Consider the following 192,287-nt stretch of genomic DNA (forward strand, 5'->3'; position numbering starts at 1 on the left):
CACGATCCTATTCTGCTGACGCGGAACGGCCCCCGCGCTGATGTGCGGGGGCCGTTCGCTGAAAGTGCTTACTTGACGACGGTGATGTCCACCGTGGTGTGCCAGGAGTTCCAGACGCCGTCCTCGATCTGCTGGATGCGCAGCGTCTGGCTGCCGAGCGCGAGTTTCCGGACCTTGAGCGTCGTGATCTCCCCGGTGGCGACCACGTCGTCCGTGGCGATGGTCGAACCCTGACCGGGCACCCACTTCGACGAGGTAACCATGAGCGTGTTCCCGGCCTTGCTCCGGATCTGGATCGTGCTCCCCTTCTGCTGCAGCGTGTCGCCGTCGGACAGGCCGACGAACGCCGGGACGGTGCCCTGCGTGGAGGAGGAGGAAGCGGCGGCGGGCGCGGCGGGCGCTGCGTTCGCGACGCCGGGCGCGAATGCGAGGCCGGCGGTGACCGCTGCTGCGGCGGCGAGGGTGGAGAGCGTTCGGATGATCTTGGTCATGGAGTTCCTGTCCTGTTGGTGGTGTGCTCATTTCGGCACAGAAAGAACTCTATATCGTTAACTTCACATCTCAAATTATACGCTATTTATACTATTCACGATGCGCCCCCGACGGTGATCGCCTCGGCCTCGACTCGCTCGGACTCCGGACCGTCGTCGACGCGCCGGAGTGCCTTCGCTGCGACGATGGTCACGACGAGCGCGACGACGACCGACGAGCCGGCGAACACGTAGGCGGCGCTCGGCGAGTAGGCGTCGGCGAGGAGTGTCGCGACCGGCGGAGCAACCGCGCCACCCAGGAAGCGCACCGCGGAGTAGGCGCTCGATGCGACCGACCGGGGGAGGTCCGTTGCCTCCATCACGCTCTCGGTGAGCACGGTGTTGAGGACGCCGAGCACGAGGCCACCGACGATCACGCAGATCACGAGACCGACCTGGCTCGTGACGAACACGGCGGCGGCGAACAGGTCGAGTGCGAGGAGGGGGAGTGCGATGCGGAGGACCGTTGTCCGACGCATCCTCGCCGTCAGGAGTGGTGCCACCCAGACAGATGTGATCGCGAGTCCGAGACCCCATCCGAAGAAGGTGAACCCGATGCCGAGGGCGTCGAACCCGAGGGGGAACGGCGTGTAGGCGAGGAGCACGAAGAAGCCGATGTTGTAGAACAGCGCGGTCGCGGCGAGTGCGGCGAGCGCAGGGCGTCGGAGCGCACGGAACGGCGCGGAGAGCTTGGTCGGCGTCGGCTTCTCCATCGCGCTCGACTTGAGGAGCACCATGATCGCGATGAAGGCGATCGCCATGAGGACGGTCACGCCGAAGAAGGGGCCTCGCCAGCTGACGGAGCCGAGGAGTCCGCCGACGAGCGGGCCGATCGCGATGCCGAGACCGAGTGCCGCCTCGTAGAGGATGATGGCACTCGCCGTGCCACCGGACGCTGCTCCGACGATCGTGGCGAGTGCCGTGGAGATGAAGAGCGCGTTCCCGAGTCCCCAACCCGCGCGGAACCCGATGATGATCCACACGTCGTTCGACAGAGCGGCGAACAGGGCGAACGCGACGATGAGGGCAAGCCCGATCATCAGCGTCTTCTTCGGGCCGATGCGGCTGGACACCCAGCTCGTGAAGAACATCGCGACACCGGTCACCGCGAGGTAGCTCGTGAAGAGCAGCTCGGTCTGCGACGGTGTGGCCCGGAGGGATGCGGCGATGGCGGGGAGGATCGGGTCCACGAGGCCGATGCCCATGAACGCGACGACGCTCGCGAAGGCGATCGCCCAGACGGCCGTCGGCTGTTTGAGGATGCTGGTGCCCGCGGCTGGGGCGTGGCTGGTCACGCTGGTGTCTCCGATCCGACCCGCTGTGGGGTCGTCGATGTGGTGCCGACCCGCTGTGGGGTCGTCGATGTGGTGCCGACCCGTTGCGGGGCCGTCGATGTGGTGCCGACTGGTTGCGAGGTCGTCGATGTGCCGACGCGGGTGGCGATGAGGGTTGCGGCGGCGTGCAGGGTGTCCCACTCGGACGCGTCGAGATCGTCGAAGAGCGGCCCGACCTCCCGCGCCAGGGTTGCTCGCCAGGCGGCGATGGCGTCGTGGCCCGCATCGGTGATCGCGATGAGACCCACCCGGGAGTCGTCGGGGTCGGCTGCACGGTCGACGAGACCGTCGGCGATCATCCCGGCAACGAGCTTGGTGATGGTGGGCTGCGACACTCGGCTCGCGGTCGCCAGTTCGCCGATGCGCATCGTGCCGTCCGCGTCGAGGATCCCGAGGGTGCGCCAGACCGCCGACGACGTCGCATTGCCGCTCGCCTGCGCCGCGCGCCGGATGAGCCGGTTCACCGCGACGAGGAGCGTCTCGATGGTGTCGTCGTGGTCGGCGGTCATGAGGTAATTATATAGCCAAGCTATGTATCCGACAAACCAGGGGCTGCCCGAAGCTGCCTCGCAGGTCTCGACTCCGGCTGCCTGGGTACGTGCTGGCTGCCGGCTGGTAGAAGAGATGGCATGAGCGACATCACGATCCACGAGGGCGACCAGTACACCGTCCTCTTCCACGGCGGCCCCTTCGACGGTACGACCGACACGAGGACTGCAACGACCGACGCATGGGACCAGGAGGTCACGGCGTACGCCGGGGTCGAGGGGCTCGAGACAGCGTTCACCTACACGGCCACCGAGGCCAAGCAGGTGCTCGACCAGGTGCACGTGGACTACGCGTTCGACCCGAAGGACTCCGACCCCGTCGACCAGCTCGACGAGCGCGGCGACCGGAGTGGTGGCTTCGACCGGGCTTGACCACGGTTTGGGTGAGTGATGCCCGCACGGCTGTTCCGCGGAATGCGGGGCAGCCGTTCCGCGTTCCAGGGCACATGCGCATCGACCTGTTCACGTCCGCGTTCTGTGCGCCGTGTGCTGGTGCGCGTCGTGTCGTCGCGGAGGCCGTGCGGCTCGTGCCCGGTCTCGAGGCCCGGGAGATCGACGTCGCGGCACGGCCGGACGAGGTCGAGGCGCTCGGCATCCGGTCGACACCGACCATCCGGATCAGCGACGATCAGGGCCGAGAGGTCTTCCGGTCACCGGGTGTACCGCAGCGGGACCAATTGCTCGTCGCTCTCGCGGGAGCGCTCCGCCACTGACGGTTGCGCCGACGAAGCCGGTTGCGCCGACGAAGCCGGTTGCGCCGACGAAGCGCATGGGGCAGGCAACGGCGGTCGGACCGGTCGGAGAGTGTGCCCCCGGCAGGAGTCGAACCCGCAATCGTCGGAGTAGAAATCCGCTGCCTTATCCATTGGGCCACGGGGGCGATCAGTTCCAGGATATCGGTCAGCCGCGCTGTCGACCGTGTCGCACGGAGCTCTGCGGGTCGCGACCGCGCGGTGACCGATCCCGCATCATGTTCGATCGTCGTCGCTGCGCATCGACGGGGCTCGTCGTGACAGGCCGACCTCGCAACTCGTCGTCGTTCCTACTCGTCGTCGTCGACTGCGCGGCGTCGGAGTTCGCTGGCGCTGACGGGTGACCCGTACGGTGCCTCCGCGGTCTCGTCAGGATCGGAGTGTTCGGCCGGGGTCTCGCTGAGCCGTGTCGGGATCGACGCCGTGCTGGTCGACGGCGCTGCGGCGTCGACCTTCCGTTCGGTCAGCGGCGCGGCCGTACCGCTCGGGGTGTCGCCGAGCCGCGCCGATGCGCCAATGATGGACGTGGCATCGCGGTCGGCGGTGGAGACCGGGGTCGACCGGGCCGGCTCGACCGGACGGGCCGGCGTGACGGCGTCGGGCGCTGGCGTAGGCGTCGATACGGGCGCCGGCGTCGATACGGGCGCCGGCGTCGACACGGGCGCCGGCGTCGACACGGGCGCCGGCGTCGACACGGGCGTCGGCGTCGGCGTCGGCGTCGGCGTCGGCGTGGGCGTTCGCGCGGGCGTGGGGGTGGGCGCTGCGGGGGACGCGGCTGCGGCCGTGGCCGACGGACCTGCGGGAGTCACGGAACCCTCCGGTGTCGCAGAGCCTCCTGGGGTCGCAGCAGCGTCCGAGCTTCGTCGATCCCGGTCGACCTGGTCTGCATTCCACGCCTGCTGCCGGTTGATGAGGTCGGCGTCCGCGTCGGGTGCCTCGAACTTCCACTGCTCGAGATCGGAACGGAACAGCTTCCGTGCCCTGGACGGCCGCGCCTGCCACTCGAGCATCCGATCGCGGAACTCGGCCAGGGACTGCTCGGCCTGGAAGCTGAACGTGGAGGAGTTCTTCTTGATGTCGGCGATCTCGTGTTGCGCCCAGTTCGCCGCGACGGGCGCACCGCTCACGGGCAGGAGGCGCAACCTGATGTCGGCGTCCTCGGCGAGGTGATCCGCATACCCGCGCTCGTCGTGTCCGAGGCTGCCCCAGGTCGCGGCCTTGCGTGCCGCGGAGACCACGCCTGCCACTGCCGCGTTCCTCGCCTCGCGCTCCTGCATCGCGACGACACGCTTCGTCGCACCGCGACCGATCAACGCCGCGACGACGCCTGCGACCACGATGGCGACGAACGGGACGATCGCACCGGAGATGATCTGCCAGCCGTGGTCCGACCCTGACCAGTCCACGAAGTTGTTCCACCATTCCATGACCGCACGATATCGACCATCGTGCCGCGAGCCGGGGCGCGACAGGCGCAACCGGACGAACGGGGTGTCCGGGCCGTCAGAACCGCAGCATGTCCACCGCGTCGTCCGCGCTCCAGACGCTCGGCAGCGCGACGAACCGACGTTCTGCCGGGACGAAGCGGCGGGCCCGGAACGCGGGGCCGCCGGCGACGTCGATCCGGTCGACGTAGCCGACGATCTCACCGTTGGCACGTGAGATGCGACTGAGGTCGTCGCGGACGTCCAGGATGTGCAGCGATCCTCGTGTCCGCGCCACCGGACGGGGCGGGCGCAGGCGCAGGACCGGTCCGGTCGCGTCGGGGTGTGTGGTCGTCGTGGTCGTCATGGTGGCTCCTGGTCCGTGTCGATGCTCGGTGTTCGATCGGGGACTGCTCCGACGGTACGGCGGACCACTGACGCCCGCGTCGGGCAGGAACGGCCGGGGGAATGCGGATCGGGGGGTCTCGGTTGGGGAGGACGAGGGCCCGACCGGGCCACGGGCCTCCCGGCCGAACGGTCTCCGTCGTCGGGAGGCGGATGATGACGGAAAGGTGTGCTCGATGACGACCTTCGTGCTCGCAGGCGGTTGTTTCTGGTGTCTCGATGCGGTGTACCGCACTCTGCAGGGCGTGTCGGACGTGGTGTCCGGGTACGTCGGCGGCGAGTCGGCGCACCCGACGTACGAGGCCGTCTGCAGCGGAACGACCGGCCACGCCGAAGCCGTCGCAGTGACCTTCGACGAGTCGGTGATCCCCGCTGATGTCGTGCTGGACGTCTTCTTCACGCTGCACGATCCCCGTCAGCGGAACCGCCAGGGCGCTGACGTCGGCACGCAGTACCGCTCGGCGATGTTCCCGGCGGACGACGCGCAGCGGGCCGTCTTCGAGGCCGCGATCGCTCGCGCATCGGAGATCTGGGACGGCGGTGTCGTCACGACCGTGGAGCCGCTCGGGACCTTCCACCGTGCCGAGGAGTACCACCAGGACTTCTTCGCGAAGAACCCCGGGCAGGGGTACTGCCTCGCTGTCGCGCTGCCCAAGGTGAACAAGGTCCGCAAGGCGTACAGTCAGTACATCCTGGCGTCGTAGCCCGGTCGGGCGACGGCGTCACCGAACCACAAGGAGGTGGTTGATGATGCAGACCGACATCGAGACCGAGGCGACGGGTGCGTCCGCGAGCACGACGGCCGACGCTGGAACTGAGTCGGACGGAACCGTGTCCGCTGGGACGTGGGTGGCCGTCGGACCGGCCGGTGCCGTCGGCAGTGTCCACCAGGACGGCGCGGAGTTCCGTGTCGACCTGTACGGATCGTCCGCACGGAGTGCCGTCTACCCGACGCTCGAGTCCGCGAAGCGCGCGGTGCACGCGTCGTTGGGCCCGAACGCCGAGCGGCCGGAGTTCCGCGCGCACTGATCACCACTGCTTACCCGTCCTCCCCAGGTCGGGACGGCAGGCTGGTTCTCCACAACCGGAGACGGGATCCGCATGAGCGGGTCCCGTCCTCGGCAGCATTCAGGACATGAACGACACCATCACCATCCGCGGCATCGTCGCCACCGTCCCTCGTCACCTCGTCACCGGCACGGGGCTCTCGATCACGAGCTTCCGGCTCGCATCCCCGTCCCGTCGCTGGGACCGCGCCACCTCGGCGTGGGTCAACGGCGACACGAACTGGTTCACCGTCACCGCCTTCCGCACCCTGGCGACGAATGTCCAGGAGTCGGTCATCAAGGGTGACCGTGTCCTCGTCGCCGGGCGTCTGCGGATCCGCCCGTGGGAACGAGACCACCGCAGCGGGACCGCGGTCGAGATCGACGGGGACTCGATCGGTCACGACCTCGCGTACGGTCGGTCGCAGTGGCGGAAGGTCACGCGTCACACGACCGACGAGACAGCCTGGCCGGGCGAACTGCCGACGGCTGAGGAGCGTGCGGTCGCCTCCGCGACGAGCATCGACTCCGGAGTCGGACTGGAGGGACGGGTGGAGTCCGGCATCCCGGCCGGCGGCTCGGATCACGAAGACGACTGGATGGCTCGCGTCGGCCGAGACGGAGTGGTCCACGACGAACCCGCGGACCACGAGGATCCGGCGCCCCATGACGTGGCGTCGCTCAGCGACGCTGCTCCGCTGCGCGACGAACCGGCGCTCCCCGACGACCCCGCGGTCCCCGACCACCTCGAGGAGTCCGCGCCCGAGCGGCCCCTGCCGGATCCGGTGTTCTGATCCGGGCACCAGTAGACTCGTGCACCGTCGCGGCCACGTCGGTCGCAGCGATCAGGTCGATCGCACCGCACCGCACCGCACCACGCCGCGCTGCTCGGCGGCGTTCCGTAGCGGATGCAGCATCGGCCGTGGGGAGAAGGGGTTGTCGATGCGCCGGAGGCACCTGCTCGGCATCGTCCTGGCTGGATCACTCGCACTCGGGTTGACGTCGTGCACGCTCGGAGCGTCGCCGGATCGCGACACGGTGACGGGTTCGCCAGCGTCGGAGAACTCGGCCTCGGCGTCGGCTTCCAGCTCGGCGACACCGTCAGCCACTGCGACGGCAGGGCCCGAGGTCACTGCCGCCAAGTCGAAGTTCGACGGCGCGAACACCGCACTCGCAGCCCGGAACGGAAGCGCGAACGACCATGACATCGTCGACTCGCTCGTCACGGCTGGGTTCGACAAGGGGGCCATGCAGATCACACCCGACACGACGTCGATCGGTCGAGGCGCTGACTCGATCGAGGTCTCGGTGCTCGTCGGATCGACCTGTCTGCTCGGACAGTTCCGAGGGAGCACCTACGTCGGTGACACCGCGCCCGTGCTCGGGACTGGGCACTGCCTGATCGGCAACACGCGCGCGATCGACTGGTAGTCACGGCACGTCGCGGCTGCGCACGGTGACACCAGGTCGTCGTCTGCGTGATCGTCCAGGACGCGTGCCCGCTCGTCGTCCGCCCGCTCAGTAGACTGGAGGCAATATGGCTGAGTACATCTACCAAATGGTCCGCGCCCGCAAGACGGTCGGCGACAAACTGATCCTCGACGACGTGACCATGTCGTTCCTGCCCGGAGCCAAGATCGGCGTGGTCGGCCCGAACGGTGCCGGCAAGTCGACGATCCTCAAGATCATGGCCGGCCTCGACCAGCCCTCGAACGGTGACGCCAAGCTGTCGCCCGGGTTCACCGTCGGCATCCTCATGCAGGAGCCGGAGCTCGACGAGTCGAAGACCGTCCTCGAGAACGTGCAAGAGGGCGTCGGACCGATCAAGGGCAAGATCGACCGGTTCAACGAGATCTCCGCAGCGATGGCCGAGCCGGACGCGGACTTCGATGCGCTCCTCAGCGAGATGGGCGTCCTGCAGGAAGACATCGACGCCGCTGACGCGTGGGACCTCGACTCCCAGCTCGAGCAGGCGATGGCCGCCCTCCAGTGCCCGCCCGGCGACGAGATGATCTCCCACCTGTCCGGCGGCGAGAAGCGTCGCGTGGCACTCTGCAAGCTGCTGCTCCAGAAGCCCGACCTGCTGCTCCTCGACGAGCCCACGAACCACCTCGACGCCGAGAGCGTGCAGTGGCTCGAGCAGCACCTCGCGCAGTACCACGGTGCCGTCCTCGCCGTGACCCACGACCGGTACTTCCTCGACCACGTCGCCGAGTGGATCGCCGAGGTCGACCGTGGGCGCCTCTACCCGTACGAGGGCAACTACTCCACCTACCTCGAGAAGAAGCGTGCGCGTCTCGAGGTCCAGGGCAAGAAGGACGCCAAGCTCGCCAAGCGTCTCTCCGAGGAGCTCGAATGGGTGCGGAGCAACGCGAAGGGTCGGCAGGCCAAGTCGAAGGCCCGTCTCGCCCGGTACGAGGAGATGGCGACCGAGGCGGAGCGCACCAGGAAGCTCGACTTCGAGGAGATCGTGATCCCCGTCGGACCGCGCCTCGGCTCGCAGGTCATCGACGCGAACAAGTTGCACAAGCAGTTCGGCGAACGCGTCCTGATCGACAACCTCTCCTTCACGCTGCCCCGGAACGGCATCGTCGGCGTCATCGGTCCGAACGGTGTCGGCAAGACGACGCTGTTCAAGACGGTCGTCGGGCTCGAACCGCTCGACGGCGGCGAGCTCAAGGTCGGCGAGACGGTGGACATCTCCTACGTCGACCAGAGCCGTGGCGGCATCGACCCGAACAAGAACCTGTGGGAGGTCGTGTCCGACGGCCTCGACTACATCCAGGTCGGCAAGACCGAGATCCCGTCGCGGGCCTACGTCTCGCAGTTCGGGTTCAAGGGACCGGACCAGCAGAAGAAGGCCGGGGTGCTCTCGGGCGGAGAGCGCAACCGGTTGAACCTCGCCCTCACACTCAAGCAGGGCGGGAACCTCCTCCTCCTCGACGAGCCGACGAACGACCTGGACGTCGAGACGCTCGGAAGCCTCGAGAACGCATTGCTCGAGTTCCCGGGGTGTGCCGTGGTGATCACACACGATCGGTGGTTCCTCGACCGGATCGCCACCCACATCCTCTCGTGGGAGGGTGTCGACGAGGACGGCACCCCGAACTGGTACTGGTTCGAAGGCAACTTCCAGGCCTACGAGGAGAACAAGGTCGAGCGTCTCGGAGCCGACGCGGCGAAGCCGGCACGGTCGACGTACCGCAAGCTGACGCGCGACTGATGTCCGGAGCTCGACGGGCCGGGGCCCACCGGGTGCGCGGGTCGTGGATCTCGGCCCTACGGCAGCCGGGGACAGGCGCATGACGCGTCTCCATGTCCCCACGCGGATCCGGTGGAGCGACATCGATGCCTACGGGCACGTCAACAACTCCGCGATGCTGCGCCTCCTCGAGGAGGCGCGGATCATGGCGTTCTGGGCGCCGGACCCCGAGGAGCTCGAGGCGTCTCCGGAGACCCCGGACCCGATCATCGACGGGCGTCCGGGGTCCGGTACCCTGACGGTGATCGCGGGGCAGCGGCTCGAGTACCTGGCATCGATCCCGTACCTGCGCCGTCCGCTCGACATCCAGCTCTGGATCGGCAGGATCGGCGGCGCGAGCATCGACGTCTCGTACGAGGTGTGCTCGCCGGTGGGCACGGACCCGTTCGAGGTCTACACCCGCGCGACGACGACGCTGGTCCTCGTCGACGCGGAGTCGAATCGGCCGCGCCGTCTCACAGCGACGGAGCGTGCCGCGTGCGAGGCGTACATGGAGGAGCCGGTGGCGTTCTCGCGACCGTGACCCGTCCCGACCCGGCTCAGATGCCGGGGACCCGCACCATGCCCTCCTGAGCCACCGTCGTCAGGAGCCGTCCGGACCGGTCGAACATCCGACCGAGCGCCAGACCACGACCGCCCTGCGCGCTCGGCGACTCCTGCGTGTAGAGCACCCAGTCGTCCGCACGGCCGTCCCGATGCCACCACATGGCGTGGTCGAGGCTCGCGGTCTTCACGCCGTGGGATCCCCACGCGATGCCGTGCGCGCGCATCACCGGCTCGAGGATCGACAGATCGCTCGCGTAGCCGAGGACGGCACGGTGGAGCGCCGGGTCGTCAGGGAGGTCGCCCACCACGCGGAGCCAGACCGCCTGATGGGGAACATGCGCGCCCTGCACGTCGATGAACACGGGTCCGTCCACGTGACGCACGTCGACGGACCGCTGGGCCCAGTGCTGTGCGATCGGGTGGTCGATGCCGCCGAGGACCTCGGCGGCGGACGGCAGCGACTCGGGATCCGGCACGTCTGTCGGCATGGGGTCCTGGTGCTCGAGCCCCGAGTCCTCCGCCTGGAACGACGCGATCATCGAGAAGATCGGCAGCCCGTGCTGGAACGCCTGCGTGCGCCTCGTCGCGAACGATCGTCCGTCGTGGATCCGTTCGACGGCGAAGGTGATCGGGTCCTCGATCGACCCGGGGCGCAGGAAGTAGCCGTGCATGGAGTGGATCGCGCGCCCGGAGATCGTCGACTGCGCGGCGACGACGGACTGGGCGAGGACCTGGCCGCCGAACACACGGCCGCCGGGAGACCAGTGGCTCGAGCCGGTCATGATCGTCTCGCCGGTGTTCGCGCCCGTGTCGACCAAGCGCAACGTGGGCATGAAGTCGGGCTCGGTCGCCGTCGGATCGTCGCTCTGTTCGCCGTTCATCGTGGGTCAGTCTACGAGCCGCCGCGGCCATGGCTCTGGCTGCGGATGTGGCTCCGACGAGCCCCTTGCGTCCAGCCGCGGTTCGCTATCCTGACCGGGACATGAGTCCGTCCTTCGCGCTTCCCGACACCGCCTCCCTCAACGACCTCCGCACGTACCTCGGACGTGCCGCCCGTGTCGAGGACGGATCGGTCCGACTGATCGCCGGGGCAGGTGTGCTCGCCGTGTACACCGCTGTGCTCTACCCGGCCGGTCTCCTCGACGAGGTCCCGACGGTCCTCGGACTCCGGACGTTCGAGCTGACCGAGGCGGTCTCGTTCGATGCGGTCGTCCCCATCGAGTCGTTCGCGGAGCGGCTCCGCATCGTCGCCGAGCGCCTCGACGACAGCGCCGGCGACGACAGCGCCGGCGACGACAGCGTCGGCGACGACATCGACGGACACGGCGACGACGGCGACGACGGCGACGACGAGGACGCGCACACCGCCGACGACGATCTCCCCGAGGACCCGGCGACGCCGGCACACGGGATCGTCATCGAACTCCCGCTGCAGGTCAACACCGTCACCTGGGCCGCGATCTCGCCGCCGCGTGGAGGATGGGTGCCGCTGCCGGACCTCGACGTCACCGTGCTGCGCGACCAAGCTCGTGTCGGCATCGCCGAGGTCGCCGAGACCGTCCCGACCGCGTCCGGCGACGCTGTCGTGCGCCGGGTTCGGTCGGAGGTGTGGGGCCGACCGATCGCGCAGTCGGAACACGTCCCCGCCGGAGCAGCCTTCGCTGCGGAGAGCCTCGGCTTCCTGCGCGACGGTGATCGCGTGCGGCTCTTCGAGACGGGGCCCTGGAGCCGGCTCACGACGACTCGCGGCCATGTGTTGGTGAAACGGCGCGCCTGGTCCCTGTCTCGCTGATCGACCCGGCAGCCAGGACCCTGTCTCGCTGATCCACCCGGCACACAGGACTCTGTCTCGCTGATCGACGCGGCAGGCGGGACCGGGACCGACATCCGGGCCCAGACCAGCCCGGGAGTCGAAAACCGGAGCGCAGAACTCCGCGTCCTCGGAACCCGGTCGACGCGCGGTCCGAGACTTCAGCCGTCGGACTGCTCGGCCGGAGCTTCAGCCTGGTCCAGCACCGGCATCAGCAGCTCGCGAAGACCGGGCGCCATCTTGCGGGCGTATGCCGGTGCGAGATGCACTCCGTCGAACCGGATGAGTGTGTTCCCGGCGAACACCGGGCAACGGCTCACCACGCAGACCAGCGGCCGGATGTCGATCGCAGTCTGGTGCAGGCGCTCGGCGATGAACTCGACCGCGGTCCACCGCGCCGCCCAGGCGCCCGAGCTCGAGGTGACGCACCGCTCCGGAGATCCGCCGGGAGTGATGCACTCCGTCGGGTCCGGCCCCGGCGGCGGTGGCGACAGGTGCACGACCGTACCGGCAGCCGCATCCGCTCTCGTCGCGAACGTCGTCAGGGCCTTGGACCACGTGGCAACGGGCATGATCGACTTGTCGGCGAGTTCGATCGAGCCGTAGGTGTTCACGATGAGGAGGACGTCGGGATGCTCCCGCTCCACGTCGTCCATCGCCGTGTTGCGGAAGTCGATGCACTCGTCGGAGACGGCCGGACCAGCGGGGAGGTCGGAGAAGGAGCACCCGTAGGCGGTCCGCGTCATCAGGCGCACATCGGAGGACGGTTCCTTCACGAGGGTCACCAGGGCGTCGGCCAGGTACGCGGCCGTCGAGTCGCCCACGAGCATCATCCTCACGGATGCGTCCGCCGGCCCGAACGTGCAGCTCGAGAGCGGAAGAGGATCGTCCAGCCGCCCACAGTCGTCTGTGGGGTGTTCGTCTCGGGCTCTCTCGACCGGCGGATCGAAGGTCGGCCAGCTCGTCGCGGCGAGTGCCGCGGTCAGCTGCGTCTGCAGCGCCGCGACCGCAGACATGTCCGCGCCGCCCCCGCTCGCGTCGCGATCGACGTCGGTGTCGTGGACCCGAGTTTCGTCAGTCGTCACGGCGGCGTCAGGGGGCGACGGCACCGACCGCGGTCGCACTGCGTGGATCGCGACGGCGCTCATCAGGATCGTGACCGTGGCCAACCCGATGAGCATGAACGGCGCAGTGCCCTGGAAACTCTCACGCAGCCGGGCCGCGGCGGGAGGCGACCAGGAGAACCACGCACCCCGCATACGCGGAACCTCCACCGCGTGGTGCACGCTGACCGCGAGTGCGCCGCAGATGGGGAGCGTGAGCCAGCCGACGGACGGGTCCACCGACCGGAGGAGCACGAGGACCGGGAAGTGGCAGAGGTACAGGCTGTAGCTGAGACCGCCGAGGTAGTCCGTCACCCGGTTCGCCAGGAACGTCGGCACCCGAACGGCCGGGTTCGCGCCGCCGATCAGGACAGCGCCGGTCGCCAGGACGGGGAGCGTTCCCCATGGTGCCGGGAACCCCGGCGTCTCCGGAACGACTGCCATCGAGACTCCGAGGCCGACCACGCCGAGCCAGAGGAGGGCCACACCGAGGCGTGGTGCAACCCGCTCCCAGCAGCGGACACCGAACGCGATCACGGCTCCGCACCCGATCTCCCAGGCCCGGTCGAGCGTCGAGAAGTACGCCGTCGTCGGCGCGGCGGCGGAATCGTGGAGCGACCATGCCCAGGACGCCAGCGTCATCGCGACGAGCAGTCCGCCCACGGCGCCTCGCGCCAGGCGGGACCGGCGGGAGTCCGGCGCATCTGTGGATCGGCCGATCAGTGAGAACACCAGGACCATGAGCACGGGCCAGAAGAGGTAGAACTGCTCCTCGACCGACAGCGACCAGTAGTGCTGGAACGGCGACACCGGTCCGTCGGCTGCGAAGTAGTCCGTCTGCACAGTGGCGAGATGCCAGTTCTGGACGAGGAGCATCGACCACAGGCCGTCTTCCAGGACGCTGTTGCGCCGAGCGGCGGAGAACATCAGGGCGCTGAAGGTGATGGTGAGTGCCCCGACGACCGCGGCTGCGGGGAGCAACCGTTTCACTCGTCGGCCGAAGAACGCCCTGAGGGAGACGCGGCCGAAGAGGGATTGCTCTCGGAGGAGGAGGCCGGTGATCAAGAACCCCGAGATGACGAAGAACATGTCGACCGTCACGTGACCACCGGTCGGGACTCCCCACACGTGAGTCGCGATGACGATCAGCACGGCGTATGCACGGAGTCCCTGGAGATCGTGCCGCATCCGGAACGATGTCGCACGCTCCGGAGCGCGGAGCGCGCTGCGGGAGTGTCTCGGCATGCAGGGAGCCTGGCAGAATCCCCCAAACCGAAACGAAAATACCGAGTATTGTGTACAACAGATCATCGGACCGTTGGGCGAGTTGTCTCCGAAGGTGGTTCGCTGAAGCCATGCACGTCATGCTCACCGGCGCGTCCGGGTACATCGGCTCATCCGTCCTCCCCGCGCTCATCGCGCACGGTCACACCGTCACCGCGATCGTCCGCTCGGACCAGAAGGCCGAGGCGGTGCGTGCTGCGGGCGGGACGGCCCTCGTCGGCGACATCAGCGACACCGACGTGGTGGCCCGGCTCGCGCACGAGGCAGACGCCGTGGTGCACACCGCGTCCCCGGGCGACGCGACCTCGGCCGAGGTGGACGGCACCTTCGTCGACACGATCCTCGATGCGTTCCACGGCACACCGAAGCGGTTCATCCAGACGGGCGGCGTGTGGGTGTTCGGCAACTCGACGGACATCTCGGAGCACTCCCCGATGGACCCGCCCGACCTCACCGCATGGCGGATGCCGATCGAACGTGCGATCCGGGACAGCGACGTGCACGCCACGATCGTCGCTCCCGGGATCGTCTACGGCAACGGGGGCGGCCTCCCCAACCTCCTCAGGGGCGACGGCGAGCACGACGTGCAGCTCATCGGGGACGGTTCGCAGCGCTGGACGACGGTGCACGTCGAGGACCTCGCGGAGCTCTACGCACTGGTGCTCCACCACGACCGGCACGACCCCTACGTCATCGCGGCCGCGGGGGACAACCCGTCCGTCCGCGAGATCGGCGAGGCCGGTGCCCGCGGCCACGAGGTCGTCCGTGACTCACCGAACGGCTCACGGGAACGTCTCGGAGCAGCCCTCGCGGATGCCCTGATGATGCACCAGGAGGCGTTCGGCGCCCACGCGCGCAACGAGTACGGCTGGCGTCCGACCCGCCCGACCCTCCTTGAGGAGATGGCAACCGGCAGCTACGCCGGCTGACGCCGTCGTGCCGGCCGCCTTCTGACTGGAGGGACGGCGCACTGCCGACCCGCGCCTCCCGGCCGGATGACGGACTGGAGGGACGGCGCACTGCCGACCCGCGCCTCCCCTCCCGGAGACGGGGCTCAGTCGAGCGCGTTGACCATCGCGTGCGCCGCGCGGTCCAGGTACGCCCACAGCGTGGCGTCGTCGAGCGGGGCGAGGTCGAGCGAGTCGACGGCCGTGCGCATGTGCAGGAGCCATCGGTCCCGGGCCTCGGGCGTCACACGGAAGGGGTTGTGCCGCATCCGGAGCCGCGGGTGCCCCCGGCGCTCGCTGTACGTCCCCGGGCCGCCCCAGTACTGCTGCAGGAAGAGCGAGAGGCGCTGGATCGCACCCTCAAGGTCGTCTGCGGGGTACATCGGCCAGATCACCGGGTCGCTGCGGACGCCCTCGTAGAAGACCCGCACCAGTCGGTCGAACGTGGGTGCACCGCCGATCCGGTCGAACAGTTCACCACCGATGCTCGGGGCAGGGGCAGGGGCAGGGGCAGGGGCAGGGGCAGGGGCGGTGCCGCCGGACGAGCCGACCCCGAGCGATGCGCCGCCTCCCTGCGATGCGCCTCCTGCGTGCGACGCGCCACCGGACGGTCCGACGCGCAGGGTGATCGGCTGCCCGAGGCCTGCGCGAGCAGGTCCGGATGTCGGCGGCGTCGTGTCGTCCGGGCCGGTAGTGCTGACCGGTTCCGTCACGAGACCGGGCCGTCCGTCGGTGGAGTCTGCTTCGGAGCGCGTGTCCGGCGGGGTTTCGTGACCGGGGTCGGCTGTGTCTGCACCGGACGGACCCCGTTGATCGACGACGCGTTCTCCCAGCCTGCCGGCATGATCATCGCCATCGTGGGCAGGGTGATCCCGAGGTCGTCGACGGCGGTCTTCAGGCGGACCCGGAGCTCGCGGCCGACGGAGTCGAGCTCGACGGCGCGGGTCTTCACGACGAGCCGGAACACCATCGCGGACTCGGTGATCGACTGCAGTCCCCAGATCTCCGGCTTCTCGACGATGCGTTGCTTCCACCGCGCCTCGCCCGCCATCGTGACCGCGGCCGTCAGGAGGGCTTCCTGGACCGCGTCGATGTCGGTGTCGTACGGGACCGTGATGTCGACGAGCACGCGTGACCAGCCCTGCGACATGTTGCCGACGCGGAGGATCTGGCCGTTGGGGACGAACCAGAGGATGCCGTTGACGTCACGGACCTGCATGACACGGAGACCGACGTTCTCGACGACACCGGTGGCATGGCCCGTGTCCACGACGTCACCGACGCCGGCCTGGTCCTCCATGATCATGAACACGCCGGACAGCAGGTCGCGGACGATGCTCTGCGCACCGACGGCGAGGCCTGCCGCGACGACGGAGGCCCCGGCGACGAGTCCCAGGAGGTTGGCGCCGAACTGGCTCGCGATGATGACGAGCGAGACGAGCACGATCACCACCGTTGCGACGTTCTCGAGGACGCTCCCCAGTGTCCGTGTGCGCTGGACGACGCGGGCGGTCTGGAGCGGGGACGCGATGAGGGCCTGCGTGTCCTCGATGTTCTGCTTCTTCTTGACGCCGCTGACGACGCGGTTCACGAGATCGCGGATGACCTTCCGGAGGAACAGCCGCAGACCGATGGCGACGAGGATCACGACGACGATCGTGATGGCGACGTGCCAGGTCCCGACGAACTGGGTGAACGCGTTGGTCACGGCTGCTGACGCCTCTCCTGCTGGTGTCGTGGGGGCGGGCGTGGATGTCGTGGCGAGCAGGTGCATGATCCGAACGATGCTAGGGGTGTCGTGTGAGGCGAGCCTGAGCGGCCCGCCTCACACGACCTGATCACACCGCGTGCTCAGCCTGAGGCCGGGGACGCGAGCCGATGACCGGTACCACACGTCCGGTCAGGCGTCGGCGGCCTGCACGGCGAGGGCCCGGTCGACCCCGGCGAGGCTCTCGATCACGATGCGACGGAGCGCCGGCGTCTCCTGGTGCGTCTCGAGCCAGGCGGTCGTGGCGTCGCGCAGCTCGACACTCGCGAGCGGCGACGGGTAGAGCCCGCCGATCACCGTCGACGCGATGTGGTAGCTCCGCGTCGCCCAGATCCCGGTGATCGCGTCGAAGTACCGCGGCACGATGCCCTCGAGCGTGACGGGGGAGAGCACATGGGTGAACCCGACGGTGGTCTGCCGGACGATGGCGTTCGGCAGGTCGTCCGAGTCGATGAGGGAGGAGAACGCCGCGAGCTTGCCCTCGGCGGTCGGGATCGTCGCCCGGACACGGGCGGCCGCCTGCGCACCGGACGCGGTGTTGTCCGCGGCCAGCTCGGCGTCGACCTCGGCGTTGCCGGCGGCACCGGCGAGCACGAGGCCCTCGAGGAGCTCCCAGCGCAGGTCGGTGTCGATCGTCAGGTCGTGCAGCGTGACCGAGCCGTTGCGGAGGCCGTTGAGCGTCGCGACGTGCTCCGGTGTCGACGCGATCTGCGCGAAGAACTTCACGAACTGGAACTGTGCGTCGCTCCCCGCAGCGGCCGAGTCGGCGAGCTGCCACAGGGCGTCACCGACCTCGCGGATGGTGGCGTCGGCCCGGACGGGTGCGACGTAGCTGCGTGCGGTGAGCAGCAGCTGCGACAGCGTCGTGCGGAGCGTCGTGGACTCGGTCTCGGTGGCGATGTTCCCGAGCACCAGCCGGACGTAGTCGCTCGCGGGCGACTCGGCGTCGCGCGTGGCGTCCCACATCGAGCCCCAGACGATCGAGCGGGCGAGCGGGTTCGCGATCGCCGCGAGGTGCTCGATCGCGGTCCGTCGCGACTGCTCGTCGAGGCGGATCTTGGCGTAGGCCAGGTCGTCGTCGTTCAGTAGGACGAGGTCCCCGCGGTGGATGCCGACGAGCTCAGGGACCTCGGTGCGCGGTCCGTCGACGTCGATCTCCACGCGATGCGCGCGCTCGAGCTTGCCGCCCGCGGATGCCGCGTTCGCACCGAAGGGTGCCGACGCCTCCTCTGCCGCGTCGGCGCCGAACGCGTACACGCCGATCGCCAGACGGTGCGGACGGATCGTCGGGTGGTCGGCCGGTGCCTCCTGCAGGACGGCGAACGCGGTGATGACGCCGTCATCGTCGGTCTCGATCTCCGGGCGGAGCGTGTTGACGCCGGCCGTCTCGAGCCAGAGCGCCGACCAGTTCGACAGGTCCCTGCCGCTCGTGACCTCGAGTTCCGCGAGCAGGTCCGCGAGCTCGGTGTTGCCGTGCGCGTGCTTCGTGAAGTAGGCCGACACACCCGCGAAGAAGGCGTCGATGCCGACCCAGGCGACGAGCTGCTTGAGCACCGAGCCGCCCTTGGCGTACGTGATGCCGTCGAAGTTGACCTGGACGTCCTCGAGGTCGTTGATCGTCGCGACGACGGGGTGTGTCGACGGGAGCTGGTCCTGGCGGTAGGCCCAGGACTTCTCCATGGCCTGGAACGTCGTCCACGCCTCAGTCCACTCGGTCGCCTCCGCCGTGGCGATGGTCGACGCCCACTCGGCGAACGACTCGTTCAGCCAGAGGTCGTTCCACCACTTCATGGTGACCAGGTCGCCGAACCACATGTGCGCGAGCTCGTGCAGGATCGTGACGACCCGGCGCTCCTTGATGGCGTCCGTGACCTTGGACCGGAACACGTAGGTCTCGGTGAAGGTGACGGCTCCGGCGTTCTCCATCGCTCCGGCGTTGAACTCCGGCACGAAGAGCTGGTCGTACTTCTCGAAGGGGTACGCGACGCCGAACTTCTCCTCGTAGTAGGCGAAGCCCTTGCGGGTCGTCTCGAAGATGTACTCGGGGTCGAGGTGGTCGGCGAGCGACTGTCGGGCGAAGATGCCGAGCGGGATCGTCCGGCCGTCCGAGCTCGTCAGCTCGTCGCGCACGACGGCGTACGGGCCGGCGATGAGCGCCGTGATGTAGCTCGAGATGCGCGAGGTGGCTGGGAAGGACCACGTGGCGTTCTCACCGTCGACGCGCGGCTCCGGCGTCGGCGAGTTCGAGACCATCTGCCACCGCGAGGGCGCGGTCACGGTGAAGGTGAACTCGGCCTTCAGGTCGGGCTGCTCGAAGACCGCGAACATCCGCCGCGAGTCCGGGACCTCGAACTGGGAGTACAGGTATACCTCGTCGTCCACCGGGTCGACGAAGCGGTGCAGGCCTTCGCCGGTGTTCGTGTAGACGGCGTCCGCGACGACGACGAGCTCGTTCGCGTCCTGCAGGTCGTCGAGCTGGATGCGCACGCCGTCGTTCACCGCCGCGACATCGAGGGACGTGCCGTTCAGTGTGACCGTGTGCACCGTGCGGGTGATCGCGTCGATGAACGTCGACGCTCCGGGGGTGGCGGTGAAGCGCACGGTCGTGGTGCTGCCGAACGTCTCCGCCCCGCGGGTGAGGTCGAGCTCGACGTCGTACGACTGCACGTCGATGACGGCCTTGCGCTCCTGGGCTTCGATTCGGGTGAGGTTCTCTCCGGGCACGACCCGCTCCATCCTGATGCGTGCGTGGGCGCTCGTGGGCCCGTCGCACTGGTGGTGCCGCCGACGATGGCGACCCGACAAGCCTACCGACGCGCGTACTGTCGGGAGCATGACGGACACCGCTGTGGACAACTCCACGACCACCCCGACCGCTGTGGACTTCTGGTTCGACCCCACCTGCCCGTGGGCCTGGATGACGAGCCGCTGGGTGGGTGAGGTCGCCCAGCACCGCGATCTCGACGTCACCTGGCACGTGATGAGCCTCTTCGTCCTCAACGAGGGGCAGGACATCCCCGAGCAGTACAAGGAGGCGCTCGCGACGAACCAGGTGTACTCGCGCCTCGTCACCGCCGCGCGACTCCGGCACGGTCAGGAGATCGTCAAGCCGCTGTACGACGCCCTCGGCGAGCAGATCCATCACCGGCAGCAGAAGGACCCGTCCGAGGTCGTCCCCGAGGTCCTCGGGCAGCTCGGCCTCGAGGCGGACCTCGCCGACGCCGCCTGGACCGACGAGACCGACACGGCGATGCGTGCGAGTCACAAGGACGGCATCGACCGCGTCGGTGAGGACGTCGGCACACCGGTCATCGCGGTCGACGGCGTCGCGTTCTTCGGGCCGGTGATCTCCCCGGCCCCGAAGGGACAGCAGGCGCTCGACCTCTGGGACGGCGTCGTCGCGGCCGCCCGGTACCCGGGCTTCTTCGAGCTGAAGCGCAGCCGGACCGTCGGTCCGGTCTTCGACACGGTCTGATCCCGGCGAGCCGGACGGTACCGGCTGACGGACTGGAGGGACGGTGCGGCCTGGCACCGTCCCTCCAGTCCGTGTCGGGTCGCGTCCGCGACCGCTCAGACGAGCGGCAACCGCATGATCACGAGGTCGAGCCACCGGTCGAACTTCCGCCCGACCTCGGGCACGACCGTGACGTGCTCGAACCCGAGTCGCTCGTGCAGGCGGATCGACGCGGTGTTGTCCGAGGCGATGTCGGCGATCATCACGTGGTGTCCGGCGTCGATCGCGTGCTCGATCGCCGCGCGGAGGAGTGTCGACCCGATCCCACGCCCGTGGAACCGGGGATCGAGGTAGATGCTGTCCTCGACGCTGAACCGGTACCCGGGGTTCTCGCGCCAGGGCCCGTAGGTGACGTAGCCCGCGACGACGCCGTCGAACTCGGCCACGAGCACCGGGAACCCGCCCGCTGCACGGTCCACGAGCCACGTGTCGAACCACAACCGGGGGAAGGGGTCGTCCCGCCAGATCGCCGTCGAGTGCAGGACCGCCTCCACGTGCAGGCCGTGGATGACATCGAGGTCCCGCTGCTCGGCAGCGCGGACGAGCGCGCCGTCCACCACTCGTGCTGCCTGCATGTCCCCGATGGTAGTGATCACGATCGGGCTCCCGCGCGCGGCTCTGTCGCGGTGCTGGTGCGCGGCGCCGACCGTGTGTTGCGCGGGAATAGGATCGAGCCATGCGCATCCACCTCGGTACGGACCACGCCGGCCTCGAGTTCACGAAGACCCTGATCACGCACCTCGGGGAACTCGGACACGAGGTCGTGGACCACGGACCGACCGAGTACGACCCGCTCGACGACTACCCCTCGTTCTGCATCAACGCCGCGTCCGCCGTCGTGCGCGACCAGCGTGCGGGGGTCGAGGCGCTCGGCGTGGTGTTCGGCGGTTCCGGCAACGGCGAGCAGATCGCGGCGAACAAGGTCGAGGGTGTCCGCGCGGCCCTCGTGTGGAACGAGTCCACGGCACTCCTCGCCCGCCAGCACAACGATGCGAACGTCATCTCGATCGGCGCTCGCCAGCACACCGTGGACGAGGCGATCGACTTCATCGACCTGTTCATCAACGAGCCGTTCTCCGGCGAGGAGCGGCACGCCCGCCGCATCGCCCAGCTCGCGGAGTACGAGGAGACCGGCCTCATCGCCGGCAAGCAGGTCGACCAGTAGCGAGACGCCCGCCGTCAGGGGTACCGAGTAGACAGGACGGCATGCCCGAGGGTCACTCCGTCCACCGCATCGCGCGCCAGTTCGCGCTCCACTTCGTCGGCCATGCCTGCACGATCTCCAGCCCTCAGGGTCGGTTCGCCGAGGGTGCGAGTGAGATCGACGGCCGCACCATGATCGGCGCACGAGCCGTCGGCAAGCAGATGTTCCTGGAGTTCGAGGGGGACCTGTTCCTCCGCGTGCACCTCGGGCTCTACGGGGCGTGGGACTTCGCGGGGGAGATCTCCACGGACGCCGCGATGGCGAGTGCGAACGGTCGGATCGGGCAGACGAACCAGCACGGCACCGACGTCCAGCACGGCACCGACGTCCAGCAGAGCGACGTGGACAACACGGACGACGACGGCGCACACGTCACCGACACCGAGGGCGAGGACTCGCTCCGGAGCATCGGAGCCCCGCGGCGCTCCCGGTACCGGATGGCCGAGCAGGAGAAGGTCGAGACGCCGATCGAGGGGTTCCCGCCCGAGCCGATCGGCGCCGTGCGCGTCCGGATCCTCACCGAGAACGCCGTCGCCGACCTCCGCGGACCGACCGCGTGCGTCGTCGCGACCCCGGAGGAGGCCCAGGCCGCCATCGACAAGCTCGGTCCGGACCCGATCAACGACCACGGTCCGGAAGCCGAGCAGACCTTCGTCGACAACGTCCGGAAGCGCCGGGTCGAGATCGGCCAGCTGCTCATGGACCAGTCCGTCGTCAGCGGCATCGGCAACGTCTACCGCGCCGAGCTCCTGTTCCGCGCGCGGCTCGACCCGCACGTGCCGGGGGCCGAGGTCCCGGAGGCGATGCTCCGCGACCTCTGGCAGGACTGGACGCGGCTGCTCGAGGACGGCGTCCGCATCGGGCAGATGATGACGATGGCGGACCTGTCGCCCGCGGCCTACCGGAAGGCGCTCCGCAGCCGTGCCGATCGACACTGGGTGTACCACCGCGAGGGCCTGCCGTGCCGGGTGTGCGGGACGAACATCGTGCTCGAGGAGGTCGCCGGCCGGAAGCTGTACTGGTGCCCGAAGGACCAGGTGACCCCGAAGAAGCCCCGGACACGCAAGGCACCGGCCAAGAAGCCGGCCGCCAAGAAGCCGGCAGCCAAGAAGCCGGCAGCCAAGAAGCCGGCAGCCAAGAAGCCTGCCGCCAAGAAGCCGGCCGCCAACAAGCCGGCAGCCGAGAAGTCCTGACCAAGCGCGGCCGGGCTCACCACCCGCGGTACGTCCACCGCCCGTCGACCGCGGTCCCGACGACCCGCATCGCGCGGAGTTCGTCGGATGAGGCGGCCAGCGGGTCACGCTCGACGAGCACCAGGTCGGCCACGTCCCCGACCGCGATGGTCGCACGCCCGTCGGTCGACGCCCGCCACGCGGTGAGCCGGTCGATCCGCTGCTCCGGGTGCCACGCCTCGCGGCCGTCCCGGTCCCGCCCGACCGCAGCCGCCATCGACACCCAGGGGTCGAGCGGCGCCACCGGTGCATCGGACCCGAGGCGGAGTCGAACGCCCGCGCGGGCCAGGTCGGCGAACGCGAACGCGCGGTCAGTCCGTCCAGCCCAGTAGCGGTCGGCGACGTCGCGGTCGTCCATCGCGTGCTCGGGCTGCACGGACGCGTCGACGCCGAGCCGCGCGAACCGGGCCACGTCCTCCGGGCGGAGGAGCTGCGCGTGCTCGATCGATCCACGCGTTCCGACCTGTTCGAACACGTCGAGGGCGAGGGAGTTCGCGCGGTCGCCGATCGCGTGCACGGCCGGGGTGAGACCGGCCGCGACAGCCCGACGCACCATCGCCACCACCTGGTCCTCGGGGAACGCGAGCACGCCGCGTGCGTGGTCGCCGTGCACGCCGTCGTAGGGGTCGTCCACGGCGGCGGTCCTGGTGTTGAGCGATCCGTCCGTGATCACCTTGAACGGTCCCATCCGGACGAGCCCGTGCGTCCCGGGTGCGACGTCGCCGGTACGGAGGCCGCGGTCGACCACCGCGTCGAGATCGGTCGGGTACGCCCCGGAACGGACCCGGAGTCCGTCGATGCCGCCATGGACACGGCGGGCCCAGCGGTCGAACCCGAAGCGCATCTCGAGGTCGACGACGCCGACCAGCCCGCGGGCCGAGGCAGCGTCCACCGCGGCGCCCACGTACTGATCGAGCTCTGAGTCCGGCACCGTCGAGATCGCGGTGCTGACGTCGAAGGCGTCCTGCTCACGGAGGAGCCCGGTCGGGTGCGCCGCGTTCGCCGGGTCGAACCGCGCGAGCGCGGCCCCGTTGCACCAGACCGCGTGCAGGTCACCGGAGACGACGACGATCGGGAGGGACGGTGCCGGTCCGCCGGGTCGGCTCAGGTGGTCGAGGAGGTCGCGGTGCGCACTGTCCGGCCACATGCCGTCGCGGAACCCGTAGGCGATGAGCGCGCCGCCGGTGAGTGCGTCCGCGGGATCGGTCCGCAGCACGTCCGCGAGCACCTCGGCGACCGCGGCGGCGCTCTCCGCTCCGGACACGTCGACACGGCGGCGGACCATGGACCACTGCTCGAAGTGGGTGTGGTGGTCCCAGAGCCCCGGGCCGACCCATGCGCCGTCGCCGTCGACGACCTCGACGGACCTGCCCGAGCCGGCCGTGTCGGAGACCGAGGCCGGTGTGACGGCGGTGATCCGGCCCTCCCGGACGAGGACGTCGGCAGGCGCACCACCGGTGCCGATCCTGCGGACGTTCCGGAGCAGGGTGCCGCCGCTCATGCGGACGCCGCCGTGTCGTCGATGGCGGAGGACGCGTCGTCGCCAGCGGGTGCCGCATCGCGGGCGTGGACCCGGCGCATCTCAGCCGCCAGCGCGGGCGAGGCGTACGGTCCATCGCCCTCGAGCCCGGCGACGATGTCGTCGACGACCTCCGGAGCCTTGTTCTGGCTGAGCTTCGCGCGGGCGTCGAACCGCGTGACCCGGATCCGGATGCCCACCGTGCCCCTGGCCATCCGGCGCGCGGTCTGCTCGTCCACGTCGAGGCTGACCGGGTCCGGCATCCGCTGCTCGAAGTGGTCGACGAGCTCGCCGAGCACCCGGAAGTTCTCCTCGTCGGAGAGGATCTCCGGGGTGCCCCAGAGGTGTGCCGTGACGTGGTTCCACGTCGGCACGAACTGCTCGGCGGGGTACCACGCGGGGGAGATGTACCCGTGCGGTCCCTGCACGATGAGGAGCACCTCGTGCTGTCCGAGCTCGTGCGCGACCTCGTCCGGGCGGCCGACGTGGCTGACCAGGACGATGTCACGGCGGTCATCGCCGTCTCCGTCGCCGGACCGCTGCTCGACCAGGAACGGGTAGTGCGATGCGACGATGCCGGTCGACGTCGAGGACACGATGGTCACCCACGGGTTCTCGCGGACCAGGCGCTCGACCTCGTCCACGTCGGTCTGCAGGAAGTGCGGGGTGTGGCGCATGGAGTCAGCGTGGCACAGACCCTCCCGGACACGGGAGGGGTTCTGTTTCCCCGATGTTTCTTTCGTGTAAAGGTTTCAATGATCATTGAAACCACTGTTTACTCGGCGTACGTCGTTGTCATAGCTTGTGCCCACCCGGTCGGACGTACCGACCACGAGCGAGGAGCGACATGCGACGCAGCGCGATCGTGGCGATGGCCACGGCGGCAACGGTGGCACTGGTGGCCACCGGATGTTCCGCGAGCGGATCGGCCGACACCGGGTCCGGCTCGAAGCTGGTCTACGCCACCGGTGAGCCCGACCACCTGACCCCCGGGCGGCAGACCGTGGCCTTCGACCAGGTGATGAGCCTGTTCGCCCCGCTGACCCAGACCGACACCGAGGGCAAGCTCCACGACGTCGCCGCGAGGAGCGTCACGAGCGACGACGCCACCACGTGGACGATCACCCTGCGCGACGGCTGGAAGTTCAGCAACGGCGAGACCGTCACCCCCGAGAGCTACGTCAGGGCGTGGAACTACACCGCCTACGGCCCGAACGCGTGGGAGAACAGCGGCCAGCTCGCGTCCATCGTCGGGTACACCGACCTCAACCCGACCGAGGGCAAGCCCACCACCAAGGAGATGAGCGGGCTCAAGGTCACCGGCAAGGACACCTTCACGGTCACCCTGACGCACGCCGACAGCCAGTTCCCCCTCCAGCTCAGCCAGGCGCAGACCGGCTTCTACCCGATGCCGAAGGCCGCGTACTCGGACATCAAGGCGTACGACAAGGAGCCGATCGGCAACGGCCCGTACGAGATGACGGGTGCGTGGAAGGCGAACAAGGAGTTCACCGTCACGGCATGGTCGGGTTACGAGGGCACGAAGCCCGTCACCGACGAGGTCGCCTTCCGCAGCTACAGCGACATGGACACCGCGTACACCGACGTCCTCGCGGGCAACGCGGACGTGCTGTTCCTGCCGTCGGACAAGTACACGTCCGCCGCGAGCGACTTCGGGGACCGCCTGCACTCGTTCGGCGCCCCGGGCATCGACTACATCGGGTTCCCGCTCTGGGACGAGCAATACTCCAACCCGGACGTCCGTCGCGCGATCTCGATGTCGATCAACCGCAAGCAGGTCAACAAGGCGATCTACGGCGGACTCTACGAGCCGGCGACCGCCCTCACCCCGCCGAGCATGTCGGGCACCAAGGAGGGCATCTGCGGCGACGCGTGCGAGTTCGACCCCGCGGCGGCCAAGAAGCTCCTCGCGTCCGCCGGTGGGTTCGACGGGCAGATCACGCTGGTCTACCCGGGTGGCAACGGCCTCGACGCGCTGTACGAGGCGTACGCCAACCAGATCCGGCAGAACCTCGGCGTCGACACCGTCGCGAAGCCGACCACCGACTGGGCGTCGTACTACTCGACCCTGACCGACAAGACGGTCGCCGGGCCGCACTTCGGGCACTGGGGTGCGCTCTACACCTCGCAGCAGAACACCCTGCGCGCGCTCTTCACGAGCGCCGGCGGGTGTGCAGCCTGCACCGGGTACTACCACGACGACGAGGTGGACTCGCTGCTCGGCAAGGCGGACTCGGCGTCGAGCCAGGCGGAGTCGAACAAGTACTACGAGCAGGTGCAGGAGAAGGTCCTCGAGGACTTCCCGGTCGTGCCGACGTTCTTCGACAAGTACTCCTACGTGACGAGCCAGAAGGTGACGAAGCTGCCCGAGGTAGCCGGGTCGCCGGTGCTCGCCCAGATCGCAGTGAGCAAGTGACGGCTCGCAGTGAGCAAGTGACGGCTCGCAGTGAGCAAGTGACGGCTCGCGGTGAGCAAGTGACGGCTCGCGGACTGCTCGGCACGGACGAGATCATCGACCTCGTCCGTGCGGTGCCCGAGCGCTCTGGGTTCCCGACCGTCGACGACCTCGTCGCCCGGTTCGACCGACTGGCGGCCGAGCACCCGGCCGCGGCGGGCGGGGTCGTCGTCACCCGCATCGGCACGAGTCGCCTCGGGGAACCGATCCACTCGTACGCCGTCGGCCGCGGCGGCAACCAGGCCGTGATCGTCGGGGGCGTGCACCCGAACGAACCGATCGGGTCGTGGACGGCGCTGCACCTCGCCGAGACGATGCTCACCGACCCCGCGCTCGCCGAACGCCTCGACACGACGTGGCACATCGTCCCGACGATCGACCCGGACGGCATGCGGCTCAACGAGGCGTGGTTCGACGACCCGACCGATCGGGCGTTCTACTCGCGGCACTTCTACCGTCCGGCGCCGGACTCGCAGGTCGAGTGGACGTTCCCGACGAACCACCGCGACGTCTACTTCGACGCGGTGCTCCCGGAGACCCTCGCGCTCATGCGGCTCATCGACGACGTCCGGCCCGGTCTCCTCGTCAGCCTGCACAACGGCGAGATGGGCGGCGTCTACTACTACCTGTCCGAGGACCTGCCCGACGTCATCGCGACGCTGCACGCGGTCCCGGCAGCGCTCGGGCTCCCGCTGGACACGGGGGAGCCGGAGTCGCCGCACCTCGTCGCGATGGCACCCGCGGTGTTCCGGATGGACGGTGTCGAGACGGTCTACGACTACCTCGCCTCGCTCGGGGTCGATCCCCGTGAGCACATCAACGGGTCCTCGAGTGCGTCCTGGGCGCTCCGGCACGGCGCACTCTGCCTGGTCGCGGAGCTCCCGTACTGGCAGCACGCGGACGCCGACGACCAGACGCCGACCGACGAGTCGTACGCAGACCTCGTCCGACGGACCGCAGGCGACATGGCCGTCACCGGCGCGTTCCTCGTCGAGGTCCTCACCGAGGCGGAGCCGCACCTGACCATCGAGACGCCCTTCCTCGAGGGGTCCCGCGCATTCGTCCCGATGCTCGGGCGTGGTGCCGAGACCGACCTCATCCGGGCCGACCGCGAGCCGGCGGACCGGATGGCGACGGTCGCCGAGCGCTTCGGCCTCGAGGACCTCGTGCGCTGCTTCCGCCTCCGCTACGGCGGGATGCTCCTCCGCGCGATCGAGGCCGAGACCGGCGCCGGCACCGCGTCGGCTCCACTCCGGCGGGTCGGCGAGCGCCTCCGGGCGACGTACGCCGCGTGGCAGGCCACCGCCGACATCGGTGCCGACCCGATCCCGGTCGCCGCTCTCGTCGGCGTGCAGTACGGCGCGGTCCTGGCCGCGGCGGCGCACGTCGCGGAGAGCGGCTCCGGTCGCCAGCGTGACCAGCAGCCGGTGGGGAGGCGCGGTGCGGCCCCGACCCGTGCCTCCAGTCCGTCACCGGTCGCGCCCGTCGGCGCAGGCCGCGTCTGATGCACACCGTGCTCGCCGTCGGTCGCCGCTTCGGCGGTCTGGTCATCGTGTTCCTCGGGGTCACGTTCCTCATCTACGCGATGACGTTCGCGCTGCCGGGGGACCCGATCCGCGCGCTCGGCGGCGACCGCCCGCTGACCGATGCGGTGGTCCGTGCCCTCCGGGCGGAGTACCACCTCGACCAGCCGCTCTGGGAGCAGTACCTGCAGTACATCGGCGGGCTCTTCCGCGGGGACTTCGGCACGGACTTCACGGGCGAGAGCGTCGGCGCGCAGATGGCGTCCCGCTGGCCGGTGACGATCACGCTCGCGCTGACGGCCTGGGTGCTCGAGATCGTGCTCGGCATCGGGCTCGGGGTGGTCTCCGCGCTCCGCCGAGGGACCGTGCTCGACCGGACGGTGCTCGTCAGCACGATCGTCGTCGGCGCCGTTCCGGTGTTCGTGCTCGGCGTCGCCCTGCAGATCGTGTTCTCGGTGCGACTCCGGTGGTTCCCCGTCGCCGGCACCACGTCCGGGTGGCCGATGGCCTACATCCTGCCCGCCCTCGTGATCGCGCTCTTCGGGCTCGCCGCCGTGTCGCGGCTGACCCGGACGTCGATGCTCGAGACGCTCGACACCGACTACGTCCGGACGGCACGGGCGAAGGGGCTCGCCCCCGGCCGTGTCGTCGGCGTGCACGTGATGCGGAACTCCCTGATCCCGACCGCGACGTACCTGGCGACCGACCTCGGGTACCTGATGGGCGGCACCGTCATCGTCGAGGGCATCTTCAACCTGCCGGGCGTCGGCAACCTGCTCTTCCAGGCGATCCGCTCGCACGAGGGCGCCACCGTCGTCGGGATCTCGACGGCGCTCATCCTCGTGTTCCTCGTCACGAGTGTCCTCGTGGACCTCCTGCACGCCGCCCTCGACCCGAGAGTGAGACGACGATGACCGACTCCGCGCTCGCCGCGACCGTCGAGCCCGTGATCGGGCTCCGCCGTCGACCGCTCACCGCAGCCCTCCGCACCCCGGGGTTCATCGTGCCCGCCGCCGTGCTGGCCGTCGTCCTCCTCATCGCGCTGTTCCCGTCGGCGTTCGCGGGGCTGTTCGGCCACGGCGACCCCCGGGTGTGCCAGCTCGGTCGGAGCGGGGAGTCGGCGACCTCCGGACATCCGTTCGGCTTCGACCTGCAGGGCTGCGACGTGTACGCGAACGTCATCTACGGCACCCGGACGTCGATCGCCGTCGGGGTCCTCACCACCGTGCTCGCGATGCTCGTCGCGGTCGTCGTCGGCACCGTCGCGGGGATGGCCGGCGGGTGGGTCGACTCGGTGCTCTCGCGGCTCACGGACGTGTTCCTCGGATTCCCGTTCCTGCTCGGTGCCGTCGTCGTGCTGAACAGCGTCGGCACCAGGTCGGTCCTCACCGTGTCGCTCGTCCTCGCACTGTTCGGCTGGCCGACGATGGCCCGGCTCGTCCGGGGGTCCGTCAGGAGCATCCGGCAGGCGGAGTTCGTCCTGGCGGCACGGACGATGGGGCTCTCGACGTGGCGCATCACCACCCGCTACGTGCTGCCGTCGTCGATCTCGCCGCTCCTCGTGCTCGCCACCATCACGGTCGGCGGGGTGATCGTGTCCGAGTCGTCGCTGACGTACCTGGGCATCGGGCTCGAGGCGCCGGCGATCTCGTGGGGACTGCAGCTGTCCGCGGCGACGACGCAGTTCCAGCAGGCGCCGCACATGCTGCTGTTCCCGTCGCTGTTCCTCGTCGTGACGGTGCTCTCCGTGATCGGACTCGGGGACACCCTGCGGACGGCGCTCGACCCGCGGCACCGGTGAGGGGCCGGCTCCTCCGCCCTCGACCAGCCGATCTCTGCACCGCCCCGATCTCTGCACCGCCCCGATCTCTGCACCGCCCCGATCTCTCCACAGTTCCGATGCGACCCGGCCACGGCGGCCGACGATCCGATGAAATGGACACCATGAGCACCACCACGAACGACACGCGCACCACCGCCACCGACGCCACGACCCTCGCCGCCTACCACGCCACGTTCCCGTACATCCGCGACTGGATCGCCTACAAGGTCTGGCAGCTCCGGGTGCCGGGCGTCCAGGTCGCCGTCGGCTTCCGCGGCGAGGTCATCTGGACCGAGAGCTACGGGTACGCCGACGTCGAGGCCGGCCGGGCACTGACCGACGACGACATCTTCCGCATCGCGAGCCACTCCAAGACCTTCACCGCGACGACACTGCTCCTGCTCGCGGAACGCGGTGCGCTGCGGCTGGACGACACGGTCGGCACGTACGTCCCGGCGCTCACCGAGGCCGGGTCCCCGATCGCGGACGCCACCGTCCGCGAGCTCATGGAGCACGGTGCCGGGGTGCTGCGCGACGGGCTCGACGGCGACTACTGGTCCCTCACGCGGCCGTTCCCGGACGAGGACGAACTCCTCGCACTCGTGCTCGACGAGGGCTCGAAGGTGCCGGTCGGATCGAGCTTCAACTACTCGAACCTCGGGTACTCGCTCCTCGGTCTGGTGATCGCGGCCGTGACGGGCACCTCCTTCAACGATGCCGTCCGCGAGCTCGTCGTCGAGCCGCTCGGGCTCCGGAACACCGGACCGGACTTCGACCCCGCCCGCGCGGAGGAGTTCGTCGTCGGCTACAGCGGCTTCGCGACCGACCGTGTCCGACACCGGCTGCCGCACGTCGACACGCGTGCCATGGCGTCCGCCACCGGGTTCCACGGCACCGCCTCCGACCTGGTGCGGTACTTCTCGGCGCACGTGATCGGGCAGGGCGAGCTCCTCGACGACCACTCCAAGCGGCTCGCACAGCGCAAGGCGTGGACGGCGCTCAAGGGCGCCGACGACGGGTACGGCATGGGCTTCGTCGTGGACGAGGTCGGCGACCGCGGGGTCCGAGGACACTCAGGTGGGTTCCCCGGGCACATCACGCAGTCGCTGTTCGACCCGGAGTCCTCGCTCGTCGTGTCCGTCATGACGAGTGCGGCAGCCGGACCCGCCACCGTGATCGCCAAGGGCGTCATCCGGCTGCTCGACGCCGCGACGGACCCCGCTGCCACCGATGCCGGCACCGACGGCGTGCCGGTGGACGACGCGCTCCTCGACTCGCTCGCCGGCCGCTTCGGGAACCCGTGGGGTCTCGCGGACGTGGCGCGGATCGGCGACCGCCTCATCGAGATCGACCCGGTGGCACCGGACCCGATGGCGTCGGTCACCACGCTCCAGATCGTCGACCGCGACACCGTCCGGATGACCGCCGGCAACCGGTTCGGCTCGATCGACGAGGACATCCGGTACGAGCGTGACGACGACGACCAGGTCGTCCGGGTGCGCGCCGGCGGCGGGATGTCGATGCTGCCGTGGTCGCTCCCGGACGAGTCGCCCGAGGTGGCGGCAGGCCTCGTCTAGCCTGGCCGCACGACGCCATCACCACGCGGCGAGGGACAGGACCGACAGGGAGCACCACACCATGACCACCCATCACACCGAGGCGCTCGGCACCGCCGCCGACGACGTCCTGCTCGACCCCGAGCGACAGGCGTTCGTCGAGGAGTTCGCGTTCATGCTGCAGCTCGCCGGGACGCCCCTGATGGACGGTCGGGTGCTCGGCTACCTGATGATGACCCGGACGCCGTACTCGTCCTCCGCCGACATCGCCGCCGCCCTCGCCGCATCGTCCGGATCGGTGTCGATGTCGACCAGGCGCCTCGTCGACTCGGGGTTCATCAAGCGGCACATGGTCCCCGGTGAGCGCAGCCACTACTTCCGTGCGGAGTCCGACGTCTGGGGGAGCTGGCTCGCGACGGAGCGGCGGTACCTCGGACGCCAGCGGGACGTCATCGCCAGGGGCCTCTCCGCGATCGAGGACTCCACCGACCCTGCGGACCACGCCGTCCAGCAGCGGCTCGTGAACGGCCGCGACTACATGACGTGGCTGCAGAGCCACCACCACAAGATGCTCGAGGACTGGGAGGCGTTCAAGGCCGCCCGCGACGGCACCGCACCCCCGACCGATCCGGAGCAGTGACATGGACACGACGACACCAGTCCTCAGCATCGACCACCTGACCGTCGCGTTCGACGTCGAGGGCGAGCGGGTCCTGGCGGTGGACGACGCCTCGTTCAGCATCGGGCACCGCGAGGTCGTCGCCGTCGTCGGGGAGTCCGGGTCCGGCAAGAGCATGACGGCGATGACCGTGATGGGGATCGCGCCGGACGGGGCACAGGCGTCGGGGTCGGTGCGGATCGGTGACCTCGAGGTCCTCGCGGCGGGAGAGTCGGCCCTCCGCGCCGTCCGCGGTCGTCGGGTGTCGATGATCTTCCAGGACCCGTCCGCGGCCCTCAACCCGGTGTGGTCCATCGGGTTCCAGATCGCGGAGGCCGTGCGTCGTGCGATCCCGGACGGCGGTGACCGGCCAGACCGTGCCGAGGTCCGTGCTCGCTGCATCGAGCTCCTGCGCCTCGTCGAGGTCCCCGAGCCCGAGCGTCGTCTCCGCCAGTACCCGCACGAGCTCTCCGGCGGGCAGTGCCAGCGCGTGATGATCGCGATGGCGCTCGCCGCAGATCCGGACCTCCTGATCGCCGACGAGCCGACCACCGCCCTCGACGTCACGGTGCAGGCCGAGGTCCTCGACGTGCTCCGGCGGCTCCGGGAGCGGACCGGCACGAGCATCCTGCTGATCACGCACGACATGGGGGTCGTCGCCGACCTCGCGGACCGGGTCGTGGTGATGCGGAACGGGCGTGTGGTCGAGACCGGGGACGCGCAGGCGGTGTTCTCCACACCGGCCGCCGAGTACACGCGGGAACTCCTGGCGGCGGTGCCGCGGATGGGTGTCGGGAACGCGATCGCAGACCTTGTCGTGGGCGGTGCGCCACTCGGCGGTCCCGCCGACGGCGCGCTCGGCGGGCCTGCAGCCGTCCTGGAGGCCCGTGGGCTGGTCGTCGAGTACGGCAGGCTCGGCAGGCGGTTCCGTGCGGTCGACGACGTCTCGTTCGAGGTCGGCCGGGGTGAGATCGTCGGTCTCGTGGGGGAGTCCGGGAGCGGCAAGACCACCATCGGCCGCGCCGCCGTCGGCCTCGCGCCGATCACCGGCGGGAGCATCGTGGTCAGTGGGACCGATGTCCAGGGCGCGTCGCGTGCCGAGCGGCAGGCCATGCGACGGAACGTCGGCGTGGTCTTCCAGAACCCGATGATGTCGCTGAACCCGCGGTACACCGTCGCCCAGACGATCGCGGAGCCGCTCCGGCAGATCCTCGGGCTCGGTGCCGGGGAGGCCGAAGCACGGGTGGACCGGCTCCTCGCGGACGTCGGGCTCGGGTCGGCGTGGCGGCACCGCTACCCGCACGAGCTCTCCGGGGGGCAGCGGCAGCGCGTCGCGATCGCCCGCGCGGTCGCACTCGACCCCGCGCTCCTGATCGCCGACGAGCCGACGAGCGCCCTCGACGTGTCGGTCCAGGCCCGGGTGCTCGACGTGTTCCGTGAGCTGCAGGAGCGCCTCGGGTTCGCGTGCCTCTTCATCACCCACGACCTCGCCGTCGTCGACTCGCTGTGCGACCGCGTCGTGGTGCTCCGCAGCGGGCGGCTCGTCGAGCACGGGACGCGCGAGCGGATCCTCCGGGCGCCGGAGGACGAGTACACGCGCCGACTCATCGCCGCAGCGCCGGTGCCCGATCCGCACGAGCAGGCCGAGCGGCGGGCGATGCGCCTGGCGAGCTGACCCGACGGCGGTCGCGCGCTGGTGTGCCGGGGGTGGGTCGTGCCTCCCGTCCGCTCGCGACGACTCCGGTCCGCTCGCGATGACTCCCGCTCGACGGGGTGGGGGTAACCCCACCCGCGATCCGGGAGCGGGCAGGATGGGTGCAGGCCTCTGGGATCGCGAGGCTTGGTGTCATGAACAAGACGCTGCCCATCGACCAGGCGGAGACCGTGCCCATCCACCCATCGCCGCGAGCCGAGGGCGACTCGCCCGCGGACGCGCTGTCCCCGGAGCCACCGACGTCCACACGGGGTGGCGACGGCTCGGGCCGCGGTGGTGACTCCGGCGGTGGTGACTCCGGCGGTGGTGACCCGAGTGGCGCCGACTCGGGTCATGGTGGCGCCCCCGATGGTCCGCGCAGTGCCGTCCAGACCCGGCGGAGCTCCTTCTACCGTGAGTCCTGGCGGCGTCTGCCGCGCAACCTCGGGTACCTCGCGCTGACCGCGGTGCTCCTCGGCACCGTGTACTTCGCGTTCCCGACCGTGTTCCTGCGCGGCAACAGCAGCCTGTCCTCGCTGGTGACCCCCCTCGGCGTCGTGATGTTCTTCGTCGCGCTGTTCGTGGCGCGGTGGCTCGGGGCCTTCGAGAAGCTCCGCATCGGCTGGGCCGAGGACCGTCCGATCCGTCCGGTCGACTGGACACCGCGCTGGCAGCAGAACTGGTTCATGCGCGTCCTGTCCGCCGTGGCCAACCCGCACTACTGGCTGTACCTGCTGCACGGGCTCCTCGTCTACCCGCTGGCGGCGCTCGTGACCATCGGCGCCGGCGCCGCACTCGTCGCCGGGTTCTTCCTGCCGATCGGCGCCGGCATCACCGCCCTCGTCAACGGCTGGCGGATCAACGAGTTCCTGCGTGAGTCCGGGGTGGACCAGGGATGGCCCTGGGTGCTCGCCGCGATCGCCTGCGCACTCGTGATGGCGTTGTGCGTCGTGCTGTTCCCCCTCTGGGCCCGCGGAGCGACGCTCGCGCACTACTGGATCGACCACGCCCTGCTCGGCGGCTTCGAGGCCGAGGTGCTCCAGCAGCGCGTCGTCGGCCTGCAGCGCTCCCGTGCCGGTGCCGTGACCGCGGAGGGTCAGGCGCTCCGGCAGATCGAGCGCGACCTGCACGACGGTCCACAGCAGCGGCTCGTGCGGTTGCGGATGGACCTCGCGGCCGCGGAACGTGCGCTCGACAAGGACCCCCAGAAGGCCAGGACCCTGATGTCCGAGGCGTCGACCCACGCCAAGGACGCCCTCGACGAGCTCCGCGCACTGTCGAGGGGGTTCGCACCGCCGATCCTGCTCGACCGCGGACTCGTCGCCGCACTCGAGGCGCTCGTCTCGAGGACCCCCATCCCGGTCGGACTGCGCATCGACCTGTCGTCGGAGCTCGTCCTGCCGACCGAGGTCGAACGGAACGTGTACTTCACGGTGAGCGAGCTCCTCACGAACACCACGAAGCACGCCGGAGCATCGACGGCCGGCGTCTACCTCGGCCTCGTCGAGGACCCGTACGGGCAGACGGTGCTCACGGTGAGTGTCACCGATGACGGCCGCGGCGGCGCGACGATCCGCGAGGGGCACGGCATCGAGGGGCTCATGGGCCGGATGCGTGCACTTGACGGCGAGCTCACGGTGTCGAGCCCCCTCGGCGGCCCGACCGAGGCGACCGCCAGGATCCCGCTCGGGGCGCTCCGGGGCGTGCCGACGAACGGTGTCGTCGATGCGCCCGCGCCCACCACCGACCGGTACGGCTGGCCGATCAGGACCGCGGGGCCGAACGGGACCGCGGGGCCGAACGGGTCCGCGGGGCCGAACAAGACCGCGACGGGGCGGCTGCCGGGCCCGGCGCCGGTCCGGCCGCCGGGTCCGGTGCCTGATCCGTGATCCGGCTAGCATCGAGACCATGACCGACGGCCCGGACGCACAGCGCATCCGGGCCGTCGTCGTCGACGACGCCGTGCTGCTGCGCGAAGGCCTCGCGCGGGTGCTCGACGAAGCGGGCATCGACGTCGTCGGCCAGTTCGGCGATGCGCGGTCGTTCCTCGACGCCCTGCAGGCCGAGGCTCAGCGGGGGAACGCACCCGACGTCGTGATCATGGACGTCCGGATGCCGCCGACGTTCTCGGACGAGGGGGTCCGCGCCGCGGTCGAGGCCCGTCGGATCGTCCCCGGGATCGCGGTCCTCCTGCTCTCCCAGTACGTCGAGGCCACCTATGCCGAGGACGTCATGGCCGGTGGCTCGGCGGGCATCGGGTACCTCCTGAAGGACCGTGTCACGCGGCTCGACGAGATCGACGATGCCGTCCGCCGCGTCGCGTCCGGCGGCAGCGTGCTCGACCCGGAGGTCGTGAGCGAGCTCATGGCCCGCCGCCGCAACCCGCTCGCGGCACTCACGCCCCGCGAGCGCGAGGTCCTCGCACTGATGGCCGAGGGGCGGACGAACGCCGCGATCGCCAGGGCGATGGTCATCGGCATCGGTGCCGTCGAGAAGCACGTGTCGAGCATCTTCGGCAAGCTCGCACTCGAGGACACCGGCGACGACCACCGCCGCGTCCTCGCCGTCCTCGCGTACCTCGGGTGACCGTTCCCCCGGCCGACGCTCGGCCCGGTCTCCTCGATCGCGTCCCCGCACCCGCCCTCGCGATCACCGCGATGGTGTCCGTGCAGCTCGGCGCCGCGATCGCCAAGAACCACTTCGACGAGGTCGGCTCGGTCGGTGCCGCGACGCTCCGCCTGACCGTCGGCGCCGTCGTCCTCGCGCTCGTCGTCCGCCCGCGGGTGTTCCGCTGGACGCGGTCCCAGTGGGTCGCGGCGATCGGACTCGGTCTCGCGCTCGGCGGCATGAACGTGTTCATCTACGTGGCCTTCGCGACGATCCCGATCGGCGTCGCCGTCACGATCGAGTTCCTCGGTCCGCTCGCGCTGTCGCTGGTGCACACCCGTCGGTGGCGAGACGTCGTCTGGGCACTCCTCGCGCTCGTCGGGGTGGTGCTCCTCGGTTCGGGGTCGAGCGGCGCGACCGGGTTCGTCGGCGTGTTGTTCGCCGTCATGGCCGCGGTGTGCTGGGCGGGCTACATCGTGATGAACCGGTACGTCGGTGCGCGGATCCCGGGTGTCGACGGGCTCTGCGTCTCCCTCGTCGTGTCGATGCTCGTGTCGTTGCCGTTCGGCACGGCGTCCGCGGTGGACGGGGTGCGTGCCGCTCCGACCCTGCTGCTCGTGTTCCTCGGGGTCGGTGTGCTCTCGAGCGTGCTGCCGTACGCGCTCGAGATGCACGCGCTGCGACGGATCCCGACGCGCGTGTTCGGTGTCCTGCAGAGCCTCGGGCCAGCGATCGCCGCGCTCGCCGGGTTCGTCATCGTGGGGGAGGCCCTCACCCCGCTCGAACTCGTCGCACTCGCGAGCGTCAGCGTGGCGAGCATCGGCGTGACGATCAGCGGCCGGCGGGGCTACTCCTCGGTCAGGAAGTCCGCGTAGGTCGGTTCGTGCTGTCCGCCCGACAGCAGCGCGGGGTCGTTCACGCGGCGTTCGACGTACGCGGCGATGACCTCGGGCGGCGTGAGGAGATGCGCGACCCATGAGGTCGCGTCCTGCTTGGTCATGATGCCGTCTCCCCTCGAGGAGTGATGTCGCGACGAGAGATGTCTCGACCAGAGATGTCTCGACGTGTGCGACTGCTTGATTTTCGAGGCGTGTTCGTGACGGTCACGATCCTCTGCGGAGGTCCTGGTGTCAATCGCCGTGTCTCCCGGTGTCCGATAGCCGTCTCGACGGTCGCTCCCGACCGTCCTCGTCGTCGCTCCCGACCGTCATGTCCGGCGTCCGTGACGGTCGTCGGTGCGGAGCGTCCGGTGCTTCACGGCGGAACGCCAGACCCACGCCGACGTCGGGTGTCCGAACTGGGCCCACTCCACGAGCACCGCATCCACGGTCCAGCTCCGCACGAACCCCCGCACCCGGACGTGGAACGCGGGGAACTGGATCCACGCCCACACCGGGATCGGGTTCACCGCGTGGCAGACGTCGCCGCCGCGCGCGTCCTCGGACAGCGAGTAGGCATCGGGGCGCGGCGAGTCCGGGTGCTCCGGCGGCGACCACCGGTCCTCTCGACGTCGACCCATGGAGCCATTCGAAACTATGTTCGAACGCTCCGTCAAGTCGGTGACCGCGTGTCGTGCAGCGTCGATCCCGCTCGACGCTCCGTCTCAGTAGGGTTGCGGCATGTCGACCCGTGTTGCCGTGATCATCCTCCGACTCGTCATGGCGGCGCTGTCGATCGCCGGGAGCGTGACGCAGTTCACCATCACGGTCATCGAGGGCCACTCGATCGCCAACTTCTTCAGCTACTTCACGATCCTCGGGAACATCTTCGCCGCGATCGTCTTCATCGTCGGAGCTGCCCGCCTCGTCCGGAGCCCGACCGGTGAGGTCTTGCCCGCCGTCCGCGGAGCGTCGGTGCTGTACATGGTGTTCGTGGGTGCCGTCTTCAACACCCTGCTCGTCGGAGCGGACCTCGGTGACCTGCAGCCCTGGATCAACGTCGTGCACCACATGCTCATGCCGCTGGTCGTCGTCGTGGACTGGCTCGTCTGGCCACCCCGGGGTCGCGTCACGATGCGGACGATGTGGTGGTGGATGGTCCCGGTCGCGGCGTACGTCGTGTACACGCTGGTCCGTGGTCCGATCGTCGGGTTCTACCCGTACCCGTTCTTCAACCCGGCCGCGGTCGGCGGGTACGGCGGCGTGACGCTCTACTGCGTCGCGATGCTCGTCGGCTTCGTCGTGCTCGCGTTCCTCGTGCGCTGGTCCGGCAACGCGCTCGGTGCGCGGCGGTGGGCGCGGGGCCGCTGACGGACGCCGCACGGCTCGACACGGGGGCAGACGATCGCGGGGCGCAGCACGAGACGAGACGAGACGAGACCACCGAGAGGCGACTGGACGGAGGGGATGACGGGAATCGAACCCGCGTAATCAGTTTGGAAGACTGAGGCTCTACCATTGAGCTACATCCCCGCGTGCATCCGCATCGGACGCAGCCACACCATGGTAGCGGACCCAGAGCCGCACAAGCACCAGAGCCGCACAGGCACCAGGCCGCACAGGCACCAGGGCACACAGGCCCGCGCACCACACGCACCAGCGCGACGGCCCACCGGACCCGCACCGACCTACACTCGCACTGTGCGCCTCCCGTCCGTCCCCGGCCCAGCCGTCTCCGGCCCAGCCGACCCGCAGACGGACCGTGCACGCCGGAGCCAACGACTCGTCCGGCGGAGCCGCGTGCTGTCCTACGTGCTCGCCGGGCTCGGAGTCGTGGTGCTGTCGTTCGCGCCGTCGGTCCTCGGGGAGCCGACCACGGACACCGGTCGGGTGCTCCTGCAGGTCGTGCGTCCGGTCGTCGCGGGGGTGCTGATCGTGGCCGCGCTCGCCGTGCAGGTGGTCGTCGGCATCACGTGGCGTCGGGACCTGCTGCAGCCGGCCGATCCGACCCCGGACGCTCCTGCAGACCCACCCGCACCCGGCTCTCCACAAGTCTGAACACCCGCCAGGAACGAGCCGTGCGCACCCGCTAGACTCGTCGGGGTCATCGGGCCGGATCCGTCCTGCCCGAACACCTGGCCCGGCAATCCGTCTCGTACGGCAATCCGTCCTCGACAACAGGGCGGGGCGTAGCTCAGCTTGGTAGAGCGCCCGCTTTGGGAGCGGGAGGTCGCAGGTTCAAATCCTGTCGCCCCGACCAGGTCACACGACTGCTGAACAGCACGACACCTCTGAACAGCACCCAAAACGTCAATCTCAGGAGAACATCCCTTGGTCACCAGCAACGTCGACAAGGTCAGCCCCACCCGGGTCAAGCTCACGGTGAACGTGACGCCGGAGGAGCTCAAGCCGAGCATCGACCACGCCTACGCGCACATCGCCGAGCAGATCAACATCCCCGGCTTCCGCAAGGGAAAGGTCCCGCCGGCCATCGTCGACCAGCGCGTCGGCCGTCCGGAGGTCCTCAACCACGCCGTCGGTGACGCCATCGACACGTTCTACCGCCAGGCGGTGGAGGAGCAGGAGCTCCGCGTCCTCGGGCGTGCGGAGGCCGACGTGGCCGAGCTGCCGAGCGTCAAGGACTTCACCGGCGACCTCGTCCTCACGTTCGAGGTCGACGTCCGCCCCGAGTTCGACATCCCGAAGTACGACGGCCTCGAGCTCACCGTCGACGCGGTCGAGGTCTCCGACGACGAGATCGACGAGGAGCTGCAGAACCTGCGCACCCGGTTCGGCACCCTCGTCACGGTCGACCGTCCGGCCGCCACGGGCGACTTCGTCCAGATCGACCTCGTCGCCACCATCGGTACGGAAGAGGTCGACAACGCCACGGGCGTCTCCTACGAGCTCGGATCCGGCGACCTGATCGACGGCATCGACGAGGCACTCGAGTCCCTGACCGCGGACGAGGCGACGACCTTCGAGTCGAAGCTCCTCGGCGGCGACCACGAGGGCGAGACCGCCCAGATCGCGGTCACCGTCACCGCCGTCAAGGAGCGCGAGCTCCCCGACGCCGACGACGAGTTCGCGCAGATCGCCAGCCAGTTCGACACGATCGACGAGCTCAAGGTCGACCTGAAGGACCAGATCGTCAAGTCGAAGTCGTTCGGCCAGGGCGCCGCGGCACGCGACCAGCTCGTCGAGAAGCTCCTCGACTCGGTCGAGATCCCGATCTCCGACCAGCTCATCGAGGACGAGGTCACGCGTCACCTCGAGCAGGAGAACCGCCTCGAGGACGACGAGCACCGTGCCGAGGTCGCCGAGTCGAGCCAGAAGGCCTTCAAGAGCCAGCTGCTCCTCGACGCGATCGCCGAGCAGGAGAAGGTCCAGGTCTCCCAGGAAGAGCTGACCCAGTACCTCATCCAGGCCGCCGCCCAGTACGGCATGGAGCCCGGTGAGTTCATCAAGGTCATCGACCAGAACGGCCAGATCCCCGGCATGGTCGGCGAGGTCGCCCGCTCGAAGGCCGTCGCCACGGTCCTCGCCAAGGCGAAGGTCGTCGACACCGACGGCAAGCCCGTCGACCTCTCCGCGTTCACCGCTGGTGTCGCGCAGGACGACGCCGACACGACCGACGACGAGTCGGCCGACGCCACCGAGACGGCGGACGCGGACGCCAAGTAGCGCGATCGCGGACGCTGCAGAGCGCGGGTCGCGAACGCGACAGCCATCCTGACGGGAGGCACGGTGCCAGCTGGCACCGTGCCTCCCGTCCGTTGCATGGCGGGCCATGTATGCCCCTGGCGAACTCGTGCGAAACGCGCTGTTGCACCCGATAGGTTCGACAACAAGCGACAACTGAACGGGAGCTATTCCATGGCCGAAGCAACACTGAACCCCAGTGTTTTTGACCGCCTTCTGCGGGACCGTATCGTCTGGCTCGGTTCCGAGGTCCGCGACGACAACTCCAACGAGATCGCGGCCAAGCTGCTGCTCCTCGCTGCTGAGGACCCCGAGAAGGACATCTACCTCTACATCAACTCGCCCGGTGGTTCGATCACCGCCGGCATGGCGATCTACGACACGATGCAGTTCGTGCCGAACGACATCGTCACCGTGGGCATCGGTCTCGCGGCGTCGATGGGGCAGTTCCTGCTCTCGTCGGGAACACCTGGCAAGCGATACATCACCCCGAACGCGCGCGTGCTCCTGCACCAGCCGTCCGGTGGGTTCGGTGGCACCGCGGCCGACATCCAGACGCAGGCCAAGGTCATCCTCGACATGAAGAAGCGCATGGCGGAGCTGACGGCCGAGCAGACCGGCAAGTCGATCGAGCAGATCCTGAAGGACAACGACCGCGACAACTGGTTCTCCGCGCAGGAGGCCCTGGAGTACGGCTTCGTCGACCACCTCCGCGCGATGAGCTCCGAGGTCATCGGCGGCGGTGGGACGGTCGCCCCGGGCGACGCCCCGACCCCGGCCGCCGAGCCCGACGCCGCGGGCCCCGACCAGTCCTAGCCCACCACCAAGAAAAGGAAATCGAGAATGCATCTCCCAATGCTCGGTGGCGCGCAGAACGTCCCGGCCCCCACTGATCGGTACATCCTCCCGAGCTTCGAGGAGCGCACCGCCTACGGCTACAAGCGGCAGGACCCGTACGCCAAGCTCTTCGAGGACCGCATCGTGTTCCTCGGCGTGCAGGTGGACGACGCCTCGGCCGACGACGTCATGGCGCAGCTCCTGGTCCTCGAGTCGATGGACCCCGACCGCGACATCGTCATGTACATCAACTCACCGGGTGGCTCGTTCACCGCGATGACGGCGATCTACGACACGATGCAGTACATCCGCCCGCAGATCCAGACCGTCTGCCTCGGTCAGGCGGCGTCGGCAGCCTCGGTGCTGCTCGCCGGCGGGACCCCGGGCAAGCGGCTCGCCCTGCCGAACGCCCGCGTGCTCATCCACCAGCCTGCCGTGCAGCAGGGTGGCGGACAGGCGTCCGACATCGAGATCCAGGCGGCGGAGATCCTCCGGATGCGCACCTGGCTCGAGGAGACGCTGTCGAAGCACTCGAACAAGACGCCGGCGGAGATCAACCACGACATCGAGCGCGACAAGATCATGTCAGCGGCCGAGGCTGTGGAGTACGGTCTCATTGACCAGGTCCTGACGAGCCGGAAGAACCTGCCGGCCCTCGTCAAGTAGGCACCGCGAAGGGCCCCTCTCCCGTGGGAGAGGGGCCCTTCGTCATGCTCGGGTGCGGGTGGGGCCGGTGCTGACGCCGAATGAGAAGTGCGTGTCTGTCGGGTCGCGCGTTGCACCCGACAGTCGGGCACTTCTCGAGGCGCGTCCTGCGGGTCAGTCCTCGTGCTCGTCGTCCTCGTCGTCCGCGGCTGCCGTGGCCGGGCGGCGCAGGAGGAGCAGCACGACGACGACGAGTGCGATGACGACGACGCCCCCGCCGCCGATCCACAGGGCGTCGCCGAGGACGCCGTCCGATCCGCTCGTCGTCGATCCGCCGGCCGCGGGTGCACTCGCAGCGGCGGATTCGGCCGGGGTCGTCGCCCTGCCGCCGTCCGGGTCGTTCGTGGCACAGGTGGGTGGGGTCGTGGCGCCCTTCGACGGCACGAACGAGGCCGGCGCCTGCCACGTGAAGGAGTACGAGTCGGAGACCGTGTGGCCGTCCGCCGAGACGACCTGCCACTCGGCGGTGTACCTGCCGGACGGACCGAGCGCGGCCTTGGTGGTCATCGACGGGCCGTCGACGGACACGCAGCCGTTCTCGAAGTACCGACCGTCGTCGCCCGTGATGCGGAACGCGAACCCGGGGTTCGTGGCGCTGTCGATGTCGAGCAGCTTGTCGTTCGTGGTGATCTCGAACGACTTCGGGAGGCTCGTGATCGTGCCGTCCACCGCGGGGGTCGACGCGATCATGTAGTTGTGTGCCGACGCCGGTGCCGCGAGTCCGATGACGGCACCGCCTGCGAGTGCCGCACCGACGGCGGCGGCTGCAGCGAGCCTCCAGACCGATCGGCGACCAGCTGCCGGACGTGCGGACGGCTCCGGACGTGCGGACGGCTCCGGACGGGTGCGGGTCCCGCTGCGCGGCGGCCGGGAGGCGCGGGTCGCCTCGTCTGCAGAGCGTCCGTTCCGGAGTGTGGTCACCGGGTGCGCTTCCGTGCGGTGGCGACCGCGCTGACGATCCCGACGGCCCCGACGACGAGCCCGGCGATCCCGAGTCCGCGCGCGACGTTGTCCGGGGTGGCCGTGGCCTCGCCGGTGGGGGCTGCGCTGCCGGACGCCTCGTCGGACGCGTGCTCGGCCGCGTGGTCGTCGTCGTCGTCCGCGCCGGTGATCGCCGACGTCAGGGTGACGCTCGGCGCGGGGTGCTCCGGCTCGTCCTCACCGGCCTTCTGCTGCTGGTCCCACTCGGTCGAGCCCTGCTCGCACGTCTGGGTCACCGGGAACTCCACGAGGTCACCGGCCTTGCCGTCCGGCAGGGACAGGGAGAGCTGGAACGTGTCGCGCTCGTCGGCCGGGAGTGGGGTGGCGGCGGTGTAGGTGACGCTCGTGACGCGGGTGCCAGCGTCCTCGGGGTTCTCGTCGTCGGCACTCGCGGACTTGCTCGTGTACGGCTCGGTCGCCTTCGTGATCGTCCAGTTCGGGTTGACGGTGGGAGTGACCTCGATGACCGGCTCCGGGACGTGGAACGTGAGCGCGGTGGTGGGGGAGCCGTCGCAGCCGTGCGGCACCGAGAAGGTCAGCGTCGTGTACGAGTTCGCCGCCGTGTCGGTGGCGTCGGCCGAGATGTGCGCGCTCGCCGCGACCGCGGTGCCGAGGACGATGGCCGCGGCGATGCCTGCCGTGGCGGTGACGCCCGTGACGAGTCGACGGCGCTGCTGCATGGATGGATCCTCTCGATTTCTACAACTTGTAGAGTGCTTGCCGCCAAACGTAGTCGGCGTCGGTGACGAACACAATTCGCGTGGTGCCGTCGGCGAACTCGGCCGTGGATCACGGCAGGGCGTCACTCGCAGTGTCGCCGGGAGCGATTAGGCTCGACTGCACGACGATCCCGTGTACCACGGCCACCTCACCAGGCCGTGTGCACCAGACCAAGGAGGCCGGGCATGGCGCGTATCGGAGAGAGCGGCGATCTCCTCAAGTGCTCGTTCTGCGGCAAGAGCCAGAAGCAGGTCCAGCAGCTCATCGCGGGTCCGGGCGTCTACATCTGCGACGAGTGCGTCGAGCTCTGCAACGAGATCATCGAGGAGCGTCTCGCCGAGGCCGGCGAAGAGTCCGCCGGCGGGGACTTCGAGCTCCCCAAGCCCCGTGAGATCTTCCAGTTCCTCGAGCAGTACGTCATCGGCCAGGACCCCGCCAAGAAGGCCCTCAGCGTCGCCGTCTACAACCACTACAAGCGCATCCGTGCGCAGGGTGCGCTCACCGCGGCGGAGAACCGCGGGGACGAGATCGAGATCGCCAAGTCGAACATCCTGCTCATCGGCCCGACCGGCTGCGGCAAGACCTACCTGGCGCAGACGCTCGCCAAGCGCCTCAACGTGCCGTTCGCCGTCGCGGACGCCACCGCCCTGACGGAGGCCGGCTACGTCGGCGAAGACGTCGAGAACATCCTCCTCAAGCTGATCCAGGCCGCCGACTACGACGTCAAGCGGGCCGAGACCGGCATCATCTACATCGACGAGGTCGACAAGATCGCCCGCAAGGCGGAGAACCCCTCGATCACCAGGGACGTCTCCGGCGAAGGCGTCCAGCAGGCGCTCCTCAAGATCCTCGAGGGCACGACCGCATCGGTCCCGCCGCAGGGCGGTCGGAAGCACCCGCACCAGGAGTTCATCCAGATCGACACGACGAACGTCCTGTTCATCGTGGCCGGTGCGTTCGCGGGCCTCGAGGAGATCATCTCGTCGCGCGTCGGCAAGCGCGGCATCGGCTTCGGCGCCCCCCTCCACAACCCGCTCGACCACGCGGACCTCTACGCCGAGGTCCTGCCGGAGGACCTCCACAAGTTCGGGCTCATCCCGGAGTTCATCGGCCGGCTGCCCGTCGTCACCACGGTGTCACCGCTCGACCAGGCCGCGCTGATGCAGATCCTGACCGAGCCGAAGAACGCGCTCGTCAAGCAGTACCAGCGGATGTTCGAGATCGACGGGGTCGAGCTCGAGTTCGACCAGGCCGCGCTCGAGTCCATCGCCGACCTCGCAGTGCTCCGACAGACGGGTGCTCGCGGGCTCCGCGCCATCCTCGAAGAGGTCCTCGGGCCGATCATGTTCGACGTCCCCTCGGACGCCGATGTCGCCCGGGTGGTCGTGACGCAGGCCACGGTGCTCGAGAACGCTGCGCCGACGATCGTGCCGCGGGCGCCGAAGCGCGTCGAGAAGTCCGCGTAGGCGCGGCGAACGCGGCCGGGCCGGACGCGGCTTGCGCTGGCGCGTGTTCTGAACACGCCCGTCCACGCTGAACACCTGCATCCCGGTGTTCCCCGTGGACGGCCGTGTTCAGAACACCACGACAGACCCGGCCGTCCGGGCCTACTCCAGCCCGCGGCGACGCAGCAGCGGTCCGACCTCGGCGTCGCGCCCACGGAAGTCGCGGTAGGCCTCGAGCGGATCGCGTGACCCGCCGACGCCGAGCACGAGCGTGGCGAAGCGCTTGCCGGCGGTGCGTGACAGCCCGCCGTTCTCCCGGAACCACTCCACGGTGTCGGCGTCGAGCACCTCGCTCCAGATGTAGCCGTAGTAGCCGGCGTCGTACCCGCCCGCGAACGTGTGCGCGAAGTACGTCGATGAGTACCGCGTCGGGACCGCTGCGACGTCGAGCCCGGACACCGCGAGTGCCGCCGCCTCGAACGCGTCGACGTCGTCGACCTCGGCGGCCTGCGCCGCACTGAGCGAGTGCCAGGCCTGGTCGAGGACCGCCGCTGCCAGGTACTCGGTGGTGGAGAACCCCTCGTTGAACCCGTCGGTGTCGCTCAGCCCGAGCACGAGTTCCGCGGGCATCGGCTCACCGGTGTCGACGTGCCTGGCATAGTTCGCCAGGACCTCGGGCCAGGCGGTCCACATCTCGTTGACCTGGCTCGGGAACTCGACGAAGTCCCGCTCGACGTTGGTCCCGGAGAACCGCGGGTAGATGGTGCGCGCGATGAGCCCGTGCAGCGCGTGGCCGAACTCGTGGAACAGCGTCTCGAGCTCGTCCTGGGTCAGCAGCGTCGAGGACCCCGCCGCGGGCTTGGGGATGTTCAGGTTGTTGATCACGACGGGCAGGGTCCCGATCAGCGACGACTGCTCGACGATGGGGTTCATCCACGCCCCACCCCGCTTGCCGTCCCGTGTGTAGAGGTCGAGCAGGTAGAGCCCGACCGCGGCGCCGTCCTCGTCGGCGACCTCGAAGACCCGGACCTCGTCGTTGTACCCCCGCAGGTCTTCGCGCTCGCTGAACCGGAGGCCGTAGAGCACGCCGGCTGCGAAGAACACGCCGTCGCGGAGGACCCGTTCGACCTCGAAGTACGGGCGCATGGCGGCGGAGTCGGCCGCGAACTGCTCGGAACGGAGGATCTCCGTGGCGTACGCCCAGTCCCAGGACTCCACCTCGTACCCGACCACCCGCGACCGTTCGTCATGCTCCGTCGCGGCGTTGGCTGCCGCCGCCGGAGCGAGCGAGGACAGCAGTCCCGCGACGGCCTCCGGGGACCCTGCGGTCTCGTCGGCGGTCACGGCGGCCGCGTGGGAGCGGAAGCCGAGGAGCTCGGCGCGCTCGGCACGGAGCCGCACGATGCGGAGCACCAGGTCGCGGTTGTCCCACTGGTTGCCGCGGCGACCTCGGGACAGCGACGCGCGCATGATCCGTTCGCGGACGTCGCGGTTCACGAGCGACGCCAGGTACGGGTGTCCGGTGTACAGGGGCAGGGTGATGAGCCAGCCGTCGAGCCCCCTGGTCTCCGCGGCACCACGGGTCGCGGAGCGTGCGCCGTCGTCGAGGCCCTCGAGCTCGGCCTCGTCGGTGATCAGGACGGCGAGGTCGTTGGTGTCGTCGAGCAGGTTCCGCTCGAACTTCGTGGTGAGGGTCGAGAGCTCCTGGTTGAGCGCGGTGAGACGTTCCTTGCCGGTGTCATCGAGGCCGGCGCCGGCGAGGGTCATCTCGGTGTGGGTGCGTTCGACGAGCCGCAGGCTCTCGCCCCGGAGCCCGATGGCCTCGCGCTGCTCGTGGATCGCGGCGACCCGAGCGTAGAGCCGCGAGTCGAGGGTGATCGCGTCCCGATGCGCTGCGAGGAGCGGGGAGATCTCGGCCTCGAGGTCGTGCAGCGCATCCGTGGCGTCGGCGCCGGACACCGTGAAGAACACCATGCCGACGCGGGAGAGCAGCTGACCAGATCGTTCGAGCGCGACGAGCGTGTTGTCGAAGGTGGGCTCACCGGTGTTCGTGGCGATGGCCTCGACCTCGGCGCGCTGGTCGCGCATGCCCTGCTCGAACGCCGGCCGGTAGTGCTCGACCCGGATGTCCCGGAACGGGGGGAGTGCGAAGGGGAGCGTGCTCTGGACGTCGAGTGGAGTGACCATCGCCCCAGCCTAGAGACCGGGACCTTCCGCAAAACGCCAGGTTGGCCGCATCTCGCAGGGGTATTTCCCTGCGCGGACCGGCCAACCTGGTGTTTTGCGGAGGAGTTGCGGAGGAGTTACCGGGGGGTCAGTCCTCTTCCGGGGCGTCGTCCGGGTTCGTGATCGCTGCCTCGCCGCGGGCGTCCAGGCGGATCGCCGTGCCGTCGTCGAGCTCCACCACGGGCTTCCGCTCGAGCCACGTCAACGTCCAGCGCCACGTCGATGCGTCCACCCCGTCACGCGAGAGCTCCGCCTCGACCTGTCGCACGGCGTCGACCACCGTCGCCGGCAGGTCGGACGGCGCCGCCTGCCCGACGCTCCATCGTGTGCCCAACTGCATCCGTGCCTCCAGTCCGTGTGCTGCTCGGGGTGCACCGGACGCGATGCCCGCGTCCGGTGCGGGACCGCCTACGCGGCGTCCGGATCCTCGAGCTCGATCTCGACGACCGCCAGGTCCGGGCCGTCGACGAACGACAGGGCCTGGATCCGCCCCACGGCCGCGAGGTCCACGGCGGCCTGCTCGAGCAGCTCGCGGACACCACCCGGTGCCGCGATGACCGCACGCGTCACGGGGGTCTTCTGCGATGCCTTGGCGGCGGTCTTCGCCCCGCGGATCCCGATGAGCGCCTGTCCGACGACGTCGAGCAGACCCGTCGTGCCGGTGGTCACCGACCCGGCCGACGCCGACCCCGCCGCGTCGGTGAGCGACGCAGACGTCGGCCAGGAGGCACGGTGCACGCTGTCGTCGTGGGTCCAGGACCACACTTCCTCGGTCGCGAACGGGAGGAACGGTGCGAGCAGACGGAGCAGCGCATCGATCGCAACGCGGAGCGCGAGCACCGCGCTCGCCTGGGTCTCGTGCGTCGCGTCCGGTGCGGTGCCGTACGCGCGCTCCTTGACGAGCTCGAGGTAGTCGTCGCAGAACGTCCAGAAGAACCGCTCGGTCTGCTCGAGGGCGCGGGCGTGGTCGTAGCCCTCGAACGCCGTCGTCGCCTGGTCGATCACGGTGCCCAAGCTCGCGAGCATGTCGATGTCGAGTGCCTCGGTGACCGCGTGTGCGCCGGCGGGGACCTCGAACGAGTAGACGAACTTGGCCGCGTTCAGGACCTTGATCGCGAGACGACGGCCGACCTTGATCTGCTTCGGGTTCTGCGGGTCGAACGCCGCGTCGACGCCGAGGCGGGAAGACGCCGCCCAGTAGCGGACCGCGTCGGCGCCGTGCGCCTCGAGCATGCTGAGCGGCGTGACGACGTTGCCCTTGGACTTCGACATCTTCTTGCGGTCGGGGTCGACGATGAACCCGGACACCGACGCGTTCGCCCACGGGGCCACGCCGTCCTCGAGCTGCGCGCGGAGGGCGGTGGTGAACAGCCAGGTGCGGATGATGTCCTGCGCCTGCGGGCGGACGTCGTACGGGTAGACCATCCCGAAGAGCTCCGGGTCCTGCTCCCACTTGCCGGCGAGCTGCGGGGTCAGGGACGAGGTCGCCCAGGTGTCCATGACGTCGAGCTCCCCGACGAAGCCGCCGGCGACACCGCGCTGGGACTCGTCGTACCCGGGGGCCGCGTCGGACGCCGGGTCGACCGGGAGCTGCGCCTCGGTCGGCACGATGGGCTGGTCGAACACCGGGTTGCCGTCACCGTCGAGCGGGTACCAGACCGGGATCGGCACGCCGAAGAAGCGCTGGCGGCTGATGAGCCAGTCGCCGGCCAGGCCCTTCACCCAGTTCTCGTAGCGGACCCGCATGAAGTCGGGGTGGAACGCGATCTGTTCGCCGCGCTCGAGGAGTGTGTCCTTGAGCGCCGCGTCGCGGGAGCCGTTCACGATGTACCACTGCCGGGTCGACACGATCTCGAGCGGCTTGTCGCCCTTCTCGAAGAACTTGACCGGGTGGGTGATCTTCTTGATCTCGCCGACGAGCTCACCGGAGGCGGTGAGGGCGTCCACGACGACCTGCTTGGCCGAGAACACGGTCTTGCCGGCCATCTCGCCGTACACCCGCTGGCCCTGCTCGCTCGTGATCCAGTCGGGCTGCTCGCTCCGCACGCGTCCGTCGAACCCGAGCACCGAGCGGTTCGGGAGCTGCAGCTCGCGCCACCACACCACGTCGGTCGTGTCGCCGAACGTGCAGATCATCGCGATGCCGGCACCCTTGTCCTGCTGCGCGAGGTGGTGTGCGAGCACCGGGACCTCGACGTCGAACAGGGGGGAGCGGACCGTCGTGCCGAAGAGGTCCTGGAACCGCTCGTCGTCCGGGTGCGCGACGAGGGCGACGCACGCCGGCAGGAGCTCCGGGCGGGTGGTCTGGATGACGATGTCGCCGCTGCCGTCGGACTTGTGGAACGCGATGCCGTGGTACGCCCCCGGCATGTCCTTGTCCTCGAGCTCCGCCTGCGCGACCGCGGTGCGGAACGTCACGTCCCAGAGGGTCGGGGCGTCGGCCTGGTACGCCTCGCCGCGGGCGAGGTTCCGGAGGAAGGCCTTCTGCGCGATCGCCTGGGAGTCGTCGCCGATGGTGCGGTACGTCTGCGTCCAGTCGACCGAGAGGCCGAGGGTGCGCCAGACCTCCTCGAACTGCTGCTCGTCCTCGACGGTGAGGCGCTCGCAGAGCTCGATGAAGTTGCGGCGCGAGATCGCGATCTGGTCGGCGGCCTTGGAGGACTTGCCGTCACCGCCCTCGAACGGCGGCGTGAAGTCGGCGTCGTACGGCAGGGACGGGTCGCAGCGGACGCCGTAGTAGTTCTGCACGCGACGCTCGGTCGGCAGGCCGTTGTCGTCCCAGCCCATCGGGTAGAAGACGCGCTTGCCGCGCATCCGCTCGAAGCGGGCCTTGACGTCGGTGTGCGTGTACGAGAACACGTGGCCGATGTGCAGCGAGCCGGAGGCGGTCGGTGGCGGGGTGTCGATCGAGAAGACGTCGGCACGGGTCGCACCGTCGCGGTCGAAGCGGTAGGTGCCGTCCTGCTCCCACTGCGGGCCCCAGACCTGCTCGAGTCCGTCGACGCTGGGCTTGTCGGGCATGGGCTTGGTCATGGGGAGCCTTCCGTTCCTGTGTGCGGCACCGAGTCGGTGAAGAGGTGCCTGAGTGTCACGCGCGCTGCGTGGACCGGTCGGCACGCATGCACCGACCGGGTCGTCCCAGGGTAGCGGGCGGCGTTCGTTACCGGTGCATTTCGTACCGCTGTGTGATCCCTGGTAAGCTCCTCAGGTTTGTTCGGCGGGTCCTGGCCCGCGAGACTCCGCACCGCCGCGCCCGTCGGGCTCCACCACGTCACCCGACCCCGGAGGATCATGCCGAAACGACCGAACGACACCCAGCAGAGCACCGGACCGTCCGCCCCGGACGCCGCCCCGTCCCGGCCGATCAGGTCGAAGGGCGCCGCCAAGCGCGCACGCCGGAAGCTCACGCCCGACGACGTCACGGTGGTCGAGGAGTCGCTCCTGAAGCGAGCCGTCGCCGCCGCAGCCCTCGGCAACGCGATGGAGTGGTTCGACTTCGGTGTGTTCGCCTACCTCGCCACGACGCTCGGCAGGGTGTTCTTCCCGTCGGACGACCCGACCGCCTCGACGCTGTCCGCGCTCGCGACGTTCACGGCGGCGTTCGTCGTCCGGCCGATCGGTGGCGCGTTCTTCGGACCGCTCGGTGACCGCATCGGGCGTCAGAAGGTGCTCGCGCTGACGATGATCCTGATGGCCGCCGGCACGTTCGCCATCGGCCTGCTGCCCGGCTACACCCAGGTCGGTGTCTGGGCGGCCGTGCTGCTCCTGCTCGCCCGACTGCTCCAGGGGTTCTCGACGGGTGGTGAGTACGGCGGTGCTGCGACCTTCATCGCGGAGTACTCCCCGGACAAGCGACGCGGGTTCATGGGCTCGTGGCTCGAGTTCGGCACACTCGCCGGGTACGTCCTCGGCGCCTCGCTCGTCACGGCCCTGCAGTTCGGCCTCTCCGAGGACGCCATGCTCGGCTGGGGCTGGCGGATCCCGTTCCTCGTCGCCGGTCCGCTCGGCATCGTCGGGCTCTACCTCCGGCTGAAGCTCGAGGAGACCCCCGCGTTCCAGAAGCAGCAGGAGCAGGCCGCCGAGCGCGAGCAGCAGAAGACCCCGGTGCTCCGGCTGTTCGGTGAGCACTGGCGCGCACTCGTGGTGTGCATCGGCCTCGTGCTGGTGTTCAACGTCACCGACTACATGCTGCTGTCGTACATGCCGACGTACCTGTCCGAGACGCTCGGTGGTGACGCCACGATCGGCCTCCTGCTCATCGTGATCGTGATGATCGTGATGATGGTCGTGATCACCTTCGGCGGCAAGATCTCGGACAAGTTCGGTCGTCGGCCGGTCCTCTTCGCCGGCTGCATCGGGTTCTTCGTGCTGTCCTGGCCGGCGCTCAAGCTCATCCAGAGCGGCAGCGACCTCGGGGTCTTCGCGGGGCTGCTCATCCTCGGCCTGGTGCTCGTCACGTTCACCTCGACGATGCCGTCCACGCTCCCCGCGCTGTTCCCGACGATCATCCGCTACGGGGCCCTCGCCGTCGCGTTCAACGTGTCCGTGTCGCTCTTCGGTGGGACGACCCCGCTCTTCACCGAGGCGCTCGTCAAGGCCGCGAGCGACGCCGGGTACGCCTGGGCGTCGGACATCCCGGCGTTCTACCTGATGGCCGCGGCGCTCATCGGGCTCGTCGCGGTGTTCTTCACGAAGGAGACCGCGAAGGAGCCGCTCCTCGGGTCCGGGCCGACGGTCGGTTCCGAGGAGGACGCCCGCGATCTCATCGAGCAGTACGACGACCCGTCGAGCGAGTTCGCCCGGTCGGACTGGGCAAAGGACTTCGCGACGAGCCAGATGGACGTCGTCCCGCCGCAGGAGGCGTCGACCTCGAAGTAGTGGATCGGGGTTGAGAAGTGCCCATCCGTCGCCTGCCGTCCGGCACCCGACAGATGGGCACTTCTCACGCGGTTCCCGAGGCGGTTCCCGGGGCCGGGGCGGGGGCGGGGCCGGGCGTGCGCAGGCGCTCGGCGGCCGCGAGCAGGGCCGCCGTCACGGGGTGCGACGGCTGCGCGAGGACCGTCGCCGCCGGCCCGGCCTCCACCACCACGCCCGCGTCCATGACGAGCACGTCGTCACTCATCCGGCGCACGGCATCGAGGTCGTGCGACACGAACACCATCGCCGTCCCGGTCTCCCGCTGCAGCCGTTCCAGGAGCCCCAGCACCGAGTCCTGCACGGCGGCATCGAGTGCGGTGACGGGTTCGTCGAGCACGAGGACGCCCGGCTCGGTGGCGAGTGCCCGAGCGATCGCGAGTCGCTGTCGCTGCCCGCCTGACAGCGAGACGGGGGAGCGGTGTCGGAGTGCGGGGTCGAGGTCGACCCGCACGAGGGCCGCGTCGACCGCGTCGGACACCGCACCCGAGGCGCGACGGGCCCGGCCACCGGTCAGGACGTCCACGAGGACCCGTTCGACGTCCCACCGCTCGTCGAACGTCGCTCCGGGGTCCTGCACGACGGCAGCGATCCGGTGCCGGCGCGCACGACGATCCGCCTCGGCGAGGGGTGCCCACGGCTCGTCGTCGAGGGTCACGGAGCCCCTGTCCGGCGCGTGCAACCCGAGGAGCATCCGCACGAGCGTCGTCTTGCCGGAGCCGGAGGCCCCCACGACGCCGAGCGTCCGGCCCCGGCGTGCGACGAGTTCGACGTCGGCGACGACCGGACGACCGTCGAACGACGCGCCGAGACCGGTCCCGCGCAGCACAACGTCGGCCTGGAGGCCCGGGCCCGCGTCCGCCCCGTCGCGCACGTCCCGCGCACCCCACGCACCCCGCACACCGGTTGCGCCCCGCGCGTCCTGCGGGCCCCGCGCGTCGACGGTGCCGCGCGCGTCCCGCAGACCCCGCGCATCCGACCGCCCGGACGCCGCCGCGGCGACGAGCGCCCGCGTGACCGGGTGCACGGGGGACTCGAGGACGGTGGCGGTGCTGCCGGTCTCCACGATCCTCCCGTCCGACACCACCGCGACCCGGTCCGCCCACCCGGCCACGAGCCCCATGTCGTGCGTGATGAGCAGGACCCCCGCCCCCGCCTCCTGCGCGGCGCGGAGGGTCTCCATCACCGTGACCGACACCCCCGCGTCGAGCGCGGTGGTCGGCTCGTCGGCCACGAGGAGCGTCGGTTCGCCGACGATCGCCGCTGCGATGAGCGCCCGTTGGCGCATGCCTCCGGACAGCGTCCCGGCGCGGCGACCGTTCGACGCGAGCGCCGGGTCGAGCCCGACCTGCTCGAGGACGGCCCCGACCCGGTCGGCTCGCTCGCGCGCGCTGAGACGGGTGTGCAGGCGGAGGGCGTCGGCGACCTCGCGGCCGACGGGGCGCAGCGGGTCGAGGGCGCCGAGGGCCTCCTGGCCGACGTACCCGACGCTCGTGCCACGGATCCGCCGCCACTCGCGTTCCGTTGCCCGCCGGAGGTCCCGCCCCTCGACGGCGAGTCGATCGGCCGCCACGGACGCGCCGGGCGCCGAGAGCCCGAGGGCGGCGCGCGCCGTGACGGACTTGCCGGACCCCGACGGCCCGACGAGCGCGACACACTCGCCACGAGCGACGCTCAGGTCGATGCCGCCGACGATCTCGGTGCCGTCGATCCGGACGCTCAGCCCGACGATGTCGAGCACGGGAACACCGTCATCCGGGGAGAACACCCGGACGGGAGTGTCCCTGTCGGATCCGCGTGTGCGACTGCCGCGCACGGGTTCGCCCGACGCCGCGCTCACCGCGGTGTCCCGAGAGTGCGGAGCGACCGGCCGAGGACCGTGACCGCGGTGGCCGTGACGACGATCGCGAGCCCGGGGAAGGTGCTCATCCACGGTGCCGTCTGCAGGTACGTGCGGCCGTCGGCGAGCATCGCGCCCCACTCCGGTGCCGGTGGCGGGGTGCCGACCCCGAGGTAGCTCAGCGCGGACGCCCACACCACGGCCTGCCCGACGCCGAGGGTCCCGACGGCGACGATCGGCCAGAGCGCCGACGGCAGCACGTGGTGCACGACGATCCACGCCGGACGACGCCCGAGCAGCACGGCGGTCTCGGCGACGTCGGAGGCCCGGGCGCTCCGCACGAGTCCGCGCACGATGCGGCCGTACCCCGGTGCCGTCGCGAGGCCCACCGCGATCGTCGCGGGCACCGGTCCCGGACCGGTCACCGCGATCACCACCAGCGCGACGAGGAGGATCGGCAGTGCGAAGCCGACCTCCATCACCCGGCCGACGGCACCGTCCACGAAGCGCCCGACGGGTCCGGAGCCGCTCAGCCCCGCGACGAGCCCGAGTGCGATGCCGAGCACGCCGCCGACGAGCGTCGCGACCACGCCGACCACGAGCGAGGCCCTGGTGCCGGCGACGACCCGGGCGAGGACGTCGCGACCGGACTCGTCGGTGCCGAACAGGTGCCGGGAGTCCGGTGCGAGGAGGGCTTCGGTCGGGTGGACGGCGAGCGGGTGGGTGCCACCGAGGAGCGGCGGCCACACCGCGGCCACGACGGCCACGAGCACCACGAGGCCGGCCACGGCACCGGCCGTCCCGATGCGCCCGCCACGACCACGTCGAGCGGCGCGCGATCGGCCGGGCCCGCCGGCGGTCTCCGCGGTGCCGTCGGCGTCGGTGGCGTCCGTCGCGTCCGTACCGGCCGGGAGGCGCGGGTCGAGCAGGCCGCTCACCGCGCGCTCCGGAGACCCGCACGCGGGTCGACGAGACGTTCGACGACGTCGGCGACGGCGAGCACGACGACGTACGCCAGCGCCGACACGATCGCGATCCCGGTGACGAGCGGCATGTCCCGCTGGGTGACCGCCGTGACGAGCGACCGGCCGATCCCCGGCAGTGCGAACACCGACTCGACGACGACCGCGCCGGACACGAGCGACCCGAACGCCCAGGCGCTCAGTGCGATCCCGGGGAGTGCCGCGTGCCGGAGGAGGTGCCGCCCGAAGACCCCGGCGGGCGACTCGCCACGGGACCTGGCGGCGAGGGCGAACGCGGACCGGTCGGCATCGAGCACGCCGTCGCGGACGGTCTGCGCGAGGTACCCGGCCACCGGCACCGCGACCGTGATCGCCGGGAGCACCCAGCCGCCGACCGTGCCGTCGCTCACCGCGGGAGCCCAGCCGAGCCCGGTCGCGAACACCACGATGAGGACGCTGCCGAGCCAGAAGTGCGGCGTGACGCTCGCGGCGATGGCGATGCCGTCGGTCAGCGCGGCCGCGACCCGACCCGGGCGCGTCGACCACCACGCCGCCACGATCGCGAGCGCCCAGGCGAGCACGAGCCCGACGACGGCGAGGGTCAGGGTGACGGGGAGCTCCTCGGCCAGGAGTGTCGACACCGGGGTCCGGAGGGCGTACGAGTCCCCGAGGTCGCCTGTGGCGAGTCGCCCGAGGAACACCAGGTACTGCACGAACACCGGGCGGTCGAGGCCGTACTCCGCCCGGACGTGCGCCAGGGCCGCTGCCGACGCCTGGGACCCCGGACCGCCGAGGATCGCCTGGGCCGGGTCGCCCGGGATCGCCCGGATCGCGACGAACACGATCGTGGCGACCGCCCAGAGCACCCCGACGGCGCCGAGCACCCGACGGACGAGCCACCGGACCCAGCCCGACCACCCTCGGGACGCGCGCGTCGTCACCGGAGGTGCACCGGGCCTCCCGTCCGTCCTGTCCGTGTCATCGGCCGCGGCGCCTGTCGCGGCGCCTGTCGCGCCGTCCGCGGTCAGCGGTCGATCCACGCGGTGCCGAACGACGGCGTCGAGACGGCTGTCGTCCGGATGCCGTGCACGCTCGACCGGTACAGGAAGTGGTTCTGCTGGTCGTAGAGCGGCAGGACCGTTCCACTGGCGAGGATGATCTTCTGCGCGTCGGTGTACAGCTGCTTCCGTTCGGCGTCGTCGGTCGCGGCGGCCGCCTGCTCGAGGTCGGCGTCGAGCTTCGTGTCCGACAGCTGCGCGAGGTTCGCGAAGTAGCCCGAGGGTGCCGGCGTGATGCTCGCGGTGTCGTAGAGGATCCGGAGGACGTCGGGGCCGACCTTGGTGTACGGGGCACTCACGACGTCGTACTGGTTCTCGGCGAGTGCGGCGTACCAGCTGGACAGGTCGAGCTGCTTGATCGTGACGTCGAACCCGACCGACTTCTCGGAGGCCTGGATCTGCTCGAACAGACTCCGCTCGGCCGGCACCGACTGGTTCGTGGAGACCGGGAACGCGACCGTCAGACGCTTGCCGTCCTTCGTGCGGATGCCGTCCGAGCCCTTCTTCCACCCGGCGGCGTCGAGGAGCTTCGCGGCATGCTGCGGGTCGTACTCGAACAGGCTCTCGTCGCTGACGCCGAGCGGTTCGACGCTCGACAGCACCGAGTACGAGCGCTTCGCGGTGCCGAGGAACAGCGACTGCAGGCCGGGGTCGATGCGCGCGCCGGCGATGAACGCCTTGCGCACGGACTCGTCCTGGAAGACGCCGTGGCCGGAGTTCAGCTCGAGGCGGTTCGACGCCCCGGGGCGGGGTGCGTCGAGGTCCCGGATGTCGCCGTTCCCGGATGCGGCCCTGAGCTGGTCGGGCTGGGCGTTGTCGATGACGTCGACCTGGCCGGACTTGAGCGCCGCGTACCGGCTCGTCGAGTCGGGGAGGAAGCGCCAGGTGATCCCGGCGAGCCGCGGCTTCGTCGTGGAGCCGTCGAGCGGCGTGTGGTCCGTGTTCCGCTCGAGCGTGACGCGGTCGCCGTGCTTCCAGTTCGTCACCGCGAACGGGCCCGTTCCGACGGGGGACTCGCAGTTGACCTTCTGCGAACGGTCGAGGGCCTTCGGTGACTCGATGCCGACCCACGGCTGCGACAGGGACTCGAGGAGCGCGGAGTCCGGGCGGCTGAGCGCGAGGGTCACGGTGTGGTCGTCGGTCGCCGTGGCCTTGTCGATCGCCCCGAGGGCCAGGTAGCCCGTGCTCGACGCCGTCGCCGGGTCCTGCACGTGCTCGATGTTCCGGACGACGGATGCTGCGTCGAAGGCCGTGCCGTCGGTGAAGGTCACCCCGCGCCGGAGCGTGAACGTCCACGTGCGGCCATCGGCGCTCGTGGACCACTTCGTGGCGAGGGCCGGGACGATCTTCCGGTCGGCGTCCATCGCCGTGAGCGTCTCGATGTACTGCGTCGACAGGAGTGCCTGCGGGTAGTTGCCGCCGACGTGGGGGTCGAGGCAGGTCGGCTCGGCGTCGCCGGAGGCGTAGGTCAGCGTGCCGCCCGACACGGGCGTCGTGCTCGCGGACGGGGTGCCGCTCGAGCACGCGGCGACGGACAGGAGGATCGTGGCTGCGCCCGCAACGGCGGTCGCGATTCGGGTACGGCGTTTCTGCACTGGGTCCAAGAACATGGTCGTGCCAGCCTAGACCGTCGTCGTCTGCGATCCGCCCGGGCTCTCGAGGGTCAGCCCCGCCCGACGAACGGCATGCCAGTCGGCATGATCGTCAGGCTCGGGACGTTCACCCCGCGCGGCAGGCCCGCCATGTACCGCACGGCACGACCGGTCTCCTCGACGTCGATCGTCGCCTCCGGCCGGATGGAGCCGTCCGCCTGCATCGTCCCGGCCGCGGTGCGGGCGGCCATCGGGGTGACTGCGTTGCCGATGTCGATCTGACCGCACGCGATGCCGAACGGCCGACCGTCGAGCTGGAGCTGCTTCGTGAGGCCGAGCACGGCGTGCTTCGCCACGGTGTACGGCGCCGACAGCGGACGCGGAGAATGCGCCGAGATGGAGCCGTTGTTGATGATCCGCCCACCCTGGGGGTCCTGTGACCGCATCACCCGGAAGGCTTCTCGCGCGCACAGGAACGAACCGGTCAGCGTGGTCGCCATCACGGTGGTCCACGTCTCCAGTGTCAGCTCGTCGAACTGCGTCGCCGGCGCGCCGACACCGGCGTTGTTGAACAGCAGGTCGACCCGTCCGAACCGCGCGACGGTCTGGTCGAACAGGTCCCGGACATCGGTCTCGTCGGAGACGTCGGCGACGATCGGGACGATCCCCGACGCGAGTGCGGCGACCTCGTCGAGGGCTGCGATGCGGCGGCCGGCGACGACGACCGTCCAGCCGTCGTCGACCAGGGCGAGCGCTGCCGCCCGGCCGATGCCGCTGCCCCCTCCCGTGACGACGGCGATCTTCTGATCCAGGGGAAGCGGGTTGCTGTTCACATGCGCACGCTACCGCGCCGAAGTGGCATCGAGACCGCATTCCGCGCGGTGCGATCCGGAGGAACGGGCTGCATCATCGGGCCGTCCGGACCACGAACCTGTGTGATCTCTCACCCGTTCGATGCAACCGTTTGCGACGCCGCCGAACTGGGTTGTTGACGAGTGTCACGCGGCGGGATAACTTCCCCTGGAACCACGAGAACGAGGTTCACCCCTGAGACAACGACGGAGTCGTCCCATGCCGCACCCGACCACAGCACAGTTCAGCCGCAGAGGCCTCCTCAGCGGCATCGGCGCCGGAGCCCTCGGGCTCATGGTCGCCCCGACCCTCGCCTCCTGCTCGACCGGAGGTGGATCCAGCGCCGGCGGCTCCGGTGCGACCGGATCGCTCACCTTCGGCTCGAACGCGTCGGACCCGATCCCGAAGAAGGCGTACGCCGCATTCGTGTCGGCCTTCGAGAAGAAGTCGAGCGACAAGGTCAGCATCAACACGAGCGACCACAACGGCTTCCAGAACAAGATCACCAACTACCTCCAGGGCAGCCCGGACGACTCGTTCACGTGGTTCGCCGGGTACCGCATGCGCTACTACGCCAAGAAGGGCCTCGTCGCCGACGTCAGCGACGTCTGGGACAAGATCGGCGACAACTTCACCCCGGCGCTGAAGAAGGCGTCGACGGCGGATGACGGCAAGCAGTACTTCGTGCCGAACTACAACTACCCCTGGGGCTTCTTCTACCGGAAGTCGCTCTGGACGGAGAAGGGCTACGAGGTCCCCCAGACCTGGGACGACCTGATCACCCTCGCGAAGAAGATGAAGACGGACGGGCTCATCCCCGTCGGCTTCGCGGACAAGGACACCTGGCCCGCCTGCGGCACGTTCGACTACCTGAACATGCGTCTCAACGGCTACCAGTTCCACGTCGACCTCTGCGCGCACAAGGAGTCGTGGAACTCCTCGAAGGTCAACGACGTCTTCGACACCTGGAAGGAACTGCTGCCGTACCAGGACCCGAACGCCGCCGGTCTGACGTGGCAGGAGGGCGCGCAGAAGCTCGCCGACAAGAAGTCCGGCATGATGCTGCTCGGGTCGTTCATCACCCAGCAGTTCACCGACGCGACCGTGCTCGCCGACATCGACTTCTTCCCGTTCCCCGAGGTCAAGGTCGAGGGCACCGAGTCCGTCGAGGCCCCGATCGACGGCCTCATGCTGTCCAAGAAGGGCGGTTCGTCCGACCCCGCGAAGGCGATGCTGCAGTTCATGGGGACCGGCAAGGGCCAGGAGGCCTACTACAGCGTCGACAAGTCCAACATCATGACCGCGAAGGACGCCGACACGTCCGGGTACTCGGACTTCACCAAGAAGCTCGCCGGCGTGATCTCCGACGCCAAGAACATCAGCCAGTTCTTCGACCGTGACGCGCTGCCCGCCATGGCGGGCAACGTGCTCGAGCCCGCGATGCTCGACTTCATCAAGGGCGGCTCGATCGACCTGAAGAACATCGAGTCGCAGGCGAAGACGCTCTACGCACAGCAGTGACGACACAGCTCGAGCGGCGCCGGGCCCCCCGGCGCCGCCTCAGTCAACTGACCACGCGCGACAAGGGCGTCCTCGGTGTGATGATCGGCCTGCCGACGCTCATCCAGGCCGTCCTGGTGTGGCTGCCGCTGATCGCGTCCATCATCCTGTCGTTCATGAAGTGGGACGGGCTGTCGCTCGGTGGCTTCCACTTCAACGGGCTGACGAACTACAAGTTCGCCCTCGAACAGTCGCCGCAGTTCTGGCCGGCTGTCCTGCACAACGTCATCTGGCTGCTGTTCCTCGCGGTGATCGGTACCCCGTTGGGGCTGCTGCTCGCGGTGCTCCTCGACCAGAACATCCGGGGCAGCCGCATCTACCAGTCGATCTTCTTCCTGCCGGTGATGCTGTCGCTGGCACTGATCGGGATCATCTGGGAGCTCATGTACTCCCAGGACAACGGCCTCATCAACAACGTGCTCGGCACCGCCGGGACGTCGCGGGCGATCGACTGGTACGGCAACTCGAACGTGAACCTGTGGGCAGCGATGGTCGCGGCGACCTGGCGGCACACCGGGTACATCATGATCCTGTACTTAGCGGGACTGAAGGGTGTCGACCCGAGTCTGCGTGAGGCAGCCTCGCTCGACGGCGCGAACGCCCGGCAGACCTTCTTCCGGGTGGTGTTCCCCGCGATGGCCCCGACGAACGTCATCATCGTGGTGATCACGATCATCGAGTCGCTCCGAGCGTTCGACATCGTGTACGTCATCAACGGCGGCACGAACGGGCTGGAACTCCTCAGTGTCCTGGTCGTGAAGTACCTGGTCGGCGAGACGCAGGTGATCGGCATCGGCAGCGCGTTCGCGGTGGTCCTGCTCGTCATCTCGCTCGTGCCGATCGTGTTCTACCTGGCGCGCACCTTCCGGAAGGCAGAACGATGACCGCGAGCGAGACGACCGGGCGGTCACTCGCCCCGACACCCGCCCGGGCCGCACGCGCGGACCGGGTCAGTCGGTCGGCGACGGCCGGTCCCGTGGGGCGGCCGAAGTACGGCACGCACGTGTTCCTGGTCGTGATGAGCGTGATGTGGCTCGTGCCGCTGCTCTGGGCGATCTACACCGCACTGCGGCCGAAGGCGGACACCGACAAGTTCGGCTACTTCTCCTTCGGCGGCAGCTTCGGGTTCGAGAACTTCGTGAACGCGTGGACCCAGGGCGGGTTCTCGCGCTACTTCGGGAATTCGGCGCTCATCACCATCCCCACGGTGCTGCTGACGCTGCTCTTCGCGTCGATGATGGCGTTCGCGGTGAGCCGGTTCTCGTGGAAGTTCAACGTGACCCTGCTCATCATGTTCACCGCGGGGAACCTGCTGCCCCCGCAGGTGCTCGCGGCGCCGATCTTCGAGCTGTTCAAGCTGATCCACCTGCCGTACTCGATCTCGGACTCGGGGTCGCTGCTGAACCAGGTGACGGCGGTGATCCTGGCGAACACCGGGTTCCAGATCGGGTTCTGCACGTTCGTCCTGTCGAACTACATGAAGGCGATCCCGATGGAGCTGTCCGAGGCGGCCCGTGTCGACGGCGCCGGCGTGTGGACGCAGTTCTGGCGGGTGATCATGCCGCTGACCAGGCCCGCACTGGCGGCACTCGGCACGCTCGAGATCATCTTCATCTACAACGACTACTTCTGGCCGTTGATCCTCATCCAGTCCGGCGACCGTCTGCCGGTCACGACCGCCATCAACAACCTGCAGGGGCAGTTCCTGTCGAACTACAACCTGCTCGCTGCCGGTGCGATCATCACCGTCATCCCGACGCTCGTCATCTACCTCGCGCTGCAGCGGCAGTTCGTCGCGGGGCTGACCCTCGGGGCGAGCAAGGGCTGACGCTCCGTACGGGCCGGGGCTGGTCCCCGGTCGCCGACGTCACCAGCCCGACCGCCGGACGCACACGTGCGTCCGGCGGTCGGGCCGTCCCAGGACCTGTTGAATGGAGTGATGACGACGCCCGATGGACCACCGGCCGATCCGGCTCGCGAGCCGGATCCGACTTGGAAGCCCGCTGACGCCGCCGGGCACGTCGGGAACTCCAGTGCCGCCGCGGCGGTGCGCCGCGGCGGACGACCACGACGCTCGTCCGCCGAGGTCCTCGCCGACGCCGCCGCCGAGCTGTTCCTCGAGCAGGGGTACGCGCGCACCACCGTCGACCAGATCGCGGTCCGCGCCGGGGTGAGCCGCGCGACGTTCTTCAACTACTTCCAGGCGAAGTCGGACGTGCTCTGGCTGGATCTCGACGCTGCCGTCGGAGCGATCCCGGGGCTGCTCGCCGGCTCGACCGAGGCCTCCGCCGTGCGGGCCGTCGAGGGGGCGCTCCTCGCTGCCGCCAGGGCACACGACCCGGAGCGGGTACCACTGGCGATCGGCCAGGCCGACGTCATGGAGATCGGGCCGGCGCTCGTCGAGAGCGCGGCCGCGCGGATCCAGGTGCAGCACGCGGTCGTCGCGTCGTTCGTCGCGACACGGACGTCGTCGTCAGCGCGCGAGCTGTGGCCCCAGACGGTCAGCGGGGCGATGCTCGGAGCGGCCGCTGCTGCCGTCGGCGTGTGGGTCGGCGCCGGTGTCGGGCGGCGGCCGCTCGCGGACTACGTCGGTACGGCCCTCGCGCCCGTGGCGGCCGGGCTCGACGCACGCTGACCCGGACGCTGACCCGGACGCGTACGCGGACCCGGACCCGGACCGGACCCGGACCCGGGCCCAGACCCAAACGCTGACCCGGACCCGGACCCGGACCCGGACCCGGACCCGGACGCGGACCCGGAGCGCGGGAGGACCGCCTCAGAGCGCGGCGTTCCATGCGTCGAGACGCTGCCGGAGCACCGGGCCCGTGAGGTCCGTGCGGCCGATGCCGACGTAGTTCGGGGCCCAGGTCTCGACGCGGTCCTCCGCACTCGCTGCGGCCTGCACGTCCCACGCGCCGATGTCCGCGACGACCTGGCCGGTGATGCCCTCGTACTCGCGCAGCAGCAGGTCCGCGGCGGCGGGTGCACCGAGCAGCACGAGGTCCTGGCGGCACCAGGCGAGGTCGACCCCGCGGGGACCCGTGCTCGCGCTCGTCCAGTCGACGATCCCGGTGATCTCGCCACCGACCCAGAGGGCGTTCCCGCACCAGAAGTCGCGGTGGGTGAGCACCGGGGCGCTCAGGTCGAGGGCAGACCATTCGGCACGGGCGCGGCGGGCGAGCGGCCCGTCGCCGATGCGCGGCGCGGAGGGGGTCGACGGCAGGACCCCGGTGCCGACGGGAACGGCATGGACGAGTGCGAGCGCGGCCGCCATCGCGGTGGCGATCCGATCGGCGGTGAGGTCCGGCGGGGGAGCGCCCCCGGGCAGCAGCGTCGTCACGATGACCGGCTGCTCGGCACCGCCACCGGACGCGACGACCTGCGGGACGAGGTCCCCGAGCGGCGCGATGACGGGGAACGCCGCGAGCTCGAGCCCGACGGCGTCGTCACCGGGCGGGAACCTGCGGACCACGAGCGGACGATCGCCGTCCCGCACCACGATCGTCACCGCGTGCGTGCCACCGAGCAGCTCCCGCTCGAAGCGGACCGGACGCCCGAGCACCGTCCGGGCGGCGCGGACCAGGTCGTCGATCGCGGTGTCCATGGTGCAAGCATGGCGTGCGCGGACGCCGCCGCGTGACGCACCCGCCCGCGCCGCACACCCGCCCGCGCCGCACACCCGCTCGCCGCGTGTCGGCCCGCGCCGTCTGCCCATCCGCCTACGCGCGGAGCGTCCCCGCACCGTCGGACGCCACGTCCTCGAGCGTCCCGTCCCTGATCGTCTCCGGCAGCTCGCCGTCGCCCCGCGGCACGAGGCTCACGTCGCCGGGCTGGGACAGCGTCAGGACGGCCTCCTCGACGTACTCGCTCGCCTCGAGCTGTTCCTCGACACGTCGGAGTCGCACGGCGAGTGCGTCCTCGACGTCGTTGCCCGCCATGTCGATCGCGGCGACGAGGTACACCCGCGACGGCCCGACGAACTCCAGGTGCAGGTAGGTGACTCGCGAGACCTCCGGCTTGCCGAGGATCTCCACGAGCACGGCGTCCTCGAGTTCCGGCGAGGTGGACTCGCCGAGCAGGAACCGCCGGTTCCGGTCGATGAGGATGATCGCGACGACGCCGAGCAGCACACCGACCGCGATCGACCCGAGGGCGTCCCATATCGCCGAGCCGGTGATCTGGTGGAGGAAGAGCCCGAGGAACGCCAGGAACAACCCGACGAGCGCCGCAGCGTCCTCGGCGAACACTGCTCGGAGCGTCGGGTTGGAGGACTGCAGGACATGCCGGAGCACCGGCACGCGACGCTTCGTGGCGGCCCCGTGCGCCTGGCGGTAGGCCTGCAGGAAGCTGGTGCCCTCGAGGACTGCCGAGACCGCGAGCACGATGTACCCGATCAGGAGATCCCGCGGCGGCTCGTTCGAGCCGAGCTCGGAGATGCCGTGGTAGATCGACACGATGGCACCGGCGGTGAAGAGTCCGAACGCGGCGAACATCGACCAGATGTAGGTCTCGCGCCCGTAGCCGAGCGGGTGCGCTGCGTCCCGCTTCCGGCCGCCCCGACGCTCGGCGATGAGCAGGAAGATCTCGTTGCCGGTGTCCGCCCAGGAGTGCGCGGCCTCGGCGACCATGGATGCGGATCCGGTGAGCAGGGACGCGATCGTCTTCGCGACCGCGACGAGCAGGTTCGCACCGAACGCGATGACGACCGTCAGGATGGAGCTGTTGTCGGACTTGTCGGACGGGTCGGACGCACCAGGAGCGTCGGCGTCGCGGGGTTCAGCGGGCATGCATCCAGTCTGCGCCTCGCACGACCGCGCTGCGCACCCCGCCGATCCGGCGAGTGCCCCCGATCCGTCAGATGCCACCGATCCGTCAGATGCCGCGGTTCCAGCTCAGGGCTGCGCCGGCTCCTGCACGGGCACGGAGTCCGTCCCGGTGTAGGCCGCCTGCTCGACGGCCTCGGGGGAGCCCTTGCGGCCCGTGCGCCCGAAGACCCACCACTCCATGGCGACGTACCGGAAACCCATCGCGATGATGGTGCCGATGATCGGTCCGGAGATGAAGTCGGCGATCTCCTGCGTGGAGACGCTCACGTTCGGCGTACCGAGGTGGAACACGTAGCGCGACACCCAGTACGGCGCGGAGTTCAGGACGATGCCGATCCCGCTGACGATCGCGAACCGGAGCATGTCCCAGTTCCAGATCCCGGCGACCTGCTGGCCGAAGGTCCACCGGCGGTTCAGGAAGTACGAGATCACCGTGGTGATCACCGTGGCGATGAGGAACGCGATGACCGGCTTGTGGCTGAGCACCGTGAACTTCAGTGCGTAGTTGATGAGCAGTGTCAGGACGAAGCAGAGTCCGCCGACGCCGAGGAACCGGACGAGGCTGCCGTCGCGGAGTCCCATGCCCCAGTTCCAGAGGCGTCGCACGTTTCCGATCACGTCCGAGACGATACCCGCTGCGCTCCGGAACACCCTGGCCGTCTCCCCGAAGTCCCGCGCGGACGGTACGATGATCCGTACAGGCATCGATCCGGCATCACCGGGGAGCCTTCGGAAGAACCCCCGGTGCGCGCGGACGCAGGCCGTGTGCGGCGGGGCAGTAGAACCGAACGGGTCGGGTCCGTCACAACCTGAGCAACGAGCGGCGATCCGCGCGACGGGAGCAGTGCCTCCAGTCCGGTGGTCGCAAGCGAGGTGGTACCGCGTCGGCCGAACGGCCGCCGTCCTCGTCAACGATCATCCGACCGTCGAGGAGCACCGAATGCCCTACCCCCGCACCAGCGCCAGCACGCAGACCGGTTCCGCACCCGTCGGCGGTGTCAGCCCGTCGCCGTCGTTCCCGGACGTCGAGCAGGGCATCCTGGCCTTCTGGAAGCGCGACGACACCTTCCAGGCGTCGATCGAGGCACGACAGGGGTGCGACGAGTGGGTGTTCTACGACGGCCCGCCGTTCGCGAACGGGCTCCCGCACTACGGGCACCTGCTGACCGGCTACGCCAAGGACGTCTTCCCGCGGTTCCAGACGATGCGCGGCAAGCAGGTCCACCGCCGGTTCGGCTGGGACACCCACGGACTTCCCGCCGAGCTCGAGGCGATGCGTCAGCTCGGCATCACCGAGAAGCACGAGATCGACGACATGGGGATCGACGTGTTCAACGCGGCGGCCCGGAAGTCCGTCCTGCAGTACACCGACGACTGGCAGCAGTACGTCACGCGCCAGGCGCGGTGGGTCGACTTCGACAACGGGTACAAGACGCTCGACACCACCTTCATGGAGAGCGTGCTGTGGGCGTTCGGGCAGCTCTGGGACAAGGGCCTCGCGTACGAGGGCTTCCGGGTCCTGCCGTACTGCTGGAACGACCAGACGCCGCTGTCGAACCACGAGCTGCGGATGGACGACGACGTCTACAAGACGCGTCAGGACCAGTCGGTCACGGTGGCGTTCCCGTTCACCGGACCGCGGGCCGTCGAACTGGGTCTCGACGGTGTGCGGGCGCTCGCCTGGACGACGACCCCGTGGACGCTCCCGACGAACGTCGCGCTGGCCGTCGGTCCGTCGATCGCCTACGCCGTGGTGCCCGCCGGTCCGGCGGGTGGTGCGGACACGCGGCCGGGAGGAACGGCTGACGACCTTCGCGCCGGCTCGGGTCCCGCAGACGAACCGGTCTCCTACCTGCTCGCCGCCGACACGGTCGCGGCGCACGCCAAGGACCTCGGGTACGACTCCGCCGAGGACGCCGTCGCCGCGGTGACCCGCACGGTCGTGGGCGCCGAGCTCGACGGTGTCCGCTACGAGCCGCTGTTCGACTTCTACACGGACACCGAGGCGTGGGGCACCGAGAACGCCTGGCAGGTCCTGGTCGCGGAGTACGTCGCCACGGGCGAGGGCACCGGCGTCGTCCACCAGGCGCCCGCGTACGGCGAGGAGGACCAGCAGGTCTGCGCCGCGGCCGGCATCCCGGTGATCCTGTCCGTCGACGATGGCGGACGGTTCCTGCCGCAGGTCGACATCGTCGCCGGGCAGCTCTGGTCGGATGCGAACAAGCCCCTCACCGCCGCTGTCCGGGCGGCGGGGCGTCTGCTCCGCCAGGCGTCGTACGAGCACAGCTACCCGCACTGCTGGCGCTGCCGGAACCCGCTCATCTACAAGGCGGTCTCGAGCTGGTTCATCAGGGTCACCGCGATCCGCGACCGGATGGGTGCGCTGAACGAGCAGATCAACTGGGTCCCGGAGAACGTCAAGGACGGGCAGTTCGGCAAGTGGGTCGCCGGTGCGCGCGACTGGTCGATCTCGCGGAACCGGTACTGGGGCTCGCCGATCCCGGTCTGGAAGAGCGACGACCCGGAGTACCCGCGCACCGACGTCTACGGGTCCCTCGCCGACCTCGAGCGCGACTTCGGGCGGCTCCCGCTGAACGAGGCGGGCGAGCCGGACCTGCACCGGCCGTACATCGACGACCTCACGCGGCCGAACCCGGACGACCCCACCGGCCGGTCCACGATGCGCCGGATCACCGACGTGTTCGACGTCTGGTTCGACTCCGGGTCGATGCCGTACGCCCAGGTGCACTACCCGTTCGAGAACCGGGAGTGGTTCGACACGCACAACCCGGCGGACTTCATCGTCGAGTACATCGGGCAGGCGCGTGGCTGGTTCTACGTCATGCACGTGCTCGCCACGGCGCTGTTCGATCGACCCGCTTTCTCGAACGTCGTCAGCCACGGCATCGTGCTCGGCTCCGACGGCCAGAAGATGTCCAAGTCGCTCCGGAACTACCCGGACGTCAACGAGGTGTTCGACCGCGACGGCGCCGACGCCATGCGCTGGTTCCTCATGTCGTCGTCGGTGATCCGCGGTGGGAACCTGGTCGTGACCGAGGAGGGCATCCGGCAGGGTGTCCGCGAGTTCCTGCTGCCGCTCTGGAGCACCTACTACTTCTTCACCCTGTACGCGAACGCCTCGGGCGACTCCGGGTACGAGGCGTCGTGGCGGACCGACTCGACCGACGTGCTCGACCGGTACCTGCTCGCCAAGACCCATGCGCTCGTCGTCGACGTCACGGCGCACCTCGAGGCGCTCGACACCCCGCTCGCGGCGAACGCGGTCCGCGACTTCGCCGACGTGCTGACGAACTGGTACGTCCGGCGTTCCCGCGACCGGTTCTGGGCCGGCGCAGGGTCGTCCGAGGCCGCCCGCGACGCCTTCGACACGCTGTACACCGTCCTCGAGACGCTGACGCGTGTCGCCGCCCCGCTCGCCCCGCTCGTGACCGAGGAGGTCTGGAGGGGCCTGACCGGCGGCCGGAGCGTGCACCTCGAGGACTTCCCGTCCGCCGACGCGTTCCCCGACGACGACGCCCTCGTCGCCGCGATGGACCGCGTCCGCGACGTCGCCTCGAAGGGCCTCGCACTGCGGAAGGCGACCGGGAACCGCGTCCGCCTGCCCCTCGCGACGATCACCGTCGTGACCGACGACGCCCGGGAGCTGTCGCGGTTCGCCGACATCCTCCGTGACGAGCTCAACGTCAAGCAGGTCGTGCTCGAGGCCCAGGACGAGGGCTCGCTCGCGGCGTACGGCATCGAGCGGAAGCTCACGGTGAACGCCCGCGTCGCCGGTCCCCGCATCGGCAAGGCCGTCCAGCAGGTGATCCCGGCCGCCAAGCGCGGCGAGTGGACCGCGGCCGACGACGGCGTGACGGTGGGCGGCGTCGACCTCGTCGCGGGGGAGTTCTCCCTCGACCTGACCGTGTCCGACTCCGCGATCGCCGTGGCGTTCCTCGACGGCGGGGGCTTCACCGTGCTCGACACGACGACCACGCCGGAGCTCGAGGCGGAGGGGCTGGCACGCGACGTCGTCCGAGCCGTCCAGCAGGCCCGGAAGGACGCGGGCCTCGACGTCAGTGACCGCATCGACCTGCGCCTCGAGGCCGATCCCGCCGCGGAAGGCGCGATCGGGGAGCACCATGAACTCATCGCCTCGGAGACGCTCAGCACCGCGCTGGAGACCGTCCCCGCAGCACTCACGAAGGAGACCCCGGGAGCGATCGGCGTCGGCGACGGCGCGTTCGTCCGGGTGGAGGTGACCCGCATTGGCTGAGATCGGCAACGGACCGACCCCGAACGAGCCCACACCGTACGGCGCGGAGACCGACGAGGTCGCCAGGGTCGAGGCGGAGCTCTACGCCCGCATCGGCGAGCAGGCACCGGAGCGGCGGCTGACGGCGACGCGCCGGGCGGCGGAACTGCTCGGCGACCCGCACCTGGCATACCCCGTGATCCACATCACCGGGACGAACGGCAAGACGTCGACGGCCAGGATGATCGAGAGCATCGTCCGCGCGCACGGACTCCGCACCGGGCTGATGACGAGCCCGCACCTCGTGTCCATCCGGGAGCGGATCGTCATCGACGGCGAGCCGATCCGCCCGGACGCGTTCGTGGAGAACTGGCGGGACATCCAGCCGTACCTCGCGATGACCGACAAGGAGTTCACCGACCGCGGTGAGCAGCCGCTGACGTTCTTCGAAGCGCTCACGGTCCTCGCGCTCGCCTGCTTCGCGGACGCCCCGGTCGACGTCGCCGTGATCGAGGTCGGCATGGGCGGGGAGTGGGACTCCACGAACATCGTCGACGGGCAGGTCGCGGTGTTCGCCCCGATCGCCATCGACCACGCCAAGCAGCTCGGGAACACCGTCGCCGAGATCGCCCGCACCAAGGCCGGCATCATCAAGCCGTCCGCGGCCGTGGTGAGTGCCGCGCAGGTGCCGGACGCCCTCGCCGAGCTGACCCGAGCGGCCGAGCTCATGGAGGCGTCGCTCGCCGTCGAGGGTGCCGAGGACCAGCCGGGGTTCCGCCTGGTGTCGAACGTCCCGGCGGTCGGCGGACAGCTCGTGACGGTGCAGGGCGTCGCCGGACGCTACGAGGACCTGTTCGTGCCGCTGTTCGGCGCACACCAGGCCCGGAACGCCGCCCTCGCGATCGCCGCCGTCGAGTCCTTCCTCGGCCGCGGATCGCAGCCCCTCGACGTCGACGTCCTGTCCGAGGGCCTCGCGGCCGCGACCTCGCCGGGGCGCCTGCAGCCGATCGCGACCGGTCCGACCGTCGTGGTGGACGCGGCGCACAACCCGCACGGTGCGAAGGCCCTCGCCGAGGCACTCCCGATCGCGTTCCCGTCGGCCCACGTCGTCGCCGTGGTCGGGATCCTCGAGGGCAAGGACGCGCGCGGTGTCATCCGCGCGCTCGCGCCCGTCGTCGAGACCTTCGTGGTGACGACCCCGCCGGGAGACCGGGCATTGGACGCCGACGCCTTCGCGACGATCGTCGTGGACGAGGTCGGCGCGGACCGGGTGGTCGTCGAGCCCGAGGTCGCCGCGGCCCTGGCCGAGGCGCGCACGATCGCGGAGGACGCCGACGCCGACGCCGCAGCGACCGACGGCGACGGCGATGCCGCAGCGCCGGAGCGTGCCACGCCGGCCATGGTGCTCGTCGCCGGGTCGATCGTGCTCATCGGGCAGGTCATGGACCTGGTGCATGCCGAGGGCGGGTCGAAGTGACGGACGCGAGCCGTGCCTCCAGTCCGGATCCTGACCGGGTCGACGGACCGGCGGCCGACGGGTCGGACGGTGCGCTCCCGCCGCTCCCGCGCGGCATGCGCTACAAGAAGCCACGCCGTCCCCGTGGTGCCCGGGAGAGCCTGCTCTCGATCGTCCTGATCCTCGAGGCGGTGATGTTCTTCTTCCCGACCCTCGTGGTGTTCGGCAAGCACGAGATCCCCACCGGGTGGGCGATCGGCGGGGGTCTCGGGTTCATGGTGCTGCTCGCGCTGGCGTCGCGGATGACCAGCACGGCGCCCGGTGTATGGTTCGGGTGGCTGCTGCAGGCGGCCATCCTCGCCACCGGGTTCGTCGAGCGGTTCATGTTCGTCGTCGGCGTGCTGTTCGTCGCGATGTGGGTCTACTGCTTCGTCAAGGGCGGGCAGCTCGACCGACAGAACGCCGCCGCCCGTGCCGCGTGGGAAGCCGAGAACGGCGCCGGGTGACCGCGCGCCGCTCGCCTGCGGCCACAAGACCACATCCACCCCGAACCAAGGGAGACCTGCGTGTCCGACCTCGAAGAGACCCTCGTCCTCGTCAAGCCCGACGGCGTCGCCCGCCGGCTCACGGGGGAGATCCTCCGCCGCATCGAGGCGAAGGGCTACGAGATCGTCGATCTCAGGATGCTCACCGCCGACCGCGACCTGCTGAGCGCGCACTACGAGGAGCACCAGGGCAAGCCGTTCTTCGAGCCGCTGGTCGCGTTCATGGAGTCCGGGCCCGTCGTGGCCGTCCGGGTCGCGGGCAACGCCGCCATCGCGGGGTTCCGCTCGCTCGCCGGCACCACCGATCCGACGTCGGCCGCCCCGGGGACGATCCGTGGGGACCTCGGTCGCGACTGGGGCCTCAAGGTGCAGCAGAACCTCGTGCACGGGAGCGACTCGGTGGAGTCCGCGCAGCGCGAGCTCGCCCTCTGGTTCGCCTGACGCCGGGCGCGTGACGCGAAGCGCCGGCCGCGGCGCGCCGCTCGCGCCGCTCGCGCCGCGCCGCGTGAGAAGTGCCTATCTGTCGTCGGACATCTCCGACTCGACAGATGGGCACTTCTCACGCGGGGGCGGGAGCCAGGGCCCGAGCCAGGGCCCGAGCCAGGGCCCCGCGTCAGCCGGCGGAGGGCGACGGCGTCGTCGTCGCACCGCCGAGCGACGCCTCCGCCGCCTGCTCCACGAAGGACGCGAACGCGGTGGCGTCCGTCAGCGATCCGGTGTACTGCTTGCCGTCCACGAGCACGAGCGGGGTGCCCGTGAGCTTCTTGACCGTCGAGTTCGGGATCTTCTGGGTCAGGGCACGGTTCGTCGCGTCGGCGACCCATCCCGTGAACGTGCCGTCGGTGATGCAGCTCGGGATGTTCGCGTTCGTCGCGCCGGCCTTCTGGACGAGGGACACGATCTGCGCGTTCGTCAGGCCCCGTGTGCCCTCGCTCGGCTGCTTGGCGTAGAAGGCGGTGTTGACGTCGAGGAACTCGTCCGGCTGGTAGTTCGCGACGCATGCGGCGGCGTTCGCGGACCGGGTGGAGTACTTCGACCCGAGCGAGGACGCATCGAGCAGGTTGAACGGGTGCAGCTCGAGGGTCGCGGAGCCCGCGGTGACCCACTGCTTGATCTGCGTCATGTTCGAGGTCTCGAACTGGTTGCAGTACGGGCAGAGGTAGTCCTCGTACACGACGATGTTCACGGTGTCCGCATGTGCGGCGGTGCTGGTGGCCGTCGGCTCTCCGTCGGCCTTCACCGCGGCGGTCTCGACGGCGCTGATCGACGATCCGTTGCCCTGGAGCAGGATGCCGTCGCTGGCCATGTTCTTCGGACCGGGGCCGGCCGGCTGCACCGAGTTCACGACGACGAGCGTCACGATCGCGGCAGCCGCGAGGACCGCGATGCCGATCCCGCCCTGCAGGAACCAGCGGTTGCGCCGCTTGCGCTGCTGCTCCTTCTCGCGGGTGGCTCGTGCGCGCTCTCGCGCGGCGTCGCGCCGCGCCTTCCGGGAACCCTCGTCGCTGCTCATCGGGTCAACCGTAACCGCCCGATCCGGCCTGGAGGCGCGGCCTGGCTGACAAGATCCACAGAAGTTGGTGACGTGTCACTGGGCGATCAGCGGTCAGGACACCCGGCTCGGGAGCGGGGGTCGGCTCAGAACAGGAGCGTTCGGACCGTCGGGAACTTGACGAGGATCACGACGGCGATGACCGCGTAGTTCGTGAGCACGATGAGCCACGCGTACGGCAGGACCGCCGCACCGACGCGCCGGCCCCGCTCCCCGAGGGGCAGCCCGCCGCGAGCGAGGTTCCAGGACGTGAAGATCCAGAACATCGGGATCGTCATGGCCCACACGAGCATGCACCACGGGCACAGCGCGCCGATGAACCAGACGGTCTGGGTGAAGAGCCACGTGACGAACACCCACGCCACGAACACGCCGGCGTTGAAGGCGGTCCAGAACCACCGCGCCGCGACGAGCCCCGCCAGCATCATGATCGCGACGGCGACCGGCGCCACGAACCCCATGACGCCGAGGATCGGGTTCGGGAACCCCAGCAGATGCGCCTGCGGACTGTTCATCACGTTGGAGCAGCTGATGAACGGGTTGACGTCGCACCCGAGGTTCTGCTTGGGATGCTCGAGCAGCTGGTACTCGTCCACCACGAGCTTGAACGCCCCGAACAGGCCTCCGAGGCCGGTGACGAGCAGGAACACGGCCATGGCGAAGGGCGGTCTGGCGAGGGTGTCTCGAGAGGTCACCGGGCAATTCTCACACGGGCCTACGACGCACTGCTGGGCGAGCGTGCGATAATCGAGGCGTCGGTGGTCGAGATGGCCGGCGACAAGGAGCTTTCCGGGACGCGGCGCCGCCGATGACCCGGACGAAATGGGCGCTGTGAGAGAGCGTCGCGGCCGGACGCATGGTCACTCCCGATCGTGCGACGGTCGCACTGAGCGAGCGCGGGGGCGTTGACGCCACCCGCCCGAGAATTCCCGCCGGTCACACGGTGACCAGGCAGGGGCCTGAGGAGTGCACCAGTTCCATGGTGGAGCAGAACGACAACAACAACGAAGAAGCACCGAAGCGCAGGACCAGGCTGTTCGGTGGGCGTCGCGCCCGCTCCGGCGGCCAGGAGGCCCGTGCGGACGTCACCGAGACCGGGACGGGTGCCGACGTGGTCGCGCCCGGAGCGCATCCGGACGCGCTCGCGCTGAGCGCGGCTGCGCCGAGCGCGGCTGATCCGGGCACGGCCGAGCCGAGCGTGTCGGACACCGTCGCGGAGACGGTGTCGCTCGAGGTGGACACCACTGCGAACGCGACCGCGGATCCGCACGACGTGAGCACGCTGACGGGCGATCTGCCCGTGGTGCAGAGTGACGCACTGACCGACGCGGGCGGCGACGCCACCGTGGAGACGGCTGACGCAGCGCCGTCTGACCCGGCAGCCGATGGTGCTCCCGCCGCGGCCCCGGTGGCCGAGGACGTCCCTGTCGCCAGCGCACCGGCAGCGGCCGAGCCCGAGCAGCCGTTCGTCCCCGTGGCGACGAGCACCACGAGCCTCATCTTCCACGCGCCCGTGCTCCCGGTGCTGCCCGAGCGTCCGTTCACCGAGCGCTCGCGTGACCGGTTCGCCGACCGCGCCGTGCGCCCGGACGACGACGACGACCGCCCCGACAGCCCGATCGAGGACGACCAGGGCGACCAGCCGACGGGCCGACGCCGGTCTCGTCGTCGCGGTGGTGCCTCCCAGCAGGACGACGCCCCGGACGACCGTCAGCAGCGTCGTGAGCCGCGGCAGCGTCGCGAGCCCGAGCTGATCACCGAGCCACAGCGCATCAAGGGATCCACGCGGCTCGAGGCGAAGAAGCAGCGGCGCCGCGACGGCCGCGATGCCGGTCGCCGTCGCACCGTCATCACCGAGGACGAGTTCCTCGCCCGCCGCGAGAGCGTCGACCGCCAGATGATCGTCCGATCGCACTCCGACACGATCGAGATCGGCGTGCTCGAGGACGGGTCGCTCGCGGAGCACTACCTCACCAAGAACCACAACGTCTCGCTCATCGGGAACGTCTACCTCGGCAAGGTGCAGAACGTCCTGCCCAGCATGGAGGCGGCGTTCGTCGACATCGGCCGCGGGCGGAACGCGGTGCTCTACTCGGGCGAGGTGGACTGGAACTCGCTCGAGACCGGCAACCAGCCGCGTCGCATCGAGCTCGCGCTGAAGCCGGGCGACAAGGTCCTGGTCCAGGTCACGAAGGACCCGGTCGGCCACAAGGGTGCCAGGCTCACCAGCCAGATCTCGCTGCCGGGCCGGTACCTGGTCTACGTGCCGAACGGTTCGATGAACGGCATCTCGCGGAAGCTCCCGGACACCGAGCGCTCGCGGCTCAAGAAGATCCTCAAGGAGGTCCTCCCGGAGCACGCCGGCGTCATCGTCCGCACGGCTGCCGAGGGTGCCACCGAAGAGCAGCTCACCCGCGACGTCAGCCGCCTCACGAACCAGTGGGAGGCGATCCAGAAGAAGGTCGCCGGCGGACAGGCTCCGGTCCAGCTGCACTCCGAGCCGGACCTGCTCGTCAAGATCGTCCGCGACGTCTTCAACGAGGACTTCACGAAGCTGATCATCGACGGCGAGGCAGCGCACGCCGTCATCGACGAGTACCTCTCGGCCGTCGCACCGGACCTCAAGGACCGGGTCGAGACCTACCAGGGGCCCGACTCCTTCGAGGAGCACCGTCTCAACGAGCAGATCGAGAAGGCGCTCGACCGCAAGGTCTGGCTGCCGTCCGGTGGTTCGCTCGTGATCGACCGCACCGAGGCCATGACCGTGGTCGACGTCAACACGGGCAAGTTCGTCGGCTCCGGGGGCAACCTCGAGGAGACCGTCACCAAGAACAACCTCGAGGCGGCCGAGGAGCTGGTCCGCCAGCTCCGACTCCGCGACATCGGCGGCATCATCGTGGTCGACTTCATCGACATGGTGCTCGAGACGAACCGCGACCTCGTGCTCCGACGCCTCGTCGAGTGCCTGAGCCGCGACCGGACCAAGCACCAGGTCGCCGAGGTGACGTCGCTCGGGCTCGTGCAGATGACCCGGAAGAAGATCGGCGTCGGGCTCCAGGAGTCCCTCGACGAGGTCAACGCCCGCGTCAACGACAACACTGCCGAGTCCTCGCCGAAGGGTGCCAGGAGCGGTCGGAAGGGTCGGAGCGGCAACGGCAACGGCAACAGCGGCGGCGGGAACTCCGGCAACGGCGGGTCCGCCCACGGGAACAACGGCGGGTCGTCCGCGCACGCGCACCAGATCACCGCGGACGTGACGAACGCCCTGTCGCGGATCGCCGCCTCGACGATCGCGCACGAGGGTCAGTCGACGAGCGCCCCATCGAAGGAGGCGCCGGCCGAGCCGGCCGTCGCCGCGGGATCACCGGAGCCGACGGCCGCAGTGACGCCCGGTTCGAACGGTGCCGAGTCGACCGATGGCGGTCAGACGTCCGGCCAGGGCGACCGTCCGTCGCGTCGGAGTCGTCGGAGCCGTCGCGGCGCCGAGGCCCCCTCGGAGTCGGCTGCCGTGAGCGAGCAGGCTCCCGTGGACGCGTCCAGGGTCGAGACCGTCACGACCCCGGTCGCCGAGGCCCCGGTCGACGCGACCCCGGACGACGCGACCCCGGAGGCCGCGGTCGAGGAGGCCCCGGCCGCACCGCAGCGTGCATCGGAGCCGTCCGCGGCCAGTGCGCCACGGACGGCGAAGCGCTCCGCATCGGTGTCGCGACGTGTCTCGACGTCGGCGCCGGTCGCGCCGTCCGAGACCCAGGTCGCGATCTTCGACATCCCCGTGGTGACGGCGAAGCGTGAGCCGCGGAAGGTCGACCCCGAGGCCGCGGAGTCCATCCTCGACTCGGTGCTCTCGGCCCTGCCGGAACCGAAGCAGCCCGGACAGGGCCGGAGCCGTTCGCGCCGTGTCTCGTCGGGGAGCATCAGCGCGCCGGCGACCACGGAGGCGTCCTCCTCCGACGGTCCCGACGACGCGGTGATCGTCGGCAGCTGAGTCCGCCGAGCCATCGGTCTCGGAACACGCCGTCTCCCACTGCGGGAGGCGGCGTGTTCCACGTCACGGGACATCTCTGTCCATCGCGTTCCTGGCGAATCGCGGTAGCGTTTCCTGGCCGGACGTGTGACCGGTATCGACGATCCGAGGCGGGGTCGTCGTCGCGACTCTCGAGGAGACACCGTGTCGAACCCCTACGACGACCAGGGCCGCGGCCCTGCCGGTGATGCATCCGGCCCGGCCGAGGGTGCTCCGGACACCCGCGGCTACTACGGCGCACCGCGGAGCCCGCAGCGTGCGTCCGCGCAGCCGTCTCAGCAGCAGCCCGGCCAGCAGCAGCCCGGCCAGCAGCAGTCCGGGCAGCCGCAGTCCGGCCAGCCGCAGTACGGCCCGCCGTCGCAGTACGGCCAGCCGCAGTCGAGCCAGCCGACGCAGTACGGGCAGCCGTCGCAGTACGGCCAGCCGTCCCAGTACGGCCAGCCGGGTCCGTGGGGCCCGCCACCACGTCCGGGCCAGCTCGGCGCCCAGGGTCCCTACGGAGCACCCCAGCGCCAGCCACGTCGGCCCGTGAGCCCGACGAGCACCTTCGCGCCGCAGCGCTCCCGGAGCACCGTGCAGAGCGCGCTCACGGCGGTGCTCACCATCGCCGCCGTCCTGTTCGTGTCGGCGCTCCTCAGCTTCCTCGGCACCGTGTCCTACGCCGCACCGACCGAGGGTGCTGAGCAGGGGTTCCTCGCCACGCCGATCGGCTACTTCGTCGGGTACTGGCTGCTCACGCCGCTGCCGTTCTACGTCGTCGCGTTCGCCATGCTCGCGTTCATCACCCCGATCGTCCGCCAGAGTCCGCTCCCGACGGTCCTCCGTCGCGCGGTCGTGGCGGGTGCCGCCGGAACGGTCGGCATGATGCTCGTCGGCATCGTGATGGGGTTCTACCACTCGATCCGCGACACCACGTGGACCTGGCTGCTGACCGACATCCTCACCGACCCGCTGTCGTACGGCGTCGAGTACACGCTCATGCTCGTCGGCGCGGCGACGGTCGCGTGGCTGTGGCTCGGGCGTCCCGGTCGCGACCGCCGTCCGACCGTGACCGCCGGCATGCCGGGAACCGTCCAGCGCGCGGACGCGATGCCACCGGCCACCCTCGCCGGTCCGGCGCACGGAGCGCCGTCGCAGCCGGTCGGATCGCAGTCCGCGCCGACACGGACCGGAGGCTCGCAGCAGCCCGCCCCGACACCCGCCTGGGGTGCTCCCCAACCATCCATGCCCCAGCCGCCCGCGCCCCAGCCGCCCGCGCCCCAGCAGCCGGGCGCGCAGCAGCCGGCCGCACATCAGGCCTTCGCGCCCCAGCAGCCGGCCGCGCAGCCCGGACAGGCGGACCAGTCGCAGTGGGCGCCGCCGTCCCAGGACGGCAACGCACCCGACGGACGCTGACCGGGCCTCCAGGCCGACGTCCACGGACCGAGCCGCCGGCCGGCCTCAGCGATGTTTGTCGCGCTGCGCGACCCGGAGTCCACTCCGGATGAGGCGGAGGACCAGCTCGCGACCGGTCACCGCCGTCGCCCCCAGCTCGAGCATCTCGGCGTACCGGGACTCGGGGATGTCGTAGTGGTCGTGGTCGAACGCCCGGCGGGGGAGCCCGGCGCGCTCGGCGAAGGCATGGAGCTCGTCGGATGAGCTGTCGCTCACCAGGTGCGACCAGATCGTGCCGTGCGCGGGCCACACGGGAGGGTCGATGAGCACGGTCACGATCCGATAGTATGGGCACACCTGCGCGGCCGGTTCCCCGGCGTGGCGCGCGTTTGACCAGGGGCGGACCCATCGAGTATCCTCGATTGTTGGTGTCCGCGGGCGGTTCTGTCTGCGATGGAACACCCGAGACTTCCCTCGAGCAGAGTACGTAAGGAATCCACGTGGTTTACGCAGTAGTGCGCGCCGGCGGCCGTCAGGAAAAGGTCGAGGTCGGCACGATCCTCCACATCGATCGCATCAAGAGCGACGAGAACGGCAACATCGCGCTCGCGCCGGTGCTCCTCGTGGACGGTGACAAGGTCACCTCCGCAGCGAGCGACCTCGCCAAGGTGTCGGTCACGGCCGAGGTCCTGAACGACCTCCGCGGCCCGAAGATCGTCATCCAGAAGTTCAAGAACAAGACCGGGTACAAGAAGCGTCAGGGCCACCGCTCGGAGCTCACCCGCGTCAAGATCACCAAGATCGCGTAAGGCGGACGAACAATGGCACACAAGAAGGGTGCGAGTTCCACTCGCAACGGTCGTGACTCCAACGCGCAGCGCCTCGGCGTGAAGCGCTTCGGTGGGCAGGTCGTCAACGCTGGCGAGATCATCGTCCGCCAGCGCGGCACCCACTTCCACCCGGGCGCCAACGTCGGCCGTGGTGGCGACGACACGCTGTTCGCCCTCGCCGCAGGTGCGGTCGAGTTCGGCGCGAAGGGCGGCCGCAAGGTCGTCAACATCGTCCTGGCGTAGTTCCACAACCAGACGACACAACTCCAGCGGAAGGGCGAGCCGACATGGCTCGCCCTTCTTGCATTTGCCGCCCGTCGTGCACCGAGTGCGCGGGCACCCCGAACTCAAGAGGACCCCATGGCCACTTTCGTCGACCACGTGACGCTGCATCTCAGCGCGGGCAACGGCGGCAACGGCTGTGTGTCCGTGCGCCGTGAGAAGTTCAAGCCGCTCGCCGGCCCTGACGGCGGCAACGGCGGTGACGGCGGTGACATCGTCCTCGTCGGCGACCCGCAGGTCACCACACTCCTCGGGTACCACCGCGCCCCGCACCGCTCGAGCAAGAACGGCGGGCCCGGCATGGGCGACCACCGGAGCGGCACGACGGGCGAGACCCTCGAGCTGCCCGTCCCGCTCGGCACCGTCGTCATCGACGAGCGCGGCGAGACCATCGCGGACATGACCGAGCCGGGCATGCGGGTCGTCGTCGCAGCCGGCGGACAGGGCGGTCTCGGCAACGCTGCACTCTCGAGCACCAAGCGAAAGGCCCCCGGGTTCGCGCTCCTCGGCACCGACGGCGAGGGCGGCGACGTCCGTCTCGAGCTGAAGACGGTCGCCGACATCGCGCTGGTCGGCTTCCCGTCGGCCGGCAAGTCGAGCCTCATCGCGGCGATCTCGGCCGCCAAGCCGAAGATCGCCGACTACCCGTTCACGACGCTGCACCCGAACCTCGGTGTCGTCGAGTCCGGGGACACCCGGTTCACCGTGGCCGACGTGCCCGGACTCATCGAGGGTGCGTCCGAGGGCAAGGGGCTCGGCCTCGAGTTCCTCCGGCACGTCGAACGCTGCTCGGCACTCCTGCACGTCATCGACTGCGCGACCCTCGACCCCGGCCGCGACCCGAACAGCGACCTCGACGTGATCCTCGCCGAGCTCGAGAAGTACCCGGTCCCCGAGGGCCAGAAGCCGCTCCTCGAGCGCCCCCAGCTCATCGCGCTCAACAAGATCGACGTGCCCGACGCCGCCGAGCTCGCCGCGTTCGTCAAGCCGGAGCTCGAGGCCCGCGGCTACCGCGTCTTCGAGATCTCCACGGCGTCCCACCAGGGTCTCCGTGAGCTGCGGTTCGCACTCGCCGAACTCGTCGAGCAGGCACGCGCCGACCTCGCGGCGATCCCGGTCGCCGAGCGCATCGTCATCCGACCGCGCGCGGTCGACAAGGCGGACTACACGGTCCGCGCCGAGGGCGGCGAGGAGCACCGCTTCTACCGCATCCGCGGTCGCAAGCCCGAGCGCTGGGTGCAGCAGACCGACTTCACCAACGAGGAGGCGATCGGCTTCCTCGCGGACCGCCTCGCGAAGCTCGGTGTCGAGGACGACCTGTTCAAGGCGGGTGCGATCGCCGGCTCGACGGTCGTGATCGGCGGCGACGGCGGCATGATCTTCGACTGGGAGCCGACCCTGACCTCGACGGCGGAGCTCATGACGAGTGCACGTGGGACGGACCCGCGGCTCGCCCCGAACGACCGTCCGACCCGCAACGAGCGTCGCGATGCGTACTTCGAGCGCATGGACGCCAAGGCCGAGGCCCGCGCGGAGCTCGAGCGCGAGCGGGTCGCCGGACTGTGGGTCGACGACGACGAGTCCGTCGAGCAGTAGATCGACGCCCGATGACCGACCTGACCATGCCACCCCTCGGACCCGTCGTGCGCCGCGAGGACATCCCCCGGGCGCACCGTGTGGTGGTGAAGGTCGGGTCGTCGTCGATCAGCGGTGCGAACGTCGGGCAGATCGATCCCCTCGTCGACGCGCTCGCAGCGGCCTACGGGCGCGGGACCGAGGTCGTGCTCGTGTCGTCCGGAGCGATCTCGACGGGCTTCCCGTTCCTCGGGATCGACACCCGGCCGGAGGACCTCGCGACGCAGCAGGCGGCGGCCGCGACCGGGCAGAACGTCCTGATGTTCCGCTACCAGCAGAGCCTCGAGCGGCACCGCATCGTCGCGGCGCAGATCCTGCTGACCGCGGGGGACCTGCAGAACCCCACGCACCGGGTCAACGCCCAGCGCGCGATGGACCGGCTGCTCGCGCTGCGGGTGCTGCCGATCGTCAACGAGAACGACACCGTGGCGACCCACGAGATCCGGTTCGGCGACAACGACCGGCTGGCCGCCCTGGTGGCGCGCCTGCTCGAGGCCGATCTCCTCGTGCTGCTCTCGGACGTCGACGCGCTGTACACGAAGCCGCCCGAGCTGCCCGGCGCGGAGCGGATCGACGAGGTGCCCTTCGGTGACGAGCTCGCCGGGGTCACGTTCGGTTCGGTCGGCAGGGCCGGCGTCGGGACCGGTGGTGCCGGGACGAAGGTCGCCGCCGCGCGGCTCGCGGCGGAGGCGGGGACGAGCGTGCTCGTCACCGCGACCTCGCTGGTCGGCCGCGCGCTCGCCGGTGACGCGATCGGGACGTGGTTCGGGGCGGCGCCCCGCGCCTGAGGCAGCAGCGCCTGTCGGACTGGAGGCGCGGTGCCCGCCCGCCCCGTTCCTCCCGTCCGTCGCTCCTCGCGCTCCGACCCCGACCTAGAATCGGGACATGACGATCACCGAGGTCCGACCGTCGCTCGTCGACCGGCTCGTCGCGGCGCGTTCGGCGTCGACGGCGCTCGCGACCGCGACGACCGACGTCAAGGACGCCGCGCTCCTCGCGATCGCGGAGGGTCTCGGTCGTGCCGCCGACGACGTCCTGCGGGCGAATGTGCTCGACCTCGAAGCGGGCGAGCGGAACGCGCTGTCGACGGGACTGCTCGACCGTCTGCGGCTCGATCCAGCACGCATCGACGCGCTCGCGGCGGCCGTCCGCCACGTCGCGACGCTCACGGACCCCGTCGGGCAGACCGTCCGCGGATCGGCGCTCCCGAACGGCATCCAGCTCACGCAGGTGCGCGTGCCGTTCGGCGTCGTCGGAGCGATCTACGAAGCGCGACCGAACGTCACGGTGGACATCGCCAGCCTCGCACTGAAGAGCGGGAACGCGGTCGTGCTCCGGGGCGGATCCGCGGCCGAGCAGACGAACCGGGTGCTCGTCGCGACCATCCAGGACGCGGTCGCGAGCGTCGGCCTGCCGCGCGGTCTCGTGCAGACCATCGACGAGTTCGGCCGTGACGGCGCCACCGAGCTGATGCGCGCTCGAGGACTCGTGGACGTCCTCGTCCCGCGGGGGAGCGCCGGCCTGATCCAGACCGTCGTGACCGAGTCCCAGGTCCCCGTCATCGAGACCGGGGCCGGGGTCGTGCACGTCTACCTCGACGCCAGCGCACCGGAGGACTGGGCGGTCGACATCGTCCTCAACAGCAAGGTGCAGCGACCGAGCGTGTGCAACGCCCTCGAGACCCTGCTGGTCCACGAGTCCGCAGCACCGCGGCTCCTGCCCGTCGTCGCTGCGCGGCTGCTCGACGCCGGCGTGACCCTGCGGGGTGACGACGCGACGCGCGCACTCGTGCCGGAGGCGATCCCGGTGACGGAGGAGGACTGGGCGACCGAGTCGATGGACCTCGACCTGTCGATCCGCGTCGTGCCCGATGTCGACGCCGCGATGGCGCACATCAGACGGTGGTCGACACACCACACCGAGTCCATCGTGACGAACGACCTCCGGACCGCGGATCGGTTCCTCGCCGAGGTCGACTCCGCGGTCGTGATGGTGAACGCCTCGACACGGTTCACCGACGGCGGGGAGTTCGGCTTCGGTGCGGAGGTCGGGATCTCGACCCAGAAACTGCACGCACGCGGCCCGATGGGGCTGCCGGAGCTCACGAGCACCAAGTGGATCGTCCGCGGCACCGGGCAGGTCCGTCCCTAGGCGGAGACCACCACGCGTCACGGTGCACGAACGATCATCCGGTCGCGGGTAGACTCCAGGAAGCCGTCCCGGAACGATCGGAGCATCCATGTCGCACGTCCTGCTCGCAGCAGCAGAAGAGATCCAGCTCATCGCGCCACCGATCGTCTTCCCGCTGGTTGCAGCCGCCGTGTTCGTCATGCTCGGCTTCGTCACCTGGAGCTTCCGCGACGTCGCGTACCGCCACTCGCAGAAGTTCGAGGCGACTCGCACGCACGAGACCGGTGTGGACGAGTTCGGCCACACCAAGATCTGACCGCGCGCTCCATGCTCGAGAGCACGGGTCGCCCGCGGATCGGCGTGATGGGTGGGACGTTCGACCCCATCCACCACGGTCACCTGGTGGCGGCGAGTGAAGTCGCGAACTCGTTCGGCCTGGACGAGGTGGTGTTCGTCCCGACGGGCGAGCCCTACATGAAGTCAGCGGTGTCGGACGCCGAGCACCGCTACCTGATGACGGTCATCGCGACGGCCTCGAACCCGTCGTTCACCGTCAGCCGCGTGGACATCGACCGCCAGGGTCCGACGTACACGATCGACACCCTCCGCGACCTGCACGACCAGCGGCCGGACGCACAGCTGGTGTTCATCTCCGGGGCCGATGCCGTCGCGCAGATCCTCGACTGGAAGGACCACGACGAGATGTGGGAACTGGCCCACTTCGTCGCTGTGACTCGTCCGGGACACGACCTCAGCGTCACGGGATTGCCGGAGCGGGACGTAAGCTTGCTCGAAGTCCCCGCACTGGCGATCTCATCGACCGATTGTCGCAGCCGGGTGAGCCGGGGATTCCCCGTGTGGTACTTGGTTCCGGATGGCGTCGTTCAGTACATCTCCAAGCACCACCTGTATCGGAGCGTTGCATGAGTTCGTCCGACTCGCAGCCGCCCCTCACGCGCCGTCAGGCGCGTGAGCGCGAGCGTGCTTCCGAGGGCGGCGCCCAGCCCGTGTCCCCTCCCGCCACCGTGTCACCGGCGTCCGTCCCGGTGGCGTCGGTCCCCGTCGGCTCGTCGTCCGGAGCCTCGGCACCCCGTCCGTCCGACTCCGCGGATACCGTGGCCGAGCCGCCCGCACGTCGTCGACCGGGCTCGCATGCGGCACCCTCCCGCTCGGCACCCGCACAGGCGAAGGCGCAGCCCCCGGTCCAGCCTGCGCCGCAGGGTCTCGACGAGCCGCCCGCGTCCGCGACGGAGATCGTCCCCGGGACCGGCATGACCCGCCGCGAACTCCGGCTGCACCGCGCTGCGCAGTCGCCGGAGGCGTCGCGTCCGGTCCCGCTCCAGTCCCCGACCCCGCAGTCGTCCGATCGAACCGTGGCCGACGTGCTCGGGAGCGTCGCCGCGATCGAGGACCAGCGAGACGCCGACGCACCCGAACCCATGCCCGACGCCGCTGCGATCGAGCAGGCCACGGCGGCCGACGGCTCGCCGGAGGCCATCGAGCCCTTCGTGGACGCCGTTGCGCACGGCGATGAACCGCGTCGGCACCGGTCCACGTGGTCACCGCCCCCGGGTGCATCTGGTTCGGTGCGCACGGACTCCGAGTCCACCGGACCGTCCGAGTCCGCGCCGTCGGACTCCCGCTCGAACGTCGACTCGGCCGCGGACGCCGACGCGGACGACGCGGTGTCGTCCGACGTGCGAGACAGGTCGGACGCGCGGGACGACAGTGCACAGCCGGGCACCACGGGTGTCGTCGACGGCCCCACGGGTGTCGGCCCGTTCTCCGAGACCGGCGGGATCCCCGGACTCCCGGACCTCGGTGGGGCCAGGGGTGCACGGACGCCCGGTGTGTTCCCGCTCGATCTGGACTCCGACACGAACGAGGTGCCGATGGTCGCGGGCGACCCACGCGCGTCCGCCGACACCGCTCGTACCGATCCTGCTGAGCTGTCCACCGGGACCGCACGTCCCGCGTCGGAGCTCTTCACCGGTGAGTCGGCCGCGAACGCATCGGCTCCGGCTGGGTTGTCTGGTTCCGGTGCAGCGAACGCTCCCCAGGCGTCCTACACACCGGCGGCCGAGTCGGCGGGGGTGGGTCGTGCCTCCAGTCCGGTCGAGCCGAAGCCGGTCACGACGGCGTTCGATGCGCCGGCCGGCCACTGGAGCCGTCAGGCGGAGGTCGTGGACGACCACGTGCACGACCCGGAGACCGGGGTCGTCCGCGGCACCGAGACGCAGGCGAACGCGCTCATCATGCCGAACTCGGCGCTGACCGACGTGACCGGGGCGTTGAACGCGACCGGCGAGGTCATCATCACCGGTTCCATCGACCTGCCGAAGGCGCTCGCGTCGACGGGCTCGCACCGTCCGATCGACGGCGTCGAGGTCGACCGCCTGCTCGAGCAGCACGATGCGGAGGCACCGTCCTCGGATGCGACGCCCGTCCGCGCGAGTCGTGCGGTGTCGAGTCACACGTCCACGCGGGCCGTCGTGCTCGCAGCGGCGAAGCCCAAGCAGTCCAAGGTGCCGACCGTGCTCGCGGTCAGTGCGGCGAGCGTCGGGGTCGCCGGCGTCGTGGCGATCGTCGTCGCGTTCTTCGCGCTGCACCTGGTCTGATCGATCAGCCGCACAGTTCCGTGGCCTGAGCCGAGCCGCTCGGGCTGGTCGCTGTCGGCGGGTTGGCTTACAATCAACAGGCATCGCGCACCGATCCCCGGTGCGTCGCCGACAAGAAGGAATCCGTGACCGCTTCTCCTCGCGCACTCGAACTCGTCCAGATCGCTGCGACCGCAGCCGATGCCAAGCAGGCGGACGACCTCGTCGCGCTCGACGTCACGGGTCCGCTCCCGCTCACCGACGTGTTCCTGCTCGCGACCGGTCGGAACGAACGGAACGTCCTCTCGATCGCCGACGAGGTCGAAGACCGCATGATCGCAGCCGGTGCCAAGCCGCTGCGGCGAGAAGGTCGGAGCGAGGGCCGCTGGGTCCTCATCGACTTCGGCGACATCGTCGTGCACGTATTCCACGAGGAAGACCGCCAGTACTACTCGCTCGAGCGGCTCTGGTCCGACTGCCCGGCGATCAGCCTGCAGATCGCGGCCGACCAGGTCTCCGTCGACTGATCACCCGTGACACCCCCGGGCGTCGGCACCGTGTTCAGTCGACCGCTCCCGGTGGTGTACGCTTGACTGGTTGCTTCCGCACGGGAGACAACAGTCTGGGTCTGTGGCGCAGCTGGTAGCGCACCTGCATGGCATGCAGGGGGTCAGGGGTTCGAGTCCCCTCAGATCCACCCAGAACGGCCCGAACCTCGTGGTTCGGAGTCACGCGACGGCCCCGCTCCGGCGGGGCCTTCTGCATGGACGGGGTCTCTCCGGACCGGGCTCGACGGTTCGCGGTCGGGCCCGACGCTGCAGCGATCGATAGCCTCAGAGGATGACCCTCTCGAACGAGTCCGTGTCGGACGATGCCGTCCGACCACTGTCCGGCACCTACCTCACCATCCGCAGCGGAGACACGGTCGCATCGATCGCGACCGTCGGCGCAACACTCCGAGCGCTGCAGTACGGCGGTCGCGACCTCATCGTGCCGTTCGACACCGACACCGTCCGCCCGGCGTTCCGCGGCGCCGTGCTCGCACCCTGGCCGAACCGGGTCGTCGACGGCCGCTACCGGTTCGGCGGGGTGGATCACGAACTCGCGCTCACCGAGCCGCGTCGTGGCCACGCACTGCACGGGCTCGTCGTCTGGTCCGACTTCGCCGTCATCACGCAGGCCGATGATCGTGTCGTGCTCGGCGTGACCATCCCAGCGCAGATCGGGTACCCGTTCCGGGTGGACGTGCTCGTCGAGTACCGCGTCGACGAGGACGGCCTGCACACCACGGTCACCGGCACGAACACCGGACCCGACGCCGCCCCGTGGGGGACCGCGCCGCACCCGTACCTCGTGGGCGGTCCGGGTCGGGTCGACGACTGGACGCTGACCCTGCCGGCGGACTCGGTGCTCGAGGTGACCGAGGACCGACTCATCCCCACGGGGATCGCACCCGTGTCGGCCGAGTTCGACATGCGAGCTCCGACCCGGATCGGGGAGCGGTTCATCGACCACGCGTTCACCGACATCACGCGCGCGTCGGACGGGCTCGCGACGATCACGCTCGTCGCCGATGACGGGCACGGGGTCCGGATGCAGTTCGGGACCGAGTGCCCGTGGGTGCAGGTGCACACCGCCGACCAGCCGGAGCCGAGCATCGACCGTCTCGGTCTCGCCGTGGAGCCGATGACGTGCGCGCCGGACGCGTTCAACGCGGGCGAGGAGCGCGGCATGGTCGTGCTCGCGCCGGGTGAGTCCGCTGCGGCGTCCTGGACGATCAGCGGGTTCTGAGGAGGGTGCCGACGGGCGGGCTCCGAGCTGCGATGATCGTGCGATGCGGATCGAGGTACGGCGGATCGACGGGGTCGTCGACCCGGCAGCCGTCGCAGTCACGCTCGACACCGGGACCGGTGACGTCATCTGGCTCGACTCTGCGCGGGCCGGTTCGAACGGTCTGAGTCACACCGGCGGCCGGCGTGGTCAGGGTCAGGGAGATGGCCAGGCGAGTGATCAGGCGGGTGATCAGGCGGACCGAGCGCGATGGTCGATCGTCGCCGCTGTGGACGGTCCCTTCGGAGCGACGTTCGTCCATGACCGGGGTCTCCCCGAGGTCGCTGCCCAGCCCGCGGCCGAACCGTGGTTCCGGCAGGTGATCGATGCGATCTCGGGACGGAGAGCCGCGGACGGTGGCGTCGGGCGTGACGGTGGCCTCGGGCGTGACGGCAGCGGCGGGGTGCCCGACGAGCAGGACGAGTTCTTCGCGGTCCTCGAGCAGGTGCTGGATGCCACTCCTGCCGTTGCCGGAGCGCCGGTTCCGGGCTGCGGCTTCGCGCTCGGGTGGATCGGGTACATCGGGTACGAGCTCGGTCGGGAGCCCCGCGGCCCGATGCGGTTCGCGGACGGACATCCTGACGGCGCGCTCCGGTTCGTCGACCGTGCCGTCCTGCTCGACGCTCGTGACGGCGTCTGCTGGGTGCTCGCGCTCGTGGACGACACCGGTTCCACGAGCGCGTCGTCGCAGGGGGCATCCGCGACGAATCGGACATGGCTCGCAGCGACGGCCGTCGCGGTCGGAGACCTCGCCGCGGAGACTCGACCAACCGCGCTGTCCGGAGACGCGACCAACCCGGATCTGCCGACCACGGGCCTCCCGGCTGCGGGGCGCGTGTCGCGCGCCCGGTACGAACGTGACGTCGACGCCTGCCGAGCGGAGATCCGTGACGGCAACGCGTTCCAGGTCTGTCTCACGACGTCGTTCTCGGTCGCCGCGCCGCGCGCGGTGGCGGGGACGCCCCGTTCCGGGGTGTCCGACGCCCGGCTCTCCGGGACCGAGGCGTCCGAGACCGGGGTGCCAGGGCCGCTCGCCCGGGATCCGGAGTTCGCCGAGTACCTGCGGCTCAGGACGGCCGACCCGGTGCCGTTCGGGAGCTTCGTGCGGCTCGGGCGCGTCACGATCGCGAGCAGGTCTCCCGAGCGGTTCGTCGCGGTGTCGGCAGCCGGACGGGTGGTCGCCGAGCCGATCAAGGGCACGCGTCCACGCGGCCGGACTCCGGGCGAGGACGACGGGCTCCTGCAGGAGCTGACGACGAGTGCCAAGGACCGTGCCGAGAACGTCATGATCGTGGATCTGCTGCGCAACGACCTGCTGCGGACCGCGATCCCGGGCAGCGTGCGCGTCGAGCGACTGTGTGCGATCGAGTCGTACGCGACCGTGCACCAGATGGTGTCCACGGTCGTCGGGACGGTGCGTCCCGGTGTCTCCCCGGCGGCGGTCGTGCGAGCCGCGTTCCCGCCGGGATCGATGACGGGCGCCCCGAAGATCAGCGCGATGGCGATCGCCGACCGACTCGAGGGCGCTCCGCGGGGCGTGTACTCCGGTGCGATCGGGTACTTCTCGACCGACGGCGCGGTCGATCTGGCGGTCGCGATCAGGACCCTGGTGTCCGTGCGGCACGCCGATGCCGGTGTGGTCCGGTCGCTCGGTGCGGGTGGAGCGGTGACCTGGTCGTCGTCGGCGCATGACGAGGCGGACGAGGTCGAGACGAAGACGCGATCGGTGCTCGGCACGCTCGGATCCGCCGCCGTGTGGTGACGGTACGGTTGTCGGCACCGGGATCACCCCGTACACTCGCGATTCGAACATGTGTTCGATTGTCTCATGAGGTGGTGATGTCGTGCTGGTTCGTCAGGCGGAGGTCGTGCAGGTCGGAACGACGACCTCCGGGTCCCCGCGGAGCCTCACCTGGGACGGCGTCCGGTACCGTGTGAGCGATCGACCGACACGCTGGAGCGGTCGCGGTGACGGCTGGGACTTCGGGCCGGATCCGGTGGCGGTGCGGTCCGCGGATGCTGATCCCTCCGCCGGTCTGTCGCTCTGGCGCTTCCAGGCGACGCCGGTCGACGGGGGTCCGAGCGTCGTCGTGGACGTCGTCTGCGCCGACGGTGGCTGGGTGCTCCTCGGCGTCGTGCGCTAGCACCTCGGCGTGCAGGCCCGCGCTGTGTCCGGCTCGGCACGCATCCCGGCCCGGCTCTCCACAGGATGTCGGACCGCATTGACATCATCGAACACATGTTCGAATATGGCCAGATGCAGACGGCAGCGGATCTCCTCGCGACGCGGACCTCGGGACGCGGTTCCCGCAGCGCGCCCGCGGACCGCGCTGCGGTGGTCGGCGCCGTGGCCGGGGGTGCGGCCGGTGCTGCGAGGCCGGCCCGTTCCGGCGTCGACCACATCGAGGAGGCCCGTGCCGCACTCGATCGCATCACCGCGCTGCGCTCCCGGATCGACGACATGCAGGAGACGCGGGTCGACACCGGCGCACTCCCGACCGCTCCGGCGCTCGCTCCGCTCCTGGCCGGTGGAGCGATCCGGTCCGGGTCGACCTCCGTGGTGCACGAGTCGGTCCTCCTCGCGATGACCATGCTGCAGGGCGCGTCGGCGTCCGGGGCGTGGTGCGCGGTCGTCGGCGTGCCGTCCTTCGGGATCGAAGCCGCTGCGGCGATGGGCATCGACCTCGAGCGGCTGGTGCTCGTCCCGGATCCCGGCGAACAGTGGCTGGCGGTGACCGCGGCGATGGCGGACGTCGCGACGATCGTGCTCACCCGTCCGCTCGGTCGGGTCCGGCCGAGCGACGAGGCCCGGTTGTCCGCGCGGCTCAGGCAGCGTGGTGCGGCACTGGTGTCGCTCGGCAGCTGGCCGGGGGCGGACACGACGCTCCGGGTGACCGAGTCGTCCTGGACTGGGATCGGTCGTGGACACGGGTACCTGTCGGAGCGGCGTGCGACCGTCGCGGCGCATGGCCGGGCCGGGGCAGGGCGACCGCTGCAGGCGGAGCTGATGCTGCCGGCAGCCGACGGGACCGTCCGGCTCGCGGACGTCGGCGCGCGGGCCGGCACCGGTGACGCGACCCGGCTCGGCGGTGCTCCCGGCGTGCCCGCGTCGAGCCAGCGGCCCACCGCGGTCCCGATCGCGGTCCCCATCGCGGTGGCGTCGTGAGCGGCGGACGGCGGACCGCGACGACGGCCGCCCGGACCACGCACCCCGGAGCCCCGACGTCTTCGGCCTCGGTCTCGGCCTCGAGCGGCCGTTCCGCACTGCCCGACGCGCCTCCCACGCGGTCACTCGTGCTCTGGTGCCCGGACTGGCCGGTGATCGCCGCGACGACCGCGACCGGAGCTGACCCCGCACGACCGTTCGCACTCGTGGCGAAGGGGCTCGTGTACGCCTGCTCGGCTGCGGCCAGGGCAGACGGCGTCACCAGGGGACTCCGCATCCGCGAGGCGCAGGCGCGCTGTTCGACACTCGTGGTCCAGCCGTACGACGAGGCACTCGACCACAGGATGTTCGAGCCGGTCATCCGCGCGGTCGAGGCTGCTGCGCCCGGGGTGCACGTCCTGCGCCCCGGGACCATCGCGATCCGATCGAGGGGGCCTGCGCGCTACTACGGCGGTGAGCGTGCGGCAGCGATCACACTGGCGGGGATCGCAGCGGACAGCGGTGCCCCGGACGTGCGGGTCGGGGTCGCCGACACGCCGTTCGCCGCGGAGCAGGCGGCGCGTGCCGGGGGATCCGAGCGGTTCCGGGTCGTCCGCGCCGGGGGATCGCCGGAGTTCCTCGCGCCGCTGCCCGTGTCGATCCTCGGCCGCGACGACCTCACGACCGTCCTCGGTCGTCTCGGCATCACGAGTCTCGGTGACTTCGCGACGCTCACCGACGAGCAGGTCCGCGACCGGTTCGGGGCGGAGGGCGCGTTCCTGCACCGGCTCGCCGGCGGACGCGATCCACGCGAGGTGTCGGCGCGGGACGTCCCACCGGATCTCGCCGTCGACGCTCCGTTCGAGCCGCCCCTCGACCGGGCGGACCAGGTGGCCTTCGCCTTCCGGCGCTCGGCGGACACGTTCATGGAGCGGCTCGGTGCGGCGGGGCTCGTCGCGACGGCCATCCGGATCGACGTGACCGACGACAACGGCATCTGTCTCGACCGGACGTGGGCGCACCCCCGGTGGTTCGACGCCGCGGACATCGTCGACCGGGTCCGCTGGCAGCTGCAGGGCGGGACCGGCCCGAGCGGGCTCGAAGCAGCCGTCGCGCACATCCGCCTCGAGGCGGACGCCGTGGACTCCGTCGACAACCACGAGCGGGGGCTGTGGGGCGCAGGACCCGACGAGCGCGTGCATCACGGGCTCGCCCGGATCCAGGGCATGGTCGGCCACGACGGTGTCGTCACCGCACGGATCGGTGGGGGACGCACGCTCGCGGAACGGACGGTGCTCGTGCCGTGGGGAGACACCCCGGCCGGGGGCGAGCGCGCGCTGGCCGTCGCGCGTGCCCGGCCATGGCCCGGGGCCCTGCCGGGGGTGGCGCCCGGGACCGTCCTCGACCGCCCCCGTCCGGTCGACGTGGTCACCGCGGACGGCATCGCGGTCGACGTCGACCCACGTGGCACCCTGACGGCCGAACCGGAGCGGTTTCGTGCCGACGGCGACCGCGGAGGCGCCTTCACCGGCGTGACCGCGTGGGCGGGGCCGTGGCCGCTCGTGGTCCGCTGGTGGGAGGCCGGAGGGCGCCGGTTGCACCGGCTACAGCTGGTCGATGCCGAGGGACGCGCGTGGTTCCTGGTCCTCGCGGACGGCAGATGGTGGGCGGAGGCGGTCGGCACATGAGCACAGACCGGACGACGACGCGCGGGCGCCGGACGACGAGCGGTCACCGGACGACGACGCACCTGAGGACGATGCGGGGAGTGCACTGATGGGCTACAGCAACCCACCGATCCCATGGACGCAGTTCGAGCGAGCGCTCTCCGACCGGGGGAGTCCCGGGGAGGCCCCGGCCGGCGACGGGGGTGACAGCCCCGCGTGGTCGCGGAAGCGCGTGCCGTACACCCCGACCGCCATCGGTGACGTCACCGAGCCGGTCGTCCCGTACGCCGAGCTGCACGCGCACTCGACGTTCAGCTTCCTCGACGGGGCGAGCCAACCGGAGCAGCTCTTCGAGGAGGCCGCACGACTGCACCTGCACGGCCTCGCGCTGACCGATCACGACGGGCTCTACGGTGCCGCGCGGATGGCGGAGGTGGCGGACTCCTACCCCGACGTCCTGACGGTGTACGGAACGGAACTGTCACTCGGACTCACCGAACCGCAGAACGGTGTGCCCGATCCGGAGGGGACGCACCTGCTCCTGCTCGCTCGCGGGCAGGAGGGGTACCACCGTCTGGCCGCGGCCGTGACGAGTGCACACCTCGCCGACGACGCCGAGAAGGGCAAGCCGCGGTACGACATCGACGACCTCGCTGATCGTTCCGCGGGGCACTGGCAGGTGCTCACCGGCTGTCGCAAGGGCACCGTCCGGTCCGCCCTCGAGTCCGGCGGTGCGTCCGCCGCCGAACAGGCACTCCGCGTGCTGCTCGACCGGTTCGGCCGCGACAACGTCGCCGTCGAGCTGTTCGACCACGGCGATCCGCTCGACAGCAGCCGCAACGACGTCCTCGCCGAGCTCGCGGGCCGGTTCGGGCTCGACGTGGTCGCGACGGGCAACGTGCACTACGCGACGCCGGACCGGTTCCGCATCGCGAGCGCACTCGCGGCGGTCAGGGCGCGGCGGAGCCTCGACGAGCTCGACGGATGGCTGCCTGCTGCGGACACGGCGCACCTCCGTTCCGGGGCCGAGATGCAGGCCAGGTTCGCCAGGTACCCCGGTGCGGTGGAACGGAGCGTGGCACTCGCGGACGATCTCTCGTTCCGGCTGCGGAGTGTCTCGCCGGGGCTGCCGGCGGTCGAGGTGCCCGAGCCCCACACGACCCCGATGTCCTGGCTGCGAGAGCTCGTCTGGATCGGCGCGGAGCGGCTCTACGCGGCACCGGGCGGTGGGGTCGACCCGAGCAAGCGAGACCGCATCGAACGCGAACTGGCCGTCATCGAGGAGAAGGACTTCCCCGGGTACTTCCTGATCGTCCGTGACCTCGTGCAGTTCGCCAGGGGCCGCGGGATCCTCTGCCAGGGACGCGGCTCGGCGGCGAACTCGGCGGTCTGCTACCTGCTCGAGATCACCGCCGTCGACTCGATCCGCTACGGCCTGCCCTTCGAACGGTTCCTCTCGAGCATGCGCGACGAGGAGCCGGACATCGACGTGGACTTCGACTCCGACCGGCGCGAAGAGGTGATCCAGTACGTCTACGCCAAGTACGGCCGCTTCAACGCCGCCCAGGTCGCGAACGTGATCACGTACCGCCCGAAGTTCGCGGTCCGCGACATGGCAAAGGCACTCGGACACTCCCCGGGGCAGCAGGACGCCTGGTCGAAGCAGATCGAGCGCTGGGGCTCGGTGGTGGAGAGCGACGACCACGACATCCCGGACGAGGTGGTGGGGCTCGCGCGCGAGGTCCTCGGTTTCCCGCGACATCTCGGCATCCACTCGGGTGGCATGGTCCTCACCGACCGTCCGGTGGGCGAGGTCGTCCCGATCGAGCACGCCCGGATGGACGGTCGGACGGTGCTGCAGTGGGACAAGGACGACTGCGCGTACATGGGACTCGTGAAGTTCGACCTCCTCGGCCTCGGGATGCTCGCCGCGCTGCAGTACGCGTTCGACCTCGCCGACGAGCACTGTGGCGAGCGGTGGGACATGCACTCGATGCCGAAAGAAGAGCAGGGCGTCTACGACCAGCTCTGCCGGGCCGACACCGTCGGGGTGTTCCAGGTCGAGTCACGGGCGCAGATGGGCACACTGCCGCGGCTGCTCCCACGTCGGTTCTACGACCTCGTCATCGAGGTCGCGCTCGTCAGGCCAGGACCGATCCAGGGCGGGGCCGTCCACCCGTACATCCGCCGTCGGACGGGCGAGGAGCCGATCACCTACCTGCACCCGTCGCTCGAACCGGTCCTCGAACGGACCCTCGGCGTGCCGCTGTTCCAGGAGCAGCTCATGCAGATGGCGATGACGGTCGGCGGATGCTCGGGCGAGGACGCTGATCAACTCCGGCGGGCGATGGGGTCCAAGCGTGGACTCGTCAGGATCGAGGGCCTCCGCGCCACGCTCTACGCGGGGATGGCGGAGAAGGGCATCACCGGCGAGGACGCGGACACGATCTACATGAAGATCCAGGCGTTCGCGAACTTCGGCTTCGCGGAGAGCCACTCGATCAGCTTCGCGCTCATCGTCTACGCGAGTGCCTGGATGCGGTTGCACTACCCGGGGGCGTTCCTCGCGGCGCTGCTCCGCGCCCAGCCGATGGGCTTCTACTCGCCGCAGACGCTCGTCGCGGACGCCAGACGGCACGGTGTCACGGTCCGGAGGCCGGACATCCTGCTGTCCGGTGTCGACGCGACGCTCGAACCGCTGGACGACGCCGGGCACCTGACGGGTTCCGATGCGTGCCTCTCGGAGGAGCAGCCGCCGGTGCAGCCGTTCGACAAGGGGCAGCGGTTCGACACCGACGACCATCGTCGCGACGGCGGGTTCGCGGTCCGGCTCGGTCTCGTCGAGGTCACCTCGCTCGGGCGGAAGAGCGCCGAGCGGATCGTGGCGGAACGGGACGCGAACGGTCCGTTCCGGGACATGTCCGACCTGGCACGTCGGGTGGGACTCACGACCGCGCAACTGGAGGCCCTCGCGGCGGCCGACGCGTTCGCCTCGTTCGACATCGATCGGCGGAGCGGCATGTGGTCCGCAGCGCAGGCGGCAGCGGAACGCCCCGACCAGTTGCCCGACACGCAGGTGTTCGTGCAGCCACCGCTGTTCGGCCAGCTCACCGATGGAGACACCCTGATCGCGGACATCTGGTCGACGGGACTCTCCCCGGACGACCACCCGATCCGGCACGTCCGGGGCGCCCTGTCCACCAGGGGGGTGATGAGCGTCGCAGACCTCGCGGTCGCGGAGACCGGTCGACGGGTCGAGGTGGGCGGGATCGTGACCCATCGGCAGCGTCCGGCGACGGCCTCCGGGATCACGTTCATGAACGTCGAGGACGAGACCGGTCTCGTCAACGTCATCTGCAGCGTCGGGGTGTGGACGCGCTTCCGTCGGGTGGCGCGCGAGGCACCGGCGCTGGTCGTCCGGGGCATCCTCGAGCGATCACCGGACGGTGTGGTCAACGTCGTCGCAGACCACCTCGAACGACTGCCCCTCGCCGTCCGGACACAGTCACGGGACTTCCACTGATGCCCGCTCAGGGGACGGCGGGCACCGTGACCGTGACCTCGAGACCTCCGGAACGGACGTTGCGGAGGTACGCCGTGCCTCCAGACCGTTCTGCGACTGCGCGCACGATCGCGAGACCGAGTCCGGAGCCACCGGGTGCGGTGTGCACGGACCGGCGTGCCGCGTCGGGGCGGGTGAACCGGTCGAACGCGACCTCGACGAACGAGTCGGGGACGCCGGGGCCGTCATCGGTGACCTGCAGGACGCCGACCGATGCGTCCGCGCGCCACGTGACGAGGATCCCGCCACCCGGTTCGAGTGCCGCGACGGCGTTGCCGGCGATGTTCGTGACGAGCTGCGCCATGCCGATCGTGTCGAGCCGGTACCGGGGCTCGACGGTGCCACCACCGATGCCGGGGCCGGAGCCCCCGACGGCGATCGGCGGGACCAGGTCGAAGTCGACCGTGACGTCCTTCGCCCCCGCGATGAGCCGGACTCGGTCGACCGCGGCCATCACCTCGTCGCCGAGGTCCGACCACGAGGTGGTCCTGGCCTCCGCGCCGTCGTCCGCACCGTCCGCGAGCCGTGACTCCTCGATCCGGGACAGCGTGAGGAGGTCGTTCGCCAGCCGCGAGAGACGGGCCACACTCTGCTTCGCACGGTCGATGTGGCCCTCGAGCGCCGATGCGTCGCCGGTGTCGAGGGACGCCAGATCGAGCTGGGTCGTCAGGATGGCGAGGGGGGTGCGGAGCTCGTGGGAGGCGTCCGAGACCATCTGCCGCTCGCGTTCGGTGGCCTGGCGCGTGCGTGCGAGGAAGGCGTTCAACGTGGTGGCGAGCGACGAGAGTTCGTCCTGTGCCGGACCGACGGGGAGCACCGCACGATCACTCGTCCCACGGAGCCGCTCTGCTTCGCGTCGCATCCGGTTCACGGGTCGGAGCGCGGCGGTGGCGAGCACCCACGACGCGATCCCGAAGGCGATGAGGATCGAGATCCCCGTCACGGCCAGCGTCGTCGTGAGGTCGTCGACGACGATCCGCTCCGCCTGCGCGTTGCGCGCAGCGACCACCGTCCATCGTCCGGCGCTGTTCGTGACGTGGTCGACGACGACGCGGTACTCCGAACCACCGACCGTGATCGACGAGGTCCGGGGGCCTGCGCCGGTGAGGGATCCGAAGGACCGCTCCACCCGCTCGGGCATCGTCGAGAGCTCGATGTGGCCGGAGGGCGAGATCACGGCGACGAGCTGGGCATTCCCCGGGTTCCTGAGGTTCGGAGCACTGTCCACCTCGAGCGCGGCGACGTACGGATCTGCATCCGCAGCGAGCAGCGTCTCGGTGGCGTTGCCGACGACGGAGATGACCTGCAGCCGCACGATCGTCACGAGCAGGACGATGACGACGGCCGCGATCGCCGTGCTCCCGATCGTGATGCGGGCACGGAGCGAGAGGAGCCGGAGGGCTCGCACCGGGTCAGGACCCGGTCGTGTCGAGCCGGTAGCCGCGGCCGCGGACGGTCGTGATGGCGACACCGGCGTCCTGCGCTGCGAGCTTCTTGCGCAGGTACGAGATGTACTGCTCGACGACGTTCGGGTCGACGTGCTGGCTGCCGTCCCAGACCTCCTCGAGGATCTTCGGACGATCGACCACCGCGCCGGCGGACCGGGCGAGGAGCCGGAGCAGCGCGAACTCGGTGGGGCTCATGGCGACTCGCTGCCCGCGGACCGCGACTCGACGCGCCTCGGAATCGATCGCCACGTCGGCGACCTCGATGATGCGCGGGGCACCCGCCGACTCTCGACGCCCGAGGGCGCGCAGACGTGCCGTGAGCTCGGCGAAGGCGAACGGCTTGGTGAGGTAGTCGTCGGCGCCGGCGTCGAGACCGTAGACCCGGTCGTCGACGGCGTCGCGCGCGGTGACGAGCAGGATCCGCATCGGATCGTCGCGCTCCCGGATTCGTCGGCTCAGTTCGAACCCGGACATGCCGGGCATCATCACATCGACCACGGCGAGGTCGTACGCCTGCTCGCCGAGCGCGATGAGCGCCTCGACACCGTTCTCGACCGCCGTGACGCGGTACCCCTCTGCCGCGAGTCCGCGCTCGAGCAGCGCGCGCATCTCGTCATCGTCCTCGACCACAAGCAATCGCATGTCGGACCTCCCGGCACCATCGTGGCACCGAACCGTCCCGAGGCCCCGACCAACGGCCGATGTTGCTGAATCTGATCACAGATGCTCGGCGACGTACCGTCCGGTCCACCGGGGGACACGCATGGCGTTCGGTGAGCATTGCACTTGCGATTGCTACGATCCTCCTCGGGCGTCCCGAGCCCGATCGCACTGCTCGTCCGTCGCTCCGCCGACCGGCCGTCGGCGTCGTCGCTGCATCGCGGACGCCGAGCGCGACAGGCACCCGGGGGAGATCGAGCATGACCGAGAGCACACCGAACGACGACCGTCGGGCCGGGCATGCCCAAGCGAGTCGGCCGCATGGTGCGGACCTGCCGCACGGTGCGGACCTGCCACACGGTCATGGTCCCGGCGACCACCCGGCGATCGAACGGCTGCACGCGGAACTCGCCGCAGCCCGCCGCGGCATCGGTCACGTCGAGGTGATGTCACCCGCGCACCGTGATCGGGTCGTCGCGGCGATCCGTAGCGAGCTCCCGGACGCAGCGGGGCGTACCGCGCACGAGGTCGGTGGCGCCGCGACCATGGCGGAGATCCTGCACTTCTCCGGCGTCGACCCCGCGAGGCCCGCTCCGTCGCGGGCAGCACTCCGGCTGTGGGACGCGATCCTGACCGACGTGGTGGAGGCGATCGGCGCCGTCCGCTGAGCTACGGCCGACGCCCCGCCGACGAGGTACCCAGCCCAGGAGTCGTCCGCGCAGGCGTCCCGCCGGCCGGCGACGACGCGGGGGAACCCCGTCGGGGACCGACGACGCTCAGGCACCCTCGCCGAGCAGTTCCTCCCGCACACGCCGGATGTCCTCGAGCAGCGCTCCGATGAGGATCCAGTGGTGTTCGTTCGGTTGGATGACGACGATCGGCGTCGTCAGCGCCGGCTCGTCGCCCTGGGACTCCGGGCGGATCGCACTGACCTCGACCTCGGTGGCGAGTGTCCGGACGTCGACCGCGATCCGCGCGACCTCGGTGGCGATGCGGCCGATGGTGCGGTCCTCGACGAGGTCGGGGGTGGCGTTGTCCCGGATCGCCCGCGTCATGCCGATCACCCGCGTGACGATGACCGACAGGTGCGCGGCGACCACGACGTCCCGCTCGAGGATCGTCCGGTGCCGCCCGCCCCTGGGGTTCATCGTCAGGCTCTCCCTGGCGGCCCCGATCGCAGCGTCCGACACGGCCTGCGCCCGACGGAGTGCTCGTGCGGTCTCGAGCGCGTCCTGCCACTCCGCCGTGTCGGCACCCTTCGTGAGGCCGACCGCGATCCGCTCGAACGCGGCCGCGGTGTCACGGGCGAGCCGCGAGACCGCGAGGTGCGCCGGTTGCAGGGCGACGGGCGGGACGACGAGTGCGTTCACGGCGAGGGCGATGACCGCTCCGATGACGGTCTCGATGATCCGGTCGACGGCGTAGTGCGGCGTGGTCGCGCCGGTGGACAGCACGAGCATCGCGCTGATCGGGATCTGCGTCGACGAGGTCGGGGTGAGTCGGAGTGCCCAGGCGAGCAGGATCGCGAGGACGATGACGAGCAGCACGATCCAGGTCGAGCCGCCGAGGACCAGGTGCACGGCGGTCGCGAGCAGGACGCCGAGCACCACCCCCGCGCTCCGCTCGAGTCCCTTGACGAACGACTGGTTGATGCTCGGCTGCACGACGAGCAGCGCGGCGATCGCGGCGAAGATCGGGTACTCGGTCCCGACGGTCGCGGTGGCCACACCCCACGCCGCGATCACGGCGACCGCGGTCTTGACCACCTGCAGGAGCGGGACGCGCGACGACTGGCGGAGGCGCGCGACCGGGTTCACGCTCCAAGGGTCCCACGACCGGCCCGCCGAGCCGCGTCGCGTCGCGCCGAAACGCCCGGGACACGGTTGACTGTCCGCGTGTGGCCCAACCATGAGCGCGTGATCCCCGAGGCCTTCGTCGGCTCCGGGTCCGTCGTGGTCGCCGCGCGTGCTCACTCGGTCGAGCCGTCCGGCAACGGCTACCTCTACGGCTACGAGGTCGACACGGTCGACCCGAGCGGTCAGGCCGCGACGGTGCTGACCTACGTGGACACCGGCGGGACGCACGACCAGAACTCCGCGGTGGTCGTGGATCCGCTCACGAGCGAACCGGTGTCGGTCTGGGCGTACCCGAACGACCCCGGGCTCCCGGTGCTCCCGCAGGTCACCTACCGCGAGGCCGTCGCCGAGCTCCTCACGACGCTCGGCATGCCCGTGACGAACCCGTCGCTGACCGTCGCCGCGTACCGGCCCGGCAAGCGTGCGGTCGTCCGGGTCGACTCCCAGGAGGGAACGCTCTTCCTGAAGGTCGTCCGACCGCACCGGGTCGGCCCGATCGTCCGGACGCACTCGCAGTTCGTCGCCGCCGGACTCCCCGTTCCCCGAGTGCTGTCGAGTCGCGGGGACGGACTCCTCGTGCTCGAGCGGGTCCGCGGTGTCCCGGCAGGGAGCCGGATCCTCGACATCGCCGACGATCCCCGGTTCATCGCGTCGCTGACGGCGCTGACCGGTCGGATCGCGAGCGTCCCGGTGACTGAGCAGGCGCGCGCCGACGCGATGGACCACGCGGACTGGCACCGGAGGACCCTGGCCGCTGCCCTCCCGAAGGACGCCGACGAGATCGACCGTCTCTACGACGCGATCGGCCGGCGTTCGATCGGCTGGAGCACCTCGGATCGTGCGGTCGTGCACGGCGACCTGCACCTCGAGCAGATCTTCGTCGACGACCGGGAGCCGTGGCGCATCTCGGGGCTGCTCGACATCGACACCGCGGGGTGGGGACATCCGGTCCGCGACGTCGGTGCGGTCGTCGCGCACCTCGTCGTGACCGGGCTCTGGCACCGGTCGCGTGACGACGCCGAACGCGGGGCCGCCGCGGAACGTCTCGCGGACGCGATCGCCCGCGACTGGGCACGCCGGCACCGATCGGAGACCGACCGGCTCGGTCCGGCGATCGGGTCCCAGCTCCTCGCGCACGCCGGCGGCCAGGCGACCACCGGATCCGTCACCGGCATCGCCACGGCCGAACAGCTCCTGGCGGCGACCCGCGCCGCGCTCGCCGAACCGGCACCGGCCCTCCCGTCCGGACCAGGCCTCCGTCCGCGCTCCGCACCCGGCACGACCGTCTGAGACCGTCTGAGCACGCGTCGGACGGCGGCGGACACCCGGCACCGGGCACCGGACACCGGACACCGGACACCCGGCACCCGGCACCCGGCACCCGGCACCCGGCACCCGGCACCCGGCACGACCGTCCGACCATGCCTCGGACGGGGCCGGCATCCGGACTGGAGGCGCGACCCGCCTCCGCCGCACCGCTGCGGTCAGCGGACCCGGACCACCGCAGCCCGGATCGGCACGCGCGGAGCGCGCGGTCGTGGTGCGCGGGGTCGGCCTGCGGTACAGTGACAGGGCACGCGCCGCATGTTCTGCCGCCGGCCGGGCCGCTCCTGGCGGTCGTCGATCGGATCGAGAGCATCGCGGAACCGCTGTCGCCCGACACTCGTCCGGCTTGGCGCGCGTGTTCGTGTCCAGCAAGGCTGGTCGTCGCCGACCGGCCGATCCGGGCGAGCGCCATCCCGGGCGTCGTCGCTCGGCGTGACGCGGTGGGGTTCGATCTCGACCGCCGCGTCCGGACCATGTACTGACACCGGTGTCGATCGCCGGAGGATTCCCGCACACGTGGCGGACAAGGAGGAGCGTTGGCTCGATCAGGCACCAGGCGTGCAGCCGGTGGACGCACAGGCGGCCGTGCTGCCGGTGGGACCGGGACGGCCTCCCGTCGTACCAGGCCCGTGGACAACGACGGACTCATCCCCGTCCTGGCCCGGGCCGTGCGCGAGGTCGAGGCCGCCGCGCAACGCGGTGCGCTCCGTCCGACGAACCGGACGAAGTTCCAGGCCGTCGCACTGCTCATGCGCGAGGAGCGTGCCCGGGTCAAGGTCGACGCGACACTCACCGACTCGCAGCGCGCCGAGCAGCTGAAACGACTCGACGGCGTCGCGACCATCCTCGCGAAGACCGCCGCTCGCGACACCAGCGTGATCCAGCTCCTCGGCGAGGACGCGACCCTGACCGAGGCGACGCGGACCGTCAAGCGCGACATGATGATCGCCGGCGGCATGGAGATGGCGCCGGAGGACCTGGTCATCGCCGCGGAGCCGACGCCGGTGCTCGAGACCGCGGAGCGCGCCGTCGTCCCGCAGGCGATCGTGTCCCGCCAGCTGGCGAACCCGTTCCTGGCTCCGGACTTCTCGCTCGCCGACGCGCCGGTCGCACATCCGCGGCGACTCGCGAACTGGGAGCTCTTCGGCCCGCTGTTCAAGTCGTTCGAGTACGGAGCGGGTGGCGGGCCCGCCTCGATGCCGCTCCCGGAACCGCTGACCCTGCACAGCCCGGCCGGCTCGACCCTCATGAAGCACCAGGCCGAGCTCATCGGCGCCGCCGCTGACGGACACCGCACCTTCCTGCTCGCGGACGAGCCCGGTCTCGGCAAGACCGCGCAGTCGCTGCTCGCCGCGGACGCCGCGAACGCCTTCCCACTGCTCGTCGTCGTCCCGAACGTCGTCAAGACGAACTGGGCACGCGAGGCGGCGCTCTGGGTCCCGAACCGCACGGCGACGGTCATCCACGGCGACGGCGACGATCTCGACGGCTTCGCGGACATCATCATCGTCAACTACGAGATCCTCGACCGGCACGTCGGCTGGCTCGGCGGGCTCGGGTTCAAGGGCATGGTCGTCGACGAGGCCCACTTCATCAAGAACAAGGACTCGCAGCGCTCCCGCTTCGTCCTGCAGCTCGCCGAGAAGATCCGGGACCGGGTCGCCTCGCCGCTGCTGATGGCCCTGACGGGGACCCCGCTCATCAACTCGGTCGAGGACTTCCGGACGATCTGGCAGTTCCTCGGGTGGATCGACGACAAGAAGCCCCGCGCGGAGCTCATGAACGAGCTCGAGGACATCGGCCTCACGCCGGCGGAACCCGGGTTCTTCTCCGAGGCCCGTCGCGCCGTCATCGACATGGGCATCGTCCGGCGCCGGAAGGTCGACGTCGCCGCGGACATCCCCGCCCGCCGGATCGCGGACATCCCGGTGGAGCTCGACGACGAGGTCGGACGCTCGATCCGCGACGCCGAGCGCGAGCTCACCGCGAAGCTCGTGCAGCGCTACCACTCGGCGCTCGCGAACCGCACCGGTCAGGCACCCGTCGACGGGATCGACCACAAGCTCGTCCGACAGGTCGCGCGGTGGGAGCTCGAGGACATCGACGCGTCCCCGACGGGCGAGAACGTCTTCTCCATGGTGCGGCGCATCGGCCGTGCCAAGGCACAGCTCGCGGCGGACTACGCGGCCCAGCTCGCCTCGAACGTCGGCAAGGTGGTGTTCTTCGCGAAGCACCTCGACGTGATGGACCAGGCCGAAGAGGTCTTCGCGCGGCGCAACCTGCGCACCGCGACGATCCGCGGCGACCAGACCCCGGCGTTCCGCACGGCGCAGATCGACTCGTTCGTGAACGACCCGGACGTCGCTGTGATCGTGTGCTCGCTCACCGCGGCCGGTGTCGGGCTCAACCTGCAGGTCGCGTCGAACGTCGTGCTCGCGGAACTGTCGTGGACGAGCGCCGAGCAGACGCAGGCCATCGACCGCGTCCACCGGATCGGTCAGGAAGAACCCGTCACGGCCTGGCGGATCATCGCCGCGCAGACCATCGACATGAAGATCGCCGACCTCATCGACAGCAAGGCGGGACTCGCGGCACGTGCCCTCGACGGCTCCGACGAGGAGATCGTCGACTCCGGCGACATCCAGCTCGACGCGATGTCGGCGATGCTCCTTGAGGCACTGGAGTCCGCCGAGCTGTAGCGGCGGCCGGTCGGACCCTCCGACTTCCGCGAAACACCAGCAAGGCGGCATCGCGCAGGGAAATGTCTCCGCGCGATGCCGCCTTGTCGGTGTTTTGCGGAGCGGGGCGGCTACAGGCGGGACTGCACCTCGGCGAGGGACGGGTTCGTGGCCGTCGACCCGTCCGGGAACATCAGCGTCGGGACGGTCTGGTTGCCGCCGTTCACCGCTGCGACGAGTTCGGCCGTCCCCGGCGTCTCCTCGATGTTCACCTCGGTGTAGGTCACGCCTGCACGGTCCATCTGGGTCTTCAGGCGCTTGCAGTACCCGCACCACCCGGTCGTGAACATGGTCACGGCGCCGGCAGCGGGGACGAAGGCTTCGCGGTTCAGTGTGTCGCTCATGATGGAGAGGGTAACCGCGCCACCTGCGTGTGCATTCCGTGCGGAGCAGGACACCGGGGCTGGTAGACAGGACCCCGTGACGGACACCCACCTCGAGATCGAGCGCACCTACGACCTGCCCGACGGCGCCACGCTGCCGGATCTGATCGGCGTCGGGGGGATCCTCCGCACCGACCGGCAGGAGCCGTTCGACCTCGACGCCACCTACTGGGACACCGACCGGCTCGACCTCGTCGTCTCGCGGGTCACCGTCCGCCGCCGCACCGGAGGACCGGACGCGGGCTGGCACATCAAGCGCGCCGAGTCGGACACGGTGCGCCACGAGCAGCACTTCCCGCTCACCGAGGACGCCGATGCGGTCCCGGACGAGGTCCTCGCGGCGCTGTTCACCGAACGGCGCGGACGCGGTCTGCAGCCCGTCGTCCGGATCCAGACCACCCGGGCCGTGACGCGCCTCCTGGACGACGATGACGACCAGGTCGCCGAGCTGGCGGACGACGCCGTCACGGCCACCCGCCTCGGTCCCGACGGGGCGCCCGTGGCGGACCCGCGCCGCTGGCGCGAGGTGGAGGTCGAGACGGTCGAGGGCGTCGACCCGCAGGTCGCCCACGCGTTCCTCGATGCGCTCGACGGACGGTTCGCCGCCGTCGGCGCCGGCCGTGCCGCGGTGTCCTCGAAGCTCGCGCGTGGCCTCGCCGGCGCGGACGCGCCTCGTCTCCGCACCGCTGAGAAGCCCGCCAAGAAGACCGCGGCGCGTGCGATCGCGAAGCGTCTCGCGCGCCTCCGCGCCTCGCTGCACCGCCGGGAGGCCCGGTTGCGGTCCGGCGAGGTCGCGGACCTGGGTGGTCTGGCCACGACCGCGCTCGGTGTGGCGGCCGTCCTCGGTGCGTACCGCAAGGCGTTCCCGGACACCGACCTCACCGCCCGCGCCGTCCGAGCCGCCGACGCGCTCGCCGACGTGACGGCGCGGGGTGCCTCGGCCGAGGACCTCGTGGAGACCCTGCACCGCGCGGCGACGCCGGCGCAGGAGGAACTTGTCGACGCGATGACCCGCGAACGCATCATCGCGGCGACCCGGGAGCGTCGAGACACTGCGGCACGCGACGTCGTCCGGTTCCTGAACACGCCGGACTTCCTCGACCTGCTCGACCTCCTCGACGACGCCGTCGAGCGCCCCGCACCCACCCCGTGGTCGAACCAGGCGCCGAAGAAGGTCGCCCAGGACGTCACCAGCGTGTCGAAGCCTGCCGTGCGTGACCTCGTCCGCGCCGCCGTCGGTGACGACCCGAGAGACGAGGACGCCGACCGTGCCGCGACGGAGCGGGCCTGGCTCGCGACGACGACCATGCGGATCGCGATGGACGTCCTGGGCGACGACGCGTTCGCGTCGGCGCTCGTCCGCCGCATCGGCGTCGCCTCCGACGTCCTGACCGAGCGGGTGCAGGCGCTGCACGCGCTCGAGGAGCTCCGGCTGGTCGCGGGCATCGCGAGCCGCGGCGGCGAGGACACGTTCGGGTACGGGGTGCTCGCGGGGGACCGCGTCCGTCGCGCCGAGGAGTCCTACGACGACGCGGTGCACGCGCTGTCGCGGGTCTAGCCGACCCCGGGGCGGCGCCGACACGGTGTCCGCGCCGACACGGTGTCCGCGCCGACGCCGGGTCGCCGCCCCCGGGTCCGAGATCAGCTCGCGGGGAGCGGCTCCGTCTGCGCGAGACCGAGCACGTCGAGCAGCCACGCGATCTCGAACGCCCGCTCCTGCCACGACGCGTACCGACCACTGACACCGCCGTGCCCTGCCGCCATCTCGGTCTTGAGGAGCACCGGAGCGCCGACCTCGCGGAGCCGCGCCGTCCACTTGGCCGGCTCGACGTACAGCACGCGGGTGTCGTTGATGCTCGTGACGGCGAGGATCCGCGGGTACTCGACGCCGGCGCGGACGTTCTCGTACGGCGTGTACTCGCTCATGTACCGGTAGACCTCGGGGTCGTGCAGGGGATCGCCCCACTCGTCCCACTCGATCACGGTCAGGGGCAGGTCCGGGTCGAGGATGCTCGTCAGCGCGTCGACGAACGGCACTGCCGCGACGATGCCCGCGAAGCGGTCCGGGGCGATGTTCGCCACCGCTCCCATGAGGAGGCCGCCGGCGCTCCCGCCCTCGGCGACGAGCTGCTGCGGCGTCGTCCGTCCGGCCTCGATCAGGTGATCGGCCACGGCGACGAAGTCCGTGAACGTGTTCTTCTTGGTGAGGGTCTTGCCGTTCTCGTACCAGTGCCGGCCCATCTCGCCGCCGCCGCGGACATGTGCCACGGCGAAGACGACACCTCGGTCGAGCATCGACAGGCGCATCACGCTGAACCCGGGGTCGATGCTGTGCTCGTACGATCCGTACCCGTACAGGTGGACGGGGGCGGGCCTCCCGGCCGGCACGGCGTCGCGACGCCAGACCAGCGAGACGGGGACGCGGGTGCCGTCCGTGGCCGTCGCCCAGGCGCGCTCCTGGACGTAGTCCTCGGAGCGGTAGCCGCCGAGGACCGGCTGGCGCTTCAGCACAGTCACCGCGCCCGTCTCGAGGTCCAGGTCGCTCACGGTGGAGGGTGTCACGAAAGACGTGAACCCGATGCGCAGTGTCGGCTGGTCCCACTCCGGGTTCCCGCCGAAGCCCGCCGAGAAGAGCTCCTCGTCGAACGGGATCTCGTGCGCATCGCCGTAGCCGTCGCCCTCGATCGGCAGGATGGCGATCCTGGGGAGCGCCTCGGAGCGGTACTCGAGCGCCAGGTGCCGTGCGAACGCATCGACCGACTCGATCCGCCGCTCGGGGTCGTGCGCGACGACCACGCGACGGTCGGTGGTCGACTGGGGATCGTCCGCCGGCACGTCGACGAGCTCGAAGTTCTCGGCACCCGCGTTGTGCAGGACGAGGAGCCGGTCACTCCCGCCGACGATGGCGTGCTCGATCTCGTACTCGACCCCCTCGCGGCGGGGCCAGACGACCTGGAACTCGCCCGTCGGGTCCGCGGCGTCGAGGACGAGGGCCTCGGACGTGATCTTGGAGCCGAGCTCGATGACGATGTACTGCGACGAGCGCGTGACGCCCACGCCGACCCAGAAGCGGTCGTCCGGTTCGGTGAACACCGACACGTCCGGTTCGGCGGACGCGACGCGGTGCCGCCAGATGGTGTCCGGGCGCCAGGACTCGTCCACCGTCGGGTAGAACACGAAGCGGCCGGACGGGTCGAAGACCGCGCCGGCGCCGGTGTTCTCGACGACGTCGGGGAAGTCCTGGTTCGTCTCGAGGTCGCGCACGTGCAGGGTGTAGCGCTCGTCGCCCGCGACGTCGACGCCGTAGACCAGGCGCGTGCCGTCGTCACTGATGTCGTAGGAGCCGAGCGAGAAGAACTCGTGACCGTCCGCGAGGGCGTTCGAGTCGAGGACCACCTGCTCGCCGGGGAGCTGACCACCCTCGGCGACCGTCGGCGCGGTCCAGTCGTCGTCACCGCTGATCGGCGCACGGCACTGGATGCCGTACTGACTGCCCTCGCGCGTGCGGGTGAAGTACCAGAACCGACCCATCCGGACCGGGACGCTCAGGTCGGTCTCCTGCACGCGGGACTTCACCTCGTCGAACACGCGACCACGGAGGGCCTCGAGGTGGGCCGTCTCGGCATCGGTGTAGGCGTTCTCCTGCTCGAGGTACGTCAGGGTCTCCGGCGACTGCTTGTCCCGGAGCCACTCGTAGTCGTCCACCACGTCGATGCCGTGGTGCGAGCGCGTCTGCGGGTGCTTCGGTGCGGTCGGTGGGGTGACGGGAGGGATGGAGGTCTGGGGGACGGCGTCGGTCACCGACCCAGCCTAGGACGGTCGGCGCTCCGCGGGCCGGGAGGCACGCATCCTGTCCGCCCCGCGGCGGCCGTCCGCGGTCTGCCGCGCCCCAGGACCCGGCGCCCACCGGGCCGGCACCGACGTCCGAGTGGTGGGCCGTGCCTCCAGGCCGTCAGCGTCGCGGACGCGACATGCTCGCTACGGTTGGGACATGACCAGATCCTTCGCCATCACCGGTGCCCATGTCGTCCCCGTCGTCGGAGCTGAGTTCGACGGTGTCGTGCTCGTCACCGACGGACGCGTCGAGGCCGCCGGGCCGGACGTGGTGGTCCCGGACGGCGTCGATGTCGTCGACGCCGCCGGGGCATGGGTCCTCCCGGGGTTCGTCGAGGCGCACGGGCACGTCGGCATCCACGAGGAGGCGAACGGATCCGCCGGGAACGACACGAACGAGATGACGAACCCGGACATGTCCTCCGTCCGGGCGATCGACGCCGTGAACATCGAGGACGAGGGCTTCCGCGACGCGCTCTCCGGTGGCATCACCAGCATCGTGATCAAGCCGGGGTCCGGGAACCCGATCGGCGGCCAGAGCGTCGCGATCAAGACCTGGGGCGGCCGAACGATCGACGAGCAGCTCATCTCGGACAGCGTCAGCGTCAAGAGCGCCCTCGGTGAGAACCCGAAGCGCGTGTACGGCAGCAAGGACAAGACCCCGTCGACGCGGCTCGGGGTCGCGAAGGTCATCCGCGAGGCGTTCCTCGCCGCTGACCACTACCGCGCGGCACGGGCGGCAGCAGCGACGAAGGGGGAGCCCTTCGCGCGCGACCTCGGCAAGGAGACCCTGGCGCGGGTGCTCGACGGCGAGCTCGCCTGGGACCAGCACGTGCACCGTCACGACGACATCGCCACCGCCATCCGCCTCGCCGAGGAGTTCGGGTACCGGCTCGTCGTGAACCACGGCACCGAGGGGCACAAGGTCGCCGAGATCCTCGCCGAGAAGGACATCCCGGTGATCTACGGACCGCTCTTCACCTCGCGGTCCAAGGTCGAGCTCCGTGACCGTGCGATCTCGAACCTCGCGGCGATCGCCGCCGCCGGGGTCCGGGTCGCGATCACCACCGACGCACCCGTCGTGCCGATCCACATGCTCGTGCTCCAGGCGACGATGGCCGTCCGCGACGGCCTGCCCCGGCAGACCGCCCTCGAAGCGCTGACGACGAACCCCGCGACGTTCCTCGGCTTCGGGGACCGCGTCGGCCAGATCACACCCGGGTTCGACGCGGACCTCGTGCTGTGGTCGGGCGACCCGCTCGACGTGTCCTCGCGGGCGCTGCGGGTGTGGATCGAGGGCGCGTCGGTCTACGAGTGGGACGAGCGGGCCATGCGCGGGGTGGCGTCGCCGCGGTTCTGATGGGTGCGTGCGGCGCCCGCTCAGCCGGTTCTGATGGGTGCGTGCGGCGCGCCTGTTCAGCCGGTCACACCTCGCGCGCCAGCAGTGCGTCGTTCATCGCGGCGGTCAGCTCCAGGTCCATCGGGTGCGCGTCCCCGTTCACGGTCCGGATCGGTGCCGCGAGCCGGACGCTCGACACCAGCCAGAGTGCGTCGGCCGTCCGCAGGTCGTCGACCGTGACGAGCTCGTAGGACGTCGGGAGCCCGCGCTCCTCCGCGAACACGAAGACGTCGGCCTGAGTCGTGCCGGGAAGGATGCCGATGTCGGTCCGCGGTGTCACGAGTCGATCGCCCCGACGGAGGAGCACGTTCGAGGTCGGCCCCTCGAGGACGTACCCGTCGGTCGACACGAACACCGCGTCGTCGGCACCCCGGCGCTTCGCCTCACGGAGCGCGGCCATGTTCACCGCGTACGAGAGCGACTTCGCACCCTGCAGCAGCCACGGACTCGTCCGCTGCACGTCGTGGCGGTAGCCCCGGTCGAGCGTGACGACCGCGATCCCGTCGGTCCGGGTCTCGGGATGGGCCACCGACGGTGCGGCGTACACCCAGCCGGTCGGTCGGCCGGATCCCTCGACCCCTCGGGTCATCACGGTCTTGACGAAGGCCTCCTCGGTGGGGTCGAGTTCCGCGCACGCCGCCTCGATGGCCCGCCGCCAGGCGTCGAGGTCCGGGGTGGGGAGGTCGAGGATGGCGGCGGACCTCGTCAGCCGAGCCAGGTGTGCCTCGAGTGCCTGCGGCCGGCCGTCCGTCACGTTCAGGGTCTCGAAGATGCCGTCGCCGCGGGTCACGCCGAGGTCGAGGATCTGGACGTGCTCGGCGAGTGCCGCTGCGAACTCGAACGCATCGGCGTCCGGATCGTGCGGTTCCGCCTCGAGGGACGGACGGTTGAGGATCGCGAGCACGGTTTCGGTCATGTCCTCAGTCAACCCCATGGACCGCCGCGGGCGCGATCACCACGGGCTCCAGCGAGCGGGGTCGCGCTCAGCGGTCGTTCGGGATGGAGTCCATGAGCTTCCAGACGGCGTTCGACAGCTCGGGATGGAGCAGCGCGATCCGGCGGAGCCGGTGGTACTCCGCGCCGTACACCGTGCCGGAGCCGGAGGACGGGTGCATGGTGCGGGAGCGGCTGTGCTCCTCGATCCGCGACTCGGCCTCGACGAACTCGGCGCGGAGCATCAGGACGACCTGTTCGTCGACGGTGGGGAGCATCGGCATGAACTCCCACGGGTCATCGCCCTGGCGGCAGCGGTGCTCGATGATCATCGAGAGCTCCTCGGACGCTTCCGCACGCATGACCTCGAGGCTGCGCCCCGTCCGCGGGTACTCAGCCATGGTCACCCCGGGGTGCGCCTGCCATGGATCAAGGCTAGACCACGCGCGGGGACCGCTCGTTCCACCCTGCGCGCCCACCGGGGAGTCCGGCAGACTGCCGAGGTGCACGAACTCCCGCCAGACGACCACGATCCTTCGAAGAACCAGCACCCGCCGGTGTGTGTCGTCTACCTCATCCGGTCCGGCCCGGACGGCGACGAGGTCCTCCTCGGGGAGAAGCGCCGTGGACTCGGCGCGGGCCGGGTCGTCGGACCCGGCGGGAAACGCGAGGCGGGAGAGACCGCGGTCGAGACCGCCGTCCGCGAGACGCGCGAGGAGATCGGCGTCACGATCGAGGCATCCGGACTGGAGGCACGGGGCACGATCGACTACCGGTTCCCGTTCCGCCCGTCCTGGAGTCAGCTGTCCGACGTGTTCGTCGCCAGGCGGTGGGTCGGGGACCCGATGGGGAGCGATGAACTCGTCCCGCGGTGGATCCCGGTCGACGAGGTTCCCTACGAGTCGATGTGGGACGACGCCCGCTACTGGCTGCCGGCTGTGCTCCGAGGCGGCCGCGTCGATGCCCGGTTCACCTTCGCCGAGGACTGCGCCACCGTGGCGGGCTTCTCCGGATCGGGCGTCGAGCGTCCGCAGTCCTGACCAGGGACGGCTCAGCGCGCGGAGTGCCTGTGGCGATCGCGTTCCGGCCGGTCCGAGCCACTCCGGACCAGACGCATCTCACGCGTCGAGAGGGGCGCGTTCTCGAGTCCGTCCGGGCCACCCCAGATCGTGTCGCCGGACATCCGGTCGTCCTGGAAGCCGGGATCGCGGTCCTCGTCCTCGCGCTGGCCAGGGCGGATCGCAGAAAGTGTTCCCGTCGCGGTCGACTCCAGCCCGTGGCGCGACAGCTCCTCGTCGCGCTGCTTGCCGAGGAACTCGCGGTTCGCCGCCTGCGCGTCGTTGAACATCGTCGTGCGGCCGGTGACGATCGAGCGGATCCGACGGCGCTCCCACCACATCTTGCCGAGGATCATCATGACGACCCCCGCGGCCATGTAGCAGGCCATCGTGACGAGACCCCGGCCGTACCCGGGCCCGACCCCGTAGATCGCGTGCTTGATCATGTCGACCATGCTCGAGCCGACCACGACGTGGTTCAGCCAGGCGAAGGGCTCCGGCATGAACCACTTCGGGTACGCGCCACCGGACGACGGCATCGAGAGGAACACGAAGCAGATCATCGCCGGCGCCGCGATGAACCGCCCGGCGAAGTAGCTCAGCCCGTTCACGGTGAGACCGATCGCGACGATCCACCCCCACGAGATGAGGACCAGGGGCAGGAAGTGCCCGTGGATCGCGCCGACGACGGGTCCCGCGAGGGTGTTCGTGATGAGCGAGATGATGAGACCGCCCGCGACGATGACCGTGACGCGCGTGCGGTGGCGGAGCGGGCCGCCCATGATGCCGATGAACATCGCGACCATGTAGCCGCCGATGCACCACGCGAGCATGACGTACATCGACACGGTGCCGTACTCGTCGTACGCCGGCAGGGGCGCGAGTTCGGTCACGGTCGGAGCGGCCCCGCCGCCGCCTTCGATGATGCTGGAGAGCGTGGCGGGGACGAGGCTCGCCACCTGGAACTGGTGTGCGCTTGCCTTCCAGATGGTGTTCGTCGCCGGGTCGAACGCCACCGCGACGGTGCCGTTCAGGACGTCGCGCTTGGCCTGGGCGATCGAGTCGTACGTGTGCATGAGGTACTCGCCGGGCAGCGCCTTGTCGAGTGCTGCCGACAGCGTCGGGTCTCCGCCGATGACGGCGAGGGGGACGTCGTGCGGGTGCGGCGCGTGGAACGCGAAGACGTAGCAGAGGCAGAAGCCCACGATGAAGAAGAGCGGCATCCAGAGTTGCAGCCCGATGAGCTGGAGCGACGGGTGCAGCGTCGAGTACCAGCGGCGGTAGCGGTTCACGTGCTGCGGCGGCGGGACGGGGACACCGCCGGGACGACGCGACCCCGCGAGCTTCGCGCCGCGCCTGGGCACCGAGGACCCGCGCTTCGACGGACGCGTTGCCTGCACCGACCGCGACGCCGTGGTCTTGGCTGCGGGCGACTCCGGCGACTCCGGCGACCCCGCGAGGTCGCCGTCCTTGACGTCGTTCCTGGTGGTGCTCACGCGGGCCGGGCCTCTTCTCTGCTGCGATCGATCGGATGCTCAGGATACGCCAGGGTCCTGCGGGTGGGGCGGTGTCGACGTCCGCGTTCAGCCAGCGGGTGCGGACGGATCTGCGGGGGTCGGAGTCGGGGTGGTCGGCGCGGTCGGGGGGATGTAGGGCGGGGTGATGGTGTGTCGTTGCGACCACCTGCTCGTGGTGAGCACCTTGTCGTCCCCCTCGGCGCACATCGTCCGCGCGAAGATCGTCGTTCCGTGGACGGTTGACACGAGCTCGACGAACAGGCCGCCCTCGACGGAACGGCTCCCCGGCCACCGCAGCTGCTGGCCGGGGGAGTCGCTTCCGGTCAGCGTCGGCGAGAGCGTCGGATCCCACCCCTCGGCGACCCACCGCTGGCGGATCGCCGCGAGGACGGATCGTCGCTGGTCCTTCGTCATCCCCGGCCCGTGGCGCGACAGCACCCACTGTGCGCCTCTGGGCCCGCACTCCTCCGCGGTGCTGTCGACGTTCTCCCAGTCGCCCCCGACGAGGTACTGGGTGTCGTCGAGGAGGGTGTCCAGGGACAGGAAGGCGCGCTTCGCTGGGTCCGAGTTCGTCGGTGTGATCGGGATGTCCTCTCGGGGTGCACCCGAGCCGCAGCCCGCGAGCGTCGCTGCGAGCAGTGCTCCCAGCGCCAGCGGTCGGAACAACCTCGTTGGTCGGGCCTCTCGGCCGTGCTCTGTCCGCATTCGTCGTCAGTCGGTCTCGGGAGCGGGATCACTCGCTGCGGGCATGGTGGGAGTTGGTGTGGTCGGTGCGCTCACTGGGAAGTAGGGCGGGGTCGATGTGTGTCGTTCCGACCACCTGCTCGCGTCCAGGGCATCGACGTCGCCCTCGGCGCACCTGGTCTGCGCGAAGATCGTCGTCGCGTGGACGGTCGACACGAGCTCGACGAACAGCCCGCCCTCGACCGAGAGACGTGCCGGGTACCGCAGCTGCAATCCGGGAGAGTCGCTTCCGAGCAGCGTCCGGGTGAGCGTCGGGGTCCACCCTTCCTCGATCCACCGCTGCCGGACTGCGTCGAGGACGCTCCTCCGCTCGTCGTCGGTCATCCCACGGCCGAATCGTGAGAGGCCCCACCGCGCGCCGGCCTGCGAGCACTCGGTCGCGACGTCGTCGTCGTTCAGCCAGTCGCCGCCGATGACGTCCTGGGTGTCCTCGAGGATCGCGTTGAGGGACAGGAACGCTTCCTTGGCAGCGGATGAACTGGTCGGGTGCATGGACGGATCCTCGGTGGTGGCGGATGCGGTGCAGCCGGTGGCGGAGATGCCGATCAACAGCGAAGCGGCGAGGGCGAGCAGGGTACGGATGGAGTGCATGGGTCAGGGAATCGGCTTTCCGTCTGGGGTGTACCCGAGGCTCGTGTAGGCGGTGTTGCGGAGTGGTGCCGTGTCAGCATCGAGGTATCCGTGGTCCTCCGACGAAGTGCCGAACGTGGCGTCATGCGCCGTCGCACCCGGGTAGAGCACGCCCTCGATCACGGCGTCGTCGGAGGAGAACGTCCGAGCACCCCAGGCGGGCGTGCCGGGGTCGAGCGGATGGGGGACCCTGAAGTCCTGGATGGTCATGTGTCCGCTCGCCGATCCCCGATCGGCGAGCCGGTCCGGGACGTCGACGTCGATCGCGCCACGGCCGAGGTTCGCAGTGTGATCGGCCTTCGCCTGACTCGCCCAGACGTGGCTGGCGGGCACATCGATCGCGTGGACGTCCGGCAGGCTCGTGTCGATGCCGGCTGATGCGAGCAGGGTCAGGTTCGCGACGGGGGTGTGCTGGACGGCGAGCGTCGCTGTGGTCGTGCCGTAGGAGTGCGCGACCACAGAGAGGTTCTCGCCCCCGGACCAGTGCCGGGTGCCCGAGACGCCGCGGAGGAACGTCGCGAGGTGCTCTGCGCCCGTCTTCGCCTTGGCGGATGAGAGCACCTCCGTGAGGTCGGGTGCCGCCGCCGGGGTGTCGTACCCGATCCAGGCAACCGTGGCGACGTCGGGATCGGTGTGGACGGACAGAGCTGCTGCGCGCTGTGCACGAAGCAGGTTGGTCGTGGCTCCCGCCCAACCGACCATGCCTCCGGCGACCGTGGCGCCCATCCCGGGTATGGCGACCGTGATGTTCCGGGCCGTGTCCATGTTGCCGATCGCGACGGCGGCCAGCACCGGTCGGCCGAGCGTCAAGGACACGATCGTCCGGTGCGCTCGATTCGACCCGTGCTCGAGCGTGTCACTGAGCGCCTGCAATGCGGGTGCCATCGCAGAGAGCCGCGAATACTCCTCCGCCTCCGCAGCGGAGTGGGCATGCACCGCCAACGAGCGTCGGAGTTCCTCGTACCGACGAAGTCGAACGCGCACGCTGTGCTCGTTCGCGACCCCGCGATCGAAGTAGGCCACCCCGTCGAGGTTGCCGATGAACACCGACGCACCCAGCGCGAGCGCCTCCTGTTGCCCGGCATCGAGTGCGCCCCACCACGCCGACACGGTCCTGGTCGACGGCGGATCGGCCATGATGCTCGCCCATGCATCCGGATGCGTGCGTCGCCACCGAGCGATCGCGCCCCTGCCGTGCGACGCGAGTGCCGCCAGCAGGGGGAGCCGTGCGAGGGAGTCGAACCGCGCCACGGTCGCCCCGAAGTCGATCCGCCGCAGCAGGACCGGCACGGATGCGGCCCCCGGCAGCTGGAAGCCGTCGGACGCTTGGCCTCCGCCGGACGTGTGCGCTCGGAACGCCGCGGCGAGGTCGTCCTGAGCCGTTCGCCATCGTCGCCGCAACCGCCGGGCGTCGTCGAGGAGCTCCTCGTTCAGCACGGCGTACTCCGCGGGGACGGAGCCGTCCCCGATCGCTTCGCGCCGGATCCGCGTGTGCAGCTCCTCGATGTCGGCGAGAAGCCGCGACCGAGTCCGACGGACACCGCCGACGGCCTCCGCGAACGTCTCGAGTGCCGTCGCGACCGCGCCGCCGCCGTCGGCGAGGGCGCGGGTCGTCGTGGGCACGGTGTGCAGCGCCGACGGGAGCCGCTCGGTGACGCCGGGGGACCGCATCGCGACCCCGACGCCGCCCCAGGCGCTCGCCGCGTCACGACCGGCCTGCGCGGCCCGTGCCGTCGACGATCGCAGTCCGTCCGCCGCCGCACTGACGGTGTCGGCCACCGCCGCGACGGTCGGCAGGTCGGACGCCGCGACGAGCCGCTCCGCCACGAGCCGGTCAGCCACGCCGCACTGCCGATGATCGCTCCGACGCGGTGTCCGCCATCGCTTCGTCAGCCGTGATGAACGCCTGCATCGCCACGGACGTCGCGAGCAGCGCCTCGGACACGCGCCCGGCGGCTGCCATCGCGACGTCTCGCCGAGCGGCCACGAACGACCGAGCGGCTCCCGCACAGGTGGTCTGGCCGACTGCGTCCTGCACCTCGGTCAGCGCGAGGTCGACCTCGACCGCGGCATCCTGCAGGTCGCCTCCGGCGCTCGCCGTCCGTCGGACGACGTCCTCCACCGCGACGACGTCGATGCTCCACATCGCGCCCATGACACCCCCTGGGATCGGACTCAGCACGCGACCCGCTTCGCGTGCGGTGCCCAGTATTCCAGCAGGTGTATCTGATGTGTCAACCCGGAGGGACCGGGTGTGGAGAAGTCAGGAGCGCGAGCGCCCGGCCTGTGACGAGTCCATGGCGAGCTCCTCCGCATCGAGGGTCACGAGCACGCGCCGCATGACCTCCTCGTCGAGGTTCCCCTCCTCGCGCTGCTCGAGCACGACCTCGCGACGGCGGTCGAGCAGTTCCCGTCGGATCACCTGCACCTGCGCCGCGGTGAGGCGAGCAGGGCCCCTGGCGGCCTCGTCCTCCTCGTCCTCGGCTTCGCGCCGGAAGTCGTCGGCCTGCCGCTCGAGGCGGGTCCGGAGCCGACCGACGGACGCGGCCACCGCCTCCTCACCGAACTGCGACGCCCACGTCTCGTGGCGCTCGTCGATGAGCCGGAGCGCGGCGGAGGTGGTGCGGCGGGAGAGCGCCAGCTCGTCGGCGATGTCGCGCTCGCCCTCGAGTGGGTCGCGGACGTCCAGTCGCCGGATCACGGCGGGGAGCGTCAGGCCCTGGATGAGCAGGGTGCCGACCGTCACGACGAACGCGATGAGGAAGATGGTGTCCTGCGCCGGGATGTCGGTGGGGGAGTTGACGACCGAGACCGCCGCGGCGAGGGTCACCACGCCGCGCATGCCCGTCCACGAGACGACGGTCAGCTCGCGCCAGGACATGTACGGCTCTCGGGTGCCCCGCAGCCAGCGCAACCACTTCCGACGGCGGGTGATCCGGACGACCCTCGGACGGAGCCACCGCCCGTTGACCCGTCGGCGGTAGTACGACAGGAACACGAACACCGGCCGCACCAGGATGACGACGGCGAGCACCACGAAGGCGACACCGACGCTCTGCCAGAGGCTGCGGTCGCTCTCGATCGTGCTCTGGACGACGTCGCGGAGCTGCAGACCGATGAGCGCGAACACGAAGCCCTCGAGGATGACGTCGGCACTCGTCCACAGGGGGCGCTCCTGCAGCCGCGTCGCGTAGCTCCCCTTCGGCGAGTTGAAGCCGATGTAGAGGCCCGCCGTGACGACCGCGATGACGCCGGAGCCGGAGAGGTCCTCCGCGAGGATGTAGGCCACGAACGGGAGCAGGATGCTCATGATCGTCTCCACGATCGGGTCGTTGATCCGCATCTGGATCCAGTGCACGACGACGCCGAGCACGCCGCCCACGACGAGGCCCACACCGATGGCGAGCCCGAAGATGCCGAGGTCCTGCACCCAGGTGAGCCCCGCGCCGGCGATGATCAGCGTGAACACGCGCACGAGCGTCAGCGATGACGCGTCGTTGATGAGGCTCTCGCCGGACAGCACGTCCATCACGCGCCGGGGGAGCCCGAGCTTCCGGCCGATCGCCGCGGCGGAGACGGCGTCCGGCGGGGCGACCACCGCGCCGAGCAGGATCGCGGCCGGGAGCGACATGTCCGGGATGAGCGCGTACGCGACGAACCCGACGACGATCGCGGTGACGATCGGGAGCACGATGCCGAGCCGCCGGATCTGGCGCGCGGACTTCCGGAAGCTCTGCCAGGACACGTCGAGCGCGGCCGAGTACAGCAGCGGCGGCAGGACGATCTCGAGGATGACGTCGGAGTCGATCTCGGTGTGCGGGATGCCGGGGATGAACGACGCGGCGAGCGCGACCGCGGTCACGAGGAGCGGCGCGGGCAGGTTCTTCGCCCGGGCGAACCCGGTGATCGCCAGGGACACGACCAGCACGACGAGCAGTTCTGCGATGTCCATCCGGCAGTGGGTCCTCTCAGGTCGGATGTCCATCCTCGCAGAGCCGTGCGACGAGCAACGTCGCGGGTGAACGGACCGTGAACAGCGAGTTGCGCGTCCAGGTTGCCATCGAGCGGTTCACCTGGGAGACTCCTCCGCGGTGGATCTCACGCTCATAGTCGTCCTGGTCATCGCGTTGGCCCTCTTCTTCGACTTCACAAACGGTTTTCACGACACTGCCAACGCGATGGCGACCCCGATCGCAACCGGCGCCATGAAGCCGAAGGTCGCGGTGACTGTCGCTGCGGTGCTGAACCTCGTCGGAGCGTTCCTCAGCACAGAGGTCGCGACGTCGATCTCGCACGGGCTCATCAACGAGGGCGACGGCGGTGTCGCCATCACCCCCGCGATGATCTTCGCGGGCCTGATCGGTGCCGTGACCTGGAACATGATCACGTGGCTCCGCGGGCTCCCGTCGTCGTCGAGCCACGCACTGTTCGGCGGGCTCATCGGTGCCGCGATCGTCGGCGCGGGGTTCGGGTCGGTCAACTACGCCTCACTGCTCGCGGTGGTGATCATCCCCGCGTTCCTGTCGCCCGTGATCGCGGCACTCGTGTCGCTCCTGGCGACCCGCATCGCCTACCGCGTCACGAAGCGCCCGGTGTTCCCGAACGAACGTGGCGGGTTCCGCATCGGGCAGATCTTCACCTCGTCGATGGTCTCGCTGGCGCACGGGACGAACGACGCACAGAAGACCATGGGTGTCATCACCCTCACGCTCATCGCCGGCGGGTTCCAGTCGACGAACTCCGGGCCGCAGCTCTGGGTCGTCGTGGCCTGCGCCATGGCGATCGCGCTCGGCACCTACACCGGCGGCTGGCGCATCATCCGGACGCTCGGGTCCGGGCTCATCGACATCCGCGCGACACAGGGCTTCGCGGCCGAGGCCTCCACCGCCGCCACGATCCTCGCGTCGAGCCACCTCGGGTTCGCCCTCTCGACGACGCAGGTGTCGTCCGGGTCGATCATCGGTGCCGGTCTCGGCCGTCGTGGTTCGCGCATCCAGTGGTCGACCGCGGGCAAGATCGTCGTCGCCTGGTTCATCACGCTCCCCGCGGCGGCACTGGTCGGCGCCGCCGCATCGGCGATCGCCCTCATCGGGACGTCCGGGCTCGTCATCGACGCCGTGATCGCGGTCGTGGTGATCGGCGGGCTGTACGTCCTGTCACGGCGCAACCCGAACGAGCAGGCCGCCGCGATGGAGGTCGACGTCGCCGCGAACGCGATCCTCACACGCAAGCAGCGGCGGGACCTGCAGCGCCGGAAGCGTGCCGAGCAGGTCGCGACGCGCCGTGTCGCGCTGAGCCGCGAGAAGACGCTCCGCCGCATGGCGGCGCGGAAGGGCGGTCGGCGATGATCGACTGGAGTGCGTTCCTCCTGGTGGCGGTCGTCGCCGTCGTCTCCGCGTGCTTCGTGGTGTTCGTGTACTCCGTCGGACTCCGCCTCTGGAGCGCCGCCGATGCGATGGCCGGCAAGTACAGCATCCGCGCCGACGGCACGCTGGGCCCGTCGACGTCGGACATCCCCGGTGCGACGAGCTCCGTCGGCATGGTCCGACTCGTGCGGTCCGGAGCCATCGCGTGCTACGTCGTGTGCGCGCTCGTGGTGCTCTACGGCATCTACCTCATCGTCCCGCAGTTCCACTAGCCGACCCCGCCACGATCGCGCCGCACGCGGTGCGCACCGGTGCACCGTGCCTCCAGTCCGACAGGCGGGTGTCCGCGGACTGCCGGCCGACGACCGGACTGGAGGCGCGCCTCCGGTCCGGCTGGCAGCCCTCCGCCGGACACACGGCCGGTTATCGGACCGGACACACGGCCGGTGATCGGACCGGAGGCACGCCCCGCCCGACCGGAACCGGTAACGTCGGTCGCGCCGACAAGCGCACGAACGACGCGGGACGACGATGTCCCGCGAGACAGGAGCACCCCGTGGTGGACACCCGTACCGAGACCGACTCCCTGGGGCACCGCGAGGTCCCCGTCGACGCGTACTGGGGCGTCAACACCCTGCGGGCGCTCGAGAACTTCCCGATCACCTCGGTCCCGATCTCGGTCTACCCGGACCTCATCGAGGCCCTCGCGACCGTCAAGCAGGCCGCTGCCCGGGCGAACAAGGCGATCGGCGTCCTCGATGCCCGCCGCGCCGACGCCATCGACCAGGCCGCACAGGAGGTCAGGGACGGCGCACTCCGTGACCAGTTCGTCGTCGACGTCGTGCAGGGCGGCGCGGGGACGTCCACGAACATGAACACGAACGAGGTGCTCGCGAACCGGGCCCTCGAGATCCTCGGGCACCCGAAGGGCGACTACCAGGCTCTGCACCCGATCGACCACGTCAACCGGTCCCAGTCCACGAACGACACCTACCCGACGTCGATCAAGCTCGCGATGATCATCGGGACCCGTCGGCTCGCCGGTGCGCTCGACGAGCTGAGCGACGCGTTCGCGGAGCGGGGCCGTGCGTTCCAGAACGTCCTCAAGGTGGGACGGACGCAGCTGCAGGACGCCGTGCCGATGACGCTCGGGCAGGAGTTCACCGGCTTCGCGCACACCATCGCCGAGGACGCCGTGATGCTCCGGAAGGTGGTGCCGCTCCTCGCCGAGATGAACCTCGGGGCCACGGCGATCGGCACCGGCATCACGGCCGACCCGCAGTACCGGGCCGAGGTGCGGAACCAGCTCGCCGCGGCGTCCGGGATCGACGTCGTGACGGCACCCGACCTCATCGAGGCCACGAGTGACGCGGGCGTGTTCCTGACGCTCTCCGGCACGGTCAAGCGGAGTGCGGCGAAGCTCTCGAAGATCTGCAACGACCTCCGGCTCCTCGCGTCCGGACCGCAGGCCGGCCTCGGCGAGATCACCCTGCCGGCACGGCAGGCCGGGTCCTCGATCATGCCGGGCAAGGTGAATCCGGTGATCCCGGAGGTCGTCAACCAGATCGCGTTCGCGGTCGCCGGTGCGGACACGACCGTGACCATGGCTGCCGAGGGCGGGCAGCTGCAGCTCAACGCGTTCGAGCCGATCATCACGCACTCGATCCTGCAGAGCCTGCAGTGGATGGCGAACGGCTGTGCGACCCTCCGGGTGCACTGCGTCACCGGCATCGAGGCGAACGAGGCCAAGCTCGCGGCGCAGGTCGACACGAACGTCGGCATCGTCACCGCGCTGACCCCGTACATCGGCTACGCGGCAGCCGCGTCGATCGCGCACACCGCGCTGACGACGTCGACGCCGATCTCGACGCTCGTCCTCGCCGCGGGCCTGATGGACGAGGCGCAGGTGCACCGCGTGTTGTCCCCGGCGCGGCTGTCCGGGATCGAGCTCGCGACGGGTGCGATCCCCGTGGTCACCGAGGCGATGCTCGACGCCGCGGCCCGCGAGAAGGAGTAGGGGCCCGGCCCTCAGTCGGACGGCAGCGGCTGCTCGTCGGCACCGACGCGGACCTGCTTCGCGACGTCGCGGAGGTGCTGTTCGGCCTGCGCCACGTCCGGTTCGGGGTCCGGCAGCTCGGCGGCGGCCATCCGTACCTCGTGCGCGGCGGCGACGTCGGCGTCGTGCCACCGGGCGAGCGCGAAGTTCCGGCGGACGTCGCGGAGCGGGAGCCGGATGACCGTGTCCGCGTCGATGCCGGCGAGGAGCTGCCGGAGCCGGATGACCTCGGAGTCGAGCTCGCCGCCGACGACGAGCACGAAGTTCGAGATGTACAGGTAGACGAGCAGCAGGATCGCGCCGCCGAGCCAGCCGTAGGCCCGGTTCGTGGACCCGATCGTCTCGACGTAGAGCACGAAGCCGAACGTCGCGAGTGCCCAGGTGCCGATCGCGAACGCGGCACCGGCGGACACCCATCGGAGCTGCGGGGTCCTGACGTTCGGCGTCGCGTAGTAGAGCACCGCCACCATGACGACGAGGGTGACGAGGAGCACCGGCCACTTGCCGACGTTCCAGACGAGTGCGAACCAGCCGGGCCAGCGCATCTCGTCGATCACGGCCGCGGCCACGCCCGGTGTCCCGAGCAGGATGCCGATGGCGATGGCTCCACCGACCATGATGAGCATCGTGACGAGGAGCATCATGCTGCGGAACTTGAAGATCCGCCGGCCTTCCTCGACCTCGTAGGCGGTGTTGAGGGCCCGACCGAACGCGGTCACGTACCCGGACAGCGACCACAGCGTCAGGAGGAGGCCGACCGCGAACGCGAGCCACGGGTTGTCGAGCTGCGTGAGCTGCCGGAGCGGTGTCTCGAGGTGCTGCGCCGTCTCCGGCCGGATGATCACACCGACGAGCCGGACGATGTCGTCGATGGTGTCGCTGCCCCGGTCGAGGATCGAGACCGCGGACACCACCGCGAGTGCGGTGGGGAACACCGTCAGCGTGGCGAAGAACGTCAGTGCGGCTGCGGCGTCCACGACGCGGTGCCGGATGACCTGATGGGTCGTCCGGCGGACCACCGCGCGGAACCCCGCGCGCTGGAGGTCGCGGATCGGGGACTCCTGCACAGGTGCAAAGGTACCGGTTCAGAGACGGGAGGCGCGGTGCCGGGCCGCCCCGTCCCTCCGGTCCGGTGGGTGCGCGGACGGGAGGCGCGGTGCCGGGCCGCCCCGTCCCTCCCGTCCTGCGGGTGCGCGCCCGTCGACCAGCGCGGGTCAGCGCGCGGACGGGAACGCGGCGTCGTACCGGCGGAACGAGGGCACCGCACGCAGGACGAGCGCGACCAGCACGATGATCGCGATCCCGCCGACGATCGGCGGGACGGCGATGCCGATCGCGACGACGAGCCCGGCGTAGAGGTCGCCGACGCGCGGTCCGCCCGTCACGACGACCGTGAAGATCCCCTGGAGCCGTCCCCGCATGCCGTCGGGTGCGGCGGCCTGCAGGATGGTGCCGCGGAACACCGCGCTGACGTTGTCCGCACCCCCGGCGACGGCGAGGATCAGCGCGGCGAACCCGAGCGCCGGCAGGATCCCCGTCGTGAAGCTGTCGCCCGCGCGTCCGCCGAGCAGGTGCGCGAGCGCGATCACGATGCCGAAGACCCCGATCGCGGCACCGTAGACCGTGATCGCCCACCCGACCGCGGCGCCCTGCCGTCGCACACCCCCGAGCCGACCGGAGAAGACACTCGACGCGAGGGCACCGATCGCGTAGGCCGCGGTGAGCGCGCCGACGGTGATGGACCCGCCGCCGATCACGAGCGCACCGATCGCCGGGAACAGCACACGCGGCTGCCCGAAGGTCATCGCGATGATGTCGAGCACGAACGTCATGCCGATCGCCGGTGAGCTCCGGAGGAACTTCGCGCCCTCGACGAGGCTGCCGAGTCCGGGCTTCTGGACGGTGTGCTCCGGCGCCATCCGCGGGAGGGTGATGATGCCCATGAACGCGAAGCTGAACAGCACGACGTCGATCGTGTAGGTCGGGGCGAACCCGACCGCGGCGACGAGCACACCCGCGACCGCCGGGCCGACCGTGACCGCGAGGCCGGAGCCGATCCCGCTGAGGGCGCTCGCGGCGGGGAGCAGGTCCGTGCCGATGAGCCGCGGGATGATCGCCGACCGCGAGGCGCCGATGACCGTGCCGGCGACCGCGTTCACGGTCGCGAGGACGTACAGCAGCCCGACGCTGTCGAGTCCGAGCCACGCGTGCAGGGCGATGAGCGCGGTCGAGACCCAGGCCAGCACCGCCGAGATGAGCGCGACGCTCCGACGGTCGAACGCGTCCGCGAGCATGCCGCCGTAGAGCCCGGCGACGATCATCGGGACGAGGGCGATCACACCGACGAGCGACACCGCGAACGTCGAGGAGGTGATGTCGTACACCTCGAGCCCGACGGCGACCGAGGTCATCATCGTGCCGATGCCGGCCACGGAGCTGCCGATGAGGAGCCTGGCGAAGGCCGGCGACCGGCGCATCGGGGTGAGGTCGGCGAAGATGGATCGATGCGGGGCGGTGGTGCCGTCGTCGGCGGGAGGTGGTGTCACGGTGGAACCATTCTGTCGGACACCGACGACACGGGGGGTCTGGTTGACTGATCCGCATGACTGATCTCACCAAGAAGCCCGAGTTCGACGCCCCCGAGGGCCCCGCACCCACCGACCTCGTGATCACCGACATCGTCTCCGGGGACGGCGACGAGGCGCAGTCCGGATCGACCGTCAAGGTGCACTACGCGGGCGTCGAGTACGACTCCGGCGAGGAGTTCGACTCGTCGTGGAGCCGCGGTGAGCCGATCGACTTCCCGCTCGCGGCACTCGTCCGCGGCTGGCAGGAGGGCATCCCCGGCATGCAGGTCGGCGGTCGCCGCAAGCTCGTCGTCCCGCCGGAGCTCGCCTACGGCCCTGCCGGCGGCGGACACCCCCTGTCCGGCAAGACCCTGATCTTCGTGATCGACCTGCTCGGCGTCCGCTGATGACGGCCGGTGCGGGGATCCCGACACTCGAGCTCAACGACGGCAACCGACTCCCGGCGATCGGCCTCGGCACGTACGGGCTGAACGGCGACGAGGGTGCTGCCGCCGTCGGCGCGGGCATCGACAGCGGATACCGACTGCTCGACACCGCGCTCAACTACGGCAACGAGGACGCCGTCGGCGCGGCGGTGCGTGCGTCGAGCGTGCCGCGCGAGGAGCTGTTCGTCACGACGAAGCTCCCCGGCCGGCACCACGGGTACGACGAGACGCTCCGGTCGATGGAGGAGTCCCTCGGGAACCTCGGTCTCGACCACGTCGACCTCTACCTCATCCACTGGCCGAACCCGTCCGTCGACAAGTTCGTCGACTCGTGGAAGGCGTTCGTCGAACTGCGGGACCGCGGCCTGGTCCGGTCGATCGGCGTCTCGAACTTCACCGGGGCGCACCTGCAGCGGATCATCGACGCCACCGGTGTCGCCCCCGCGGTGAACCAGATCGAACTGCACCCCTACTTCCCGCAGGGCGAGCAGCGTGCGGTCGACGCCCGGCACGGCATCGTGACCGAGAGCTGGAGTCCGCTCGCCACCCAGGGGACGCTCGTCGGCGAGACGGTGATCACCGACATCGCCGCGGCCCACGGGGTGACGCCGAACCAGGTCGTCCTCCGGTGGCACGTGCAGATCGGTGCGCTCCCGGTGCCGAAGTCGGGGAACCCGGAGCGGCAGCGGGAGAACCTCGACGTCTTCGGCTTCGAGCTCTCCGACGACGAGGTCACCGCGATCTCCGGACTCGAGCGCGGCCGGCTCTGGGACGCGGACCCGGACACGCACGAAGAGATGTAGGAACGACCCTCCAGGGGCGGGGCAGTACACTTGTCACCCCGTCCCGGAGGGTTGTGCGTGACTGATTCGTCTGAGCTCGTCAGTACCAGCGAGAGCACCAGTGGCAGCGAGATAGACCGCGAACGCACGTACGTCGACGGGCTCTTCGCCCGGCTCGACGCGCTGACCGTGGACGCCCGTGAGCGACTCGTCGACACCCGTCGCGTCTCGGTCGGCGGCAACCACCAGAGCCGCAGCGAGCGCGACGCCTACGCACGGCTCTACGAGGACACCATCGCCACGCTCGAGCGTGTCGGCGACCGACTCGTCTTCGGTCGGCTGGACGTCGCCGATCCGGACGACCCCGACGACGCGTTCCGGTACATCGGTCGCGTGGGTCTCCGCGACGCCGACCACCGGCCGCTCCTGCTGGACTGGCGGGTCCCGGGGGCGAGCGCCTTCTACCAGGCGACCGCCGCGTACCCGATGGGCATGCGCGCCCGGCGCCACCTGACCCTGTCCGGACGAGAGGTCGTCGGGGTGGAGGACGAGGTCTTCGATGCCTCGCTGTACGACAGCGACCGCACGCACCTGCAGGGTGAGGGCGCGCTCCTCGCCGCCGTCTCCGCGGACCGCACCGGACGGATGACCGACATCGTCGCGACGATCCAGGGCGAGCAGGACCGCATCATCCGGTCGCCGCTCGAGGGCGTCCTCATCGTGCAGGGCGGCCCGGGGACCGGCAAGACCGCCGTGGCGCTGCACCGGGCCGCGTACCTGCTCTACTCCTACCGCGAGCGGCTCAGGGGCTCCGGTGTGCTCGTGGTCGGGCCGTCGTCGGCGTTCCTCACCTACATCGAGCAGGTCCTGCCGTCGCTCGGGGAGACCGGTGTCGTGATGGCGTCGCTCGGGTCGCTCTACCCGGGGCTCGACGCCACCCGGCACGACACCGCACGGGTCGCGGCGCTCAAGGGCTCCGCCGAGATCGCCGAGTTGCTGCGCCGTGCGGTCCGCTCCCGACAGATCCCGCCGACCGGACCGACGACCCTCGACATCGAGGGCGAGCGGCTCGTCGTGCCGCCCTCCCTCGTGGCCGACGCCATGCGCCGCGCGCAGGAGCGGGGCAAGGCGCACAACGCAGCGCGGGTCACGTTCAACAAGATCGCGCTCGACGCCCTGACTCGTGCACTCGCCGACGTCATCCGCGAGCGTGGCAACGCCATCGACGAGTCCGACGAGCGGGTCCTCCGCGAGGACATCCGGTCGTCGCACGACGTCCGGGTCCTGCTGAACGGGGCGTGGATGCCGCTCACCGCCGAGAAGCTCGTCGAGGACCTCTACGCCAGGCCGAACTGGCTCGCCTCCCTGACCGAGCACTGGACTCCTGAGCGCCGGGCGCTGCTCGGACGCGAGCGCGGTGCGGGGTTCACCGTCGAGGACGTCCCGCTCCTCGACGAGGCCGCTGAGCTCCTCGGCCCGTACGACCCGTCCGGCGGCGCGGCGAAGCGGCAGGCGAAGGCGGGCCGGAAGCGCGACGTCGAGAACGCCAGGATCGCGATCGAGAACATGGGCGTCGAGGGGATCGTGTCCGCGGAGCAGGTCGCCGGGGCCTTCGCCGAGGGCGGGGACGACCGGAGCACCGCCGAGCGCGCTGCGGACGACCGCGAGTGGACCTACGGGCACATCGTCGTCGACGAGGCGCAGGAGCTCTCGCCGATGCAGTGGCGAGTCCTGGCGCGTCGGAACCCGCTGCGGTCGTTCACGATCGTCGGCGACATGGCCCAGGCGTCCTCACCGGCGGCGGCACGGACGTGGGACGACGTCGTCGGTGCGCTCGCCCGGCGACGTCGTGGTCGGGCGCCGCTGGTGCCGATCGAGCACCGCGTGGAGTACCTCACGGTGAACTACCGCACGCCGCGGGAGATCGTCGAAGAGGCCGGGCGGTTCGCCGAGGCCGCCGGGCTCGCGGTCACCGAAACCCGCGCGGTCCGCGACGGCGACCCGGTCGAGCACGTCGCGGTCACCCGCCGGGACCTCCTCACACGGATCGTCGAGCAGGTCGCCGAGGAGCGCACCGCGATCGGCACCGGCACGATCGGCGTCATCGTGCCGGATGCGGACGTCGCCGCCGTCCGCGCAGCGCTCGCGGCGGACACCGGTGACGTCCGCACGCTCGGGTCACCTCGCGCCGGGTCCGTCACGGTGCTCACGGGCGCCGAGGCGAAGGGACTCGAGTTCGACGGTGTGCTGCTCGTCGACCCGGACGGCGTCGGGGCGGACGCCGCGCGCGCCGCTGCGGCGGTCTACGTCGCGATGACGCGCCCGACGCGTCGGCTCGTCGTGCTCGACGTGGCCGAGCGGGTCGCGGACCCGACCGGTCAGCGGACTGGAGGGACGGTGCGGGCCTGACCCGTCCCTCCAGTCCGTGTCGGCGGGGCCTTGAGCGTCGGCTCCGGGCGATCGATGACTACCCGAGTGCGGCTGGGGCGCAGACCTTGCGCACGAGTCCCGCGAGGGGCTCAGCGAGCGCGGAACCCGGAACCGTGACGCTCGCCGTGTCCACGGTGATCGTCCACACGAAGTCATCCCGCACCTGCGACTTCGGGTCGGCGACGACCGTGTCGCGGAGCTCGCTCACGACGGCGTCCCAGTCCGCGGTGTCGTCGATGTCCGAACTGGTCGTCCGCCATGTGCGGGTCATGCCGGTGACCCCTCCGGTCCGACGCACGACGATGTCCATGCCCGCACAGTACGCCCGGTCAGGACAGGACGCCGACCGTCCGCCAGGCGTCCTCGATCGCGGACTGCGCGGACGAGCCCTCGCCGAAGCGCGCTCCCGCCGCGGTCACCGTGACGCGGGCGAACCCTGCGAAGTCGATCGACGCCGTCACCTCCGGCGAGGTCAGGGCGTCCCACCAGACCGCCCCGGCGCCCTCCCAGGCCTTGCCCCCGATGGCCGTGGCGGCGAGGAAGAAGGCGTGGTTCGGGATCCCGGAGTTCGTGTGCACACCGCCGGAGTCGTCCTGGGTCTCCACGTAGCCGGCCATGGTGCCCGGCTGCGGGTCCTTGCCGAGGACGTCGTCGTCGTAGGCGGTCCCGGGGGCCTTCATCGAGCGGAGGGCGACGCCCTGCACCGCGGGGGTGAAGAGTCCCTGGCCGATGAGCCACGAGGCCTCGTCCGCCGTCTGCCCGAGGGTGTACTGCGCCACGAGCGACCCGAAGACGTCACTGATCGACTCGTTGAGGGAGCCCGACTGGCCCTGGTAGGTCAGGTTCGCGGTGTACTGCGTCACGCCGTGGGTGAGTTCGTGTCCGATGACGTCCGCCGCGATGGTGAAGCGGTTGAACACCTCGCCGTCGCCGTCGCCGAACACCATGCGGGAGCCGTCCCAGTAGGCGTTGTCGTAGCCCTGGCCGTAGTGCACGCTGGCGTCGAGCGGGAGCCCCGCCCCGTCGATCGACGCCCGACCGAACACGTCGAGGTAGAAGGCGTGCGTGTCGCCGAGCCCCGCGTAGGCCTCGTCGACCGCGGGGTCGCCGGATGCCGCGGAGCCCTCGGACCGGACGAGCGTCCCCGGGAGGGTCTCGGTGTGCCCCGCGTCCGAGATGCTGCGCTGCGGCGAACTCGACGCCGCCGGGGTCGCCGCCGCGTGACGGAGACCGCCGACGCGCTTGGCGGCGGTCACCGAGTCCATCGTGGCGAGGGCCGTCCGCGCCGCGGAGGCGGCGCGTGGGAACCTCGGCTCGCCCGCGTCGGCGATGGCCTGGAGCATGTACGGCGGGATGACGGAGTGCCTCATGGGCCAACTGTGCGCCGGACCGCTGACAGTGGTGGCGGTCCCCGACGTCTTCGCAGCCAGTTCGCGGCGTCAGGACCGTTCGCGGCGTCAGGCCCGTTCGCGGCGTCAGGCCCGCTTGCGGTTCGCGACGAGGTCGAGCGCGTACGACTCCCACCACTGCCCGGCCGCCGGACCACCGTTGCACGTGCCGTCGCTGAGCCCGGGGGTCTTCACCCAGAGCAGTGCATCGAGCCGGGTGGTGCCGCCGGTGACCCTCGGCGTCTGCCCGAGGCCGGCGCCCTCGGGGTTGCACCAGGTCCCGCGCCAGCCCTGCCCGTTCCGCGACACGTCGATCAGGAAGTGCGGATCGCCGCCGATCCGGTCCGCCAGGGCATCAGCGTAGGCCCGCTCCGGATCGACCCCGTAGAAGTTCGACACGTTCGTGAAGAACCCCTGCGTCCGGTCGACCCCGGCCTCGCGGAGCCGCTCCGCCATCGTGGCGATCGGCACGCGGTTCTCGTTGCCGCCGTCCAGGTACACCGTGAGGCCGTGCCCGCTCAGGGCGTCGACGGCCTTCCGGAGGAGCGGCAGCCGCCCGGTCTCCAGGCGCTTGCAGTTCGAGATCTGCGCGATCGCGTCGGGCTCGACGAGGACCACCGCGTGTGAGCCGCGCATCGCCGCGGCGACACGACGGACCCACGGCACGTACTCGGCGGTCGAGACACCGCCCTTCGAGTAGCTCCCGCAGTCCCGGTCCGGCACGTTGTAGAGCACGAACGTCGGGGTCCTGCCCTGCGCTGCGGCGTTCTCGACGACGGCGTGCACGGTCCGGACGCTCGCGGCGGTCGATCGACTCGTCAGCCACGTCGCGATCGGCTGCGCGGCGATCTGGTCGATCTCGGCTGCGGCCGCGGTGTCCCCACGGTCGCGCGCCGCAGCGGCCTGGCGGCCCGGCTGGTTCTCCGCCGACGGTTGGGTCGCGAGGCCGCCGGGGAACGCCGCGGCGGCGGACTTCCTGGCGATGATCGAGCGGGACGGCGACGGCTCGGACACGGGACCTCCGGGTTCGGTGCGGGGGAGCACGACCGTGACCACCACGACGACCATCGCGATGACGACCGCCGCGACCGCGCCGAGGGCGGTCCACTGCCGCCGTGCCCCACGCCGGTGGACGCTGCCGACCACCGGATCGTCCGGCATCGACTCGTCCGGGCGGGTGTCTCCGCCGGGACGGGCTGGGCTGTGGGACATCGAGCAGTCCTCCGCGGGCTGTCGTGCATCGGTCGGACGACGCCGGACGGGACCCTCGCGGGCTGCGAGCTGTGCCGCCGGAGCCGGTGGGCGCTGGCGGGAGCCGCGCCGTCGCGGATCCGTGCACCTACTGTCGCACCTCGGTCGTCGGGTGACCAGCCTCCGTGCAGGACCGGCACAGGGGTCGGCCAGATCGGTACGCGACACTGGCTCGATGTTCCGGAAACTCCTGCTCCTCCTGCTGACGGCGGGATACGCGTGGGTGCTGTGGCGGATGACGCTCACACCCCACGTGTTCACGAACTCGGGGCAGCACTTCGTCGCCACGGTGCTGCGGTTCGCCCAGGGGCACGAGAGCACCGCGTGGTTGACCTACGACCGGGCCGAGTTCCTCGCGAACGTCGCCATGTTCGTCCCGATCGGTGCGATCGGTGCGATGTGGTTGCCGCGTCGGGCGTGGTTCGTCGCCGCGGTCCTCGCTGTCGGGCTCTCCGTCGGCATCGAGTGGACGCAGCACGTCGCCCTGCCGAGCCGGGTGGCCGACCCGCGCGATGTCCTCTCGAACGGACTCGGTGGGATCCTCGGCGCGACGTTCATCGGTGTCGTGCGGAACGCGGTGCCGCGCCGTCGACCGGGCCTGCGGACCGCCTGAGCCGAGCCGCGCCTCCCGGCCGACGCGGGCTCGTCGCGACACCACCGCGTCCGGGTGCCACCCGTTCTGGTACTGGCCCGGTGCGGGCCACGCCCGCCAAGCTGGGCGCAGGAGCCGTGATCAGTGCGGCCCCCGCGAGGAGCACCGTGACCGCACCATCCGAGGCCACACCGGACCTCGACGACCTGACCCGGCGCGTGCCCGGGCAGGCGCTCATGGCCGAGTGCATCCGGCACCAGGCGGCCCGCCACCCCCGCGGACGCATCGCCAGGGTGCTCGGCGTGCACGCCGTCGCACCCGACGCCAGGTCGTGGTACGTCGGGGCGCTCGGCGAGCGGATCACCGCACGTCTGCTCGACGCGCTCGGTCCGGAGTACGTCGTCCTGCACTCGGTGCCCGTGTCCGAGTCGGGCACGGACATCGACCACCTCGTCGTCGGTCCGATCGGCGTCGTCGCGATCAACACCAAGCACCTCCGGGACGCCAGGGTGTGGGTCGCCGGCGACACCGTCATGGTCAACGGTCACCGTGAGCCGTTCGTGCGGGTGGCTCGGAGCGAACGTCGCCGCGTCGTGCGGACGATGGCGCAGCGCACCCTCCCGGTCACCCCGGTGACGAGCATCGTCGCCGTGGTCGACCCGGCGAGCGTCGCGATCCGGTCGGCGCCCGAGGACGTGCTCGTGCTCGACGCCAGGCGACTCGTCCGGACGCTCCGACGGATGCCCGAGGTCCTCGGCCACGACGCCGTCTGGGCGCTCGCCGGTGCACTCTCCTCCGGGTCGACGTGGATCGACCACGCCGCACCGGAGGACGAGGGCGTCGTCCCGCGGTTCGCCGCGATCGAACGGGAGGCCCGGATCGCCCGGATCGTGCGTCTCGCCTGGGCGGGTGGTGGCTGCGCTGCACTCGCCGGTGGTGCCGTGCTGGCGGTGGCCGCGATCCCGGGCCTCATGGCGATGGTGACCGCGGTCACCGGGTCGTGAACCCCGGCTCGGATTCGCCGTCGCTCTGCTAAGCTCGTCAGGTTGCCGTCCAACGGCCGCGGATCAAGAGCGCCCACACATTCGGTGTGCGGCACCGCGCAACAAGCAGAGAGGGGATCACCTATGGCACTCGAACCGACCGTCAAGAAGGCGATCATCGAAGAGTACGCGACCCACCCGGGCGACACGGGATCCCCCGAGGTCCAGGTGGCGGTCATGACCCAGCGCATCCGGGACCTCACCGAGCACCTCAAGGAGCACAAGCACGACCACCACTCGCGTCGTGGTCTGCTGCTCCTCGTCGGTCAGCGTCGTCGCATGCTCGGATACCTCTCCGACGTCGACATCAACCGCTACCGTGCGCTTATCGAGCGTCTCGGCCTGCGCCGCTAGTCATCGACTCGCGTCGGGCGCACAGCACCCGGTGATCAGAAGAGCCCTCGCCCCGCGAGGGATCCTGTCTTGACACGAACGCCCCGCTTCTCTCCGGAGAGGCGGGGCGTTCTGCATGTCCGGGCGAGCCCAGGCCGAGCGCTGACGAGAAGTGCCCAACTGTCGGGTGCGCCGGCCGACCCGACAGTTCGACACTTCTCGTCGAGCGGTCACCGTCGTCGTCTGGCTCCGGGACGTCCTCGACGGGAATACACGACCGGCGCACGGGTTGCAGTACGATGTACATGCAAACGCATTGAACAGCGAGGAGCACATCGTGCAGTTCGGCATCTTCACCGTCGGGGACGTCACCACCGACCCGACGACCGGCCACACCCCGAGCGAGGCCGAGCGCATCCGTGCCATGGTCACCATCGCCCAGAAGGCGGAGGAGGTCGGCCTCGACGTCTTTGCCGCGGGGGAGCACCACAACCCGCCCTTCGTCCCGAGCTCACCGACCACGATGCTCGGGTACATCGCCGCGACGACCGAGCGGATCATCCTCAGTACGTCGACGACGCTCATCACGACGAACGACCCGGTGAAGATCGCCGAGGACTACGCGATGCTGCAGCACCTCGCCGACGGCCGGACCGACCTCGTCCTCGGCCGCGGGAACACCGGCCCCGTCTACCCGTGGTTCGGCCAGGACATCCGCCAGGGCGTCAACCTGGCGATCGAGAACTACGCGCTGCTCCGCCGCCTCTGGACCGAGGAGGTCGTGGACTGGCAGGGCCACTTCCGGACGCCGCTGCAGGGCTTCACGTCGACCCCGCGGCCCCTCGACGGCATCGCCCCGTTCGTCTGGCACGGCTCGATCCGCACACCCGAGATCGCTGAGCAGGCCGCGTACTACGGCGACGGCTTCTTCGCGAACCACATCTTCTGGCCCGCGAGCCACACCGCGCAGATGGTCCGCCTGTACCGCGAGCGCTTCGAGCACCACGGCCACGGCCCGGCCGCGAACGCGATCGTCGGCCTCGGCGGGCAGGTGTTCATGGCGAAGAACTCGCAGGACGCCGTCCGGCAGTTCCGGCCGTACTTCGACAACGCCCCCGTCTACGGCCACGGCCCGAGCCTCGAGGACTTCACGAGCCAGACGCCGCTCACCGTGGGGAGCCCGCAGGAGGTCATCGACCGCACCCTCGGCTTCCGCGAGTACGTCGGCGACTACCAGCGCCAGCTGTTCCTGATGGACCACGCGGGCCTGCCGCTCAAGACGGTGCTGGAGCAGCTCGACATCCTCGGCGAGGAGGTCGTCCCCGTCCTCCGCAAGGAGTTCGCCGCCCGTCGCGCCGCGGGTGTCCCGGACGCACCGACCCATGCATCCCTCGTCGCGGCCGCCCAGGCATCCGCCGTGGCCGAGGAGGTCGCCGCGTGACCACCATCGCCGTCGTCTCCGCGGGGCTCTCCGAGCCGTCGTCGTCCCGTCTGCTCGCCGACCGCCTGGCGGACGCGACCGTGTCCGCGCTGGCCGGGCCGTCCCTCCAGTCCGAGACGTCCGGTGCGTTCCGGACGTCGGCCGACGGGACGCACCGGACGGGAGGCCCGACCCGCGTCGTGCACGTCGACCTGCGCCCGTTGGCGCACGAGATCACCGACACCATGCTCACCCGGTTCGCCCCCGCGGCGCTCGGCGCGGCGATCGCCGAGGTCGTGGAGTCCGACGCCGTCGTCTTCGTCGCGCCGGTCTTCACGGCGGGCATGAGCGGTCTCGCGAAGTCCTTCCTCGACGTCCTGGAGCCGGATGCCCTCGTCGACATGCCGGTGCTCCTCGGGGCGACCGGCGGCTCGGCGCGGCACTCGCTCGCGGTCGACCACGGCATGCGCCCGGTGTTCGCCTACCTGCGGGCGGCCGTCGCCCAGACGGCGGTGTTCGCGGCGACGGACGACTGGGGGAGTGCGGAGCATGCGGCGGGGCTCGAGTCGCGCATCCGGCGTGCCGGCGAGGACCTCGCACACGGGGTCCGGACCTCACGACGCCGGGCGGTCTCGGCGCCGGACGCATCGCCGACCGTCACCGACTTCGGCAGCCTGCTCGACGCGCTCGGCACCTAGTCGACGCCCGCACTCGGCCCGTGGGCGCGTCGGACCGGCCGAGCCGCCAGTCGGCTCAGTACCAGTGCGGGTTGACGCTCATCTCGTGGTTCCACGCCCCGCACGGGGTGCCGTAGGAGCTCTTGATGTACGCCAGGCCCCAGTCGATCTGGGTGTCCTGGTTGGTCAGCCAGTCCGCGCCGGCGGCCGCCATCTTGCGCGCCGGGAGCGCCTGCGGGATGCCGTACGCGCCGCTCGAGGAGTTCAGGGCGTTCGCGCGCCAGCCGGACTCCTGCGTCCAGAGCGACACGAGGCAGGACATCTGGTCCTGGCCCCAGCCGTGTGCGGCGAGCTGTGAGCTGGCGTAGGCCTTCGCCCCGGCCGGGTCGACGGTCACCCCGCTCGGGTCCGGGTAGGAGCTCCCGCCGCCGCCGCCCGACGAGGCGACGGACGTGGTCCTGGCGCGGTTGGCCTCGGCGATCGCCGCGGCCTGGTTCGCCCGTGCGACCGCTGCGGCCTGCGCGGCGACCGCCTGGCCCACGGCGTACTGCTGTTCGACGTTCGCGGTGGTGTCCTTCAACGACGCGAGCTGGGAGTAGAGCTCGTCGCTGTGGCTCTTCGTCGTCGCCACCGCGGACTTCGCGGAGGCCTCCGCCTGGTCCGCCGACCGCGATGCCGACTCGGCCGCTGCGGCGAGGGACTTCCGGGCGCCCTCGGCACGGGCGGCCTGCTCGTGCAGCGACGTGGCGGTGTTCGCGGCGACCGACGCGTCGCTCATCACGCCTGCCCACGTGGTGGACAGCTGGTCGAGCGTGCCGAGCTGGTAGAGCAGGTCCTGCGGCTTGTCCGACCCGACGATCCTGGTCGTCACGGTGTCGGTGTCACCCGACCGGTAGAGGCGCGCGGCGAGCTGGCCTGCACGGTCCTTCGCACGCTCGGCGGTCTCGGACGCGACGCGGGCCTTGGCGGTGAGGTCGTCGGCGGTCTGCGTCGCGGCCTGGAGCTGAGCGTCGGCCTCGGCGGCAGCGGCGCTCGCGGTCAGGGCCTCGGACGACTTCTGCGCCGCGGTCGCCTGGAGTCCCGCGAGCGCGTCCTGGACACGGCCGACCTCGGCCTGCGTGGCCGCCTCGTTGCCCTTCGCCGCCTGCACGTCCGACCACGACGGGTAGTCGACCGCCTGCGCGGGAGCGGCCGCGGAGAACGGGTTCACGAGCGACGCGAGCAGTCCGCCGGCGGCGACGATCGTCATGACGACCGTTCCGCGGCGCCGACGTCGGGACGCACGCGACGAGGACGCGGCACGCGTGGTGAGGGAGTGACGCATGGGGTCAGGGTAGCCGTGCCGTCGATGAACCTCCGGAGCGCCTCGCGCGTGTCCGGTGGTCGATCCCCGGTCGGCGAGGCCTCGGATGGTAGAGTTCTGGCGTCGGCGGACCATCGTTCGCCCTCACGTACCACCACAAGCAACACCATTCGAGCAGGCCGGCACGAAGCTGGTCATCGGTGGTGGCATCCGGAACCGGTGTCCGTGTGCTTCTACTGCTGGCCAGGCATGCGTCCCGCGTCGTGTGGGAGCGCACGTGCACGCAACGTGTCCTCGACAACCGCCCTGCCTCGAGTGGCTCCGGCGCCGACACCGGCGCCTGGCACACCGAGCGCGCATTCCCCGCGCGCACATGGAGCACAAGGAGGCACCCTTTTGGAGGGTCCCGAGATCAAGTTCGCCGAGGCAGTGATCGACAACGGTCGCTTCGGCACCCGCACCGTCCGCTTCGAGACCGGCCGGCTCGCGCAGCAGGCCCAGGGCGCGGTCGCCGCGTACCTCGACGAGGAGACGATGCTGCTGAGCGCGACGAGCGCCGGCAAGCACCCGCGTGAAGGCTTCGACTTCTTCCCGCTGACGGTCGACGTCGAGGAGCGTTCCTACGCCGCCGGCAAGATCCCCGGCTCGTTCTTCCGCCGCGAAGGCCGACCGAGCACCGAGGCGATCCTCGTCTGCCGTCTCATCGACCGGCCGCTGCGCCCGTCGTTCGTCGACGGTCTCCGCAACGAGGTCCAGATCGTCATCACCGTCCTGAGCATCGCTCCGGGCGAGTTCTACGACGCGCTCGCGATCAACGCCGCATCCGCGTCCACGCAGATTTCCGGTCTGCCGTTCTCCGGCCCGATCGCCGGTGTCCGCCTCGCCCTCATCCCGGGCAACGGCGGCACGGCCGACCAGTGGGTCGCGTTCCCGACCGTCACGCAGCTCGAGGAGGCCGTCTTCGACCTCACCGTGGCCGGCCGTGTCGTCACGGACGACGCCGGCAACGAGGACGTGGCGATCATGATGGTCGAGGCCGAGGCCACCGAGCAGGCATGGGGTCTCATCCAGGGCGGTGCGACCAAGCCCGACGAGGCCGTCGTCGCGCAGGGCCTCGAGGCGGCGAAGCCGTTCCTCAAGCTCCTCGTCGAGGCCCAGGCCGAGATGGCTGCCCAGTCGGCCAAGGAGATCCAGGACTACCCGGTCTTCCTGCCCTACACGGACGAGGTCTACAAGGTCGTCGAGGACGCCGCGCTCACCGAGCTCGGCGACGTCTACAAGATCGCTGCGAAGATCGAGCGCCAGGATGCCGACGACGCTCTGAAGGCACGCGTCAAGGACGCCGTCGCGGCCAAGGTCACCGCCGGGGAGCTCCCCGCCGAAGCCAACGGCCAGGTGTCCGGTGCCTACAAGTCGGTGACCAAGAAGGTCGTCCGCGGCCGGATCCTCACCGAGCAGGTCCGCATGGACGGCCGCGGCCTGGCGGACATCCGTCCGCTCGACGCCGAGGTCGCCGTGATCCCGCGTGTGCACGGTTCCGCGATCTTCCAGCGCGGTGAGACCCAGATCCTGGGCGTCACCACGCTGAACATGCTCAAGATGGAGCAGCAGATCGACTCCCTGAGCCCGGTCACCAAGAAGCGCTACCTGCACCACTACAACTTCCCGCCCTACTCGACCGGTGAGACCGGCCGGGTCGGTTCGCCGAAGCGTCGCGAGATCGGGCACGGCTTCCTCGCCGAGCGCGCCCTCGTGCCGGTGCTGCCGTCGCGCGAGGAGTTCCCGTACGCCATCCGTCAGGTGTCTGAGGCCCTCGGGTCGAACGGCTCCACCTCGATGGGTTCCGTCTGCGCCTCGACGCTGTCGCTCCTCAACGCCGGTGTGCCGCTGCGCGCCCCGGTCGCGGGCATCGCGATGGGCCTCGTCTCGGACACCGTCGACGGCCAGACCCGCTACGCGGCGCTGACCGACATCCTCGGAGCCGAGGACGCCCTCGGTGACATGGACTTCAAGGTCGCCGGCACGAGCGAGTTCGTCACGGCGATCCAGCTCGACACGAAGCTCGACGGCATCCCGTCGTCGGTCCTCGACGCCGCGCTCAAGCAGGCCAAGGAGGCCCGCTCGGCCATCCTCGGCGTGCTGACCGAGGCGATCGACGCCCCCGACGAGATGGCCGACACCGCGCCGCGCGTCATCAGCGTCCAGATCCCCGTCGACAAGATCGGCGAGCTGATCGGCCCGAAGGGCAAGACGATCAACGGGATCCAGGACGAGACCGGCGCCGACATCTCGATCGAGGACAACGGCACCGTGTACATCGGCGCCGTCGACGGTCCGTCCGCCGAGGCCGCGCGTGCGCAGGTCAACGCGATCGCGAACCCGACGAACCCGGAGATCGGGGACCAGTTCCTCGGCACGGTCGTCAAGATCGCGACGTTCGGTGCCTTCGTCTCGCTGCTCCCGGGTCGCGACGGTCTGCTCCACGTCTCCGAGGTGCGGAAGCTCGCCGGCGGCAAGCGGGTCGAGAACGTCGAGGACGTCCTGGGCGTCGGCCAGAAGATCCTGGTCGAGGTCACCAAGGTGGACGACCGCGGCAAGCTCTCGCTCGCCCCGGTGGTCGCCGACGAGGCCGACACCGACTCGAGCGCAGCGACCGAGGAGTCTGAGGACCTGACGGTCCAGAGCTGATCGCTCCCGTACGGCAACGGCCGCTCACCCCTCGGGGTGGGCGGCCGTTCCGCGTTGCTGGCGGCGGGTGTTCTGAACACGGGCGTCCGCGGTGAACACGCGGATCGGCGGGTTCGTGATGGACGAGGGTGTTCAGAACACGGGCCGCGACGCGTCGGGACGGGTCAGGACGCCGGCGTCTCCTGCGTGCCCATCAGCTGCGCGCGTCCGACGAGGTGCTCTCGGAGCATGAAGCCGACGACCGCGGGCGTCGCGTCCGCGGGGACCTCGAGGGTCGGCACGTCGAGGGCGCTCACCGTGAAGAAGTAGCGGTGCGAGCCGTGTCCGGCCGGGGGAGCGGCACCGAGGAAGGTGTCGGTGCCGTACTCGTTGCGGCGCCGGGTCGAGCCGTCGGGCAGCGTCCCCGTGCCGGCCCCGGCGTCGAGCGAGGTCACCGACGCGGGGATGTCCGACACCGCCCAGTGCCAGAACCCGGACCCGGTCGGGGCATCGGGATCGTAGGCGGTGAGCACGAAGCTCTTCGTCGACTCGGGTGCGCCGGACCACTGCAGCGCAGGGGAGCGGTCGGACCCGCCGACGTCAGCCCCGCGTGCGGAGGTCGGGAGGACATCGCCGTCCGCGAAGTCCGGACTGGTCAGGGTGAAGGTGGGCACCTCGGGGAGGCGCCAGTTGGGGTCGTTGGTCATGCCGACAAGCCAACACCGGTGACCAGGACACGGACTGGAGGCGCGGTGCGGGCCCGCACCGCGCCTCCAGTCCGGTGGACCGTGGGTCCGCCGGTCAGCTGGTCGCGCTGCCCGGGTTCCCGCTCGCGACGATGGCGCCGTTCACGCCGGCCGGGAAGAAGCCGCCCTTGTCGATCTGGTTCGGCGTCAGGTAGACGACGTTCAGCACGCGCTCCGCGGTCCGGCCGAACGCGATGCTGTTCGCGTCGGTCGGCACGAGGTTCGTGACGCCGTTCATCGTGATGCCCTGGTCGTCGTCGGTCGGGCCGTCGAGCGAGTCACGGGCGTCCGAGATCTTGTTCGCCGGAGCTGCGAGCCCCTTGCTGCTGAGCGTGGCACGGATGATGCCGGCGTGGTAGGCCTCGACCGCGAGGATGCCGGCCGCCGCACCGAGGTACGTCTTGTTGTAGATGAGCGGTGCCGCACCCTTGTACGCGGTGACGCCGACGTCCTCGAAGATGTACGCACCGAGCAGGAAGTTCTCGTCGCTCGCGAACGGGTCGAACGTGCCTCCGGCCGGGATCACCCCAGCGGCGGCGGCGGCGGCGCTGAAGCTGGTCTGCAGATCGATCTGCGGACGGGAGACCTTCGCCCCGCTCAGCGCCTTGCGGAGGAAGGCGACGTGGGCCTTCTCATCGGCGGCGATCTCGGTCGCGATCGCCTTGACGGCGGCCGACTTCCACGGGACCGCGTGTCCACCGACGACACCGCCCTGCGGGTCGATCCCGTCGACCATGTTCGAGGGGAGGCCCGTGCCGTACACGGCGCGGAGGTAGAACTCGGCCTCGAGGTACTCGAGGTTGAGCGCGAAGTTGAGGATCGCCGCGTCGGACACGGCGCCGTCCTCCTCCGGCGAGGCGAACGCGGGGGCGGCAGCGCCGAGGGCGGCGACACCGACCCCGACCCCGGTGATGCCGGCGGCGGTGAGGAAGCGCCGCCGATCGAGGGGGTTCTCGGCGCTCCGGTCGATGGCAGCGTTGATGAATCGTTTGTCGAACATCGTGGTTCCTTGCATGGTGAATGCAGCACGGGGTCCGAGCCGACTGGACTCGTCTCCAGGGAGGGACGACCAGGGTGGGGCGGCGGGGATCGGATCGGTGGGAGGCCGATCGTGCCTTGAAGGTACCCCCGGAACGGGGGGTTGCCTAGTGAATTCTGCGGAACCTACCTAGACGCGCGGGCCGACCACACGGTCGACCACGCGACCGAGTGCTGCTGTCGCGGCGATGGAGTCGCCCGCGTACGCACCGACCATCGCGCCGTCACGGGCGAGCATGAGCTCGTCGGCACCGTCGCCGGGCAGTGCGTGACCGGACTCCTGGAGCAGGTCGGCGAGTCGTTCGGTGTACCAGTCGCGGTGCATGGCGACGACCTCGCGGACGGGGCTCCTGGCGTCGTGGTACTCGGCGGCGGCGTTCAGGAACGCGCAGCCGCGGAACCCGGGCTCACCGGTCTGCTTGATGACCGCGTCGACCCAGTCGTGGATCGCGGTGTCCGCGTCCGGGGCCTCGGCGATGATCGTCTCCAGCAGGGTGACGACCTGCTCGTGTCCGGACCGGATGTAGGCCAGGATCAGGTTGTCCTTGGACCCGTAGTGCTTGTAGAACGTGGCCTTCGTGACGCTCGCCTCGGAGATCAGGCGGTCGACGCCGACCCCATGGATGCCCTCTTCGTAGAACAGGCGTGCGGCCGTGTCGAGGATGCGGACCTTCGCTCCGGCGCGCGGCTGTGCGGCTCCGGACGCGGCGGCGCCGACCGGGTTGTCGTCCGACGGGGGGCCCGCGACACCGGAGCGGAGAGCAGAGCTCGACCCGTCCGGTGCCGCGGTGTTCGGTGCCTGGCCGCCGTCGGCCTGTGCCTGATCCCGCGAGGGGACCTGTCCCAGGAGGTGCTGGACGGCCGGTTGGGGGGAATCGACCGTCACAGCGTGGCTCCTTGGGACATCTCGGCTGTGCACGACACTGCGGGGGGACTGTGTCGTGCCAGGACTCGAGTGTCCAGGCGCCGACGGATCGGCATCTAGGGGGGCTGCCGATCCGTTGTTGAAACTGTACCACATGGAGGACAGACAGACACGTCGGTCTGTCCCCATCAGCTGCACCCCACTTCGGGGGTCGTGCGCGAGGACGGTGCTCGTCGGGAGTTCTCCACAGGTCGTCCGGTTCCTGACCGGGGCGACCGGGGGTCGGTAGGCTCGTCACGATGAACGATCCCGTACCGCTGCCACTCGAAGAACCGGACACGTCGTTCCTGACGTCCGGCGGGACGGTCGTCCGTCGTTCCGTGCTCTCCTCCGGGGTGCGCGTCCTCACCGAGTCCGTGCCGTCCGCCCACTCGACGAGCGTCGGCTACTGGGTCGGGGTCGGTTCCCGCGACGAGCGCGACGGGCAGTTCGGCTCCACGCACTTCCTCGAGCACCTGCTCTTCAAGGGCACCGACGAGCGGAGCGCCCTCGACATCGCGGTGTCCTTCGACGCGGTCGGCGGCGAGCACAATGCCGCGACCGCCAAGGAGTACACCTGCTACTACGCCCGCGTCCGTGACCTCGACGTCCCGATGGCCGTCGCCGTCATCGGCGACATGGTCACCGGGTCCGTCCTGGAACCCGACGCGTTCGACATCGAGCGCGGGGTCATCCTCGAGGAACTCGCGATGGCGGCCGACGATCCGGCCGACCTCGCTGGTGAGTCCTTCTTCGCCGCGGCGTTCCCGGACCACGCCCTCGGCCGCCCGATCGGCGGGACCCCGGACAGCATCCGCGCGGTCGCGCGCGACGACGTCTTCGAGCACTACCGCGAGCACTACGCACCGGAGGGCATCGTCGTCACGGCGGCCGGATCGGTCGACCACGACCGGTTCTGCGCCCTCGTGGAAGCCGTGTTCGCGGGCGCCGACGACGCAGCCCCGAACGCACGTCGGGTTCCCGAGGTGGCCGCGCAGCCTGTGGCACCGAGCCTCGCCGTCATCCAGCGGCCGACCGAACAGGTCAGCATCATCCGCGGCTCGCACGGTCTCGATCTCCGCGACGAGCGTCGGCCGGCACTCAGCGTGCTGAACGCCGTGCTCGGTGGGGGCATGTCATCGCGCCTCTTCCAACAGGTCCGCGAGCAACGCGGTCTCGCCTACGCCGTGTCGTCCTTCGCGCCGGCCTACCTCGACAACGGTGCCTTCGGCGTCTACGCGGGGTGCGCGCCGGACAACGTGTCTGCGGTGCTCGACATCATCGACGACGAGTTCCACAAGATGGCGGAGACCGGCATCACCGGCGACGAACTCGCGCGCGCCAAGGGCCAGATCGAGGGGGCCCTCACGCTCTCGCTCGAGGACAGCGACGCGCGGATGACCCGCCTCGGCCGCTCCGAGCTCGGCGTCGGGGAGTTCACCGACCTGACGACGGCGCTCGACCGCGTCGACCGGGTCACCCGGGACTCCGTGCTCGACCTCGCGCAGGACCTCCTCACCCGGCCGGTCGTCACGGCCGTCGTCGGTGCCGTCGATCGTGATGCCCTCGGATCCCACGCCGGATCGGCCCAGAACGAGACGGACGCCTGAGTCACCCATGTCGCACTACCTCTACCTCGTCCGCCACGGTGAGCACCAGGACGCCGAGCACGGGCTCCGGGACGGCAAGCTGTCCGAGCGCGGCAAGCGACAGGCGATGCTCATCGCCGACCGGCTCGGCGGCGTGCCCTTCGACACCGTGTCGCACTCCCCGCTCGAGGCACCCAGCGAGACTGCCAGGATCATGCACGAGCGGCTGCCGTCCATGGCACCGAAGCCGTCGACGCTCCTGTTCGACTGCGTGCCCTCCGGTCCGACGCCGGACATGCCGACGGCCTACAAGTCGTTCTTCGGAGGTGTGACCGAAGAAGAGCTCGCCGCCGGTCAGGCGCAGATGGACGACGCGGTCGCCGAGTGGTTCACGCCCTCGATGGACGACCGGCACGATCTCCTCATCACGCACAACGCCGTCATCGCGTGGTTCGTGCGCGAGGTGTTCCAGGCTCCGGCCTGGCGGTGGATGGGCACGAACGTCGCACACACCGGCCTGACGATCATCCGGGTCCGGTCGGCCAAGCCGGGGGAGCTCGTCACGCTGAATGATCTGGCACACCTGCCGGTCGAGCTGCGGACCGGACTGCCGGTCCACCAACCGATCTAGCCGCGAGCGCCGGAGCCGCCCGTCACGGGCGCGGACTGCGCGTCGGACGCGATCCGTGCCTCCCGTCCGGTCTGGAGGCACGGTGTGCGTCAGTCGACCGGTCTGCGGAACCAGGCGGTCGCGTTTGGGTTGTCGTTGTAGGGCGCGACACGGCGGTAGCCGCGGGAGACGTACATCGCGCCGGCGGCCACGAGGCTGTCGTTCGTGTCGAGGACGATGCTCGTGGCTCCGAGATCGGCCGCCGCCGTCTCGAGCGCGTCCATCACCGCGCTCGCGACGCGCCGGCCGCGTCCGGCCGGGTCGACGAACACGTGCTTGACCTCGAAGCGCACGTCCACACCGCCGTCGTCGGCCGTCGCGTCGGCGATCCGTCGGACACCGCCGCACCCGACAGGAGCACCGGAGTCGTCGTCCGCCACGACGAACACGCCGTTCGGGGGCGTGAACTCCGCCGCCGGGGTGCGCTTCCGGCTGTAGGCCCCCTGCGCCGACGGGAAGGTGGCCTCGCGTTCGTCGAGGTAGCGGTCGAGCAGGTCGTCGACCTCGGGCAGATCAGCTGGGACGATGCGCACGGTGACCACCCGCCGATCCTACGACCGGCCCGCGGGGTGGTTGGATTGGGCCATGAGCATCTCCGTCGCCGTCGTCGGCGCCACCGGTCGTCTCGGGGGACTCGTCTCGGACGTCGTCCAGGAACTCGACGGGTTCGACCTCGTCGCCCGGTTGTCGTCGCGGGACGGTGTCGACGTCGCGGAGCCGTCCGTGTTCGCCGGTGCGTCGGTCGTGGTCGACGTCACCGTCCCGGCACTCAGTCCGGCCATCGTGCAGACCGCCCTCGCCAGCGGCGCGCACGTGCTCGTCGGGACGTCCGGGTGGTCGGCCGATCGGCTCGCGACCCTGCGGACCTCGCTGGCGGAGCGCCCGGAGCAGGGCGTCCTCGTCGTCCCGAACTTCTCGATCGGCTCGGTCCTCGGAACGCATCTCGCCACGATCGCGGCGCCGTGGTTCCCGTCGATCGAGATCGTCGAGTCCCACCACGCGCAGAAGGTCGACTCCCCGTCCGGGACCGCGGTGCGCACCGCCGAGCTCATCGCCGACGCACGCCGCGAGGTCGGCCCGGTCGACGCGCCGCACGTCGACCAGCGCGCCCGGGGACAGCAGGTGGCGAGCATCCCGGTGCACAGCCTCCGGCTCCCGGGGGTCACAGCGCAGCAGTCCGTGCTCCTGTCCGGGGTCGGTGAGACCCTGACGATCCGACACGACACGCTCGACGACGCCTCGTACGCACCAGGGGTCCGCGCTGCGCTCGCCGCCGTGCCGGCGATGCGCGGACTGACGGTCGGGCTCGGCACCGTGCTCGGCATCGGCTGACCGTGCGGTCCACGCGCTTCGCGGGCGTCGTCGTCATCGCGGTGCTGCTCGTGCTGTACATCGTCGTCATCGGGCAGCGGGCGGTGGCGTTCATCGCGACCGGGCTCGCGGTCGGCATCGCGATCGGTGTCGCACTCGTCGTCGTGGGGCTCATCGGGCTGCTGCTGCTCGTCCTCGAGCTGCGGTTCGGGTTCCGGATCACCCGGCTCGCGACGCGGCTCGAGGCAGAGGGCGGGACCCCGGACGACGAGGTGCCCCTCCGCCCGTCCGGCCGCGTGGACCGGGCAGCGGCGGACGCGCTCTTCCCGAAGTACCGGGACGAGGTGGAGGCGTCCCCGGAGGACTGGCGGGCCTGGTTCCGGCTCGGCGTGGTCTACGACGCCGCCGGAGACCGCCGTCGGGCGCGGAGCGCGATGCGGACGGCGCTGCGGTACGCGTGAGCCGGTCCGGCGTTCCACAAAACGCCACCTTGGCCGTTCCGCGCAGGGACATATCCCTGCGCAGAGCTGTCGACCTGGTGTTTTGCGAAAGCGGCAGCCCGGGCTACCGCAGGAACGCGTCGACCGCCTGCTCCGCCGTCGTGTGTGCGAACTCGTAGCCGTCCTCCCGCAGGACGTTCGGGAGCATCATCTGGCTCGAGAGCAGGAGCTCGTCCGCGGCGTCACGGAGCAGCAGGCGCAGCGCGAACTCCGGCACCGCGAACAGGTAGGGCTTGTGCATGTCCTCGGCGACCCGACGCGTGATCCTGTCGCTGACCGCCGGCTCCGGTCCGGCGAGGTTCACCGGTCCGGACACGCTCGAGGTGCAGAGGTGCACGATCGCCCCGACCTCGTCGTCGAGCGAGATCCACGGCCAGTGCTGTCCACCGGTGCCGAGCTTGCTGCCGAGGCCGAACTTGGTCAGGGGCAGCACCGGCCCGAGGGCACCACCGCCCGGGCCGAGCACGAGTCCGGTGCGCAGGAAGACCGTCCGGGTGGCGTCCGGGGCCTTCGCGGCGGCGGCCTCCCACTGCACGCAGATGTCCGCGAGGAACCCGGTCCCGGGCTCCGCCGTGTCGCCGAGACGGTCCGCCGGACGGTCGCCGTAGATGCCGGACGCGGAGCCGCTCAGGAACGCCCGGGGTGGGTTCGCGGCGTGCTGCATCGCCGTGACGAGGGTGTTCGTCGGGTCGAGCCGCGAGGTCAGCAGCGTCCGCTTGTACTCGTCGGTCCAGGGGAGCTTGCCGATGCTCGCGCCCGACAGGTTGACGACCACGTCCGCGCCGTCCACGATCGCCGGGTCGAGGGCGCGCTCACCGGGTGACCACCGGAACTCGGTCGGCGTCCGGGGTGCACGGCGCACGAGGGTCGACACGTGGTGGCCGGCGTCACGGAGTGCTGCGACGAGCGGCGTGCCGATGAACCCGGACGCACCGGCGACGAGGACGGAGAGCGGGGCATCCGCCATGGGGACCTCCAGTTGGTCGGAGCCTCCAACCTATTCGGGTCGGCTCGGGATCGGACGGGAGGCACGGCTGGCGCCCGTCACGCTGCTCCCGTTCGGCCGTGGCCGGGCTTAGCATCGAGACCGTGACCGACACCGCAGCGCCCACCTCCACGAAGCAGCCGGACCCGAGCGTCCCGACGCCCTACGAGGACCTGCTCCGCAAGGTCCTGACCGAGGGTGCCCCCAAGGGTGACCGGACGGGGACCGGCACGCGGAGTCTGTTCGGCGCGCAGCTCCGGTACGACCTGTCCGAGGGGTTCCCGCTCATCACGACGAAGCGCGTGCACTTCAAGTCGATCGCGTACGAGCTCCTCTGGTTCCTCCGTGGCGAGGGCAACGCGACCTGGCTGCAGGAGCACGGCGTCCGGATCTGGAACGAGTGGGCGGCTGAGGACGGCGACCTCGGCCCGGTCTACGGCGTGCAGTGGCGTTCGTGGCCGACCCCGTCCGGCGAGCACGTCGACCAGATCGCGCAGCTCCTCGACGAGATCCGGACGAACCCGGACTCGCGGCGGCTCATCGTGTCGGCGTGGAACGTCGCGGACATCCCGTCGATGGCCCTGGCGCCGTGCCACGCCTTCTTCCAGTTCTACGTGGTGGACGGCAAGCTCTCCTGCCAGCTGTACCAGCGGAGTGCGGACATGTTCCTCGGCGTGCCGTTCAACATCGCGAGCTACGCACTGCTGACCCACATGATCGCTGCGCAGACCGGACTCGAGGTCGGCGACTTCGTCTGGACCGGCGGCGACTGCCACGTCTACGACAACCACGTCGCCCAGGTCGAGGAGCAGCTGTCGCGGACGGCCTACGCGCTCCCGGAGCTCCGGATCGCCGAGCGCTCGAGCATCGACGACTACGTCTTCGAGGACTTCGAGATCGTCGACTACGCCCACCACCCGACGATCCGCGGCGCCGTCTCCGTCTGATGCAGCAGCAGCAGATCGGCCTCGTCTGGGCGCGGTCGCGGAACGGCGTCATCGGAGCCGACGGCGGCATCCCGTGGCACGTCCCCGAGGACATGGCGCACTTCAAGGCCACGACACTCGGCGCCACCGTGGTGATGGGTCGGCGGACGTGGGAGTCGATCCCACCGCGGTTCCGGCCGTTCGCCGGTCGTCGGAACATCGTGCTCACGCGGGACACGGCATGGACGGCGGACGGCGCCGAGGTCGTGCACGACCTCGGCGTCGCGCTCCGAGTCCCGTCCGACACCGGCACGCTGTGGGTCGTCGGTGGGGGAGCCGTCTACGCGGATGCCGTGCCGCTGGCCGACCGGGTCTCCGAGACCGTCGTCGACGCGGACGTCGACGGCGACACCCGTGCACCGGAGCTCGGCCCGGACTGGCGGTGCGCCGACGACTCCGGGTGGCTCCTGTCCACGAAGGGTCTCCGGTACCGGATCACCGACCTGCGCCGAGCGTGAGCCGGGCCGGTGTCGACCATCGGCACCGTTCCTCCAGTCCGAAGCGCGCGCGTGGTCGGCCGAGTGGGCGCGTGACCGGCCGAGTGCACGCGTGGCCCGCCGAGCGCATGCGCGGACCGTCCGAGCGGACGGTCCGCGCCGCTCGGCACTCCCGGTACGCTGGGCGTGTGTCCCCCCGTGAGAATCCGTTCGGCCAGGTCCTCGTCGCCCTCGTGACGCCGTTCACCGCCGACGGCGAGGTCGACTGGCCCGGTGTCGAGCAGCACATCGAGAACTGCATCACCGCGGGCGCCGACGGGATCGTCGTGACCGGGACGACCGGGGAGACGAGCACCCTGACCGACCCCGAGAAGCTCCGACTGGTCGAGGTCGGCAAGTCGGTCGCCGCGGGCCGGGCCAAGATCATCACCGGCGGTGGCTCGAACGAGACCGCGCACGCGATGCAGCTCTACCGGCAGAGCGAGAAGGCCGGCGCCGACGGCGTCATGATCGTCACGCCGTACTACAACAAGCCGACCCAGGCCGGTGTCCTCACGCACTTCCGGATGATCGCGGACGCGACCGACCTGCCCGTCATCCTCTACGACATCCCCGGGCGCACCGGCATCCCGATCAAGTACGAGACCATCGTGCGCGCGTCGAAGCACCCCAACATCCTCGCGGTGAAGGACGCCAAGGGCGACTTCGCGGAGGTGAGCCGGGTGCTGAACAACACCGATCTGATGTACTTCTCCGGCGACGACACGAACGTCCTGCCGCACCTGGCGATCGGTGCGACGGGGCTCATCGGTGTCACGGCGAACATCACCGCGACGCCGTACCGCGCCATCGTCGACGCCGTGAACGCCGGTGACCTGGCGACGGCGACCCGCGAGCACCAGCGCCTCGAACCGCTCGTCCGCGCCGTGATGACACATGTCCCTGGTACCGTCGCCGCGAAGTACATCCTGCACGGCCTCGGCCGGATCTCGAGCCCGCGGGTCCGCCTGCCGCTCGTCGGACCAGAGGAGTCCGAGGCCGCGACGATCGAGGCCGAACTCGAGTTCGTCCGGGACATCCCGGGTGCGGACTTCTCCAACTTCCGACCGGACCGCAACGCTGCGGCCGGCGGTGCACTGCCCAAGGTGCCAGGCACCACCCGTTGACCATCCGCGGCGTCAGAACGACGTCGCCAGCACGACAGGACCGAATGCCCACGAAGATCTCCGAGCCGAAGCCGCTCGAACCCGGGACTCTCCGCGTCACCCCCATCGGTGGACTCGGCGAGATCGGCCGGAACATGACCGTCTACGAGTTCGACGGCAAGCTGCTCGTCGTCGACGCCGGTGTCCTCTTCCCCGAGGAGCACCAGCCGGGGGTCGACCTCATCCTCCCCGACTTCTCCCCGATCAGGGACCGTATGGACGACGTCCTCGGGGTCGTGCTGACGCACGGCCACGAAGACCACATCGGCGCCGTCCCCTACCTCCTGCGTCTCCGCCAGGACATCCCGCTCATCGGCTCGCAGCTCACGCTCGCGCTCGTCGAGGCGAAGCTCAAGGAACACCGCATCAAGCCGTACACGCTGACGGTGCGCGAGGACCAGGTCGAGCAGATCGGGCCGTTCAACCTCGAGTTCGTCGCAGTGAACCACTCGATCCCGGACGCCCTCGCCGTCGCGATCACCACGAGCGCCGGTCGTGTACTGCACACCGGCGACTTCAAGATGGACCAGCTGCCGCTCGACGACCGCATCACCGACCTCCGTGCGTTCGCGCGGCTCGGCGAGGCCGGCGTCGACCTGTTCCTGCCGGACTCCACCAACGCCGACGTGCCCGGGTTCACCGCTCCGGAGCGCGACATCGGTCCGGTGCTCGAGAGCGTGATCGCCCGGGCCCGCAAGAAGGTCGTCGTCGCGAGCTTCTCGAGCCACGTGCACCGCGTGCAGCAGGTCCTCGACGCGGCTGCTGCGAACAACCGACGCGTCGCGTTCATGGGCCGTTCGATGATCAGGAACATGACGATCGCCGCGGACCTCGGGTACCTCCGGGTGCCGGAGAACGTGCTCATCGACAGCAAGAAGGCCAAGGACGTCCCGGACGACAAGATCGTCTACATGTCCACCGGTTCGCAGGGCGAGCCGATGGCCGTCCTCGCGCGCATGGCGAACATGGAGCACCAGATCGAGGTCGGTGACGGCGACACCGTCATCCTGGCGTCGAGCCTGATCCCGGGCAACGAGAACGCCGTCTACCGCGTGATCGACGGGCTCACGAAGCTCGGCGCGAAGGTGGTGCACAAGGGCAACGCGAAGGTGCACGTCTCCGGACACGCCTCCGCCGGGGAGCTCCTGTACTGCTACAACATCCTCCGTCCGCGGAACGTCATGCCCGTGCACGGCGAGCACCGCCACCTGTACGCGAGCGCGGACCTGGCGATCCAGACGGGTGTGCCGCCGCGGAACGTCATCCTCGGGGTCGACGGCATCGTGGTCGACCTGAAGGACGGCGTGACGAAGGTCGCCGGCCAGCTCGACCTCGGGTACGTGTACGTCGACGGCTCGACCGTCGGCGAGATCACCGATGCGGACCTCAAGGACCGTCGCACCCTGGCGGAGGAGGGCTTCATCTCGATCTTCTGCGCGGTGGACTTCACCACCGGTCAATGCATCGTCGGCCCGGAGATCCAGTCGCGCGGCTTCGCCGAGGACGACTCGGTGTTCGACTCGGTCCGGCCGCAGATCATGAAGGCGCTGTCCGACACCGCGGCGAACGGCGCGGGGGACCAGCATGCGTTCACGCAGGCGGTCCGCCGGACGGTCGGCCGCTGGGTGAACACCAAGCACCGTCGGAAGCCGATGATCGTCCCGGTGGTCATCGAGGCGTAGCCCGAGCAGCACGCGTCGCGCGTCCACGCGCGACGGACGACGACAGGACCGGCCGGGAGGCACCTCCCGGCCGGTCCTGTCGTGTTCCGCCCGGCAGACGGTGGCGTCGCACCGCGCGCGAGTCCGTCATGGACCCCTCGGTCGAGTGCGGACTGGTCGGTCGACCGCGACCGATCCACTAATGTTCTGGATACGTATTCGTGTCCGGAGGTTGTCGTGCTCGTCCTCAAGCGCTGGGTCTGGCCCGGCCTCAAGTTCCTCGTCGCGCTGGTCATCGCCGTCGCGCTCGTCCAGCTGGCGTTCTTCCCCGCGTCCGCGGACGACGATCCGGCGCAGTCGGCGGCCCTGCCGTCGGGGGCGCTGCAGGACCCGGTGGTCGCTGTCGAGACGGGGACGATCCGCAACGACGTCGAGGTCAAGGGCCAGATCGAGCCCCTCCCCTCGTCGACCGTCAAGGCGACGGCGACGGGCACCGTGAACGCCGTCCGGGTCGACGCCGACCAGGGCGTCGAGCAGGGTGCGCCGCTCATCCAGATCATGACCGAGACGCCGGTCGACCCGCCCGCGGACCCGACGCTCCCGCAGCCGAAGCCGAAGGTGACCTACACGAACGTCACGGCACCGATCGACGGCGCCGTCTCCTCGCTCGACGTCCTCGTCGGGCAGGACGTCTCGATCGGTGAGACCGTCGCGATCGTCGCGCCGAGCAGCTTCCGCGTCAGCGCGAAGCTCACGGCCGCGGATCTCTACCGGCTGCTCCAGCGTCCGACCGAGGCGAGCGTGACGATCCCCGACGGGCCGGCCCCGTTCGCGTGCACGAACCTGCGGATCGGCACGGCCGGCTCGGGCGCCGGCACGGGTACCGGGGCCGACACCGGGCAGGACTCCGGGGCGACGGGCGCGGACAGCACCGCTCTGACGTGCGACGTGCCCGGTGACGTCACGGTGTTCGCGGGCCTCACCGCGTCCGTCACGGTCCCCGCCGGGCTGGCGGAGAACGTGCTCACGGTGCCGCTGACGGCGGTCTCGGGAACGGCTGCCTCCGGCACCGTGACGGTCCTCGCGCACCGAGCGGCATCCGACGACGGATCGGCGTCCGGCGCGTCCGGTACTTCCGGTGCGACTGGTGCGACTGGTGCGTCGGGGTCCGAGCCTGGACGCGAGACGCGCGAGGTGACCCTCGGGCTCAACGACGGCAAGCGTGTCGAGGTCACCGGCGGCCTCGCCGAGGGTGACCAGGTCCTCGAGTTCGTGCCCGGCACGGATGCTCAGGAGGACGACGCCTCCATCTCGGGCGGCGGTGTGGTCATCGGATGAGCGTCCTGACCATGCACGACGTCACGCGCACCTTCGAGTCCCCGGACGGGACGCGGCTCGACGTGCTCCGCGGCACCGAACTCGTCGTCGACGCGGGGGACCGGGCCGCGATCGTCGGGCGGTCCGGTTCCGGCAAGTCGACGCTCCTGAACATCGCCGGCCTGCTCGACACCCCGACCTCCGGCACCCACGAGTTCCTCGGCATCGACGCCACCCGTCTGTCGTCCGGTCGACGCGACCGACTCCGCGGCGAGGAGATCGGCTTCGTGTTCCAGCAGTTCAACCTCGTGCAGGGCCTCACGGCGGTGGAGAACGTCGTCGTCCCGCTGCTGTACGCGTCGGGCTCGCGGTTCTGGCGGCGGCGGTCGGTGGCCGCGGACATGCTCGACCGGGTCGGGCTGTCGCACCGGCTCGACGCCCTGCCGCACCGGATGTCCGGCGGCGAGCAGCAGCGCGTGGCGATCGCGCGCGCCCTCGTGCAGCAGCCGGCGCTGATCCTCGCGGACGAACCCACCGGTGCGCTCGACGGTACGACGGGCGACGTCGTCATGACGCTGCTCGAGACGGTGGCCGAGGAGTCCGGCGCGGCACTCGTCACGATCACCCACGACCCGGCGGTCGCGGCGCGCGCGCAGATCGTGCACACGATGGTCGACGGCAGGATGGCCGCGTCGCCGGTCGACTCGGTCGACTCGGTCGAGGCGGGCGCGCCGGTCGAGCCGGGCGCGCCGGTCCCGGCGGGCGCGCCGGTCGACGCGGTCGCGGCGGTCACGGCATGAGCCGCATCCTGACGACGATCGTCGGCACCCTCGTCGAGGCGTGGAGCGAGGTCCGGGTGCACCGCGGCCGGGTGGTCCTGAGCCTCGTCGGCGTCACCGTCGCGGTGGCGTCGCTCACGGCGGTGACCGGGTTCGGGTCCCTGTCGTCGGCGGCCGTCTCGGCCACCAACGAGCGCTACGCGGGGCGACCGGCGACCTACACACTCTCCGTGGCCGAGAAGTCTGGTGCCGGCACGCCCCTCGACCCGGTGGCCGTGACCGCGGCGTTCCGTGCGGCGACCGAACGGTACGGCATCGAGCAGGCCTCGGTCGTGACCGAGGAGGAGCGTCGCGTCCAGTTCCCGTCCGGTGTGCAGCGGGTTTACACCCAGGAGGTCGACCGTGCGTGGGGAGCGATCCACCCGAACGTGTTCTCCGCGGGTCGGTGGTTCAGCGCCGCCGACGAACGACTCCTCGCGCCGGCGATCGTCGTGAACGGCGCGATGTGGGAGTCACTCGGCACCCCGGATCTTGCCGGACACCCGGTCGTCGACGTCGCGCCGGACTCCGCGCAGCGGCCGACGACCACCGCCCAGATCGTCGGGGTGCTGGACACGGGGAGCTACGACACCCAGCCGCAGATGTGGACCCTCGCGCCACGAGCCGATGCCGATGCCGGTGCCGGTTCCGGTGCCGACGTCAGTGCGCTGCCCGGGCCGGACGCGTCGGCCGGTCCCGAGAGCGGCGTGTCGCCGCCGCGCTACGAACTCTGGATCCCGACGCACGGCGCGGGTCGGCTGTCCGCGCGGGTCGCCTCGGACGTGCGTGCATCGCTCGGCGGGGCGGCGACGGTCGACACGAGCCGGACGGACGCACAGGGCCCGGACGGCACCGAGTCCCTGCAGGTGATGATCACGGCGGTGTCGGTCCTGGTGCTCCTGCTCGGCGCGGTCGGCCTGCTCGGGGTCTCGCTGGTGAGCGTGCGGCAGCGCATCCGCGACATCGGGATCCGACGTGGTGTCGGTGCGACCGCGCCGAGGATCTTCATCGCGGTGATGCTCGAGAACGTCGTGGGGACGGCCGTCGCCGGCGCGGTGGGGGTCCTGGCGGCGGCACTGCTGATGGGGTTGCCCGTCGTCCGCGACGCCCTGACGCTCGGCCTCCCGGTCGCACTCCCGCCGTTCCCGGTGAGCGCCGCGCTCATCGGGATGGCCTGCTCGGTCGGCGTCGGAGCCCTGTCGGGGCTCGTCCCGGCGCTCGTCGCGGTGCGGGTGCGGGTCGTCGACGCCATCCGGTACTAGGCGAGACGCGGTGCTCCCGGTGACACCGTCGGGCGTGCCGTCCGTTGCGTGCGGTGCGGCACGCCTGCGCGGGAACGTCCTCGGCGGACGTTAGGGTTCCACCCATGGCCGGAGGCACCAAGTCGTCCACGCGCAACAGCGCGTCACCCCGAACACCGGCACGCGGCACATCGACGCGTGCGGGTGCGTCGTCGCGCGGTTCGACCCCGGCCCGTGGAGCGTCGAGCAAGACGGCCGCGACCACGAAGAAGCTCCCGGCAGCGCCGGTCGCGTTCGACGAGCCGAACCCCCTGGTCACCGGGTGGCTCGGAATGGCGCACGGCGTCGGAGCGATGTTCCGGGTGCTCGGGCAGGAGTCGCTCGAGAAGGACCAGCGTCGTGACGGCTTCCCGTTCCTGCTCTTCCTGCTCGCGATCGCCGGCGCCGTCGTCGAGTGGTTGAACCCGACGAACTCCGTGTCGGTCGCACTCGACGCGTACACGTTCGGCGGGCTGTTCGGCCGCCTCGCCTTCGCGCTCCCGGTGATCATGATCGTGTTCGCGGGGTGGCTCTTCCGGCACCCGGCGTCGGTGCACGACAACACGCGCATCGGGATCGGGCTGGGACTCCTCGTCGTCTCCATCGCCTCGCTGTGCCACATCTACGGTGGTCGGCCGGGCGCAGCGGACGGCATGCCGGCGCTCGCGCAGGCGGGCGGGATCACCGGCTGGGTCGTGATCGGTTGGCTCGTCGCGTTCGCGACGGCGTGGATCGCGACCCCCGTGGCGATCGTGCTCCTGGCCCTGTCGCTGTTCATCATCACGAAGACCCCGCCGAACCGTGTCGGAGACCGTGCGCGGGAGCTGTACGCCTACCTGTTCGGTACGCAGGTCCCCGACGAGTCCAGCGAGGACGCCCCCGCCGGGGTCGCCACGAAGACCAGGCCGCTCCGGCGTGGCACGAAGTCCGACGACCCGGCGCTCTTCGACCAGTTCGACGAGCTCGGGATCGGCGCACACGACTCCGACGACCCGGATGGCGACGGGGGCCCGTCGACCATGCCGTGGTGGCGGCGGAACAAGTCCGGGCGCGAAGAGGACCCGGCCTACGACTCCCCGGTGCTGGCACCGTCCGAGTCCGCCGCTGCCGCCGGTCGCGGTGCGGGTGCGGGTGCGGGCGCGGGGACCACGATCGGTGCGGCCGCCGGGCTCGTCGACCACACGCCGGCCGAACCGTCGTCGCTCAACCTCAACGACTCGATCGAGCAGGACGTCGCGGACGACCTCGACCGCGCCGAGCGGGCCCTCCGCGACTTCGGCGGACCGGCAGCCGCAGCCGCCCCGGTCGCACCCATCGTGCCGTCGGGCGTCCCGGGTCCGTCCCCGGACCTCTCGAACGCGCCGGACGTCCCGAGCGCCGCCTCCGCGCCCACCGGGATGATCCGCCCCGCCGGCGCCGTCCCCGATGCGGGAGCAGCACGGCCCGAGTCGGCCGACGCACCCGCCGACGGCCTCCCGTCCACCACGACGGACGACGGTCCGAGCAGGCCCTACCGGTTGCCCGCAGCGTCCACGCTGAGCCCGGGGACCCCGGCCTCCACGCACAGCGCCGCGAACGACGACATCGTCGCCGCGATCACGATGGTCCTCACCGAATTCAAGGTGGACGCGAAGGTGACCGGGTTCTCCCGCGGGCCGACGGTCACGCGGTACGAGATCGAGCTCGGGCCGGGCGTCAAGGTCGAGCGGGTCACGGCCCTCTCGAAGAACCTGTCGTACGCGGTCGCCTCGAACGAGGTCCGGATCCTGTCGCCCATCCCCGGCAAGAGCGCGATCGGCGTCGAGATCCCGAACTCCGACCGCGAGATCGTCTCCCTCGGGGACGTCCTCCGGTCCAATGCCGCCACGAAGAGCAAGCACCCGATGACCATCGGTGTCGGCAAGGACGTCGAGGGCGGCTTCGTGGTCGCGAACCTCGCCAAGATGCCCCACCTGCTCGTCGCCGGGTCGACCGGGTCCGGCAAGTCGGTCTTCATCAACTCGATGATCACCTCGCTGCTGATGCGCGCGAAGCCGTCCGAGGTCCGCATGGTCCTCGTCGACCCGAAGCGCGTCGAGCTCTCGATCTACGCCGGTGTGCCGCACCTCATCACGCCCATCATCACGAACCCGAAGAAGGCCGCCGAGGCACTCCAGTGGGTCGTCAAGGAGATGGACATGCGGTACGACGACCTCGCGTCGTTCGGCTTCCGGCACGTCGACGACTTCAACCGCGCGGTGAACAACGACGAGATCGTGCTCCCCGCGGGGAGTGAGCGGACGCTCAAGCCGTACCCGTACCTGCTCGTCGTCGTCGACGAGCTCGCCGACCTGATGCTCGTCGCCCCGCGGGACGTCGAGGAGTCGATCGTCCGCATCACCCAGCTCGCACGTGCCGCCGGGATCCACCTCGTGCTCGCCACGCAGCGTCCGTCGGTCGACGTCATCACCGGCCTCATCAAGGCCAACGTCCCGTCCCGGGTCGCGTTCGCGGTGACGAGCGTCACCGACTCCCGGGTCATCCTCGACCAGCCGGGCGCGGACAAGCTGATCGGCCAGGGGGACGCGCTCTTCCTGCCGATGGGTTCCTCGAAGGCCGTCCGCGTGCAGGGCGCGTGGGTGCAGGAGAGCGAGGTCGTCGAGGTCGTCGCGCACGTCACCCGGCAAGCCCGCCCGGAGTACCGCCAGGACGTCCAGGCCGTGGTGGAACGCAAGGAGATCGACGCCGACATCGGTGACGACCTCGAGCTCCTCGTCGCCGCGGTCGAGCAGGTCGTGTCCACCCAGTTCGGCTCGACGTCGATGCTGCAGCGGAAGCTCCGGGTCGGGTTCGCCAAGGCCGGCCGCCTCATGGACCTGATGGAGTCGCGTGACATCGTCGGCCCCTCGGAGGGGTCGAAGGCCCGCGACGTCCTGATCACCGTCGAGCAGCTCGCCGAGACCATCGCGAAGCTGAAGGGCGAGGAGCCGCCGACCGGTTCCGGTCCCGACGGCTCCGCTCCGATCCGGCCGGGAGGCCCGACACCGGTCCCCGGCGACGGCCGCGGTGGTGCCATGGTCGCGCCCGGCACCTCCGGCCCGGACGCCGCGCCGGCGTCGGCACCCTCCGACGACTGGAGCTCGGACTACCGCGGTGCGAGCGATCCGATCGCAGACATGACGCGCGGGTACGCTGAGACCGACCCCGAGTCCGACGAGGACGCGTGGGGACTGACCGGCAGGGAGTGACGATGACCGCCTCGGACAACGACACCGGGCGCAAACGGTTCCCCTGGCGCGGACGCCTCGTCCGATCCGGAACCGGACCTGCGTCCACCGCGAACATCGCGAACATCATCACCGTCATCCGGATCCTGATGGCCCCGGCGTTCGTCGCGCTGCTGCTGGTCGACGACGGCCGCGACGGCGTGGAGCGCATCTACGCCGCGGTGCTGTTCGTCGTGGCGATCGTCACCGACAGCGCCGACGGGATCATCGCGCGTCGGCAGAACCTCGTGACGGACTTCGGGAAGCTCGTCGACCCGATCGCCGACAAGGTGCTCATCGGTGGGGCGCTCGTCTCGCTCTCGATCCTCGGCGAGCTGCCCTGGTTCGTGACCGTGCTCATCATGGTCCGCGAGATCGGCATCACCGTCTTCCGCTTCCTGGTGCTCAGCGACCGGGTGATCCCCGCGAGCCGTGGCGGCAAGGTCAAGACCGTGCTGCAGGCCGTCGCGATCACGGTCGCCCTCATTCCGTTCTGGACCCTGTTCGGCGACTGGGTGCACTGGGTCAACACGATCCTCATGTCCGCCGCGTTCATCGCGACCGTCTGGAGTGGCCTCGACTACCTGTGGCAGGCGTGGAAGCACAACCGGTCCGCCACGTGACCATGTGTCATGACCATCGGGGTCGATGCGGGAACCGGCCATGTGCGCGCCGGTCGTGACCCGGTGAGCCGGCCCGTGCCTCCCGTCCGACCAGGCGGCATCGCCGCGCTCGTCGTCGCGGCGCTCACCGAGCGTGGTGAGACGGTGGCGGTGGCGGAATCGCTGACCGGTGGGCTCGTCGTGGCGGAGCTTGTGTCCGTGCCCGGCGCGAGCGCGGTCGTGCGCGGTGGAGTGGTCGCCTACGCGACGCCCGTCAAGCACTCGGTGCTCGGGGTGGACGCCGGACTCCTCGCGGCGAACGGGGCGGTCGACCCCGAGGTCGCGTGTCAGATGGCGGAGGGGGTGCGCGCCCGTCTCGCGGTGGACGGCACACCCGCCACCTGGGGCATCAGCACCACGGGGGTCGCGGGGCCTGAACCGCAGGACGGCAGACCCGTCGGCACGGTGTTCGTCGGCATCGCGACCGGTCACTCACGCGAGAGCGTCGAGTTGCACCTGGATGGCGACCGCGATGCAATCCGGACGGCGGTCGTCTCCGAACTCCTGACACGTCTGCACCTGGCCGTGACCGGTCGGTGACTCGGGGAATAGCCCGCGTTTCCATCGGGTTACATCTGAGGCATTCACAAGCAGCAACTCAGGACCGCTGGTTACCATCGGGGAAACCGACGGCAGTAGTGTTGCTGACCCGCATCGATCACCGGGATCGAACGGGCGTGGGGATGACAGAGAGGAGGAGTGCTCATGGTTCTCGTTCGTCAGGAAATCGGCGATGTGCTTCGAGACTTCCGCTTGCAGAAGGGCCGGACACTCCGCCAGGTCGCGAGCAAGGCCAGCGTCGCGCTCGGCTACCTGAGTGAGGTGGAGCGCGGCCAGAAGGAGGCCAGCTCCGAGATCCTCGCCTCGGTCGCGGACGCGCTCGAGACGCCCATCTCGGTCATCATGCGCGAGGTCGGTGACCGCCTCGCGGTCATCGAGGGGCTGAGCCCCGTGCCGGACATGCTGCCCGACGAACTCGTCGCCGAGTTCGACAACGACCTCGCGGTCCGCTGACTCCGGTCAGACTCCGCAGCGAACGCCCCGGTCCCACGTGGACCGGGGCGTTCGTGCGTGCGCGCGGCGAGCGTCCTAGGCTGGTCTGATGCGTGTGAGTGAGTTCTGGCGGGCCGTCGAGCAGGAGTTCGGCGAGGCGTACGGTCGTGTCGTCACGAGCGATGTCGTCCTCGCGGACGTGGGGAGCCGTTCGGCGGTCGACGCGATCGCGGCAGGTGTGCCGGCGCGCCGGGTGTGGGAGGCGCTCTGTGCAGCGCAGGACGTCCCGGTCGAGCGGCGGCACGGCAAGGGTCTGGCGGAGCCGAAGGACTGAGCGGTCGGGCGGACCGTCGGTGCGTATCGACGAGCCCTCCGTTCGAACACATCTTCGGCGTGGCGCTCGAACACGTGTTCGGTCGGTGCTACCGTCCTCCACGGATGCACACTCCGCGAGATCGTTCCACAGGGGCCGTGTCCGCCGGCAGCGATGTCGGTGGCCGACCCTAGGTTCGAAGCCATCGGAGCACATCCGACGCCTTGTCTGGTGAACCACGGACCCTGCCCCATCGGTCCGGGGGAGCCGACAGCCTACAGGCACCGACATCGAGCACGAAGGAGCACACCATGCCCTCACCCGCAGACCGCGAGAAGGCCCTCGAGACCGCACTCGCCCAGATCGACCGTCAGTTCGGCAAGGGGTCCGTGATGCGCCTCGGGAGCGACGAGCGTGCCCCCGTCGCGACCATCCCGACCGGTTCCGTCGCGCTCGACGTCGCGCTCGGCATCGGCGGACTGCCCCGCGGTCGGATCATCGAGATCTACGGCCCGGAGTCCTCCGGAAAGACCACGCTGACGCTGCATGCCATCGCGAACGCGCAGCGGAACGGCGGCATCGCTGCGTTCATCGACGCGGAGCACGCGCTCGACCCGGAGTACGCCAAGAAGCTCGGTGTCGACATCGACGCCCTCCTCGTCTCACAGCCCGACACCGGTGAGCAGGCGCTCGAGATCGCGGACATGCTCGTCCGGTCCGGCTCCATCGACCTCATCGTCGTCGACTCCGTGGCGGCACTCGTACCCCGTGCCGAGATCGAAGGCGAGATGGGTGACACGCACGTCGGCCTCCAGGCGCGGCTCATGTCGCAGGCGCTGCGCAAGCTCGCCGGTGGGCTCAACCAGACCCAGACGACGATGATCTTCATCAACCAGCTCCGCGAGAAGATCGGGGTGTTCTTCGGCAGCCCGGAGACCACCTCCGGCGGCAAGGCGCTGAAGTTCTACGCCTCGGTGCGGCTCGACATCCGCCGCATCGAGACCCTCAAGGACGGCACCGACGCGGTGGGCAACCGCACCCGCGTCAAGGTGGTCAAGAACAAGATGGCGCCGCCGTTCAAGCAGGCCGAGTTCGACATCCTGTACGGCGTCGGCATCTCGCGAGAAGGCTCCCTCCTGGACTTCGGTGTCGAGCACGCGATCGTCAAGAAGTCGGGCGCCTGGTACACCTACGAAGGCGACCAACTCGGCCAGGGCAAGGAGAACTCGCGGAACTTCCTCATCCAGCACGCGGAGATCGCGCTCGAGATCGAGCAGAAGATCCTCTCGAAGCTCGGTGTCGGTGGTGCCAAGCCGGCCGAGGTCGCGCCCGTCGAGTCCATCGAGCCGAAGCTCGCGGCTCCGAAGGTCCCGATCCGGAAGGGTGCGTGACCGGCGACGACCGTTCGCGTCCTGACGACGACCTCGCACCGGTCACAGACCTGTTCGGTGCGAGGTCGCGTCGTCTCCGCGGGCGGGCTGCCGACGATGCGACCGCGAACCACGCGGCACCGGGCGCGACGACTACGGGCAGCGCTTCGGCTGGGCGGCCCGGTCCACCCGGGGGATGGGCGGACGCGGCGGAGCCCGGCGCCGACGAACTCCCGAGCATCGGTCGTGCACGCGCGTCCGACGACGACGGCGAGCACGTCGGTGACGGCCACACTCCGACGGACGAACCCGGGGCATGGCTCGCACCGGTGACCGGTCAGTACCGATCGAGTGGTCGGCGTCCCCCGGAGGGTGGTGACGAACCGACCTCGCTCGACGCGCTCCGTGCGGCTGTCACGTCGATCGAGGGGCGTCCGACGTCGGATGAGCACACCGGGGCTGGCGGGGGCACGGAAGCACGGCCGGTGGCCGACCTCGGCGCCGATGTCGGCGAGGTCGTCGACGACGGAGCGGAGCCGCCACCGTCCGCCGAGGACGCCCGCGCCGACGCCGAGAAGATCAGCATGCGGACCCTGTCCCGACGCGGGGTCAGCACCTCCGAGCTCCGGACGGTGCTCCGCAAGCGGGAGTTCGATCCGGACGTGATCGAGACAGAGGTCGAGCGACTCACCCGTGTCGGTCTCCTCGACGACGAGCAGCTCGCATCCGACCTCGTGGACCGTCTGCACGACCGCAAGGGCCTCGGCCGGCAGGGAGTCGTGGCGGAGCTCCGTCGTCGAGGCATCGACCAGCTCGTCATCGACACGGTCCTCACCACTGCAGATGACGACGATGCCGGGGACGCCGAGGCGGAGCGCGCGCTCGACCTGGCCATCAAGCGTGCCGGTCAGATGCGCGGTCTCGATCGCGAGACCGCGGAACGGCGGCTCTCCGGGTTCCTCATGCGCAAGGGGTACGGGGGCGGGATCGTCCGCACCGCGGTGCGGACGGCGCTCGACGGTTCGTCGTCGCGCCGGGGCGGTGGAGTGCGCTTCGAGTGAGTCCGGCGACAGCACTGTCGGTGTCCGGGCGGCTTTACACTGAGGGCACCATGTCGATCGTCGAAGCGCGGCCGCGCACCTACGAAGTCCGTACCTACGGGTGCCAGATGAACGTGCACGACTCGGAGCGGCTCAGCGGTTCGCTCGAGGCGGCAGGCTACGTCCGTGCCGACGGCGAGCAGGCCGACGTCGTCGTGATCAACACGTGCGCCGTGCGCGAGAACGCCGACAAGCGGCTCTACGGCAACCTCGGCCAGCTCGCGGGGACCAAGCGCGACCACGACGGCATGCAGATCGCGGTCGGTGGGTGTCTCGCCCAGAAGGACAAGAGCGTCATCCTCGAGAAGGCTCCATGGGTGGACGTCGTGTTCGGCACACACAACATGGGGTCGCTGCCGGCGATGCTCGAGCGTGCACGACACAACGGCGAGGCGCAGCTGGAGATCCTCGAGTCGCTCGAGGTCTTCCCGTCGACGCTCCCCACCAAGCGCGACTCGACGTACAGCGGGTGGGTGTCGATCTCCGTCGGGTGCAACAACACCTGCACGTTCTGCATCGTGCCCTTGCTGCGCGGCAAGGAGAAGGACCGCCGGCCGGGTGATGTGCTCGCCGAGATCCAGGCACTCGTGGACGACGGCGCGATCGAGGTGACGCTGCTCGGGCAGAACGTCAACTCCTACGGGGTCGAGTTCGGGGACCGTCTGGCGTTCGGCAAGCTCCTGCGCGCGACCGGCGCGATCGAGGGGCTGGAGCGTGTCCGGTTCACGAGCCCGCACCCGGCCGCGTTCACCGACGACGTCATCGACGCGATGGCGGAGACGCCGAACGTCATGCCACAGCTGCACATGCCGCTCCAGTCGGGGTCGGACCGGATCCTGAAGGCCATGCGGCGGAGCTACCGCAGCGAGCGGTTCCTCGGCATCCTCGATCGCGTCCGCGCGAAGATCCCGGACGCGGCGATCACGACGGACATCATCGTCGGGTTCCCGGGGGAGACCGAGGAGGACTTCCAGGAGACTCTCCGGGTCGTCGAGGCCGCGCGGTTCTCGTCCGCGTTCACGTTCCAGTACTCCATCCGTCCCGGCACCCCTGCGGCGACCATGGACGACCAGGTCCCGAAGCAGGTCGTGCAGGAGCGCTACGAGCGGCTCGTCGCCCTCCAGGACCGGATCGTCGCCGAGGAGCACGCGAAGCAGGTCGGCCGGACGGTCGAGGTCCTCGTGGCGACGGACGAGGGACGGAAGGACGACGCGACCCACCGGCTGTCCGGCCGCAGCGAGGACTCGCGACTCGTGCACTTCGCCGTGCCCGCCGGCGCCGAGGTCCCGCGTCCGGGCGACGTCGTGTCGATCGAGGTCACGCGGGCGGCGCCCTTCTACCTCATCGCCGACACCGACGAGCCTCTCCGGATCCGGCGGACCCGAGCCGGGGACGCATGGGACCGCGCGCAGGCTGCGTCGTGCGGTGTCCCGGTGCCGAGCGCGGGCACGGCCACGGCGACGGCCAAGCAGGGCCCCGTGTCCCTCGGCCTCCCCGGGCTGCGTGTCGGCACCCCGGTGGGACACTGACGGATCCGTGCCCGACCAGGACGGCCAGCAGCCGAGCCAACCACACCCGGACACAGTGCAGCCGGACCCACCGCACCCGCACCCGCACCCGCGGCACCCGAGTCCGTCGCTGATCGCCGTCGTCGGCGCGACCGGCACGGGCAAGTCGGACCTGGCCGTGGCGATCGCCCGGCGGCTCCGCGACACCGGGATCCATGCCGAGGTCGTGAACGCCGACGCGATGCAGCTGTACCGCGGGATGGACGTCGGGACGGCGAAGCTCCCCGCGGTCGAACGGCACGGCATCGAGCACCGGATGCTCGACGTCCTCGACGTCACGGACGAGGCGAGTGTCGCGGCCTACCAGTCCGAGGCCAGGACGACGATCGACGGCATCACCGCCGCCGGTGGCATCGCGATCCTCACGGGTGGGAGCGGTCTCTACGTCTCGAGCGTGCTCCACGACCTCGACTTCCCGGGCACGGACCCGGAGCTCCGCGCCCGCCTCGAGGCCGACCTCATGACCGAGGGGCGTCCGGCTCTCCTCGAACGGCTCCGCGCCCTCGATCCGCAGGCGGCGGCGACGATCGACGCGCAGAACGGCCGGCGTCTGGTCCGCGCGCTCGAGGTCGCGAGCCGTGCGGACGTCGTCCGTCCGACCCTCCCGGCGGCACCCCGCGCCTGGCGTCCGGCGCGGGTCCTGCACCTCACCCGGACGCGCGAGGTGCTCGTCCCCGCGCTCCACGACCGCGCCGCGCAGATGTTCGCGAGCGGACTCGTCGACGAGGTCGAGGGGCTCGTCGACGCGGGGCTCGAACACGGCAGGACCGCGAGCCGGGCGATCGGGTACGCACAGGCCCTCGACGTGCTCCGCGGACGGTCGAGCGAGGCCGACGCGATCGAGGCGACCGGTGTCGCGACCCGCAAGTACGCCAGGCGGCAGGTGTCCTGGTTCAAGCGCTACCGTGACGCCGAGACGCTCGACCTGACGTTCGCTCCGCGCGACGACCTCGAGGCGCTGGCCCGTAGGATCGTCGGGTGACGGATCTGCACTTCACCAAGGGCCACGGCACGGGCAACGACTTCGTGCTGTTCGCCGACCCGGACGCCGCGGTCGACCTGAGCCCCGAGCGGATCCGGGCCATCGCGGACCGCCGGTTCGGCGTCGGTGCCGACGGTGTCATCCGCGCGGTCCGGTCGGACGCGATCGCGGTCGGGGCACCGATCGTCGCGGAGGATCCCGACGCGGTGTGGTTCATGGACTACCACAACGCCGACGGCAGCGTGGCGGAGATGTGCGGCAACGGCGTCCGCGTGTTCGCGCGCTACCTGACGGAGGCGGGGCTCGTCGAGCTCGCGCCGGGGGGGACCCTGTCGATCGGCACCCGGAAGGGCGTGGTCGACGTCCAGCGCACCACGAACGGCTTCTCCGCCGATCTCGGCCGGTGGGCCCTCGGCATCGCCGGGACCGGTCTCGACAGCACGGACGGGGTTGGCGACGACGACCTCGCCGTGCGGGCGAAGAACCTCGAGGGTGCCCGGCCCGGCCTCGGCATCGACGTCGGGAACCCGCACGTCGTGGTCGCGGTCGCCACGGACGACGAGCTCGCGGGCCTCGACCTGACGTTCGTCCCGGTGCTGGATCCCGCCCCGGCGTCCGGCGCGAACGTCGAGTTCGTGCTGCCGGGTGATCCGCTCGTGCAGGACGGGGTCGGCAGCATCACCATGCGGGTGCATGAGCGCGGCAGCGGCGAGACCCTGTCCTGTGGGACCGGTGCGGTGGCTGCGGCGCTTGCCGTGCGGCACTGGGCGGGCCCGAAGGCGCCGAACACCTGGCGGGTCGGCGTCCCCGGCGGGGTGCTGACGGTGCGGATGTTCCCGGCCGAGGACGGCGAACACGTCGCGTTGGCCGGTCCGGCGGACCTGGTGTTCTCCGGCGACCTGACCGTCTGACCCGCGGGCGGCCCGACCCGCGGGCGGCCTGACCCGCGGGCGCCGCGACCAGTGGCCACGACCGCACGACCGCACGGCCTGGAGGTACGGCGCACGTCCGCACCGTGACCGTGCGTTGTGGAGACGGTCCGGGCCTCAGGTCCGTGCCTTCCGCACCGCGCTCCAGACGTGACCCCTGCTGGGGGAGCCGTGCCGCGCCTCCAGTCCGGCGTTCCGCACCGTTCTCCGGACGTGACCCTGGTCGCGGAGCCGTGCCGCGCCTCCAGTCTGGTGTGCCGCACCGTTCTCCGGACGTGACCCTGGTCGCGGAGCCGTGCCGCGCCTCCAGTCCGGCGTGCCGCACCGTTCTCCGGACTGCGCACCGTCGTGCGGGGCGGTGGAGAGCGAACTCGGCGGTGCGGCGCGAGTGCGCTCGCGCTGCGTCAGGCCGCGTTCACGCCGTGCGGTGCACCCGGATCACGCGGTACCCCTTGTCCGTGGTGGTGCGCGCGACGGCGAAGTCATCGCCGAGCGTGTCGGCGAGCCAGCGCTGCAGGGAGTCCCCGCCGAGGTTCTTCGACACCACGAGCCAGGCATCCCCGCCGACGGTGAGGCGCGGGATCCACGTCGTCAGGATGGTGTGCAGCTCGTCCTTGCCCACACGGATCGGCGGGTTCGACCAGATCGTCGTGAACCGGAGGTCAGCGGGCACGTCCTGCGGCAGTCGGACCGTGAGGTTCGTCGCGCCGGCCGAAGCGGCGTTCGCCCTGGCGAGGTCGAGCACGCGCTCGTTCACGTCGACACCCCAGACGTCCGCCGCGGGGGACTGCAGCGCCATCGTGATCGCGAGGGGCCCCCACCCGCATCCGATGTCGAGGAACGAGCCGTCCTCCGGCACGCGGGGCACGGACTGCAGGAGCACCCTGGTGCCCGCGTCGAGTCGGGTGGGGCTGAAGACGCCGGCCGCGGTGGTCAGCTGGACGGTCTTGCCCGCGAGGGTCACGCTGATCTGCCGCGGACGCGCATCGCTCTCCGGGTTCGCCGAGAAGTAGTGCTCGTTCGCCATGGATGAACCGTACCGTTCAGCCGGTGTGTCGAGCGCATCGCGGAGGTACCCTGTGGAGCAATGACAGACCAGGACAGCACCTCCACTTCGGGCGAGGACGCCCGGCTCCACGCTGACGGCAACGAGGGCGACAGCGTCGTCGAGCGTGTGCTCAGGAACGCCGACTCCCGCGCATCGGTGTCGTCGGTGTTCGCACCAGCCCAGGCCATCCAGACCCGCGACGTCGACCAGACCGGCTGGCAGGGCGACGGCGACCAGTTCGACCGCGACGACCGCGCCGCCCTCCGCCGCGTCGCCGGACTGTCCACCGAGCTCGAGGACGTCACCGAGGTCGAGTACCGGCAGCTCCGGCTCGAGAACGTCATCCTGATCGGCGTGTACGCCCAGGGCGATGCGCAGGACGCTGAGAACTCCCTGCGCGAGCTCGCTGCCCTCGCTGAGACCGCCGGCGCCGTCGTGCTCGACGGCCTGCTGCAGCGTCGCCCGCACCCCGATCCGAGCACCTACCTCGGTCGCGGCAAGGCCGAGGAACTGCGCATGGCCGTCGCCGCCGTCGGCGCCGACACCGTGATCGCGGACACCGAGCTCGCGCCGTCGCAGCGCCGAGCGCTCGAGGACGTCGTGAAGGTCAAGGTCATCGACCGGACCGCCGTGATCCTCGACATCTTCAGCCAGCACGCCAAGAGCCGAGAGGGCAAGGCGCAGGTCGAGCTCGCCCAGCTCGAGTACCTGCTCCCGCGACTCCGCGGGTGGGGTGAGTCGATGTCGCGTCAGGCGGGTGGCCAGGTCGGTGGTGCCGGGGCGGGCATGGGATCGCGCGGACCCGGTGAGACGAAGATCGAACTCGACCGTCGGCGCATCCACACGCGCATGGCGAAGCTCCGTCGGCAGATCGCCGGGTTCAAGCCCGCACGGGAGGCCAAGCGCGCCGAGCGCACCCGGAACGAGGTGCCGAGCGTCGCGATCGCGGGCTACACCAACGCCGGCAAGTCGTCGCTGCTCAACCGGCTGACGAGTGCGGGTGTGCTCGTGCAGAACCAGCTGTTCGCCACCCTCGACGCGACCGTCCGACGGACCGAGAGTGCGAAGGGGCGGCCGTACACGTTCTCCGACACCGTCGGGTTCGTGCGGAACCTGCCGCACCAGCTCGTCGAGGCCTTCCGCTCCACCCTCGAAGAGGTCGGCGACTCCGACGTCATCGTGCACGTGGTCGACGGATCGCACCCGGACCCGGTGTCGCAGCTCGCGACCGTCCGCGACGTGATCGGTGACGTCGGTGCGCGCGAGATCCCGGAGATCGTAGCCTTCAACAAGGCCGACCTCATCGATGCCGACCAGCGGCTCGTGCTCGTCGGCCTCGAGCCCGACGCGGTGTTCGTGTCGGCGCGCACCGGTGAGGGCATCGAAGACCTGCTCCGCGCGATCGAGGCCCGGCTCCCGGAGCCCGACGTCGCGCTCACGCTCGTGGTGCCGTACGACCACGGCGAAGTCGTGTCGAAGCTGCACGACGAGGGTGCGGTCGAGTCGACCGAGTACGTGCCCGAGGGCACGCGGGTCTCGGTGCGTGTGTTCCGTCGGCAGGTCGCGGACCTGGCGCCGTACGTCGCGGACGTGGTGCAGCCGGCCTGACGCGGGTCGCCGGACGGGCCGACGGACGGGCCGTCAGATCGAGCGGAGGACCGCGACGACCTTGCCGAGCACCGAGGACTCGTCGCCCAGGATCGGTTCGAACGCAGAGTTGCGGGGGAGCAGCCACGTGTGACCGTCGCGCTGGCGGAAGACCTTCACCGTGGCCTCCTCGTCGAGCATGGCCGCGACGATGTCACCGTTCTCGGCGGTCTGCTGTGACCGGACGACCACCCAGTCGCCGTCGCAGATCGCGGCATCGATCATCGACTCGCCGACGACCTTGAGCATGAAGAGGTCACCGGTCCCCACGAGCTGCCGGGGGAGCGGGATGATCTCGTCGACGTGCTGCTCGGCCGTGATCGGCACACCGGCCGCGATGCGCCCCACGAGGGGCACGAGCGTCGTCGCGTCGATGTCGGGACCGTCGGTGGCCATCGGCTCGTCGACCAGGACCTCGAGCGCGCGGGGGCGGTTCGGGTCACGGCGGATCCAGCCCCCGAGCTCGAGCTGCCCGAGCTGGTGGGTGACACTCGAGAGCGAGGACAGGCCGACGGCGTCGCCGATCTCGCGCATGCTCGGCGGGTAGCCACGGTTCGCGATCGATGCACGGATGGCGTCGAGGATCGACTGCTGCTTGGCAGTGAGGGGCTTCTGGGCCCGCAGTTCGTCCGCCACGTCGTCGCCTTCCGGTCGTGCTGTCGATCATGCGGCGGGAATGTCGGTGGTCCCCGCTTGACTGATACCAGTCGATCGAAACTGTATCCGGCCGACTGACCCCGGACAAACACATGTTCGAGCGTGTCGCAGGAAAATCCCCCAGAAATCACTCCAGGGGACTTGCATGCGTGTCCGTTCGAACGTATGTTCGGTACACGGGTTCGATCCGCACCCGCCAGATGCAGGCACACAGTCAGGAAGGCAGACGACATGAGCACCGCGATGATCTCCCAGCGCAGCACCACTGTTCGGACGCGACCGGCCGTCGGTCCCGCAACGGCGGCGGCCACTCCGAAGCTCCGCCTCACACGCCGGGGTCGCGTCGTGTTCACGACGGTCGCGGCGATCCCACTGCTGATCGTCGTCGCGCTCGCGGTGCTGAACGGAGGGCAGGCATCGGCTGGGGACGGGTCCACGTCGGGATCGCCGGCGACGTTCCAGACCGTGACCATCGAGCCCGGCGAGTCGCTGTGGCAGGTGGCGGAGGAACAGGCCCCGAACAGCGACCCGCGTGAGTTCGTGCAGGATGTCCTGACGCTCAACAACCTCGACGGGTCCGCGGTCCAGGCCGGGCAGCAGATCGCGATCCCCGCCCAGTACAGCACCAGCAAGTAGCGAGCAGCACAGCACCAGCAAGTAGCGTGCAGCACCAGCAAGTAGCGAGGCGACGAGCTCGACGCGGCGGGCTGCACGCGGTCGGACCGTCCGGACGGCCGGGCTCCCGTTGCCCGTCGCGGAATAGCATGGGGTGTGGCGTTCACCCTCGAAGACCTTCCTATCCGTGATGACCTGCGCGGGCAGAGCCCGTACGGCGCGCCGCAGATCCATGTGCGGGTCGCGCTCAACGTCAACGAGAACACCCACCCCGTCCCGGACGACGTCGCCGCGGACATCCTCGAGTCGGTGCGTCAGGCCCTCGTGACGGTCAACCGGTATCCGGACCGCGAGTTCACGGCACTCCGCGAGTCGCTCGCGGGGTACCTCAGCACCCCCGGGCAGATCGTGGCCGCCGAGCAGATCTGGGCGGCGAACGGCTCCAACGAGGTCATCCAGCAGCTCCTACAGGCGTTCGGTGGCCCCGGGCGGAGTGTGCTCGGCTTCCCGCCGACTTACTCGATGCACTCGATGATCGCGGCCGGAACCGGGAGCCGATGGATCCCGGCCGAGCGCGACGAGTCGTTCACGATCTCGCCGGCAACCGCTGCGGCCGCGGTCGAGCAGCACCGTCCGGACCTCGTGTTCCTGTGCGGCCCGAACAACCCCACGGGGACGCCGCTCTCGCTCGAGACGATCGCCGCCGTGTACGACGCCACGGACGGCATCGTGATGGTGGACGAGGCGTACGCGGAGTTCATGCCGAAGGACCGTCCGAGCGCCGTCACACTGCTGCCCGGTCGCGAGCGCCTGGTGGTCTCCCGGACGATGAGCAAGGCGTTCGCCTTCGCCGGCGCCCGTGTCGGGTACCTCGCGGCGCACCCCGCGGTGGTCGATGCACTCCGCCTCGTCCGGCTCCCGTACCACCTCTCCGCCCTGACGCAGGCCGCCGCGATCGCAGCGCTCCGACACGCGCCGGAGATGCTCGGCATGGTGGACGACATCGTGGTGCAGCGGGACCGCATCGTCACCGAGCTCCGTGAGATGGGCTACCACCCGTACGACACGTGGTCGAACTTCGTGCTCTTCGGGGGTGTCGACGACCCGAACGCCGTGTTCGAGGCGCTCCTGACGCACGACGTGATCGTCCGGGACCTCGGGATCCCCGGGCACCTTCGGGTCAGTGCAGGCACGGCTGCCGAGACGTCGGCGTTCCTGGACGCCATGCGGGAGATCACCGCATCGCGCCCCGCCGTTAGGGTTGAGGCATGACCGCGCGCACCGCCTCGATCACGCGGACGACGAGCGAGTCCTCCGTCTCGCTGTCGCTCGACCTCGACGGCACGGGCCGGTCGTCGATCTCGACGTCCGTGCCCTTCTACGACCACATGCTCACCGCCTTCGCGAAGCACTCCCTGATCGACCTCGACGTCACCGCGACGGGCGACGTCGACATCGACGCACACCACACGGTGGAGGACACCGGGATCGTCCTCGGACAGGCGCTCCGCGCCGCCCTCGGCGACCGTGCGGGTATCGCGCGGTACGGGGACGCCCTCGTCCCGCTCGACGAGGCGCTCGCCCAGGCGGTCGTCGACGTCTCGGGCCGTCCGTACCTCGTGCACTCCGGGGAGCCGGAGGGGTTCGCCCTGCACCGCATCGGCGGACACTTCACGGGCTCACTCGTGCGGCACGTGTTCGAGGCGATCACGATGCACGCCGGGCTCACCGTGCACCTCCGTGTGCTCGACGGCCGCGATCCGCACCACATCGCCGAGGCGGAGTTCAAGGCGTTCGCGCGTGCGCTCCGTGCGGCGATCGTACTCGACCCCCGCGTGGACGGCGTGCCCTCGACCAAGGGCTCGCTGTGACCGAGACCCCAGCCGCAGGCGCCCGTCCGTCGGTCGTCGTGCTCGACTACGGGTCCGGCAACATACACTCGGCTGCCAAGGCCCTCGAGCTCGCTGGAGCCGACGTCACGGTCACGGGCGACAAGCAGGCCGCGTTGCGCGCCGACGGGCTGCTCGTCCCGGGCGTCGGGGCGTTCCGCGCGGTCGTCGACCAGCTCGCGACGGTGCAGGGTGCCGAGATCGTCGACCGCCGGCTCGCCGGTGGTCGTCCGGTCCTCGGCATCTGCGTCGGCATGCAGGTGCTGTTCGAGCGGGGGATCGAGCGCGGCGAGGACGTCGAGGGACTCGGGCAGTGGCCGGGCACCGTCGAGGAGCTCCACGCCGAGGTCGTGCCGCACATGGGCTGGAACGACGTCGACGCCCCCGAGGACTCGGTGCTGTTCGACGGCATCCGCGGCGAGCGGTTCTACTTCGTGCACTCGTACGGCGCGACGCGGCTCGACATCGACGGACACGGTCCGTTCTCCGCGCCGAAGACCACGTGGGCGACCCACGGCGACCGCTTCCTCGCGGCCGTCGAGAACGGTCCGCTCTCGGCAACCCAGTTCCACCCGGAGAAGTCCGGGGCCGCGGGCATCGCACTGCTGGCCAACTGGGTCCGGACCCTCTGAACCCATCCGAGCACGCTCGGGCGGCGACCCTCCGTCCGCGGAACCGCAGCCGGCGCGCCCATCGCACCCCGATCCTCCCGGAAGGCCCATGTCCGAACAGCACTCGTCCGAACTCGTCAACACCGCACCGCTCGTGCTCCTGCCGGCCGTCGACATCGTCGACGGCACCGCGGTGCGCCTGACGCAGGGCGAGGCGGGCAGCGAGACCGGCTACGGCGACCCCGTCGACGCGGCGGCGGCCTGGCATGAGCAGGGTGCGGAGTGGATCCACCTCGTCGACCTCGACGCAGCGTTCGGCCGCGGCGAGAACCGCGACGTGATCGGACGGATCATCCGGAAGGTCGAGGGGATCTCGGTCGAGCTCTCGGGCGGCATCCGGGACGACGCATCCCTCGAGGCCGCGCTCGAGACCGGAGCGGCACGGGTCAACCTCGGCACGGCGGCCCTCGAGGACCCGGAGTGGACGGCGCGGGTGATCGGCCAGTACGGCGAGCGGATCGCCGTCGGCCTCGACGTCCGGGGCACCACCCTCGCGGCACGGGGTTGGACCCGGGACGCGGGCGACCTCTTCACGGTCCTCGCCCGGCTCGAGGACGCGGGATGCGCTCGCTACGTCGTGACCGACGTGGCGAAGGACGGCACGCTGCAGGGGCCGAACGTCGAGCTGCTCCGCCGGGTGCTGGAACACACCGATCGTCCGGTCGTCGCGTCCGGCGGCATCTCCGCACTCGACGACCTGCGCGCGCTCCGGGAGCTCGTGCCACTCGGCCTCGAGGGTGCGATCGTCGGCAAGGCGCTCTACTCCGGGGCGTTCACGCTGCCGGCGGCGCTCGACGTGGCGTCCGAGTGACGGACGCAGACCCGCACGGACACGAGCCGCAGCCGCACCCGCAGCCGCAGCCGCACGCGGACAGCGCCGGACTGCCGTGGGAGGGGCGGACCTTCCAGGCGCACGACACCACGTTCGCGGGTGACGACGGATCCGCGGACGAGGCCCTGATCGCAGCCATCGAGGCCGTCCAGCGTGGTGAGGGTTCGCACGGCACGGTGCTCGACGCCGTCCGGCAGGCCCGGCTGCTCATCCCGCTCGTCGCCCACGCGGGCGACGTCGGGACGACCTCGGACGGACGGACCGTCGACAAGACCCAGGAGCTCTCGATCGTCACGGTGGCGGGTCCGGACGGTCGTACCGTGATGCCGGCGTTCACGTCCGTGGCGGCGATGCAGTCGTGGGATCCCACCGCCCGGCCGATCCCGGTCGAGGCACGCCGGATCGCGATGGCGGCGGCGAGCGAGGGTACCGAGCTCGTCGTGCTCGACCCGACCGCGCCGACGGAGTTCGCGCTCCGTCGTCCGGCCGTGTGGGCGCTCGGGCAGGACGTGCCGTGGATCCCGTGCTTCGAGGACCCCCGGGTCGGCGCGGCGGTCGCGGCGTCGGTGGCGGACGAGCCGTCCGTGGTGCGGGTCGAACTGGCACCGGGGGACCCGTTCGCCCGTTTCGCGGGGCCGGAGCTGACGGTCGGACTCGTGCTCGTGCCGGGGCTCGACGAGGCTCGGTTGCACGCGCTGCTCGGACGGCTGCAGCGACGGTGGGCGGTCGACCCCGCGGTCGCGGAGCACGTCGACAGCCTCGGGATCGCACTGCGTCCGGCAGGCTGACGCCGGACCGGCACCTGCTCGCCTGGCCAGTCTGAACACGGCGATCCACCCGGAACACCCGGATGTGGGTGTGCAGCGCGGACGAGCGTGTTCAGAACACCCGGACGGACGGGCACGCCGACCGGCCCGACGTCAGTTGACCGGACCCGTGTACTTCTCGCCGGGGCCCTTGCCGGGTGCGTCCGGGATCGCCGAGGCCTCGCGGAACGCCAGCTGGACGCTGCGGAGCCCGTCCCGCAGCGGCCGGGCGTGGTGGTCGCCGATCTCCGCGGCCGCGGCGGTGACGAGCCCGGCGAGGGCGGTGATGAGCTTGCGGGCCTCGTCGAGGTCCATCTGCCGCTCGGGGTCGTCCGCGAGTCCCACCTTGACAGCGGCCGCGCTCAGCAGGTGGATGCTCACGGTGTTGATGAGCTCGACCGCGGGGACCTCGGCGATGTCGCGCGCCTCGTCCCCGGAGAAGACGGGCTCGCTGTCGGTGTCGTACGGGCTGTCGGTCACGTGGCTCCTCTGCTAGAGTGGTCGGCGGCAGTTGCTGTCGTGTGCCCTGACCGTGGTCGGAAGACCTCGGGCGGATCGGACGAACAGCAGCGCGAAAGAGGAGTTTCTCCCACCCGCGACCGCGCATCACAGGTTACCGGGTCATCATCGCCCCGCCTGACGGGCTTCCGTCGGGCAGCGCTCCACAGGTCCTCGGACGTGTGGTGTGTGTCCCCGAGTCCGGGACCGTCCCGCAAGGGGCTGTCCTGCCGGGGTCGGGCGCGTACAGCGGGTCGATCCGTGCGTACGAACTCCTTCATCGCCGCCTCCGTCCAGCCGCTCGGCCGGACGAGATACCGCAGACACAAGGAGTTCCGCATCAGCGATCCCCGTACCAACGACCGAATCCGTGTCCCTGAAGTCCGACTCGTCGGACCCGGTGGAGAACAGGTCGGCGTTGTCCCCATCGCCGTGGCCCTGCGCCTCGCGCAAGAAGCCGACCTGGATCTGGTCGAGGTTGCTCCGAACTCGAAGCCGCCCGTGGCCAAGATCATGGACCACGGCAAGTTCAAGTACGAAGCAGCGCAGAAGGCCAAGGAGGCCCGGCGCAACCAGGCGAACACGATCTTGAAAGAGGTCCGTTTCCGCCTGAAGATCGATGCGCACGACTACGAGACCAAGCGCAAGCGCGCCGAGGGCTTCCTCGCCGCGGGCGACAAGGTCAAGGCCATGATCCTGTTCCGTGGGCGTGAGCAGTCGCGTCCCGACCAGGGTGTGCGCCTGCTGCAGCGTTTCGCGGAGGACATCCAGGACTTCGGCATCGTCGAGTCCCGTCCGACGCAGGACGGCCGCAACATGACGATGGTCGTGTCGCCGCTCAAGAACAAGTCCGACGCCAAGGCCGAGGCGAACGCCAAGAAGGCCGCGCAGAAGGAAGAGAAGCGCGCTGAGGCTGCCCCGAGGCAGACTCCGGTCAAGGCCGGCGCCACTCCGGTGGCCGACGCCGCCCCGGTGGTCGACGCCGCTCCGGTGGTCGACGCCGCCCCGGCACCTGCTGCTCCCGCGACGGCTGCTCCGGTCGAGGTCGCCCCGGCGATCGAGGACACGGCGGTCACCGCCCCGGCAACGGAGTCCGCTCCGACCGAGGCAGCCCCGGCACCGGTGTCCGCTCCGACCGAGGCAGCCCCGGCACCGGTGTCCGCTCCGACCGAGGCAGCCCCGGCGAAGGCAGCTGCGGCCAAGGCAGCCCCGGCCAAGGCTGCTCCGGCGAAGGCTGCTCCCGCTGCCGAGTCCGCCTCCGCGGCGGCACCCAAGGCGGCGGCCACGCCCAAGGCGACGCCCGCTCCCAAGGCGCCGGCAGCCACGGCGACGCCGTCTCCCAAGGCACCCGCGGCCAAGGCGACGCCCGCCCCGAAGGCACCGGCAGCCTCGGCGACGCCGACGCCCCGTGCGACTCCGACGCCGCGCGCCACCCCGTCCAAGGCGACCCCTGCCAAGCCGGCTCCCGCCAAGGCGAAGCCCGCCGAGTAGGCACCGCCCCACGAACCCGGGCCGCACGGTCCCGACAACCCAGCACGGAAAGGCACCAACAATGCCCAAGCAGAAGACCCACTCCGGGTCCAAGAAGCGCTTCAAGGTCACCGGTACCGGCAAGCTCATGAAGCAGCAGGCCGGCATGCGCCACAACCTCGAGGTCAAGTCCGCCAAGCGCAAGGCTCGCCTCAACACCGACCAGGTCCTGGCTCCGGCCGACGCCAAGGTCATCAAGAAGCTCCTCGGCCACTGATCAGCCACCGCTGATCACCGCCGACCCGGAACCGAAGGAAGAGAACAATGGCAAGAGTGAAGAGGGCGGTCAACGCCCACAAGAAGCGCAGGGTCATCCTCGAGCGCGCCGAGGGCTACCGCGGTCAGCGTTCGCGCCTCTACCGCAAGGCCAAGGAGCAGGTCACCCACTCCCTCGTCTACGCGTACCGTGACCGCCGCGCCAAGAAGGGCGAGTTCCGTCGCCTCTGGATCCAGCGCATCAACGCCGCCTCCCGTGCGAACGGCCTGACGTACAACCGCCTCATCCAGGGCCTCGCGCTCGCGGGTGTCGAGGTCGACCGCCGCATCCTGGCCGACCTCGCGGTGAACAACCCGGACACGTTCGCGTCGATCGTCGCGACCGCCAAGGCAGCGCTCCCCGCCGACACCTCGGCGCCGAAGGCCGCGTAGTCACGGTTCCTCCGTCGGACCCGATCTCCTCGTGAGGTCGGGTCCTTCGTGCGTCCGGGCGGCTGGTGACGCAGCGGCCTGTCAGACTGGGCCCGTGCCAGAACTCCTCGAGAACCCCCGCTCCGCCCGCGTCAAGGCCGTCGCCGCCCTCGGCAAGAAGGACGTCCGTGCCGAGAGCGGGCTCTTCCTGCTCGAGGGCCCACAGGCGGTGTCCGAGGCACTGCAGTACCGCCCGGGCCTGCTCCAGGAGCTCTTCGTGACACCGACCGCGCTCGAGCGGCACCCCGACATCGGCACGGCCGCGGACGCCGCGGGCCTCGAGCTCGTGTTCGTGACCGAAGCCGTGCTCGACGCCATGGCGGACACCGTGACGCCCCAGGGCGTCGTCGCCGTCTGTGAGCAGTTCCCGACCTCCGTCAAGGACGTGTTCCGTCCGGTGGACGAGCCCGGTTCGGCAGATGGCGGACTGGAGGCGCGGGGCGGCGCCGACCCGTCCCTCCCGTCCGACGGCCGGCCGGCTCTGCCGGGTCTGGTCGTGATCCTGGAACAGGTGCGCGATCCCGGGAACGCGGGCACGATCATCCGGGCCGCGGACTCCGCGGGAGCCGACGCGGTCGTGCTGACGGGGCGGAGTGTCGATCCGTACAACCCGAAGGTGGTCCGCTCGACGACCGGTTCGCTCTTCCACATGCCCGTGTCGGTCGGCGTCGAGCTGCCGAACGCGATCTCGCGCGCCAAGGCGGCCGGCTACACGGTCCTCGCAGCGGACATCTCCGGTGACGACCTGCCCGCGGTCCGGGCCGAGGGACTGCTCGACGGACCGACCGTCTGGGTGTTCGGCAACGAGGCCCGTGGGTTGACCGAGGACGACCTCCGACTCGTCGACCGGGCCGTCAAGGTGCCGATCTACGGGCTCGCGGAGTCGATGAACCTCGCGACCGCGGCGAGTGTGTGCCTGTACGAGAGCGCCTTCGCCCAGCGGACCGCGGCCGGCGCGTAGCCCGTCCTGCACAGGCGGGCCGTCCCTCGACCCCGTCCACAGTCCGCGCGGACGGGGCGCCGGGATCCCACCTGCCGGTAGGGTTGATCACCGTGTCAGAACCACTCGAGATCAGTGAACCGGCCGTCTCCGCCGCAGTGGAGGCGGCACTCGCTGCCGTCCGCGCCACGACGACCGTCGCCGAGCTGAAGCAGGCGAGGGCCGAGCACACCGGCGAGCAGTCGACGCTCGCTCGGATGAACGCCGGCATGCGGACCGTCGCACCCGACCAGAAGGCCACGGCGGGCAAGCTCGTCGGGCAGGCCCGCGGGCGGGTGAACGAGGCGGTCGCCGCACAGGAGTCCGTGCTGGCGGAGGCCGAGGAGTCCGCGCGCATCGACGCCGAACGACTCGACGTCACAGCACTCCCGAGCCGCCGACAGCCGGGCGCTCGTCACCCGCTGTCCCTCCTCCAGGAGACCGTGTCGGACATCTTCGTCGGCATGGGATGGGAGGTCGCAGAGGGCCCCGAGGTCGAGCACGAGTGGTTCAACTTCGACGCCCTGAACTTCGACCAGGACCACCCCGCCCGGGCGATGCAGGACACGGTGTTCGTCGAGCCCGTCGACCGGCACCTCCTGCTCCGCACCCACACGTCGCCCGTGCAGATCCGGTCGCTCCTCGAGCGTGACCTGCCCCTGTACGTCATCGCGCCCGGACGCGTGTACCGCTCGGACGAGCTCGACGCCACGCACACGCCGGTCTTCACGCAGGTCGAGGGCATCGCGATCGACAGGGGGCTCACGATGGCGAACCTCCGGGGCACGCTCGAGCACTTCGCACGGCAGATGTTCGGCGACGACGCCGAGATCCGGCTGCGTCCGAACTACTTCCCGTTCACCGAACCCTCCGCGGAGATGGACGTCTGGCAGCCGAACGCCAAGGGCGGCGCACGGTGGGTCGAGTGGGGCGGATGCGGCATGGTCAACCCGAACGTCCTCCGGTCGGCGGGCATCGACCCCGCCGAGTTCCAGGGGTTCGCGTTCGGCATGGGGATCGAGCGGACACTCCAGTTCCGCAACGAACTCAACGACATGCGCGACATGGTCGAGGGCGACATCCGCTTCTCGCAGCAGTTCGGAACGGTGGTCTGATGCGCGTCCCACTCCGCTGGCTCGGCGAGTCCGTCGACCTCCCCGACGACGCGACGCTCGAGCACGTCCACGCGGCGCTCGTGTCCGTCGGCTTCGAGGAAGAGTCCGTCCACACGTTCGACCTCACCGGGCCGATCGTCGTCGGTCGTGTGCTCTCGCGCGAGCCGGAGCCGCAGAAGAACGGCAAGACGATCAACTGGTGCCAGGTCGACGTCGGCGAGTCCGAGCCGCGCGGCATCGTCTGCGGTGCGCACAACTTCGACGTCGGCGACCTCGTGGTCGTCACGCTGCCCGGTGCGGTGTTGCCCGGCCCGTTCCCGATCGCGGCACGGAAGACCTACGGGCACACCTCCGACGGCATGATCGCCTCGGCGCGTGAACTCGGACTCGGTGACGAGCACGACGGCATCCTCCGGTTCGCCGACCTCGGCATGGAGCCGGAGGTCGGAGCGGACGCCATCGCGCTGCTCGGGCTCGACGACGCCGCGGTCGAGATCAACGTCACGCCGGACCGCGGGTACGCATTCAGCATCCGCGGTGTCGCACGGGAGTACTCGCACGCCACCGGCGCGACCTTCACCGACCCGGCGGGCAGGCCGGCTCCGCGGTCCGGCGAGGGTTTCGCGGTCACGATCCAGGACGACGCGCCCATCCGGGGGAACGTCGGCGCGCACACCTTCGTGACCCGTGTGGTCCGCGGCATCGACGCGACCCGACCGACACCGGCATGGATGATCGCGCGGCTGTCGCTCGTCGGCGTCCGGAGCATCTCCCTCGCGGTCGACATCACGAACTACGTCATGTTCGAGCTGGGGCAGCCCCTGCACGGCTACGACCTCGCACGGGTCGACGGCGGGCTCACCGTCCGCCGCGCGACCGCGGGGGAGACCCTGGTCACGCTCGACGACCGCACGCGCGAACTCGACGCCGAGGATCTCGTGATCGCGGACGCGAGTGGGGCCGTCGGACTCGCCGGTGTCATGGGCGGCGCGCGGACCGAGATCCGCGCAGACACCACGGACGTCCTCATCGAGGCCGCGGGCTTCGACCAGGTGTCGATCGCCCGCACCGCCCGACGGCACAAGCTGCCGAGCGAGGCGTCCCGTCGGTTCGAGCGCGGCGTCGACCCGCTCGTGGCCGAGGCCGCGGCCGCGCGCGCCGTCGAGCTCCTCGTCGACCTCGCCGGTGGCACGGCGGACACCCTCGGGTCGACCGTGGTGGACGACCGACCACGTCCCACGATCGCCCTCGCGGTCGATCGCGCGGCCGAGGTGACGGGTGTCGACTACACCGACACCGAGGTCGTCGACGCGCTCCGGGCGATCGGCGCCGACGTGACGGTAGATGGCCGCCGTCTCGCCGTGGTGCCGCCGACGTGGCGACCCGACCTGGTCGACGACGTCAGCCTGGTCGAGGAGGTCGCTCGCATCGTCGGGTACGGCCGCATCCCGAGCATCCTGCCGGTGGCGCCGCCCGGACGGGGGCTGTCACGGTCCCAGAAGGCCGTCCGCCGCGTCGCCGCAGCCCTCGCCGCCGACGGACTCGTCGAGGTGCTCAGCGCGCCGTTCGTCGCCGCTTCGACGCAGGCCGCGTTCCCCGGCATCGACCCGGAGGGCGGCCGGAGCGTCACCCTCGCGAACCCCCTCGACGCCGACCTGGACCTCCTTCGTCGGAGCGGACTGCCGGCACTCGTGGACATCGCGCGCCGGAACATCGCCCGCGGTCTGGTCGACGTCGCCGTGTACGAGATCGCCCGGGTGTTCCTGCCGACGGCGGACGGGGTGCTCGGCACCGACGACATCGACCTCGGTGGTGCCCGCCCGTCGGCCGAGGTGCTCGCCGCGATGGACGCTGCGCTCCCGGCGCAGCCGAACCACGTGTCGGCGCTCCTCACCGGTGCGCGCGTCGTCAAGCAGCCCGGCACGACCGCCGAACCGTTCGGGGTCGCGGATGCGCTCGACGTCGCGCGCCTCGTCGCGTGGACCGTCGGCGTCGAACTCACGGTCGCGCAGGCCTCGCACCCGTCACTCCACCCCGGACGCGCGGCTGAACTCGCGGTCGTGGCGGCCGACGGTTCGCGGACGGTCGTCGGGGTCGCGGGTGAGCTGCTGCCTGCGCTGACCGAGGAGGCCGACCTCCCGCGCGTCGTCGCAGCGCTCGAGATCGACCTCGACGCGCTCATCGCGGCTGCCCCCGACGCGGTGGTGCCGGAGCCGATCGTGGCGTACCCGGCGGCGACGCAGGACCTGTCACTCGTGGTCGACGCGGACGTCCCGGCGGGCGATGTGCTCGACGCCGTGCGGAGTGGTGCGGGTTCGCTCTTGGAGTATGCTCGAATCGTGGACGACTATCGGGGCGCCGGCATGGACGAGGGACAGAAGTCCCTGACGTTCGCGCTGCGTTTCCGCGCCACGGACCGCACCCTGACCGCTGCCGAGGCCACCGAGGCCCGCGACGGCGCTGTCCGACGTGCCGGCGAGCGATTCGGGGCGACCCTGCGCGACTGATCTCGGATCAGTTCCGCCCGGGGCCGCCGCCACCGACTCCCTCGACCGAAGTCCGAATCCAAGGTGGAACCGAATGTCCGTATCCGTCGCCGTGGCGGGAGCCAGCGGCTACGCGGGCGGTGAGTTGCTGCGCATCCTCTCCGCCCACCCCGAGTTCGACGTCCGGACCGTGACCGCGTTCTCGAACGCGGGCCAGCCGCTGATCACGACCCAGCCGCACCTCCGCTCGCTCGCGCACCTGACACTCGTCGAGACGACCGCGGCGAACCTCCGTGGCCACGACGTCGTGTTCCTGGCGCTGCCGCACGGGCAGTCGGGGGCGATCACCGAACAGCTCGACGCCGACACCCTGGTCGTGGACTGCGGCGCCGACCACCGGCTCGTGGACCAGGCCGACTGGACAGCGTTCTACGGCGGTGAGTACTTCGGGGCGTGGACCTACGGGCTCCCCGAGCTGGTGCTCCCCGGCGGCCGGAAGCAGCGTGACGAGCTGGTCGGGACGACGCGGATCGCGGTGCCCGGCTGCAACGTCACCGCCATGACGCTCGGCATCGCACCCGGTGTCGCAGCGGGCGTCGTGTCCGCGGACGACCTCGTCGCGGTGCTCGCCGTGGGGCCGTCCGGGGCCGGCAAGAAGCTCGCGAACACGTACCTGGCGTCGGAGATCATGGGGTCGGCCTCGGCCTACGCGGTCGGTGGCACGCACCGGCACGTCCCCGAGGTCCGTCAGAACCTCGTGGCGGCCGGAGCCACCGACGTCCGGTTGTCCTTCACGCCGGTGCTCGTGCCGATGTCGCGGGGGATCCTCGCGACGACCACCGCCAGGCTCCTCCCGGGGGTGTCCGCGACCGACGTCCGGGCCGCCTGGGAGCGCGCGTACGCGGACGAGCCGTTCGTGCACCTGCTGCCGGAGGGCGAGTTCCCCCGGGTGGCGGACACGATCGGGGCGAACACCGCACTCGTCGGGATCGCCGTCGACGAGGCCGCGGGCCGCGTCGTCGCGATCTCGGCACTCGACAACCTCGCCAAGGGGACCGCGGGGGCGGCCGTGCAGTCGACGAACCTGGCACTCGGCCTCCCCGAGACCCTCGGACTCAGCATGGACGGAGTGGCACCATGACCGACGCAGGTGGACAGGACCAGGCCGCACCGGGCCTCCAGACCGGATCGACAGCGCCGTCCGACACGACGGGCGGTGCCGACGCACCGGACACGAGCGGGACACTCCTCGGCGTGACCGCGGCACGCGGGTTCCGCGCCGCCGGCGTCACCGCAGGGCTCAAGGCGAGTGGCAAGCCGGACGTCGCCCTCGTCGTGAACGACGGCCCCTCCGACGCGGTCGCCGCCGTGTTCACGAGCAACCGGGCGAAGGCCCACCCCGTCATCTGGTCGCAGCAGGCCGTCGCGGACGGGAGCGCCCGGGCGGTGATCCTCAACTCGGGCGGTGCGAACTGCTTCACCGGCTCGTTCGGCTTCCAGACCACGCACCAGACGGCGGAGGCGGTGGCCGCGGCACTCGATGTCGGCGCCGGCGACGTCGTGGTGTGCTCGACGGGCCTCATCGGCGTCGGGGACCAGACGTTCCGTGACGGCGTCCTCCGTGGAGTCGACATGGCGAGCGCCGTCCTCAGCGCCGACGGCGGCCCCGCTGCCGCCGATGCGATCACCACGACGGACACCCACGCCAAGCAGAGCGTCGTCACCGAGACCGACGACACCGGGACCTGGACCGTCGGCGGGATGGCCAAGGGGGCCGGCATGCTCGCGCCCGGTCTCGCCACGATGCTCGTCGTCATCACGACCGACGTCGCGCTCGCATCGGCGGACCTCGACGACGCCCTCCGCGCGGCGACGCGGGTCACGTTCGACCGTGTCGACTCCGACGGCTGCATGTCGACGAACGACACCGTGGTGCTCATGGCGTCCGGCGCATCCGGGGCGACTCCGGAGGTCGGCGACTTCCAGGAGGCCCTGACCGCGGTGTGCGCCGACCTCGCGAAACAGCTCCAGCAGGACGCCGAGGGCGCCAGCCACGACATCGCGATCGAGGTCGTCGGCGCCGTGAGCGAGGACGACGCCGTGACGGTCGGTCGGAGCGTGGCGCGGAACAACCTGTTCAAGGCCGCCGTGTTCGGCAACGACCCGAACTGGGGCAGGGTGCTCGCGGCGATCGGGACCACCGACGCCGAGTTCGATCCCTACGACGTCGACGTCGCGATGAACGGCGTGCGGGTGTGCCACGCGGGTGCTCCCGACCAGCCGATCGACCTCGTGGACCTGACCCCGCGCGAGACGCACGTGCGCATCGACCTGCGGGTCGGTGTGCACTCCGCGACGATCCTGACGAACGACCTGACGCACGACTACGTGCACGAGAACAGCGCGTACTCGAGCTGATGGGCGAGCACACGGGAACGGAAGGCCTCCTCAGCGAGGACCAGGAGCTCGCGGCGGTCAAGGCCGCGACCCTCATCGAGTCACTGCCGTGGCTGAAGCGGCACGCAGGCAAGGTCGTCGTCGTCAAGTTCGGCGGCAACGCGATGGTGAACGACGACCTCAAGCGCGCCTTCGCCGAGGACATGGTCTATCTCCGCTACGCCGGTCTGCACCCGGTCGTGGTGCACGGCGGCGGGCCGCAGATCTCGGCGGCGCTCAAGGAGCAGGGGATCGACTCCGAGTTCCGCGGCGGGTACCGCGTGACGACGACCGAGGCGATCTCGGTGGTCAGGGACGTCCTGGCCGGCGAGGTGAACCGCGAGATCGTCGACCTGATCAACGAGCACGGTGCCGGGCTCGGCGTCGGCGTGTTCGGCGACGGCGGGTCGATGTTCGCCGGGCAGAAGCGCGGCGTCGTCATCGACGGCGAGGAGTTCGACCTCGGGCACGTCGGCGACATCACCGAGGTCGACCCGACCGGCGTCCTCGCAGCGATCGAGGCGAACCGGATCCCGGTCGTGTCGAGCATCGCGATCGACGAGGCCGAGCCCGATCAGGCGCTCAACGTCAACGCGGACGCGGCTGCTGCGGCGCTCGCGATCGCGCTCCGAGCCTCGAAGCTCCTCATGCTCACCGACGTCCCCGGCCTCTACCGGAACTGGCCGGACCGCGACTCGATCATCGACCTGATCGCGGTCGAGGAACTGCGCGAACTGCTCCCGACGCTCGAGTCGGGCATGATCCCCAAGATGACGGCCTGCCTCGACGCGGTCGTCGGCGGCGTCGGGGGAGCGACGATCATCGACGGCCGTATCCCGCACTCCATCCTGCTCGAGGTGTTCACGCTCCGCGGAGCGGGCACCGAGGTCATCCCCGATCCCCGACGACGAACCGAGAACCAGCACGCGCAGGCGGAGGTGGGCCGACGAGCCGACGCCGCACGACGTGCCGGTACCGAGGGAACCACGACGACGACGACGACGAACGAACGGACGACACGATGAGCACGAGCACGACGACCGCCTGGAACGACCGGTTCGGCGCATCGCTCATGCGATCCCTCACGCCACCGAAGATCATGCTCGAGCGCGGCGAGGGCTGTCGCGTCTGGGACGTCGACGGCAAGGGCTACCTCGACTTCCTGGCGGGCATCGCGGTGAACTCGCTCGGACACGCGCACCCGGCCGTGATCGAGGCCGTCACCGACCAGGTCGCGAAGCTCATGCACGTCTCGAACTACTTCGCCACCCCGCCGCAGCTCGAACTGGCGGAGCGCCTCAAGCGCATCACCGGGGCCGGTGACGCTGGTCGGGTGTACTTCGGCAACTCCGGCGCCGAGGCGAACGAGGCCGCGTTCAAGCTCGCCAGGCTCAACCGGGGCGACGGCACGAAGACCCGGATCCTCGCCCTGAAGAACTCCTTCCACGGTCGGACCATGGGGTCGCTCGCGCTGACCGGCAAGCCCGCGCTGCAAGAGGACTTCCTGCCGATGCTCGGCGGCGTCGAGCACATCGACTCCACCATCGACGCACTCGAGGCGGCCATCGGCGACGACGTCGCCGCGCTGGTCCTCGAGCCGATCAAGGGCGAAGCCGGCGTCGTCGACCTGCCCGCCGGGTACCTCCGGGCAGCCCGGGAGATCACCGAGCGTCACGGCACCCTGCTGATCCTCGACGAGATCCAGACCGGAGTCGGCCGGACCGGGTCCTGGTTCGCCTTCCAGAACCACGGCATCACCCCGGACGCGATCACCGTCGCGAAGGGCATCGCCGGTGGCTTCCCGATCGGCGCGCTCGTGACCTTCGGCTGGGCGTCCGACCTGTTCTCCGCGGGCCAGCACGGCTCGACCTTCGGGGGGAACCCCCTCGCGACCCGGGTCGCGAACGCGGTGCTCGCCGAGATCGAGTCCGCCGGGCTCGTCGAGGCCGCCGCCGCCAAGGGGGAGCGCATCCGCGACGGCATCGTGGCGATCGGCAGCCCGCTGGTGGAGGAGGTCCGGGGTGAGGGACTCCTCATCGGCGTCGGGCTCGCCGCCCCCGTCGGACCGGCGATCAACGTCGCCGCCCTCGAGCTGGGACTCATCGTCAACGCCCCGAACGAGTCGTCGCTCCGGATCGCACCCCCGCTCATCGTGACCGACGCTGAGATCGACGAGTTCCTCGGGATCCTGGCCGAGGCCATGCAGAAGGTGCACGCCACGACGAACGGAGCGAGCGCATGACCCGCCACTTCCTCCGCGACGACGACCTGAGCCAGGCCGAACAGTCCGCGATCCTCGACCTCGCGGCCGCCATGAAGCAGGACCGGTGGGCGGACAAGCCACTCGCGGGCCCGCAGTCCGTCGCCGTCATCTTCGACAAGTCGTCGACCCGGACCCGCGTCTCGTTCCACGTCGGCATCTCCGACCTCGGTGGCAGCCCGCTCATCATCGCGACGGCCGCGAGCCAGCTCGGCGGCAAGGAGACCCCCTCGGACACCGCGCGGGTCCTCGAGCGCATGGTGTCGGCGATCGTCTGGCGCACGTACGGCCAGGCCGGGCTCGAGGAGATGGCCGCGGGGACAACCGTCCCGGTGGTGAACGCCCTGAGCGACGACTTCCACCCATGCCAACTCCTCGCCGACCTCCTGACGATCCGTGAACACCGCGGTGCCCTCGCCGGGCAGACGGTCGCGTTCGTCGGGGACGGCGCGAGCAACATGGCGCAGTCGTACCTCCTCGCGGGTGCGACGGCGGGCATGCACGTCCGTGTCGCATCCCCGGCGGAGTTCGGACCGTCGGCCGCCGTGGTCGCCGACGCCGAGCGTGTCGCGGCCACGACGGGCGGTTCCGTGCTGGTCGTCGCCGATCCCGTGGCGGCCGTGACCGGCGCGGACGTCGTGGTCACCGACACCTGGGTGTCGATGGGCAAGGAGGACGAGAAGGCGCACCGCGTCAGCACCTTCCGCGACTACCGGGTGGACGACGAGCTCCTCGCGCATGCCGCAGCGGACGCGGTGTTCATGCACTGCCTGCCTGCCGACCGCGGGTACGAGGTGACCGCCGAGGTCATCGACGGTCCGCGGAGCATCATCTGGGACGAGGCGGAGAACCGTCTGCACGCGCAGAAGGCGCTCCTCGCATGGCTCCTCGCCGCGAACACCGCGAACGCCGCGAACCACTAGACCACCACGAACCCCCACCACACCCAAGGAGAACCCATGGCAGATCGCGTCGTACTCGCGTACTCCGGAGGCCTCGACACCTCCGTCGGCATCGGCTGGCTCAAGGACGCCACCGGCAAGGAGGTCGTCGCGCTCGCGGTCGACGTCGGCCAGGGCGGTGAGGACATGGACGCGATCCGTCAGCGCGCCCTGGACTGCGGCGCCGTCGAGTCGGTCGTCATCGACGCCAAGGACGAGTTCGCCGACGACTACCTCGTCCCCGCGCTCAAGGCGAACGCGATGTACCAGAAGCGGTACCCGCTGGTCTCCGCGCTGAGCCGTCCGCTCATCGCGAAGCACCTCGCCCTGACCGCCAAGCAGCTCGGTGCCGACAGTGTCGCGCACGGCTGCACCGGCAAGGGCAACGACCAGGTCCGGTTCGAGGCCGCCGTCGCCGCGATCGCCCCCGACCTGACGAGCGTCGCCCCGGTCCGTGACCTCGCGCTCACCCGCGACAAGGCCATCGTGTACGCGCAGGAGCACGACCTGCCGATCCTCCAGAGCAAGAAGTCGCCGTACTCGATCGACCAGAACGTCTGGGGCCGCGCGGTGGAGACCGGGTTCCTCGAGGACCCGTGGAACGCCCCGATCGAGGACCTCTACGCGTACACGCAGGACCCGTCGGTGGCGCAGGACGCCGACGAGGTCACGATCACCTTCGAGCAGGGTGTCCCGGTCGCGATCGACGGGCAGCGCTTCAGCGTCCTCCGCATCGTGCAGGAGCTGAACGCCCTCGCAGGCAAGCACGGCGTCGGTCGGATCGACGTGGTCGAGGACCGACTCGTCGGCATCAAGAGCCGCGAGGTCTACGAGGCACCCGCGGCGGTCGCGCTCATCGAGGCGCACGAGGCCCTCGAGAGCCTGACCCTCGAGCGCGACGTCAACCGGTACAAGCGCGGCGTGGAGTCCGAGTGGGCGAACCTGGTCTACGACGGCCTCTGGTTCGGTGGCCTCAAGCGGAGCCTCGACGCCTTCATCGACGACACCCAGCAGTACGTCTCCGGCGACATCCGCCTGTCGCTGCAGGGTGGCCGTGCCGTCGTCACCGGTCAGCGGAGCGAGCAGAGCCTCTACGACTTCGACCTCGCGACGTACGACACGGGCGACACGTTCGACCAGTCGCTGTCCAAGGGGTTCATCGAGATCTGGTCGCTCCCGAGCAAGATCTCCGCACGCCGCGACCTGGCGAACTGAGGACCGACGTGGCTGAGCACGGCACGAACACCGGCGCCCTGTGGGGCGCTCGCTTCGCCGACGGTCCGTCGGCGGAGCTCGCCGCACTCAGCCGGTCGACGCAGTTCGACTGGCAGCTCGCGCCGTACGACCTGGCGGGGTCGCGGGCGCACGCCCGCGGCCTCGCTGCGGCCGGCTACCTGACCGGTGACGAACTGGAGGCGATGCTCGCGGGTCTCGACCGCCTCCAGTCCGCCTTCGACGACGGGACGCTGCTCCCGTCCGAGTCCGACGAGGACGTGCACGGTGCGCTCGAGGGGCTGCTCATCGCCGACCTCGGCCCGGAACTCGGGGGCAAGCTCCGGGCGGGTCGGAGCCGGAACGACCAGATCGCGACGCTCGTCCGGCTGTACCTGCTCGACCACGCGCGGACGATCGGGCGGCAGCTCGTCGACCTGATCGACGTCATCAGCGCGCAGGCGAGCGCGCACGAGGGCGCGATCATGCCCGGTCGTACGCACCTGCAGCACGCGCAGCCGGTCCTCCTCGCACACCACCTGCTCGCCCACGCCTGGCCGCTCGTCCGCGACCTGGAGCGCTTCCGCGACTGGTCGCACCGGGCGAGTGCGAGTCCGTACGGCGCGGGTGCGCTCGCCGGGAGCTCACTCGGGCTCGACCCGGCGCTCGTCGCGAGCCAGCTCGGCCTCGACCGCCCGACGGAGAACTCGATCGACGCGACCGCCGCGCGGGACGTCGTCGCGGAGTTCGCCTACGTCACGGCGCAGATCGGCATCGACCTCTCGCGGTTCGCCGAGGAGGTCATCGCCTGGAACACGAAGGAGTTCGGCTTCGTCCGGTTGCACGACGCGTTCTCCACCGGGTCGAGCATCATGCCGCAGAAGAAGAACCCGGACATCGCCGAGCTCGCCCGCGGCAAGAGCGGTCGGCTCATCGGGAACCTCACCGGGCTCCTGGCGACGCTGAAGGGCCTGCCCCTGGCCTACAACCGGGACCTCCAGGAGGACAAGGAGCCGGTGTTCGACTCCGTCACCCAGCTGGAGGTGCTGCTGCCCGCCTTCACCGGCATGATCGCGACGCTGACGTTCGACACGGACCGGATGGCCGAGCTCGCGCCACAGGGATTCTCGCTCGCGACCGACGTCGCCGAGTGGCTCGTGCGGCAGGGGGTCGCGTTCCGGGACGCCCACGAGATCTCCGGTGCGCTCGTGCAGTTCTGCGAGTCGCGGGGGATCGAGCTCGACGAGCCGTCCGACGACGACTACCGGAGCGTGTCCGAGCACCTGACCCCGGCAGTCCGCACGGTCCTGACGATCGAGGGGAGCGTCGGGAGCCGGTCCGGCGTCGGGGGCACCGCCCCGGAGCGGGTGGCGGAACAGCTGCAGTCCCTCACCGCCCAGGTCCGCGCCCTGACCGAGGTCGCGCCGCTCGCGCGATGACGACCGGACTGCTCGAGCTGCCGGCACTCGCCGTCGCGCCGGCGCTCCTCGGCGCGACGATCACGGGTCGCGGCGTGACCGTGCGCATCACCGAGGTCGAGGCCTACATGGGCGAGATCGATCCGGGGTCGCACGCATTCCGGGGTCTCCGTCCGCGCAACCGGCACCTGTTCGGCCCGCCGGCGACGCTGTACGCCTACCGTTCGTACGGCATCCACACGTGTCTGAACATCGTCAGCGGTCCGGAGGGGGTGGCCTCAGGATCACTGCTCCGCGCCGGCGAGGTCGTCCACGGCCTGTCCGTCGCCCGCGACCGGCGCGGCCCGAAGGTCACCGACGAGGGTCTCGCCCGTGGACCGGGCAACCTCGGTCAGGCGCTCGGCGCGCAGTTGGACGACGACGGTTCCAGCGCCGCCGACGATGCCGGCCCGTACACGATCCGGCTGTCGCCGGTCGACGGTCTGGAGGATCGGCTCGCCGTCCTGACGGACCGTTCCGTCCGCGATGCGGTCGCGACCACCGACGGTCTGGAGGCGCTGCTCGCCGCCGCCCCGGGCCTCCCGTCCGGCATCCGCACCGGTCCGCGGACCGGGATCCGCGGTGTCGCCGGTGGCGCCGCGTTCCCGTGGCGGTTCTGGCTCGCGGGGGACCCGACGGTGTCGACCTACCGACGGCACCCGCAGGCGCTCGACGGACCTCCCGACCGGCCGGTCGCTGCCCGGTAGCATGGGCGGGTGCCCAGTGATACCGCGCTCGACGTCCTGACGCGCCAGCAGAACGATCCGTCCTTCGCCTCCATCTGGGACGAGTTCGCCTGGCGTGGTCTCGTGCATGTCTCCACCGACGAGACCGCACTCAAGGAGGCCCTCGACGGCGAGCCGATCACCTACTACTGCGGTTTCGACCCGACGGCACCGAGCCTGCACTGCGGGAACCTCTACCAGCTGCTGCTCATGCGTCGGCTGCAGCTCGCCGGACACAAGCCGCTGGGGCTCGTCGGTGGTTCCACGGGGCTCATCGGTGACCCCCGTCCGACCGCGGAACGCACCCTGAACGACCGGGCGACCGTCGAGGACTGGGTCGAGCGGCTCCGTGCCCAGGTGTCGCGGTTCCTGACCGCTACGGAGACCGAGCCCGGGGCGGACAACGCCCTAAGGATGGTGAACAACCTCGACTGGACGTCACCGATGTCCGCGATCGACTTCCTGCGCGACATCGGCAAGTTCTTCCGTGTCAACACGATGATCAGGAAGGACGCCGTCTCGGCACGTCTGAACTCGGACGCGGGCATCAGCTACACCGAGTTCAGCTACCAGATCCTGCAGGGGCTCGACTACCGCGAGCTCTTCCTGCGGTACGGCTGCACCCTGCAGACCGGTGGCAGCGACCAGTGGGGCAACCTGACGAGCGGGACGGAGCTGATCCGTCGTGCCGAGGGTGCGACGGTCCACGCGCTCGGGACACCGCTCATCACGAACACGGACGGCACCAAGTTCGGCAAGAGCGAGGGCAACGCGATCTGGCTCGACCCGGAGATGACGAGCCCGTACGCGTTCTACCAGTTCTGGCTCAACACGGCCGACGGGGACGTGATCGAGCGGATCAAGGCGTTCACGTTCCTGCCGCGGACCGAGATCGAGCGGCTCGAGCGTGCCGTCGCCGACGAACCGTTCCGGCGCGAGGCCCAGCGGGCACTCGCGTTCGCGGTGACCTCGCTCGTGCACGGGGAGCCCGCGACCCGATCGACGATCGACGCGGCGGCGGCCCTGTTCGGCAACGGTGACCTCGCCGCCCTCGACGCGGCCACACTCCGGGCCGCGGTCGCCGAGCTGCCGTCCGCCACGGTCGGCCCTGACGTGGATGTCGCGCAGGCGCTCGTGGAGACCGGACTCGTGACCTCGCTCGGTGCAGCCCGTCGGGCGATCGACGAGGGTGGCGTCTCGGTGAACAACCAGCGAGTGTCCGATGCATCGGCGCTCCTGTCGGCGTCGGTGCTCGACGGCGGGACGTCCGGCGGGGGAGTGGTCGTGCTCCGCCGCGGCAAGAAGACCCTCGCCGGAGTGACCGTCACGGCCTGAGCGCGGGTCCTCCGCGTGAGCCCGTGCTCGCCACCCGGCCGCGACACGCCCGGGACGTGGCTGCGATTCGTGCCGCCCCGGAGGCCCACGTATAGTTCTTACTCGTCACCCCAAAGGTGCGGCGGAGCGGCTGAGATGCGAATCTCGGAGCACGTCGGCCTCAAGCGGGGGCCATCCTCCACCGAAGTCCAGATCGGGTCTTGTACTCGTCGGCTTCGACGCCTAGGATGTAAAGTCCACCGATCCTCTCCTCCGGGATGAGCCGGTGACCTGCTTCGGCAGGGCACGGTGCCAGCTTCGTCTGGCTCATCGGTGGCACGGAAACCTAGCCTCGTGGCTGACACCGTCAGGTGGATGCATGAGCGCGTCTGGTCCTTGAGAACTCAACAGCGTGCACATTGTCAATGCCAATTTATTGACCTCGTGCGATGATCCTGATCTTTTCGGTTGGGGGAGTCGT

General features: G+C 70.5%; 174 protein-coding genes and 4 tRNA genes. 118 read left to right on the forward strand and 60 right to left on the reverse strand.

What is annotated here, in order from left to right:
• Positions 1 to 68: 68 nt before the first annotated feature.
• The 3 genes from ASF23_RS10295 to ASF23_RS10305 all read right to left on the reverse strand — a co-directional run bounded on the left by ASF23_RS10295 (position 69) and on the right by ASF23_RS10305 (position 2,373).
• The gene (locus tag ASF23_RS10295; RefSeq protein ID WP_055952631.1) at positions 69 to 491 is read right to left on the reverse strand and encodes a hypothetical protein; all 423 of its coding nucleotides are present in this window, start codon (positions 489 to 491) and stop codon (positions 69 to 71) included.
• A 95-nt stretch (positions 492 to 586) separates the two neighbouring features.
• Entirely contained in the window at positions 587 to 1,825 is a 1,239-nt protein-coding gene (locus ASF23_RS10300; RefSeq protein WP_055952634.1) for an MFS transporter, read from the reverse strand.
• Positions 1,822 to 2,373 (reverse strand): MarR family winged helix-turn-helix transcriptional regulator, encoded by a 552-nt coding sequence (locus ASF23_RS10305; protein WP_055952637.1) that lies wholly within the window; start codon positions 2,371 to 2,373, stop codon positions 1,822 to 1,824. Before ASF23_RS10305 ends, ASF23_RS10300 begins: the two co-directional genes overlap by 4 nt.
• 120 nt (positions 2,374 to 2,493) lie before the next feature.
• Here ASF23_RS10305 and ASF23_RS10310 point away from each other — a divergent pair, with 120 nt between their 5' ends.
• Both ASF23_RS10310 and ASF23_RS10315 read left to right on the forward strand, forming a co-directional pair.
• Complete coding sequence (locus ASF23_RS10310; RefSeq protein ID WP_055952640.1) at positions 2,494 to 2,784, forward strand: hypothetical protein; 291 nt, start codon at positions 2,494 to 2,496, stop codon at positions 2,782 to 2,784.
• Between the two features lie 74 nt (positions 2,785 to 2,858).
• The gene (locus ASF23_RS10315) at positions 2,859 to 3,125 is read left to right on the forward strand and encodes a thioredoxin (protein ID WP_055952643.1); all 267 of its coding nucleotides are present in this window, start codon (positions 2,859 to 2,861) and stop codon (positions 3,123 to 3,125) included.
• Positions 3,126 to 3,219: 94 nt separating this feature from the next.
• Here the strand turns inward: ASF23_RS10315 and ASF23_RS10320 are convergent.
• The 3 genes from ASF23_RS10320 to ASF23_RS10330 all read right to left on the reverse strand — a co-directional run bounded on the left by ASF23_RS10320 (position 3,220) and on the right by ASF23_RS10330 (position 4,955).
• A tRNA-Arg gene (locus tag ASF23_RS10320) sits at positions 3,220 to 3,292 on the reverse strand.
• 162 nt (positions 3,293 to 3,454) lie between these two features.
• Positions 3,455 to 4,591, reverse strand: a complete 1,137-nt coding sequence (locus ASF23_RS18325) for a hypothetical protein (RefSeq protein ID WP_055952646.1) — start codon at positions 4,589 to 4,591, stop codon at positions 3,455 to 3,457.
• A gap of 76 nt (positions 4,592 to 4,667) precedes the next feature.
• Entirely contained in the window at positions 4,668 to 4,955 is a 288-nt protein-coding gene (locus tag ASF23_RS10330; protein ID WP_055952648.1) for a hypothetical protein, read from the reverse strand.
• A gap of 214 nt (positions 4,956 to 5,169) precedes the next feature.
• Between ASF23_RS10330 and msrA the strand changes: the two genes are divergently transcribed.
• From msrA to ASF23_RS10360, 6 genes are all read left to right on the forward strand, one after another.
• On the forward strand, positions 5,170 to 5,697 hold the full coding sequence (gene msrA / locus ASF23_RS10335) for a peptide-methionine (S)-S-oxide reductase MsrA (RefSeq protein ID WP_055952651.1): 528 nt from the start codon (positions 5,170 to 5,172) through the stop codon (positions 5,695 to 5,697).
• A gap of 43 nt (positions 5,698 to 5,740) precedes the next feature.
• Positions 5,741 to 6,022, forward strand: coding sequence for a hypothetical protein (locus tag ASF23_RS10340; RefSeq protein WP_055952654.1), 282 nt, complete (start codon positions 5,741 to 5,743; stop codon positions 6,020 to 6,022).
• Positions 6,023 to 6,128: 106 nt separating this feature from the next.
• Positions 6,129 to 6,833: a single-stranded DNA-binding protein gene (locus tag ASF23_RS10345; protein ID WP_055952657.1), complete on the forward strand. Its 705-nt coding sequence runs from the start codon at positions 6,129 to 6,131 to the stop codon at positions 6,831 to 6,833.
• A 148-nt stretch (positions 6,834 to 6,981) separates the two neighbouring features.
• Positions 6,982 to 7,470 carry a DUF6993 domain-containing protein gene (locus ASF23_RS10350; protein ID WP_156364451.1) on the forward strand — a complete coding sequence of 163 codons (489 nt, stop codon included), beginning with the start codon at positions 6,982 to 6,984 and terminating at the stop codon, positions 7,468 to 7,470.
• A gap of 106 nt (positions 7,471 to 7,576) precedes the next feature.
• The gene (ettA, locus tag ASF23_RS10355) at positions 7,577 to 9,262 is read left to right on the forward strand and encodes an energy-dependent translational throttle protein EttA (protein ID WP_055952662.1); all 1,686 of its coding nucleotides are present in this window, start codon (positions 7,577 to 7,579) and stop codon (positions 9,260 to 9,262) included.
• A gap of 79 nt (positions 9,263 to 9,341) precedes the next feature.
• Positions 9,342 to 9,824: an acyl-CoA thioesterase gene (locus tag ASF23_RS10360; protein WP_055952665.1), complete on the forward strand. Its 483-nt coding sequence runs from the start codon at positions 9,342 to 9,344 to the stop codon at positions 9,822 to 9,824.
• Between the two features lie 16 nt (positions 9,825 to 9,840).
• Here the strand turns inward: ASF23_RS10360 and ASF23_RS10365 are convergent, their stop codons facing one another.
• Entirely contained in the window at positions 9,841 to 10,728 is an 888-nt protein-coding gene (locus tag ASF23_RS10365; protein ID WP_200919335.1) for an acyl-CoA thioesterase, read from the reverse strand.
• A 101-nt stretch (positions 10,729 to 10,829) separates the two neighbouring features.
• On the opposite strand from ASF23_RS10365, the gene ASF23_RS10370 reads away from it, so the two are divergent.
• A complete protein-coding gene (locus ASF23_RS10370) occupies positions 10,830 to 11,639 on the forward strand; it encodes a hypothetical protein (RefSeq protein ID WP_055952669.1) in 810 nt (269 codons plus the stop codon).
• A 179-nt stretch (positions 11,640 to 11,818) separates the two neighbouring features.
• Here the strand turns inward: ASF23_RS10370 and ASF23_RS10375 are convergent, their stop codons facing one another.
• Entirely contained in the window at positions 11,819 to 14,005 is a 2,187-nt protein-coding gene (locus ASF23_RS10375) for an acyltransferase family protein (RefSeq protein WP_162236750.1), read from the reverse strand.
• 110 nt (positions 14,006 to 14,115) lie between these two features.
• On the opposite strand from ASF23_RS10375, the gene ASF23_RS10380 reads away from it, so the two are divergent.
• The gene (locus tag ASF23_RS10380) at positions 14,116 to 14,973 is read left to right on the forward strand and encodes an NAD-dependent epimerase/dehydratase family protein (protein WP_055952675.1); all 858 of its coding nucleotides are present in this window, start codon (positions 14,116 to 14,118) and stop codon (positions 14,971 to 14,973) included.
• Between the two features lie 125 nt (positions 14,974 to 15,098).
• On the opposite strand, the gene ASF23_RS10385 is transcribed toward ASF23_RS10380, so the two are convergent.
• The 3 genes from ASF23_RS10385 to pepN form a co-directional block, all read right to left on the reverse strand.
• Entirely contained in the window at positions 15,099 to 15,476 is a 378-nt protein-coding gene (locus ASF23_RS10385) for a globin (protein ID WP_055953275.1), read from the reverse strand.
• Positions 15,477 to 15,700: 224 nt separating this feature from the next.
• Positions 15,701 to 16,699 (reverse strand): mechanosensitive ion channel family protein, encoded by a 999-nt coding sequence (locus ASF23_RS10390; protein WP_055952678.1) that lies wholly within the window; start codon positions 16,697 to 16,699, stop codon positions 15,701 to 15,703.
• 192 nt (positions 16,700 to 16,891) lie between these two features.
• Positions 16,892 to 19,483 carry an aminopeptidase N gene (gene pepN / locus ASF23_RS10395; protein ID WP_055953278.1) on the reverse strand — a complete coding sequence of 864 codons (2,592 nt, stop codon included), beginning with the start codon at positions 19,481 to 19,483 and terminating at the stop codon, positions 16,892 to 16,894.
• A gap of 109 nt (positions 19,484 to 19,592) precedes the next feature.
• On the opposite strand from pepN, the gene ASF23_RS10400 reads away from it, so the two are divergent.
• The gene (locus tag ASF23_RS10400; protein WP_055952682.1) at positions 19,593 to 20,234 is read left to right on the forward strand and encodes a mycothiol-dependent nitroreductase Rv2466c family protein; all 642 of its coding nucleotides are present in this window, start codon (positions 19,593 to 19,595) and stop codon (positions 20,232 to 20,234) included.
• 95 nt (positions 20,235 to 20,329) lie between these two features.
• Here ASF23_RS10400 and ASF23_RS10405 read toward each other — a convergent pair whose 3' ends face one another.
• A complete protein-coding gene (locus tag ASF23_RS10405; protein WP_055952685.1) occupies positions 20,330 to 20,848 on the reverse strand; it encodes a GNAT family N-acetyltransferase in 519 nt (172 codons plus the stop codon).
• 101 nt (positions 20,849 to 20,949) lie between these two features.
• On the opposite strand from ASF23_RS10405, the gene ASF23_RS10410 reads away from it, so the two are divergent.
• On the forward strand, positions 20,950 to 21,438 hold the full coding sequence (locus tag ASF23_RS10410) for a ribose-5-phosphate isomerase (protein ID WP_055952688.1): 489 nt from the start codon (positions 20,950 to 20,952) through the stop codon (positions 21,436 to 21,438).
• Between the two features lie 41 nt (positions 21,439 to 21,479).
• Positions 21,480 to 22,670 carry an Fpg/Nei family DNA glycosylase gene (locus ASF23_RS10415; RefSeq protein WP_200919336.1) on the forward strand — a complete coding sequence of 397 codons (1,191 nt, stop codon included), beginning with the start codon at positions 21,480 to 21,482 and terminating at the stop codon, positions 22,668 to 22,670.
• A gap of 16 nt (positions 22,671 to 22,686) precedes the next feature.
• Here the strand turns inward: ASF23_RS10415 and ASF23_RS10420 are convergent, their stop codons facing one another.
• Together ASF23_RS10420 and ASF23_RS10425 are read right to left on the reverse strand one after the other, a co-directional pair.
• A complete protein-coding gene (locus tag ASF23_RS10420; protein WP_055952692.1) occupies positions 22,687 to 24,210 on the reverse strand; it encodes an amidohydrolase in 1,524 nt (507 codons plus the stop codon).
• Positions 24,207 to 24,905, reverse strand: a complete 699-nt coding sequence (locus tag ASF23_RS10425) for an FMN-binding negative transcriptional regulator (RefSeq protein ID WP_055952693.1) — start codon at positions 24,903 to 24,905, stop codon at positions 24,207 to 24,209. The genes ASF23_RS10420 and ASF23_RS10425 overlap by 4 nt, the downstream gene beginning before the upstream one ends.
• A gap of 170 nt (positions 24,906 to 25,075) precedes the next feature.
• Between ASF23_RS10425 and ASF23_RS10430 the strand changes: the two genes are divergently transcribed.
• From ASF23_RS10430 to ASF23_RS10475, 10 genes are all read left to right on the forward strand, one after another.
• Complete coding sequence (locus tag ASF23_RS10430; RefSeq protein ID WP_235510856.1) at positions 25,076 to 26,665, forward strand: peptide ABC transporter substrate-binding protein; 1,590 nt, start codon at positions 25,076 to 25,078, stop codon at positions 26,663 to 26,665.
• Between the two features lie 59 nt (positions 26,666 to 26,724).
• On the forward strand, positions 26,725 to 28,209 hold the full coding sequence (locus tag ASF23_RS10435; protein WP_235510857.1) for a M14 family zinc carboxypeptidase: 1,485 nt from the start codon (positions 26,725 to 26,727) through the stop codon (positions 28,207 to 28,209).
• A complete protein-coding gene (locus tag ASF23_RS10440; RefSeq protein ID WP_055952696.1) occupies positions 28,209 to 29,141 on the forward strand; it encodes an ABC transporter permease in 933 nt (310 codons plus the stop codon). Before ASF23_RS10435 ends, ASF23_RS10440 begins: the two co-directional genes overlap by 1 nt.
• Positions 29,138 to 30,028, forward strand: a complete 891-nt coding sequence (locus ASF23_RS10445) for an ABC transporter permease (protein WP_055952698.1) — start codon at positions 29,138 to 29,140, stop codon at positions 30,026 to 30,028. The genes ASF23_RS10440 and ASF23_RS10445 overlap by 4 nt, the downstream gene beginning before the upstream one ends.
• A 143-nt stretch (positions 30,029 to 30,171) precedes the next feature.
• Complete coding sequence (locus ASF23_RS10450; RefSeq protein ID WP_082474064.1) at positions 30,172 to 31,626, forward strand: serine hydrolase; 1,455 nt, start codon at positions 30,172 to 30,174, stop codon at positions 31,624 to 31,626.
• 61 nt (positions 31,627 to 31,687) lie between these two features.
• Positions 31,688 to 32,245, forward strand: a complete 558-nt coding sequence (locus ASF23_RS10455; protein ID WP_055952704.1) for a GbsR/MarR family transcriptional regulator — start codon at positions 31,688 to 31,690, stop codon at positions 32,243 to 32,245.
• 1 nt (position 32,246) lies between these two features.
• Positions 32,247 to 33,938 carry an ABC transporter ATP-binding protein gene (locus ASF23_RS10460; protein ID WP_055952707.1) on the forward strand — a complete coding sequence of 564 codons (1,692 nt, stop codon included), beginning with the start codon at positions 32,247 to 32,249 and terminating at the stop codon, positions 33,936 to 33,938.
• Positions 33,939 to 34,111: 173 nt separating this feature from the next.
• A complete protein-coding gene (locus ASF23_RS10465) occupies positions 34,112 to 35,845 on the forward strand; it encodes a sensor histidine kinase (protein ID WP_082474022.1) in 1,734 nt (577 codons plus the stop codon).
• Positions 35,846 to 35,864: 19 nt separating this feature from the next.
• A complete protein-coding gene (locus ASF23_RS10470) occupies positions 35,865 to 36,542 on the forward strand; it encodes a response regulator transcription factor (RefSeq protein ID WP_055952710.1) in 678 nt (225 codons plus the stop codon).
• Complete coding sequence (locus ASF23_RS10475) at positions 36,539 to 37,438, forward strand: EamA family transporter (RefSeq protein ID WP_235510858.1); 900 nt, start codon at positions 36,539 to 36,541, stop codon at positions 37,436 to 37,438. Before ASF23_RS10470 ends, ASF23_RS10475 begins: the two co-directional genes overlap by 4 nt.
• Here ASF23_RS10475 and ASF23_RS18330 read toward each other — a convergent pair.
• Both ASF23_RS18330 and ASF23_RS10480 read right to left on the reverse strand, forming a co-directional pair.
• Positions 37,411 to 37,563: a hypothetical protein gene (locus tag ASF23_RS18330; RefSeq protein ID WP_156364452.1), complete on the reverse strand. Its 153-nt coding sequence runs from the start codon at positions 37,561 to 37,563 to the stop codon at positions 37,411 to 37,413. The two genes, ASF23_RS10475 and ASF23_RS18330, sit on opposite strands and share 28 nt — an antisense overlap.
• Before the next feature lie 207 nt (positions 37,564 to 37,770).
• Complete coding sequence (locus ASF23_RS10480; RefSeq protein ID WP_055952713.1) at positions 37,771 to 38,082, reverse strand: hypothetical protein; 312 nt, start codon at positions 38,080 to 38,082, stop codon at positions 37,771 to 37,773.
• Between the two features lie 100 nt (positions 38,083 to 38,182).
• Between ASF23_RS10480 and ASF23_RS10485 the strand changes: the two genes are divergently transcribed.
• On the forward strand, positions 38,183 to 38,812 hold the full coding sequence (locus ASF23_RS10485) for a Pr6Pr family membrane protein (protein WP_055952718.1): 630 nt from the start codon (positions 38,183 to 38,185) through the stop codon (positions 38,810 to 38,812).
• A 91-nt stretch (positions 38,813 to 38,903) separates the two neighbouring features.
• Here the strand turns inward: ASF23_RS10485 and ASF23_RS10490 are convergent.
• Positions 38,904 to 38,974: transfer RNA gene (locus ASF23_RS10490), tRNA-Gly, on the reverse strand.
• 168 nt (positions 38,975 to 39,142) lie between these two features.
• Here ASF23_RS10490 and ASF23_RS10495 point away from each other — a divergent pair.
• The 5 genes from ASF23_RS10495 to ASF23_RS10515 all read left to right on the forward strand — a co-directional run bounded on the left by ASF23_RS10495 (position 39,143) and on the right by ASF23_RS10515 (position 42,646).
• Positions 39,143 to 39,499 (forward strand): hypothetical protein, encoded by a 357-nt coding sequence (locus ASF23_RS10495; RefSeq protein ID WP_156364453.1) that lies wholly within the window; start codon positions 39,143 to 39,145, stop codon positions 39,497 to 39,499.
• 125 nt (positions 39,500 to 39,624) lie between these two features.
• Positions 39,625 to 39,701 (forward strand) — tRNA-Pro (locus tag ASF23_RS10500).
• 71 nt (positions 39,702 to 39,772) lie between these two features.
• On the forward strand, positions 39,773 to 41,125 hold the full coding sequence (gene tig / locus ASF23_RS10505; protein ID WP_055952724.1) for a trigger factor: 1,353 nt from the start codon (positions 39,773 to 39,775) through the stop codon (positions 41,123 to 41,125).
• Between the two features lie 192 nt (positions 41,126 to 41,317).
• Complete coding sequence (locus tag ASF23_RS10510; RefSeq protein ID WP_055952727.1) at positions 41,318 to 41,959, forward strand: ATP-dependent Clp protease proteolytic subunit; 642 nt, start codon at positions 41,318 to 41,320, stop codon at positions 41,957 to 41,959.
• A 27-nt stretch (positions 41,960 to 41,986) separates the two neighbouring features.
• Complete coding sequence (locus ASF23_RS10515) at positions 41,987 to 42,646, forward strand: ATP-dependent Clp protease proteolytic subunit (protein WP_055952730.1); 660 nt, start codon at positions 41,987 to 41,989, stop codon at positions 42,644 to 42,646.
• A gap of 153 nt (positions 42,647 to 42,799) precedes the next feature.
• Here ASF23_RS10515 and ASF23_RS10520 read toward each other — a convergent pair whose 3' ends face one another.
• Both ASF23_RS10520 and ASF23_RS10525 read right to left on the reverse strand, forming a co-directional pair.
• Positions 42,800 to 43,606 (reverse strand): copper resistance CopC family protein, encoded by an 807-nt coding sequence (locus tag ASF23_RS10520; RefSeq protein ID WP_055952733.1) that lies wholly within the window; start codon positions 43,604 to 43,606, stop codon positions 42,800 to 42,802.
• Positions 43,603 to 44,346: a YcnI family copper-binding membrane protein gene (locus ASF23_RS10525; protein ID WP_055952736.1), complete on the reverse strand. Its 744-nt coding sequence runs from the start codon at positions 44,344 to 44,346 to the stop codon at positions 43,603 to 43,605. Before ASF23_RS10525 ends, ASF23_RS10520 begins: the two co-directional genes overlap by 4 nt.
• Before the next feature lie 225 nt (positions 44,347 to 44,571).
• Between ASF23_RS10525 and clpX the strand changes: the two genes are divergently transcribed.
• Complete coding sequence (clpX, locus tag ASF23_RS10530) at positions 44,572 to 45,852, forward strand: ATP-dependent Clp protease ATP-binding subunit ClpX (RefSeq protein ID WP_055952738.1); 1,281 nt, start codon at positions 44,572 to 44,574, stop codon at positions 45,850 to 45,852.
• Positions 45,853 to 45,993: 141 nt separating this feature from the next.
• On the opposite strand, the gene ASF23_RS10535 is transcribed toward clpX, so the two are convergent.
• From ASF23_RS10535 to valS, 3 genes are all read right to left on the reverse strand, one after another.
• A complete protein-coding gene (locus ASF23_RS10535; RefSeq protein WP_055952741.1) occupies positions 45,994 to 48,018 on the reverse strand; it encodes a M3 family metallopeptidase in 2,025 nt (674 codons plus the stop codon).
• Positions 48,019 to 48,145: 127 nt separating this feature from the next.
• Positions 48,146 to 48,397, reverse strand: coding sequence for a hypothetical protein (locus ASF23_RS10540; protein ID WP_055952743.1), 252 nt, complete (start codon positions 48,395 to 48,397; stop codon positions 48,146 to 48,148).
• A 68-nt stretch (positions 48,398 to 48,465) separates the two neighbouring features.
• The gene (gene valS, locus ASF23_RS10545; protein WP_055952746.1) at positions 48,466 to 51,090 is read right to left on the reverse strand and encodes a valine--tRNA ligase; all 2,625 of its coding nucleotides are present in this window, start codon (positions 51,088 to 51,090) and stop codon (positions 48,466 to 48,468) included.
• 258 nt (positions 51,091 to 51,348) lie between these two features.
• On the opposite strand from valS, the gene proP reads away from it, so the two are divergent.
• Positions 51,349 to 52,935, forward strand: a complete 1,587-nt coding sequence (gene proP, locus ASF23_RS10550) for a glycine betaine/L-proline transporter ProP (RefSeq protein ID WP_082474023.1) — start codon at positions 51,349 to 51,351, stop codon at positions 52,933 to 52,935.
• A gap of 64 nt (positions 52,936 to 52,999) precedes the next feature.
• Here proP and ASF23_RS10555 read toward each other — a convergent pair whose 3' ends face one another.
• The 5 genes from ASF23_RS10555 to ASF23_RS10575 form a co-directional block, all read right to left on the reverse strand.
• Positions 53,000 to 54,712 (reverse strand): ATP-binding cassette domain-containing protein, encoded by a 1,713-nt coding sequence (locus ASF23_RS10555; RefSeq protein WP_055952749.1) that lies wholly within the window; start codon positions 54,710 to 54,712, stop codon positions 53,000 to 53,002.
• A gap of 95 nt (positions 54,713 to 54,807) precedes the next feature.
• Positions 54,808 to 55,749 carry an ABC transporter permease gene (locus tag ASF23_RS10560; RefSeq protein WP_235510859.1) on the reverse strand — a complete coding sequence of 314 codons (942 nt, stop codon included), beginning with the start codon at positions 55,747 to 55,749 and terminating at the stop codon, positions 54,808 to 54,810.
• Positions 55,746 to 56,714 carry an ABC transporter permease gene (locus tag ASF23_RS10565; protein ID WP_055953292.1) on the reverse strand — a complete coding sequence of 323 codons (969 nt, stop codon included), beginning with the start codon at positions 56,712 to 56,714 and terminating at the stop codon, positions 55,746 to 55,748. Before ASF23_RS10565 ends, ASF23_RS10560 begins: the two co-directional genes overlap by 4 nt.
• Before the next feature lie 83 nt (positions 56,715 to 56,797).
• On the reverse strand, positions 56,798 to 58,441 hold the full coding sequence (locus tag ASF23_RS10570; RefSeq protein ID WP_082474024.1) for an ABC transporter substrate-binding protein: 1,644 nt from the start codon (positions 58,439 to 58,441) through the stop codon (positions 56,798 to 56,800).
• A gap of 53 nt (positions 58,442 to 58,494) precedes the next feature.
• Positions 58,495 to 59,256 carry an SDR family oxidoreductase gene (locus ASF23_RS10575; protein WP_235510860.1) on the reverse strand — a complete coding sequence of 254 codons (762 nt, stop codon included), beginning with the start codon at positions 59,254 to 59,256 and terminating at the stop codon, positions 58,495 to 58,497.
• A 238-nt stretch (positions 59,257 to 59,494) separates the two neighbouring features.
• On the opposite strand from ASF23_RS10575, the gene ASF23_RS10580 reads away from it, so the two are divergent.
• The 4 genes from ASF23_RS10580 to ASF23_RS10595 all read left to right on the forward strand — a co-directional run bounded on the left by ASF23_RS10580 (position 59,495) and on the right by ASF23_RS10595 (position 63,470).
• Entirely contained in the window at positions 59,495 to 60,796 is a 1,302-nt protein-coding gene (locus ASF23_RS10580; protein WP_055952755.1) for an ABC transporter substrate-binding protein, read from the forward strand.
• Positions 60,793 to 61,719: a carbohydrate ABC transporter permease gene (locus ASF23_RS10585; RefSeq protein ID WP_055952758.1), complete on the forward strand. Its 927-nt coding sequence runs from the start codon at positions 60,793 to 60,795 to the stop codon at positions 61,717 to 61,719. The genes ASF23_RS10580 and ASF23_RS10585 overlap by 4 nt, the downstream gene beginning before the upstream one ends.
• Positions 61,716 to 62,663, forward strand: coding sequence for a carbohydrate ABC transporter permease (locus tag ASF23_RS10590; protein ID WP_055952761.1), 948 nt, complete (start codon positions 61,716 to 61,718; stop codon positions 62,661 to 62,663). The genes ASF23_RS10585 and ASF23_RS10590 overlap by 4 nt, the downstream gene beginning before the upstream one ends.
• A 111-nt stretch (positions 62,664 to 62,774) precedes the next feature.
• Positions 62,775 to 63,470: a TetR/AcrR family transcriptional regulator gene (locus ASF23_RS10595; protein ID WP_055952764.1), complete on the forward strand. Its 696-nt coding sequence runs from the start codon at positions 62,775 to 62,777 to the stop codon at positions 63,468 to 63,470.
• Positions 63,471 to 63,611: 141 nt separating this feature from the next.
• Here the strand turns inward: ASF23_RS10595 and ASF23_RS10600 are convergent, their stop codons facing one another.
• From ASF23_RS10600 to ASF23_RS10610, 3 genes are all read right to left on the reverse strand, one after another.
• Positions 63,612 to 64,439, reverse strand: coding sequence for an aminoglycoside phosphotransferase family protein (locus ASF23_RS10600; protein ID WP_235510861.1), 828 nt, complete (start codon positions 64,437 to 64,439; stop codon positions 63,612 to 63,614).
• A 115-nt stretch (positions 64,440 to 64,554) separates the two neighbouring features.
• The gene (locus ASF23_RS10605; protein WP_082474025.1) at positions 64,555 to 65,622 is read right to left on the reverse strand and encodes a cation diffusion facilitator family transporter; all 1,068 of its coding nucleotides are present in this window, start codon (positions 65,620 to 65,622) and stop codon (positions 64,555 to 64,557) included.
• A gap of 105 nt (positions 65,623 to 65,727) precedes the next feature.
• Positions 65,728 to 66,279: a GtrA family protein gene (locus ASF23_RS10610; protein ID WP_162236751.1), complete on the reverse strand. Its 552-nt coding sequence runs from the start codon at positions 66,277 to 66,279 to the stop codon at positions 65,728 to 65,730.
• Positions 66,280 to 66,601: 322 nt separating this feature from the next.
• On the opposite strand from ASF23_RS10610, the gene ileS reads away from it, so the two are divergent.
• From ileS to ndk, 4 genes are read left to right on the forward strand one after another with little or no spacing between them, the layout of a single operon-like run.
• Positions 66,602 to 69,937, forward strand: coding sequence for an isoleucine--tRNA ligase (ileS, locus tag ASF23_RS10615; RefSeq protein WP_055952771.1), 3,336 nt, complete (start codon positions 66,602 to 66,604; stop codon positions 69,935 to 69,937).
• A complete protein-coding gene (locus ASF23_RS10620; RefSeq protein ID WP_442855025.1) occupies positions 69,930 to 71,393 on the forward strand; it encodes a bifunctional folylpolyglutamate synthase/dihydrofolate synthase in 1,464 nt (487 codons plus the stop codon). Before ileS ends, ASF23_RS10620 begins: the two co-directional genes overlap by 8 nt.
• Positions 71,390 to 71,878 (forward strand): DUF4233 domain-containing protein, encoded by a 489-nt coding sequence (locus ASF23_RS10625; RefSeq protein WP_055952774.1) that lies wholly within the window; start codon positions 71,390 to 71,392, stop codon positions 71,876 to 71,878. Before ASF23_RS10620 ends, ASF23_RS10625 begins: the two co-directional genes overlap by 4 nt.
• A 60-nt stretch (positions 71,879 to 71,938) precedes the next feature.
• Positions 71,939 to 72,358: a nucleoside-diphosphate kinase gene (ndk, locus tag ASF23_RS10630; protein WP_055952777.1), complete on the forward strand. Its 420-nt coding sequence runs from the start codon at positions 71,939 to 71,941 to the stop codon at positions 72,356 to 72,358.
• 172 nt (positions 72,359 to 72,530) lie between these two features.
• Here ndk and ASF23_RS10635 read toward each other — a convergent pair whose 3' ends face one another.
• Together ASF23_RS10635 and ASF23_RS10640 are read right to left on the reverse strand one after the other, a co-directional pair.
• Positions 72,531 to 73,430, reverse strand: coding sequence for a DsbA family protein (locus tag ASF23_RS10635; protein WP_055952780.1), 900 nt, complete (start codon positions 73,428 to 73,430; stop codon positions 72,531 to 72,533).
• Positions 73,431 to 73,555: 125 nt separating this feature from the next.
• A complete protein-coding gene (locus ASF23_RS10640) occupies positions 73,556 to 74,164 on the reverse strand; it encodes a vitamin K epoxide reductase family protein (RefSeq protein WP_055952783.1) in 609 nt (202 codons plus the stop codon).
• A 284-nt stretch (positions 74,165 to 74,448) separates the two neighbouring features.
• Here ASF23_RS10640 and ASF23_RS10645 point away from each other — a divergent pair, with 284 nt between their 5' ends.
• Positions 74,449 to 77,454 (forward strand): Rne/Rng family ribonuclease, encoded by a 3,006-nt coding sequence (locus ASF23_RS10645; RefSeq protein WP_055952786.1) that lies wholly within the window; start codon positions 74,449 to 74,451, stop codon positions 77,452 to 77,454.
• Between the two features lie 183 nt (positions 77,455 to 77,637).
• Positions 77,638 to 78,888: a hypothetical protein gene (locus tag ASF23_RS18685; protein ID WP_055952789.1), complete on the forward strand. Its 1,251-nt coding sequence runs from the start codon at positions 77,638 to 77,640 to the stop codon at positions 78,886 to 78,888.
• A gap of 45 nt (positions 78,889 to 78,933) precedes the next feature.
• On the opposite strand, the gene ASF23_RS10655 is transcribed toward ASF23_RS18685, so the two are convergent.
• Positions 78,934 to 79,203: a DUF4031 domain-containing protein gene (locus tag ASF23_RS10655; RefSeq protein ID WP_055952792.1), complete on the reverse strand. Its 270-nt coding sequence runs from the start codon at positions 79,201 to 79,203 to the stop codon at positions 78,934 to 78,936.
• A gap of 164 nt (positions 79,204 to 79,367) precedes the next feature.
• Here ASF23_RS10655 and rplU point away from each other — a divergent pair, with 164 nt between their 5' ends.
• From rplU to ASF23_RS10735, 16 genes are all read left to right on the forward strand, one after another.
• Positions 79,368 to 79,676 (forward strand): 50S ribosomal protein L21, encoded by a 309-nt coding sequence (rplU, locus tag ASF23_RS10660; protein ID WP_055952795.1) that lies wholly within the window; start codon positions 79,368 to 79,370, stop codon positions 79,674 to 79,676.
• Between the two features lie 12 nt (positions 79,677 to 79,688).
• On the forward strand, positions 79,689 to 79,940 hold the full coding sequence (rpmA, locus tag ASF23_RS10665) for a 50S ribosomal protein L27 (protein WP_055952797.1): 252 nt from the start codon (positions 79,689 to 79,691) through the stop codon (positions 79,938 to 79,940).
• 117 nt (positions 79,941 to 80,057) lie between these two features.
• Positions 80,058 to 81,575, forward strand: coding sequence for a GTPase ObgE (gene obgE, locus ASF23_RS10670; protein ID WP_055952800.1), 1,518 nt, complete (start codon positions 80,058 to 80,060; stop codon positions 81,573 to 81,575).
• A gap of 11 nt (positions 81,576 to 81,586) precedes the next feature.
• A complete protein-coding gene (gene proB, locus ASF23_RS10675; RefSeq protein ID WP_055952803.1) occupies positions 81,587 to 82,402 on the forward strand; it encodes a glutamate 5-kinase in 816 nt (271 codons plus the stop codon).
• 97 nt (positions 82,403 to 82,499) lie between these two features.
• Entirely contained in the window at positions 82,500 to 83,765 is a 1,266-nt protein-coding gene (locus ASF23_RS10680) for a glutamate-5-semialdehyde dehydrogenase (RefSeq protein WP_055952806.1), read from the forward strand.
• An 88-nt stretch (positions 83,766 to 83,853) separates the two neighbouring features.
• On the forward strand, positions 83,854 to 84,060 hold the full coding sequence (locus tag ASF23_RS10685) for a hypothetical protein (RefSeq protein WP_055952809.1): 207 nt from the start codon (positions 83,854 to 83,856) through the stop codon (positions 84,058 to 84,060).
• An 11-nt stretch (positions 84,061 to 84,071) separates the two neighbouring features.
• Entirely contained in the window at positions 84,072 to 84,671 is a 600-nt protein-coding gene (gene nadD / locus ASF23_RS10690; protein WP_082474027.1) for a nicotinate-nucleotide adenylyltransferase, read from the forward strand.
• Complete coding sequence (locus tag ASF23_RS10695; protein WP_156364454.1) at positions 84,668 to 86,362, forward strand: hypothetical protein; 1,695 nt, start codon at positions 84,668 to 84,670, stop codon at positions 86,360 to 86,362. The genes nadD and ASF23_RS10695 overlap by 4 nt, the downstream gene beginning before the upstream one ends.
• Before the next feature lie 125 nt (positions 86,363 to 86,487).
• Complete coding sequence (gene rsfS / locus ASF23_RS10700; RefSeq protein ID WP_055952814.1) at positions 86,488 to 86,868, forward strand: ribosome silencing factor; 381 nt, start codon at positions 86,488 to 86,490, stop codon at positions 86,866 to 86,868.
• Between the two features lie 97 nt (positions 86,869 to 86,965).
• Positions 86,966 to 87,038, forward strand: a tRNA-Ala gene (locus tag ASF23_RS10705).
• A gap of 143 nt (positions 87,039 to 87,181) precedes the next feature.
• Positions 87,182 to 88,132, forward strand: coding sequence for an aldose 1-epimerase family protein (locus ASF23_RS10710; RefSeq protein ID WP_055952818.1), 951 nt, complete (start codon positions 87,182 to 87,184; stop codon positions 88,130 to 88,132).
• 43 nt (positions 88,133 to 88,175) lie between these two features.
• Positions 88,176 to 89,933: an anthranilate synthase component I family protein gene (locus tag ASF23_RS10715; RefSeq protein WP_055952821.1), complete on the forward strand. Its 1,758-nt coding sequence runs from the start codon at positions 88,176 to 88,178 to the stop codon at positions 89,931 to 89,933.
• Between the two features lie 106 nt (positions 89,934 to 90,039).
• Positions 90,040 to 90,315: a hypothetical protein gene (locus ASF23_RS10720; protein WP_162236753.1), complete on the forward strand. Its 276-nt coding sequence runs from the start codon at positions 90,040 to 90,042 to the stop codon at positions 90,313 to 90,315.
• Between the two features lie 95 nt (positions 90,316 to 90,410).
• Complete coding sequence (locus ASF23_RS10725) at positions 90,411 to 91,337, forward strand: hypothetical protein (protein ID WP_200919337.1); 927 nt, start codon at positions 90,411 to 90,413, stop codon at positions 91,335 to 91,337.
• Positions 91,334 to 93,004, forward strand: a complete 1,671-nt coding sequence (locus tag ASF23_RS10730; RefSeq protein ID WP_235510862.1) for a DNA polymerase Y family protein — start codon at positions 91,334 to 91,336, stop codon at positions 93,002 to 93,004. The genes ASF23_RS10725 and ASF23_RS10730 overlap by 4 nt, the downstream gene beginning before the upstream one ends.
• Positions 93,005 to 93,092: 88 nt before the next feature.
• Positions 93,093 to 96,506 (forward strand): error-prone DNA polymerase, encoded by a 3,414-nt coding sequence (locus ASF23_RS10735; RefSeq protein WP_055952828.1) that lies wholly within the window; start codon positions 93,093 to 93,095, stop codon positions 96,504 to 96,506.
• Between the two features lie 7 nt (positions 96,507 to 96,513).
• Here the strand turns inward: ASF23_RS10735 and ASF23_RS10740 are convergent, their stop codons facing one another.
• On the reverse strand, positions 96,514 to 97,953 hold the full coding sequence (locus ASF23_RS10740) for a sensor histidine kinase (RefSeq protein WP_055952831.1): 1,440 nt from the start codon (positions 97,951 to 97,953) through the stop codon (positions 96,514 to 96,516).
• Positions 97,954 to 97,957: 4 nt separating this feature from the next.
• Positions 97,958 to 98,635, reverse strand: a complete 678-nt coding sequence (locus tag ASF23_RS10745) for a response regulator transcription factor (protein ID WP_055952834.1) — start codon at positions 98,633 to 98,635, stop codon at positions 97,958 to 97,960.
• 278 nt (positions 98,636 to 98,913) lie between these two features.
• On the opposite strand from ASF23_RS10745, the gene ASF23_RS10750 reads away from it, so the two are divergent.
• The gene (locus ASF23_RS10750; RefSeq protein ID WP_055952837.1) at positions 98,914 to 99,321 is read left to right on the forward strand and encodes a hypothetical protein; all 408 of its coding nucleotides are present in this window, start codon (positions 98,914 to 98,916) and stop codon (positions 99,319 to 99,321) included.
• A 108-nt stretch (positions 99,322 to 99,429) separates the two neighbouring features.
• Here the strand turns inward: ASF23_RS10750 and ASF23_RS10755 are convergent, their stop codons facing one another.
• Positions 99,430 to 100,470 carry an FUSC family protein gene (locus tag ASF23_RS10755; RefSeq protein WP_055952840.1) on the reverse strand — a complete coding sequence of 347 codons (1,041 nt, stop codon included), beginning with the start codon at positions 100,468 to 100,470 and terminating at the stop codon, positions 99,430 to 99,432.
• 99 nt (positions 100,471 to 100,569) lie between these two features.
• Between ASF23_RS10755 and ASF23_RS10760 the strand changes: the two genes are divergently transcribed.
• On the forward strand, positions 100,570 to 101,799 hold the full coding sequence (locus ASF23_RS10760) for an aminoglycoside phosphotransferase family protein (RefSeq protein WP_055952843.1): 1,230 nt from the start codon (positions 100,570 to 100,572) through the stop codon (positions 101,797 to 101,799).
• Between the two features lie 572 nt (positions 101,800 to 102,371).
• Positions 102,372 to 104,534, forward strand: a complete 2,163-nt coding sequence (locus tag ASF23_RS10765) for a DEAD/DEAH box helicase (RefSeq protein ID WP_055952846.1) — start codon at positions 102,372 to 102,374, stop codon at positions 104,532 to 104,534.
• A 110-nt stretch (positions 104,535 to 104,644) separates the two neighbouring features.
• Here ASF23_RS10765 and ASF23_RS10770 read toward each other — a convergent pair whose 3' ends face one another.
• Entirely contained in the window at positions 104,645 to 104,917 is a 273-nt protein-coding gene (locus ASF23_RS10770) for a mycoredoxin (protein ID WP_055952849.1), read from the reverse strand.
• 76 nt (positions 104,918 to 104,993) lie between these two features.
• On the opposite strand from ASF23_RS10770, the gene ASF23_RS10775 reads away from it, so the two are divergent.
• Positions 104,994 to 106,514 (forward strand): CYTH domain-containing protein, encoded by a 1,521-nt coding sequence (locus tag ASF23_RS10775; RefSeq protein ID WP_055952852.1) that lies wholly within the window; start codon positions 104,994 to 104,996, stop codon positions 106,512 to 106,514.
• 83 nt (positions 106,515 to 106,597) lie between these two features.
• On the opposite strand, the gene ASF23_RS10780 is transcribed toward ASF23_RS10775, so the two are convergent.
• Positions 106,598 to 108,757 carry a S9 family peptidase gene (locus ASF23_RS10780; protein WP_055952855.1) on the reverse strand — a complete coding sequence of 720 codons (2,160 nt, stop codon included), beginning with the start codon at positions 108,755 to 108,757 and terminating at the stop codon, positions 106,598 to 106,600.
• 190 nt (positions 108,758 to 108,947) lie between these two features.
• Here ASF23_RS10780 and ASF23_RS10785 point away from each other — a divergent pair, with 190 nt between their 5' ends.
• Positions 108,948 to 110,150, forward strand: a complete 1,203-nt coding sequence (locus tag ASF23_RS10785; protein ID WP_055952858.1) for an amidohydrolase — start codon at positions 108,948 to 108,950, stop codon at positions 110,148 to 110,150.
• Positions 110,151 to 110,214: 64 nt separating this feature from the next.
• Here the strand turns inward: ASF23_RS10785 and ASF23_RS10790 are convergent, their stop codons facing one another.
• Positions 110,215 to 111,105 carry an aminodeoxychorismate lyase gene (locus ASF23_RS10790; protein ID WP_055952861.1) on the reverse strand — a complete coding sequence of 297 codons (891 nt, stop codon included), beginning with the start codon at positions 111,103 to 111,105 and terminating at the stop codon, positions 110,215 to 110,217.
• A gap of 67 nt (positions 111,106 to 111,172) precedes the next feature.
• Complete coding sequence (locus ASF23_RS10795) at positions 111,173 to 111,523, reverse strand: hypothetical protein (RefSeq protein WP_055952864.1); 351 nt, start codon at positions 111,521 to 111,523, stop codon at positions 111,173 to 111,175.
• A 102-nt stretch (positions 111,524 to 111,625) separates the two neighbouring features.
• Here ASF23_RS10795 and ASF23_RS18565 point away from each other — a divergent pair, with 102 nt between their 5' ends.
• Positions 111,626 to 112,162, forward strand: coding sequence for an 8-oxo-dGTP diphosphatase (locus ASF23_RS18565; RefSeq protein WP_162236754.1), 537 nt, complete (start codon positions 111,626 to 111,628; stop codon positions 112,160 to 112,162).
• An 11-nt stretch (positions 112,163 to 112,173) separates the two neighbouring features.
• Here the strand turns inward: ASF23_RS18565 and ASF23_RS10805 are convergent, their stop codons facing one another.
• The 6 genes from ASF23_RS10805 to ASF23_RS10830 form a co-directional block, all read right to left on the reverse strand.
• Positions 112,174 to 113,676, reverse strand: a complete 1,503-nt coding sequence (locus ASF23_RS10805) for an ABC transporter permease (protein ID WP_055952870.1) — start codon at positions 113,674 to 113,676, stop codon at positions 112,174 to 112,176.
• Between the two features lie 87 nt (positions 113,677 to 113,763).
• Entirely contained in the window at positions 113,764 to 114,363 is a 600-nt protein-coding gene (locus tag ASF23_RS10810; RefSeq protein WP_055952873.1) for a hypothetical protein, read from the reverse strand.
• A gap of 45 nt (positions 114,364 to 114,408) precedes the next feature.
• Positions 114,409 to 115,032 (reverse strand): hypothetical protein, encoded by a 624-nt coding sequence (locus tag ASF23_RS10815; protein ID WP_055952876.1) that lies wholly within the window; start codon positions 115,030 to 115,032, stop codon positions 114,409 to 114,411.
• Positions 115,033 to 115,035: 3 nt separating this feature from the next.
• A complete protein-coding gene (locus ASF23_RS10820) occupies positions 115,036 to 116,913 on the reverse strand; it encodes an alpha/beta hydrolase (RefSeq protein ID WP_055952879.1) in 1,878 nt (625 codons plus the stop codon).
• Positions 116,906 to 117,226 carry a DUF6507 family protein gene (locus ASF23_RS10825; RefSeq protein WP_055952882.1) on the reverse strand — a complete coding sequence of 107 codons (321 nt, stop codon included), beginning with the start codon at positions 117,224 to 117,226 and terminating at the stop codon, positions 116,906 to 116,908. Before ASF23_RS10825 ends, ASF23_RS10820 begins: the two co-directional genes overlap by 8 nt.
• Positions 117,227 to 117,334: 108 nt before the next feature.
• Positions 117,335 to 119,023 (reverse strand): cation:proton antiporter, encoded by a 1,689-nt coding sequence (locus ASF23_RS10830; RefSeq protein WP_055952885.1) that lies wholly within the window; start codon positions 119,021 to 119,023, stop codon positions 117,335 to 117,337.
• A 139-nt stretch (positions 119,024 to 119,162) separates the two neighbouring features.
• On the opposite strand from ASF23_RS10830, the gene ASF23_RS10835 reads away from it, so the two are divergent.
• The 3 genes from ASF23_RS10835 (at position 119,163) to ASF23_RS10845 (ending at position 122,454) form a co-directional block, all read left to right on the forward strand.
• Positions 119,163 to 120,419 (forward strand): inorganic phosphate transporter, encoded by a 1,257-nt coding sequence (locus ASF23_RS10835; RefSeq protein ID WP_082474031.1) that lies wholly within the window; start codon positions 119,163 to 119,165, stop codon positions 120,417 to 120,419.
• Positions 120,416 to 120,709, forward strand: a complete 294-nt coding sequence (locus ASF23_RS10840; RefSeq protein WP_055952890.1) for a hypothetical protein — start codon at positions 120,416 to 120,418, stop codon at positions 120,707 to 120,709. The genes ASF23_RS10835 and ASF23_RS10840 overlap by 4 nt, the downstream gene beginning before the upstream one ends.
• 284 nt (positions 120,710 to 120,993) lie before the next feature.
• Positions 120,994 to 122,454: an aspartate ammonia-lyase gene (locus ASF23_RS10845; RefSeq protein WP_055953312.1), complete on the forward strand. Its 1,461-nt coding sequence runs from the start codon at positions 120,994 to 120,996 to the stop codon at positions 122,452 to 122,454.
• Between the two features lie 11 nt (positions 122,455 to 122,465).
• On the opposite strand, the gene ASF23_RS10850 is transcribed toward ASF23_RS10845, so the two are convergent.
• Positions 122,466 to 123,560, reverse strand: coding sequence for a YihY/virulence factor BrkB family protein (locus ASF23_RS10850; RefSeq protein ID WP_055952893.1), 1,095 nt, complete (start codon positions 123,558 to 123,560; stop codon positions 122,466 to 122,468).
• A gap of 147 nt (positions 123,561 to 123,707) precedes the next feature.
• Positions 123,708 to 125,039 (reverse strand): MFS transporter, encoded by a 1,332-nt coding sequence (locus ASF23_RS10855; protein ID WP_442855026.1) that lies wholly within the window; start codon positions 125,037 to 125,039, stop codon positions 123,708 to 123,710.
• Between the two features lie 56 nt (positions 125,040 to 125,095).
• Between ASF23_RS10855 and ASF23_RS10860 the strand changes: the two genes are divergently transcribed.
• Genes ASF23_RS10860 through ASF23_RS10870 form a run of 3 tightly spaced genes read left to right on the forward strand, consistent with a single transcriptional unit; the run spans position 125,096 to position 128,697 of the window.
• The gene (locus tag ASF23_RS10860; protein WP_055952896.1) at positions 125,096 to 125,467 is read left to right on the forward strand and encodes an FKBP-type peptidyl-prolyl cis-trans isomerase; all 372 of its coding nucleotides are present in this window, start codon (positions 125,096 to 125,098) and stop codon (positions 125,465 to 125,467) included.
• Positions 125,467 to 126,309 carry an aldo/keto reductase gene (locus ASF23_RS10865; RefSeq protein WP_055952898.1) on the forward strand — a complete coding sequence of 281 codons (843 nt, stop codon included), beginning with the start codon at positions 125,467 to 125,469 and terminating at the stop codon, positions 126,307 to 126,309. The genes ASF23_RS10860 and ASF23_RS10865 overlap by 1 nt, the downstream gene beginning before the upstream one ends.
• A 57-nt stretch (positions 126,310 to 126,366) precedes the next feature.
• Complete coding sequence (locus ASF23_RS10870; protein WP_055952901.1) at positions 126,367 to 128,697, forward strand: HelD family protein; 2,331 nt, start codon at positions 126,367 to 126,369, stop codon at positions 128,695 to 128,697.
• 58 nt (positions 128,698 to 128,755) lie between these two features.
• Here ASF23_RS10870 and ASF23_RS10875 read toward each other — a convergent pair whose 3' ends face one another.
• The 3 genes from ASF23_RS10875 to ASF23_RS10885 all read right to left on the reverse strand — a co-directional run bounded on the left by ASF23_RS10875 (position 128,756) and on the right by ASF23_RS10885 (position 131,318).
• Positions 128,756 to 129,028 carry a protealysin inhibitor emfourin gene (locus ASF23_RS10875; RefSeq protein WP_055952904.1) on the reverse strand — a complete coding sequence of 91 codons (273 nt, stop codon included), beginning with the start codon at positions 129,026 to 129,028 and terminating at the stop codon, positions 128,756 to 128,758.
• Positions 129,029 to 129,047: 19 nt separating this feature from the next.
• Positions 129,048 to 130,088 (reverse strand): M4 family metallopeptidase, encoded by a 1,041-nt coding sequence (locus ASF23_RS10880; protein WP_055952907.1) that lies wholly within the window; start codon positions 130,086 to 130,088, stop codon positions 129,048 to 129,050.
• A gap of 105 nt (positions 130,089 to 130,193) precedes the next feature.
• Positions 130,194 to 131,318 carry a glycoside hydrolase family 6 protein gene (locus tag ASF23_RS10885; RefSeq protein ID WP_082474032.1) on the reverse strand — a complete coding sequence of 375 codons (1,125 nt, stop codon included), beginning with the start codon at positions 131,316 to 131,318 and terminating at the stop codon, positions 130,194 to 130,196.
• Positions 131,319 to 131,532: 214 nt separating this feature from the next.
• On the opposite strand from ASF23_RS10885, the gene ASF23_RS18570 reads away from it, so the two are divergent.
• The 5 genes from ASF23_RS18570 (at position 131,533) to ASF23_RS10910 (ending at position 135,443) form a co-directional block, all read left to right on the forward strand.
• On the forward strand, positions 131,533 to 131,970 hold the full coding sequence (locus ASF23_RS18570) for a VanZ family protein (RefSeq protein WP_055952913.1): 438 nt from the start codon (positions 131,533 to 131,535) through the stop codon (positions 131,968 to 131,970).
• Between the two features lie 146 nt (positions 131,971 to 132,116).
• Entirely contained in the window at positions 132,117 to 132,953 is an 837-nt protein-coding gene (locus tag ASF23_RS10895; protein WP_156364456.1) for a nuclease-related domain-containing protein, read from the forward strand.
• A 123-nt stretch (positions 132,954 to 133,076) separates the two neighbouring features.
• Positions 133,077 to 133,346 carry a 30S ribosomal protein S15 gene (gene rpsO / locus ASF23_RS10900; protein ID WP_055952918.1) on the forward strand — a complete coding sequence of 90 codons (270 nt, stop codon included), beginning with the start codon at positions 133,077 to 133,079 and terminating at the stop codon, positions 133,344 to 133,346.
• A 316-nt stretch (positions 133,347 to 133,662) separates the two neighbouring features.
• Positions 133,663 to 134,766: an LLM class flavin-dependent oxidoreductase gene (locus ASF23_RS10905; protein ID WP_055953318.1), complete on the forward strand. Its 1,104-nt coding sequence runs from the start codon at positions 133,663 to 133,665 to the stop codon at positions 134,764 to 134,766.
• A complete protein-coding gene (locus ASF23_RS10910; protein ID WP_055952921.1) occupies positions 134,763 to 135,443 on the forward strand; it encodes a CE1759 family FMN reductase in 681 nt (226 codons plus the stop codon). The genes ASF23_RS10905 and ASF23_RS10910 overlap by 4 nt, the downstream gene beginning before the upstream one ends.
• A 55-nt stretch (positions 135,444 to 135,498) precedes the next feature.
• Here the strand turns inward: ASF23_RS10910 and ASF23_RS10915 are convergent, their stop codons facing one another.
• On the reverse strand, positions 135,499 to 136,746 hold the full coding sequence (locus ASF23_RS10915; RefSeq protein ID WP_055952924.1) for a lytic transglycosylase domain-containing protein: 1,248 nt from the start codon (positions 136,744 to 136,746) through the stop codon (positions 135,499 to 135,501).
• 375 nt (positions 136,747 to 137,121) lie between these two features.
• Here ASF23_RS10915 and ASF23_RS10920 point away from each other — a divergent pair, with 375 nt between their 5' ends.
• Positions 137,122 to 139,413 carry a polyribonucleotide nucleotidyltransferase gene (locus ASF23_RS10920; RefSeq protein WP_055952927.1) on the forward strand — a complete coding sequence of 764 codons (2,292 nt, stop codon included), beginning with the start codon at positions 137,122 to 137,124 and terminating at the stop codon, positions 139,411 to 139,413.
• A 164-nt stretch (positions 139,414 to 139,577) separates the two neighbouring features.
• Here ASF23_RS10920 and ASF23_RS10925 read toward each other — a convergent pair whose 3' ends face one another.
• The 3 genes from ASF23_RS10925 to ASF23_RS18690 all read right to left on the reverse strand — a co-directional run bounded on the left by ASF23_RS10925 (position 139,578) and on the right by ASF23_RS18690 (position 142,062).
• The gene (locus ASF23_RS10925; RefSeq protein ID WP_055952930.1) at positions 139,578 to 140,099 is read right to left on the reverse strand and encodes a YbhB/YbcL family Raf kinase inhibitor-like protein; all 522 of its coding nucleotides are present in this window, start codon (positions 140,097 to 140,099) and stop codon (positions 139,578 to 139,580) included.
• 94 nt (positions 140,100 to 140,193) lie between these two features.
• Positions 140,194 to 141,138: a ferritin-like domain-containing protein gene (locus tag ASF23_RS10930; protein WP_055952933.1), complete on the reverse strand. Its 945-nt coding sequence runs from the start codon at positions 141,136 to 141,138 to the stop codon at positions 140,194 to 140,196.
• Positions 141,139 to 141,306: 168 nt separating this feature from the next.
• On the reverse strand, positions 141,307 to 142,062 hold the full coding sequence (locus tag ASF23_RS18690; protein ID WP_235510864.1) for a TetR/AcrR family transcriptional regulator: 756 nt from the start codon (positions 142,060 to 142,062) through the stop codon (positions 141,307 to 141,309).
• 278 nt (positions 142,063 to 142,340) lie between these two features.
• Here ASF23_RS18690 and ASF23_RS10940 point away from each other — a divergent pair, with 278 nt between their 5' ends.
• Both ASF23_RS10940 and ASF23_RS10945 read left to right on the forward strand, forming a co-directional pair.
• Positions 142,341 to 143,690 (forward strand): M16 family metallopeptidase, encoded by a 1,350-nt coding sequence (locus ASF23_RS10940; protein ID WP_055952936.1) that lies wholly within the window; start codon positions 142,341 to 142,343, stop codon positions 143,688 to 143,690.
• A gap of 7 nt (positions 143,691 to 143,697) precedes the next feature.
• The gene (locus ASF23_RS10945) at positions 143,698 to 144,300 is read left to right on the forward strand and encodes a histidine phosphatase family protein (protein WP_055952940.1); all 603 of its coding nucleotides are present in this window, start codon (positions 143,698 to 143,700) and stop codon (positions 144,298 to 144,300) included.
• A gap of 89 nt (positions 144,301 to 144,389) precedes the next feature.
• Here the strand turns inward: ASF23_RS10945 and ASF23_RS10950 are convergent, their stop codons facing one another.
• Complete coding sequence (locus ASF23_RS10950; RefSeq protein WP_235510865.1) at positions 144,390 to 144,881, reverse strand: GNAT family N-acetyltransferase; 492 nt, start codon at positions 144,879 to 144,881, stop codon at positions 144,390 to 144,392.
• A gap of 43 nt (positions 144,882 to 144,924) precedes the next feature.
• Here ASF23_RS10950 and dapB point away from each other — a divergent pair, with 43 nt between their 5' ends.
• A complete protein-coding gene (gene dapB / locus ASF23_RS10955; protein WP_055952943.1) occupies positions 144,925 to 145,671 on the forward strand; it encodes a 4-hydroxy-tetrahydrodipicolinate reductase in 747 nt (248 codons plus the stop codon).
• A complete protein-coding gene (locus tag ASF23_RS10960) occupies positions 145,668 to 146,111 on the forward strand; it encodes a hypothetical protein (protein ID WP_200919346.1) in 444 nt (147 codons plus the stop codon). The genes dapB and ASF23_RS10960 overlap by 4 nt, the downstream gene beginning before the upstream one ends.
• A gap of 103 nt (positions 146,112 to 146,214) precedes the next feature.
• Here ASF23_RS10960 and ASF23_RS10965 read toward each other — a convergent pair whose 3' ends face one another.
• On the reverse strand, positions 146,215 to 147,117 hold the full coding sequence (locus ASF23_RS10965) for a TIGR01777 family oxidoreductase (protein WP_055952949.1): 903 nt from the start codon (positions 147,115 to 147,117) through the stop codon (positions 146,215 to 146,217).
• A 122-nt stretch (positions 147,118 to 147,239) separates the two neighbouring features.
• Here ASF23_RS10965 and ASF23_RS10970 point away from each other — a divergent pair, with 122 nt between their 5' ends.
• The 17 genes from ASF23_RS10970 (at position 147,240) to dapF (ending at position 165,983) form a co-directional block, all read left to right on the forward strand.
• Positions 147,240 to 148,082: a thymidylate synthase gene (locus tag ASF23_RS10970; RefSeq protein WP_055952952.1), complete on the forward strand. Its 843-nt coding sequence runs from the start codon at positions 147,240 to 147,242 to the stop codon at positions 148,080 to 148,082.
• On the forward strand, positions 148,082 to 148,579 hold the full coding sequence (locus tag ASF23_RS10975; protein WP_055952955.1) for a dihydrofolate reductase: 498 nt from the start codon (positions 148,082 to 148,084) through the stop codon (positions 148,577 to 148,579). The genes ASF23_RS10970 and ASF23_RS10975 overlap by 1 nt, the downstream gene beginning before the upstream one ends.
• 167 nt (positions 148,580 to 148,746) lie before the next feature.
• Positions 148,747 to 149,724 carry a 4-hydroxy-tetrahydrodipicolinate synthase gene (gene dapA, locus ASF23_RS10980; RefSeq protein WP_055953324.1) on the forward strand — a complete coding sequence of 326 codons (978 nt, stop codon included), beginning with the start codon at positions 148,747 to 148,749 and terminating at the stop codon, positions 149,722 to 149,724.
• Between the two features lie 44 nt (positions 149,725 to 149,768).
• Complete coding sequence (locus ASF23_RS10985) at positions 149,769 to 151,445, forward strand: ribonuclease J (protein ID WP_055952958.1); 1,677 nt, start codon at positions 149,769 to 149,771, stop codon at positions 151,443 to 151,445.
• Between the two features lie 216 nt (positions 151,446 to 151,661).
• Positions 151,662 to 152,762 (forward strand): HlyD family efflux transporter periplasmic adaptor subunit, encoded by a 1,101-nt coding sequence (locus ASF23_RS10990; RefSeq protein ID WP_055952961.1) that lies wholly within the window; start codon positions 151,662 to 151,664, stop codon positions 152,760 to 152,762.
• Positions 152,759 to 153,541, forward strand: a complete 783-nt coding sequence (locus tag ASF23_RS10995) for an ABC transporter ATP-binding protein (protein WP_082474034.1) — start codon at positions 152,759 to 152,761, stop codon at positions 153,539 to 153,541. The genes ASF23_RS10990 and ASF23_RS10995 overlap by 4 nt, the downstream gene beginning before the upstream one ends.
• A complete protein-coding gene (locus tag ASF23_RS11000; protein WP_055952964.1) occupies positions 153,538 to 154,821 on the forward strand; it encodes an ABC transporter permease in 1,284 nt (427 codons plus the stop codon). Before ASF23_RS10995 ends, ASF23_RS11000 begins: the two co-directional genes overlap by 4 nt.
• 104 nt (positions 154,822 to 154,925) lie before the next feature.
• The gene (locus ASF23_RS11005) at positions 154,926 to 158,066 is read left to right on the forward strand and encodes an FtsK/SpoIIIE family DNA translocase (RefSeq protein WP_055952967.1); all 3,141 of its coding nucleotides are present in this window, start codon (positions 154,926 to 154,928) and stop codon (positions 158,064 to 158,066) included.
• Between the two features lie 2 nt (positions 158,067 to 158,068).
• Positions 158,069 to 158,707 carry a CDP-diacylglycerol--glycerol-3-phosphate 3-phosphatidyltransferase gene (gene pgsA, locus ASF23_RS11010; RefSeq protein ID WP_055952970.1) on the forward strand — a complete coding sequence of 213 codons (639 nt, stop codon included), beginning with the start codon at positions 158,069 to 158,071 and terminating at the stop codon, positions 158,705 to 158,707.
• Between the two features lie 9 nt (positions 158,708 to 158,716).
• Positions 158,717 to 159,286 (forward strand): CinA family protein, encoded by a 570-nt coding sequence (locus tag ASF23_RS11015; protein WP_082474035.1) that lies wholly within the window; start codon positions 158,717 to 158,719, stop codon positions 159,284 to 159,286.
• A 165-nt stretch (positions 159,287 to 159,451) separates the two neighbouring features.
• Positions 159,452 to 159,760, forward strand: a complete 309-nt coding sequence (locus ASF23_RS11020) for a helix-turn-helix domain-containing protein (RefSeq protein WP_055952973.1) — start codon at positions 159,452 to 159,454, stop codon at positions 159,758 to 159,760.
• Positions 159,761 to 159,848: 88 nt separating this feature from the next.
• On the forward strand, positions 159,849 to 160,073 hold the full coding sequence (locus ASF23_RS11025) for a DUF3046 domain-containing protein (protein ID WP_055952976.1): 225 nt from the start codon (positions 159,849 to 159,851) through the stop codon (positions 160,071 to 160,073).
• A gap of 290 nt (positions 160,074 to 160,363) precedes the next feature.
• Positions 160,364 to 161,443, forward strand: coding sequence for a recombinase RecA (gene recA, locus ASF23_RS11030; RefSeq protein ID WP_055952979.1), 1,080 nt, complete (start codon positions 160,364 to 160,366; stop codon positions 161,441 to 161,443).
• The gene (locus tag ASF23_RS11035) at positions 161,440 to 162,483 is read left to right on the forward strand and encodes a regulatory protein RecX (protein WP_055952982.1); all 1,044 of its coding nucleotides are present in this window, start codon (positions 161,440 to 161,442) and stop codon (positions 162,481 to 162,483) included. Before recA ends, ASF23_RS11035 begins: the two co-directional genes overlap by 4 nt.
• A gap of 50 nt (positions 162,484 to 162,533) precedes the next feature.
• A complete protein-coding gene (miaB, locus tag ASF23_RS11040) occupies positions 162,534 to 164,051 on the forward strand; it encodes a tRNA (N6-isopentenyl adenosine(37)-C2)-methylthiotransferase MiaB (protein WP_055952986.1) in 1,518 nt (505 codons plus the stop codon).
• Between the two features lie 55 nt (positions 164,052 to 164,106).
• Positions 164,107 to 165,072: a tRNA (adenosine(37)-N6)-dimethylallyltransferase MiaA gene (miaA, locus tag ASF23_RS11045; RefSeq protein WP_200919347.1), complete on the forward strand. Its 966-nt coding sequence runs from the start codon at positions 164,107 to 164,109 to the stop codon at positions 165,070 to 165,072.
• Positions 165,069 to 165,983 carry a diaminopimelate epimerase gene (gene dapF / locus ASF23_RS11050; protein WP_055952989.1) on the forward strand — a complete coding sequence of 305 codons (915 nt, stop codon included), beginning with the start codon at positions 165,069 to 165,071 and terminating at the stop codon, positions 165,981 to 165,983. Before miaA ends, dapF begins: the two co-directional genes overlap by 4 nt.
• Before the next feature lie 433 nt (positions 165,984 to 166,416).
• Here dapF and ASF23_RS11055 read toward each other — a convergent pair whose 3' ends face one another.
• Positions 166,417 to 167,028, reverse strand: a complete 612-nt coding sequence (locus tag ASF23_RS11055) for a class I SAM-dependent methyltransferase (RefSeq protein WP_055952992.1) — start codon at positions 167,026 to 167,028, stop codon at positions 166,417 to 166,419.
• A 60-nt stretch (positions 167,029 to 167,088) separates the two neighbouring features.
• On the opposite strand from ASF23_RS11055, the gene hflX reads away from it, so the two are divergent.
• Positions 167,089 to 168,657 (forward strand): GTPase HflX, encoded by a 1,569-nt coding sequence (gene hflX, locus ASF23_RS11060; protein WP_082474036.1) that lies wholly within the window; start codon positions 167,089 to 167,091, stop codon positions 168,655 to 168,657.
• A gap of 33 nt (positions 168,658 to 168,690) precedes the next feature.
• On the opposite strand, the gene lexA is transcribed toward hflX, so the two are convergent.
• Entirely contained in the window at positions 168,691 to 169,332 is a 642-nt protein-coding gene (lexA, locus tag ASF23_RS11065; RefSeq protein WP_055952994.1) for a transcriptional repressor LexA, read from the reverse strand.
• A 252-nt stretch (positions 169,333 to 169,584) separates the two neighbouring features.
• Between lexA and ASF23_RS11070 the strand changes: the two genes are divergently transcribed.
• The 6 genes from ASF23_RS11070 to ASF23_RS11095 all read left to right on the forward strand — a co-directional run bounded on the left by ASF23_RS11070 (position 169,585) and on the right by ASF23_RS11095 (position 174,148).
• Positions 169,585 to 169,989, forward strand: coding sequence for a LysM peptidoglycan-binding domain-containing protein (locus tag ASF23_RS11070; protein WP_082474037.1), 405 nt, complete (start codon positions 169,585 to 169,587; stop codon positions 169,987 to 169,989).
• Positions 169,990 to 170,124: 135 nt separating this feature from the next.
• Positions 170,125 to 171,240 (forward strand): histidinol-phosphate transaminase, encoded by a 1,116-nt coding sequence (locus ASF23_RS11075; protein ID WP_055952997.1) that lies wholly within the window; start codon positions 170,125 to 170,127, stop codon positions 171,238 to 171,240.
• Positions 171,237 to 171,839, forward strand: coding sequence for an imidazoleglycerol-phosphate dehydratase HisB (gene hisB, locus ASF23_RS11080; RefSeq protein WP_055953000.1), 603 nt, complete (start codon positions 171,237 to 171,239; stop codon positions 171,837 to 171,839). Before ASF23_RS11075 ends, hisB begins: the two co-directional genes overlap by 4 nt.
• Positions 171,836 to 172,489: an imidazole glycerol phosphate synthase subunit HisH gene (hisH, locus tag ASF23_RS11085; RefSeq protein WP_055953003.1), complete on the forward strand. Its 654-nt coding sequence runs from the start codon at positions 171,836 to 171,838 to the stop codon at positions 172,487 to 172,489. Before hisB ends, hisH begins: the two co-directional genes overlap by 4 nt.
• Positions 172,490 to 172,577: 88 nt before the next feature.
• Entirely contained in the window at positions 172,578 to 173,339 is a 762-nt protein-coding gene (priA, locus tag ASF23_RS11090; RefSeq protein ID WP_055953006.1) for a bifunctional 1-(5-phosphoribosyl)-5-((5-phosphoribosylamino)methylideneamino)imidazole-4-carboxamide isomerase/phosphoribosylanthranilate isomerase PriA, read from the forward strand.
• Positions 173,336 to 174,148, forward strand: a complete 813-nt coding sequence (locus ASF23_RS11095; protein ID WP_055953009.1) for an SseB family protein — start codon at positions 173,336 to 173,338, stop codon at positions 174,146 to 174,148. Before priA ends, ASF23_RS11095 begins: the two co-directional genes overlap by 4 nt.
• 132 nt (positions 174,149 to 174,280) lie before the next feature.
• Here ASF23_RS11095 and ASF23_RS11100 read toward each other — a convergent pair whose 3' ends face one another.
• Positions 174,281 to 174,646, reverse strand: coding sequence for a DUF1844 domain-containing protein (locus tag ASF23_RS11100; protein ID WP_055953012.1), 366 nt, complete (start codon positions 174,644 to 174,646; stop codon positions 174,281 to 174,283).
• 279 nt (positions 174,647 to 174,925) lie between these two features.
• On the opposite strand from ASF23_RS11100, the gene infC reads away from it, so the two are divergent.
• The 15 genes from infC to tyrS all read left to right on the forward strand — a co-directional run bounded on the left by infC (position 174,926) and on the right by tyrS (position 191,827).
• On the forward strand, positions 174,926 to 176,155 hold the full coding sequence (gene infC / locus ASF23_RS11105) for a translation initiation factor IF-3 (RefSeq protein ID WP_235510866.1): 1,230 nt from the start codon (positions 174,926 to 174,928) through the stop codon (positions 176,153 to 176,155).
• 61 nt (positions 176,156 to 176,216) lie between these two features.
• Entirely contained in the window at positions 176,217 to 176,411 is a 195-nt protein-coding gene (gene rpmI / locus ASF23_RS11110) for a 50S ribosomal protein L35 (protein ID WP_055953015.1), read from the forward strand.
• Positions 176,412 to 176,458: 47 nt separating this feature from the next.
• Entirely contained in the window at positions 176,459 to 176,842 is a 384-nt protein-coding gene (gene rplT / locus ASF23_RS11115; protein WP_055953018.1) for a 50S ribosomal protein L20, read from the forward strand.
• A gap of 94 nt (positions 176,843 to 176,936) precedes the next feature.
• Complete coding sequence (locus ASF23_RS11120; protein WP_055953021.1) at positions 176,937 to 177,842, forward strand: TrmH family RNA methyltransferase; 906 nt, start codon at positions 176,937 to 176,939, stop codon at positions 177,840 to 177,842.
• Between the two features lie 92 nt (positions 177,843 to 177,934).
• On the forward strand, positions 177,935 to 178,975 hold the full coding sequence (gene pheS / locus ASF23_RS11125) for a phenylalanine--tRNA ligase subunit alpha (RefSeq protein WP_055953339.1): 1,041 nt from the start codon (positions 177,935 to 177,937) through the stop codon (positions 178,973 to 178,975).
• On the forward strand, positions 178,975 to 181,482 hold the full coding sequence (gene pheT, locus ASF23_RS11130; protein ID WP_055953024.1) for a phenylalanine--tRNA ligase subunit beta: 2,508 nt from the start codon (positions 178,975 to 178,977) through the stop codon (positions 181,480 to 181,482). The genes pheS and pheT overlap by 1 nt, the downstream gene beginning before the upstream one ends.
• A gap of 73 nt (positions 181,483 to 181,555) precedes the next feature.
• Entirely contained in the window at positions 181,556 to 182,602 is a 1,047-nt protein-coding gene (argC, locus tag ASF23_RS11135; protein WP_055953026.1) for an N-acetyl-gamma-glutamyl-phosphate reductase, read from the forward strand.
• Positions 182,599 to 183,879 carry a bifunctional glutamate N-acetyltransferase/amino-acid acetyltransferase ArgJ gene (gene argJ, locus ASF23_RS11140; RefSeq protein WP_082474038.1) on the forward strand — a complete coding sequence of 427 codons (1,281 nt, stop codon included), beginning with the start codon at positions 182,599 to 182,601 and terminating at the stop codon, positions 183,877 to 183,879. The genes argC and argJ overlap by 4 nt, the downstream gene beginning before the upstream one ends.
• The gene (gene argB, locus ASF23_RS11145) at positions 183,879 to 184,922 is read left to right on the forward strand and encodes an acetylglutamate kinase (RefSeq protein WP_082474039.1); all 1,044 of its coding nucleotides are present in this window, start codon (positions 183,879 to 183,881) and stop codon (positions 184,920 to 184,922) included. The genes argJ and argB overlap by 1 nt, the downstream gene beginning before the upstream one ends.
• Positions 184,919 to 186,139 carry an acetylornithine transaminase gene (locus tag ASF23_RS11150; protein WP_055953029.1) on the forward strand — a complete coding sequence of 407 codons (1,221 nt, stop codon included), beginning with the start codon at positions 184,919 to 184,921 and terminating at the stop codon, positions 186,137 to 186,139. The genes argB and ASF23_RS11150 overlap by 4 nt, the downstream gene beginning before the upstream one ends.
• Positions 186,136 to 187,080: an ornithine carbamoyltransferase gene (gene argF / locus ASF23_RS11155; protein WP_055953032.1), complete on the forward strand. Its 945-nt coding sequence runs from the start codon at positions 186,136 to 186,138 to the stop codon at positions 187,078 to 187,080. Before ASF23_RS11150 ends, argF begins: the two co-directional genes overlap by 4 nt.
• Positions 187,081 to 187,116: 36 nt before the next feature.
• Positions 187,117 to 188,313 carry an argininosuccinate synthase gene (locus tag ASF23_RS11160; RefSeq protein WP_055953035.1) on the forward strand — a complete coding sequence of 399 codons (1,197 nt, stop codon included), beginning with the start codon at positions 187,117 to 187,119 and terminating at the stop codon, positions 188,311 to 188,313.
• 8 nt (positions 188,314 to 188,321) lie between these two features.
• Entirely contained in the window at positions 188,322 to 189,749 is a 1,428-nt protein-coding gene (argH, locus tag ASF23_RS11165; RefSeq protein ID WP_055953037.1) for an argininosuccinate lyase, read from the forward strand.
• The gene (locus ASF23_RS11170; RefSeq protein WP_055953040.1) at positions 189,746 to 190,474 is read left to right on the forward strand and encodes a DNA-3-methyladenine glycosylase; all 729 of its coding nucleotides are present in this window, start codon (positions 189,746 to 189,748) and stop codon (positions 190,472 to 190,474) included. The genes argH and ASF23_RS11170 overlap by 4 nt, the downstream gene beginning before the upstream one ends.
• A gap of 9 nt (positions 190,475 to 190,483) precedes the next feature.
• Positions 190,484 to 191,827, forward strand: a complete 1,344-nt coding sequence (gene tyrS / locus ASF23_RS11175) for a tyrosine--tRNA ligase (protein ID WP_055953043.1) — start codon at positions 190,484 to 190,486, stop codon at positions 191,825 to 191,827.
• Positions 191,828 to 192,287 lie beyond the last annotated feature (460 nt).

Origin of the sequence: Curtobacterium sp. Leaf261 (assembly GCF_001422205.1) — a bacterium.
Taxonomy (GTDB): domain Bacteria; phylum Actinomycetota; class Actinomycetes; order Actinomycetales; family Microbacteriaceae; genus Curtobacterium.

Coding starts and splice junctions, on each gene's coding strand:
- ASF23_RS10485 (WP_055952718.1), top strand. CDS start 38,183: ATGTCGACCCGTGTTGCCGTGATCATCCTCCGACTCGTCATGGCGGCG.
- ASF23_RS10795 (WP_055952864.1), bottom strand. CDS start 111,523: ATGGCTGAGTACCCGCGGACGGGGCGCAGCCTCGAGGTCATGCGTGCG.
- argJ (WP_082474038.1), top strand. CDS start 182,599: ATGACCGACGCAGGTGGACAGGACCAGGCCGCACCGGGCCTCCAGACC.
- ASF23_RS11015 (WP_082474035.1), top strand. CDS start 158,717: ATGACCATCGGGGTCGATGCGGGAACCGGCCATGTGCGCGCCGGTCGT.
- ASF23_RS10940 (WP_055952936.1), top strand. CDS start 142,341: ATGAACGATCCCGTACCGCTGCCACTCGAAGAACCGGACACGTCGTTC.
- ASF23_RS10420 (WP_055952692.1), bottom strand. CDS start 24,210: ATGAGCGGCGGCACCCTGCTCCGGAACGTCCGCAGGATCGGCACCGGT.
- ASF23_RS10915 (WP_055952924.1), bottom strand. CDS start 136,746: ATGCGTCACTCCCTCACCACGCGTGCCGCGTCCTCGTCGCGTGCGTCC.
- ASF23_RS10715 (WP_055952821.1), top strand. CDS start 88,176: ATGCGGATCGAGGTACGGCGGATCGACGGGGTCGTCGACCCGGCAGCC.
- ASF23_RS10310 (WP_055952640.1), top strand. CDS start 2,494: ATGAGCGACATCACGATCCACGAGGGCGACCAGTACACCGTCCTCTTC.
- hflX (WP_082474036.1), top strand. CDS start 167,089: ATGACAGACCAGGACAGCACCTCCACTTCGGGCGAGGACGCCCGGCTC.
- ASF23_RS10745 (WP_055952834.1), bottom strand. CDS start 98,635: ATGCGATTGCTTGTGGTCGAGGACGATGACGAGATGCGCGCGCTGCTC.
- ASF23_RS10460 (WP_055952707.1), top strand. CDS start 32,247: ATGGACACGACGACACCAGTCCTCAGCATCGACCACCTGACCGTCGCG.
- obgE (WP_055952800.1), top strand. CDS start 80,058: ATGGCCACTTTCGTCGACCACGTGACGCTGCATCTCAGCGCGGGCAAC.
- priA (WP_055953006.1), top strand. CDS start 172,578: ATGTCCGAACAGCACTCGTCCGAACTCGTCAACACCGCACCGCTCGTG.
- ASF23_RS10595 (WP_055952764.1), top strand. CDS start 62,775: ATGACGACGCCCGATGGACCACCGGCCGATCCGGCTCGCGAGCCGGAT.
- ASF23_RS10525 (WP_055952736.1), bottom strand. CDS start 44,346: ATGCAGCAGCGCCGTCGACTCGTCACGGGCGTCACCGCCACGGCAGGC.
- ASF23_RS10295 (WP_055952631.1), bottom strand. CDS start 491: ATGACCAAGATCATCCGAACGCTCTCCACCCTCGCCGCCGCAGCAGCG.
- ASF23_RS10350 (WP_156364451.1), top strand. CDS start 6,982: ATGCGCCGGAGGCACCTGCTCGGCATCGTCCTGGCTGGATCACTCGCA.
- ASF23_RS10455 (WP_055952704.1), top strand. CDS start 31,688: ATGACCACCCATCACACCGAGGCGCTCGGCACCGCCGCCGACGACGTC.
- ASF23_RS10400 (WP_055952682.1), top strand. CDS start 19,593: ATGACGGACACCGCTGTGGACAACTCCACGACCACCCCGACCGCTGTG.
- ASF23_RS10465 (WP_082474022.1), top strand. CDS start 34,112: ATGAACAAGACGCTGCCCATCGACCAGGCGGAGACCGTGCCCATCCAC.
- ASF23_RS10580 (WP_055952755.1), top strand. CDS start 59,495: ATGCCGCACCCGACCACAGCACAGTTCAGCCGCAGAGGCCTCCTCAGC.
- ASF23_RS10480 (WP_055952713.1), bottom strand. CDS start 38,082: ATGGGTCGACGTCGAGAGGACCGGTGGTCGCCGCCGGAGCACCCGGAC.
- ASF23_RS11025 (WP_055952976.1), top strand. CDS start 159,849: ATGCGTGTGAGTGAGTTCTGGCGGGCCGTCGAGCAGGAGTTCGGCGAG.
- ASF23_RS10815 (WP_055952876.1), bottom strand. CDS start 115,032: ATGCACTCCATCCGTACCCTGCTCGCCCTCGCCGCTTCGCTGTTGATC.
- ASF23_RS10445 (WP_055952698.1), top strand. CDS start 29,138: ATGACCGACTCCGCGCTCGCCGCGACCGTCGAGCCCGTGATCGGGCTC.
- pheT (WP_055953024.1), top strand. CDS start 178,975: ATGCGCGTCCCACTCCGCTGGCTCGGCGAGTCCGTCGACCTCCCCGAC.
- argC (WP_055953026.1), top strand. CDS start 181,556: ATGTCCGTATCCGTCGCCGTGGCGGGAGCCAGCGGCTACGCGGGCGGT.
- proP (WP_082474023.1), top strand. CDS start 51,349: ATGCCGAAACGACCGAACGACACCCAGCAGAGCACCGGACCGTCCGCC.
- ASF23_RS10510 (WP_055952727.1), top strand. CDS start 41,318: ATGGCCGAAGCAACACTGAACCCCAGTGTTTTTGACCGCCTTCTGCGG.
- argB (WP_082474039.1), top strand. CDS start 183,879: ATGGGCGAGCACACGGGAACGGAAGGCCTCCTCAGCGAGGACCAGGAG.
- ASF23_RS10365 (WP_200919335.1), bottom strand. CDS start 10,728: ATGAACGGCGAACAGAGCGACGATCCGACGGCGACCGAGCCCGACTTC.
- rpsO (WP_055952918.1), top strand. CDS start 133,077: ATGGCACTCGAACCGACCGTCAAGAAGGCGATCATCGAAGAGTACGCG.
- ASF23_RS10380 (WP_055952675.1), top strand. CDS start 14,116: ATGCACGTCATGCTCACCGGCGCGTCCGGGTACATCGGCTCATCCGTC.
- ASF23_RS10770 (WP_055952849.1), bottom strand. CDS start 104,917: ATGAGCGACACACTGAACCGCGAAGCCTTCGTCCCCGCTGCCGGCGCC.
- ASF23_RS10695 (WP_156364454.1), top strand. CDS start 84,668: ATGAGTTCGTCCGACTCGCAGCCGCCCCTCACGCGCCGTCAGGCGCGT.
- ASF23_RS10725 (WP_200919337.1), top strand. CDS start 90,411: ATGTTCGAATATGGCCAGATGCAGACGGCAGCGGATCTCCTCGCGACG.
- ASF23_RS11170 (WP_055953040.1), top strand. CDS start 189,746: ATGACGACCGGACTGCTCGAGCTGCCGGCACTCGCCGTCGCGCCGGCG.
- ASF23_RS10930 (WP_055952933.1), bottom strand. CDS start 141,138: ATGTTCGACAAACGATTCATCAACGCTGCCATCGACCGGAGCGCCGAG.
- miaB (WP_055952986.1), top strand. CDS start 162,534: ATGTCGATCGTCGAAGCGCGGCCGCGCACCTACGAAGTCCGTACCTAC.
- nadD (WP_082474027.1), top strand. CDS start 84,072: ATGCTCGAGAGCACGGGTCGCCCGCGGATCGGCGTGATGGGTGGGACG.
- clpX (WP_055952738.1), top strand. CDS start 44,572: ATGGCGCGTATCGGAGAGAGCGGCGATCTCCTCAAGTGCTCGTTCTGC.
- ASF23_RS10840 (WP_055952890.1), top strand. CDS start 120,416: ATGATCGACTGGAGTGCGTTCCTCCTGGTGGCGGTCGTCGCCGTCGTC.
- ASF23_RS10570 (WP_082474024.1), bottom strand. CDS start 58,441: ATGTTCTTGGACCCAGTGCAGAAACGCCGTACCCGAATCGCGACCGCC.
- ASF23_RS10340 (WP_055952654.1), top strand. CDS start 5,741: ATGATGCAGACCGACATCGAGACCGAGGCGACGGGTGCGTCCGCGAGC.
- ASF23_RS10635 (WP_055952780.1), bottom strand. CDS start 73,430: ATGAGCAGCGACGAGGGTTCCCGGAAGGCGCGGCGCGACGCCGCGCGA.
- ASF23_RS10535 (WP_055952741.1), bottom strand. CDS start 48,018: ATGGTCACTCCACTCGACGTCCAGAGCACGCTCCCCTTCGCACTCCCC.
- ASF23_RS10605 (WP_082474025.1), bottom strand. CDS start 65,622: ATGCCCGCTGAACCCCGCGACGCCGACGCTCCTGGTGCGTCCGACCCG.
- ASF23_RS10875 (WP_055952904.1), bottom strand. CDS start 129,028: ATGGACATCGTCGTGCGTCGGACCGGAGGGGTCACCGGCATGACCCGC.
- ASF23_RS11005 (WP_055952967.1), top strand. CDS start 154,926: ATGGCCGGAGGCACCAAGTCGTCCACGCGCAACAGCGCGTCACCCCGA.
- ASF23_RS10440 (WP_055952696.1), top strand. CDS start 28,209: ATGCACACCGTGCTCGCCGTCGGTCGCCGCTTCGGCGGTCTGGTCATC.
- ASF23_RS10470 (WP_055952710.1), top strand. CDS start 35,865: ATGACCGACGGCCCGGACGCACAGCGCATCCGGGCCGTCGTCGTCGAC.
- ASF23_RS10410 (WP_055952688.1), top strand. CDS start 20,950: ATGCGCATCCACCTCGGTACGGACCACGCCGGCCTCGAGTTCACGAAG.
- ASF23_RS11070 (WP_082474037.1), top strand. CDS start 169,585: ATGAGCACCGCGATGATCTCCCAGCGCAGCACCACTGTTCGGACGCGA.
- ASF23_RS18330 (WP_156364452.1), bottom strand. CDS start 37,563: ATGACCAAGCAGGACGCGACCTCATGGGTCGCGCATCTCCTCACGCCG.
- ASF23_RS10425 (WP_055952693.1), bottom strand. CDS start 24,905: ATGCGCCACACCCCGCACTTCCTGCAGACCGACGTGGACGAGGTCGAG.
- ASF23_RS11055 (WP_055952992.1), bottom strand. CDS start 167,028: ATGGCGAACGAGCACTACTTCTCGGCGAACCCGGAGAGCGATGCGCGT.
- ASF23_RS10880 (WP_055952907.1), bottom strand. CDS start 130,088: ATGAGGCACTCCGTCATCCCGCCGTACATGCTCCAGGCCATCGCCGAC.
- ASF23_RS10415 (WP_200919336.1), top strand. CDS start 21,480: ATGCCCGAGGGTCACTCCGTCCACCGCATCGCGCGCCAGTTCGCGCTC.
- ASF23_RS10750 (WP_055952837.1), top strand. CDS start 98,914: ATGACCGAGAGCACACCGAACGACGACCGTCGGGCCGGGCATGCCCAA.
- ASF23_RS10865 (WP_055952898.1), top strand. CDS start 125,467: ATGACGGCCGGTGCGGGGATCCCGACACTCGAGCTCAACGACGGCAAC.
- ASF23_RS10680 (WP_055952806.1), top strand. CDS start 82,500: ATGACGATCACCGAGGTCCGACCGTCGCTCGTCGACCGGCTCGTCGCG.
- ileS (WP_055952771.1), top strand. CDS start 66,602: ATGCCCTACCCCCGCACCAGCGCCAGCACGCAGACCGGTTCCGCACCC.
- ASF23_RS10860 (WP_055952896.1), top strand. CDS start 125,096: ATGACTGATCTCACCAAGAAGCCCGAGTTCGACGCCCCCGAGGGCCCC.
- ASF23_RS10590 (WP_055952761.1), top strand. CDS start 61,716: ATGACCGCGAGCGAGACGACCGGGCGGTCACTCGCCCCGACACCCGCC.
- ASF23_RS10430 (WP_235510856.1), top strand. CDS start 25,076: ATGCGACGCAGCGCGATCGTGGCGATGGCCACGGCGGCAACGGTGGCA.
- valS (WP_055952746.1), bottom strand. CDS start 51,090: ATGACCAAGCCCATGCCCGACAAGCCCAGCGTCGACGGACTCGAGCAG.
- ASF23_RS10540 (WP_055952743.1), bottom strand. CDS start 48,397: ATGCAGTTGGGCACACGATGGAGCGTCGGGCAGGCGGCGCCGTCCGAC.
- ASF23_RS10645 (WP_055952786.1), top strand. CDS start 74,449: ATGGTGGAGCAGAACGACAACAACAACGAAGAAGCACCGAAGCGCAGG.
- ASF23_RS10450 (WP_082474064.1), top strand. CDS start 30,172: ATGAGCACCACCACGAACGACACGCGCACCACCGCCACCGACGCCACG.
- ASF23_RS10305 (WP_055952637.1), bottom strand. CDS start 2,373: ATGACCGCCGACCACGACGACACCATCGAGACGCTCCTCGTCGCGGTG.
- ASF23_RS10790 (WP_055952861.1), bottom strand. CDS start 111,105: ATGACCGAAACCGTGCTCGCGATCCTCAACCGTCCGTCCCTCGAGGCG.
- ASF23_RS10995 (WP_082474034.1), top strand. CDS start 152,759: ATGAGCGTCCTGACCATGCACGACGTCACGCGCACCTTCGAGTCCCCG.
- ASF23_RS18570 (WP_055952913.1), top strand. CDS start 131,533: ATGTTCCGGAAACTCCTGCTCCTCCTGCTGACGGCGGGATACGCGTGG.
- ASF23_RS10710 (WP_055952818.1), top strand. CDS start 87,182: ATGACCCTCTCGAACGAGTCCGTGTCGGACGATGCCGTCCGACCACTG.
- ASF23_RS10600 (WP_235510861.1), bottom strand. CDS start 64,439: ATGGACACCGCGATCGACGACCTGGTCCGCGCCGCCCGGACGGTGCTC.
- ASF23_RS10375 (WP_162236750.1), bottom strand. CDS start 14,005: ATGCCGAGACACTCCCGCAGCGCGCTCCGCGCTCCGGAGCGTGCGACA.
- ASF23_RS10345 (WP_055952657.1), top strand. CDS start 6,129: ATGAACGACACCATCACCATCCGCGGCATCGTCGCCACCGTCCCTCGT.
- recA (WP_055952979.1), top strand. CDS start 160,364: ATGCCCTCACCCGCAGACCGCGAGAAGGCCCTCGAGACCGCACTCGCC.
- ASF23_RS10830 (WP_055952885.1), bottom strand. CDS start 119,023: ATGGACATCGCAGAACTGCTCGTCGTGCTGGTCGTGTCCCTGGCGATC.
- ASF23_RS10785 (WP_055952858.1), top strand. CDS start 108,948: ATGACCAGATCCTTCGCCATCACCGGTGCCCATGTCGTCCCCGTCGTC.
- ASF23_RS10515 (WP_055952730.1), top strand. CDS start 41,987: ATGCATCTCCCAATGCTCGGTGGCGCGCAGAACGTCCCGGCCCCCACT.
- ASF23_RS10985 (WP_055952958.1), top strand. CDS start 149,769: ATGCCCACGAAGATCTCCGAGCCGAAGCCGCTCGAACCCGGGACTCTC.
- ASF23_RS10925 (WP_055952930.1), bottom strand. CDS start 140,099: ATGACCAACGACCCCAACTGGCGCCTCCCCGAGGTGCCCACCTTCACC.
- ASF23_RS11160 (WP_055953035.1), top strand. CDS start 187,117: ATGGCAGATCGCGTCGTACTCGCGTACTCCGGAGGCCTCGACACCTCC.
- ASF23_RS10885 (WP_082474032.1), bottom strand. CDS start 131,318: ATGTCCCACAGCCCAGCCCGTCCCGGCGGAGACACCCGCCCGGACGAG.
- proB (WP_055952803.1), top strand. CDS start 81,587: ATGACCGACCTGACCATGCCACCCCTCGGACCCGTCGTGCGCCGCGAG.
- ASF23_RS10825 (WP_055952882.1), bottom strand. CDS start 117,226: ATGGGCGCGATGTGGAGCATCGACGTCGTCGCGGTGGAGGACGTCGTC.
- ASF23_RS11000 (WP_055952964.1), top strand. CDS start 153,538: ATGAGCCGCATCCTGACGACGATCGTCGGCACCCTCGTCGAGGCGTGG.
- ASF23_RS10330 (WP_055952648.1), bottom strand. CDS start 4,955: ATGACGACCACGACGACCACACACCCCGACGCGACCGGACCGGTCCTG.
- ASF23_RS10965 (WP_055952949.1), bottom strand. CDS start 147,117: ATGGCGGATGCCCCGCTCTCCGTCCTCGTCGCCGGTGCGTCCGGGTTC.
- hisB (WP_055953000.1), top strand. CDS start 171,237: ATGACCGCGCGCACCGCCTCGATCACGCGGACGACGAGCGAGTCCTCC.
- ASF23_RS11150 (WP_055953029.1), top strand. CDS start 184,919: ATGAGCACGAGCACGACGACCGCCTGGAACGACCGGTTCGGCGCATCG.
- ASF23_RS10360 (WP_055952665.1), top strand. CDS start 9,342: ATGACGCGTCTCCATGTCCCCACGCGGATCCGGTGGAGCGACATCGAT.
- msrA (WP_055952651.1), top strand. CDS start 5,170: ATGACGACCTTCGTGCTCGCAGGCGGTTGTTTCTGGTGTCTCGATGCG.
- ASF23_RS10685 (WP_055952809.1), top strand. CDS start 83,854: ATGTCGCACGTCCTGCTCGCAGCAGCAGAAGAGATCCAGCTCATCGCG.
- ASF23_RS18325 (WP_055952646.1), bottom strand. CDS start 4,591: ATGGAATGGTGGAACAACTTCGTGGACTGGTCAGGGTCGGACCACGGC.
- ASF23_RS10315 (WP_055952643.1), top strand. CDS start 2,859: ATGCGCATCGACCTGTTCACGTCCGCGTTCTGTGCGCCGTGTGCTGGT.
- argF (WP_055953032.1), top strand. CDS start 186,136: ATGACCCGCCACTTCCTCCGCGACGACGACCTGAGCCAGGCCGAACAG.
- ASF23_RS10370 (WP_055952669.1), top strand. CDS start 10,830: ATGAGTCCGTCCTTCGCGCTTCCCGACACCGCCTCCCTCAACGACCTC.
- ettA (WP_055952662.1), top strand. CDS start 7,577: ATGGCTGAGTACATCTACCAAATGGTCCGCGCCCGCAAGACGGTCGGC.
- rpmI (WP_055953015.1), top strand. CDS start 176,217: ATGCCCAAGCAGAAGACCCACTCCGGGTCCAAGAAGCGCTTCAAGGTC.
- rplT (WP_055953018.1), top strand. CDS start 176,459: ATGGCAAGAGTGAAGAGGGCGGTCAACGCCCACAAGAAGCGCAGGGTC.
- ASF23_RS11020 (WP_055952973.1), top strand. CDS start 159,452: ATGGTTCTCGTTCGTCAGGAAATCGGCGATGTGCTTCGAGACTTCCGC.
- pgsA (WP_055952970.1), top strand. CDS start 158,069: ATGACCGCCTCGGACAACGACACCGGGCGCAAACGGTTCCCCTGGCGC.
- rpmA (WP_055952797.1), top strand. CDS start 79,689: ATGGCACACAAGAAGGGTGCGAGTTCCACTCGCAACGGTCGTGACTCC.
- dapB (WP_055952943.1), top strand. CDS start 144,925: ATGAGCATCTCCGTCGCCGTCGTCGGCGCCACCGGTCGTCTCGGGGGA.
- ASF23_RS10945 (WP_055952940.1), top strand. CDS start 143,698: ATGTCGCACTACCTCTACCTCGTCCGCCACGGTGAGCACCAGGACGCC.
- ASF23_RS10975 (WP_055952955.1), top strand. CDS start 148,082: ATGCAGCAGCAGCAGATCGGCCTCGTCTGGGCGCGGTCGCGGAACGGC.
- ASF23_RS10405 (WP_055952685.1), bottom strand. CDS start 20,848: ATGCAGGCAGCACGAGTGGTGGACGGCGCGCTCGTCCGCGCTGCCGAG.
- ASF23_RS10735 (WP_055952828.1), top strand. CDS start 93,093: ATGGGCTACAGCAACCCACCGATCCCATGGACGCAGTTCGAGCGAGCG.